The 228,990-nt window shown below is 58.2% G+C and carries 203 protein-coding genes, 1 tRNA gene, 1 other RNA gene and 7 pseudogenes (2 of these 212 running past the window's edge); 114 read left to right on the top strand and 98 right to left on the bottom strand.

Going from position 1 to position 228,990, the window contains the following annotated elements; translation table 11 throughout:
• A protein-coding gene (gene minC, locus AB4O41_RS08040) for a septum site-determining protein MinC (RefSeq protein WP_460147096.1) crosses the window boundary here: on the bottom strand, positions 1-190 show its beginning. Its footprint begins 548 nt before the window's first position; 190 of the gene's 738 nt are visible here — the first part of the coding sequence; the start codon lies at positions 188-190; the stop codon falls past the left edge of the window.
• A 118-nt stretch (positions 191-308) separates the two neighbouring features.
• Between minC and AB4O41_RS08035 the strand changes: the two genes are divergently transcribed.
• Both AB4O41_RS08035 and AB4O41_RS08030 read left to right on the top strand, forming a co-directional pair.
• Positions 309-1,241 (top strand): lipid A biosynthesis lauroyl acyltransferase, encoded by a 933-nt coding sequence (locus tag AB4O41_RS08035; protein ID WP_460147094.1) that lies wholly within the window; start codon positions 309-311, stop codon positions 1,239-1,241.
• 34 nt (positions 1,242-1,275) lie between these two features.
• Positions 1,276-2,448 carry a patatin-like phospholipase family protein gene (locus AB4O41_RS08030; RefSeq protein ID WP_460147092.1) on the top strand — a complete coding sequence of 391 codons (1,173 nt, stop codon included), beginning with the start codon at positions 1,276-1,278 and terminating at the stop codon, positions 2,446-2,448.
• 118 nt (positions 2,449-2,566) lie between these two features.
• Here AB4O41_RS08030 and AB4O41_RS08025 read toward each other — a convergent pair whose 3' ends face one another.
• From AB4O41_RS08025 to puuE, 6 genes are all read right to left on the bottom strand, one after another.
• Positions 2,567-3,352: an outer membrane protein OmpK gene (locus tag AB4O41_RS08025; protein ID WP_460147091.1), complete on the bottom strand. Its 786-nt coding sequence runs from the start codon at positions 3,350-3,352 to the stop codon at positions 2,567-2,569.
• 571 nt (positions 3,353-3,923) lie between these two features.
• Positions 3,924-5,222 (bottom strand): urate hydroxylase PuuD, encoded by a 1,299-nt coding sequence (locus AB4O41_RS08020; protein WP_460147089.1) that lies wholly within the window; start codon positions 5,220-5,222, stop codon positions 3,924-3,926.
• Between the two features lie 50 nt (positions 5,223-5,272).
• Entirely contained in the window at positions 5,273-5,776 is a 504-nt protein-coding gene (locus tag AB4O41_RS08015) for an ureidoglycolate lyase (RefSeq protein WP_052963640.1), read from the bottom strand.
• 127 nt (positions 5,777-5,903) lie between these two features.
• Positions 5,904-6,899 carry an allantoicase gene (alc, locus tag AB4O41_RS08010; protein WP_030131652.1) on the bottom strand — a complete coding sequence of 332 codons (996 nt, stop codon included), beginning with the start codon at positions 6,897-6,899 and terminating at the stop codon, positions 5,904-5,906.
• Between the two features lie 102 nt (positions 6,900-7,001).
• Entirely contained in the window at positions 7,002-7,517 is a 516-nt protein-coding gene (gene uraD, locus AB4O41_RS08005) for a 2-oxo-4-hydroxy-4-carboxy-5-ureidoimidazoline decarboxylase (protein ID WP_460147087.1), read from the bottom strand.
• Positions 7,514-8,440 carry an allantoinase PuuE gene (gene puuE / locus AB4O41_RS08000; protein WP_460147085.1) on the bottom strand — a complete coding sequence of 309 codons (927 nt, stop codon included), beginning with the start codon at positions 8,438-8,440 and terminating at the stop codon, positions 7,514-7,516. The genes uraD and puuE overlap by 4 nt, the downstream gene beginning before the upstream one ends.
• 433 nt (positions 8,441-8,873) lie before the next feature.
• On the opposite strand from puuE, the gene uraH reads away from it, so the two are divergent.
• Complete coding sequence (uraH, locus tag AB4O41_RS07995) at positions 8,874-9,227, top strand: hydroxyisourate hydrolase (RefSeq protein WP_258696832.1); 354 nt, start codon at positions 8,874-8,876, stop codon at positions 9,225-9,227.
• A gap of 200 nt (positions 9,228-9,427) precedes the next feature.
• Here the strand turns inward: uraH and AB4O41_RS07990 are convergent, their stop codons facing one another.
• The 7 genes from AB4O41_RS07990 to AB4O41_RS07960 all read right to left on the bottom strand — a co-directional run bounded on the left by AB4O41_RS07990 (position 9,428) and on the right by AB4O41_RS07960 (position 14,814).
• Positions 9,428-10,054 carry a LysE family translocator gene (locus tag AB4O41_RS07990; RefSeq protein WP_367372313.1) on the bottom strand — a complete coding sequence of 209 codons (627 nt, stop codon included), beginning with the start codon at positions 10,052-10,054 and terminating at the stop codon, positions 9,428-9,430.
• A gap of 79 nt (positions 10,055-10,133) precedes the next feature.
• Positions 10,134-11,483, bottom strand: coding sequence for an NCS2 family permease (locus AB4O41_RS07985; RefSeq protein WP_008005650.1), 1,350 nt, complete (start codon positions 11,481-11,483; stop codon positions 10,134-10,136).
• 557 nt (positions 11,484-12,040) lie between these two features.
• Entirely contained in the window at positions 12,041-12,412 is a 372-nt protein-coding gene (locus AB4O41_RS07980; RefSeq protein ID WP_460147082.1) for a glutathione S-transferase N-terminal domain-containing protein, read from the bottom strand.
• Between the two features lie 102 nt (positions 12,413-12,514).
• On the bottom strand, positions 12,515-13,060 hold the full coding sequence (folE, locus tag AB4O41_RS07975; protein WP_007898818.1) for a GTP cyclohydrolase I FolE: 546 nt from the start codon (positions 13,058-13,060) through the stop codon (positions 12,515-12,517).
• 77 nt (positions 13,061-13,137) lie between these two features.
• Positions 13,138-13,695 carry a Smr/MutS family protein gene (locus AB4O41_RS07970; RefSeq protein WP_223487627.1) on the bottom strand — a complete coding sequence of 186 codons (558 nt, stop codon included), beginning with the start codon at positions 13,693-13,695 and terminating at the stop codon, positions 13,138-13,140.
• A 75-nt stretch (positions 13,696-13,770) separates the two neighbouring features.
• On the bottom strand, positions 13,771-14,091 hold the full coding sequence (locus tag AB4O41_RS07965; protein WP_460147080.1) for a hypothetical protein: 321 nt from the start codon (positions 14,089-14,091) through the stop codon (positions 13,771-13,773).
• Between the two features lie 132 nt (positions 14,092-14,223).
• Positions 14,224-14,814, bottom strand: coding sequence for a cysteine hydrolase family protein (locus AB4O41_RS07960; protein WP_367372312.1), 591 nt, complete (start codon positions 14,812-14,814; stop codon positions 14,224-14,226).
• 238 nt (positions 14,815-15,052) lie between these two features.
• On the opposite strand from AB4O41_RS07960, the gene prmB reads away from it, so the two are divergent.
• Positions 15,053-15,961: a 50S ribosomal protein L3 N(5)-glutamine methyltransferase gene (gene prmB, locus AB4O41_RS07955; protein ID WP_460147078.1), complete on the top strand. Its 909-nt coding sequence runs from the start codon at positions 15,053-15,055 to the stop codon at positions 15,959-15,961.
• A 126-nt stretch (positions 15,962-16,087) separates the two neighbouring features.
• On the opposite strand, the gene AB4O41_RS07950 is transcribed toward prmB, so the two are convergent.
• Positions 16,088-16,879: a hypothetical protein gene (locus AB4O41_RS07950; RefSeq protein ID WP_460147076.1), complete on the bottom strand. Its 792-nt coding sequence runs from the start codon at positions 16,877-16,879 to the stop codon at positions 16,088-16,090.
• Between the two features lie 141 nt (positions 16,880-17,020).
• On the bottom strand, positions 17,021-18,019 hold the full coding sequence (locus AB4O41_RS07945) for an alpha/beta hydrolase (RefSeq protein WP_460147074.1): 999 nt from the start codon (positions 18,017-18,019) through the stop codon (positions 17,021-17,023).
• A gap of 84 nt (positions 18,020-18,103) precedes the next feature.
• Here AB4O41_RS07945 and aroC point away from each other — a divergent pair, with 84 nt between their 5' ends.
• From aroC to mtnC, 5 genes are all read left to right on the top strand, one after another.
• Complete coding sequence (gene aroC, locus AB4O41_RS07940) at positions 18,104-19,195, top strand: chorismate synthase (protein ID WP_030131637.1); 1,092 nt, start codon at positions 18,104-18,106, stop codon at positions 19,193-19,195.
• Between the two features lie 177 nt (positions 19,196-19,372).
• Positions 19,373-20,518 carry an MFS transporter gene (locus tag AB4O41_RS07935; protein ID WP_460147071.1) on the top strand — a complete coding sequence of 382 codons (1,146 nt, stop codon included), beginning with the start codon at positions 19,373-19,375 and terminating at the stop codon, positions 20,516-20,518.
• Positions 20,515-21,141, top strand: coding sequence for a methylthioribulose 1-phosphate dehydratase (locus tag AB4O41_RS07930; RefSeq protein ID WP_460147069.1), 627 nt, complete (start codon positions 20,515-20,517; stop codon positions 21,139-21,141). The genes AB4O41_RS07935 and AB4O41_RS07930 overlap by 4 nt, the downstream gene beginning before the upstream one ends.
• A 20-nt stretch (positions 21,142-21,161) precedes the next feature.
• Positions 21,162-21,707, top strand: a complete 546-nt coding sequence (locus AB4O41_RS07925) for a 1,2-dihydroxy-3-keto-5-methylthiopentene dioxygenase (RefSeq protein ID WP_460147067.1) — start codon at positions 21,162-21,164, stop codon at positions 21,705-21,707.
• A 4-nt stretch (positions 21,708-21,711) separates the two neighbouring features.
• Positions 21,712-22,395, top strand: a complete 684-nt coding sequence (mtnC, locus tag AB4O41_RS07920) for an acireductone synthase (RefSeq protein WP_460147065.1) — start codon at positions 21,712-21,714, stop codon at positions 22,393-22,395.
• A 198-nt stretch (positions 22,396-22,593) separates the two neighbouring features.
• On the opposite strand, the gene AB4O41_RS07915 is transcribed toward mtnC, so the two are convergent.
• Positions 22,594-22,872, bottom strand: coding sequence for a DUF3509 domain-containing protein (locus AB4O41_RS07915; protein ID WP_008005638.1), 279 nt, complete (start codon positions 22,870-22,872; stop codon positions 22,594-22,596).
• Positions 22,873-23,225: 353 nt separating this feature from the next.
• Between AB4O41_RS07915 and AB4O41_RS07910 the strand changes: the two genes are divergently transcribed.
• The 10 genes from AB4O41_RS07910 (at position 23,226) to AB4O41_RS07865 (ending at position 32,417) form a co-directional block, all read left to right on the top strand.
• A complete protein-coding gene (locus AB4O41_RS07910; protein WP_460147063.1) occupies positions 23,226-25,064 on the top strand; it encodes a long-chain-acyl-CoA synthetase in 1,839 nt (612 codons plus the stop codon).
• 112 nt (positions 25,065-25,176) lie between these two features.
• The gene (locus AB4O41_RS07905) at positions 25,177-25,695 is read left to right on the top strand and encodes an ankyrin repeat domain-containing protein (protein ID WP_460147061.1); all 519 of its coding nucleotides are present in this window, start codon (positions 25,177-25,179) and stop codon (positions 25,693-25,695) included.
• 168 nt (positions 25,696-25,863) lie between these two features.
• A complete protein-coding gene (locus AB4O41_RS07900) occupies positions 25,864-26,394 on the top strand; it encodes a hypothetical protein (protein ID WP_460147059.1) in 531 nt (176 codons plus the stop codon).
• A gap of 83 nt (positions 26,395-26,477) precedes the next feature.
• A complete protein-coding gene (locus tag AB4O41_RS07895) occupies positions 26,478-26,669 on the top strand; it encodes a PLDc N-terminal domain-containing protein (protein ID WP_007902193.1) in 192 nt (63 codons plus the stop codon).
• Positions 26,670-26,939: 270 nt separating this feature from the next.
• Positions 26,940-27,815 carry a polyamine aminopropyltransferase gene (gene speE, locus AB4O41_RS07890; protein WP_460147057.1) on the top strand — a complete coding sequence of 292 codons (876 nt, stop codon included), beginning with the start codon at positions 26,940-26,942 and terminating at the stop codon, positions 27,813-27,815.
• Between the two features lie 222 nt (positions 27,816-28,037).
• A complete protein-coding gene (locus tag AB4O41_RS07885) occupies positions 28,038-28,271 on the top strand; it encodes a hypothetical protein (RefSeq protein ID WP_123360081.1) in 234 nt (77 codons plus the stop codon).
• Positions 28,272-28,486: 215 nt separating this feature from the next.
• The gene (locus AB4O41_RS07880) at positions 28,487-28,828 is read left to right on the top strand and encodes a ribonuclease E inhibitor RraB (protein ID WP_007902188.1); all 342 of its coding nucleotides are present in this window, start codon (positions 28,487-28,489) and stop codon (positions 28,826-28,828) included.
• A gap of 410 nt (positions 28,829-29,238) precedes the next feature.
• Positions 29,239-30,648, top strand: a complete 1,410-nt coding sequence (locus AB4O41_RS07875; RefSeq protein WP_038979788.1) for a circularly permuted type 2 ATP-grasp protein — start codon at positions 29,239-29,241, stop codon at positions 30,646-30,648.
• Positions 30,649-30,660: 12 nt separating this feature from the next.
• Positions 30,661-31,611: an alpha-E domain-containing protein gene (locus AB4O41_RS07870; RefSeq protein WP_460147054.1), complete on the top strand. Its 951-nt coding sequence runs from the start codon at positions 30,661-30,663 to the stop codon at positions 31,609-31,611.
• Positions 31,608-32,417, top strand: coding sequence for a transglutaminase family protein (locus tag AB4O41_RS07865; RefSeq protein ID WP_460147052.1), 810 nt, complete (start codon positions 31,608-31,610; stop codon positions 32,415-32,417). Before AB4O41_RS07870 ends, AB4O41_RS07865 begins: the two co-directional genes overlap by 4 nt.
• 172 nt (positions 32,418-32,589) lie before the next feature.
• Here the strand turns inward: AB4O41_RS07865 and AB4O41_RS07860 are convergent, their stop codons facing one another.
• Complete coding sequence (locus AB4O41_RS07860) at positions 32,590-33,417, bottom strand: c-type cytochrome (protein ID WP_460147050.1); 828 nt, start codon at positions 33,415-33,417, stop codon at positions 32,590-32,592.
• 646 nt (positions 33,418-34,063) lie between these two features.
• Between AB4O41_RS07860 and AB4O41_RS07855 the strand changes: the two genes are divergently transcribed.
• The 3 genes from AB4O41_RS07855 (at position 34,064) to AB4O41_RS07845 (ending at position 38,300) form a co-directional block, all read left to right on the top strand.
• On the top strand, positions 34,064-35,269 hold the full coding sequence (locus AB4O41_RS07855) for an acetyl-CoA C-acetyltransferase (RefSeq protein ID WP_460147048.1): 1,206 nt from the start codon (positions 34,064-34,066) through the stop codon (positions 35,267-35,269).
• A gap of 38 nt (positions 35,270-35,307) precedes the next feature.
• Positions 35,308-37,452 carry a 3-hydroxyacyl-CoA dehydrogenase NAD-binding domain-containing protein gene (locus AB4O41_RS07850; protein WP_460147046.1) on the top strand — a complete coding sequence of 715 codons (2,145 nt, stop codon included), beginning with the start codon at positions 35,308-35,310 and terminating at the stop codon, positions 37,450-37,452.
• A 107-nt stretch (positions 37,453-37,559) separates the two neighbouring features.
• Positions 37,560-38,300: an amidotransferase gene (locus tag AB4O41_RS07845; protein ID WP_460147044.1), complete on the top strand. Its 741-nt coding sequence runs from the start codon at positions 37,560-37,562 to the stop codon at positions 38,298-38,300.
• A gap of 106 nt (positions 38,301-38,406) precedes the next feature.
• On the opposite strand, the gene AB4O41_RS07840 is transcribed toward AB4O41_RS07845, so the two are convergent.
• From AB4O41_RS07840 to AB4O41_RS07830, 3 genes are all read right to left on the bottom strand, one after another.
• Positions 38,407-39,378, bottom strand: coding sequence for a magnesium and cobalt transport protein CorA (locus tag AB4O41_RS07840; protein ID WP_460147042.1), 972 nt, complete (start codon positions 39,376-39,378; stop codon positions 38,407-38,409).
• A gap of 145 nt (positions 39,379-39,523) precedes the next feature.
• Entirely contained in the window at positions 39,524-40,246 is a 723-nt protein-coding gene (locus AB4O41_RS07835) for a 1-acylglycerol-3-phosphate O-acyltransferase (protein WP_460147040.1), read from the bottom strand.
• Between the two features lie 214 nt (positions 40,247-40,460).
• Positions 40,461-41,150, bottom strand: coding sequence for a crotonase/enoyl-CoA hydratase family protein (locus AB4O41_RS07830; RefSeq protein WP_460147038.1), 690 nt, complete (start codon positions 41,148-41,150; stop codon positions 40,461-40,463).
• 308 nt (positions 41,151-41,458) lie between these two features.
• On the opposite strand from AB4O41_RS07830, the gene AB4O41_RS07825 reads away from it, so the two are divergent.
• The 9 genes from AB4O41_RS07825 to AB4O41_RS07785 all read left to right on the top strand — a co-directional run bounded on the left by AB4O41_RS07825 (position 41,459) and on the right by AB4O41_RS07785 (position 45,518).
• Positions 41,459-41,548 (top strand) — tRNA-Ser (locus AB4O41_RS07825).
• A gap of 329 nt (positions 41,549-41,877) precedes the next feature.
• Complete coding sequence (locus AB4O41_RS07820; protein ID WP_253551729.1) at positions 41,878-42,060, top strand: hypothetical protein; 183 nt, start codon at positions 41,878-41,880, stop codon at positions 42,058-42,060.
• 317 nt (positions 42,061-42,377) lie between these two features.
• Positions 42,378-42,698, top strand: a complete 321-nt coding sequence (locus AB4O41_RS07815) for a YbjQ family protein (protein WP_007902143.1) — start codon at positions 42,378-42,380, stop codon at positions 42,696-42,698.
• A gap of 218 nt (positions 42,699-42,916) precedes the next feature.
• Positions 42,917-43,111 carry a hypothetical protein gene (locus tag AB4O41_RS07810; RefSeq protein WP_008072999.1) on the top strand — a complete coding sequence of 65 codons (195 nt, stop codon included), beginning with the start codon at positions 42,917-42,919 and terminating at the stop codon, positions 43,109-43,111.
• A gap of 341 nt (positions 43,112-43,452) precedes the next feature.
• Positions 43,453-43,818 carry a glycine zipper domain-containing protein gene (locus AB4O41_RS07805; RefSeq protein ID WP_038979874.1) on the top strand — a complete coding sequence of 122 codons (366 nt, stop codon included), beginning with the start codon at positions 43,453-43,455 and terminating at the stop codon, positions 43,816-43,818.
• 185 nt (positions 43,819-44,003) lie between these two features.
• Positions 44,004-44,429, top strand: a complete 426-nt coding sequence (locus tag AB4O41_RS07800; RefSeq protein WP_460147035.1) for a glycine zipper domain-containing protein — start codon at positions 44,004-44,006, stop codon at positions 44,427-44,429.
• 127 nt (positions 44,430-44,556) lie between these two features.
• Positions 44,557-44,727, top strand: coding sequence for a hypothetical protein (locus AB4O41_RS07795; protein WP_460147033.1), 171 nt, complete (start codon positions 44,557-44,559; stop codon positions 44,725-44,727).
• A 108-nt stretch (positions 44,728-44,835) separates the two neighbouring features.
• Positions 44,836-45,060, top strand: coding sequence for a hypothetical protein (locus AB4O41_RS07790; protein ID WP_460147031.1), 225 nt, complete (start codon positions 44,836-44,838; stop codon positions 45,058-45,060).
• A 101-nt stretch (positions 45,061-45,161) separates the two neighbouring features.
• The gene (locus AB4O41_RS07785) at positions 45,162-45,518 is read left to right on the top strand and encodes a hypothetical protein (protein WP_460147029.1); all 357 of its coding nucleotides are present in this window, start codon (positions 45,162-45,164) and stop codon (positions 45,516-45,518) included.
• A gap of 58 nt (positions 45,519-45,576) precedes the next feature.
• On the opposite strand, the gene AB4O41_RS07780 is transcribed toward AB4O41_RS07785, so the two are convergent.
• Positions 45,577-45,972, bottom strand: a complete 396-nt coding sequence (locus tag AB4O41_RS07780) for a hypothetical protein (protein ID WP_460147027.1) — start codon at positions 45,970-45,972, stop codon at positions 45,577-45,579.
• Positions 45,969-50,846: pseudogene (locus AB4O41_RS07775) on the bottom strand (RHS repeat-associated core domain-containing protein). Before AB4O41_RS07775 ends, AB4O41_RS07780 begins: the two are co-directional and overlap by 4 nt.
• A gap of 264 nt (positions 50,847-51,110) precedes the next feature.
• On the opposite strand from AB4O41_RS07775, the gene AB4O41_RS07770 reads away from it, so the two are divergent.
• Positions 51,111-51,806 carry an HAD-IA family hydrolase gene (locus AB4O41_RS07770; RefSeq protein ID WP_007902125.1) on the top strand — a complete coding sequence of 232 codons (696 nt, stop codon included), beginning with the start codon at positions 51,111-51,113 and terminating at the stop codon, positions 51,804-51,806.
• A gap of 75 nt (positions 51,807-51,881) precedes the next feature.
• Here the strand turns inward: AB4O41_RS07770 and AB4O41_RS07765 are convergent, their stop codons facing one another.
• Entirely contained in the window at positions 51,882-52,628 is a 747-nt protein-coding gene (locus AB4O41_RS07765) for a 3-oxoacyl-ACP reductase family protein (protein ID WP_460147025.1), read from the bottom strand.
• 124 nt (positions 52,629-52,752) lie between these two features.
• Here AB4O41_RS07765 and AB4O41_RS07760 point away from each other — a divergent pair, with 124 nt between their 5' ends.
• Positions 52,753-53,676 carry a LysR family transcriptional regulator gene (locus AB4O41_RS07760; RefSeq protein ID WP_460147023.1) on the top strand — a complete coding sequence of 308 codons (924 nt, stop codon included), beginning with the start codon at positions 52,753-52,755 and terminating at the stop codon, positions 53,674-53,676.
• A gap of 132 nt (positions 53,677-53,808) precedes the next feature.
• Here the strand turns inward: AB4O41_RS07760 and AB4O41_RS07755 are convergent, their stop codons facing one another.
• The 3 genes from AB4O41_RS07755 to AB4O41_RS07745 form a co-directional block, all read right to left on the bottom strand.
• Positions 53,809-54,537 carry an aspartate/glutamate racemase family protein gene (locus AB4O41_RS07755; RefSeq protein ID WP_460147021.1) on the bottom strand — a complete coding sequence of 243 codons (729 nt, stop codon included), beginning with the start codon at positions 54,535-54,537 and terminating at the stop codon, positions 53,809-53,811.
• A 60-nt stretch (positions 54,538-54,597) separates the two neighbouring features.
• Positions 54,598-56,139: an NCS1 family nucleobase:cation symporter-1 gene (locus tag AB4O41_RS07750; RefSeq protein WP_460147019.1), complete on the bottom strand. Its 1,542-nt coding sequence runs from the start codon at positions 56,137-56,139 to the stop codon at positions 54,598-54,600.
• A 558-nt stretch (positions 56,140-56,697) separates the two neighbouring features.
• A complete protein-coding gene (locus tag AB4O41_RS07745) occupies positions 56,698-57,438 on the bottom strand; it encodes a phosphoadenylyl-sulfate reductase (protein WP_008074131.1) in 741 nt (246 codons plus the stop codon).
• A 174-nt stretch (positions 57,439-57,612) separates the two neighbouring features.
• Here AB4O41_RS07745 and thrH point away from each other — a divergent pair, with 174 nt between their 5' ends.
• The gene (gene thrH / locus AB4O41_RS07740) at positions 57,613-58,230 is read left to right on the top strand and encodes a bifunctional phosphoserine phosphatase/homoserine phosphotransferase ThrH (protein ID WP_305426105.1); all 618 of its coding nucleotides are present in this window, start codon (positions 57,613-57,615) and stop codon (positions 58,228-58,230) included.
• A gap of 52 nt (positions 58,231-58,282) precedes the next feature.
• Here the strand turns inward: thrH and pabB are convergent, their stop codons facing one another.
• From pabB to rloA, 4 genes are all read right to left on the bottom strand, one after another.
• Positions 58,283-59,620, bottom strand: coding sequence for an aminodeoxychorismate synthase component I (gene pabB / locus AB4O41_RS07735; protein ID WP_460147017.1), 1,338 nt, complete (start codon positions 59,618-59,620; stop codon positions 58,283-58,285).
• A 216-nt stretch (positions 59,621-59,836) separates the two neighbouring features.
• Positions 59,837-60,823, bottom strand: a complete 987-nt coding sequence (locus tag AB4O41_RS07730; RefSeq protein WP_258620999.1) for an alpha-L-glutamate ligase-like protein — start codon at positions 60,821-60,823, stop codon at positions 59,837-59,839.
• A complete protein-coding gene (gene rloB / locus AB4O41_RS07725) occupies positions 60,823-62,358 on the bottom strand; it encodes an osmotic stress tolerance membrane protein RloB (protein WP_460147014.1) in 1,536 nt (511 codons plus the stop codon). Before rloB ends, AB4O41_RS07730 begins: the two co-directional genes overlap by 1 nt.
• A gap of 5 nt (positions 62,359-62,363) precedes the next feature.
• On the bottom strand, positions 62,364-62,900 hold the full coding sequence (gene rloA / locus AB4O41_RS07720; RefSeq protein WP_460147012.1) for a retropepsin-like aspartic peptidase RloA: 537 nt from the start codon (positions 62,898-62,900) through the stop codon (positions 62,364-62,366).
• 296 nt (positions 62,901-63,196) lie between these two features.
• Here rloA and AB4O41_RS07715 point away from each other — a divergent pair, with 296 nt between their 5' ends.
• The 6 genes and pseudogenes from AB4O41_RS07715 (at position 63,197) to prpD (ending at position 71,788) form a co-directional block, all read left to right on the top strand.
• Positions 63,197-63,919 carry a GntR family transcriptional regulator gene (locus AB4O41_RS07715; protein ID WP_007902102.1) on the top strand — a complete coding sequence of 241 codons (723 nt, stop codon included), beginning with the start codon at positions 63,197-63,199 and terminating at the stop codon, positions 63,917-63,919.
• Positions 63,916-64,806, top strand: a pseudogene (gene prpB, locus AB4O41_RS07710) (methylisocitrate lyase); the annotation flags it as partial. The gene AB4O41_RS07715 and the pseudogene prpB, both read left to right, overlap by 4 nt.
• A 137-nt stretch (positions 64,807-64,943) precedes the next feature.
• Entirely contained in the window at positions 64,944-66,071 is a 1,128-nt protein-coding gene (gene prpC, locus AB4O41_RS07705; RefSeq protein ID WP_063343006.1) for a bifunctional 2-methylcitrate synthase/citrate synthase, read from the top strand.
• A gap of 180 nt (positions 66,072-66,251) precedes the next feature.
• Positions 66,252-68,849, top strand: a complete 2,598-nt coding sequence (acnD, locus tag AB4O41_RS07700) for a Fe/S-dependent 2-methylisocitrate dehydratase AcnD (protein ID WP_460147009.1) — start codon at positions 66,252-66,254, stop codon at positions 68,847-68,849.
• A 51-nt stretch (positions 68,850-68,900) separates the two neighbouring features.
• The gene (prpF, locus tag AB4O41_RS07695; protein WP_460147007.1) at positions 68,901-70,091 is read left to right on the top strand and encodes a 2-methylaconitate cis-trans isomerase PrpF; all 1,191 of its coding nucleotides are present in this window, start codon (positions 68,901-68,903) and stop codon (positions 70,089-70,091) included.
• 212 nt (positions 70,092-70,303) lie between these two features.
• The gene (gene prpD / locus AB4O41_RS07690; protein ID WP_460147005.1) at positions 70,304-71,788 is read left to right on the top strand and encodes a 2-methylcitrate dehydratase; all 1,485 of its coding nucleotides are present in this window, start codon (positions 70,304-70,306) and stop codon (positions 71,786-71,788) included.
• 134 nt (positions 71,789-71,922) lie between these two features.
• Here the strand turns inward: prpD and ppsR are convergent, their stop codons facing one another.
• Positions 71,923-72,741, bottom strand: a complete 819-nt coding sequence (gene ppsR, locus AB4O41_RS07685; RefSeq protein WP_007902088.1) for a posphoenolpyruvate synthetase regulatory kinase/phosphorylase PpsR — start codon at positions 72,739-72,741, stop codon at positions 71,923-71,925.
• Positions 72,742-72,915: 174 nt separating this feature from the next.
• Here ppsR and ppsA point away from each other — a divergent pair, with 174 nt between their 5' ends.
• The 8 genes from ppsA to AB4O41_RS07645 all read left to right on the top strand — a co-directional run bounded on the left by ppsA (position 72,916) and on the right by AB4O41_RS07645 (position 81,118).
• The gene (ppsA, locus tag AB4O41_RS07680; RefSeq protein ID WP_038979908.1) at positions 72,916-75,291 is read left to right on the top strand and encodes a phosphoenolpyruvate synthase; all 2,376 of its coding nucleotides are present in this window, start codon (positions 72,916-72,918) and stop codon (positions 75,289-75,291) included.
• A gap of 193 nt (positions 75,292-75,484) precedes the next feature.
• A complete protein-coding gene (locus AB4O41_RS07675; RefSeq protein ID WP_460147003.1) occupies positions 75,485-76,474 on the top strand; it encodes an alpha/beta fold hydrolase in 990 nt (329 codons plus the stop codon).
• 173 nt (positions 76,475-76,647) lie between these two features.
• The gene (gene rraA, locus AB4O41_RS07670; protein ID WP_460147001.1) at positions 76,648-77,139 is read left to right on the top strand and encodes a ribonuclease E activity regulator RraA; all 492 of its coding nucleotides are present in this window, start codon (positions 76,648-76,650) and stop codon (positions 77,137-77,139) included.
• A 25-nt stretch (positions 77,140-77,164) separates the two neighbouring features.
• Positions 77,165-78,160: a zinc transporter ZntB gene (locus AB4O41_RS07665; RefSeq protein ID WP_460146999.1), complete on the top strand. Its 996-nt coding sequence runs from the start codon at positions 77,165-77,167 to the stop codon at positions 78,158-78,160.
• Positions 78,161-78,223: 63 nt separating this feature from the next.
• Positions 78,224-78,472, top strand: a complete 249-nt coding sequence (locus AB4O41_RS07660; protein WP_460146997.1) for a CrfX protein — start codon at positions 78,224-78,226, stop codon at positions 78,470-78,472.
• Between the two features lie 2 nt (positions 78,473-78,474).
• Positions 78,475-79,299: a mechanosensitive ion channel family protein gene (locus AB4O41_RS07655; RefSeq protein WP_007902078.1), complete on the top strand. Its 825-nt coding sequence runs from the start codon at positions 78,475-78,477 to the stop codon at positions 79,297-79,299.
• 86 nt (positions 79,300-79,385) lie between these two features.
• Positions 79,386-79,976, top strand: coding sequence for an RNA polymerase sigma factor SigX (gene sigX / locus AB4O41_RS07650; protein ID WP_010456518.1), 591 nt, complete (start codon positions 79,386-79,388; stop codon positions 79,974-79,976).
• A gap of 107 nt (positions 79,977-80,083) precedes the next feature.
• Positions 80,084-81,118: an OmpA family protein gene (locus tag AB4O41_RS07645; protein ID WP_460146994.1), complete on the top strand. Its 1,035-nt coding sequence runs from the start codon at positions 80,084-80,086 to the stop codon at positions 81,116-81,118.
• 172 nt (positions 81,119-81,290) lie between these two features.
• Here AB4O41_RS07645 and cobA read toward each other — a convergent pair whose 3' ends face one another.
• The 8 genes from cobA to AB4O41_RS07605 all read right to left on the bottom strand — a co-directional run bounded on the left by cobA (position 81,291) and on the right by AB4O41_RS07605 (position 93,016).
• Positions 81,291-82,058, bottom strand: a complete 768-nt coding sequence (gene cobA, locus AB4O41_RS07640) for a uroporphyrinogen-III C-methyltransferase (protein ID WP_460146993.1) — start codon at positions 82,056-82,058, stop codon at positions 81,291-81,293.
• 10 nt (positions 82,059-82,068) lie between these two features.
• Positions 82,069-84,786 (bottom strand): nitrate reductase, encoded by a 2,718-nt coding sequence (locus AB4O41_RS07635; protein WP_460146991.1) that lies wholly within the window; start codon positions 84,784-84,786, stop codon positions 82,069-82,071.
• Complete coding sequence (nirD, locus tag AB4O41_RS07630) at positions 84,786-85,103, bottom strand: nitrite reductase small subunit NirD (protein WP_460146989.1); 318 nt, start codon at positions 85,101-85,103, stop codon at positions 84,786-84,788. The genes AB4O41_RS07635 and nirD overlap by 1 nt, the downstream gene beginning before the upstream one ends.
• Positions 85,100-87,553 carry a nitrite reductase large subunit NirB gene (gene nirB, locus AB4O41_RS07625; protein ID WP_367372270.1) on the bottom strand — a complete coding sequence of 818 codons (2,454 nt, stop codon included), beginning with the start codon at positions 87,551-87,553 and terminating at the stop codon, positions 85,100-85,102. The genes nirD and nirB overlap by 4 nt, the downstream gene beginning before the upstream one ends.
• A 410-nt stretch (positions 87,554-87,963) precedes the next feature.
• Complete coding sequence (locus AB4O41_RS07620; RefSeq protein ID WP_460146987.1) at positions 87,964-89,634, bottom strand: protein kinase domain-containing protein; 1,671 nt, start codon at positions 89,632-89,634, stop codon at positions 87,964-87,966.
• Between the two features lie 7 nt (positions 89,635-89,641).
• Positions 89,642-90,853 carry a nitrate/nitrite transporter gene (locus tag AB4O41_RS07615; protein ID WP_008006983.1) on the bottom strand — a complete coding sequence of 404 codons (1,212 nt, stop codon included), beginning with the start codon at positions 90,851-90,853 and terminating at the stop codon, positions 89,642-89,644.
• Positions 90,854-91,213: 360 nt separating this feature from the next.
• Positions 91,214-91,789 carry an ANTAR domain-containing response regulator gene (locus AB4O41_RS07610; protein WP_008006986.1) on the bottom strand — a complete coding sequence of 192 codons (576 nt, stop codon included), beginning with the start codon at positions 91,787-91,789 and terminating at the stop codon, positions 91,214-91,216.
• A 15-nt stretch (positions 91,790-91,804) separates the two neighbouring features.
• Positions 91,805-93,016 (bottom strand): CmpA/NrtA family ABC transporter substrate-binding protein, encoded by a 1,212-nt coding sequence (locus AB4O41_RS07605; RefSeq protein WP_460146984.1) that lies wholly within the window; start codon positions 93,014-93,016, stop codon positions 91,805-91,807.
• A gap of 229 nt (positions 93,017-93,245) precedes the next feature.
• On the opposite strand from AB4O41_RS07605, the gene AB4O41_RS07600 reads away from it, so the two are divergent.
• Positions 93,246-94,265, top strand: coding sequence for a quinone-dependent dihydroorotate dehydrogenase (locus tag AB4O41_RS07600; protein WP_038980250.1), 1,020 nt, complete (start codon positions 93,246-93,248; stop codon positions 94,263-94,265).
• A gap of 300 nt (positions 94,266-94,565) precedes the next feature.
• Here AB4O41_RS07600 and rmf read toward each other — a convergent pair whose 3' ends face one another.
• Positions 94,566-94,781: a ribosome modulation factor gene (gene rmf, locus AB4O41_RS07595; protein ID WP_003223300.1), complete on the bottom strand. Its 216-nt coding sequence runs from the start codon at positions 94,779-94,781 to the stop codon at positions 94,566-94,568.
• A gap of 528 nt (positions 94,782-95,309) precedes the next feature.
• On the opposite strand from rmf, the gene rlmKL reads away from it, so the two are divergent.
• Positions 95,310-97,580: a bifunctional 23S rRNA (guanine(2069)-N(7))-methyltransferase RlmK/23S rRNA (guanine(2445)-N(2))-methyltransferase RlmL gene (gene rlmKL, locus AB4O41_RS07590; protein ID WP_123720838.1), complete on the top strand. Its 2,271-nt coding sequence runs from the start codon at positions 95,310-95,312 to the stop codon at positions 97,578-97,580.
• 144 nt (positions 97,581-97,724) lie between these two features.
• The gene (locus AB4O41_RS07585) at positions 97,725-100,115 is read left to right on the top strand and encodes a sensor domain-containing diguanylate cyclase (protein WP_460146981.1); all 2,391 of its coding nucleotides are present in this window, start codon (positions 97,725-97,727) and stop codon (positions 100,113-100,115) included.
• Between the two features lie 176 nt (positions 100,116-100,291).
• Here AB4O41_RS07585 and dacB read toward each other — a convergent pair whose 3' ends face one another.
• Positions 100,292-101,752: a D-alanyl-D-alanine carboxypeptidase/D-alanyl-D-alanine endopeptidase gene (dacB, locus tag AB4O41_RS07580; RefSeq protein WP_460146979.1), complete on the bottom strand. Its 1,461-nt coding sequence runs from the start codon at positions 101,750-101,752 to the stop codon at positions 100,292-100,294.
• Positions 101,753-101,986: 234 nt separating this feature from the next.
• On the opposite strand from dacB, the gene AB4O41_RS07575 reads away from it, so the two are divergent.
• Positions 101,987-102,331, top strand: coding sequence for a YggL family protein (locus tag AB4O41_RS07575; RefSeq protein WP_007896965.1), 345 nt, complete (start codon positions 101,987-101,989; stop codon positions 102,329-102,331).
• A 58-nt stretch (positions 102,332-102,389) separates the two neighbouring features.
• Here the strand turns inward: AB4O41_RS07575 and AB4O41_RS07570 are convergent, their stop codons facing one another.
• The gene (locus AB4O41_RS07570; RefSeq protein WP_460146977.1) at positions 102,390-103,580 is read right to left on the bottom strand and encodes a benzoate/H(+) symporter BenE family transporter; all 1,191 of its coding nucleotides are present in this window, start codon (positions 103,578-103,580) and stop codon (positions 102,390-102,392) included.
• Between the two features lie 356 nt (positions 103,581-103,936).
• Between AB4O41_RS07570 and AB4O41_RS07565 the strand changes: the two genes are divergently transcribed.
• Complete coding sequence (locus AB4O41_RS07565) at positions 103,937-104,701, top strand: GntR family transcriptional regulator (protein ID WP_253551663.1); 765 nt, start codon at positions 103,937-103,939, stop codon at positions 104,699-104,701.
• 180 nt (positions 104,702-104,881) lie between these two features.
• Here the strand turns inward: AB4O41_RS07565 and guaD are convergent, their stop codons facing one another.
• The 4 genes from guaD to xdhA form a co-directional block, all read right to left on the bottom strand.
• Entirely contained in the window at positions 104,882-106,186 is a 1,305-nt protein-coding gene (guaD, locus tag AB4O41_RS07560; RefSeq protein WP_460146975.1) for a guanine deaminase, read from the bottom strand.
• Between the two features lie 27 nt (positions 106,187-106,213).
• Positions 106,214-107,059 carry a xanthine dehydrogenase accessory protein XdhC gene (gene xdhC, locus AB4O41_RS07555; RefSeq protein WP_123360034.1) on the bottom strand — a complete coding sequence of 282 codons (846 nt, stop codon included), beginning with the start codon at positions 107,057-107,059 and terminating at the stop codon, positions 106,214-106,216.
• 125 nt (positions 107,060-107,184) lie between these two features.
• The gene (gene xdhB, locus AB4O41_RS07550) at positions 107,185-109,578 is read right to left on the bottom strand and encodes a xanthine dehydrogenase molybdopterin binding subunit (protein ID WP_460146973.1); all 2,394 of its coding nucleotides are present in this window, start codon (positions 109,576-109,578) and stop codon (positions 107,185-107,187) included.
• Positions 109,571-111,025: a xanthine dehydrogenase small subunit gene (gene xdhA / locus AB4O41_RS07545; protein ID WP_460146971.1), complete on the bottom strand. Its 1,455-nt coding sequence runs from the start codon at positions 111,023-111,025 to the stop codon at positions 109,571-109,573. The genes xdhB and xdhA overlap by 8 nt, the downstream gene beginning before the upstream one ends.
• 266 nt (positions 111,026-111,291) lie before the next feature.
• Between xdhA and AB4O41_RS07540 the strand changes: the two genes are divergently transcribed.
• From AB4O41_RS07540 to ffs, 6 genes are all read left to right on the top strand, one after another.
• Positions 111,292-111,951 (top strand): GntR family transcriptional regulator, encoded by a 660-nt coding sequence (locus AB4O41_RS07540; protein ID WP_258621038.1) that lies wholly within the window; start codon positions 111,292-111,294, stop codon positions 111,949-111,951.
• Positions 111,952-111,953: 2 nt separating this feature from the next.
• Positions 111,954-115,442 carry a chromosome segregation protein SMC gene (smc, locus tag AB4O41_RS07535; protein WP_460146969.1) on the top strand — a complete coding sequence of 1,163 codons (3,489 nt, stop codon included), beginning with the start codon at positions 111,954-111,956 and terminating at the stop codon, positions 115,440-115,442.
• Positions 115,443-115,700: 258 nt separating this feature from the next.
• Complete coding sequence (gene zipA, locus AB4O41_RS07530) at positions 115,701-116,549, top strand: cell division protein ZipA (RefSeq protein WP_217858244.1); 849 nt, start codon at positions 115,701-115,703, stop codon at positions 116,547-116,549.
• Positions 116,550-116,705: 156 nt separating this feature from the next.
• A complete protein-coding gene (gene ligA / locus AB4O41_RS07525) occupies positions 116,706-119,063 on the top strand; it encodes an NAD-dependent DNA ligase LigA (RefSeq protein ID WP_460146966.1) in 2,358 nt (785 codons plus the stop codon).
• An 81-nt stretch (positions 119,064-119,144) separates the two neighbouring features.
• The gene (locus tag AB4O41_RS07520) at positions 119,145-120,308 is read left to right on the top strand and encodes a zinc-binding metallopeptidase family protein (protein WP_460146964.1); all 1,164 of its coding nucleotides are present in this window, start codon (positions 119,145-119,147) and stop codon (positions 120,306-120,308) included.
• A gap of 168 nt (positions 120,309-120,476) precedes the next feature.
• Positions 120,477-120,573, top strand: an RNA gene (gene ffs / locus AB4O41_RS07515) — signal recognition particle sRNA small type.
• Between the two features lie 183 nt (positions 120,574-120,756).
• Here ffs and AB4O41_RS07510 read toward each other — a convergent pair.
• Positions 120,757-121,071 carry a helix-turn-helix domain-containing protein gene (locus AB4O41_RS07510; protein WP_367372245.1) on the bottom strand — a complete coding sequence of 105 codons (315 nt, stop codon included), beginning with the start codon at positions 121,069-121,071 and terminating at the stop codon, positions 120,757-120,759.
• 397 nt (positions 121,072-121,468) lie between these two features.
• Here AB4O41_RS07510 and AB4O41_RS07505 point away from each other — a divergent pair, with 397 nt between their 5' ends.
• On the top strand, positions 121,469-123,169 hold the full coding sequence (locus AB4O41_RS07505; RefSeq protein WP_460146962.1) for a putative bifunctional diguanylate cyclase/phosphodiesterase: 1,701 nt from the start codon (positions 121,469-121,471) through the stop codon (positions 123,167-123,169).
• 5 nt (positions 123,170-123,174) lie between these two features.
• On the opposite strand, the gene AB4O41_RS07500 is transcribed toward AB4O41_RS07505, so the two are convergent.
• Positions 123,175-123,918 (bottom strand): substrate-binding periplasmic protein, encoded by a 744-nt coding sequence (locus AB4O41_RS07500; RefSeq protein ID WP_460146960.1) that lies wholly within the window; start codon positions 123,916-123,918, stop codon positions 123,175-123,177.
• 134 nt (positions 123,919-124,052) lie between these two features.
• On the opposite strand from AB4O41_RS07500, the gene dnaX reads away from it, so the two are divergent.
• From dnaX to recR, 4 genes are all read left to right on the top strand, one after another.
• The gene (gene dnaX / locus AB4O41_RS07495; protein ID WP_460146958.1) at positions 124,053-126,152 is read left to right on the top strand and encodes a DNA polymerase III subunit gamma/tau; all 2,100 of its coding nucleotides are present in this window, start codon (positions 124,053-124,055) and stop codon (positions 126,150-126,152) included.
• Between the two features lie 67 nt (positions 126,153-126,219).
• Entirely contained in the window at positions 126,220-126,558 is a 339-nt protein-coding gene (locus AB4O41_RS07490) for a YbaB/EbfC family nucleoid-associated protein (RefSeq protein WP_007905413.1), read from the top strand.
• Positions 126,559-126,821: 263 nt separating this feature from the next.
• Positions 126,822-127,859 (top strand): NADP-dependent oxidoreductase, encoded by a 1,038-nt coding sequence (locus AB4O41_RS07485; protein ID WP_460146955.1) that lies wholly within the window; start codon positions 126,822-126,824, stop codon positions 127,857-127,859.
• 74 nt (positions 127,860-127,933) lie between these two features.
• A complete protein-coding gene (recR, locus tag AB4O41_RS07480) occupies positions 127,934-128,536 on the top strand; it encodes a recombination mediator RecR (RefSeq protein ID WP_008075173.1) in 603 nt (200 codons plus the stop codon).
• Positions 128,537-128,667: 131 nt separating this feature from the next.
• On the opposite strand, the gene AB4O41_RS07475 is transcribed toward recR, so the two are convergent.
• The 8 genes from AB4O41_RS07475 to ccoG all read right to left on the bottom strand — a co-directional run bounded on the left by AB4O41_RS07475 (position 128,668) and on the right by ccoG (position 137,201).
• The gene (locus tag AB4O41_RS07475; protein WP_237886714.1) at positions 128,668-129,216 is read right to left on the bottom strand and encodes an adenine phosphoribosyltransferase; all 549 of its coding nucleotides are present in this window, start codon (positions 129,214-129,216) and stop codon (positions 128,668-128,670) included.
• A gap of 79 nt (positions 129,217-129,295) precedes the next feature.
• Positions 129,296-130,030 carry a fumarate/nitrate reduction transcriptional regulator Fnr gene (gene fnr, locus AB4O41_RS07470; RefSeq protein WP_123360018.1) on the bottom strand — a complete coding sequence of 245 codons (735 nt, stop codon included), beginning with the start codon at positions 130,028-130,030 and terminating at the stop codon, positions 129,296-129,298.
• Between the two features lie 130 nt (positions 130,031-130,160).
• Positions 130,161-131,543 carry an oxygen-independent coproporphyrinogen III oxidase gene (gene hemN / locus AB4O41_RS07465; RefSeq protein WP_460146952.1) on the bottom strand — a complete coding sequence of 461 codons (1,383 nt, stop codon included), beginning with the start codon at positions 131,541-131,543 and terminating at the stop codon, positions 130,161-130,163.
• A 189-nt stretch (positions 131,544-131,732) separates the two neighbouring features.
• Positions 131,733-132,416, bottom strand: a complete 684-nt coding sequence (locus AB4O41_RS07460; RefSeq protein WP_030128460.1) for a sulfite exporter TauE/SafE family protein — start codon at positions 132,414-132,416, stop codon at positions 131,733-131,735.
• Positions 132,409-132,627 carry a cbb3-type cytochrome oxidase assembly protein CcoS gene (gene ccoS, locus AB4O41_RS07455; RefSeq protein ID WP_007905420.1) on the bottom strand — a complete coding sequence of 73 codons (219 nt, stop codon included), beginning with the start codon at positions 132,625-132,627 and terminating at the stop codon, positions 132,409-132,411. The genes AB4O41_RS07460 and ccoS overlap by 8 nt, the downstream gene beginning before the upstream one ends.
• A gap of 22 nt (positions 132,628-132,649) precedes the next feature.
• Positions 132,650-135,100: a heavy metal translocating P-type ATPase gene (locus AB4O41_RS07450; RefSeq protein WP_460146950.1), complete on the bottom strand. Its 2,451-nt coding sequence runs from the start codon at positions 135,098-135,100 to the stop codon at positions 132,650-132,652.
• A gap of 134 nt (positions 135,101-135,234) precedes the next feature.
• The gene (locus tag AB4O41_RS07445; RefSeq protein WP_460146948.1) at positions 135,235-135,774 is read right to left on the bottom strand and encodes a FixH family protein; all 540 of its coding nucleotides are present in this window, start codon (positions 135,772-135,774) and stop codon (positions 135,235-135,237) included.
• 11 nt (positions 135,775-135,785) lie between these two features.
• Positions 135,786-137,201 (bottom strand): cytochrome c oxidase accessory protein CcoG, encoded by a 1,416-nt coding sequence (ccoG, locus tag AB4O41_RS07440; protein ID WP_460146947.1) that lies wholly within the window; start codon positions 137,199-137,201, stop codon positions 135,786-135,788.
• A 198-nt stretch (positions 137,202-137,399) separates the two neighbouring features.
• On the opposite strand from ccoG, the gene AB4O41_RS07435 reads away from it, so the two are divergent.
• Positions 137,400-138,566, top strand: coding sequence for a metallophosphoesterase family protein (locus tag AB4O41_RS07435; protein WP_460146945.1), 1,167 nt, complete (start codon positions 137,400-137,402; stop codon positions 138,564-138,566).
• A gap of 117 nt (positions 138,567-138,683) precedes the next feature.
• Here the strand turns inward: AB4O41_RS07435 and ccoP (AB4O41_RS07430) are convergent, their stop codons facing one another.
• The 8 genes from ccoP (AB4O41_RS07430) to ccoN (AB4O41_RS07395) all read right to left on the bottom strand — a co-directional run bounded on the left by ccoP (AB4O41_RS07430) (position 138,684) and on the right by ccoN (AB4O41_RS07395) (position 145,607).
• Positions 138,684-139,667, bottom strand: coding sequence for a cytochrome-c oxidase, cbb3-type subunit III (ccoP, locus tag AB4O41_RS07430; protein WP_460146943.1), 984 nt, complete (start codon positions 139,665-139,667; stop codon positions 138,684-138,686).
• The gene (locus AB4O41_RS07425; protein ID WP_003175465.1) at positions 139,664-139,849 is read right to left on the bottom strand and encodes a CcoQ/FixQ family Cbb3-type cytochrome c oxidase assembly chaperone; all 186 of its coding nucleotides are present in this window, start codon (positions 139,847-139,849) and stop codon (positions 139,664-139,666) included. The genes ccoP (AB4O41_RS07430) and AB4O41_RS07425 overlap by 4 nt, the downstream gene beginning before the upstream one ends.
• A gap of 5 nt (positions 139,850-139,854) precedes the next feature.
• The gene (gene ccoO, locus AB4O41_RS07420) at positions 139,855-140,463 is read right to left on the bottom strand and encodes a cytochrome-c oxidase, cbb3-type subunit II (RefSeq protein ID WP_460146941.1); all 609 of its coding nucleotides are present in this window, start codon (positions 140,461-140,463) and stop codon (positions 139,855-139,857) included.
• Positions 140,463-141,905, bottom strand: coding sequence for a cytochrome-c oxidase, cbb3-type subunit I (gene ccoN, locus AB4O41_RS07415; RefSeq protein WP_008157290.1), 1,443 nt, complete (start codon positions 141,903-141,905; stop codon positions 140,463-140,465). Before ccoN (AB4O41_RS07415) ends, ccoO (AB4O41_RS07420) begins: the two co-directional genes overlap by 1 nt.
• Before the next feature lie 483 nt (positions 141,906-142,388).
• A complete protein-coding gene (gene ccoP / locus AB4O41_RS07410; RefSeq protein ID WP_460146938.1) occupies positions 142,389-143,342 on the bottom strand; it encodes a cytochrome-c oxidase, cbb3-type subunit III in 954 nt (317 codons plus the stop codon).
• Positions 143,339-143,542 carry a cbb3-type cytochrome oxidase subunit 3 gene (locus tag AB4O41_RS07405; protein ID WP_123360719.1) on the bottom strand — a complete coding sequence of 68 codons (204 nt, stop codon included), beginning with the start codon at positions 143,540-143,542 and terminating at the stop codon, positions 143,339-143,341. The genes ccoP (AB4O41_RS07410) and AB4O41_RS07405 overlap by 4 nt, the downstream gene beginning before the upstream one ends.
• 21 nt (positions 143,543-143,563) lie before the next feature.
• Positions 143,564-144,172 carry a cytochrome-c oxidase, cbb3-type subunit II gene (gene ccoO, locus AB4O41_RS07400; RefSeq protein ID WP_460146936.1) on the bottom strand — a complete coding sequence of 203 codons (609 nt, stop codon included), beginning with the start codon at positions 144,170-144,172 and terminating at the stop codon, positions 143,564-143,566.
• Between the two features lie 10 nt (positions 144,173-144,182).
• A complete protein-coding gene (gene ccoN, locus AB4O41_RS07395; RefSeq protein WP_460146934.1) occupies positions 144,183-145,607 on the bottom strand; it encodes a cytochrome-c oxidase, cbb3-type subunit I in 1,425 nt (474 codons plus the stop codon).
• A gap of 109 nt (positions 145,608-145,716) precedes the next feature.
• On the opposite strand from ccoN (AB4O41_RS07395), the gene AB4O41_RS07390 reads away from it, so the two are divergent.
• Positions 145,717-146,397, top strand: coding sequence for an alpha/beta family hydrolase (locus AB4O41_RS07390; RefSeq protein ID WP_460146932.1), 681 nt, complete (start codon positions 145,717-145,719; stop codon positions 146,395-146,397).
• A 129-nt stretch (positions 146,398-146,526) separates the two neighbouring features.
• Here the strand turns inward: AB4O41_RS07390 and AB4O41_RS07385 are convergent, their stop codons facing one another.
• The 3 genes from AB4O41_RS07385 to acnA form a co-directional block, all read right to left on the bottom strand.
• Positions 146,527-148,092, bottom strand: coding sequence for a methyl-accepting chemotaxis protein (locus tag AB4O41_RS07385; protein WP_460146930.1), 1,566 nt, complete (start codon positions 148,090-148,092; stop codon positions 146,527-146,529).
• Positions 148,093-148,196: 104 nt separating this feature from the next.
• Positions 148,197-148,988: a CPBP family intramembrane glutamic endopeptidase gene (locus AB4O41_RS07380; RefSeq protein ID WP_460146928.1), complete on the bottom strand. Its 792-nt coding sequence runs from the start codon at positions 148,986-148,988 to the stop codon at positions 148,197-148,199.
• A 227-nt stretch (positions 148,989-149,215) separates the two neighbouring features.
• A complete protein-coding gene (acnA, locus tag AB4O41_RS07375) occupies positions 149,216-151,957 on the bottom strand; it encodes an aconitate hydratase AcnA (RefSeq protein ID WP_460146926.1) in 2,742 nt (913 codons plus the stop codon).
• 222 nt (positions 151,958-152,179) lie between these two features.
• Between acnA and rlmM the strand changes: the two genes are divergently transcribed.
• A complete protein-coding gene (rlmM, locus tag AB4O41_RS07370) occupies positions 152,180-153,253 on the top strand; it encodes a 23S rRNA (cytidine(2498)-2'-O)-methyltransferase RlmM (protein ID WP_008072978.1) in 1,074 nt (357 codons plus the stop codon).
• A gap of 158 nt (positions 153,254-153,411) precedes the next feature.
• Complete coding sequence (gene tusA / locus AB4O41_RS07365) at positions 153,412-153,663, top strand: sulfurtransferase TusA (protein WP_007907805.1); 252 nt, start codon at positions 153,412-153,414, stop codon at positions 153,661-153,663.
• Here the strand turns inward: tusA and AB4O41_RS07360 are convergent.
• Positions 153,660-155,069 carry an MATE family efflux transporter gene (locus AB4O41_RS07360; protein ID WP_460146924.1) on the bottom strand — a complete coding sequence of 470 codons (1,410 nt, stop codon included), beginning with the start codon at positions 155,067-155,069 and terminating at the stop codon, positions 153,660-153,662. The genes tusA and AB4O41_RS07360 overlap by 4 nt on opposite strands.
• 24 nt (positions 155,070-155,093) lie before the next feature.
• Here AB4O41_RS07360 and AB4O41_RS07355 point away from each other — a divergent pair.
• Both AB4O41_RS07355 and AB4O41_RS07350 read left to right on the top strand, forming a co-directional pair.
• Positions 155,094-155,983: pseudogene (locus AB4O41_RS07355) on the top strand (NAD(P)-dependent oxidoreductase); the annotation flags it as partial.
• Positions 155,963-156,421: a DUF3410 domain-containing protein gene (locus AB4O41_RS07350; RefSeq protein WP_460148315.1), complete on the top strand. Its 459-nt coding sequence runs from the start codon at positions 155,963-155,965 to the stop codon at positions 156,419-156,421. The pseudogene AB4O41_RS07355 and the gene AB4O41_RS07350, both read left to right, overlap by 21 nt.
• A 187-nt stretch (positions 156,422-156,608) precedes the next feature.
• On the opposite strand, the gene AB4O41_RS07345 is transcribed toward AB4O41_RS07350, so the two are convergent.
• Positions 156,609-156,788 (bottom strand): PA1571 family protein, encoded by a 180-nt coding sequence (locus tag AB4O41_RS07345; RefSeq protein WP_007907798.1) that lies wholly within the window; start codon positions 156,786-156,788, stop codon positions 156,609-156,611.
• A gap of 259 nt (positions 156,789-157,047) precedes the next feature.
• Between AB4O41_RS07345 and AB4O41_RS07340 the strand changes: the two genes are divergently transcribed.
• The 3 genes and pseudogenes from AB4O41_RS07340 (at position 157,048) to AB4O41_RS07330 (ending at position 159,704) form a co-directional block, all read left to right on the top strand.
• The gene (locus AB4O41_RS07340; protein ID WP_460146921.1) at positions 157,048-158,835 is read left to right on the top strand and encodes an ABC transporter transmembrane domain-containing protein; all 1,788 of its coding nucleotides are present in this window, start codon (positions 157,048-157,050) and stop codon (positions 158,833-158,835) included.
• A gap of 111 nt (positions 158,836-158,946) precedes the next feature.
• Positions 158,947-159,372: pseudogene (locus AB4O41_RS07335) on the top strand (Fic family protein); the annotation flags it as partial.
• A gap of 38 nt (positions 159,373-159,410) precedes the next feature.
• Positions 159,411-159,704, top strand: a complete 294-nt coding sequence (locus tag AB4O41_RS07330) for a hypothetical protein (protein WP_460148314.1) — start codon at positions 159,411-159,413, stop codon at positions 159,702-159,704.
• Here the strand turns inward: AB4O41_RS07330 and AB4O41_RS07325 are convergent.
• Positions 159,635-161,563 (bottom strand): transglycosylase SLT domain-containing protein, encoded by a 1,929-nt coding sequence (locus tag AB4O41_RS07325; protein WP_460146920.1) that lies wholly within the window; start codon positions 161,561-161,563, stop codon positions 159,635-159,637. The two genes, AB4O41_RS07330 and AB4O41_RS07325, sit on opposite strands and share 70 nt — an antisense overlap.
• Before the next feature lie 213 nt (positions 161,564-161,776).
• On the opposite strand from AB4O41_RS07325, the gene AB4O41_RS07320 reads away from it, so the two are divergent.
• Positions 161,777-163,696: an ATP-binding cassette domain-containing protein gene (locus tag AB4O41_RS07320; RefSeq protein WP_460146918.1), complete on the top strand. Its 1,920-nt coding sequence runs from the start codon at positions 161,777-161,779 to the stop codon at positions 163,694-163,696.
• A 190-nt stretch (positions 163,697-163,886) separates the two neighbouring features.
• Here AB4O41_RS07320 and AB4O41_RS07315 read toward each other — a convergent pair whose 3' ends face one another.
• Positions 163,887-164,324, bottom strand: coding sequence for a universal stress protein (locus tag AB4O41_RS07315; RefSeq protein ID WP_123359995.1), 438 nt, complete (start codon positions 164,322-164,324; stop codon positions 163,887-163,889).
• Between the two features lie 104 nt (positions 164,325-164,428).
• On the opposite strand from AB4O41_RS07315, the gene AB4O41_RS07310 reads away from it, so the two are divergent.
• The 7 genes from AB4O41_RS07310 (at position 164,429) to AB4O41_RS07280 (ending at position 172,901) form a co-directional block, all read left to right on the top strand.
• Entirely contained in the window at positions 164,429-164,866 is a 438-nt protein-coding gene (locus AB4O41_RS07310) for a hypothetical protein (RefSeq protein WP_460146915.1), read from the top strand.
• Between the two features lie 566 nt (positions 164,867-165,432).
• Positions 165,433-167,580 carry a fatty acid oxidation complex subunit alpha FadB gene (gene fadB / locus AB4O41_RS07305; RefSeq protein WP_460146914.1) on the top strand — a complete coding sequence of 716 codons (2,148 nt, stop codon included), beginning with the start codon at positions 165,433-165,435 and terminating at the stop codon, positions 167,578-167,580.
• A 30-nt stretch (positions 167,581-167,610) separates the two neighbouring features.
• Positions 167,611-168,786 (top strand): acetyl-CoA C-acyltransferase FadA, encoded by a 1,176-nt coding sequence (gene fadA, locus AB4O41_RS07300; RefSeq protein WP_460146912.1) that lies wholly within the window; start codon positions 167,611-167,613, stop codon positions 168,784-168,786.
• Positions 168,787-168,884: 98 nt separating this feature from the next.
• Positions 168,885-169,121 (top strand): DUF1653 domain-containing protein, encoded by a 237-nt coding sequence (locus AB4O41_RS07295; protein WP_460146910.1) that lies wholly within the window; start codon positions 168,885-168,887, stop codon positions 169,119-169,121.
• Between the two features lie 114 nt (positions 169,122-169,235).
• Positions 169,236-171,863 carry a type I DNA topoisomerase gene (gene topA / locus AB4O41_RS07290; RefSeq protein WP_427625562.1) on the top strand — a complete coding sequence of 876 codons (2,628 nt, stop codon included), beginning with the start codon at positions 169,236-169,238 and terminating at the stop codon, positions 171,861-171,863.
• A 138-nt stretch (positions 171,864-172,001) separates the two neighbouring features.
• Positions 172,002-172,526: a DUF6586 family protein gene (locus AB4O41_RS07285; RefSeq protein WP_038979974.1), complete on the top strand. Its 525-nt coding sequence runs from the start codon at positions 172,002-172,004 to the stop codon at positions 172,524-172,526.
• A 141-nt stretch (positions 172,527-172,667) separates the two neighbouring features.
• Positions 172,668-172,901: a hypothetical protein gene (locus AB4O41_RS07280; protein WP_007907774.1), complete on the top strand. Its 234-nt coding sequence runs from the start codon at positions 172,668-172,670 to the stop codon at positions 172,899-172,901.
• 93 nt (positions 172,902-172,994) lie between these two features.
• Here the strand turns inward: AB4O41_RS07280 and sulA are convergent, their stop codons facing one another.
• Complete coding sequence (gene sulA / locus AB4O41_RS07275) at positions 172,995-173,468, bottom strand: SOS-induced cell division inhibitor SulA (RefSeq protein ID WP_460146908.1); 474 nt, start codon at positions 173,466-173,468, stop codon at positions 172,995-172,997.
• Positions 173,469-173,478: 10 nt separating this feature from the next.
• Positions 173,479-174,087 (bottom strand): transcriptional repressor LexA, encoded by a 609-nt coding sequence (gene lexA / locus AB4O41_RS07270; RefSeq protein ID WP_007907770.1) that lies wholly within the window; start codon positions 174,085-174,087, stop codon positions 173,479-173,481.
• A 229-nt stretch (positions 174,088-174,316) separates the two neighbouring features.
• On the opposite strand from lexA, the gene AB4O41_RS07265 reads away from it, so the two are divergent.
• From AB4O41_RS07265 to AB4O41_RS07255, 3 genes are all read left to right on the top strand, one after another.
• Positions 174,317-175,024, top strand: coding sequence for a TetR/AcrR family transcriptional regulator (locus AB4O41_RS07265; RefSeq protein ID WP_123434312.1), 708 nt, complete (start codon positions 174,317-174,319; stop codon positions 175,022-175,024).
• A gap of 158 nt (positions 175,025-175,182) precedes the next feature.
• The gene (gene nagZ, locus AB4O41_RS07260) at positions 175,183-176,193 is read left to right on the top strand and encodes a beta-N-acetylhexosaminidase (protein WP_460146905.1); all 1,011 of its coding nucleotides are present in this window, start codon (positions 175,183-175,185) and stop codon (positions 176,191-176,193) included.
• A gap of 12 nt (positions 176,194-176,205) precedes the next feature.
• Complete coding sequence (locus AB4O41_RS07255; protein WP_460146903.1) at positions 176,206-176,943, top strand: S-methyl-5'-thioinosine phosphorylase; 738 nt, start codon at positions 176,206-176,208, stop codon at positions 176,941-176,943.
• A gap of 137 nt (positions 176,944-177,080) precedes the next feature.
• On the opposite strand, the gene AB4O41_RS07250 is transcribed toward AB4O41_RS07255, so the two are convergent.
• Genes AB4O41_RS07250 through mfd form a run of 3 tightly spaced genes read right to left on the bottom strand, consistent with a single transcriptional unit; the run spans position 177,081 to position 183,824 of the window.
• The gene (locus AB4O41_RS07250) at positions 177,081-179,774 is read right to left on the bottom strand and encodes an SNF2-related protein (RefSeq protein ID WP_460146902.1); all 2,694 of its coding nucleotides are present in this window, start codon (positions 179,772-179,774) and stop codon (positions 177,081-177,083) included.
• Between the two features lie 11 nt (positions 179,775-179,785).
• Entirely contained in the window at positions 179,786-180,364 is a 579-nt protein-coding gene (locus AB4O41_RS07245) for a CsiV family protein (RefSeq protein ID WP_460146900.1), read from the bottom strand.
• Between the two features lie 10 nt (positions 180,365-180,374).
• A complete protein-coding gene (mfd, locus tag AB4O41_RS07240; RefSeq protein WP_460146898.1) occupies positions 180,375-183,824 on the bottom strand; it encodes a transcription-repair coupling factor in 3,450 nt (1,149 codons plus the stop codon).
• A 354-nt stretch (positions 183,825-184,178) separates the two neighbouring features.
• Here mfd and AB4O41_RS07235 point away from each other — a divergent pair, with 354 nt between their 5' ends.
• A complete protein-coding gene (locus tag AB4O41_RS07235) occupies positions 184,179-185,642 on the top strand; it encodes a glyceraldehyde-3-phosphate dehydrogenase (protein ID WP_460146896.1) in 1,464 nt (487 codons plus the stop codon).
• Positions 185,643-185,824: 182 nt separating this feature from the next.
• Here AB4O41_RS07235 and tcuC read toward each other — a convergent pair whose 3' ends face one another.
• Positions 185,825-187,123: a tricarballylate/proton symporter TcuC gene (gene tcuC / locus AB4O41_RS07230; protein ID WP_460146895.1), complete on the bottom strand. Its 1,299-nt coding sequence runs from the start codon at positions 187,121-187,123 to the stop codon at positions 185,825-185,827.
• A gap of 201 nt (positions 187,124-187,324) precedes the next feature.
• On the opposite strand from tcuC, the gene AB4O41_RS07225 reads away from it, so the two are divergent.
• A complete protein-coding gene (locus tag AB4O41_RS07225; RefSeq protein ID WP_460146893.1) occupies positions 187,325-188,374 on the top strand; it encodes an FAD:protein FMN transferase in 1,050 nt (349 codons plus the stop codon).
• A 206-nt stretch (positions 188,375-188,580) separates the two neighbouring features.
• A complete protein-coding gene (gene sthA / locus AB4O41_RS07220; protein ID WP_460146891.1) occupies positions 188,581-189,975 on the top strand; it encodes a Si-specific NAD(P)(+) transhydrogenase in 1,395 nt (464 codons plus the stop codon).
• Positions 189,976-190,017: 42 nt separating this feature from the next.
• Here the strand turns inward: sthA and AB4O41_RS07215 are convergent, their stop codons facing one another.
• Entirely contained in the window at positions 190,018-190,740 is a 723-nt protein-coding gene (locus AB4O41_RS07215) for a glycerophosphodiester phosphodiesterase (RefSeq protein WP_460146889.1), read from the bottom strand.
• Positions 190,741-190,754: 14 nt separating this feature from the next.
• On the bottom strand, positions 190,755-191,336 hold the full coding sequence (locus AB4O41_RS07210) for a PilZ domain-containing protein (protein ID WP_123359981.1): 582 nt from the start codon (positions 191,334-191,336) through the stop codon (positions 190,755-190,757).
• A gap of 94 nt (positions 191,337-191,430) precedes the next feature.
• Between AB4O41_RS07210 and AB4O41_RS07205 the strand changes: the two genes are divergently transcribed.
• The 3 genes from AB4O41_RS07205 to AB4O41_RS07195 all read left to right on the top strand — a co-directional run bounded on the left by AB4O41_RS07205 (position 191,431) and on the right by AB4O41_RS07195 (position 194,682).
• Positions 191,431-192,681: a lipoprotein-releasing ABC transporter permease subunit gene (locus tag AB4O41_RS07205; protein ID WP_460146886.1), complete on the top strand. Its 1,251-nt coding sequence runs from the start codon at positions 191,431-191,433 to the stop codon at positions 192,679-192,681.
• A gap of 7 nt (positions 192,682-192,688) precedes the next feature.
• Positions 192,689-193,372, top strand: a complete 684-nt coding sequence (gene lolD, locus AB4O41_RS07200) for a lipoprotein-releasing ABC transporter ATP-binding protein LolD (protein WP_018928149.1) — start codon at positions 192,689-192,691, stop codon at positions 193,370-193,372.
• A gap of 65 nt (positions 193,373-193,437) precedes the next feature.
• A complete protein-coding gene (locus AB4O41_RS07195) occupies positions 193,438-194,682 on the top strand; it encodes a lipoprotein-releasing ABC transporter permease subunit (protein ID WP_460146884.1) in 1,245 nt (414 codons plus the stop codon).
• Positions 194,683-194,800: 118 nt separating this feature from the next.
• Here AB4O41_RS07195 and AB4O41_RS07190 read toward each other — a convergent pair whose 3' ends face one another.
• Both AB4O41_RS07190 and AB4O41_RS07185 read right to left on the bottom strand, forming a co-directional pair.
• A complete protein-coding gene (locus AB4O41_RS07190) occupies positions 194,801-196,147 on the bottom strand; it encodes a heavy metal sensor histidine kinase (protein WP_460146882.1) in 1,347 nt (448 codons plus the stop codon).
• Positions 196,147-196,827, bottom strand: a complete 681-nt coding sequence (locus AB4O41_RS07185) for a heavy metal response regulator transcription factor (RefSeq protein WP_030128399.1) — start codon at positions 196,825-196,827, stop codon at positions 196,147-196,149. Before AB4O41_RS07185 ends, AB4O41_RS07190 begins: the two co-directional genes overlap by 1 nt.
• A gap of 154 nt (positions 196,828-196,981) precedes the next feature.
• On the opposite strand from AB4O41_RS07185, the gene copI reads away from it, so the two are divergent.
• Positions 196,982-197,518, top strand: a complete 537-nt coding sequence (gene copI / locus AB4O41_RS07180) for a copper-resistant cuproprotein CopI (protein WP_460146880.1) — start codon at positions 196,982-196,984, stop codon at positions 197,516-197,518.
• A 61-nt stretch (positions 197,519-197,579) separates the two neighbouring features.
• Positions 197,580-198,410 (top strand): NADPH-dependent 7-cyano-7-deazaguanine reductase QueF, encoded by an 831-nt coding sequence (queF, locus tag AB4O41_RS07175; protein ID WP_460146878.1) that lies wholly within the window; start codon positions 197,580-197,582, stop codon positions 198,408-198,410.
• 173 nt (positions 198,411-198,583) lie between these two features.
• Here the strand turns inward: queF and AB4O41_RS07170 are convergent, their stop codons facing one another.
• Positions 198,584-198,847 carry a DUF4404 family protein gene (locus AB4O41_RS07170; protein WP_413697203.1) on the bottom strand — a complete coding sequence of 88 codons (264 nt, stop codon included), beginning with the start codon at positions 198,845-198,847 and terminating at the stop codon, positions 198,584-198,586.
• A 109-nt stretch (positions 198,848-198,956) separates the two neighbouring features.
• A complete protein-coding gene (locus tag AB4O41_RS07165) occupies positions 198,957-199,577 on the bottom strand; it encodes an HAD family phosphatase (protein ID WP_460146876.1) in 621 nt (206 codons plus the stop codon).
• Between the two features lie 200 nt (positions 199,578-199,777).
• On the opposite strand from AB4O41_RS07165, the gene AB4O41_RS07160 reads away from it, so the two are divergent.
• Positions 199,778-200,467, top strand: a complete 690-nt coding sequence (locus AB4O41_RS07160) for an MlaA family lipoprotein (RefSeq protein ID WP_460146874.1) — start codon at positions 199,778-199,780, stop codon at positions 200,465-200,467.
• Positions 200,468-200,538: 71 nt separating this feature from the next.
• Here AB4O41_RS07160 and AB4O41_RS07155 read toward each other — a convergent pair whose 3' ends face one another.
• Entirely contained in the window at positions 200,539-200,838 is a 300-nt protein-coding gene (locus AB4O41_RS07155) for a PilZ domain-containing protein (RefSeq protein WP_123720896.1), read from the bottom strand.
• Between the two features lie 277 nt (positions 200,839-201,115).
• Between AB4O41_RS07155 and rssB the strand changes: the two genes are divergently transcribed.
• Together rssB and rssC are read left to right on the top strand one after the other, a co-directional pair.
• Entirely contained in the window at positions 201,116-202,297 is a 1,182-nt protein-coding gene (rssB, locus tag AB4O41_RS07150) for a two-component system response regulator RssB (protein ID WP_038979995.1), read from the top strand.
• Complete coding sequence (gene rssC / locus AB4O41_RS07145) at positions 202,297-202,779, top strand: anti-sigma factor antagonist RssC (RefSeq protein WP_007897104.1); 483 nt, start codon at positions 202,297-202,299, stop codon at positions 202,777-202,779. The genes rssB and rssC overlap by 1 nt, the downstream gene beginning before the upstream one ends.
• Positions 202,780-203,001: 222 nt before the next feature.
• Here the strand turns inward: rssC and tal are convergent, their stop codons facing one another.
• From tal to dusA, 4 genes are all read right to left on the bottom strand, one after another.
• Positions 203,002-203,928, bottom strand: coding sequence for a transaldolase (tal, locus tag AB4O41_RS07140; RefSeq protein WP_217858289.1), 927 nt, complete (start codon positions 203,926-203,928; stop codon positions 203,002-203,004).
• Between the two features lie 187 nt (positions 203,929-204,115).
• Positions 204,116-206,107 (bottom strand): DEAD/DEAH box helicase, encoded by a 1,992-nt coding sequence (locus AB4O41_RS07135; RefSeq protein ID WP_460146871.1) that lies wholly within the window; start codon positions 206,105-206,107, stop codon positions 204,116-204,118.
• On the bottom strand, positions 206,104-207,840 hold the full coding sequence (locus AB4O41_RS07130) for a DEAD/DEAH box helicase (RefSeq protein WP_460146869.1): 1,737 nt from the start codon (positions 207,838-207,840) through the stop codon (positions 206,104-206,106). Before AB4O41_RS07130 ends, AB4O41_RS07135 begins: the two co-directional genes overlap by 4 nt.
• A gap of 181 nt (positions 207,841-208,021) precedes the next feature.
• A complete protein-coding gene (dusA, locus tag AB4O41_RS07125) occupies positions 208,022-208,960 on the bottom strand; it encodes a tRNA dihydrouridine(20/20a) synthase DusA (protein WP_460146867.1) in 939 nt (312 codons plus the stop codon).
• Between the two features lie 245 nt (positions 208,961-209,205).
• Here dusA and AB4O41_RS07120 point away from each other — a divergent pair, with 245 nt between their 5' ends.
• On the top strand, positions 209,206-210,216 hold the full coding sequence (locus AB4O41_RS07120; protein WP_204124325.1) for a tyrosine-type recombinase/integrase: 1,011 nt from the start codon (positions 209,206-209,208) through the stop codon (positions 210,214-210,216).
• A gap of 2 nt (positions 210,217-210,218) precedes the next feature.
• Here the strand turns inward: AB4O41_RS07120 and AB4O41_RS07115 are convergent, their stop codons facing one another.
• Complete coding sequence (locus tag AB4O41_RS07115; protein ID WP_204124324.1) at positions 210,219-210,449, bottom strand: hypothetical protein; 231 nt, start codon at positions 210,447-210,449, stop codon at positions 210,219-210,221.
• Between the two features lie 1,589 nt (positions 210,450-212,038).
• Here AB4O41_RS07115 and AB4O41_RS07110 point away from each other — a divergent pair.
• Positions 212,039-212,146 carry an IS1096 element passenger TnpR family protein gene (locus AB4O41_RS07110; protein ID WP_460148312.1) on the top strand — a complete coding sequence of 36 codons (108 nt, stop codon included), beginning with the start codon at positions 212,039-212,041 and terminating at the stop codon, positions 212,144-212,146.
• Positions 212,147-212,449: 303 nt separating this feature from the next.
• On the opposite strand, the gene AB4O41_RS07105 is transcribed toward AB4O41_RS07110, so the two are convergent.
• Entirely contained in the window at positions 212,450-212,947 is a 498-nt protein-coding gene (locus AB4O41_RS07105) for a helix-turn-helix domain-containing protein (RefSeq protein ID WP_460146865.1), read from the bottom strand.
• Positions 212,948-213,122: 175 nt separating this feature from the next.
• Between AB4O41_RS07105 and AB4O41_RS07100 the strand changes: the two genes are divergently transcribed.
• The 5 genes from AB4O41_RS07100 to AB4O41_RS07080 all read left to right on the top strand — a co-directional run bounded on the left by AB4O41_RS07100 (position 213,123) and on the right by AB4O41_RS07080 (position 215,749).
• A complete protein-coding gene (locus AB4O41_RS07100) occupies positions 213,123-213,530 on the top strand; it encodes a DUF6957 family protein (RefSeq protein WP_460146863.1) in 408 nt (135 codons plus the stop codon).
• A gap of 42 nt (positions 213,531-213,572) precedes the next feature.
• Positions 213,573-213,995: a hypothetical protein gene (locus AB4O41_RS07095; protein ID WP_053154046.1), complete on the top strand. Its 423-nt coding sequence runs from the start codon at positions 213,573-213,575 to the stop codon at positions 213,993-213,995.
• A 106-nt stretch (positions 213,996-214,101) separates the two neighbouring features.
• Complete coding sequence (locus AB4O41_RS07090; protein ID WP_460146861.1) at positions 214,102-214,830, top strand: metallophosphoesterase family protein; 729 nt, start codon at positions 214,102-214,104, stop codon at positions 214,828-214,830.
• A gap of 112 nt (positions 214,831-214,942) precedes the next feature.
• The gene (locus AB4O41_RS07085; RefSeq protein ID WP_460146859.1) at positions 214,943-215,296 is read left to right on the top strand and encodes a DUF6957 family protein; all 354 of its coding nucleotides are present in this window, start codon (positions 214,943-214,945) and stop codon (positions 215,294-215,296) included.
• A gap of 96 nt (positions 215,297-215,392) precedes the next feature.
• Positions 215,393-215,749 (top strand): hypothetical protein, encoded by a 357-nt coding sequence (locus AB4O41_RS07080; protein WP_460146857.1) that lies wholly within the window; start codon positions 215,393-215,395, stop codon positions 215,747-215,749.
• A gap of 360 nt (positions 215,750-216,109) precedes the next feature.
• Here the strand turns inward: AB4O41_RS07080 and AB4O41_RS07075 are convergent, their stop codons facing one another.
• Positions 216,110-216,409, bottom strand: coding sequence for a hypothetical protein (locus AB4O41_RS07075; RefSeq protein WP_460146855.1), 300 nt, complete (start codon positions 216,407-216,409; stop codon positions 216,110-216,112).
• 198 nt (positions 216,410-216,607) lie between these two features.
• Between AB4O41_RS07075 and AB4O41_RS07070 the strand changes: the two genes are divergently transcribed.
• The 4 genes from AB4O41_RS07070 (at position 216,608) to AB4O41_RS07055 (ending at position 218,507) form a co-directional block, all read left to right on the top strand.
• The gene (locus AB4O41_RS07070; protein ID WP_460146853.1) at positions 216,608-216,907 is read left to right on the top strand and encodes a hypothetical protein; all 300 of its coding nucleotides are present in this window, start codon (positions 216,608-216,610) and stop codon (positions 216,905-216,907) included.
• 147 nt (positions 216,908-217,054) lie between these two features.
• Positions 217,055-217,552 carry a 3'-5' exonuclease family protein gene (locus AB4O41_RS07065; protein WP_460146851.1) on the top strand — a complete coding sequence of 166 codons (498 nt, stop codon included), beginning with the start codon at positions 217,055-217,057 and terminating at the stop codon, positions 217,550-217,552.
• Between the two features lie 237 nt (positions 217,553-217,789).
• Positions 217,790-218,035 (top strand): type II toxin-antitoxin system PrlF family antitoxin, encoded by a 246-nt coding sequence (locus tag AB4O41_RS07060; protein ID WP_460146849.1) that lies wholly within the window; start codon positions 217,790-217,792, stop codon positions 218,033-218,035.
• Between the two features lie 106 nt (positions 218,036-218,141).
• Positions 218,142-218,507, top strand: a complete 366-nt coding sequence (locus AB4O41_RS07055) for a histone-like nucleoid-structuring protein, MvaT/MvaU family (RefSeq protein WP_460146847.1) — start codon at positions 218,142-218,144, stop codon at positions 218,505-218,507.
• 682 nt (positions 218,508-219,189) lie between these two features.
• Here the strand turns inward: AB4O41_RS07055 and metC are convergent.
• Positions 219,190-220,380 (bottom strand): cystathionine beta-lyase, encoded by a 1,191-nt coding sequence (gene metC, locus AB4O41_RS07050; protein ID WP_460146845.1) that lies wholly within the window; start codon positions 220,378-220,380, stop codon positions 219,190-219,192.
• Positions 220,381-220,767: 387 nt separating this feature from the next.
• Here metC and AB4O41_RS07045 point away from each other — a divergent pair, with 387 nt between their 5' ends.
• From AB4O41_RS07045 to AB4O41_RS07010, 8 genes are all read left to right on the top strand, one after another.
• Positions 220,768-221,817: an amino acid permease gene (locus AB4O41_RS07045; RefSeq protein WP_460146843.1), complete on the top strand. Its 1,050-nt coding sequence runs from the start codon at positions 220,768-220,770 to the stop codon at positions 221,815-221,817.
• Positions 221,810-222,253: a hypothetical protein gene (locus tag AB4O41_RS07040; RefSeq protein ID WP_460146842.1), complete on the top strand. Its 444-nt coding sequence runs from the start codon at positions 221,810-221,812 to the stop codon at positions 222,251-222,253. Before AB4O41_RS07045 ends, AB4O41_RS07040 begins: the two co-directional genes overlap by 8 nt.
• A gap of 106 nt (positions 222,254-222,359) precedes the next feature.
• Entirely contained in the window at positions 222,360-222,923 is a 564-nt protein-coding gene (locus tag AB4O41_RS07035; protein WP_460146840.1) for a TetR/AcrR family transcriptional regulator, read from the top strand.
• A gap of 369 nt (positions 222,924-223,292) precedes the next feature.
• The gene (locus AB4O41_RS07030) at positions 223,293-223,847 is read left to right on the top strand and encodes an OsmC family protein (RefSeq protein ID WP_460146838.1); all 555 of its coding nucleotides are present in this window, start codon (positions 223,293-223,295) and stop codon (positions 223,845-223,847) included.
• Positions 223,848-223,946: 99 nt separating this feature from the next.
• Complete coding sequence (locus AB4O41_RS07025) at positions 223,947-224,120, top strand: hypothetical protein (protein ID WP_460148466.1); 174 nt, start codon at positions 223,947-223,949, stop codon at positions 224,118-224,120.
• Entirely contained in the window at positions 224,074-224,187 is a 114-nt protein-coding gene (locus AB4O41_RS07020) for a hypothetical protein (RefSeq protein WP_460148311.1), read from the top strand. Before AB4O41_RS07025 ends, AB4O41_RS07020 begins: the two co-directional genes overlap by 47 nt.
• Positions 224,188-224,666: 479 nt before the next feature.
• The gene (locus tag AB4O41_RS07015; protein WP_460146836.1) at positions 224,667-225,362 is read left to right on the top strand and encodes a DsbA family oxidoreductase; all 696 of its coding nucleotides are present in this window, start codon (positions 224,667-224,669) and stop codon (positions 225,360-225,362) included.
• Positions 225,363-225,433: 71 nt separating this feature from the next.
• The gene (locus AB4O41_RS07010) at positions 225,434-225,763 is read left to right on the top strand and encodes a thioredoxin family protein (protein ID WP_301157916.1); all 330 of its coding nucleotides are present in this window, start codon (positions 225,434-225,436) and stop codon (positions 225,761-225,763) included.
• A 68-nt stretch (positions 225,764-225,831) separates the two neighbouring features.
• Here AB4O41_RS07010 and AB4O41_RS07005 read toward each other — a convergent pair.
• From AB4O41_RS07005 to AB4O41_RS06985, 5 genes and pseudogenes are all read right to left on the bottom strand, one after another.
• Positions 225,832-226,372, bottom strand: a pseudogene (locus AB4O41_RS07005) (NAD-binding protein); the annotation flags it as partial.
• A 473-nt stretch (positions 226,373-226,845) separates the two neighbouring features.
• Positions 226,846-227,021, bottom strand: a pseudogene (locus AB4O41_RS07000) (FAD-dependent oxidoreductase); the annotation flags it as partial.
• 152 nt (positions 227,022-227,173) lie between these two features.
• Entirely contained in the window at positions 227,174-227,506 is a 333-nt protein-coding gene (locus AB4O41_RS06995; RefSeq protein ID WP_137204872.1) for a carboxymuconolactone decarboxylase family protein, read from the bottom strand.
• A 463-nt stretch (positions 227,507-227,969) separates the two neighbouring features.
• Positions 227,970-228,588, bottom strand: a pseudogene (locus AB4O41_RS06990) (TonB-dependent siderophore receptor); the annotation flags it as partial.
• A gap of 257 nt (positions 228,589-228,845) precedes the next feature.
• Positions 228,846-228,990, bottom strand: the final stretch of a protein-coding gene (locus AB4O41_RS06985) for a GlxA family transcriptional regulator (RefSeq protein ID WP_460146833.1). The gene runs 812 nt beyond the window's last position; the window shows 145 of its 957 coding nt (coding positions 813-957); its start codon lies beyond the right edge, outside the window; its stop codon occupies positions 228,846-228,848.

The raw sequence follows: 228,990 nt of genomic DNA, 5'->3' as shown, positions 1-228,990 counted from the left end.
CCGGAAGTTTGTCCAGGGCCAGTACCAGCGGCGCGTTGCTGAAAAAGTTGGGCGCCTGGGCGACCTTGGCCGCCAGTTGTCGATCAAGGTTCTCAAGGTCGTTACGGGCCAGTTCCAGCACCGTAATGGCGAGCATGCTGCCCTTTAACTGGAACACGGGATCTTGGTCTAGCGGTTCGGTTTGGCTCATGGTCGGCATACAACGGCTTGTCACTAAAAGTGCCGAGACTTATAACGAGAACGCCCGCAGGCCGCAAGCCGGGTCGAACGATGTAGAATGCGCGGCCACTGTCTTGACGGAACCTTTAATGGATCGCCCGCGTTTTCGAACAGCATTTCTTTCTCCACGTTTCTGGCCGCTGTGGTGTGGCTTGGGGCTGTTGTGGCTGATTGTGCAGCTGCCGTATCCGGCGCTGCTGTCGATCGGTCGCGCCCTGGGCGCATTGATGTATCGCGTGGCCGGCGACCGACGGCGCATCGCCAAGCGCAATCTTGAGCTGTGTTTCCCGGAAAAGTCCGCTGCCGAGCGCAAGCGCCTGCTCAAGGAAAACTTCGCCTCCACCGGCATCGCCTTCCTGGAGATGGCCATGAGCTGGTGGTGGTCGCGCAAGCGTCTGGCGAAACTGGCCCATGTCGAAGGCCTGGAGCATTTGAAGCAGGCCCAGCGCGACGGCAAGGGTGTGATTCTGATGGCCGTGCATTTCACCACGCTGGAGATCGGCGCGGCGCTGCTCGGCCAGCAACACACCATCGATGGCATGTACCGCGAACACAAGAATCCGCTGTTCGACTACATCCAGCGTCTTGGCCGCGAGCGGCATAACCTCGACTCGCTGGCGGTGGAGCGCGACGACGTGCGCGGCATGCTCAAACTGCTGCGGGCAGGCCGGGCGATCTGGTACGCACCGGATCAGGACTACGGCGCCAAGCAAAGTATCTTCGTGCCGCTGTTCGGGATTCAGGCGGCGACCGTCACCGCCACCAGCAAGTTCGCGCGGCTGGGCAAAGCGCTGGTAGTGCCGTTCACCCAGGAACGCCTGGCTGACGGCAGTGGTTATCGGTTGGTGATTCATGCGCCGCTCGAGGGTTTTCCTGGCGAGACGGAAGAGGCTGACTGCATTCGGATCAACCAGTGGGTCGAAGGTGCTTTGCGCGAATGCCCGGAGCAATACCTCTGGGCACATCGCCGCTTCAAGAGCCGTCCACCGGGCGAACCGAAGCTGTACGCCAAGCGCGGTTGATCACCGATCCCTTTAAGCACCATGGAGTGTTGCGATGAGTTCTGCTGAACCGGTTACAGGGTTGATACTTTCCGGCGGCGGGGCTCGGGCGGCTTATCAGGTGGGCGTGCTGGCGGCGATTGCCGAGCTGCTGCCGGTGGGGGCGGCGAATCCGTTTCCGGTAATCGTCGGCACCTCGGCCGGCGCGATCAACGCGGTCAGCCTGGCCAGTGGGGCGATGGACTTTCGCGGCGCGATTCAGCGTCTGACCGCCTTCTGGCAGGGTTTCCGCAGCCATCTGGTATTGCGCAGCGACTGGCCGGGGGTGATCCATCAAGCCACCCGTTTTGTCAGTCACAATCTGATGGGGATCGGCGCTCCGGTGCCAGTGGCTCTGCTCAATAGCTCACCGCTGCGTAGTTTGCTCAACGACAAACTGCACATGTCCGGGATCGCCGAGGCCATCGCGCAAAAGCAATTGAAGGCGGTAGCGGTCACGGCGTTTGGCTATGAGTCCGGCCAGGCCGTCACGTTTTATCAGGGCGGCGGTACCATCGAGTCCTGGTTGCGTCATCGGCGAATCGGCGTGCCAACACAATTGACCGTCGAGCACTTGCTGGCCAGTTCGGCGATTCCGTTGCTATTTGCGCCGGTGAAACTCGGCGAAGAATATTTCGGCGATGGCGCGGTACGCCAATCGGCACCGATCAGCCCGGCCCTGCACCTGGGTGCCAGCCGCGTGCTGGTAGTGGGTGTCAGCGGCAACCCGCGCGGGGTCGACCCGGAACAGCCGCTGCAACGTGCCTACACCGGTCAGCAGCCGACCCTGGCACAAATCGGCGGGCACATGCTCAACAGTACGTTCATTGACAGTCTGGAAAGTGACATCGAGTTGTTGCAACGTCTGAACCAGTTCAGCCATCTGCTGCCCGACGGCACACCGAGTCGTGCATTGGGAGCAGCGCCGGTGGAAGTGCTGGTGATTTCTCCGAGTCAGCCGATCGATGAAATTGCAGCGCGGCATCGCCAGGAATTACCGGCGGCCTTGCGTCTGTTTTTGCGCGGGCCAGGGGCGACCAAGACCAGCGGGGCGGGGGTGCTGAGTTATTTGTTGTTCGAGGCGGGGTATTGCAGCGAGTTGATCGATCTGGGGCGGCGCGATGCGTTGGCCAAGCGGGATGAGTTGTGCCGGTTTCTGGGGTTGGTGGAGCCTGCGGTTCCGGCTTGAGATTGACGGTGCAGCCATCGCGGGCAAGCCACGCTCCCACAGGTTTTGTGTCGTTCGCCGATTATGTGAACGACACAAAACCTGTGGGAGCGAGGCTTGCCCGCGAAGCTTTTTACGATCAGAAGTGGAACTTCACCAGGAAGCTCGTGTTGCTCTGATCGGTCTTGAAGTACTGGCTGTCCTTGATCCCGTACTTGTCTGACCAGTAGTCGTACTCGACGCCGACGTACAACTGCTTCTCGCCAATGTTCAGGGCTTTACCCAGGTCGTATTTGATCTGTGGGTTGAAGTGCAGGTTGGCGTGGTAGGTACCTTTGCTGTTCTTGTCGTTGTCGACCACCCAGTCCATGAAACCATCGATCAGGATGTTCGAATCGCCCACTGGAATGGTGTAGGACCAAACCGGGGTGATCTGCCAGACATTGTCACCCGGGCGACTGCCTTCGGTGTGACGCTGGTAGAAGTTCAGCTGGAAGTAGTCGAACCCGGGAATCGCCAAATCGAAGCCCGGACCGATCAGATAGGACTCGGTATCACCTTCACCGAACTCGTACGTCATGGCCAGCAGCACGTCTTTGACCGGGCCGAATTCGATCTTCTGGTCGAGGACCTTGCCCAGCGAAATACGTGGCTGGAACTCCCCGTAATAGGTGTTTGGGCCGGCATTGAAGTCCTTCTCGCCGTTGTAGAAAATCTTGTCGACGAAGAAGAAGTTATCCCCGTATTTCCAGGCATCGGCGTGCTCGAAGGTCACGGTTTGCTGAATACGCGGGTTGACCTGGAAGTCCTTGCCATAGAGATAGGTCAGGCTGTTGTTCTGCCATTGCAGCAAGTCGCCGGCCATGGCCTGGCCCCCGGCCAACAAGGATCCCGCGAGCATCAGGCTGGTGCACGTACGTTTCATTCGGTTGCTCCCAAAAAGTAGGTGGTTCCACGTTATTTTTCTAAGGTCGGCGCTCTGGTGTGGCGCCTTTGCTTGTTGCTGTAAAAAATCATCCAATCGGTCAGCTTTGATGCTGTTAGCAAGAGCTGAGCCAAGGCTTTAAAAAAGCCAAAAAACGCCCGTTCGGCTGTTCGAAAACAGTCGATTGAGCGTCATTTCGGGGTGCCTTGGTACGGTCCAGAGCCGGGGTAAGTTGGCTTTCTGGTCAGGAATTAAATTCGCGCTTTTTTTTAGACCGAACTCGAGCGGGCGCGGAGAATACTGACTCCCGCGCCATGGCTCAAGTGCCCCGCAACAGAGCGTCGGGGACAGGTTTGGGGCACGGTTGTCGGCGATCAGCCCGACGTCGCTAAACGACAGGCGTGTCTGGTCATGAATCATCTGTTGCTCCCTCTTGTTTTTATTGTTTGAGGCGCAGGCAGCTGCCCTGTGGGAGCGAGCCTGCTCGCGATGGCGTCGGTTCAGTCAACACTGATGTTGAATGTCATACCGTCATCGCGAGCCGGCTCGCTCCCACAGGGTTTTGTGTTGCTTATTGGGTTTGGGCTCCCTGAACAATCCACGCGCCAATCAGGTCACGTTCCTGCTGGGTCATCTGGGTGATGTTGCCCAGTGGCATGATCTGGCTGGCAACAGCCTGGGCCTGGATGCGCGGGGCCTGGAGCTTGATCTGTTCGGGCGTATCGAACATCACGCCAGCCGGCGCCGCGCTGAACAGCGGGCTGGTCGGTTTGGCCGAATGGCACACGGCGCAACGTTCCTGGATCACGCTGTGAACCTTGTCGAACGTTGGCCCCTGATTGGACGCCTGAGCCGGTTCAGCAGCCGGCGCCGCTTTTGCCGCTTCAGGTTTGGCACCACCACCAAGGGCGGTTTCCGGCAGCGGCTGGTACTCGATGGTCCCAGGCGCCTTGGCCACTTCAGGTGCGCTGGACATCGGCGCCGGCCCGGTCACGTAGGCCAGACAAATCATGCCGACCGCCGCAACGGGCAGGGTCCAGGCGAATTTGTGGCTGTCGTGACGGGTGTTGAAGTAGTGACGCACCAACACCGCCAGCACCGCGATCCCGGCCAGGATCAGCCAGTTGTATTGGCTGCCGTAGGTGCTCGGGAAGTGGTTGCTGATCATGATGAACAGCACCGGCAAGGTGAAGTAGTTGTTGTGACGCGAACGCAGCAAACCTTTGGCCGGCAGCGCCGGATCGGGTGTGCGGTTCTCGGCGATCGCTGCCACCAAGGCGCGCTGCGCCGGCATGATGATGCGGAACACGTTGCCAACCATGATGGTGCCGATGATCGCGCCGACGTGCAGGTACGCACCACGACCGCTGAACACTTTGCTGAAGCCGTAAGCGGCGCCAATGATCAGCACGAACAGGATTCCGCCTAGCAGGGCAGGGCGTTTGCCCAAGGCCGAGTCGCAGAGGAAGGAGTAGACGAACCAGCCGATGAACAGCGAGCCCAGACCGATGGCCACGCCTTCAAGGCCGCTCAGGGTGCTTCCCGGTGCCAGCAAGTACAGCGTCGGGTTGGAGTAGAACACCACGCACAGCAGCGCAACCCCCGACAACCAAGTGAAGTAGGCTTCCCATTTGAACCAGTGCAGGTTGTCCGGCATGGTCGGTGGAGCCAGTTTGTATTTTTCCAGGTGGTAGATACCGCCGCCGTGGATCGCCCACAAATCGCCCGCCAGCCCGTTTTTCGGGTTGACCCGATTGAGGTTGTTTTCCAGCCAGACGAAATAGAACGACGCGCCGATCCAGGCTACGCCAGTGATCATGTGAACCCAGCGCACGCTCAGGTTCAGCCATTCCAACAGATGTGCTTCCACAGTCTTTACCTCTCGCCTGTCACTCTGTCGTCGAGTGATCAGACCTTCTCTTATTGGTGGGGGGCGAGGATCAAACGCTCATCCTCTTTGAAAAAATGCTCATCGCAGTTATTGCCTGTGCCACTGCGATCAACCACCAGGAAGTCATCCCGCTTTTCGATCGTCAGCACCGGATGGTGCCAAACGCCGCGATGGTAATTAATGCCCTGCCTGCCGTTGGTGACGAAGGCGCGGACCAAGCCTGATACAGGTTCATCGCCAAGTGGCGCGACCACGATCAGAAAGGGGTTGCCGAGCAGCGGAATGAAAGCCTGGCTGCCCAGCGGGTGACGCTCCAGCATGCAGACGGTCAGCGGCATATCCTGCGCGTCGGCGCGGAAGATGCTGATGATCGCCTTGTCTTCTGGCGTGGCGGTTTCGACCACAGCCAGTTTGTGAAAGCGCATGGTCGAACCGTTGTTGATCATGAAATGATCGCTGCCATCGGTTTCAATCACGTCACCGAAAGGGGCGAAGGCTTCTTTGGTCAGCGGTTCAATCGTCAATGTGCGCATGCTGGTCTTCTTTTCCGAATTCTGTGTTGTTTGTTCTATTTCTATCGCGAGCAGGCTCGCTCCCACAGGTTTTGTGTGCACCACAATCCAATGTGGGAGCGAGCCTGCTCGCGATTGGCCTCACCGCTTATTTCGCGACCTTGCCCAATACCCGCAGGCGGCTCACGCCACCATCCGGGAACACGTTCAGGCGGATATGGGTGATCGGGCCCAGTGCCTTGATCTGCTCGGCGAAGGTGTGTTCGGCGTGCATTTCCAGCTTCTGGCTTGGCAACAGTTCACGCCAGAACAGCGATTGGGTTTCGATCTGGCTGTCGGTGCCGCCCTTCACGAATGCACCCTGGATCGAACAGGTGTCCGGGTAGTTGCCCTTGAAGTGCAGGGTGTCGACGATGACTTTCTCGATCTCGCCCGCATGGCCCAGCGCGACGATTACCCAGTCATTGCCCGGCGTACGACGACGCGCAGTTTCCCAGCCGTCGCCCATGTTGATGCCACGGCCCGGGTTGAGGATGTTGCTCATGCGGCCGAAGTGTTCATCGGAGCAGGCCAGCGCACGGCCACCGTTCAGGGCCGCAGCCAGGTCGACCTGTTCGTTGTCGCCCACAGCGGACCAGTCGCGGAACGGAATGCCGTACACACGCAGACGGGCCACGCCGCCATCCGGGTAGATGTTGAAGCGCAGGTGGCTGAAGGCCTGGTCGTTGTTGATTTCGTGGTAGTGGTGGCTGTTGCCTTGCAACTCGACGGCCGACAGCACTTCAGTCCACTGAGTGTTTTCGTCCGGCTCGCCCGAGGCCAGGAAGCAGGCTTCCAGGGAAGCCGACGGCGGGAAGTTGCCGGTGAAGAATGAAGTGTCGATGTCCACGCCTTTGATCGAGCCCGGTACGCCCAGACGGATTACCGCGCTGTCGTAGCCTTCGAAGCGTTTGCGACGCGACTCCCAGCCGTCCATCCACTTGCCGTTGTCATCGAACACGCCCTCCTTCCACACGGCCGGGGTCGGTTGGAACAGACGGTTGGCGTCTGCGAACCAGTCATCGGTGACCGAGATGATTTTGGTGCCCAGGCGGGCGTCGGCCAGGTTGACGAACTTCTCGAAAGGTACGGCGTAAGCTTTCATTCTTCTTGTCTGCCTTTAATAAGTTGGCTTGGGATGTTTGCGAGGCCCTTGGGCGGTTCGGCATTCATGAATCCGCTCGGGGCTTTTCACAAGGGCTGCTCGCTATAGGGTCAGTAATCGGAACAAGGCGATTTTGTTGATCTCCGCCAGCGCGCATTTGAATTCGGTGTCGACCGAGTTGTGAATGCGCGTTTCGAACGCTGCGAGGATCTGATGCCGGTTGCTGCCTTTTACCGCCATGATGAAGGGAAACTTGAACTTGGCTTTGTAGGCGTCGTTCAGCTCGGTAAAGCGTTCAAACTCATCGATCGAGCATTGGTGAATACCCGCGCCAGACTGTTCTTCAGTGCTGGCAGCGGTGAGCTGGCCCTGGACGGCAGCTTTGCCGGCCAGGTCCGGGTGAGCGTTGATCAGGGCCAGTTGGCTGGTGTGATCGGCGCTCAACAGGATGTCGCTCATGCGCTGGTGCAGGGTTTCGATCTCGTCGATCGAAGCGTCCTGGCCCAGGTCGAAGGCCTTTTCGGCCACCCATGGCGAATGTTCGTAGATGTCGGCGAAGGCGGCGACAAACGCGTCGCGACTCAGGGTCGATGGTTTCAGGGTTTGGAAGTTGCTCATTTCGCGGCCCCTTGATACGGGTGGGTTTGGTGCCAGTGACGAGCGATGTCGACGCGACGGCTGAACCACACCTGTTCATGACTTTTAGCGTATTCGATAAAGCGTTTGAGCGAGGCCAGGCGCGCCGGACGACCGATCAGCCGGCAGTGCAGGCCGATCGACAACATCTTCGGTGCTTCGGCGCCTTCGGCATACAGCACATCAAACGCGTCTTTCAGGTATTCAAAGAAATCGTCGCCCTTGTTGAAGCCCTGGACCTGGGTGAAGCGCATGTCGTTGGTGTCCAGGGTGTACGGGATCACCAGATGCGCCTTGCCGGTCGGGTTGTTCGGTTGCCAGTAGGGCAGGTCGTCGTCGTAGGTGTCGCAGTCGTAGAGGAAACCGCCTTCTTCCATCACCAGCCGACGGGTGTTCGGGCCGGTGCGGCCGGTGTACCAGCCCAGTGGGCGCTCGCCGGTGATTTCGGTGAGGATGCGGATCGCTTCGAGCATGTGCTCGCGTTCCTGCGCTTCGTCCATGTACTGGTAGTCGATCCAGCGATAGCCGTGGCTGCAGATTTCGTGACCGGCATCGACCATGGCGCGGATCACGTCCGGGTGGCGCTGGGCGGCCATGGCCACGGCGAAAATGGTCAGCGGGATGTCGAATTCCTTGAACAGTTTCAGAACCCGCCAGACGCCGGCACGGCTGCCATACTCGTAAAGGGATTCCATGCTCATGTTGCGCTCGCCTTGCAGCGGCTGCGCCGAAACCATTTCCGAGAGGAAGGCTTCGGACTCTTTATCGCCGTGCAGGATATTGCGCTCGCCACCTTCCTCGTAATTGAGCACGAAGGACAGCGCGATGCGGGCATTGCCCGGCCAGTGTGGGTGAGGAGGGTTACTGCCGTAACCGATCAGGTCGCGTGGATAGTCAGCGCTCACTGCAGTCTTCCTTCTTGTTCGTGTCGACTTATTCAAGTCAGGGTTGTGTGGCGGCCTGCCAATGAGAGGGCAGGCTGGCGTCACAGCGATGGAGTGATTGTATACAACTTTATGTTCACTTTGTAAGCCTGATTTTTTGCATTTTTCACTGACTGCCCACTTTGAAGGGTACTGCAAGAAACCTGCCTGACTGGTCAGCTAATGGGTAGGAGGTCCTCTGATCTCATGGTTCGGCGAAAGATTGGCTGGTAAACCCTGAATGACGGCGCTAGCGGTGAAAATGTCGTTTTTATTGTGTACAATTTTTATGAAAAGTGTCTTAATCAGTCGCTCGCCGCAGCTTTTCGTGCTCCGAAACGGTGCGGTCTCCTTTTCAACTGACTTCGGGAGGCGCGAGGTCTGACTGCTCCACGCAGGCAGGCGCGCAGAATCAATGGGACGTTTGACTACACACGTTTTGGACGCTGCACACGGTTGCCCGGGCAGTTCGATCAAGGTCGAGTTGTACCGCGTTGAAGGTTCGCAGCTGGAATGGGTCGCCACTGCGATAACCAACAGCGATGGCCGTGTCGATGCGCCGCTGCTGCAAGGCGATGACTATCGGTCCGGGGTCTATCAGCTTCAGTTTCATGCGGGTGATTACTACCGCGCCCGTGGGGTTCAGTTGCCTGAGCCTGCGTTCCTGGATGTGGTGGTGCTGCGTTTCGGCATCTCCGCGGAACAGGATCACTACCATGTGCCGTTGTTGATTTCGCCGTATAGCTATTCGACCTACAGAGGAAGCTAGGACTTTTCCCCCAAGCTCCTTCTTCTCAAAAAAAGCTGCGCATATAGCTTCTTTGGTCTTTTGCCCGCTCACACTGCGGGCTTTTTTTTGTCCCGAGGAATGCGGTGCATGGAAGGGACCCTTCGCGGGCAAGCCTCGCTCCTACAGGGGATTAGTGAACGACACAGATCAATGTAGGAGCGAGGCTTGCCCGCGAAGCTTTAGCGGCTCAACAACGAAGCGGCACCGGCACCACTGAACAACCCCGCACTCACCCGGTTGAACCAGCTCTGCCCCTTGCCACTGCGCAGATACCGCGCCGCGCCGTGGGCACCGAGGCCATAAGCCAATTTGCACAGCAAATCCAGCACGGTCCAGGTGGCAATCATCACCAGCAACTGCGGCAGGAACGGTTGCTCGGCACTCAGAAACTGCGGCAGGAAAGCGGCGAAGAACAAAATGTCTTTCGGATTACTCGCGCCGAGCATGAACGCGCGCCCGAACAGTGCGCGAAAGCGCGGCACCGGTGCAGCCTGGGGCACTTCGGCGCCTTGGGATGGCTGACGCGATTGCTGCCAGCTCTGCCAGGCGAGGTAGAACAGGTACAGCGCACCGACGATTTTCAGGGCGCTGAACAGCTGTTCCGACGCTAGCAACAATGCGCCCAAGCCAAGCGCCGAAGCACTGAGCAGACAGATCGACGCAATCACGCCTCCCAGAAACGCTGGGTAAGAACGGCGCAAGCCGTAATTCAAACTGTTGCTGATCATCAGCAAAGACAGTGGCCCCGGGATCAGGATCACCACCAGCGCAGCGCCGCTGAACAGCAGCCAGGTTTCCAGACTCATCACTTTCCTCCCTTTGCACAAAAGCCTCACCCGACGGGGTGAGGCTGTTTTGAAACACTGCTTTTGAATCGTAAACGGCTTACAAGAAAATGAACTTGGCGATGAAGATCGCGCAAAGCACCCACAGGCTGACGGAAATTTCCTTGTACTTACCGGTGCCGGCCTTCAACGCTACATAAGTGATGAAGCCCAGCGCGATGCCGTCGGCGACCGAGAAAGTCAGCGGCATCATGATCGCGGTAACGATCGCCGGAATGCTGTCGGTCGCTTCGTCCCATTCGATATGGGCCATGCCGCCCATCATCAGCATCGCCACATAAATCAGTGCGCCGGCGGTTGCATAAGCGGGGATCATGCCAGCCAGCGGTGCGAAAAACATTGCAGCAATAAATAGCACACCTACGGTCACGGCGGTAAGACCAGTCCGACCACCCGCTGCTACACCAGCGGCACTTTCCACATAGCTGGTGACTGGCGGAACACCGACCACCGCACCAAATACGCTGGAAGCACTGTCGGCTTTCATGGCGCGGGAAAGGTTTTCGATCCGGCCGTCAGCGTTCACCAGGTTGGCGCGCTGGGCGACGCCCATCAAGGTGCCGGCGGTGTCGAACATGTGCACGAAGAGGAAAGCGAGTACCACGCTAATCATGCTGACGTTGAATACGCCGGCGACATTCATGGCCATCCAGGTCGGTGCCAGGCTTGGCGGCGCTGACATAATCCCTTCGTAATGCACCAGGCCCAGGCCCCAACCGGCCAGGGTCACCGTGATGATGCTGATGAGAATCGCGCCGAATACTTTGTGGTAGCTGAGTACGGCAATCATCAGGAAGCAGATGGCCGCCAGCAGCGGGCCAGGCTCGCGCAGGGAACCAAGCTTGATCAGAGTGGCCGGGCTATCGACAACGATGCCAGCGGTTTTCAAACCGATCAGCCCCAGAAACAAGCCCACACCGGCGCCCATGGCAAAGCGCAAACTCACTGGAATGCTGTTGAGCAGCCATTCGCGAATCCGGGAAAAGGTCAGGAACATGAACAACACACCGGAGACGAACACCGCACCGAGGGCGGTTTCCCAGTTGTAGCCCATGGTGCCGACCACGGTGTACGTGAAGAACGCGTTCAGGCCCATGCCCGGCGCCAGGCCGACCGGCCAGTTGGCGTACAGGCCCATCAGCAGGCAACCCAGCGCGGCGGCAATGCAGGTGGCGACGAACGCGGCCCCGTGATCGATGCCGGCATCGGCCATGATGTTCGGGTTGACGAAGATGATGTAAGCCATGGTGATGAAGGTTGTCAGACCGGCGATCAGCTCGGTCTTCACCGTGGTGCCGTGCAAGCTGAGTTTGAAGATGCGCTCCAGCCAGCCATTGCGTAATGGCGGCGAGAGTTCCAGCGTCGGGGCTTCGGATTTGCGGCTTTCCACAGCGAATACTCCTCAAGAGTTTTATTGTTATTTCCAGGGCCGGACCCATGAGGGTGGCAGCGACCCTTTGAGGCATTTGCGAATTTGTTGACCTGATGGTCAGGAACTCGCACGAAGCGAATTATGCTTTTGTATACAAATAAAGCAAATAATGTTTTTGATTTTGTAGACGAAAAGTTTGGCAATAGGGATATATCGCCAGGAAGGATGCCTTCGCGGGCAAGCCTCGCTCCTACAGATGAGCGCATTCCCCTGTGGGAGCGTGGCGTGCCCGCGATAGCTTCAGATCAGTCGATACATGTCGCGGGTAGAGCATTCAGTCAGTTCGACCGCGTCAGGCGCAGACGGCAGAAGCGGCCTGAGGGGAGGGCGTAAACAAATAAACCGGCCAATTGGCCGGTTTATTTTTTGTTTGATTTTGCGGTGTTTGTGCCGACGTCTTCGCGGGCAAGCCTCGCTCCTAAAGATTTAGTGTGTGCCCATCATTTGGACACGACACAAAACCTGTAGGAGCGAGGCTTGCCCGCGAAGGTGCCAGTCAGAGCACTACACAACCATCAGACCGCAGCAAACCGCTTATCCAGATAATCAATGATCACCTTGGATTCATACATCCAGGTGGTCTGGCCATTCTCTTCGATGCGCAGGCACGGCACCTTGATCTTGCCGCCTTGCTCCAGCAGCGCCTGGCGATCCTGTTCGTTGTTCTTGGCATCGCGCAACGCCACCGGAACGTTCAGGCGACGCAGGGTGCGGCGGGTCTTCACGCAGAACGGGCAGGCGTGGAACTGATACAGGGTCAGGTCCTTGGCGGCGGTTTCGACCTGGGCCTGAGCGGCGGCGGGGCGCTGCTTTTTGCCTGGACGAGTAATGAAATCGATGAAGATGATCAGTTGGCCGAGGCCGACACGAAGCGCTTTAACAAACACGGTATAAGCCTCACAGGAGCAAACAGAAGGCGCGCAGCTTACCTGATTTTTCGCGGGCGAAAAAAAACCGGCGATCAGTGCCGGTTTTCTTCGTGCTGCGAGTTACTTGATCAGGCTGAGAAACTCGCTGCGGGTGGCCGCGTTTTCGCGGAACTCGCCAAGCATCACCGAGGTGATCATCGTCGAATTCTGTTTCTCCACACCGCGCATCATCATGCACATGTGCTTGGCCTCGATCACCACTGCAACGCCCAGGGCGCCGGTGACTTGCTGGACCGCATCGGCGATCTGGCGGCTGAGGTTTTCCTGGATCTGCAGGCGCCGGGCGTACATATCGACGATGCGCGCGACTTTCGACAGCCCCAGAACCTTGCCGCTCGGGATGTAGGCAACATGGGCCTTGCCGATGAACGGCAGCATGTGGTGCTCGCACAACGAGTAAAGCTCGATGTCCTTGACCAGCACCATCTCGCTGTTGTCGGAGCTGAACAAGGCACCGTTGGTAACCTCTTCCAGTGTCTGTTCATAACCGCGGCAAAGGTACTGCATGGCTTTGGCGGCACGTTTTGGCGTGTCGAGCAGACCCTCGCGGGAGGCGTCCTCGCCCAATTGGCCGAGAATCTCGGTGTAATTCTGTTCCAGGGACATGAAACTACCTGTGGGATTTTACGCAAAGGGCAAGGGTACGGTGACGGACACGGCGCTGCAAGCGTGAAGCGACGGCATTACTCGTCACGACCTTCCATCATGGTGCGTTTGAGCATCACATAAACCGCTCCGGCGCCGCCGTGTTTCGGTTGGCACGAGGTGAAGCCGAGTACCTGTGAATGCTGGCGTAGCCACGTGTTGACGTGACTCTTGATCATCGGCCGCTTGCCGTCCAGGCGAACCGCTTTGCCATGGGTGACACGTACGCAGCGGATTTCGAATTTTGTCGCTTCGGCCAGAAAGGCCCACAGGGTTTCACGGGCCTTTTCCACGCTCATGCCATGCAGATCCAGGCTGCCTTCGAACGGAATCTGTCCGATCTTGAGCTTGCGCATCTGGCTTTCCTGGACGCCGTCGCGGGCCCACATCAGCTCATCTTCGGGGCCGACATCGATGACGAACTGATCGGACAGCCCGTCAACGGTGGTGGCGTCGGTGCGCACGGTGGCGGCCTGGCGCAGCTTGGCAATTTGCGCGCGGTCGGCCTTGGGTTTGCCGGTTTCGGCGCGATCGTGCTTGATCGGCTTGACGCCTTGGATCGCGCTTTTGAACAGGGAAAAATCGTCGTCTTGCATGTCAGCCTCCGCGAAGGGCGGCCAGTTTACCCAAGTCGGGACGCATCGGGCGCGACAAAACGTCCGGCGTTGGGCTTAGTCGTGTTTTTTCATCAGGTGTGGAGACATGTTCAGCTCTCGCGACTGGCGCGAGCGGCGACGGCAGCGGCGCCATAGCCACACGCCGATGTACAGCACGAACAGGCCAATCGCCAGAATAACTGCCGAACCGACCCGGTTGGTATTCAACTCACCCAGGGCGGGTGCGTGGCCGAGCAGGCTGGCAGCACCTGCCATGGCGAGCAACACACCGCACATCGCCAGCAAGGCAGCAATCGCTGCGCCGAAGCGAAAACGCCAGTTGCGTTGGCCTTTGGGCCGCAAGCGGCGTGCATCAAAACCATCGGATAACTTCATTCCGACCTTCCTCAATGGGTATCGGCCCTTCGACCGGGAGTTGACCGGGATGTTCCTGAGGCTAGGGCAATTACGGCAAATGAGAGGCTTTTGCGGATGAGCGGCGGCATGGACCGCTCATCGAAGGGTTGATCAGATCAGTTCGTGGGTTTGGGCGAGGGTGGCGAAATTGTCCGCCATAATCGCCATCTCGGTGTGCTGAACGTGCTCGGCGCTCAGGACGCCACCCTTGTAGGGCAAGTCGCGAGTCGCGCAGGCGTCTTCAACCAATGTGCAACGAAAGCCCAGGTTCTTTGCGGCGCGCACGGTAGTGCTGACGCTGGAATGGCTCATGAAGCCGCAAACGATAAGGTCCAGCGAACCGAGGTTCTGCAGGCGCTCCAGCAGTTCGGTGCCATGAAACGCACTCGGCAGCAATTTGCCGATGATGGTTTCGTCACCCTGTGGCTCGAGCCCGGGGATGAACTCGCCGCGCTCGCCTTGCGGGTCGAACAGCCCACCGACAGTGCCGAGGTGGCGCACGTGCACGATCGGCCGACCGGCTGCACGGGCAGCGGCCACCAGTTGCTTGATGTTCGCGACGGCAGCATCCATGCCGCTCAGTGCCAAGGGGCCGCTGAGGTATTCTTTCTGGGCATCGATGATGACAAGGGTCGCATGACCCAGATTGGCCGCTGCATAACCACGGCCGCTGAGTTGAAACATCGTTTTTGGAACGGACATTCTGGGGCTCCTTCGGGTGGGGCTTTTGCGACATTGTCCTCTGGCTGAGCGCTTCTGTGAATCGCTACCATCGTAGGCACCGCCGTTGTTGGGTCGCAGCCTCGTTAAGATACTCGTTCTGTTCAATAGCTTGCTGAAAAAATAGAAGAGTCCTACATCTGATCCGGTGTTTTTCCTGCGTCGTCGCGGCGCCTTTTGGCTGTTAGAATCGTCAGTCGTTTTTTTTGGAGTTTGCCCCGTGATCACTTCCCGACTTCGTACCCTGCGTGACCATATCCGTTGGGCCGTCAGCCGCTTCCATGGGGAGGATCTGTTTTTCGGCCATGGGACCGACAACGCCTGGGACGAAGCCCGTCAACTGGTATTGGGTGCGCTGCACTTGCCGTGGGAAATCGCCGACAGCTATCTGGATTGCCGTCTGGAAGATGACGAGCTGGTCAATCTGCAACGCTTGCTCAAGCGCCGCATCGAAGAGCGCATTCCGACAGCTTACCTGCTGGGCGAAGCCTGGTTCTGTGGAATGTCATTCATTGTCGATGAGCGCGTGCTGATCCCGCGTTCGCCAATTGGCGAGCTGATCGAAAAGCGTTTCGAACCGTGGTTGGGTGCCGAACCTGCGCGCATTCTCGACCTGTGCACAGGTTCCGGTTGCATCGGCATCGCCTGTGCCTACGAGTTCCAGAACGCTGAAGTGGTACTGGCCGATCTGTCGTTCGAAGCGCTGGAAGTGGCGAACCAGAACATTGAGCGCCACGGTGTCGATGAGCGCGTGTACACCGTTCAGGGCGATGGTTTCGATGGCCTGCCGGGTCAACGTTTCGACCTGATCGTGTCGAACCCGCCTTACGTCGATGCGGAAGATTTCGCCGACATGCCGGACGAGTATCAGCACGAACCTGAGCTGGGCCTGGCCTGTGGCGACGACGGTTTGAACCTGGTGCGCCGCATGCTCGCCGAAGCGGCGGATCATCTGACCGAGAAGGGTTTGCTGATTGTCGAGGTGGGTAACAGCCAGGTTCACGTCGAAGCGCTGTACCCAGAAGTCGACTTCGCCTGGCTGGAGTTCGAGCGCGGTGGGCATGGGGTGTTCATGCTGACAGCGCAGCAGTGCCGCGATCATCAGGCGTTGTTCGCTTCCCGCGTCTGACCTTAGAAAGCCTTCGCGGGCAAGCCACGCTCCCACAGGTTTTGTGTGTGCCACATTATTTGGACACAAAACAAAACCTGTGGGAGCGTAGCTTGCCCGCGATGGCCGCGCCGCGGTCTCAAGCCTTCAGCGGTGCGTAGCAATCCAGATCAACAACCCCGCCTGAAACACCGCAAACGCCACCAGACACGTAATGGTAAAACGCAGCCCTGCGTCTTCGCGTTTGTACTTGCTGACTTTTTCTTCGTGCTTCTTCAGTTTGACTTCCTGTTCCGCCAGGTTCTGCTCGGCTTGCTGGAGCATCTGCGCGGCTTCGAGGATTTCCACCTGCTGCAACTTTTCGCTGTTCCAGTCGCCTAGCAAATCGCCGACCTGCACTTCTTTAACGCTGCCCTTCAAATGCTGGGCGTCGGCGTAGACCACGTCAAAACCGTGCACCCGCAGAAAGTGATCGCGGCGCAGGCGAGTGTCTTCGTTCAGCGCATCCTTGTTGTTCAGATCGGTGGCATCGACGGTGTAGGCGGGCCATTTCTTCTTCGCCCAGATAATGCCCTGAGCGGCCATATAGCGCCCGATGCCGCGGTTCATCGGCTCGATCTGCAAACCGCTTTCCGGCTCGAAATGCATGCGTTTAGTCGTGTGATTGACCCACACGTCCAGATGATTCTGTTCTTTGCGCACACGCTGGCCCGGCAGCTTGATGGTCATGCGCAGCAGGCTGTGTTCCTTGCTATTGCGTTCGGCATAACCAAATTCGACAAAGCGCAATGGCCGTCCGCCAGTGTTGCGGTCGGTTTTCAGCGGCGCCAGGCGGAGCATTTTGTGGTGCTCGACGTGGACATCCGCCCACGGCAGCTCGACCGCTGGCGGTGCGTCTTTTTCAGCGGTGGTGTCGGGTGAAGTCTGGGTATCAGTCATAACGGCGAGATCCTGTCCAAGCCCTGCTTGCCGCCAGCCATTGCGCTGGCGACAAAGGCTTATCGGCCGTTTTTTTCAGGACTGGAGGGGCAGGGACGTTCTCAACTAGTTTTCACGGCGAGAACGCCCCTCTGACAGCGCTTAACGGGTGCGAAGTCCGTCAATAAACCCGAGGATTCGCGCGCCGAGTTCGGCTGCCAGCGGTAATTGCGGATCTTTATAGGAGGCCAATTGCCGCTTCACGTCGTTGGGCACGATGCGCATCACGTGGTTCATGCCTTCGATCAGCGCCAGTTCGGCGTCAGGTTTGGCGGCCTTGAGCGCCTGGGCGTCACCCACGCCGACCTGAATGTCGTTGCTGCCCTGGATAATCAGCGCCGGCATCTTCAGTTTGGCGAAGGCCGCTGCCGGGTCTTGGCGGAACAACGAAATCAGATACGGCTGCACGCTGGGACGGAAAATCACCTGCAATTGCGGGGGAACATTGTCGTCGGTGTGGCCGGCCTTGAGGCTGTCGAGCAGTTCATTGCTGCGCAGCATCAAGGGAGGCGGCAGGCGATTACTCAATTGCTGGCGCAGTACCTGATCGATCGGCCGGGCGCTGCCGGACATGGAAATCACCGCCGCGGCATCGACGTTTGGCGCCGCCAGACTGGCGATCAAAGCACCTTCGCTGTGGCCCAGCAAAATCAGTTGGCCAAAGCGCGGATCGGTTTTGAGCTTGTGGCCCCAGGCTTCGGCGTCGGCCACATAGGCCTCCACCGACAGATTACGTTCGTCTGGAGTCGCAGCCAGGCTCGCCGCCACGCCGCGCTTGTCGTAGCGCACACTGGCGATGTTGTGTTTGGCCAGCACCCAGGCCAGCCGTTTGAGGCTGTCGTTGCGTCCGCCGTCGGGGTTGTTTCCGTCACGATCCGTAGGACCGGAGCCGGAAATGATCAGGACAACCGGCACTGGCGTGTCGGACTTGGGCAGCAACAGCGAACCGAAAAGCTCGCCGCTGCCCGTGTCCAATGTGATCGGGCGTTGCAGGACGGTGGCCTGTGCAAAGCCGGTAAACAAGGTAAGGCTCAAGGCTAGAACTCGCAGCATCATCACGCCATCATCAACAAGGTGCCGGTTGGACTCGCAGGCACCCATAAGGTTCGAGGATGAACTAGTCGGGTAGCCTGCGTATACTGGCGCGCATTACGTATTTCAGTTCGATTTCACGGAGCGTCCCGCATGTCCGGCAATACCTACGGCAAGCTGTTCACTGTCACCACCGCGGGCGAAAGCCATGGTCCGGCGTTGGTCGCCATTGTCGATGGCTGCCCGCCGGGCCTGGAGATTTCCCTTGAGGATCTGCAGCGCGACCTGGACCGGCGCAAGCCCGGCACCAGCCGCCACACCACCCAGCGCCAGGAAGCCGACGAAGTCGAAATTCTCAGCGGCGTGTTCGAAGGCCGCACCACCGGTTGCGCCATCGGCCTGTTGATCCGCAACACCGACCAGAAGTCCAAGGACTACTCGGCGATCAAGGATCTGTTCCGCCCGGCCCACGCCGACTACACCTACCACCACAAATACGGCGAGCGCGATTACCGCGGCGGCGGTCGCAGTTCGGCCCGTGAAACCGCCATGCGCGTGGCGGCAGGGGCGATTGCGAAAAAGTACCTGGCCACCCAGGGCATCGTCATTCGTGGCTACATGAGCCAGCTCGGCCCGATCGAAATCCCGTTCAAAACCTGGGATTCGGTGGAAGAAAACGCTTTCTTCAGCCCAGACCCGGACAAAGTGCCGGAGCTGGAAGCTTATATGGACCAGTTGCGTCGCGACCAGGATTCGGTAGGCGCGAAGATCACCGTGGTTGCCGAAGGCGTTATGCCTGGCTTGGGCGAGCCGATTTTCGACCGCCTCGATGCCGAACTGGCCCATGCGCTGATGAGCATCAACGCGGTCAAAGGCGTGGAAATCGGCGCCGGGTTTGCCAGCATCGCCCAGCGCGGCACTGAACACCGCGATGAAATGACCCCGGAAGGTTTCCTCAGCAACAACGCCGGCGGCATTCTCGGTGGCATCTCGTCCGGTCAGCCGATCGTTGCGCATCTGGCACTCAAGCCAACCTCGAGTATCACTACTCCGGGCCGTTCCATCGACATCCACGGCAACCCGGTTGAGGTTGTCACCAAAGGCCGTCACGACCCGTGCGTCGGTATCCGCGCCACGCCGATTGCCGAAGCGATGATGGCCATCGTGCTGATGGATCACCTGCTGCGTCACCGCGGGCAGAACGTCGATGTGCGCGTGAGCACTCCGGTGCTGGGTCAGCTTTAATGGCTGACGCAGGGTCTGTACGAAAACTCGCCGAGCGGCGATCAGGCAAGGCAAAAACAGGCGAGCAAGCGGAATGTAGGGACCTACATGAGCATTGCGAGCCTGTTTTTAACGCAGCATGATCGTCGCGCAGGCAGTTTTTGTGCAGAGCCTCACAGCCGCTGTGGTTTGACGACCGTGGCGGCGCTCCCGTACTGGCGGCTCTCCAGTTTCTATCTGTTCTATTTCGCCTTGCTCGGTTCGACGGCGCCGTTTCTGGCGCTGTATTTCGATCACCTGGGCTTTTCCAGTGCGCGTATTGGCGAATTGGTGGCGATCCCGATGCTGATGCGCTGCGTGGCGCCGAACATCTGGGGCTGGCTCGGTGACTACACCGGCCAGCGGCTAGCCATCGTGCGGTTCGGCGCGGTCTGTACGCTGCTGACCTTCTCACTGATTTTCATCAGCAAAAGCTATGCATGGCTGGCGATGGTCATGGCCTTGCACGCGTTCTTCTGGCACGCGGTATTGCCGCAGTTCGAAGTCATTACACTGGCGCATTTGAACGGCCAGACGTCTCGCTACAGTCAGATTCGCCTGTGGGGTTCAATCGGTTTCATCATCACCGTGGTCGCGCTCGGCAGATTGTTCGAATGGCTTAGCCTGGACATCTATCCGGTGGCGCTGGTGCTGATCATGGCTGGGATCGTCGTCAGCAGTTTATGGGTGCCTAACGCGCAACCTGTTCAGAGTGAACGGTTGGCGGGGGAGGGATTCCTCCAGCAATTGCGCAATCCCGGAGTGTTGGCGTTCTACGGTTGCGTGGCACTGATGCAGATGAGTCACGGGCCGTATTACACCTTTCTGACCCTGCACCTTGAGCGGCTCGGTTACAGTCGCGGGTTGATCGGCATACTCTGGGCGGTCGGCGTGGTTGCTGAAGTCTTGATGTTTCTGGCCATGAGCAAGATCCTTGCGCGTTTCTCGGTGCGCCGGGTGCTGCTGACGAGTTTTCTATTGGCGGCGTTGCGTTGGTTGTTGCTCGGTTCGTTTGCTGAATTCCTCTGGGTGCTGTTGTTTGCCCAAGTGCTGCACGCCGCAACCTTTGGCAGCTTTCACGCGGCTGCCATCCAGTTCGTGCAACGTAGCTTCGGCGCGCGTCAGCAAGGGCAGGGCCAGGCGTTGTATGCCGCGCTGGCCGGCACCGGCGGCGCGCTGGGTGCGTTGTATTCCGGCTACAGCTGGAATGCCCTTGGCGCCACATTGACCTTTAGTATTGCCAGTCTCGCAGACTTCGCTGCTGCCGTTATCATTGCCACATGTATGCAAGAGGACAGGCCATGAGCCTTACCCGTGAACACCTCGCCCAGGAAATCATCGACGCCGGGCGTTTTCTGTATGGTCGCGGCTGGTCGCCGGCCACCAGCAGCAATTATTCGACCCGCCTGTCGCCAACCGAAGCCTTGCTGACGGTCTCTGGCAAGCACAAAGGCCAGTTGAGCCTTGATGATGTGCTCGCCACCGACCTGTCGGGCAATAGCCTGGAACCGGGCAAAAAACCGTCCGCCGAAACCCTGCTGCACACTCAGCTGTACAGCTGGCGCGCAGAGATCGGCGCGGTGTTGCACACCCATTCGGTGAATGCCACGGTGCTGTCGCGCCTGACGCCGGAAGATTTCATCGAGTTTGAAGACTACGAACTGCAAAAAGCCTTCAGCGGCGTCTCGACCCACGAGTCTCGCGTGCGCGTGCCGATTTTCGACAACGATCAGGACATTGCGCGGCTGGCCGCCAAGGTGCAGCCTTGGCTCGACGCCCATCCTGATTGCGTCGGCTATCTGATCCGCGGCCATGGCCTTTACACGTGGGGCGCGCGCATGAGCGACGCGCTCCGGCAGATCGAGGCCTTTGAATTTTTGTTCGAGTGCGAGTTGAAGACGCGCTCGGTTATGAACCGCAAAGCATGAACCGTTAAGGAGTTGCCCAGATGAGCAGCCTGTCCGTTTATCACGTCTCCAGCCCTGAAATACCGAACAAGGTCCTGACCCACCTCGAAGACATCGCCTCGACCCTGGCCGAACAGGGCGTGCGTTTCGACCGTTGGCAAGCTGCGGCGAAAATCCAGCCCGGCGCCAGCCAGGAAGAAGTGATCGCCGCTTATCAGGTGCAAATCGACCAACTGATGACCGAGCGCGGCTACATCACCGTTGACGTGATCAGCCTGAATAGCGATCACCCGCAAAAAGCCGAACTGCGCGCCAAGTTCCTTGATGAGCACCGCCATGGCGAAGACGAAGTGCGATTTTTCGTCGCCGGCCGTGGCTTGTTCACCTTGCACATCGGCGATTACGTCTACGCCGTGCTCTGCGAGAAAAACGATCTGATCTCGGTGCCAGCGGGTACTCCGCATTGGTTCGACATGGGTGAAAACCCGCATTTCGTCGCGATCCGCCTGTTCAACAACCCCGAAGGCTGGGTGGCCAATTTCACCGGCGACAACATCGCCAGCCGCTTCCCGCGTCTCGAGGACTGAGCCGATGCCGATCAAAGCGATTCTCACCGACATCGAAGGCACCACCAGCGCGGTGAGTTTTGTGTTCGACGTGCTGTTTCCCTACGCCGCCAAACACCTGCCGGACTTCGTTCGCGAAAACGCCGAACGCGCCGACGTTGCCGAGCAGCTCGCCGCTGTTCGGCGTGACAGCGGTGAACCGCAAGCCGACGTCGAACGGGTCATTGAAATCCTCCTGGGCTGGATCGCCGAAGACCGCAAGGCCACGCCGCTTAAAGCATTGCAAGGCATGGTCTGGGAGCAGGGGTATCAGGCCGGGCAGTTGAAAGGCCACGTGTACCCGGACGCCGTTGAAGCGCTCAAGCGCTGGCATCAGGAAGGCTATCAACTGTTTGTTTATTCTTCGGGCTCGATTCAGGCGCAAAAACTGATTTTCGGGTGCTCGGAGGCGGGGGATTTGTCGCCACTGTTCAGCGGCTATTTCGATACCACCTCAGGGCCCAAGCGTGAAGCACAGTCCTACGAGCGGATCACCCAGGCGATTGGCGCCGAGGCGTCGCAGATTCTGTTTCTGTCGGACATTGTCGAGGAGCTCGACGCGGCGCGCACGGCCGGGATGGCAACCTGTGGCCTGGCTCGTGAGGGCGGGGAATTGGAGGGTCATGTGACCGTCGACAGCTTTGCCCGGATCAATCCTTCTGTCCTGTAAACCCCATAACCTGTAGGAGCAGAGCTTGCTCGCGAAGGCGGCGGGTCAGTCAACATTGATGTCGCCTGATACACCGCCTTCGCGAGCAAGCTCTGCTCCTACAGGGGTTTGCGTAATGGCAGAAACAACTCAGGCCGTGAAGCGAAAGCGCTCACGGCCTGTTTGTTTGTAGCGTGTTTATTTATACAACCGCAGGATTTAAACCGAGTGATAGGTCGGCAAGGCAAACCGTTGCTGGCTTTGCAGCATGGAGATCTGCGGCAGTTCACTGGCCTGTTCGGCGATGTCACGGCGAATCGCGCTGATCACCCACGACAGCTGATCGCCGGCATGCAATTGCTGGTAGGAAATCGAACGTTTGAAGACTTTGCCGTCCGTACTGCGCAGGGTCAGCAGAATGCCGCCGTCCGGCCGGGGCTGGGTGGTCACTTCGAAGTTGGAGAACAGGGACGAAAATTTTTCCTGGATCAGGCTCATGTCTATCAGCTCCGTTTGTGCTTGAAGGGCAACATGGAGAGGTAGTTGCAGTGATTGTGCCAGTATCTGTTTTATTAAAAAACCATATAAATCAACAAGTTAACTTTTAAGCGTTTTTATGTTTTCGTGCAATCTGCATGAATGGCCATCGTGCATCCTGCATTTTGCGTGGTCGGCATCGATTCGATGGAACCAATCACAGCGCCAGGGTTCCGCTTTTCGATCTCCGGTCCGATCGCTTCGGTCGCGGATACAAAACATTTCAAAAACCGCGTGTACAGCTCAAGAACTGCTGACGTATTTTCGGCCTCAATCAACGCCACCCGACAATAAGAACATCGAACGGGAGCACCATGAGCCGCACGCTGAACGACACGATTACCTGGGGCATGATGCTCCGCAAGCTGCCTTCCATTGCCAAAGCCATTCCCCGCGTGGTGAAGGGCATGAAAGCCGCCAACGTCAAGGACCCGACCCAACCGTGTGGTCTCGGCTGGAGCTTCGAGCAGGCGACGTTGCGCAATCCCGATGGCCCGGCCTTGCTGCAGGGCGAGGTGGTACTCACTTATGCACAGGTCAATCAATGGGCCAATCGCATCGCTCATCACCTGCTAGCCCAAGGCATTCGCAAGGGCGATGTGGTGGCGATCTTTATCGAAAACCGGGTGGAACTGCTGGTGACGATATTGGCGGTGGCCAAGGTCGGCGCGATCAGCGCCTTGCTCAATACTTCCCAGACCCGCGATACCCTGGCCCATAGCCTGAACCTGGTGGCACCGGTGGCGATCGTGGCCGGCGAAGAGCTGGTTCCGGCCTTCAATGCGGTCCGCGAGCGGGTGGCCATCGACGCGGCGCGCACCTGGTTTGTCGCCGATCAAGACACTTATCACGATCCGGGCATTTCGCCCGATGGCTTCATCAATCTGATGACGGCCAGTGCCGAAGCGTGCAGCGATAACCCTGTCAGCAGCCAGCGGGTTTTTCTCGACGATCCTTGTTTCTACATTTACACCTCGGGCACCACCGGGTTGCCCAAAGCCGGGGTGTTCAAACACGGCCGCTGGATGCGTAGCTCCGCCAGTTTCGGGCTGATTGCTCTGGATATGCAGCCGCAGGACGTCGTCTATTGCACCTTGCCTCTGTACCACGCCACCGGGCTCTGCGTGTGCTGGGGTTCGGCGATCAGTGGGGCGTCGGGGTTTGCCATCCGTCGCAAGTTCAGCGCCAGCCAGTTCTGGAGTGACGTGCGCAAATATCGGGCGACCACCCTCGGTTACGTCGGCGAATTGTGCCGCTACCTGGTGGATCAACCGCGCAGCATCGACGACAGTCGGCACGGCGTGACGAAGATGATCGGCAATGGTCTGCGCCCCGGTGCGTGGAGCGAGTTCAAAACGCGCTTTGCGGTTGATCATATCTGCGAGCTGTACGCCGCCAGCGACGGCAATATCGGCTTCACCAACATCCTCAATTTTGACAACACCATCGGTTTTTCCCTGATGGCCTGGGAGCTGGTGGCGTACGAGCACGACAGCGGCGCGCCCACCCGTGATGCCAACGGCTTCATGCGCAAAGTGGCGAAGGGCGAGCAGGGACTGCTGTTGGCGAGGATCGACGACAAGGCGCCGCTGGACGGCTACACCGACCCGCAGAAGACCGCAAAAGTCGTGCTCCACGACGTGTTCAAGAAGGGTGACCGTTACTTCAATACCGGTGACCTGCTGCGCAACATCGGGTTTGGCCACGCGCAGTTTGTCGATCGCTTGGGCGACACCTACCGCTGGAAAGGCGAAAACGTCTCGACCACCGAGGTCGAAAACATACTGTTGCAACACCCGCAGATCGCCGAAGCGGTGGCCTATGGCGTAGAAATCCACAACACCAATGGGCGTGCCGGGATGGCGGCAATCACCCCGGCTGAATCCCTGGCGACCCTGGACTTCAGTGAGTTGCTGGCATTCGCCAAACAGCAAATGCCTGCCTATGCGGTGCCACTTTTCCTGCGGGTGAAAGTGAAAATGGAGACCACCGGGACCTTCAAATACCAGAAGACCCGACTCAAGGACGAAGCCTTCGACCCGAACAAAACCGGCGATGACCCGATCTATGCCTGGTTGCCGGGTACCCAGACTTACGTGCAAGTCACCGAACAGGTGCTGGCGGATATTCAAGACGGCAAGTACCGCTATTGAATGTGGCACTTATTAAGTGTGGCTATGGCCACCCATGAGAAAAAAGAAGTGACAGGTTCCGGACTGCTCGGGAAACTATCGGCTTTCCGATTTACCGAATGTGGAGTCACCAATGTCAGACAAAAGCCGCCAGATGACGCCCGAAGAGGCTGCTGAATTTGCCGAACAGGTGTTCAACAAAGCGCGCGAGGGCGATGCGGCCATGATGGCTGCGCTGCTGACCAAGGGCTTGCCGCCGAACCTGCGCAACCACAAGGGCGACACCTTGCTGATGCTCGCCGCGTACCACGGCCATGTCGAGACGGTAAAAGTGCTGCTCGAGCACAAGGCCGACCCGGAAATCCGCAATGACAACGGCCAGAGCCCGATTGCCGGCGCGGCATTCAAAGGTGATCTGGCGGTGGTCAAGGCGCTGGTGGAAGGTGGCGCGCAAGTGGAAGGTTCGTCCTTCGACGGCCGTACTGCGCTGATGATGGCGGCGATGTTCAACCGCGTCGAAATCGTCGACTACCTGATCAGCAAAGGCGCCGATCCGAAAGCCAAGGATACCAACGGTGTGTCCGCGCTGGATGCGGCCCAAACCATGGGCGCGGTGGATACTACCGCACAGTTGCAGAAACTCCTGGCCTGACCTCTGTGGCTGCGGGGCTTTTGTGGCGAGGGAGCTTGCTCCCGCTCGACTGCTTCGCAGCCGAGCGGAGCAAGCTCCTCGCCACAGGTTCATGCCACGTCCCGCAATCCGTTTCCGAATGCGCTATCCTTCGCGCCCTCAAATCTCCCTCGCTACAGGACCCACCTCATGAAAGCCGCACTCGTCGAACTCATCAGCAAAATCAGCTCCGGGTGCATGAGCGATGACGAAATTCTGAAAATCGCCGACGAAGCGGCTCAGGCCTACGCCGATCCCGAGGCTTTTCTGACGTCCAATCCGGACATCAACTACGACGACACCTTCCCGATTCCGTTGGGCGAGTGGATTGTCGTCGGCAGCCTGCCGGAAACCGTGCTGTTCCAGGCCGACACCTACATGGACCTGTTTGCGCAGATCGTCGCATCGTTCGGCCCCGGCGTTGAATTCAACATCAAGCCCAAGCAACTGGCCAAGACCGAAGCCCTGACGGCGCTCAATCGTATTCAGGTGCAGATGAGCAGCATGAATAAGGAAAACGGCGGTTACACGCTGATGAACTTCAGCCAGTTGCTCGACGACGAGCTGCAAGTGGTGCTGGTCTACGGTAACGACGTGCCACGGGTTCTCCAATTGTGCGCCGAAGTCGGCATCGCCGCCGCGCCCTCCCTGGAAGCCCTGAAAGTGGCTATTCACGTCTGAAACCGTCTACGACGGTAATAAAACGGAACCCTCGCAAGGCCCGACTATCCTAAGAGTGCATACCACTCTTCGGGAGCGTCACCATGGGTTCCACGTTCAACAGTCTGGTTGGTCTGATCATTCTTGCCCTGGATATCTGGGCCATCATCAACGTACTTAAAAGTGGCGCCGAGACCGGGATGAAAATCATCTGGGTGCTGTTGATCCTCCTGCTGCCGGTCCTGGGCCTGATCATCTGGGCCATCGCCGGGCCGCGAGGCAATGTGCGGATATGACAGACTGACACTTTTCCCCTGTAGGAACGCGGACCTGTGGGAGCTGGCTTGCCTGCGATAGAATCGCTGCGGTGTACCTGACAGACCGCGTCGTTTGAATCGCAGGCAAGCCAGCTCCCACAGAGGATTGTGTCGAACCATCAAGTGACGTTCGACCTGTCATGTTCCGCAACGTAGAATGCGCGCCTTTCCCGGTCAATCGAACGGATCGATTGGCCATCATGGGCGGGTAACCGTCCGTTGCCACCCGCATTCATCGGAGCACTTCCCATGAGCAATACCCCAACCAGCGAGTACCTGGAAACCCTCTACGAAGGCTATGGCCAGCGTTTTCGCATGGAAAAACTGCTGCACGAAGTGCGCACCGAACACCAGCATCTGGTGATCTTCGAGAACCCGCGCATGGGCCGGGTGATGGCGCTGGACGGCGTGATCCAGACCACCGAAGCGGACGAGTTCATCTACCACGAAATGCTGACCCACGTGCCGATCCTCGCCCATGGCACCGCCAAGCGCGTACTGATCATTGGCGGCGGCGACGGCGGCATGCTGCGTGAAGTGGCCAAGCATCGCAGCATCGAGCACATCACCATGGTCGAGATCGACCGCACCGTGGTCGACATGTGCAAGGAATTCCTGCCGAACCACTCCAAGGGTGCATTCGATGATCCACGCCTGAACCTGGTGATCGACGACGGCATGCGTTTCGTCGCCACCACCACCGAAAAGTTCGACGTGATCATTTCCGACTCCACCGACCCGATCGGCCCGGGTGAAGTGCTGTTCTCCGAAAACTTCTACCAGGCTTGCCGTCGCTGCCTGAACGAAGGCGGCATTCTGGTGACCCAAAACGGCACCCCATTCATGCAAATCGAAGAAGTCAAAACCACCGCCGGTCGACTGCGCAGCCTGTTTCCGGACTGGCACTTCTATCAGGCGGCCGTGCCGACCTACATTGGTGGCGCGATGACCTTCGCTTGGGGCGCAACCAATACCGCCTATCGCAAATTGTCCCGCGAAACCCTGCAACAGCGGTTCGCCGGCAGCGGCATCATCACCCGCTACTACAACCCGGAAATCCACATCGGTGCCTTTGCCTTGCCGCAATACGTGCTGCAAGCAGTGAACAAGCCAAGCAACGACTAAACTCAAGATGTACGCATAACCCCTCGTGGGAGCGGTCCTGCTCGCGAAGGCGGTCGTCCAGTCGATAAATATGTCGATTGATACACCGCTTTCGCGAGCGGGCTCGCTCCCACAGGATCTGCGTTTTTCATGTTTCTACGCCGTAATCCGTTTGAACGATCACTCAGGGCAAAAGTCCAGATACTTGTAAGCCCATCCATGGGTTTTATCGAGGAGGCACCGATGCAAAAGTGGAAAATCACTTTCGTGGATGATCACGGTGAAACAGTGGACGAACTCTTCGAGTGCGAGGAATGCCCGAACAACGAGCAGGCCGCCAAACTCATTCGCGCCCGGTGCCTGCCGGTCGCTGCCGAACTGGATCTCAATGATCTGGAGGGGCGTACCGATGATCCGACCGTCAAAAGCCTGAAATCCCAGAACAGCATTGAAATCATCAGTATTACCCCGATCTGATACACCTCTTGTCACATTCACAACCAGACCTTGGCAGCAGCTCTATCTTGGGGCTACTCTGCAAGCGAGATCAGCGAATGACTCGCTAAGGTCTGGTCTTGTCAGCTACATGCTTGTTTCCCATCGGCAACCTCTGTTGCCGTATCGCTCTCACCAATCGGTTGAAAGTGCAGGGAATACGGAAAGTCTATCCATCAGTCTGAGGGGGACGTTTCATGAGCACAGCCTATCAAGAAGACATCAGCAGCAGCGTGCTGCGCCGCATGAAAGAAGGCGGTTTCGACTTTTCACGATTCCATCCCATCGAGTTCTACGCCATTTTTCCGGACGAGGAGCGGGCACGCAGGGCGGCAGGTCATTTCTGTGGTGAATCCTTGAATGCCCAGATCAGCGTGCGCGACGACGGCGCATGGCATCTGGAACTGAGCAAAGTGATGTACGCCACCTACGACGGGATCGGCGACTTTGAGCAGGACTTCGAGGCGGTGGTCGAGCCTCTGGGCGGTATCATCGAAGGATGGGGCGTCAAGCAGGAGGTACGAGGGTTACTCGCATAACGTTATGAACAGTGACAACACTCAGCAACGGCTGACCTTTGGGTTGGCCGTTTTCGTTTTCGCGGTTTGAAAAGGCGATCTCTTGATCGTGTTTTTGATTCATAACGTTTCAAAAACGCAAAAAAAAGCCACCTAAACAGGCGACTAAAAGGGAAGAGCGATAAGTTTTCCAGCGAATGCGCCGATTATCCGCACCGCCTCCCGGGCAGTGAAATCAACTCTGGCTATGCTGCTGATAGGCGACAGCATTGCTTCGCCATGAAGCGGGGGCGATCAGGTTGGGGCATTTACCGCACAGGATTGGTGCGGTGCGTGCAGCGCCATTCTCCAACTGATTGATATAGAAGCGTTTATGCCGATGGCACGGGCCTTGCGAAGGCCTGGATGTCCGGAGTGACAAGGAGTACGGCATGATCCGCACCTATTTTGATGAGATGTACGATGCCGGCGGCCAAGTCCGCCCGCATTATCGGGAGTTTGCCCGTTGGCTGGCCGAAACGCCTGACGAGCTTTTGGCACAACGGCGACGCGAGGCCGATCTGTTATTTCATCGTGCCGGGATTACATTCACGCTCTATGGTGATGAGCAAGGGACAGAGCGCCTGATTCCCTTCGACACTATTCCCCGCAGTATCCCCGCCAGTGAATGGCGGATCGTCGAGCGCGGCTGCATTCAGCGGGTCAAGGCATTGAACATGTTCCTTGCCGACCTCTATCACGAGCAGCGCATCATCAAGGCCGGCATCATCCCGGCCGAGCAAGTGCTGGCCAACGAGCAGTACCAGTTGGCGATGCAAGGGCTGGATTTGCACCGCGATATCTATTCGCACATTTCCGGCGTCGACCTGGTGCGCGATGGCGACGGCACGTATTACGTGCTCGAAGACAATCTTCGTACACCCAGCGGCGTGAGCTACATGCTCGAAGACCGCAAGATGATGATGCGATTGTTCCCCGAGTTGTTCGCGGCCCAGCGCATCGCGCCGATCGACCACTATCCGAACCTGTTGCTCGACACCCTGAAAAGCTCCAGCCCGATCGACAACCCGAGTGTGGTGGTGCTGACGCCGGGGCGCTTCAACAGTGCGTTTTTCGAGCATGCGTTTTTGGCCCGGGAAATGGGCGTTGAACTGGTGGAAGGCGCGGACCTGTTCGTGCGTGATGACAAGGTGTTCATGCGCACCACCGACGGGCCGAAAGCTGTCGACGTGATCTACCGTCGCCTCGACGATGCCTTCCTCGATCCGCTGGCGTTCAACCCGGACTCGATGCTTGGCGTTCCAGGTCTGCTGTCGTCCTACCGCTCCGGCAATGTGGTGCTGGCGAATGCCATCGGCACCGGGGTCGCGGACGACAAGTCGGTCTATCCCTTCGTCACGGACATGATTCGTTTCTACCTGGATGAAGAGCCGATCCTGAAGAACGTGCCCACATGGCAGTGTCGTAATCCCTCTGAACTGTCCCACGTGCTGGCCAATCTTCCTGAGCTGGTAGTCAAGGAAACCCAGGGCTCCGGCGGTTACGGAATGCTGGTGGGGCCGGCGGCGACGGCAGCGGAAATCGAATCTTTCCGCGAGCGGATCAAAGCCAAGCCCCACGCGTACATCGCCCAACCGACGTTGTCGTTATCGACCTGTCCGACCTTTGTCGAAAACGGCATCGCGCCACGCCATATCGACCTGCGTCCGTTTGTATTGTCTGGCCGCGAAACCCGGGTTGTGCCCGGCGGTTTGACCCGTGTCGCCTTGCGCGAAGGCTCCCTGGTGGTGAATTCCTCCCAGGGTGGCGGAACCAAGGACACCTGGGTGGTCGAGGATTGAAGGAAGCCTGCCATGTTAAGTAGAACTGCCTCGGATCTGTATTGGATGTCGCGTTACCTGGAGCGGGCGGAAAATCTCGCACGGATGCTCGACATCAGTTATTCGCTGTCACTGATGCCTCAGGACGGTCGTGGCGACGGCTTGCACGAACTCGCCATGCCGTTGCTGATCACCGGCACTCTGGACGATTACCTGGAGCGTCACGGCGATTTGCATGCCGAACGGCTGCTGCATTTTTTCGCTTTGGATGCGGCCAACCCGGCGAGCATCTACAGCTGCCTCGGTGCCGCGCGAGCCAGCGCCCATGCGGTGCGTGGGCGAATCACCGCCGACATGTGGGAAAACATCAACTCTACCTGGCTGGAAATTCGCGGGATCGCCGAGCAGGGCTTGAGTCGCTACGGCATGAGCCGTTTCTGTGAGTGGATCAAGGAACGTTCCCACCTGTTCCGCGGCGCGTCCTACGGCACCATCATGCGTAATGACGCGTTCCGTTTCATTCGTCTGGGCACCTTTATCGAAAGGGCTGACAACACCTTGCGCCTGCTCGACGCCCGTTACGAAATGGCCGGCGATCAGGCCGAAGCAGTCAGCGACGGCACGGCTCACGCCTACTACCAGTGGAGCGCCTTGCTGCGGGCCTTGTCGTCGTTTGAGGCTTATACCGAGATCTATCGCGACGCCCCTGGCGCCCGACATGTGGCCGAGTTGTTGCTGCTGCGCGCCGACGTGCCGCGATCCCTGCGGGCCTGCACCGAAGAAATCGACCAGATTCTCGCCCAATTGCCGGGGGCCAACGGCCGTCCCGCGCAACGCCTGGCCGCGGAAATAGACGCACGCCTGCGCTACACCGGTATCAACGAAATTCTCGACGAAGGCCTGCACGCCTGGCTGACCGAGTTCATCCCGCTGGTGCGCCAGTTGGGCAACGCCATTCACAGTTCCTACCTGGAGGCTGCATGAGACTTTCCATTAGCCACGAGACCACCTATCACTACGAAGATCAGGTGCGGGCAAGCATCCAGTACCTGCGACTGACTCCCCACGACAGCGAGCGCCAGCACGTGCTCAGCTGGCAGCTCGACCTGCCACGCCCGGTGCGCGCGCAACTCGATCCATTCGGCAATATTCTGCATGTGCTGACCCTGGACGAACCCCACGAGGCAATCATCATCGGCGCCCGCGGACAGGTGGATATCGACGAACTGCGTGAAGCCGAGCATGAAAGCCAGTCGGCGTTGCCGTTCCTGCGCTTCACGCGCCTGACCGAAGCCGATGAAGCGCTGCGCGCGTTTGCCGAGAAGGCCTGCAAGCAACGCCGGGATCGTATGGCGCTGATTGATTTGATGCATGGCCTGAACCAGCACATGACCTACACGCCGGGCTCCACCGAAGTGGACACCAGCGCCGCCCAGGCTTTCGCCGGGCGTTCCGGGGTCTGCCAGGACCACACCCATGCGTTCCTCGCCTGCGCCCGCAGCCTGGGCATTCCTTCGCGTTATGTATCGGGGTATTTGTACAGCGAGAACAGCGAACACCTGGCCAGTCACGCTTGGGCTGAGGCCTGGTTGGATGACGCCTGGTACAGCTTCGACGTGACCAACGAACTGGCCCGCCCGGAGCGTCACCTGAAACTGGCCGTGGGCCTGGATTATCTCGACGCCTGCCCGGTGCGCGGCATGCGCCGTGGTGGTGGGTGCGAGCAGATGCATGCGAAGGTGTTTGTTTCGCCGACGCCTGCGCCGGTGATCTCCGTCCAGCAGCAGTAGCAGCGATTCACTGTGGTTAGGGCTTACCTGTGGCGAGGGAGCTCTGCTCCCGCTCGGCTGCGCAGCAGTCGCAAACCCGGCGAATGCGATTTGCCTGACGGATCGCGTCGCCTGATTTGAGGGCCGCTTCGCGCCCCAGCGGGAGCAAGCTCCCTCGCCACAGGTGGGTTATTTACTTGGCCGAAGACACCTTCCGTCCCGCCATATGCTTCAAATACCCCACCAACATCTCCAGATCCCCCTCCGGCAACACCGTCGTCGCAAACGCCGGCATCTTTGCCTGCGGCCACTGGCGCAAGCTCTGCGGATCACGAATGTAGCGCTTGAGGAAATCCGCGCCGAAATACTCGGTCGGGTTGAACGGAATATTCAGGTCCGGCCCGAACTGCGCATCTCCCGCGCCATTGAGTCGATGACAGGCCAGACAGTTCTTCTGAAACAGCGCAAAGCCCTTGTTCACTGGATCGTCCGCCTTCAGCGCAGGATCGGGCAACAGGGCAGGGAAGCGCTCGGCCACCGGGGCCATGCGCTTGATGCTGGCGACTTCGAACGGCCATTGCTCGGGGCTGATATTGCCTGCCTGCGGATCGGTCCAGACCAGATAAAACGGCCCCGCACTGTGCTTGCCCTCTGACAACGGCGGCCACGGCTTGGTCGGGTCTTCAATCGCTAGCCAAGCCTGCGACCCTTCGGTATTAAGCAGCGGCGCGGCAGCCAGTTCGGCGGCAAAACCGTCCAGGGCAACGGCTTGCAGATGATCGTCAGGCTTGATGCCCGTCAACAACGCCACCAACGGCACGGCGCGATAGCTCATGTCCCGTTTGTAGGAAACGTCGTTAGTGATGGTGATGGTCTGAACCTGAGGATGCTTGAGCAATTGCTCGGTCTGCCAGGTGCGAGAACTCGCGCCTAGCTCCAGATTCAGCTGTGCGGCAGATAGAGGCATGCTGAGCAGCAAGGCCCCAAATAGAGTGAGCGCTTTCAAGTGATCGCCGTCCATGTCGTGGAAGTGCCGCAAAGGTTGGCACAGCCACGCTGACCCGGGTAGCGAGCCAATCACATTTTTTATCAGGCGAAATGAAAACCCTGATGCTCGATCAGCCAATCACCTTGGTCAGGTTTGGCAAAATCAACAACAGTGTAGTGGCAAATAGAATGAGCCCGGCTTGACGAACTTTCGAATGTTTGAACATGGCTTGACCGCCTTTTTTGTTATTTCCTGATGCTTGTCTGCCTATCTCCATGACGGCAGAGCTCTGCACTTCCTTGTAGGACGAGTGCCTCGGCAAAACCCGACGACAACTTCGTACAGGTTTACCTTAGGGCCCGCGTCACGATTGGCTTAGATCCATTTCGTATGTGATGAGCACTCATCGCTTTAAAAAAGGCATGAGGCTTATGGCCAGCTTCTTGGGCGCCCGTTGGCTAGACAGCTTGGTGACTTGAATCGGTTTATCCGATAGCAGACTACCGTTCGTCTGAGCGTGACCGTCAACGCCAATGAGCACTGTGGTCATTGAATCCACGGCTGCTCGGCATAAGGTGAGGGCATAAAGATCAGGGGCACACGGTCTCCTGTAGGCGCCGCCGAAGGATGCGATCTTTTGATTTTTTGATCTTCATTCACCGTCAGGTTCGAGGACGTCATGACCCAAGCTTTGATATTCGACGCGTTACGCACGCCCCGTGGCAAAGGCAAGGCCAATGGCGCCTTGCATAGCGTCAAGCCAGTGAATCTGGTGGCCGGGCTGCTGACGGCGCTGCAGCAGCGCACGTCCCTGGACACCAGTCAGGTCGATGATGTAGTGCTCGGCTGCGTAACGCCCATCGGCGATCAGGGTTCCGACATCGCCAAGACCGCCACGCAGGCGGCCGATTGGGACGTCAGCGTGGCCGGGATGCAGCTCAATCGCTTCTGCGCGTCGGGGCTGGAAGCGGTGAATCTCGGTGCGATGAAAGTGCGTTCCGGCTTCGAAGATCTGGTGGTGGTCGGTGGCGTTGAATCGATGTCCCGCGTGCCCATGGGTAGCGACGGCGGGGCCTGGGCGCTGGACCCGGAAACCAATTTGCACAACCACTTCACGCCCCAGGGTGTGGGTGCCGACCTGATCGCCACGATTGAAGGCTTCAGCCGTCAGGACGTCGATGCCTTCGCGTTGCACTCCCAGCAGAAGGCCGCACGGGCGCGGGCGGACGGTTCGTTCAATAAGTCGCTGGTGCCGGTGCAAGACCAGAACGGCATCATTCTGCTCGATCACGATGAGTTCATTCGCGCCGAATCGACGATGGAAGGCCTGGGCAAACTCAAGCCGAGTTTCGAAATGATCGGGCAAATGGGCTTCGACGCCACAGCATTGCGGGTTTACAGCCAGATCGAGCGGATCAACCACGTTCACACGCCGGGCAACAGCTCCGGGATTGTCGATGGTGCGGCGCTGATGCTGATCGGCTCCGAGGCCGAGGGCCGGGCGCTGGGCTTGCAGCCACGGGCGCGAATCGTCGCCACGGCGGTTACCAGCACCGACCCGACCATCATGCTCACCGGCCCGGCACCGGCCACGCGCAAGGCGCTGGCCAAGGCCGGGCTACGGGTCGAAGACATTGACCTGTTCGAAGTCAACGAAGCGTTCGCCTCGGTCGTGCTCAAGTTCATCAAAGACATGGCCATCGACCCCGACAAGGTCAACGTCAACGGCGGCTCCATTGCCATGGGCCACCCGCTCGGCGCCACCGGCTGCGCGATTCTCGGCACGCTGCTCGATGAACTGGAAGCCCGGCACCTGCGCTATGGCCTGGCGACATTGTGTGTCGGCGGCGGCATGGGCATTGCCACCGTCATCGAACGTCTCTGAGCCTGACTTTAAGAAAATCCGACTCAAGGAAAATTGCCATGACCCAAGCCATCCGTTACGAAAAGGGTCAGGACCAGATTGTCGTCCTGACCATCGACATGCCGGGCCAGAGTGCCAACACCATGAACGCGATCTACCGCGACGCCATGGCCACCTGCGTCGCCCGACTGGTCGCCGACAAGGACGCCATTGCCGGCGTGATCATCACCTCGGCCAAGAAGACCTTCTTCGCCGGCGGCGACCTCAATGAACTGATCAAGGTCGGCAAACCCGAAGCCAAAGCCTTTTACAACATGGTGCTGACACTCAAGGGCCAACTGCGCACCCTGGAAACCCTTGGTAAACCGGTGGTCGCCGCCATTAACGGCGCGGCACTCGGTGGCGGTTGGGAAATCTGCCTGGCCTGCCATCATCGCGTCGCGCTGGACAACCCGTCGGTGCTGTTGGGTCTGCCGGAAGTCACTCTGGGCCTGTTGCCGGGCGGCGGCGGGGTGGTGCGCATGGTCCGCATGCTGGGCATCGAAAAAGCCCTGCCGTATCTGCTTGAAGGCAAGAAAATCCGTCCGCAACAGGCGCTGCAGGCGCGGTTGATCGACGAGTTGGCAGCCGATCGCGATGAGTTGATGGCCAAGGCACGGGCGTGGATTGTCGCTCACCCGGTCGCTGTGCAGCGCTGGGACGTGAAGGGTTATCAGATTCCTGGCGGCACGCCGTCGGATCCGAAACTCGCGCCGATGTTGGCCATCACGCCATCGATTCTGCGCAGCAAAACCCAGGGCTGCCTGCCCGCGCCGGAGAAAATCCTCTGCGCTGCGGTAGAAGGCGCCCAAGTGGATTTCGACACGGCGCACCTGATTGAAACCCGCTACTTCACCGAACTGACCACCGGCCAGGTGTCGAAAAACCTCATTGGCACGTTCTGGTTTCAGCTCAATGAGATCAATGCCGGCGGCTCGCGGCCCCAAGGCATAGCGCCTTATGTGACGAAGAAAGTCGGCGTGCTCGGCGCCGGGATGATGGGCGCGGGCATCGCGTTTGTCAGCGCATCGGCCGGCATCGACGTGGTGCTCAAAGACATCAACCTCGCCGCGGCAGAGAAGGGCAAGGCTCACTCGGCGGCGTTGCTGGACAAGAAGGTTGCGCGGGGCCAATTAACCCGGGAGCAGCGAGAGGAGATTCTGGCGCGAATCCATGCCACCGAAAACGATGCTGATCTGGCCGGTTGCGATTTGATCATTGAAGCGGTGTTTGAAGATCGCGAGCTTAAAGGGAGGGTTTCATCGGCTGCTCAAGCAGTTGTTGGCCCGGACGCGGTCATCGCCTCCAACACCTCGACCTTGCCGATCAGCGGCCTGGCCACGGCAGTGCCGGACCAGACGAAATTCATCGGTCTGCATTTTTTCAGTCCCGTGGAGAAAATGCCGCTGGTGGAAATCATCAAAGGTGTCCACACCAGCGACGAAACCCTGGCGCGCGGGTTCGATTTCGTCCTGCAAATCAAGAAGACTCCGATCGTGGTCAACGACAGTCGCGGCTTCTTTACCTCGCGGGTGTTCGGCACCTTCACCAATGAAGGCATTGCCATGCTCGGCGAAGGCGTGAGCGCGCCAATGATCGAGACCGAAGCGCGCAAGGCCGGCATGCCTGTCGGACCTCTGGCAATCTCCGACGAAGTTTCCCTCAGCCTCATGAGCCATATCCGCGAGCAAACCGCCAAAGACCTGCGAGCAGAAGGGAAAACCCTGATTGAACACCCGGCGTTCGCCGTGATTGACTTGCTGCTCAAGGAATACAAGCGTCCGGGCAAGGCCGCTGGCGGTGGTTTCTACGATTACCCGACCACAGGGCAGAAGCATTTGTGGCCTGAGCTGAAAAGCCGTTTCGAGAAAGCCGATGGGCAGATTTCGCCGAAGGACATACGCGATCGACTGCTGTTCGTACAAGCCATCGAAACCGTGCGCTGTATGGAAGAGGGCGTGCTGACCTCGACGGCAGATGCCAACGTCGGTTCGATCTTCGGCATCGGCTTCGCGGCCTGGACCGGCGGTGCGCTGCAATTCATCAATCAGTACGGCGTGAAAGACTTTGTCGCCCGCGCCCAGTACCTGGCCGAGCAATACGGCGAACGCTTCACACCGCCCGCGCTGCTGCTGGAGAAAGCCGCCAAAGACGCGTCGTTTTAAGAGACGCTCCAAGGGACCGATGATGCATTCCGGGGCTTGCCTTGCCACTGTGTTTCAAGGCAGGCTCTGGGGTGTGCATTATTCCCTTCATGTGTCAGGTATTTTTTATGTCGTTACGCATCTGCATTCTGGAAACCGACATCCTGCGTCCGGAACTGGTCGATCAATATCAGGGTTACGGGCAGATGTTCCAGCGTCTGTTTTCGCAGCAACCCATCGCTGCGGAGTTCACCATGTACAACGTGATGCAGGGCGATTATCCCAGCGATGACCTGACCTTCGATGCGTATCTGGTCACCGGCAGCAAGGCCGATTCCTTCGGCACCGACCCGTGGATTCAAACCCTCAAGACGTACCTGCTGAACCGCTACGAACGCGGCGACAAACTGCTGGGTGTGTGCTTCGGCCATCAACTGCTGGCGCTGTTGTTGGGTGGCAAGAGCGAGCGGGCGACCCAGGGTTGGGGCGTCGGCACCCACAAGTACAAACTCGCGGCCAAGGCGCCGTGGATGAGTCCACTCAGGGAAGAGCTGACGCTGCTGATCAGTCACCAGGATCAGGTCACCGCGCTGCCGGAAAACGCTACGGTCATCGCCTCGAGTGATTTCTGCCCGTTCGCCGCGTACCACATCAACGATCAAGTGCTGTGCTTCCAGGGGCATCCGGAGTTCATTCACGATTACTCACGGGCGTTGCTGGATATCCGTCAGGAAGCGCTGGGCGAGCAGATTTATTCGAAAGGTATGGCGAGTCTTGAACACGAGCATCACGGCACTACCGTCGCAGAGTGGATGATGCGGTTTGTGGCGCACAAGCCTGAGGGTGAGGCTGAGTCGGTTAAGCCTTAAAAGCTTCGCGGGCAAGTCGGATCGTCGCACCGCTCGCTCCTACAGGTACACCGAAACCCTGTGGGAGCGAGCCTGCTCGCGATTTTCGCAGACGACTCGGTCCTGACTACAACCACCCCGACCGCTTGAAACTCGCCCACAAACCGACACACCCAACGGTGATGAAACCCAACACCCCGAAATACCCGTAATGCCAGGTCAACTCCGGCATGTCCTCGAAGTTCATCCCGTAAATCCCCGCCACTGCCGTCGGAAACGCCAGAATCGCCGCCCATGCCGCAAATTTGCGCTGCACCACACTCTGCCGTGATGCCTCCAGCAACACCCCGATTTCGATGGTCTGGCTGGCAATGTCCGCGAGAGTCGTCAGGTCTTCCATCTGCCGCGTGACATGAATCTGCACATCGCGGAAATACGGGCGCATGTTCTTGTCGATGAACGGAAAGCTCAGTTTCTGCAGTTCCTCGCCGATTTCCACCATTGGCGCCGCAAACCGACGCAAGCGCAATACATCACGCCGCAGACTGTGGAGTTTCTGAATGTCGCGCTCGTTCAGGGAACCGAACATAACGTTTTGTTCCAGCTCATCGATCTCGGCGTGGATCGCTTCGCCCATCGGCTGGTAGTTTTCAATCACGAAGTCGAGGATGGCATAAAGTACGAAATCTTCCCCATGCTCCAACAACAGCGGCCGCGCCTCACAACGCTGTCGGACGTACGCGTAGGACGCCGAGTGACCATTGCGAGCGGTAATGATGTAACCCTTGCCGGCGAAGATATGAGTCTCGATGAACTCCAGTTTGCCTTCATTGCGGATTGGCGAATACGTGACGATAAACAGTGCGTCGCCGAAGGTTTCCAGCTTCGGTCGGCTGTGTTTTTCCAGGGCGTCTTCGATGGCCAGTTCGTGCAGGTTGAACTGGCGTTGCAGGTTGAACAGCTCCTGGGCGTTCGGCTCTTCGAGGCCAATCCACACAAAGTGGCCAGGTTTGGCAGCCCAGGCAGCACCTTCGTCGAGGGTGATATTGGTGACTTTTTTACCGGCGCTGTAAACCGCAGCAGCAACGACTCTACCCATGATGGTGATTCACTTCTTATTAGCCGCTTTCTGTAAAGACTGGCGGTGCCAGGCAGGATTCAGCTTAACCTTGTCTGCTGCTTGAGAGTCAGCAAAATCTGTAGAGTTCGCAGGTAAAAGAAAACCCGCATAGGGCGGGTTTCTTTCAGGCGGCTTGCAGTTGCCGATCCATCGAGTCGATACACTCGCGCATTTGCTCGCGGCACTGGGCGATTAGCATGGGCATGTCATCCAGGCTCAATCCAGCCGTAGGAATCGCCGGCAGCGAACGGATCAGAATCTTCCCACTGCGCCAGCGGTTCAATCGCATGTGTTTGACGTAACTGCTGACACACACCGGCACGATTGGCACGCCCGCGGCAATCGCCATCTGGAACGCGCCTTTCTTGAATGGCAACAACTCTTCGCCGAGGTTGCGCGTACCTTCCGGGAAGACCCAGATCGAGGTGTCTTCATGTTGCAAGGTGCGAGTAGTGGTCAGCATCGACTGGCGTGCCTTGTGCGCATTGCCACGGTCAATCAATACATTGCCGGCCAGCCAGAACAACTGCCCGAACAGCGGTACCCACTTCAGGCTCTTCTTACCGATGCACACGGTGCGGCAGGGCACCACGTTGCCGAACACAAACAGATCGTAGTTGGACTGGTGGTTGGCGATGATCACGCAGCTGTCAGGCTTGGCCATCAACGGCCCGACGTCAGTCTTCACCCGCAAACGCAAAATGCACATCGCCGGCCACGCATACAGACGTGCGCATAAACGGCTGTTGTCCGGATTAAACGGCCGGCATAGACCGAGGATCACTCCAAGCACGCCGGCCAGAATAAAGTGCAAGCCCATCAATAACATACGAAACACGAACAGCATTTAAAGGGCCCACCGGGACAAAAGGTGGCGCAGTGTACGGATGTGCACTGTTTTCGGCAATTGCCGCTATAGAAGTGGGAGATAGCCGATGTTTGAGCGCATGTTTCCGACTTATGGGTCAGATGCGGTCTAGAGCGGTTGTAGGGTTTTAAACCAAACACGCAAGAAAAAGCCCGACACGACAGTCGGGCTTTTCGGTGCAACACGTTCGGGCTTAACCCATATGCTCCTGATCCAGGATGATCGCGTTGTCCAGCGTCTCCAGCAGCGCCTTGCGCACTTTCAGCTTGGTGTTCTTGTGGGCGATCATGTTGAGCTTCTTCAACTGACGAGCCGCCGCCAGCGCCGCGCCTTGCAGCTCTTCGGCCGACACCACCACATCAAGGAAACCGGCATCCACGGCACTCTGCGGATTGAACATCTCGGCATTGATCACCGCACGATGAAACGCCGACTTACGTAGACGATCACGCGCCAGCTCAATACCGGCGTGGTGCATGGTCATACCGATCTGCACTTCGTTCAGACCAATGCTGAACGGGCCATCGACACCAATGCGGTAGTCAGCCGACAACAGAATAAACGCACCCTTGGCTACCGCATGCCCAGGACACGCCACGACCACCGGGAACGGGTGCGACAGCAGGCGACGAGCCAGGGTCGAACCGGCAGCCACCAATTCAGTGGCCTCTTTAGGGCCGGCCGTCATCACCTTCAAGTCATAACCACCCGAAAAAATGCCCGGCTGACTGGTAATGATCACCACCGCCCGATCCGCCTCCGCCCGATCCAGCGCAGCGTTAAACGCAACAATCACATCCGGCGAGATGGCATTGACCTTGCCATTGCTCAAGGTCAGGGTCGCGATACCGTCTTCGAGATGGTAGGAAATCAACTCACTCATGACGCCAATCCTTCTAATAAAGTAGGGCAGACGTTACCCACCGCCGTAGGCCAGGTAAAGCGCTGTGACTGACTCGCCAGTCACCCTTTCTCCGCCCGCCAGGCATAGTCAGCCACGTCCGCCGCGCATTGGCTTCTATATAGAAGGGGAGGCGAAGCCGGAGATTGGCAGGTTTGCCATGCCCTTGAACGGCACGAAAGGGATAACGGCGTTAACCGCATGAAAATTCTGAAAAAAATGTTTGCCATCAGAAAAGCTTTCGACTACATTAGCGCGCCTCGACAGACAGAACATGTTTGACGAGATACGGTGAAGTGTCCGAGTGGCTTAAGGAGCACGCCTGGAAAGTGTGTATACAAGAAATTGTATCGAGAGTTCGAATCTCTCCTTCACCGCCAAATTCGATGTACACAAAACCCCTGATTTCGAGAGAAGTCAGGGGTTTTGTGGTTTCTGGTGTCTGGATTTTTCAATCATGGCTGCCGCTGGCTCAGGCGCATAGCAAAGACGCGTCCGAAAATGATGTAGGACAAGTGCTTAGCGTGTGGGAAGTAATGCTGGAAAGCTAGGCAGTTGGGTGCTTCCATAGGTCTCGGCACCTCACATGAGCCATCTCGGGAAGGGGTATTTGTTTTGCGCATCCAAGGTGCAAAATGAATCAAAGGGTAGCGCAAATGACGACCCCATTATCCGGAACGGACATACGCACGTTATGCAGGAAATGAACATGAAACAGGCAGAGCTGGAAAAGGTTCATGTGGAGATCGTTAAACTGATCGCTGAACAGCGCAAGCTGAACGCCGAGGCTGGCAAGATGACCCGTGAGACTTTTTGGTATCCAGTAGCAGTTGCTATTGGACTGATTGGTACGGTAGCTACCGTTACTGCGGTATTAATCAAGCTGCTCTAATGCTTCAGGCACCAGTCCCAACCTGGAGGCTTCTGCATATTTGTCGTCGAGTCGCCAATCCGAACCGCTATTTAGGCGACTTCCAGACAATACGCTCCCGCTCCAGACCAGAGCAATGCGCGAACGGGGCGCGGCTTCCGAACGATACGTAAGTTCGGGTACGACCTTTTCAAACGGCCCCAAAGCCGCGTTCATGTGTGTTCCGCCCCCCTGTTAGACTGCCAAACCCTCGACGGTAATCGATCTCTATACTCAATTCTCGCGCCGTTTTTCCCGTCGTTTAACCCTGTCGACGACAGCTTGAACAAGGACACTTCATGATCACCACCACAACCCACACCATCGAAGGTCGGCAAATCACTGCTTACCTGGACATCGTCAGCGCCGAGTCGGTGCAGGGCGTTAACGTGATCCGCGATCTGTTCGCTGGCATGCGGGATTTTTTCGGTGGGCGCTCTCAAACGTTGGAACGGGCATTGAAGGATGCGCGGATTCAGGCGACTGACGAGATCAAGGAGCGGGCGCGGGCGCTTCAGGCGGATGCAGTGGTAGGGCTCGATTATGAGATCAGCATGCCAGCCGGCAAGGGTGGAATGGTGGTGGTGTTTGTGACCGGGACGGCGGTCAAACTGAGGTAAGTTGGCGTCAAAAAATCTTGAGGGCGCCGTGCCAAGGGCGTGCGTGTTCTGTTTATTCGCCATCTGATTTTGTAGGAAGCAAGCGCGGCCATTCGTCGGCACGTAACAATCTGAATCACAAGTCCGGGAATGACCGACTAGTCTCAAAATCCTGGGTGGTCGATATTTTTCAGGCAAATAGGGCTTGCCGGTATCGACCCGTTGAGAGGAGCGAAGATATGACTGAGCCGTATATCGAAGACGACGGGGCGGAGTTTCCAATCAATAATTGCGTGCAGTGTGGTCAGACGGACTATGTGCCGAGCTTCGGTGAAGACCGTATCAAAATCAACAAAATCAAATCTACAGTGCCTCGAACTCGAGGGCCGAAGTCGAAATTCATGCCCAAGCTGGGTGCGCCTTCCAGGAAGTGAACAGTGACTCGTACGAGCCCCGCCATTGAGCGGGGTTTCTTGTTTTTGAAGGGTAAAAGCATGGCTTGATGGCAATGCAGAGAAATGTCCTACAGTCGTGTAGGTTTTTTCACAAACTTTTCACACCAGCCTACGTAATCTCAGCTCATCCGTTAGAAAGCAGTACCCTGGCCCGTCTCCCCAGCGGGCTTTTTTTTGCCTGTCATAAAACCTTTTCCATGAATGCTGTCCAACCGTCGCCAATGACGAGGTTGTTCCGTGTTTGTGTCTGGACTTTGCCTCCTCTAAAGCATTCAATTTCCGGCCTTTCGGTTTCCCCCCCCTTTTTTGAGGTTCTCGTTATGCGTTTGACACTGCCTGCTCTGGTTCTGGGCCTTTTGGTTGCTCAAGGTGCGATGGCTGCCGGTGATGGTACTGCCGCGCTTGGTGGTGGTCTGGGTGGCGCGCTGGGTAATGTGGTCGGTCAGAAAATGGGCGGCAGCACAGGTGCAGCGATTGGTGCTGGCGTAGCGGGCGCAGCCGGCAGTGCTGTTGCAGCACGCAAAGGCAGCCGCACCAAAGCGGCTATCGGTGGCGGTGTCGGTGCGGCGGGCGGTTCGGTGATTGGCAATAGCCTGGGCGGCAAGACAGGTTCCACCATCGGCGCTGGCCTGGGTGGTGCATTGGGCGGCGGCGTGGGTAGCAATCTGTCCAAAAAGCGCCACTGATCCTAATGATCCGCTGAAAAAGCCTGGCTCGATGCCGGGCTTTTTCGTTTTGGAACGTTTCTCCCGCATGTGGCTCAAATCTCGTACAGTCGGTATTCGCTTTGCTGTTCAACAGACGCAGATGCCAGGCTGAGGCCTATCCGCGGCACGATCTTCCCCCGATGCGGAAATTAGAGGTTCATATCATGCGTTTGACATTGTCCACGGTGGTTTTGGGACTTTTGGTTGCTCAGGGTGCGATGGCTGCCGGCGACGGCACCGCAGCAGTGGGCGGTGGTCTTGGCGGCGCGTTGGGTAACGTGGTCGGCGGTCAACTAGGCGGCAGCACGGGAGCAGCCGTGGGCGCTGGCGTCGGCGGTGCGGCGGGCAGCGCGGTCGGTGCGCGCAAGGGCAGTCGAACAGAAGCGGCCGTTGGCGGCGGTATTGGCGCTGCGGGCGGCTCAGTGATCGGCAATAGCCTGGGCGGCTCCACCGGTTCGACCATTGGTGCTGGCGTGGGCGGTGCAGCCGGTGGCGCGGTCGGCAGCAACCTGGGTAATGACAGCGGCAGCTCACATTCCGGTGGTGGCAAATACAAACACAAGCATAAAAATAAGTACAAGCATCGCTAACTCGATATCGAGTGACAGTAGAAACCCGGCCCAGTGCCGGGTTTTCGTTTCTGTCAGTAGGACTCTGGAACGTTTGCCCGTAGGACGCCTCGAACGTCATACACCCCTGAACGTTGCGAGGCATGTCATGACTCCGGAAACCGAAGGCATGGAAGATGAAGGTCCGATCAACGATCCTGGCAACGAAGATCCGGGGTCTCTGATGGACGACGCCACGGTGCCGCTCAACGATGCCGATGACGCAGGCGATGTGGGCAACCTCGAGTATGATGAGTATGACGAGGAAGACGACGAGTGATCGTGCTTTGCGGTCGGGTCGACCGATCGTCCCTCTGATCGAACCGCGTCTATCGTGTTGTCCTCGAAATGTCAGGATCTGCTTTTCAGGTCCATTGAGAGGTGCGTTATGAACGCTGATCCAAAAGACTCCGATATCGACGACGATACCCCCGAATATCCGCTGCCTTCACCCACCGACTCCCTGAGTCGCGATCAGCGCCCGCCCGACGATGACGACACCGGCGTGGAGCAGGTGCCCACCGATACCGATGATGTGAAGCGCGGCGATGTGGAAGCCGATCCCGATGACCCGGACATTGCCGGGGACGATCTGTCGGGCGAACCGAGCTGAAGCCTGCGCAACGATCCATCGCCGCTCGTCGATTGTGCGGCACCTTTAAAAAGCGATCGCTGCCAGACATCAGGTAAAGCACTCTTTAAAGGAGGTGCGCCATGATCAGGTCAAAACTGACGACCCTGACAGTGGTCGGCTTATTGTCGATCAGTTCATTGGCGGCGTTGGCTCAATCTTCTGGCCGCGATGCGCCGGTCGACAAGGGCGGGATGCCACCTTACTCGGAAATGAATGCGGGTTCCTCGGATGGCAAGACACCGCCACCGGACACCATTGGTGGTGGGAATGGCGGCGATGCCAATGGAAGTAGCACCAGTTCGGGGAAGGGAAGTGGGTCGATGAGCGATGGAAGTTCGATGGGGAGTGGTTCTGGAAGTGGGTCTGGAGAGTCAGGTGATTTTGAAATTGATGAGAGCGGTAGTGGAGTAGGAAGTGGAGGTAAAACCGGCGGTTAGTGTTTTCTTAATGTTAATCTAGCCCGGACATGAGCCGGGCTTTTGATCATATAATTGATCAGATTTTTTCTGATTCAATCCAGCGTCTATAAAAATATAATTGTTTATGCGGATCGTTTGTTAGATTATTGTCCTCATAATCAAAGATATAAACTACATCGTGGAGTGATGACGTTTTTCCCAATGTCAATTCATATGCTTTCAAACCAAGAGACATCTGCGATGACATGCTTGAGGGATGTACGTTGATTTTTGATCCCTTGCAGAGAAATTGTATGTTGGGGTTGTCTTCTCGAAGGCGGGCGAAGCATTTATAAAAATTACTATCTGAATATGTTTTAATAAATCCGTTTCTCATTGTAAAAATTATAGTTATGCTTTTGTTGTCGCATGTGAGATTGGCGATTTCCTTTGTGCCGTCGATGCTTATGGTTATTTCAACCTTAAATATCATTTCTTTATTATCCTGTACGGATTAGGTATGGAGTAGCCGAGCTCTCTGCCATCATCAATGATTAGGGTAGCGCCGAGTACGTCAACATTTTCTATACGGTTAGCTATCGCTATCTCTTTTTCTGCTCCGAAAAGGTAGGCTTGTCCAAGCTCTTTCTGCAAATCATATCCCTCTATTTTTCGAAGAGTATAGAGGTACCCTACTTTGTGTGATAACCGGTCGCGAAAAGTTTGCCAACATCTCGCGACGGCGACGTGCTGATGAAATTACTGGGTGGGTTTTCACTATCTATAGAGTGGAGCAATAGATCATTGCTTTTCCCTTTGCTTTTAAAACCGTTTTGAAATACATCATTGGGCTCTCGTTCATCCCCGCGGTATAAGTAATCCTCTTCTTTTTTAGGTGAAGGAGTTGTTGGCTCCCCCTCATCAACCCCCACCTTACTCGCCGGTTCCTCATCCCCAAACGACGGCTTCTTACACCCATCCCCTCCAGGACAATCACTCAACCCCAACGGATCAACCCAACCCACCGGATTGCGCGTGTACTGATAGCCGTTTAACCCACCCACCAACTTGCTCGGATCTGGCGTCAGGTACCGCCCGACATCCGGATTGTAGTAGCGATGTCGGTTGTAATGCAGGCCGGTTTCCGCATCGAAATACTGCCCTTGAAAGCGCAATGGCTGATCGAGGACCTGGTGGGTGTCGCGGTTGAGGCGGGTGAGGCGGCCATAGGCGGTGTATCGGGCGGCCCAGATGATGTCACCGCTGTAGTCGGTGAGTTCTTGCGGTGTGCCGAGGTGGTCGAGTTGGTAGTAGAACGGGCAGGCTTGGCGTGGGCCTTTGCCGTCGAGCATCGCCAGTGGACGGAAGGTGCCGGGTTCGTAGATGTAGCTTCGATGGTGTTCCTGGCTGTGTTCGGCGACGAGGTGGTCGCCTTGCCAGAAGAACTCGGTGGTTTTGCCATCGACGGATTTGCTGATACGGCGGCCGAAGGCGTCGTAGCGGTAATTTGAACAACGACCGTCTGCAGGTAGTGACGCCGATCAACCGGTGTTGGCAGTCGTAACGGTATTCGGTGACGAGTTTTTGCGCGGTGCCGCGGCGTTCGCGAATCAGGTTGCCGAAGGCGTCGTAGTCGTAATGCCGGTCGCCTTGCATCAGCAGGCGATTACCCAGCACCTTCGCAACGCCGGGACGATCCTGCATCAACAGGTTGCCCGCCGGGTCGTGGGCGAAGCTTTCTGGCGATTGGTCACGGGAATGGCGGACGCGGGTCAGGCGGTCGAGCGAGTCGTACTGGTAGCTGCGCTGGCCGTGGCGGGTATCGCCGATGTGGTCGAGATTGCCGTTGGCGCTGTAGGCATAATCGCGACGGTACAGCGGATGTCGATGTTGGCTGACGGCATGGGCTTTCAGCCGGCCCTGGTCGTCGTAGGCATATTCGCTGAGCAGCAGACCTTGTTGGCGGTTTTGTTCGCGACCGAAGGCAAATTGGTGGGTGGTGAGGCGTGTGCCGTTGAGGTCAATGGCCGTCAGCGCGCCGCCCTTGGCGTGGTGAAAATCGAGTTTGCTGTTGTCCGGCAGGCGCAGGTGGTTGAGTCGGCCGCACGCGTCGTAGCGGTAACGCAAGGTGCCCCAACTTTGGTGCTCGGTGATCAGCCTGTCCTGGGCGTCGTACTCGAATTCCAGCGGGTGGTCGTGGCTGTCGTCGACACTGACCAGTCGGCCGAGGCGATCGTAGCGGTACTTGACCTTGACGCCATCGGGCAGGGTCTTGACCAACAGGCGTCCGGCCGAATCCCGTTGATACCCTGTAACCAGTTGCGAGTCGTCATCGCCAAACTCGGTTTTCTCCAGCAGGTGGCCGTTGAGGTCGTAGCTATAAGCGGTGCGGCGGCCGTCGAAGCCGGTTTCCTGTCGGATCAGGCCGTTGGGCGTGTAGTCCAGGCGATACTGTTCACCGGATTCGTTTTCGATTTCCGTGAGTCGTAACTGCGCGTTGTCATAGCGATAACGCAGTTGCGTGCCATCAGGATTGATCCGGCGGCTGACCAGGTGCAGATCGTCGGCGTATTCATAGCGAGTGACGCGGCCCAGCTCATCGCGTTCGGCGGTGATCTTGCCGTAGGCGTTGTAGCTGAATCCGCGAGTGGCGCCGGTAGGCAGCGTGGTCTGAACCAGTCGGCCGACGGCATCCCATCGGTACTGGATGAACGCACCGTGTTCGTCCTGACGGGTCGTCTGCCTGCCTAGCGCGTCGTAGGAAAAGCGTCGCTGGCCGCCATCCGGCAGCGTTTCCTCAAGCAACTGCCCCAAGGCATTCCAGACGAACACATGGCGGCTGATGTCCGGGGCGCGGATCGACAGCAAACGCCCCTGAGCGTCGTAGTGATAGTGAGTGACCTGGCCATCCGGATCGATGGCTTCGGTGACATCCCCCTGAGCATTGCGCTGATATTTCCACACCGCTTTGCCGCGATAGCGCGCATGCAGGAAACCATTGCGATATTCGTAGGATGTTGGCTCGTCTTCCGGCGGAATAAGCGCCACCAACCGCCCGACTTCGTCGTAGCGGTATTCGGTGACGGCCCCGAGCGGATCCTGCTCTGCAATCAGTCGACCCTGATCGTCATAGGCCTTGAGGTTTTCGCCACCATCCAGCTCGACCTTGCGCACCAGCCGCGCCCGGTCATCGTGGGCGTAAATCTCTTGGCTGCCATCGATGTTCTGGGCGGTGACGCTGCCCTGATCGTCCCAGACGTAGCGCGCCTCCATCTGCGCAAACGACGCCCAATGCCGGACGCAACGGGCCGCCTTGCCGGATCTTTCCCACGCCCAGAAGAAACTCGCGCCACCGGCCAGTTGTCGCTGCAGAATCACGTGCTGATCGTCGTAGTCGTAACGCTCGCTTTCACCCGCGGCGTTGGTCGCTTCGATCAAGCGTTGGCGAGCGTCGTAGCGATAGAAAACCAGCGTCTGCTCTGTACGCCAGGCTTCACTCATGTCATCGGTGCGTTGAAACGACTGGTATTCGACGGCGACGAGGTGCCTGCGCTCGTAGCACAACAGCAGCGAACGACCCGCGCCGTTATCGAGACGTTGAATGCGATCCTGACGGTCGCGGGTGATGTGGAGGCGGTTGTTGTAGGCGTCGCTGATTGCCGTTAAGCGGCCCCCTCGAAAGTGGTAGAACCGGCTCGTCTCGCCCGCTAACGCGAGAATCAACTCCTCCGGTTCTCTTCCGAGGTAAATCGCCGCCCGCGACAGGCTGTTGTGGATCACAGGGCGCTCGACGCTCGGCAGCGGAAACGTCGTACGACGGTTTTCATGGTCGATCCAGACGACCTGTTCATCGTCCAGCTCCAACCGCTGAGCCAGCGAATGGCTCCAGCCCCAGCCCAACCCGCAATCGATCTCGGCGGCGCTGGTGCGATAGAGCCGGGTGAAGTCGAATGGCAGGATCCCGTCCAGCGCACCGTCGGTCAGGGTCAGCAGTTCTTCGCCGGTGACCATCGACACCGGACAGTTGTTGGTGCAGGTCAGTGCCGCGCAATCGGCACTGTCGCCGTTGGGGTTTTTCGCCTGACTCGATGCATCGTCGTGAGGTTCGTGACGGCCCAGCCGGGTCATGGCGCTGGACTTGTCGCGAGCAATGGCAACCGGATTGTTCACCTGTACAACTGGAGAGTCGCCGGCACGGATCTGTAACGGAATCGTCGGTGCCGGTTTCAGTGGTGCATTGCGCGCGCTGACCACGAGTGGTTTGAGCGCGCCAGCGTGGGCTGTCAGGTCAGATTTGGCCGTCAGTTCGGCCAACCGCAAACTGGCCCCCGCCAACCACTGCCGAGCTTGCCGGGACTTGATCTTGTCCAATACTTTGGCGCTCATGCCGAGCTTCAAGCCCGTAGGTCCGGTGAGGCGTACCAGCAGGAAACTGATCAACAGTTCTGTACGAATTTGCGCCACGACTTCGGCGATGTACTGCGGCGGCAACATCCTCAGCCAACTGGTAAAGGCCGCGAGATGGATGAACATCAACGGCTCATCGCTCAACATCAGCAACACATTGGCGATGGCTTCAGCCGAGGCGTTCAGCAGCGTCTCAAGCTCGCCTTGGGTCAGGTACTCCAGGAGTTTTTCGCTGTTGGTTTGCAGGTCCGCCAGCAGGGCGTAGACCTGCTTCACGTCATCCCACAAACCGTGCAGCGAACGCTCGAAACCGCGCCAATCAGCCTGTTGCAGCATGCCGTAGCGCTGGATGAAACCTGCGTCGGAAAAACCTGCCCACAAGGGCTCGAATTCGCTCGTCCATTCATTACGCAACCAGCCTTCCAGCTCGCCGATCACGTCTTGATAGGAGGCGTAGAGTGCTTTGACGTGCTCGGCCGAAACATTGGGAAAGAAGGTGATGCGATAACGCTGGCCGCGCCAGCATTCGGGGATTTCGAGGATGCCGCTGGGGCCAATGGTTTCGTGGACGGGCTCACCGAATGTCAGTTCACCATTACGCTGCGAGATAACCGGTTCGAGCATTACCGGCGTATTGCCGATCGGCACGAAACGTGCGGCCTCAAACAGGTGCACCAGGGTTAATGGACCGCTGACCGGACACATGGCGAGCGTCGAACTGACAGGGAGGGTGGAGTCCTTCGGTGCGCTGAGCCGGACTTCATTGCCGACTTTGAACACTTGCTCGACATTCAGCGTTCCACCGGTCCAGAAGTTTTCCGCCCAGGTGTCGTAGCCGTTGAGGCAGAGTCGAAAATCACCGAGCAACGCTTCGACGTCCGGCTGCTCTGGGTTCATGGCGGCGACCACCAGCAGGCCGATGGCATTGTTCAAGGCCAGGACCTTGTCGGGTTCGAACATTCGCAGTCCCTCGCGCTGATTAATCTGGAGCGCAAGACTTTGCGGGGGATCAACAAGGAAAGAAGTCGGGAAAGGAGGTGTTTGGTGTAGGGGAAGTCGCTAAATCATCGTGGGCGTCTCGACGCAGCTTTTTTGTATCCACCAGGCATTGCCCGTTGCTCTCTGCCAATCGCGCTCGCTATGCTGCTGAAACCTTTAATCCATCACGGACCCGGTCGTGCCTTAGCCGCTCCTGGGATGTCATGAGAAAACGGATCAGATGCGATGAATGCACCCTTGGATGAGTTCGGCCCGATCAAGGCCGTGATTTTCGACATGGACGGCTTGTTGCTGGACACCGAGGGCATTTACACCGAGGTCACGTCCATCATTGCCGGGCGTTATGGCCGAACCTTCGATTGGAGCGTCAAACAGAACATCATCGGTCGTGGCGCGGGTGATCTGGCGCGCTATGTGGTCGAGGCGCTGGACCTGCCGATTACAGCCGAAGAGTTCCTGGTGATCCGTGAACCGCTGATGCGCGAGCGTTTTCCGACGGCGCTGGCGATGCCTGGCGCGGAGGAGCTGGTTCGGCACTTGAAGGCCAACAACATTCCTATTGCGGTGGGCACCAGTTCTTCACGTCAGTCGTTCGGCCAGAAAACCACCTTGCACCGGGACTGGTTCGCGCTGTTCGACTTCATCGTTACCGCTGATGACCCGGAAGTGGGCGCGGCCAAACCGGCGCCGGATATCTTCCTGACGGCGGCACGACGCCTGGGTGTCGCGCCTGAGGATTGCCTGGTGTTCGAGGATTCACCGTTCGGCGTCACCGCAGCGAAAGCGGCGGGGATGACGGCGATTGCGATTCCGGATGCGGCGATGGCCGACGAAAAGTACGCACACGCCGATGGCATTCTTCGTACGTTGAAGGCGTTCAAGCCCAGTGCATGTGGCCTGCCAGCACTCGAGTGGGCTTGAGCACTCGATAATCCCGGACACAACAAAAACGCCGGCAACCTGTTGCCGGCGTTTTTGTTTCAATCGAACCGTGTATCAGGCGCCGAAACCACCGTCGATGGTCAGGCTCGCACCGGTGATGTAACCGGCTTCGGGACCGACAAGATAAGCGACGAAGCTGGCGATTTCTTCCACTTTGCCGTAACGACCCACGGCCATCAGCGGGATCAGGCTTTCAGCGAAGTCGCCGCTGGCGGGGTTCATGTCGGTGTCGACCGGGCCCGGTTGCACGTTGTTGATGGTGATACCCCGTGGGCCGAGGTCGCGGGCCAGGCCTTTGGTCAGGCCGACCAGCGCCGATTTGCTCATGGCGTACGGGCCGCCACCGGCGAAGGGCATGCGCTCGGCATTGGTGCTGCCGATGTTGATGATGCGACCGCCTTCGGTCATATGTCTGGCCGCTTCCTGGGTGGCGATGAACACACTGCGCACGTTGATGGCCAGGGTCTGGTCGAAGTCTTCAAGTTTGAAGTCTTCCAGCGGTGCAACGGCCAGAACGCCTGCGTTGTTGACCAGGATGTCCAGGCGACCGAAGGCTTCGACGGTGGCATTAACGGCATTGCGAATCGCGACGGCATCGGCGCTGTCGGCCTTGATGGCCAGGGCTTTGCCGCCAGCGCTGGTGATGCTGTTTTGCAACTCTTCTGCTTTGGCGGTGGAGCTGACGTAAGTGAAGGCGACGGTAGCGCCTTCGGCGGCCAGGCGTTTGACGATGGCAGCACCAATGCCGCGTGAACCGCCTTGAATCAGAGCTACTTTACCGCTGAGGTATTGAGTGGTCATGTCGATCTCCAGAAATCCAAGGCGGGCTGCCTTGTTGTTGGAGTCGAGTATCGGCCTCGCATTACCCGCCGGGTAGACCGTCATTGCTATAGTCTGTGTAAACCAAAAGTTTATAGTGGTGCTTATGGAAACCTTCAGCAGTATCGAATGCTTCGTGCGCAGCGCTGAGGTTGGCAGCTTCGCCGAAGCTGCGCGGCGCTTGAGTCTGACGCCGGCGGCGGTGGGCAAGAGCGTCGCCAAGTTGGAGGCTCGACTGGGAGTGCGGCTTTTCCAGCGCAGCACGCGCAGCTTGACGCTGACTGAGGCCGGTCAGCTGTTTCTCGGCGAAGTCAGCGCCAGCCTGCACACGATCCAGAACGCCGTGGCCAACTTGGCCAGCGCCGAAGGACGTCCGGCAGGCACGCTCAAGGTCAGTATGGGGACGGTGTTCGGGCGTTTGTACATCGTGCCGTTGCTGGGCGAGTTTCTGCAGCGCTTTCCGGCGATCAACCCGGACTGGCATTTCGATAACCGCCAGGTCGACCTGATCGGCCAGGGTTTCGATGCGGCGATTGGTGGCGGATTCGAGTTGCCCCAAGGGGTGGTGGCGCGAAAGCTGACGCCCGCCCATCGGGTATTGGTGGCTTCAGCCGAGTACCTCGCGGGGCACGAGGCGATCGTCGAGCCCGACGACCTCAAACACCACGATGGCATCTTGATACGCTCGCCGCAGACGGGGCGCGTGCGTTCCTGGCAGTTGACCAGTCGCGCCCGCCAACACAGCCCGCTGACACTCAAGACGCGGATGACCATGAGCGATTCGGAAGCCGCCTGCGCCACGGCGGCTCAGGGGTTGGGCATTGCGTTGGTGAGCATGCCGTTTGCCGTGGGTTATCTGGATGCGGGGACGTTGCAGCGGGTGTTGCCTGATTGGTACGTCGATGACGGCAACATCTCCATCTATTACGCCGAACACAAACTGCTACCGGGCAAGACCCGGGCGTTTGTCGACTTCATCATTGAGCAGTTTTCGGAACAGGGGTTGGGGCAGCGGTTCAATGCTCTGTGAACCTGGCTTGGGACCGAGGTGTGGCCATCGCGGGCAAGCCCGCTCCCACAGGGTTTTGAGTCGTATCGTAATGATGTAAACGACACAAAACCTGTGGGAGAGTGGCTTGCCCGCGATGAACGATAACGCGGTCTACCTGCCAAACCGCCCCGGCCAACCAATGATGGTCTTCGGCCGAGGCGTCGCATACGTTCGCACTTTCGACGTCGACAACCCCAGCCGCACCAGCGATTCGGCAATGGTCACAGCCGCCGTCACACCATCCACCACCGGCACACCGGTGCGCTGACGAATCTGCTCATCCAGCCCGGCCATGCCGCCGCACCCCAGGCAGATCACCTCGGCCTTGTCTTCACTCACCGCCATTTCCGCCTGGCGAACAATCGCCTCCAGCGCACGCTCTGGATCGGACTCCAGTTCCAGCACCGCCAACCCGCTGGCCCGTACCGACGCACAACGGTCCCAGAGCCCGGACAGTTTGAGGCGATCCTCGATCAGCGGCACGGTGCGGTCAAGGGTGGTGACCACTGAATAGGCGTGCCCGAGGAACATCGCGGTGCTGGCGCCGGCATCGGTGATGTCCACTACCGGCACGTTAAGTAGCTCCTGCAAACCTTCGCGGCCGTGCTCGCCATAACCGGCCTGGATGACCGCATCGAAGGGCTGATCGTAGGACATGACCCGATCCATCACCGCGATAGCAGCCAAATAGCTTTCGAAATTGCCTTCGATGGAGTCGGCACCAAAATGCGGTGTCAGGCCGATGATTTCGGTGCCGGGCGAGGCCACGGATTGAGCCTGACGGGCAATGGCCTGGGTAATGGATTCGGTGGTGTTGACGTTGACCACGAGAATTCGCATGGGAGATCCTTTTTATAGCGAGGTGGTTCTGCGGCCCGACGCTATCGGGCCGCCCGGAGATCAATGGCTGACGTTATCGACCGCGATGGCTTCACCGCTGACATCTGCGTAGTAAGGCTGCCGTTTGGCGATGATCAGGTAGAGCATCCCGGCAATCCCGGCGCCAATCAGCCAGGAGAACGGTGAAATGCTGTCGAAACCTGGCACCAGGGCCAGGACGATGGCGATCAAGGCTGCCGGAATGAATGCCGCCACGGCACGTAAATTGACCCCATGGCTGTAGTAATACTCGCCATTGGGATCTTCGCTGTACAACTGCGGCACGTTGATCCGGCCTTTTCGTACCTGCCAGTAGTCGACCATGATCACCCCGTACAACGGGCCGAGCAGGGCGCCGAGGCCGGACAGAAAATAGACGATCACCAGCGGGCTGTTATAGAGGTTCCACGGCAGGATCAGCACCGCGATGGTCGCACTGATCAGCCCGGCGCGACGGAAGGTCAGATACTTGGGCGCCAGGTTACTCAGTACGAAGGCCGGGGCCACGAAGTTGGCCATGATGTTCACCGCCACGGTGACAATCAGGAACGCCAAGCAGCCGAGTACCAGAAAGAAGGTGTTGGGAATCGATGCGATGATCTCCGTCGGGCTTTCGATGATCCGGCCATTGATCTGAAATTGCGCACCGCACAGTAGGACCGTGATCCCGGCGAATACCAGAATGTTGACAGGCAGGCCCCAGAAGTTACCCACCCGGATGGTCTTGCGGCAGGGAGAAGAACGGGCGAAGTCGCAGAAATTCAGGATCAGCGTGCCGTAGATCGACAGCCACAATGCGCCACCCGCAAAGATGTTACGCCACATCTCGCCGCCGCTCAGCGGCTCGCGAATCGACCAGGCAATGGTTGCGTTGGCCTGGAAGTACATCCACCCGGCGAGGGCGGCGACGGTCAGCAGAATCACCGGGCCGGCAAATGCCTCGTAGCGTCGAACCATTTCCATGCCATAGGCCAGGATCGCCAACTGCACGAACCAGATCGCCACGAAACATACCCAACCCAGGCTCGACAGCCCGAGGATCGAGTTATGGTCGTAATCGGCGAAGCCGGGATACACAGCCGTCAACAATACGCGAAAGACCACTGACGCCAGGTATGTCTGAATCCCGAACCAGGCAATGGCGATAACGGCGCGAATCAATGCAGGAATTTGCGCCCCATGGATGCCGAAACTGATCCGGCTGATCACCGGAAACGGCACACCGGTTTTCTGGCCCATGTAACCGGAAAGGTTCATGAAGCAATACACCAGCGCCGCGCCGATTCCCAGAGACAGCAGAATCTGCCAGCCGCCCAGGCCCAGTGCATACAGACCAATGGCGAAGGAGTAGTTGGCAATGTTGTGCACGTCGTTGGTCCACAGGGCAAAGATACTGTAACGACCCCAACGCCGGCCTTCAGCCTTGGTCGGCGCCAGGTCCTTGTTGTGCAGACGAGGGCTGAGTACCACGGGTGGTTGAAATGTTTGATCGTGAATGACAGAGGTGGAAAGTGAGGAGGGCAGATCCAGCGCGATGTTGTTATTGGGGAGGCTAGTACGCATTCCGGCAGGCTCCAGAAGCTCGTTGCCGCGATGACTGTGCATGAGCGTGAACTCGACAAATCTTCGTCGCGGGCGGGAGAGCGTCATTGGTTACGGGGCATCTGCAGCCTGTACGGGATAGGGCGCTTCAGGCTGCGGATATAAAGTGTGTGTATGTTTTGAGTTTAATTGTATACAAAACATATGTTCACTTAAGCCAAATCTATGCCATCCAGTGATCTATAAAACTTAACGCTTATTTCGATTTTTTATTGATTGAAGCTAAGTAGCTGAAATAATGGCGATATAAGTTGACCAATTGAACAGGTATTTATTTTGCCGGGGTTCTGTGGAAGTGTTCGACTGAGGAAGTCAGGACGGGGAGATGTAACTTTTTGGGGCGCTTAAACTAAAAGTGCACACAGATATGGCACTTACGGTGACATTTCTGTGTACACATTTTTGAGGCGGGGCGCTGACCCTGTGGGAGCGAGCTTGCTCGCGATAGCGGTGTAACAGTCGACGAAGATGTTGAATGTCAGTCCGCCATCGCGAGCAAGGGATTGCATAAGGCGGGGATTAAGCCTTGGATTTGCTGATGATGTTCCCCGCATGCAGCCCGCATTCTTTCTGCGTGGCTTCTTCCCACCACCAACGACCTTCGCGCTCATGCTGGTTCGGCAATACCGGGCGGGTGCAAGGCTCGCAGCCGATGCTGATGAAGCCGCGCTCATGCAGGCTGTTGTACGGCAGCTCCAGCATGCGGATGTAGCCCCAGATCTCTTCGCTGGTCATTTGCGCCAGCGGGTTGAATTTGTACAGGGTGCGTTCCGGGGTCGAGAACGCGGTATCGATTTCCAGCACCGCGACCGCACTGCGGGTACCCGGGCTCTGGTCCCGACGCTGGCCGGTGGCCCAAGCGGTCACACCCGAGAGCTTGCGACGCAATGGCTCGATCTTGCGGATGCCGCAGCACTCGCCATGGCCGTCCTTGTAGAAACTGAACAAGCCCTTTTCCTTCACGAAAGGTTCGAGCTTGGTGTAGTCCGGCGATACCACTTCGATGTCGATCTTGTAGTGCTCGCGCACCTGTTCGATGAAGCGGTAGGTCTCGGGGTGCAAGCGGCCGGTGTCGAGGCTGAACACTTTGACGTTCTTGTTCAGCTTCCAGGCCATGTCCACCAGCACCACGTCCTCGGCGCCGCTGAAAGAGATCCACAGGTCATCGCCAAATTCGGCGAACGCGAGTTTCAGGATGTCCTGGGCGGATTTGTTGGCATAGGTCGTGGCGAGTTCCACGACATCGAACGATGGGCTCATCAGGGCGGCTTCCTACAGGTCGGTGGCGCTGGGCGCTCTATATGTGCCTGATGGTAACAAAATCCTGCGGCGGCTGGGGCGCCCTCTGCGTTGCACAGAGAAGGACGAGTCGCTAGAGTTCGGCAGTCCTTTTGCTCGCTCGACTCAATAAACAATACAAAATGGGAGTGTCTTGTGGAAATTGCCTGTCTGGATCTTGAAGGTGTGTTGGTCCCGGAAATCTGGATCGCCTTTGCCGAAAAAACCGGGATCGACTCCCTCAGGGCCACCACTCGGGACATTCCCGACTACGACGTGTTGATGAAGCAGCGGTTGCGGATTCTCGACGAGCACGGCCTGAAGCTTTCCGACATCCAGGAAGTGATCGCCACGCTCAAGCCTCTGGACGGCGCCAGCGAATTCGTCGACTGGCTGCGTGAGCGCTTTCAGGTGGTGATTCTGTCGGACACCTTTTACGAGTTTTCCCAGCCGCTGATGCGTCAACTGGGCTTCCCGACCTTGCTTTGCCATCGTCTGATTACCGACGATGCCGGTCGGGTCACGGGCTATCAGTTGCGTCAGAAAGATCCCAAGCGTCAGTCAGTGTTGGCGTTCAAGAGCCTCTACTATCGGGTGATCGCGGCGGGGGATTCCTACAACGACACGACGATGCTGGGCGAGGCCGATGCCGGGATTCTGTTCCATGCGCCGGACAATGTGATTCGCGAATTTCCACAATTCCCGGCGGTGCACAGCTTTGCGGAGTTGAAGCAGGAGTTCATCAAGGCTTCGAATCGGGCGTTGAGTCTGTAATTGCCGCCGCTGATCGTTCCCACTCAGAGCGTGGGAACGATCATGGTGTCGGTTACAGGTTTTGCAAAGTATCGAGCAGTACCTTCACCTTGGTTATCGATTCCTGATACTCCGCCTGCCAGTCCGAATCCGCGACGATCCCGCCGCCACCCCAGCAACACACCTGCCCATCCTTGACCAGCAAACTGCGAATGGCGATGGAGCTGTCCATCTCGCCGCGCACGTCCAGGTACAGCAACGAACCGCAATACAACCCACGACGGGTCGGTTCCAGCTCATCAATGATCTGCATCGCACGAATCTTCGGCGCACCGGTAATCGAGCCGCCGGGGAAGCTGCCGGCGATCAAATCCAGCGCATCCTTGTCATCCGCCAGCTCGCCGGTAACGCTGCTCACCAGGTGATGCACGTTCGGATAGCTTTCCAGACTGAACAACTCCGGCACCCGCACCGAACCGATGCGGCAGGTACGGCCGAGGTCGTTGCGCAGCAAATCGACGATCATCAGGTTTTCCGCGCGATCCTTGGGGCTGGCCAGCAGTTCGGCGGCGTTCGCCGCATCTTCAGCAGCAGTCAGGCCGCGGGGGCGGGTGCCTTTGATCGGCCGGGTTTCAACGTGGCGCTCGCTGACTTTGACGAAGCGCTCCGGCGACAGGCTCAGCACGGCGTCGCCGTCGGGCAGGCTCTGGAAGCCGGAAAACGGTGTCGGGCACGCCGCCCGCAGCGCGCAGTACGCGGCCCACGGGTCGCCCTGGCATTGCGCGCGAAAGCGCTGGGCGAAGTTGACCTGATAGCAGTCGCCGGCCTGGATGTATTGCTGAATGCGTTCGAAGGCCTGTCGATAGTCATCGGCGCTCAGGTCGGCACTCATCGGGCCGTCCAGTTTGAAAGGCTCGATTTGCTGAGGTGCAGATTGCGTGAACAGTTCGATCAGCCGCTGTCGTTCGCTGTCGATCAACGCAGGGTGGAACACCAGTTGGCTGGTGGCCAGGTGGTGATCGCTGATCAGGGCCCAGTCGTACAGCCCAAAACGTGCGTCGGGCAACTGCAGGTCGTCCCGGGCCTGACTCGGCAGGTTTTCCAGATGCCGGCCGAAGTCATAGCTCAGATAACCGATCAGGCCACCGGCGAAAGGCAGGTCGAAAGGAACAGTGGCTTCGCCGAGTCGCGTCAGAGTGTCGCGAAGGCGTTGCAGGAAATGGTTGCCGCTTTCATCCGGTAACACGGCCAGTTGCTCCAGCGGCCAGGCGCTGAGCAGGTCATAACGCCCACGCTCGGCGCTCGGCCGGCCGCTGTCGAGCAGTACGGCGCCGGGGGCATGACGAATCGCCGCGAAGTACTCGGCGGGGTTGGCGCGATAGGGCAGCGGGTGTACGGAACAGGTCAACATGGGCGGGGGCAGATCAGCCATCGAGGCGGGGGAGCGATTGTAGTCCTCTGCAGGATTTGCTCCTAGAGGGGATGTCGGGGATTGAACTGTTGGTGCCAGGGTTGAAAGCTTTGGTGGCTGTCAGTCAGCCTTCGCGGGCAAGCCTCGCTCCTGCAGGTACAGCGGCGTCAATGTAGGAGCGAGGCTTGCCCGCGAATGTCGCACCTCAGTCTAGGATCAGCCCTCAACCGCAGGAATATGCCCAAACATTTCCTGAACGAACTCCACGCGTTCCTGCGCTGTTTCGATTATCCCGCGGGCCTGTAATTCTTCCAGGCGCGCTTCGACTGCGTGGGTACGCAACGTCAACCCGCAATCGTTGGCGATTTGAATGTTCAGCCCGGGCCGGGCGTTAAGCTCAAGAATCAGCGGGCCTTTTTCCTGGTCGAGCACCATGTCGACACCGATGTAACCCAGCCCGCACAGTTCATAGCAGCCGGCCGCGAGCTTCATGAAACCGTCCCAGTAGGGCAATTGCACGCCGTCTACTGCGTTGGTGGTGTCCGGGTGTTTATTGATGATGTTGTTCAGCCAGGTACCGCGCAATGTCAGGCCTGTAGCCAGATCGACACCGACACCGATGGCGCCTTGGTGCAGGTTGGCCTTGCCGCCAGACTGGCGGGTCGGCAAGCGCAACATGGCCATCACCGGATAGCCCATCAGCACAATGATGCGAATGTCTGGCACACCTTCATAGCTGATGCTTTTGAAGATCTGGTCCGGGGTCACGCGGTATTCGATCAGCGCGCGGTCACGGTGACCGCCGAGGGAATACAGGCCGGTGAGGATGCTGGAAATATGGTGCTCGATTTCCTCATGGCTGATGATCTTGCCCGACACCGTGCGATAGCGGCCCTCGAAGCGGTCGGCAATTACAATAATGCCGTCACCGCCGGCGCCTTGGGCGGGCTTGATCACGAAGTCGGTACGCCCGCCGATGATCTCGCCGAGGTTGTCGATTTCCTTCTCGGTGGAGATCACGCCGTACAGTTCCGGCACGTGGATGCCGGCGGCGATGGCGCGCTCCTTGGTGATGATCTTGTCATCGACGATCGGGTACAGGCTGCGCTTGTTGTACTTGAGCACGTAGTCTGCGTTGCGCCGATTGATCCCCATGATGCCCCGGGCCTCCAGGGCTTTCCAGGTCTTCCAGAGACCGAACATCAGGCTTCAGCCTTCTTCAGGAAAGCCTTGAAACGCACCAGTTCGGTCAGGCGATAACCGCGATAGCGACCCATGGCCAGCATGAAACCCACCAGAATCAGCAGGATCGCCGGGAAGGTAAACACGAAGTACACCAGTTCAGGCACGCTCATGATCAAGTGCGCCAGGGAGGCGGCGAACAACGTGCCGATCGCCACTTTCATGGCATGGCCGCCACCGCGCTCTTCCCAGGTGATCGACAGGCGTTCGATGGTCATGGTCAGAATCACCATCGGGAACAGCGCCACCGACAAGCCGCGCTCCAGGCCGAGTTTATGGCTGAACAGGCTGATCGCCGCGATCAGCACCACCACGAAGGTCAGTACCACCGACAGCCTCGGCAACATCTGCAGCTTCAAGTGTTCAAGGTAGGAGCGTAGCGACAGCCCCAGCGCCGTAATGATTGTAAACAGCACAATACCGAAGCCGAGCTGAGTTTCCCGGAAGGCGAGGGCGATCAGCACCGGGGTAAAGGTGCCGAGGGTCTGAATGCCGATCAGGTTGCGCAGGATCAGAATCACCAGCACGCCGATCGGGATCATCACCATGATCATGAAGGTCTGCTGGGTTTGCAGCGGCAGGCCGTACAGCGAGTAGTCGAGGAAGTTGGCGTCGGAGTTTTCGTCGGTCAGCTTGGCCAGGCGAATGGCGTTCATTTCGCTGTTGTTCAGGCTGAAGGTGACATTGGCTTTTTTGCCGCCATCGACGGTGATCAGGTTTTCATCGCCCGTCCACCACAGCAAGCGGTCGGTGGGCAGGCCCTGTTCGCCGGTTTCCGGGTTGAAATACAGCCAGTCGGTGCCGTTGAAGCTGCGCAACCAGAGTTCAGGCATTTGCGGCTGATCGGCCACCAGGCGAACGGTGTGAACCTTTTCCACCGGCACGTGGGCGATGGACAGTACCAACTCGACGATTTTGGCTTTGTTCGCGGTGGACGGATCGCCGGCCAGCAGCAGTTTCACGTTGTCGTCGTTGAGGTTGTTGACACGCTTGATGGCTTCGCCAATGAACGTTTCGACGTCGGCCGAATGCTGGCGGATCGGCGCGAGTAGGCCTTCGGCGGCAATTTTTTCCGGACCTTCGACAGTGATGCTGTCGCGGAAGGTCGGGCCTTTGACCTTGGATTTTTCGCCGCTGTAGCGCTTGGTCAACACCAGACGGTAATAAAGGGTCTGGTTGCCCTTGGCCCGACGCGCCGACCAGGTGACCTTGCGGTTGCCGTCGACACGGTTCACCGCCACGCCATAATTATTGGAAATGAAACTCTCGTTGAGGCTCACGTAGTCGCGGCTCAGCGGCGGCACGAACATCTGGATCTTGATCGGGTCCTTGGCGTTGGCGACGAACTCGACCTTGGCGTCGATGTTCCACAAGTCGTCGGTAGCGTCTTCGGTCACCGGAATTCCGAGCACGAAAATCTGATAGGCCGTAACTGAAATGCCCAGCACCACCAGGATGGCGATCAGCAATTTCAGATGGAGGGTAAGAGAGCGCATTGGAATTACTCTGCGGTATGTGCGTCGGTGGCGCAGGCGGGTTTGCCAGCAGCGTATTTAAGACTGGGGTCGACCAGCGCATCGAAACGTTTGAGTGCCTCGGAGCCGATCAAGAGCGGGTATTGGAAGGCGCTGCGGTCGGTCAAGTTCACTTCGATGCTGCGTAACGCCGAACCCATGCAGATATCCAGCTCGATGACCGGACGGGCGGTGTACTTCTTGCCTTCTTCCGGGTCGTAGTCACCGGCCCGGCGCTTGATCTTGCTGACACGGGCCAGCGGTCGTTCGATCGGGTGCGAATGCGCGGCGTCGATAGCCAGATAGAAGCGCACCCAGGATTCGCCATTGCGTTTGAAACGTTTGATGTCGCGGGCACTCAGCGAAGCGGTTTTCGCCCCGGTGTCGAGTTTGGCGGCGACTTGCAGATTGATGCCATCCAGCGAAGCGTACTCATTGAGGCCGTACACAGTCTTTTCCCCTGCCGCGGCGAAACCTGGCAGGCCAAAAAGACAAAGGAATGTGGCGAAGGGCTTGAGTCTCATAAATCCTGGTGCGCAGCGGTCCGTTCTTCAATTCAAGGCCCTGGCATTGCTGCACAAGCTCCCTCGTATGCCTATCCGTTTTTATGACAGGCAATGCAGATGACAAGCAAATGCGGGCGGCATTCTAGCACGGTGGGTATATGGCGCCAGCGTTGGCCGACGGCTATAACTTGAGGTGTTGCTTCCTTATGGTGCAGCGGGTTATTAGACGATTGTCGACAATATCGAATTATCCTTTGACGTAACCGGCCATATTCGCTAGTTTTTGCGGCATTGGTTTTAAAGGTGTCGACAATATGCTGGATCAACTCGATCCCCCGGTCACAGTTCAGGACGACTCGGAAACACTTTCCGAAAACGTCTTCCGACGCATTCAGGCGGCCATCGTCAAAGGCGAGATCGCCCCAGGCAGCAAGATCTCCGAGCCGGAGCTGGCGCGCACCTACGGCATTAGTCGCGGGCCGTTGCGTGAGGCGATTCACCGCCTGGAAGGCCAGCGCCTGCTGGTTCGCGTGCCGCACGTCGGCGCGCGAGTGGTGTCGCTGAGCCACGCCGAACTGCTGGAACTCTACGAAATTCGCGAATCCCTGGAAGGCATGGCGTGCCGTCTGGCGGCTGAACGCATGACGGTCGAAGAAATCGACGAACTGCGTCGGGTGCTGGAAACCCATGAGCGCGATGCGGCGTTTCAGGCTGGTGTCGGCTACTACCAGCAGGAAGGCGATTTCGACTTTCATTACCGGATCATTCAGGGCAGCGGCAACCGCACCCTGACCCAGATGCTGTGCGGTGAGCTCTATCAACTGGTGCGCATGTACCGCATCCAGTTTTCCACCACGCCCAATCGGCCGCGCCAGGCGTTTGCCGAACACCACCGAATTCTCGATGCCATCGCCGACCGTGACGGTGAATTGGCCGAGTTGTTGATGCGCCGTCATATCGGCGCCTCCAAACGCAATATCGCCCGTCACTACCAGGACGGCGCTAACCCGACAGCCACTGAACGAGGTGAGTCATGAGTTCCAACAAGAGCACTCCAGGCCAGCGTTTCCGCGATGCGGTCGCCAGCGAACATCCGCTGCAAGTGGTCGGCACGATCAACGCCAACCACGCACTGCTGGCCAAGCGCGCCGGTTTCAAGGCTATTTACCTGTCGGGTGGCGGGGTGGCTGCCGGCTCTCTGGGCGTGCCTGACCTGGGGATTACCGGTCTGGATGACGTGCTGACCGACGTACGTCGGATCACTGACGTCTGCGACTTGCCGCTGTTGGTGGACGTGGATACCGGTTTCGGTTCTTCGGCGTTCAACGTCGCCCGTACCGTGAAGTCGATGATCAAGTTCGGCGCGGCGGCGATTCATATCGAAGACCAGGTCGGCGCCAAGCGCTGCGGTCACCGTCCTAATAAAGAGATCGTCTCGCTGCAGGAAATGGTCGACCGCATCAAAGCGGCCGTCGATGCCCGCACCGACGACAGCTTCGTGATCATGGCCCGCACCGACGCCCTGGCGGTGGAAGGTCTTGAATCTGCGCTGGAACGCGCGGCTGCATGCATCGAAGCCGGCGCCGACATGGTGTTCCCGGAAGCGATCACCGAGCTTGAGATGTACAAATTGTTCGCCAGCCGCGTGAAAGCGCCGATCCTGGCCAACATCACCGAATTTGGCGCGACGCCGCTGTACACCACCGAGCAGCTCGCCGCCGCCGATGTGTCGTTGGTGCTGTACCCGCTGTCGGCGTTCCGTGCGATGAACAAAGCTGCGGAAAACGTCTACACCGCGATCCGCCGCGACGGCACGCAACAGAACGTCATCGACACCATGCAGACGCGCATGGAGCTTTACGATCGTATCGATTACCACACCTTCGAGCAGAAGCTCGATGCGTTGTTTGCCGCAAAAAATAATGAAAACCCTGTAGGAGCGAAGCTTGCTCGCGAAGACAGACTGACATTCAACATTAATATCGTCTGAGACACCGCGTTCGCGAGCAAGCTTCGCTCCTACAAGTTTCCCTAACAAATTCAAGAAAACTGGAGACAGCAATGGCCGAAGCAAAAGTACTCAGTGGCGCCGGGCTCCGTGGCCAGGTTGCCGGGCAAACCGCACTGTCCACCGTGGGCCAGTCGGGCGCAGGCCTGACCTATCGCGGCTATGACGTTCGCGAACTGGCGGCTGACGCACAATTCGAAGAAGTGGCTTACCTGCTGCTGTACGGCGAGCTGCCGACCAAGGCGCAACTGGCGGCCTACACCGAGAAACTGAGCAAGCTGCGCGACCTGCCGCAAGCGCTGAAAGAAGTGCTGGAACGCATCCCCGCTGATGCCCATCCGATGGACGTGATGCGCACCGGTTGCTCGTTCCTGGGCAACATCGAACCGGAGAAAGACTTCTCCGAGCAACACGACAAAACCGACCGCCTGCTGGCCGCGTTCCCGGCGATCATGTGCTACTGGTATCGCTTCAGCCACGACGGCAAACGCATCAATTGCGTGACCGACGAAGCCTGTATCGGCGGCCATTTCCTGCACTTGTTGCACGACAAGAAACCGAGCGAGTTGCACGTCAAGGTGATGAACGTTTCGCTGATCCTCTACGCGGAACACGAGTTCAACGCCTCGACCTTCACCGCTCGGGTGTGCGCCTCGACCCTGTCGGATCTGTATTCCTGCATCACGGCGGCCATCGGTTCCCTGCGCGGCCCACTGCACGGTGGCGCCAACGAAGCGGCGATGGAAATGATCGAGCGCTTTTCGTCGCCGGAAGAGGCGATCAAAGGCACCCTCGGCATGCTTGAGCGCAAGGACAAGATCATGGGCTTCGGCCACGCGATCTATAAGGACAACGATCCGCGCAACGAGGTGATCAAGGCCTGGTCGAAAAAACTCGCTGACGAAGTGGGTGACACGGTGCTGTTCCCGGTTTCCGAAGCCATCGACAAGACCATGTGGGAACAGAAAAAACTGTTCCCGAACGCCGACTTCTACCATGCGTCGACGTACCACTTCATGGGCATTCCGACCAAGTTGTTCACACCGATCTTCGTCTGCTCGCGCCTGACCGGCTGGGCGGCGCATGTGTTCGAACAACGTGCCAACAACCGCATCATCCGCCCGAGCGCCGAATACGTCGGCGTCGAACAGCGCAAGTTCGTGCCAATCGAACAACGCTGACTGGTGGGGCACATTGGCTGAATGAACCAAGCCCCCTGTAGGAGCGAAGCTTGCTCGCGAAGACGGACTGACATTCAACATCAGTGTCGGCTGACAGACCGCTTTCGCGAGCAAGCTTCGCTCCTACAGGAGCTGCGCCAGGCGCCCACCCTTTGAAACCACCGTGACCGAGTCCTGACGATGAACACTGAATTCCGCAAACCGCTGCCCGGCAGCCATCTGGATTATTTCGACGTCCGCGCGGCGGTCGATGCCATTGCGCCCGGCGCCTACGACACCCTGCCGTATACCTCCCGCGTGCTGGCGGAAAACCTCGTGCGTCGCTGCGACCCGGCCACGCTCACCGAATCCCTGAAGCAATTCATCGAGCGCAAACGCGACCTCGATTTTCCGTGGTTCCCGGCCCGCGTGGTGTGCCACGACATTCTTGGCCAGACCGCCCTGGTGGACCTCGCCGGCCTGCGCGATGCCATCGCCCTGCAAGGTGGCGATCCGGCGCAAGTGAACCCGGTGGTGCCGACGCAGTTGATCGTTGACCACTCCCTGGCCGTTGAACGCGGTGGCTTCGATCCCGAGGCGTTCGAGAAGAACCGCGCCATCGAAGACCGTCGCAACGAAGACCGTTTCCACTTCATCAACTGGACCAAAAAAGCCTTCAAGAACGTCGATGTGATCCCGCCGGGTAACGGGATCATGCACCAAATCAACCTGGAGAAAATGTCGCCGGTGATTCAGGTGCGTGACGGCGTGGCCTTCCCCGATACCTGCGTCGGCACCGACAGTCACACCCCGCACGTCGATGCGCTGGGCGTGATCGCTATTGGTGTTGGTGGCCTGGAAGCCGAAAGCGTGATGCTCGGTCGCGCATCGTGGATGCGTCTGCCGGAAAGCGTCGGTGTCGAACTCACTGGCAAGCTGCAACCGGGCATCACCGCCACCGACATGGTGCTGGCGCTGACCGAGTACCTGCGCAAACAAAAAGTCGTCGGCGCATGGCTGGAGTTTTTCGGTGAAGGGGCTTCGGCGCTGACCTTGGGCGACCGCGCGACCATTTCCAACATGGCCCCGGAATACGGCGCTACGGCGGCTATGTTCTACATCGACCAACAGACTATCGACTACCTGAAGCTCACCGGCCGTGAAGACGAGCAAGTGCAGCTTGTGGAGAATTACGCCAAGCAGACCGGCCTCTGGGCTGACAGCCTGAAAGGCGCGCAATACGAGCGTGGGTTGAGCTTCGACCTGTCCTCGGTGGTGCGCAACATGGCCGGCCCGAGCAACCCGCACGCCCGTGTCGCTACGTCTGATCTCGCGGCGCAAGGCATCTCCGGCCAGTGGGATGACGTGCCCGGCCAGATGCCGGACGGCGCGGTGATCATCGCCGCCATCACCAGTTGCACCAACACCAGCAACCCACGCAACGTGATTGCCGCGGGCCTGCTGGCGCGCAACGCCAACAAGCTCGGGCTGAGCCGCAAGCCGTGGGTCAAATCCTCGCTGGCGCCGGGCTCGAAAACCGTGGCGCTGTATCTGGATGAAGCCGGGCTGACTAAAGAACTGGAGCAACTCGGCTTCGGCGTCGTGGCCTTCGCCTGCACCACATGCAACGGCATGTCCGGCGCGCTGGACCCGGTGATCCAACAGGAAATCATCGACCGCGATCTGTACGCCACGGCCGTACTCTCCGGTAACCGTAACTTCGACGGGCGGATTCACCCGTACGCCAAAAACGCCTTCCTGGCTTCGCCGCCCTTGGTGGTGGCTTACGCCATCGCCGGGACCATCCGTTTCGACATCGAAAAAGATGTGCTGGGCCTGGACGCGAACGGCAAGGAAATCCGCCTGAAAGACATCTGGCCGAGCGATGAAGAAATCGACGCGGTGGTCAAGGCTTCGGTGAAACCAGAGCAGTTCCGCCAAGTGTACATTCCGATGTTCGCCATCCACGAAGACACCGGTCCAAAGGTCACGCCGCTGTATGACTGGCGTGAAATGAGCACCTACATCCGCCGTCCGCCGTATTGGGAAGGCGCGCTGGCCGGCGCTCGTCCGCTCAAGGGCATGCGCCCGTTGGCGGTGCTGCCGGACAACATCACCACCGATCACCTGTCGCCTTCCAACGCGATCATGCTCGACAGCGCCGCCGGTGAATACCTGGCGAAAATGGGCCTGCCGGAAGAAGACTTCAACTCCTACGCCACGCACCGCGGTGATCACTTGACCGCGCAGCGCGCGACGTTCGCCAACCCGAAACTGTTCAACGAAATGGTTCAGGAAAACGGCAAGGTAAAGCAGGGTTCCCTGGCGCGGGTCGAGCCGGAAGGCCAGGTCATGCGCATGTGGGAAGCCATCGAAACCTACATGGAACGCAAGCAACCGCTGATCATCATTGCCGGCGCCGACTATGGTCAGGGTTCGTCCCGCGACTGGGCGGCCAAAGGTGTGCGTCTGGCGGGTGTGGAGGCGATCGCCGCTGAAGGTTTCGAGCGCATCCACCGCACCAACCTGGTGGGCATGGGCGTGCTGCCGTTGGAGTTCCAGCCGGGCACCGATCGTCACACCCTGGCCATCGATGGCAGCGAAACCTACGACGTGATCGGCGACCGCACCCCGCGTGCGACGCTGACGCTGGTGATCAATCGCAAGAATGGCGAACGCGTCGAAGTGCCGGTGACCTGCCGCCTCGACACCGCCGAAGAAGTGTCGATCTACGAGGCCGGCGGCGTGTTGCAGCGTTTCGCTCAGGACTTCCTCGAAGAATCGGCGGTTGCCGTTTAACACGACGAGCCGCGCGGGATTTAAGTCCCGCGCTGGCCGACAAGGATCAATATGGCTCACGCACCTCAGATCAAAATCCCTGCCACCTACATGCGCGGCGGCACCAGCAAAGGCGTGTTCTTCAGCCTGAAAGACCTGCCCGAAGCGGCACGGGTTCCCGGCCCGGCTCGCGATGCGTTGTTGCTGCGAGTGATCGGCAGCCCCGACCCTTACGACAAGCAAATCGACGGCATGGGCGGTGCGACGTCCAGCACCAGCAAAACCGTGATCCTGTCGAAAAGCCTCAAGGCCGACCATGACGTCGATTACCTGTTCGGTCAGGTTTCCATCGACAAGCCTTTCGTTGACTGGAGCGGCAACTGCGGCAACCTGTCGGCGGCGGTCGGTTCATTCGCCATCAGCAATGGCCTGGTGGACGCCAGCCGCATTCCACACAACGGTGTGGCGGTGGTGCGCGTGTGGCAGGCCAACATCGGCAAGACCATCATCACCCATGTGCCGATCACCAACGGTGAGGTCCAGGAAACCGGCGATTTCGAACTCGACGGCGTGACCTTTCCGGCGGCCGAAGTGCAGCTCGAATTCATGGACCCGGCGGCGGAAGAAGAGGGTGGCGGTGGTTCGATGTTCCCCACCGGCAATCTGGTGGATGACCTCGAAGTGCCGGGCGTCGGTACGCTCAAGGCGACCCTGATCAACGCCGGCATCCCAACCATTTTTATCAATGCCGAAGACATCGGCTACACCGGCACCGAATTGCAGGGCGCGATCAACGGCGACCTGAAGGCTCTGGCGATGTTCGAAACCATCCGCGCTTACGGTGCGCTGCGCATGGGGCTGATTCAGCACCTGGACGAAGCGACCAAGCGTCAGCACACACCAAAGGTGGCGTTCGTCGCCAAACCGGCGGATTACATTGCGTCCAGCGGCAAGGCGATTGCGGCTACCGACATTGACTTGCTGGTGCGCGCGCTGTCCATGGGCAAACTGCACCACGCGATGATGGGCACGGCAGCGGTGGCCATCGGCACGGCAGCGGCGATTTCCGGCACGTTGGTGAACCTGGCGGCGGGCGGCATCGAACGCAACGCCGTGCGCTTCGGTCATCCCTCCGGCACCTTGCGCGTGGGCGCCGAGGCCAGTCAGGTCAACGGTGAATGGACCGTGAACAAAGCCATCATGAGCCGCAGTGCGCGGGTGTTGATGGAAGGTTATGTTCGCGTGCCGGGGGATTGTTTCTAACTTAAATTTAGAAGTCACCCAAAACCCTGTGGGAGCGGGCTTGCCCGCGATGAGGCCATAACATTCAACATCTATGTTGTCCGTCGCATCGCCATCGCGAGCAGGCTCGCTCCCACAGTGGACTGCATTTCAATAACAAGAATGGCGTTACCCACTAAGATTGATCCTGAGCCGAGGTCCCATCAGCGAACCACTGACCGAGTGAATCGAACATGAGCGCCAACGTCGACCTGAACAACCGCCCCGACTACGACACGGTCCTGCAGGACATCGCCGACTACGTCCTCAACTTCAAAATCGAATCTACCGAGGCGCTGGATACCGCCCGCAATTGCCTGATGGACACCCTCGGCTGCGGTCTGCTGGCCCTGCGTTTCCCCGAATGCACCAAACACCTGGGACCTATCGTCGAAGGCACTGTCGTCCCTTTTGGCGCTCGCGTGCCGGGCACCAGTTACCGTCTCGATCCGGTCAAAGCCGCCTGGGATATCGGTTGTATCGTCCGCTGGCTCGATTACAACGACACCTGGCTCGCCGCCGAATGGGGGCATCCGTCCGATAACCTTGGCGCCATTCTCGCGGTGGCCGACCACCTGTCGCAAAAACGCCTGGCCAATGGCGATACCCCGCTGACCATTCGCGTGGTGCTGGACGCCATGATCATGGCTCACGAAATTCAGGGCGTGATCGCACTGGAAAACTCGTTCAACCGCGTCGGCATCGACCACGTCATCCTGGTGAAAGTCGCCTCGACCGCCGTTACCGCCAAGCTCATGGGCGCCAATCGCGAGCAACTGCTGTCGGCGTTGTCCCATGCCTTTGCCGATGGCCAGGCGCTGCGTACTTATCGGCATGCGCCGAATGCCGGGTCGCGTAAATCCTGGGCGGCAGGGGATGCGTCCAGCCGTGGCGTGCGTCTGGCGGACATTGCGATGCGCGGGGAGATGGGCATTCCTGGTGTACTGACCGCCAAACAATGGGGTTTCTACGACGTACTGTTCAGCCACACCAACAACGATCTGGCGCTCAAGCCTGAAGACAAACGTACCTTCACCTTTTCCCGGCCGTTCGGCAGCTACGTGATGGAAAACGTGCTGTTCAAGATCAGCTTTCCCGCCGAGTTCCACGCGCAAACCGCCTGCGAGGCCGCCGTCACCTTGCATCCATTGGTCAGGAATCGCCTGCACGAAATCGACAGAATCGTCATCACCACCCATGAATCGGCGATCCGCATCATCTCCAAAGTCGGCCCGCTGGCCAACGCTGCGGACCGCGACCACTGCATCCAGTACATGACCGCCGTACCCTTGGTGTTCGGTAATCTGGTGGCCGAGCAATATGAAGACGACTTCCACGCCGTGCATCCGATCATCGATGTGCTGCGCGAAAAAATGGTCATCGTCGAAGACCCGCGCTTCACTCGCGAATACCTGGAGCCGGACAAACGCTCTATCGCCAACGCGATCCAGGTGTTCTTCAAGGACGGCTCCAGCACCAAAAACGTCGTGGTGGAATACCCGATCGGCCATCGCCGTCGCCGCACCGATGGCATTGCGCTGCTGGAAGACAAGTTCAAGGCCAATCTGGCGACGCGCTTCACGGCGCAGCGCAGTGCCGAGATTTTTGCGTTGTGCAAGGATCAGGCGCGGCTTGAGGAGACGGCGGTGAACCGGTTTGTGGATTTGTTTGTGATCTAGGAGACCGAGTTATCGTTCTTCGCGAGCAAGCCCGCTCCCACATTCGATCTTTGTCGTACACAAAATCTGTGTTCGCTGAAGATCAAATGTGGGAGCGGCTTGCTCGCGAAGGCGGCCTGACAGGCGCTAAAGAACTACTTGAACCGTCGCTCCACACCTTTCTCTACTAAAATCTTCGCTGAGATCTCTTCCACGGAGAAATGCGTGGAATTGATGTGGGCAATGTTCTCGCGGCGAAACAGATTCTCCACCTCGCGCACTTCGAATTCACATTGCGCGTAGCTCGAATAACGGCTGTTGGGCTTGCGTTCGTTGCGAATCGCCGTGAGGCGGTCCGGGTCGATGGTCAGGCCGAACAGCTTGTGATGATGGGCGCGCAGCGCGGTTGGCAGTTGCAGGCGCTCCATGTCGTCTTCGGTCAGCGGATAATTGGCGGCGCGGATGCCGAATTGCATCGCCATATACAGGCACGTCGGCGTCTTACCACATCGCGACACGCCCACTAGTATCAGGTCGGCCTTGTCGTAATAGTGCGTGCGGGCGCCGTCGTCATTGTCGAGGGCGAAGTTCACCGCCTCGATGCGCTCCATGTAATTGGAGTTGCCACCGATGGAGTGGGATTTGCCGACGGTGTAGGAAGAATGCTCGGTCAGTTCCTGTTCCAGCGGGGCCAGGAAGGTCGAGAAAATGTCAATCATGAAACCATTGGACGTTGCGAGGATCTCACGAATGTCCTGATTGACAATGGTGTCGAAAATAATCGGACGAAAACCATCGTTTTCGGCGGCTTTGTTGATTTGTTGTACCATGGCCCGCGCTTTATCCGCGTTGTCGATGTAGGGCCGCGTGATTTTGCTGAAGGTAATGTTTTCGAACTGCGCCAACAGGCTTTGACCGAGGGTTTCGGCCGTAATGCCCGTGCCATCGGAGATAAAGAAAGCAGATCGTTTCATTTGCACCTTGGGCCTTAAGCTAGTAACGATTCTTGGATATGATAGGCGCGATTTGTCGGCCGCCAGTGGCCAGCATTCTCACTTATTTTCCAGGTCCAGGCCATACAGCCGGCAAATGCTCCCCCGAGTCGCCGGCTTCTGAGCTTTTCCAACACAGTTAGTGGAGAGATCACCTTGGTAGAGTACGTAGTTTCCCTCGATAAGCTCGGCGTCCATGATGTAGAGCATGTGGGGGGCAAGAACGCATCCCTGGGCGAGATGATCAGTAACCTTGCAGGTGCCGGTGTATCGGTTCCCGGTGGCTTCGCCACGACAGCTCAGGCATATCGTGACTTCCTGGAACTGAGCGGTCTGAACGATCAGATCCATGCCGCCCTCGACGCGCTGGATGTCGATGATGTCAACGCCCTGGCCAAAACCGGCGCCCAGATCCGTCAATGGATCATGGAAGCCGAGTTTCCCGAGAAGCTCAACGCCGAGATCCGCACCGCGTTCGCCACGCTGTCGGCCGGCAACCCTGACATGGCCGTGGCCGTGCGCTCTTCCGCTACCGCCGAAGACTTGCCGGACGCTTCCTTCGCCGGTCAGCAGGAAACCTTCCTGAACATCCGTGGTGTCGAGAACGTTATTCGCGCCGCCAAAGAAGTGTTCGCTTCCCTGTTCAACGACCGTGCGATTTCCTACCGCGTCCACCAGGGCTTCGACCATAAGCTGGTTGCCCTGTCGGCCGGCGTGCAGCGCATGGTCCGCTCCGAAACCGGCACCGCCGGCGTGATGTTCACCCTCGATACCGAATCGGGCTTCCGTGACGTGGTGTTCATCACCGGCGCTTACGGCCTGGGTGAGACCGTCGTACAAGGCGCGGTGAATCCGGATGAATTCTATGTCCACAAAGGCACGCTGGAAGCCGGTCGTCCGGCCATCCTGCGTCGCAACCTGGGCAGCAAAGCCATCAAGATGATCTACGGCGAAGTGGCCACGGCCGGTAAGTCGGTCAAGACCATCGACGTAGACAAGGCTGATCGTGCACGTTTCTGCCTGAGCGACGCCGAAGTCAGCGAGCTGGCCAAGCAAGCGATGATCATCGAAAAGCACTACAAGTGCCCGATGGACATCGAATGGGCCAAAGACGGTGACGACGGCAAGCTCTACATCGTTCAGGCTCGTCCTGAAACCGTGAAGAGCCGCACTTCGGCCAACGTCATGGAACGTTACCTGTTGAAAGAAACCGGCACCGTGCTGGTGGAAGGTCGCGCCATCGGCCAGCGCATCGGCGCCGGCAAGGTGCGGATCATCAAGGACGTGTCCGAAATGGACAAAGTCCAGCCGGGCGATGTTCTGGTTTCCGACATGACCGACCCGGATTGGGAACCGGTGATGAAGCGCGCCAGCGCCATCGTCACCAACCGTGGCGGTCGTACCTGCCACGCGGCGATCATCGCTCGCGAGCTGGGTATCCCGGCCGTGGTCGGTTGCGGTAACGCCACCCAGCTGTTGAAAGATGGCCAGGGCGTGACCGTGTCCTGCGCTGAAGGCGACACCGGTTACATCTTCGAAGGCGAACTGGGCTTCGACATCAAGAAAAACTCCGTGGATGCCATGCCGGATCTGCCGTTCAAGATCATGATGAACGTCGGCAACCCTGACCGCGCCTTCGACTTCGCGCAGCTGCCGAACGCCGGTGTGGGCCTGGCCCGTCTGGAATTCATCATCAACCGCATGATCGGCGTGCACCCCAAAGCGCTGTTGAACTACGACGGCCTGCCGCAAGAAATCAAGGACAGCGTCGACAAGCGCATTGCCGGTTACAACGACCCGGTCGGTTTCTATGTCGAGAAACTGGTCGAGGGCATCAGCACCCTGGCGGCAGCGTTCTGGCCGAAAAAGGTCATCGTGCGTCTGTCGGACTTCAAGTCCAACGAATACGCGAACCTGATCGGCGGCAAACTCTACGAGCCGGAAGAAGAGAACCCGATGCTGGGCTTCCGTGGCGCTTCGCGTTACATCAGCGAATCGTTCCGCGACTGCTTCGAGCTCGAGTGCCGCGCCCTCAAGCGCGTGCGCAACGAGATGGGCTTGACCAACGTCGAAATCATGGTGCCGTTCGTTCGCACCCTGGGCGAGGCGAGCCAGGTGGTCGATCTGCTGGCCGAAAACGGTCTGGCCCGTGGTGAAAACGGTCTGCGCGTGATCATGATGTGCGAACTGCCTTCCAACGCGATCCTGGCTGAAGAATTCCTCGAGTTCTTCGACGGCTTCTCCATCGGCTCCAACGACTTGACTCAGCTGACACTGGGCCTGGACCGTGACTCCGGGATCATCGCGCACCTGTTCGACGAGCGTAATCCTGCGGTCAAGAAGCTGCTGGCCAATGCTATTCAGGCATGCAACAAGGCTGGCAAGTACATCGGCATCTGCGGTCAGGGTCCTTCGGACCACCCGGATCTGGCCAAATGGCTGATGGAACAGGGCATCGAAAGCGTTTCGCTGAACCCCGATTCCGTGCTGGAAACCTGGTTCTTCCTGGCTGAAGGTCAGGCTTCGGTCTGATGGTGTGAACGGGCCGCTCTCTGTGGGAGCGAGCCTGCTCGCGATGGTCGCAAACGATAACGCGTACTTGCGGGATAAACGCGTTGTTCTGGCGTCCTTCGCGAACAGGCTCGCTCCCACACTGGCCGGCTCTTTTAGATATTCAAGTAGGGCGGGCTCCTCTGGACGCCGCCCTTTTTTGTGCAAGAGCATTATGCAAAGCAGCAGCAACCTATTTCCTGTCGCCCTGATCAGCGCCGAGCGGCGCGGTGATCTGAGCGAAGACGTCTATCGTTTGAAACCCGGCAACAGCCCCGACGGCACCGTCGAACTGGCTGTGACGCGCCTGGGCCTGGCCGATGAGCCGGCGGTGCGTCGTGTGCCGGTGATTCTGTTGCACGGCAGCTTTTCCAATCGACGATTCTGGTTCTCTCCCAAAGGTCTGGGGTTGGGGGCTTATCTGACGCGTCTGGGGTTCGATGTGTGGATCCCGGAAATGCGCGGTCATGGCCTGTCTCAGCGCAACCAGGACTATCGCAAGAACCGCGTCGCCGACTACGCGCGTTATGATTTGCCGGCCATTGGCGCGTTCGTGCGCGAACAAAGCGGCCAGGTCCCACACTGGATCGGTCATTCGCTGGGTGGCATTACGCTGGCGGCGGCGCTGGGTGGGGAATACATCGGCGAGCCTGTCGTCGCGTCTGCGGCGTTTTTTGGCACACAGGTCAGCCGCACCTACTGGCCGTTGAAGTTTCCGCCGGTGGAGTGGAGCGGGCGCTTCATTCTCAAGCGATTTGCCCAACTGTCAGGTTCACGGCTCAAGCGCGGCCCGGAGGACGAGCCGATTGGCCTGGCCCTGGAAAGCATGCGCTGGTACGGGCTGTTCGGCCGTTTTGGCGATGCCGACAAGGACTGGTGGGCGGGTTTGGCCGAGGTTCAGTTACCGGTGTTGGCCGTGAGTGCCGCGGGCGATCATCAGGACCCGACCTGGGCCTGCCACAAGCTGTTCGATCAGGTCGGCTCCGAGCACAAGCAATTCATCACCCTTGGCCGCGAGCAAGGCTTTGGCGATAATTTCGGTCATGTGGAAATGCTTGTCAGCAAAGCTGCACAGACTGAAGTCTGGCCATTGGTGGCGCGTTGGCTGGCGGATCAACAGACGCCGTTGTTGGGTGGAAAGCCGGATTTGGCTGCGGCAGTTTGAGCCTGATGCTCTAACAAGGGCATTTCGCTTGGAACGGCTTGCGGCTAAGATATGACGCATTAAGCGGTTCTGGTCACTTTTGGTGACTGTTTCGATCGGCGCGTTGCAGCCGTTCAGCCTTGGCCCGCGTATGCTGCCTACTCGATTGTCTTCCTTTTTCCAGGAGTTTCTCGATGAACCATTACATCACGCCTGACCTGTGCGACGCCTACCCGGAGCTGGTGCAGGTGCTGGAACCGATGTTCAGCAATTTCGGTGGCCGTGATTCTTTCGGTGGCGAAATCGTGACCATCAAATGTTTCGAAGATAATTCGCTGGTCAAGGAGCAAGTCGCGCTCAAGGGTAACGGTAAAGTGCTGGTGGTAGACGGTGGTGGTTCCCTGCGCCGCGCGCTGTTGGGCGATCTGCTGGCCGAGAAAGCCGCCAGTAACGGTTGGGAAGGGCTGGTGGTCTACGGTTGCATCCGCGACGTCGACGTCATCGCGCAAACCGATCTGGGGGTTCAGGCCCTGGCCAGTCACCCGATGAAAACCGACCGGCGCGGTGTTGGTGAACTCAACGTTGCCGTGACCTTCGCGGGTGTGACCTTCCACCCGGGTCACTTTGTTTACGCGGACAACAACGGCGTGATCATTTCGCCAAGCCCGCTGCAGATGCCTGAATAAAGCGCGTTTCATTAAAGGGGTGAGGATGTTCGAGGAAGAAAACGCGCAGTGGGGGCTGGTGCATGCCCTCGTGCTGGACGGTAAAGGCGGTGCGCGTTCGATAGCCCGGACTGAACTCGATGACTTGCAGTTGCAGGCCCATGAAAGCCTGTGGTTGCACTGGGATCGTAGTCACCCGCAAACCCAGACCTGGCTGCGTAAATACAGCGGTCTGAGTGAATTTAGTTGCGACTTGTTGCTGGAAGAGAACACCCGGCCGCGTCTTTTGCCGCTGCCGGACTCCGAACTGTTGCTGTTTCTGCGCGGAATCAACCTCAATCCAGGTGCCGAGCCGGAAGACATGGTTTCGGTGCGGATCTTCGGTTCGGCCCAGCGGGTGATCTCCCTGCGTCTGCGGCCGTTGCGCGCCACTGATGAGTTGCTGCTGCAACTGGCCGAAGGCAAAGGGCCGAAAACCGCCTCCGAACTCATTCTTTATATGGCGCAATACCTCACCAATAAAGTGCAGGATCTGGTCAGCTGCCTCTCGGAAATCGTCGATGAGGAAGAAGAAAAGCTGGATACCGACGAACGGTATACGCCGGAGCATGGGGCTGTTTTGCAGATCCGTCGCAGGGCGGCCGCACTGAAACGTTTTCTGGCACCGCAACGGGATATTTTCGGGCAACTGACCCGGATAAAACTGCCGTGGTTCGTTGAAGACGATGGCGATTACTGGAACGAATTGAACAACAGCCTGACCCGATATCTCGAGGAGCTGGAATTGACCCGGGAGCGCGTGGGGCTGGTCCTGGAGGCCGAAGACCGGCGTTTGACCGTGCGCATGAACCGCACGATGTACCGCTTCGGGATCATCACCGGGATCTTTTTGCCGATGAGTTTTCTGACCGGTCTTTTGGGTATCAACGTCGGCGGCATTCCGTTCTCCAGCAGCCCTTATGGCTTCCTGATCGCCTGCTTGCTGGCAGGCTCGGTAGCGCTGGCGCAGTGGTGGCTATTCCGACGTTTGCGCTGGTTCTGATGATGAGTCATGTGACCCGACCAAATTTGACCGCGTCTTTCACAGATATCACGAGAGGTGCGTATGCACGATCCGTTTGAACAGTCTTTGCGTGACATGCTCAAAGCTTCGCCGTCCGCCCGTGACGACGATGCCTGCCTGGGTCGCGTGCTGAAAACCGCCAACCGCCAGGTCGGTGCCGGCGATCTGTTCAGCCTGCTGGGCCGTTGGCTGCCCGCGCTGATGATCGCCCTGAATAACGGATCGGCCCATGTCTCGCCGGTTTCCCGTCTTCGTAAACCTACCGCTCGCACTGCTGATAAGGCTGATTGAATATGGAACTTGATCTCTGGACTCAGAGCCTCGTCACTGCAATGACTGCGTTATGGACCAAAGTTGCGAACTTCATTCCGAACCTGTTCGGCGCACTGGTTGTGCTGCTGCTGGGTTTTGTCGTGGCCAAACTGCTGGACACGCTGCTCTCCAAATTGCTTGCCAAACTGGGCCTCGATCGCCTGATGGGGGGTACCGGGCTGACCAAACTGCTGTCCCGCGCCGGCCTTCAGGTGCCGATCTCGACGTTGATCGGCAAGATCGTCTATTGGTTCGTTCTGCTGATTTTTCTGGTTTCAGCCGCAGAATCACTTGGACTTGAGCGGGTTTCGGCTACGCTGGACATGTTGGCGCTGTATTTGCCGAAAGTATTCGGCGCTGCGCTGGTGCTGCTGGTGGGTGTCTTGCTGGCGCAACTGGCCAATGGGCTGGTGCGTGGCGCGGCAGAAGGCGTAGGGCTTGATTACGCCGCGGGCCTGGGACGGATTGCCCAGGGCCTGGTGATCATCATCAGTATTTCGGTTGCGATCAGCCAGTTGGAGGTCAAGACAGATCTGCTCAACCATGTGATCGTGATCGTCTTGATTACCGTTGGTCTGGCGGTTGCGCTGGCCATGGGGTTGGGAAGCCGGGAAATTGCCGGTCAGATTCTTGCGGGAATCTATGTGCGTGAGTTGTATCAGGTTGGGCAACAAGTGCGTGTTGGCGAGGTCGAAGGTCAGATCGAAGAGATCGGCACGGTTAAAACCACCGTGCTGACCGATGAGGGTGAGCTAGTATCTCTCTCGAATCGGATTCTCTTGGAGCAGCATGTGAGTAGCCGCTAACCCGGCAAATCCTGCTAATGTATGCCGCCGCAAAATGCCCTGAAGGGCTGCGGCGGACATTGACCTGACTGTCGGCCAGACTTGTTTTGAATAAAGCTCAATCGCTCTCCACGCGCTACGACCCCCGCGAGCTCTCTGATGAGGAGTTGGTCGCGCGCTCGCATACCGAGCTGTTTCACGTAACGCGCGCTTATGAAGAACTGATGCGGCGTTACCAGCGAACATTATTTAACGTTTGTGCACGGTATCTTGGGAACGATCGTGACGCAGACGATGTCTGTCAGGAAGTGATGTTGAAGGTGCTCTACGGTCTGAAGAACTTCGAGGGCAAATCGAAATTCAAGACGTGGCTGTATAGCATCACCTACAACGAGTGCATCACGCAGTATCGGAAAGAACGGCGAAAGCGTCGCTTGATGGACGCTTTGAGTCTGGACCCCCTTGAGGAAGCGTCTGAAGAAAAGACGCCGAAACCCGAGGATAAGGGTGGACTCGATCGCTGGTTAGTGTATGTGAACCCGATTGACCGTGAAATTCTGGTGCTACGATTTGTCGCAGAGCTGGAATTTCAAGAGATCGCGGATATCATGCACATGGGTTTGAGTGCGACAAAAATGCGTTACAAACGTGCTCTAGATAAATTGCGTGAGAAATTTGCAGGCATTGCTGAAACTTAGTTCGGCGCAAATATCTCTTACGTGTAGGCAAGTTCTGATAGACTTGCCGCCGAGTTGTCCCCCGGTTTGCGGGACTGCTTCACAATCACCAGATGGGGATTTAACGGATGAAACTGAAAAACACCTTGGGCTTGGCCATTGGTTCTTTGATTGCCGCCACTTCGTTCGGCGCTCTGGCACAAGGCCAAGGCGCAGTTGAAATCGAAGGCTTCGCCAAGAAAGAACAATTCGACAGCGCTCGTAACTTCAAGAACAACGGCAACCTGTTCGGCGGTTCTGTTGGTTACTTCCTGACCGACGACGTTGAACTGCGTCTGGCTTACGACGAAGTGCACAACGTACGTGCCGATGATGGCAAGAACGTGAAGGGCGCCAACACTGCTCTGGACGCTCTGTACCACTTCAACAACCCAGGCGACATGCTGCGTCCGTACGTCTCGGCCGGTTTCTCCGACCAGAGCATCGACCAGAACGGTTCGAACGGCCGTAACCGCTCCACCTTCGCCAACGTTGGCGGCGGTGCCAAGCTGTACTTCACCGAGAACTTCTACGCCCGTGCCGGCGTTGAAGCTCAGTACAACATCGACCAGGGCGACACCGAGTGGGCTCCTAGTGTTGGTATCGGTGTGAACTTCGGTGGCGGCTCCAAGCCTGCTGCTGCTCCAGTTCCAGCACCAGCTGAAGTCTGCTCCGACAGCGACAACGATGGCGTTTGCGACAACGTTGACAAGTGCCCGGACACCGCCGCCAACGTAACTGTTGACGCTGATGGCTGCCCAGCAGTTGCTGAAGTTGTTCGTGTTGAGCTGGACGTGAAATTCGACTTCGACAAGTCGGTAGTCAAGCCTAACAGCTACGGCGACATCAAAAACCTGGCTGACTTCATGAAGCAGTACCCATCCACCACCACTACTGTTGAAGGTCACACTGACTCCGTCGGTCCTGACGCTTACAACCAGAAACTGTCCGAGCGTCGTGCAAACGCCGTTAAGCAAGTTCTGACCAACCAGTACGGTGTTGAATCGTCCCGCGTTCAGTCTGTTGGCTACGGCGAATCCCGCCCAGTTGCTGACAACAAAACTGAAGCTGGTCGCGCTGTAAACCGTCGCGTAGAAGCGCAGGTTGAAGCTAGCGCTAAGTAATTAGCTCGCAGCTCTGGAAAAGCCCGGCTTAGGCCGGGCTTTTCTTTGTCTGCGATTTGGGTTTCAGAGTTGATTGCGCGCTGCGGCTAAGAGATCGCAGCCTGCGGAAGCTCCTACATGGATTTGGCATTTATCCCTGTAGGAACTGCCGAAGGCTGCGATCTTTTAATTCCTACAAGGATAAACACCGAGCCAATGCAGGAGCTGCCGCAGGCTGCGATTTTTTGATCTCATCGCAGGCCGCCACAGCACCGATCACCAGAATCGCCGGGCTTTTGAGCTGGAAGTCGCCGGCATCGTCTTCCATGGCTGACAAGTCGCTCCGACATTCCCGTTGGTGCGGCAGGGAAGCATTTTCGATCATCGCCACAGGCGTATCGGCAGCCATTCCGCCGGCCAGCAGTTGCTCGCGAATTTCACTGAGCTTCGCCACGCCCATGTAGATCACCAGTGTGGTGCCTCCTTGAGCCAGGGCCTGCCAATTCAGGCTGCTGTCATCCTGAGTGTGCGCCGTGACCAGTGTCACGCCACGCGCGACGCCCCTTAGTGTCAGCGGGATATCGCATTGGGTCGCGCCGGCAAGGCCCGCGGTGATGCCATTGACCAGCTCAACCTCGACGCCACGCTCACGCAGCCACTGTGCTTCTTCACCGCCGCGCCCGAAGATGCACGGATCGCCACCCTTGAGCCGCACCACGCATTTGCCGTGACGGGTGTAACGCAACATCAGGCGATGAATGAAGGCTTGAGGCGTTGAGCGACAGCCGCCGCGCTTGCCCACAGGAATAATTCGCGCATTCGGGCAATGCTCCAGCACCGCGTCATTGACCAGATCGTCGATCAGCACCACGTCCGCTTCGCGCAACGCTCGAACCGCCTTGAGGGTCAGCAATTCAGGGTCGCCAGGACCCGCACCCACCAGCCAGACTTTTGCGCTCATAGTGTTTTCCTCACGAGATGACGGCGACTGGCTGCGCAGTGGCGGCCAGCAAACGCTTGATTTCCGGAACGCAGGAGCCGCATTGCGTGCCACAACCCAATTCTTGTTTCAAACCCTGCAAATCCAGACCACGGCTGATGCCGGCACAGACCGCGTTCTGGTTGACGTTCATGCAGTTGCACAGGGTTTTGGTGCCCGATGCCGGACCGCCAGCGCTGCCCGGTGGCGCACTCAAAGGCGCCAGCAACCAACGGCGTAGCTGTTCGTCGGCGCGACCTTCCAGCCACAGGCTTTGCAGCCAGTGCTGAGCGAGGGTTTCACCGGCCAGGCGAATCGCGGTGATCCGACCGCTCTCGATCCGTACTCGCTTGCCGATCGAGCGCCGAGGATCGTCGTAGGCCAATACCGGGCCGTCGTTGAGCCCCAGGTAGTGATCGATATCACGCAACAGCTGCGGCTCTGGCGCGGTGGCGCTGGCAGCGCGTATCAGCAGCGCCGGGCGTTCACGGCCGGTGAGGCTGAGGCTTGCGTAGGAAAACGCCTCGCAGAGCGGTCGCAGCGTCTCTAGGTGCTGTTGAACATCACCCTCTATCAGGGCGAAAAGCTGCCAAGGCAATTGCACGGGTTCGAGTCGCACACCACTGTGTTTGAGTTCCGGTTGTTTCGACAACGGGTCGAAGGCGGGAAGGGTGAGGGTGTTCACGCCGCCCTTGAGAAAGCGGTCGCCCCAGTGCATCGGCAGGAAGGCCTGGCCCGGACGTACGCTGTCGTCGCTGCTGACCGGCACGATCACCGAGCCTCGGCGACTTTTCAGATTGATCAGATCGCCAGGTTGCAGGCGATGCCGCCGCAGTTCATCCGGATGCAGGCTCAACACGGCTTCGCTGACATGGCCGAATAGCTGTGCGGCGGTGCCGGTGCGGCTCATGCCGTGCCATTGATCGCGCAGGCGGCCGGTGATCAGGGTCAGCGGAAAACGCGCATCGCGTTGTTCCTTGGCGGCGCGATACGGGTCGGTCACGAACTGTGCACGCCCGCTGGCGGTCGGGAACACTCCGTCGAGATACAGCCGCGCCGTGCCTTCGCGGGCACCGGCGGGGAAGGGCCATTGCTGTGGACCGAGCTGGTCGATCAATTCATGACTGATCCCGGACAAGTCGAGGTCGCGGCCGCGAGTCAGGTGCTTGTATTCGTCGAAGACCTGCGCCGGGGTTTCAAAGGCAAACAGGCTGGTTGCTCCAGGGCGCAGATGTTTTTCCAGGCGCTGTGCGAAATCCACGGTGATCGCCCAGTCGGACCGTGCTTCACCGGGTGCGCCGATGGCCTGACGGACGTGGGAAATCCGCCGTTCGGAGTTGGTGACCGTGCCGTCCTTTTCACCCCAGCTGGCGGCAGGCAACAGCAGGTCGGCGAACGCGGCGGTTTCGGTGGTGCGAAACGCTTCCTGCAACACCACGAACGGGCAGGCTTGCAGTGCCGCGCGTACAGCGGTCTGATCCGGCAGCGATTGTGCAGGGTTGGTGCAGGCGATCCACAGGGCTTTGATCTTGCCGCTGCGCATCTGCTCGAACAGTTCGATGGCCGTCAGCCCGGTGTTCTCGGGCAACTGATCAACGCCCCAGTAGTCGGCCACTTGTGCGCGGTGTTCGGCATTGGCCGCTTCGCGATGGCCTGGCAACAGGTTCGACAAACTGCCGGTTTCCCGGCCGCCCATGGCATTCGGCTGACCGGTCAGTGAGAAAGGTCCTGCACCGGGCCGGCCGATTTGTCCCGTGGCCAAGTGCAGGTTGATCAGCGCGCTGTTCTTCGCGCTGCCGGCGGTGGACTGATTCAGCCCCATGCACCACAGCGACAGAAAGCTCGATGAAGTGCCGACCCATTCCGCGCATTGATGCAGTTGCTCGACGCTGATCCCACAGAGTTGCGAAACCATTGTCGGGGTGTAATCACGCACCAGGTTTTTCAGCTCGGCCAAGCCTTCGGTGTGGGCCTTGATGAAATCGCGGTCGACCCAGTCTTCCCACAGCAACAGGTGCAAAATTCCATGGAACAAGGCGACATCGGTACCGGGCAGAATCGCCAAATGCATGTCAGCCAAATCGCAGGTGTCGGTGCGCCGTGGGTCGATGACGATGACTTTCATCTGTGGACGGCGGGATTTTGCCTCTTCCAGCCGACGAAAAAGTACTGGGTGGGCGTAGGCCATGTTGCTGCCGACGATCATCACGCAATCGCTCAACTCCAGGTCTTCGTAGCTGCAAGGCGGAGCATCGGCGCCGAGGCTGCGCTTGTAGCCGACCACAGCAGAAGACATGCACAGCCGCGAATTGCTGTCGATGTTGTTGGTGCCCACCAGCGCTCGCGCCAGTTTGTTGAAGGCGTAGTAATCCTCGGTCAACAACTGCCCGGAGATATAGAACGCAACACTGTCCGGGCCGTGCTCGGCGATGGTCTCGGCGAAGACGCTGGCGGCATGATCAAGGGCCGTGTCCCAGTCGGTGCGGCTGCGGGCCAGGCCTTTGCCCAGGCGCAATTCCGGGTACAACGCCCGTGCTGCCAAGTCGCCGGTCAGGTGCAGGGTCGAACCTTTACTGCACAATTTACCGAAGTTGGCCGGGTGCGCCGGATCGCCGCTGACGCCGAGGATGCGCTCGCCGTCGTGTTCGATCAGCACGCCGCAGCCGACCCCGCAGTAGCAGCAGGTGGAGGCGGTGATTTGACGGTCCATCAGCTTGCTTCCCGCAGGGCCAGCAGAACCCGGCCGTTCTCGATCCGTGCCGAGTGATGGTGGGCACAGCCGATATCCGGGGCCTGGGCTTCGCCGGTTTCCAGATCGATCTGCCAGTTGTGCAGCGGGCAGGCCACTCGCTTGCCGTAGATCAAACCCTGGGACAGCGGGCCGCCCTTGTGCGGGCAGCGGTCGTCGAGGGCGAAAACCTCATCGTCGCTCGTACGAAAAATCGCGATGTCGCCTTTCGGGCCGGCGATGATCCGTGAGCCAAGGGTGTTGATCTCTTCTAGTGCGCAGATATCCAGCCAGTTCATACCGACACCTCCAGGTTCTTCACGGGAATGACCTCGAATTCTTTTTTCAGCAGCGGCTGTTCGAGGCGTTCCTTCCAGGGGTCCTGTTCGAACGACAGGGAAAATTGCAGGCGATCATTCAATGCCTTGCGCCGTTCCGGATCTTCCAGCACGGCTTTCTTGATGTGTTCCATGCCGACCCGTTGCAGGTAGTGCACGGTGCGCTCAAGGTAGAAGGCTTCTTCGCGATACAGCTGCAGGAACGCGCCGTTGTATTCGCGCACTTCTTCAGCGGTTTTCAGTTTGACGAAGAATTCCGCGACTTCGGTTTTGATCCCGCCATTGCCACCGATGTACATCTCCCAGCCGGAGTCCACGCCGATAATTCCGACGTCCTTGATTCCCGCTTCCGAGCAGTTGCGTGGGCAACCCGAGACGGCCAGTTTCACTTTGTGCGGCGACCACATGTTGAACAGGTCGTGCTCAAGTTCGATGCCCAGTTGCGTGGAGTTCTGGGTGCCGAAGCGGCAGAACTCGCTGCCGACGCAGGTTTTTACGGTGCGGATGGATTTGCCGTAGGCGTGGCCGGACGCCATGTCCAGGTCTTTCCAGACGCCTGGCAGGTCCTGCTTTTTGATCCCCAGCAAGTCGATGCGCTGACCGCCGGTGACTTTGACCATTGGCACGTTGTACTTGTCGGCCACATCGGCAATGCGCCGTAGCTCTGAAGGATTGGTCACACCGCCCCACATCCGCGGGACTACAGAGTAAGTGCCGTCTTTCTGTATGTTGGCGTGGGCGCGTTCGTTGATCAGGCGCGATTGCGGATCGTCCTTGGCCTCGCCTGGCCAGGTGGAAATCAGGTAGTAGTTGAGCGCCGGACGGCATGTGGCGCAACCGTTCGGGGTGCGCCAGTTCAGGTAGCTCATGGTGCCAGCGATGGTCAGCAAGTGCTGGTCGCGGATGGCCTGGCGGATTTGCCCGTGGTTGAGGTCGCTGCAACCGCAGATGGCTTTTTCGCTTTTCGGTTTGACGTCTGCCGCGCCGCCCACGGTGTTGATCAGGATCTGCTCGACGAGGCCCGCGCAGGAACCGCAAGAACTGGCAGCCTTGGTGTGTTTTTTCACGTCATCGACGCTGAACAGACCGTGTTCCTGAATGGCCTTGACGATGGTGCCTTTGCACACGCCATTGCAGCCGCAGACTTCGGCGGTGTCGGCCATGCTCATGGCTTTGTCCTGGCCCTGGTGTCCTACGTCACCGAGGGCGTTTTCGCCGAACATCAGGTGATCGCGGATCTCGCCGATGCCATGGTTCTCACGGATCTGCCGGAAATACCAACCGCCATCTGCCGTATCGCCGTACAGACAGGCACCGACCAGCACGTCATCCTTGATCACCAGTTTTTTGTAAACCCCACCGATCGGGTCGGAGAGCGTGATGGTTTCGGTGCCTTCGCCGCCCATGAAGTCGCCGGCGGAAAACAGGTCGATGCCGGTGACTTTCAATTTGGTTGACGTCACCGAACCCTTGTAGGTGGCGAAGCCCAATTGGGCGAGGTGGTTGGCGCAGACCTTGGCTTGTTCGAACAGCGGCGCGACCAGACCGTAGGCGATGCCACGGTGGCTGGCGCATTCGCCGATGGCGTAGACCCGAGGGTCGTAGGTTTGCATGGTGTCGTTGACCAGAATCCCGCGGTTGCACGGGATGCCGGATTTTTCCGCGAGTTCGGTGTTGGGGCGAATACCGGCGGCCATCACTACCAGGTCGGCAGGGATGATGTCGCCGTTCTTGAACTGCACCGAGCCGACCCGGCCATTGCCGGCGTCGTGCAGAGCCTGGGTCTGTTCGCACAGACGGAAATGCAGGCCGCGGCCTTCCAGAGCGGTTTGCAGGAGCTGGCCGCTGGTTTTGTCCAGTTGCCGTTCCAGCAGCCATTCGCCGATGTGCACCACGGTGACGTGCATGCCGCGCAGCATCAGGCCGTTGGCTGCTTCAAGACCCAGCAGGCCGCCACCGATGACCACGGCGTGCTTGTGGGTCTTGGCGGTGTCGATCATCGCCTGGGTGTCGGCAATGTCGCGGTAGCCGATCACGCCCTGCAAAGTATTACCGGGGATCGGCAGGATGAACGGGGTCGAGCCGGTGGCAATCAGCAGACGGTCGTATTCGGCCTCGGTGCCGTCCTCGGCGATGACCCGGCGTTTGACCCGGTCGATCTCCACCACTTTGCGGTTGAGCAGCAGCTTGATGTTGTTTTCCAGGTACCAGTCCAGATCGTTGAGCACGATCTCTTCGAACGTCTGTTCGCCGGCCAGTACAGGCGACAGCAGGATGCGGTTGTAGTTGGTATGGGGTTCGGCGCCGAAGACCGTGATGTCGTACAGCTCATTACTCAGCTTGAGCAGTTCTTCCAGAGTACGAACCCCGGCCATGCCGTTGCCGATCATCACTAGTTTTAGTTTTTTCATCAGGTTCTCCGGGGAGCTCGGGCCTGCCTCATCAGGGCATTCAGGCCTTGCTCGACAAAATTTTGCGCAAACAAAAAAAGGCGTCCCGCTAGTTAACTAGCGAGGACGCCTTTGTCCTTGTCCCGTTCTCTCGGGCAGCGCAGCCTTCTACGTTGAAGGCTGGGCTTTATGTATGTTGGAAAAGGTAATGCAGCGGTTGTGCCAAGTCGCCCAAATGCCGAATTTATGGGCTCTTACCGTGGGAGGAGGTGTTTGCGTGCACCGGTTCAATGCGCTATGCCCGGTTTTGAAGCAGAAAGATCAAAAGATCGCAGGCTGCGCCAGCTCCTACAGGAGATCGTGGGCACCGGTAGGAGCTGGCGCAGCCTGCGATCTTTTGATCTTTTGATCTTTTGGGTGAAGTGAAAAACTCAACCATGAAACAGCAAAAACAGCAGCACCAGATTCACCAGCAACGACACCAGCGCCAACGTCCGCCAGACTTTCAGCGGTTCGCGCTCCAGCAACGGTCTGGGGCGTACGCTCAAACTGCGTCGTTCTCCCTGTTCCAGTAGCAACAACCATTCTTCCGCTGTTTCAAAGCGCTGATCCGGAGCCGCCGCCACTGCGCGCTCCAGACTTTGCGCAATCCATTCCGGCAGATCGGGCCGGTAGCGACTGGCGCTGACAGGCACACCAAACCGAGGGCGCTGGAACGCTTCGATTTCGCCGTAGGGATAATGTCCGGTCAGCAGGTAATACAAGGTCACGCCGACTGCATACAAATCCTGTTGTGGTGTAGGAGCGTCACCTCGAAAGGCTTCCGGCGCGATATAGCTGGGCGTTCCGGGCAGGGCGCAAGCTTGATCTTCGGACAGCCCGGGGCAGTAGGCGAGGCCGAAATCCAGCAGGCGCAGCTCACCGTCGTCCCCTAGCAGCAGATTCTCCGGTTTGATATCGCGATGCAGAATCTGCCGTCGATGCAATATGCCGATGGCTCGCAGCAGGCGTTCGGCCAGGTCCAGCCATTGAGCCAATGGCAACGTTGCGACACGCTCATGCAGCTCAGCCAAGGTCGACCCGGAATAATCCCGCATCACGTAGTACAAATGCTGACGCTGACTGGCGGCATGGACTTCAGGAAAATGCCGCCCGGCCACACGCTTGAGAAACCATTCCTCCGACAACAATGCCTGCCCGGCCTGATGATCGTCACGGAGCGCGCCGGGTAAGGTTTTCAGCAGCCAGGGCTGTTGTTGTGCGTCGCGCACCCGGTAGAGCAGCGATTGCTGGCTCTGGCCGAGAATCCCTTCGACCTGCCAGCCTTCGAAGCTCTGGCCCGGCCTCAGCGCCGGCGGGAGTGGCCATTGCTGCAGATGAATCAGTGCGTCGCCAATGCTGGTTTCACCGAGGGCATCGACCCGCACCAGCAGGGCGCTGGCGTTGTCCTGGCTGCCGGCCAGGTGTGCCGCGCTGACCAGGGTCTGCGCGGCACTGTTCAGGTCAGGCTGATCGCGCAAAATGCCCGCAATGGCGGTGTCACCCAGCACGGCCCAAATGCCGTCGCTGAGCAGCACGAAACTCTCGTTCAGGCGCAATTCGCCATCGAGAAAGTCCAGCACCAAGTGTTGATCCAGTCCAAGGGCCCGCTTAAGCACATGTTGCATGCCCGGCTGGTCCCAGACGTGATCCTCACTCACCCGTTGCAGCGTGTCGGCGTGCCAGCGATAAACCCGGCAATCGCCGACGTGAGCCAGAGTGAAACGCCGGCCACGCATCACCAAGGCACTGACGGTGGTCAGCAGCGGTTGCCCGCCACCGTTCGCCTGCAACCAGCGATTTTGCGCCAGTAGCAGACGGTCCAATGCCTGGGCGACGCCCCAGGTTTCCGGGGTGGCGTAGTAATCCAGCGCCAGGGCCTGCAAGGTCGAACGGGCGGCGAGCCCGCCATCGGCGCATTGGCTGACGCCGTCGGCGATGGCGAACAGGTAACCCTTGCTCGCCGCCAGCGCCGGGGCCGGAGTGACCAGGCGCAGAGCGTCCTGGTTCTCCTCGCGGGGGCCGATGGCGCTGTGTTCGGCGAAGCTCAGTTGCAGGCTCATTCAGTCCTCACACCCGTGCAGCGGTGACGGCGGCCGAACCCCAAGTGGTTCTCCAGCGACGTTTCACACCGTGCAGACCGAACCAGGCAAGTACACCGAGGCTTGCGAACAACCACAAGGCCAGTTGATAGCTGCCGGTGCTTTGCTTGATCGCGCCCATGCCGGCCGCCAGTGCGAAGCCACCGATGCCGCCGGCCATGCCGATCAGCCCGGTCATCACACCGATCTCCCGACGAAAACGCTGCGGGACCAACTGGAATACGGCACCGTTGCCTGCACCCAAACCGAGCATGGTGCAGACGAAAAGCGCCAACGCGGCGTAGGAACTCGGCAGATTGAAACCTACCGTCGCAATGCAGATCGCCGCCACGGTGTACATCGCCAGCAGGGTACGAATCCCGCCGAAGCGATCCGCCAGCGCGCCGCCCAACGGACGCATCAGGCTGCCACCGAACACACATGCAGCAGTGTAGTAGCCGGCGGTCACCGGGCTCAGACCGTATTGGTCGTTGAAGTAGCCGGGCAGGGCGCTGGCCAGACCGATGAAGCCACCGAAGGTCACGCTGTAGAAAAACATGAACCACCAGCTGTCGCGGTCACCCAAGGCCTTGAAATAGTCAGACACGGATTTGGCTTTCGGGCGCTCGGGTGCATTTTTGGCCAGCCAGGCGAAGACGATCAGGGTCAGGATCAGCGGGATCAGGGCGAAGCCGAACACGTTGCTCCAGCCAAATGCAGCGGCCAATACCGGGGCGATCAAGGCAGCGAGAACGGTGCCCGAGTTACCGGCACCGGCGATGCCCATGGCTTTGCCCTGGTGCTGCGGCGGATACCATTGCGAGGCCAACGGCAGGGCGACGGCGAAGGACGCACCGGCCATGCCGAGGAACAGGCCCAGCAACAGCGCTTGCTCGTAACTGTGGATGCCGACTTTCCAGGCGACGAACAGGGCGCAGATGACGATCACCTGGCCGATTATCCCGGCGGTTTTTGGCGACAGGCGATCAGCCAGCAGGCCCATCGCAAAGCGCAATACGGCCCCGGCCAGAATCGGCGTGGCCACCACCAGCCCGCGCTGTTGGGTAGTCAGGTGCAGATCAGCAGCGATCTGCACCGCCAGAGGGCCGAGCAGGTACCAGACCATGAAGCTCAGATCGAAATAGAGGAAGGCTGCGAACAGTGTCGGGGTATGGCCGGATTTCCAGAAGCTTGAATTCATCGCGCACCTCAGCTGTCAGGCGTATCAAGAAGGAGTCATGAGCTTGCAGGTGGGGCGCCACAACGGCCGCACCACCAGCCCCGGTCTCTGGGGCCAAAACGGAAAAACGCCGCTACCCGATCCGCCGAGGGGGCGAATGAGGTGAGCGACGTCTTTGTCGTAGGTGGGGCAACCGCCGTTGGTTACCTTGTAGGGTTTTACTTAGCGAGATTTGTGCCAACACGTGAGATCGCGGTGTGGCCATTCGCGGGCAATCCTCGCTCCTACAGGTTTGGTGGTGAGTTCAGATGTTGTAAACGACACAAAACCTGTAGGAGCGAGGCTTGCCCGCGAAGGCGTCTGCACAGGCTCCGCAAGGCTTCAGCCAAGCAACTCACTCATGGCAATGATCTGCTCCGCCACCTGTATCAGCTTCTGCTGGCGGCTCATGGCCTGGCGGCGCATCAGGGTGTAGGCCTCTTCTTCGTTGCAGTCCTTCATCTTCATCAGCAGCCCCTTGGCCAGTTCGATGCGCTTGCGCTCGGCCAGTTGCTGGTCGCGGGCGTGCAGTTGCGCGCGCAGGGCCTGGTCGCTTTCAAAGCGCGCCATGGCCACGTCGAGAATCGGCTGCAAGCGTTGTGCGTGAATGCCTTCGACGATGTAGGCACTGACGCCGGACTTGATCGCGCGGCGCATCACATCGGGATCGTGCTCGTCGGTGAACATCACAATCGGCCGTGGTTGGTCACGGGTCACCAGCACCACTTGCTCCATCACATCGCGGCTCGGTGACTCGGTATCGATCAGGATCACGTCCGGACGCACCGTTTCGACGCGCGCGGGCAGGTCAATGGTCAGGCCGGACTCGTCGATGACCTCGAACCCGGCTTCGGTCAGAGCTGCTTTCAGGCGCCCGACTTTTTTCGCAGTGTCATTGATCAGCAGGATACGCAACATATTCGTAGGCTCCTGTCAGCGGCTGGCGAGAAGGGGAGCGCTGTCGCTCATGGCGTGCAGGGTGAAGCTGCGGGCATAGCCGGCCGGGTCCGAACCGTCCCAGACTTTGCCGTCGATCAACTGACTGCTGCGCATTTCCTGACTCCGGGCGGACACACCGACAGCGGTGGCGGCCTCACGGTATAAGTCTAGTTGCTGGACCTGACGGGCCACACCGAGGTAATCCGGGTCGTCACGCAGTAAACCCCAACGCCGGAACTGGGTCATGAACCACATGCCGTCGGACAAATACGGAAAATTGACCCCGCCATCACCGTGGAAACGCATGGCGTGCGGGTCTTGCCAGCAATTGCCCAAACCATCGGCGTAGTCACCGAGCAAGCGTGGTTCGATGCAATCGAGCGGTGCATCCAGATACTCAGGCGCACTCAACAGTTGCGCGGTGCTGCGGCGATTTTCGCGGCTGGCTTCGATGAATCGGCTGGCTTCGAGGATCGCCATCACCAATGCCCGTGCGGTGTTGGGGTATTGCTCGACGAAGGCGCGGGTACAGCCGAGGACTTTTTCCGGGTGATCGGGCCAGAGGGTCTGGCTGGTGGCCATCGTAAACCCGAGATTCTGCTGCACCGCACTGGCCGCCCACGGCTCGCCGACGCAGAAACCGTCGATGCGCCCGGCTTGCAGGTGCGCCACCATTTGCGGCGGCGGGACCACCACGCTGTCGACATCCTGTAACGGATGAATGCCCTGGCTCGCGAGCCAGTAATACAGCCACATGGCGTGGGTGCCCGTAGGAAATGTCTGAGCGAAGGTCAGTTTTGGGCGACTTTGGTGCACGTGCCGGTCCAATGCTTCAGGACTGGTCACGCCCAAGGCCTGCAAGCCGTGGGAGAGGTTGATGCTCTGGCCGTTCTGGTTCAGCCCCATGAGCACGGCCATGTCGGTGGAGGCTACGCCGCCGATGCCCAAGTGCACGGCGTAAATCAGGCCGTACAGGCTATGGACGGCGTCGAGTTCGCCGCTGACCAGTTTGTCCCGCAGGTTGGCCCAGGACGATTGGCGCTTGAGGTTCAGGGTCAGGCCGTACGGTTGGGCGAAGCCCTGAGTGGCCGCGACCACCACTGAGGCGCAGTCGCTCAGGGCCATGAAGCCGAGGTTGATTGCGGTTTTTTCCGGGGCATCGCTGCCATTGACCCAGGCCAGTGGGCCGGCTGATGGTTCATTCATCGATTTCGCACCTTCCAAAAAAAAGCGTCGTCCCAAGGCTCTTGCGTGAGCAAAGCCGGGTGACGACGCCATTGTCCTTCCACTCATCCCGCCGTTGGCATGAGTGCTGATGCCTGTGATGGTGCAAGGCATATGCCATCGCTGGCTGATTTTGTTGCGCGCCTCGCGTGAAGCCCAGATGCGCGGCTATAATCGCCGCCTCTCATCGCCAACCGAGTCAAGCCTGCCCATGTACACCCTGGCCCGTCAGCTGCTGTTCAAACTTTCCCCGGAAACCTCCCACGATCTGTCCCTGGACCTGATCGGCGCGGGCGGGCGTTTGGGCCTCAACGGCTTGCTGTGCAAGGCACCGGCGAAACTGCCGGTAACGGTCATGGGCCTGGAGTTCCCGAACCCGGTGGGTTTGGCGGCCGGTCTCGACAAAAACGGCGCAGCGATCGATGGGTTTGCCCAATTGGGTTTCGGTTTTGTCGAAATCGGCACCATCACGCCGCGTCCGCAACCGGGCAACCCGAAACCACGGATTTTCCGCTTGCCGGACGCCGAGGCGATCATCAATCGCATGGGCTTCAACAACCTCGGCGTCGATCACTTGCTCGCTCGCGTGGCGGCAGCCAAGTACAAGGGCGTGCTGGGCATCAACATCGGCAAGAATTTCGATACGCCGGTTGAACGTGCGGTCGACGACTACCTGATCTGCCTGGACAAGGTCTATGCCCACGCCAGCTATGTGACGGTCAACGTCAGCTCGCCGAACACCCCGGGCCTGCGCAGCCTGCAATTCGGCGATTCGCTCAAGCAATTGCTCGCCGACCTGGCCACCCGCCGGGCGGAGCTGGCGCTGCGTCACGGCAAACATGTTCCGCTGGCGATCAAGATCGCGCCGGACATGACCGACGAAGAAACCGCTCAAGTCGCCCAAGCGTTGATTGAAACCGGGATGGACGCAGTGATCGCCACCAACACCACCCTGAGTCGCGTTGGCGTCGAAGGCATGGAACATGGTGACGAGGCGGGCGGATTGTCCGGTGCACCGGTTCGCGACAAGAGCACTCACACTGTGAAGGTGCTGGCGGCGGAGCTGGCCGGTCGCTTGCCGATTATTGCCGTTGGCGGCATCACCGAAGGCAAGCACGCGGCTGAGAAAATCGCCGCGGGTGCGAGTTTGGTGCAGCTTTACTCTGGCTTCATCTACAAAGGCCCGGCGCTGATTCGTGAATCGGTGGATGCCATCGCCGCCCTACGCTGAAACCTGGGTAGCCTTGGGTAAAGGCTTTTGTGGCGAGGGAGCTTGCTCCCGTTCGGCTGCAAAGCAGTCGTAAATCCTGCAATCGCGTTTTACCTGATACACCGAGTTGATTGGTTTTTGGGGCCGCTTCGCAGCCCAGCGGGAGCAAGCTCCCTCGCCACAAAAGCCCACCGCAATTTTTGCAGGCATAAAAAAGGGCTCCTCGAAGGAGCCCCTGGGCCGAAGCCCGCCGTCCGGATGGGACGTGCGTGGTTAAGTCGTTGCGTAATCAGATTGTCGTGTCGGAGTGTGTGCCCTGTATTAGCCGACGGCGTGAAGTTCGTTGAGTCTGTGGATTCCCGCAGTGCCGGTCATACCGTCCCAGTTGTCGCCGCGTCCTTCTCGCCAGCCATTGATCCAGGCTTGGCGTACCGACGGTAGAGTAAAGGGGCAAAGCTCACGGGATTTACCACCAACGCCATATTGATATCCGCGCAAAAATGCTCTTTCCAACGGATCACGCTTAAGTCTTCTCATAGGGTGTTTCCCTCACTTGTTGACTGTATGTATCGCGTCGACCTCAATCGAGGTCAGGCAGAAAAATTCTGCCGTTGGTGGCTCGCTGCCGGCGTCGCGAGCCAAGGTGTTGACGCCGTTGCGACGTCAACCTGAGTTGAGTTCTAACCAATGCGTCACATCGAGGGAATGATCGTTTTGTCATAAGAACGTAACCATAAAGATGCTATGGCCATAAGTAACACGATATTTGTCCCGTGTTTATTGGCCAAAGCCCGGTATGATTGGCCCTGCGCTGGAGGATGGGGTAAGCCTTTAACGAGAATGACACCCGTTGCACTCGGGGACTATTCGACGAAGGGTCGACTTATGACATTTTGTTGCATCAACTTTTATATCTGTCCTGGCATCTAAGCTCTTTTAACCCGAGCAGTCAGGGTGGAAGGCGCACCTTCGTGCCACGCGGGCGTTCTGTTAGAAAAACGCCTGATTGAAAACCGGATCGGCAATGCGTTGCCGGTTCACTTAGCTAAAGGCTCTGGAATTACCATGTCCGATCGTTTCGAACTCTTCCTCACTTGCCCCAAAGGCCTTGAAGGCCTGCTCATCGAGGAAGCCGTCGGGCTTGGCCTTGAGGAAGCACGTGAGCACACCTCGGCTGTGCGCGGCATGGCCACCATGGAAACCGCCTATCGCCTTTGCCTGTGGTCGCGTCTGGCGAACCGCGTGCTGCTGGTGCTCAAGCGTTTCCCGATGAAGGACGCCGAAGACCTCTACCACGGTGTGCTGGATATCGAGTGGCAAGACCACATGCTCAACGATGGCACCCTGGCCGTCGAATTCAGCGGTCACGGCTCGGGCATCGACAACACCCACTTCGGCGCCTTGAAAGTCAAAGACGCCATCGTCGACAAACTGCGTACTCCGCAAGGCGACCGTCCGTCGATCGACAAACTCAACCCGGACCTGCGCATTCACCTGCGCCTGGACCGTGGTGAAGCGATTCTTTCTCTCGACCTGTCTGGTCACAGCCTGCACCAGCGCGGTTATCGCTTGCAGCAAGGCGCGGCACCGCTGAAGGAAAACCTCGCGGCGGCGATTTTGATCCGTTCCGGCTGGCCACGAATTGCCGCCGATGGCGGCGCGCTGGCTGACCCGATGTGCGGTGTCGGTACGTTCCTGGTCGAAGCCGCGATGATCGCCGCCGACATGGCGCCGAACCTGCGTCGCGAGCAATGGGGCTTCACCGCCTGGCTCGGTCACGTGCCGGCGCTGTGGAAAAAGCTCCACGAAGAAGCCACCGAACGCGCCGCAGCCGGCCTGGCCAAGCCACCGCTGTGGATTCGCGGTTATGAAGCTGACCCACGCCTGATTCAACCGGGCCGCAATAACGTCGAACGTGCCGGCCTGAGCGAGTGGATCAAGATCTATCAGGGTGAAGTCGCGACCTTCGAGCCGCGCCCGGACCAGAACCAGAAAGGCCTGGTGATCTGCAACCCTCCGTACGGCGAGCGTCTGGGCGATGAGGCGAGCCTGCTTTATCTCTACCAGAACCTTGGCGAACGTCTGCGTCAGGCATGCTTGAACTGGGAAGCGGCGGTGTTCACTGGCGCCCCGGACCTGGGCAAGCGCATGGGCATCCGCAGCCACAAGCAATACTCGTTCTGGAACGGTGCCTTGCCGTGCAAATTGCTGCTGATCAAGGTCACGCCGGACCAGTTCGTCACCGGCGAGCGTCGTACTCCGGAACAGCGCCAGATCGAGCGCGAACAGGCCGAGTCCGATGCGCCGTCGAACATCGAAGCGCCGGGCAAATACGAGAAGTACAACAAGAACGGTAACCCGATCAAGCCGGCCCCGGTGGTGATCGAGCAACCGCGCTTGAGCGAAGGCGGGCAGATGTTTGCCAACCGTCTGCAAAAAAACCTCAAGGCGCTGGGCAAGTGGGTCAAGCGTGAAGGCATCGACTGCTACCGCGTCTACGATGCCGACATGCCGGAATATTCCATGGCCATCGACCTGTATCACGACTGGGTCCACGTTCAGGAATACGCCGCACCGAAGTCCATCGATCCGGAAAAAGCCTCGGCGCGGATGTTCGATGCCCTGGCGGCGATCCCGCAAGCGTTGAACATCGACAAGAACCGCGTGGTGGTCAAGCGTCGCGAGCGTCAGAGCGGCACCAAGCAGTACGAACGCCAGAGTGCACAGGGCAAGTTCAATGAGGTCAACGAAGGCGGCGTGAAGCTGCTGGTGAACCTCACCGACTACCTCGACACCGGGCTGTTCCTCGACCACCGGCCGATGCGCATGCGAATCCAGAAAGAGGCGGCCGGCAAGCGCTTCCTCAACCTGTATTGCTACACAGCGACCGCCAGCGTTCATGCGGCCAAGGGCGGTGCGCGCAGCACCACCAGCGTCGACCTGTCGAAAACCTATCTGGATTGGGCGCGTCGCAACCTGTCGCTGAACGGTTTCTCCGACAAGAACCGTCTGGAGCAGGGCGATGTGATGGCCTGGCTCGATGCCTGCCGTGACGAGTACGACTTGATCTTCATCGACCCGCCGACCTTCTCCAACTCCAAGCGCATGGAAGGGATTTTCGACGTGCAGCGTGATCAGGTGCAGTTGATCGACCTGGCCATGGCACGTCTGGCGCCGGGCGGGGTGTTGTACTTCTCCAACAACTTCCGCAAGTTCCAGCTCGAGGAAAACCTCACCGAGCGTTATGCCGTTGAAGAAATCACCGCCCAGACCATCGATCCGGATTTCGCCCGTAATGGCAAGATTCACCGTGCCTGGAAAATCACCGCTCGCTGACCCTTAAACACGATTGGATCCACAGGGCCTTGATTTTTAAAGGCTCTTGGGTCCTTTCAGTGCTGGTCAAATTAGTGGCTAATAGCTATAACTCAACTCATGGCCAATGGGCTTTTCCGGCACCTGGCGTTTTGAGTTGTATCTATGTCGTTACACGCCGTGCGCCCCAAGATCCTGGGTTTTATCCGCGAAGATGTTTCGGCCTGGCTGGTCGCGCTGCTGGCGTTGCTCGTCGGCGGGATTCTCACGGGATTGCTGGCCTGGGCGACGTTCAATCAATTTCATCAGCAATTGCGGCAACGTTTCCAGCTGCTCGCCAGTGAACGTTACAGCCGTATCGAAGAACGTTTCGAAGATCAGGAGCAGCGCCTCGACGGCCTGCGCCGATTCTTCCTCAATTCCGGATCGGTGTCCCGCGAGGAATTCGACGGTTACGCCAAACCTCTTTTACGTCGCACCCAGGCCTACTCCTGGGCTCCACGGGTTTCCCGTGCTGAACGTCCCCTGCTTGAACGCGTGGTGCGTGAAGAAGGCTTGGGCGATTTCACCTTTCGCGAACTCACCGCCGATGGCCAGTTGCAACTGGCCACGGAACGGGACGAGTACGTACCGGTGCTATACACCCAAACCCAAAGCCGACTGCCCACGCCGCTGGGTTACGATTTGCTGGCTCAACCCCTGCGTCGTTCGACCCTGGAACGGGCCGATCGCAATGGCCGCATGACCGTGTCGCAACCGTTGCATCTGGTCGGCATCGAGCCCGCCTATTCGCGGGGCGTGTTGCTGGTAGCGCCAGTCATCCGTCAGAACCTTCCGAACGCCGCGCCCGCCGGGTATGTCATGGCGGTGATCAGCATGCGCCAGCTGTTGGCGGACGGGCTGCCGGAAGAGAATCATGATTCTCTCTCGGTGCGTATTCTCGACTTGTCCACCGATGATCAACACGAAGTGTTGTACGAGTCGACCAACACGGCGGGGGCCAGTGACTTGTCCTCCACGCGCGTGCTACGTCTGGCCGACCATGATTATCAAGTGGATATGCGCCCCAGCGTCGCGTTCCTGAAAGCCAACCATTCCTCGGTGGCCAGCCTGGTGGTGCTCGGCGGTTTGCTCAGCCTGCTGCTCAGTGTGTTTCTCTATGTGCTGGTCAGCCAGCGCCAGCGGGCGCTGAAAATGGTGGAGCAGCGGACCCGGGAACTTCACGACCGTGAGCAAGAGTTGCGCGGCACGCATGGCCAGTTGCGCGGTGTGCTGGATGCCGCAACTCAGGTGGCGATCATCGCCACCGACCTGCGCGGAATCATCAGCACCTTCAACGCCGGCGCAGAGCAGATGCTTGGTTACTTCAGTGCGCAGGCCGTGGGCCACATGACCCTGGAAAACCTGCACCTGCCCCGGGAACTCGAAGCACGCTCGGCGGAGTTGAGCGCGCGCTATGGCAAGCCAATCCCGACGTGTCAGGCGATGCTGGTCGAAGGCGGGGAAGAGGGCGGTCACGAAGCCCGGGAGTGGACGCTGGTCCGCCACGACGGCAGCCATTTGACGGTGAACATGCTGGCGACCCCGGTCCTCGACGAGCAAGGCTTGTGGGTCGGCCACCTGGCGATCTGTATCGATATCACCGAGCGCAAGCGTGTCCACGAGGCCCTGGCGGCACGGGACCTGTTGTTGAAGAAACTCAGCGCCCATGTGCCCGGCGGGATCTACCAGTTCAAGATGGAATTCGATGGGCGTTTCAGCGTGATCTACGCCAGCGACGGTATGCGCGATATCTACGAACTTGAGCCGGATGTGCTATTGCTCAACGCCGAAGCGGTGTTCGCGCGGATTCATCCTCAGGACTCGCGTCGGGTCCGCGCGTCGATCCAGGCGTCGGCGGACACCCTCAGCCCTTGGCGCGAGGAATATCGCGTGCAATTGCCCCAGCGAGGTCTGCGCTGGGTCCGCGGCGAAGCAACTCCAGAGGAACTGCCCGGGGGCGGTGTGCTATGGCATGGTTTCATCTCGGACATCTCCGACCTCAAGCGCGTGGAAGAGGAATTGCGCGCACTGTCAGTGACTGACTCCCTGACCGGAATCCATAACCGTCGCTACTTCCAGGAGCGCTTGACCACCGAAATGGCCCGGGTCGAGCGCGGCGGTGGCGAGTTGTCGGTGATCATGCTCGACATCGATCACTTCAAGCGCATCAATGATCAGCACGGTCATGCCATGGGTGATCGGGTGTTGCAGGCCGTGTGCGAGCGCATTGGCGGTCGCCTGCGGCGCACTGATGTGTTCTGTCGCCTGGGCGGCGAAGAGTTCATGGTGCTTTGTCCGGATATCGACGGCGAACAGGCCCATGTGTTGGCCGTGGAGTTGTGGCAAGGGTTGCGCAGTGCGCCGATCGACGAGGTCGGGATTGTCACCGCGAGTTTCGGGATTGCCAGCTGGCGGGCCGGAGAGGGCGCGGATGCGCTGCTGTTGCGGGCGGACTCAGGGGTGTATGCAGCGAAGCAGGCGGGAAGGGATCGGGTTGAGGGGCAGATGAGCTAACCAAGGCGCATGCAATCCCTGTGGACTAATCGCAATGCTGTGCTTTGCCCCAAATCAATGTGGGAGCGGGCTTGCTCGCGAAGAGGGGGTGTCAGGCAACATTAATGTCGACTGACACCCCCTCTTCGCGAGCAAGCCCGCTCCCACATTTGATCTCCAGTGTCTGGACGATCGGTTTACAACACCGAAGCCGTTTCCGGCAGTTTCGGCTGGCGATACAGGTCCAGCAGCACCTGATCCAGCACCGAGGAGGCGCCAAACGGTGCCTTGTCGTTGAGGATCGCCACTACCGCCCAGGTATTGCCATTGATGTCGCGGCTGAAGCCGGAGATGGCACGCACGGTATTCAGGGTGCCGGTCTTGACGTGGGCTTCACCGCGCATCGCGGTAGTCTTCAGGCGTTTGCGCATGGTGCCGTCGGTGCCGGCGATTGGCATCGAGCTGATGAACTCGGCGGAATACGGGCTGCGCCAGGCGGCTTGCAACATCGCGGCCATCTCACGGGCACTCACTCGCTCGGCACGGGACAGGCCGGAGCCGTTCTCCATCACCAGGTGCGGCGCAGTAATGCCTTTTCTTGCCAGCCACTGACGCACCACGCGCTGGGCGGCCTTGGCGTCGTCGCCGTCGGCGTCGGTGCGGAACTTCTGGCCCAGGCTCAGGAACAACTGCTGAGCCATGGTGTTGTTACTGTATTTGTTGATGTCGCGAATGATTTCCGCCAGGTCTGGCGAATAGGCCCGGGCGAGCACCTTGGCGTTGCTCGGCGTCGGTGCCAGACGATCCTGGCCCTGGATGCTGCCGCCCAATTCCTTCCAGATCGCCCGCACGGCGCCGGCGGTGTAGGTCGCGTGATCGAGCAGCGACAGATAGGTCTGGGAACTGCAGCCTTCGCCCAACTGGCCACCGACGGTCACGGTGACGCTGCCATCAGCCTGGGTCACCGGGTTGTAACGCACCCCGCCGGTGCACTGCTTGGAGTTGAGCGCCTTGACCTGATTGTCGATGCGGATGCTGGCAATCGGCGGTTCGACCGACACCAGGACCTTGCCCGAGTCGTTGCGGGCCACGAAGCGCAGGGCCTTGAGGTTAACCAGCAGCGCGTCGGGTTTGACCAGGAACGGTTTGTTCTCATCATTGCCGTCGTCGTTGAATTCAGGCAGTTGCGGTTGTACGAAGAAGCCGCGGTCCAGCACCAGGTCGCCGGTGACCTGGGTCACGCCGTTGGCGCGCAAATCGCGCATCAGCAGCCAGAGTTTTTCCATGTTCAGCTTCGGATCGCCGCCACCCTTGAGGTAGAGGTTGCCGTTGAGGATGCCCCCGCTAAGGGTGCCGTCGGTGTAGAACTCGGTTTTCCACTGGTGGTTCGGGCCAAGCATTTCCAGCGCGGCATACGTGGTCACCAGCTTCATGGTCGAGGCCGGGTTAACCGAAACGTCAGCGTTATGAATGGTTGGGGTGCCCGGGCCATTGAGCGGGATCATCACCAGCGACAGGGCACTGTCCTGCAGTTTGCTGGCCTTGAGAGCCTTTTCGACGTTGGGCGACAGGGCGGTGTTGATCGAAGCGGCGGAAACGGGAAGGGCCAGGGGTAGAAGAAGACTGGCCAGCAGCAATGGACGCAAAGATTTGATCATCTGAAATAAAACCCTACAGCCGAGGGGAAAAAAGACGAGGGCATGGAAATAAATTCCCTCAGTGGTCATGAAAGTGTCGGCATTATGCCCCAAGGTGCAACAGCTTGTGCCTTACCCCGGTCGTCTAATCCGCTATTTTTTTACCGACGGTAGGTGTAGCGCCGTTCTGAGGCGGGCAATCGGCGCCTTAAACTGCTAAAGTGCGGCCCGTTATTACTTATGAGGATTGTTCCAATGGCGACTAACCGTTCCCAGCGTCTGCGCAAAAAACTGTGCGTCGATGAATTTCAAGAGCTGGGTTTCGAACTGAACCTGGATTTCAAAGAAGATTTGGCTGATGAAGCCATTGATGCTTTCCTCGACGCGTTCCTGAAAGAAGCCATGGAAGCCAACGGTCTGGGCTATGTTGGCGGCGACGACTTCGGTCTGGTTTGCCTGCAGAAGCGTGGCTCGGTTTCCGAAGAGCAGCGTGCCGCTGTTGAAGCCTGGCTCAAAGGCCGCAGCGAACTGACCGAAGCAACCGTCAGCCCGCTGATCGACGTCTGGTACCCGGAAAAGCCGATCAATCCGGTAGCTTGATGTGCTAAAAAACGGCGACCCAAGGGTCGCCGTTTTTTTTGTGAAGATCCTTTGCTTTTCAGGCTTTGCGCCAGTTTAGAATCACCAGCGTCAACACCCCCGCCACAATCCCCCAGAACGCCGAACCGATGGAAAACAGCGTCAGCCCCGACGCCGTCACCATAAAGGTAATCAGTGCTGCTTCCCGTTCCTGCACTTGCGCCATGGCAATACTCAACCCATTGATGATCGAGCCGAACAACGCCAGCGCGGCAATCGACAGCACCAACTCTTTAGGCAATGCGGCAAACAACGCCGCCAGCGTCGCGCCGAACACCCCGGCAATCCCGTAGAAAATCCCGCACCAGACGGCTGCGGTGTAGCGCTTGTTGCGATCTTCATGGGCATGCGGCCCGGTGCAGATCGCCGCGCTGATGGCCGCCAGGTTGATCCCATGGGAGCCGAATGGCGCCAACAGCAACGAGGCGATGCCGGTGGTGGTGATCAGTGGCGAGGCCGGCACGTTGTAGCCGTCGGCGCGCAATACGGCGATGCCCGGCATGTTCTGCGAGGTCATCGCCACCACGAACAGCGGGATGCCGATGCTGATGGTCGCGGCCAGGGAGAAATGCGGCGTGGTCCAGACCGGCGTCGCGACTTCGAGGTGGAAGCTACTGAAATCCAGCAACCCCATAAACCCCGACAGTGTTGTGCCGATCAACAGCGCGGCCAGCACGGCGTAGCGCGGTGACAGGCGTTTAACCACCAGATACGTGAAGAACATCCCCAGGACCAGCGCAGTGCGGTGCTGGGCGGCGACGAAAATCTCGCTGCCGATCTTGAACAGAATTCCCGCCAGCAACGCCGCTGCCAATGAGGCCGGAATCTTTTTCACCAGCCGTTCAAAACTGCCGGTCAGGCCGCAAATGGTCACCAGCACTGCGCAAGTGATGTAGGCGCCGATGGCCTCGCCGTAACTGACACCGCCCAGGCTGGTGATCAGCAATGCTGCACCGGGGGTCGACCAGGCGATAGTGATCGGGGTGCGGTAGCGCAGGGACAAGCCGATCGAGCATACCGCCATGCCAATGGAGATCGCCCAGATCCACGACGAAATCTGCCCGCTGGTCAGCCCCGCCGCTTGCCCGGCCTGGAACATCAGCACCAGTGAACTGGTGTAGCCGGTCATCATGGCGATGAACCCGGCGACGATGGCCGAGGGTGATGTGTCAGTCAGGGGGCGAAGCTGCGTGTGCGTGGCGTCGGTCATGACAGCGGTGTTCCTTGTTCGGCTAAAGATGTCCGTAACCGCTGAACCCTGTAGGAGCGAGGCTTGCCCGCGAAGGCGTAGTGTCAGTCGATATCAATGTTGAATGACACGACGCCTTCGCGGGCAAGCCTCGCTCCTACAGGGCATCGCGTTTGGCCACGGATTCTGCGTTCAAGCCTAAACTGAAAAGTAACCGGTCGTTGCAATACAGCGAGGGCGACAAACAGCCGTACAGTCGTGTTGCCACCGTCCATTGTGTACAATCGCGGTGTTTTTTACGCGATACTTGCCAGCGACCCACTGTGCCGTATTACAGTCACGGTCAATTCGCCGCAGTTCTCCCGACTCGAGTGCCCATGAACGAACAGTTGCAACCCCTCAAGAAACAACCGCGAGCAGGCAAAGCCGGCCGTAGCGGTACCCAGGACGATATTGTCTACGCGCATATCTTCGAGGCCATCCTCGAACAGCGTCTGGCGCCCGGCACCAAGTTGAGCGAAGAAGCGCTGGGGGAAATTTTCGGGGTCAGCCGCACCATCATTCGCCGCGCGCTGTCGCGTCTGGCCCATGAAGGCGTGGTGTTGCTGCGACCGAATCGCGGCGCTGTCGTCGCCAGCCCGAGTGTCGAAGAGGCCCGTCAGGTGTTTCTGGCGCGGCGTCTGGTGGAGCGGGCGATCACTGAATTGGCGGTTCAGCACGCCACCGCCGAGCAACTTCTCGAACTGCGGCAGATGGTCAACGACGAGCGCGACAGTTTTTCCCGTGGCGATCGTGGTGCCGGTATCCGTCTGTCCGGCGAGTTCCATTTAAAACTGGCCGAAGCGGCGAAAAACGCACCGCTGATCAGCTTCCAGCGCAGCCTGGTGTCCCAGACTTCGTTGATCATCGCCCAGTACGAGAGCGGCAACCGTTCCCACTGTTCTTATGATGAACACACCCAGTTGATCGACGCGATCGAAGCCCGGGACGCGACGCTGGCGGTGGACCTGATGATGCATCACATGGACCACATCGACAGCAAACTCAACCTCGACGAAGAAAGTGCGTCGGATGATTTGCATGCGGTGTTTTCGCATTTGTTGCAGACCAAGAAGCCGGGGCGGCCGGTCGCGAAACTCTGATAGACCGAGTCGCGCCCATCGCGAGCAGGCTCGCTCCCACAGGGGAATGCATTTCAAATGACACTAATCGTTCCCACGCTCTGCGTGGGAATGCGGCCCGTGACGCTCCGCGTCACTGGACGCGGAGCGTCCCTAGAGGCATTCCCACGCGGAGCATGGGAACGATCAGCCCGGAAGATCTTAGCGCTGATGCACCAGATTCCCCGCCGCATACGTCTGCAACACCGTCCGGTCATCCCCCAGCGTCATCAATACAAACAACATCTCGGCAATGTTATTGGCCTGCTTCAGGCGATAGCCGAGCAGTGGCGTGGCGTTGTAGTCCAGCACCAGGAAGTCTGCGTCGGTGCCCGGTTGCAGGGTACCGATCTTGTCTTCCAGGCGCAGGGCGCGGGCGCCGCCGAGGGTGGCCAGGTACAGCGACTTGAACGGGCTCAGCCTTGCGCCTTGCAGTTGCATGACTTTGTAGGCTTCGTTCAGGGTTTGCAGCAGCGAGAAACTGGTGCCGCCGCCGACGTCGGTACCGAGGCCAACATTGAGTTTGTGTTTCTCGGCCATCGGCAGATTGAACAAGCCGCTGCCGAGGAACAGGTTGGAGGTCGGGCAGAACGCAATCGCTGAACCCGTCTGCGCCAGTCGCGCACATTCGTCGTCGCACAGGTGAACGCCGTGGGCGAACACCGAGCGTTCGCCGAGCAATTGGTAGTGATCGTAGACATCCAGATAGCCCTTGCGCTCAGGGAACAGCGCCTTGACCCACTCGACTTCCTTCAAGTTTTCGCTGATGTGAGTCTGCATGTACAGATCCGGATATTCACTCAGCAGCTGGCCGGCGAGGGTCAGTTGTTCCGGGGTGCTGGTCGGGGCGAAGCGTGGGGTGACTGCGTAGTGCAGGCGACCCTTGCCGTGCCAGCGCTCAATCAGCGCCTTGCTTTCGACGTAGCTCGATTCGGCGGTGTCGGTCAGGTAGTCCGGCGCGTTGCGGTCCATCATCACCTTGCCGGCGATCATCCGCAGGTTCAGCTGTTCGGCGACCTCGAAGAACGAATTCACCGATTGCGGATGCACGCTGCCGAACACCAATGCAGTGGTGGTGCCGTTGCGCAGCAGTTCCTTGATGAAAATGTCCGCCACTTCATCAGCGTGGGCCTTGTCGGCGAACTGGCTTTCGCACGGGAAGGTGTAGGTATTCAGCCAGTCCAGAAGCTGTTCGCCGTAGGCGCCGACCATGCCGGTTTGTGGCAAGTGGATGTGGGTGTCGATGAAGCCAGGGGTGATCAGTGCGTCCTGATAATGAGTAATCTCGATGTCGGCCGGCAGGGTCGGCAGCAATTCGCTGGCGTGGCCGATGGCACTGATCTGGCCGTTATCGACCACCAGCAAGCCGTCTTCGAAATACTCATACGAGGCTTCGATGCCCACTTCGGCGGGGTCGGCGATGCTGTGCAGGAGGGCGGCGCGGTAGGCTTTGCGAGTCAGAGGCATGTGAGTTCTCAATTAGTTCGAAGCTTTTCAGTTCAAAGCTTGGCTGCGGCGTGAAGCAGGCAGCAGTTTGGCGATCGATGATCCGGCGCTGGCAGTGTGCTGGCCGAAATTCGCGTTATAGGTGGCGATGATTTCGCCGGCGATGGAGATGGCGATTTCCACAGGCAACTTGCCTTTGACTTCGCCGATGCCCATCGGGCAGCGCATGCGTTGCAGCACGCTGCTGTCGAAACCGCGGTCACGCAGGCGATGTTCGAACTTCACTCGTTTGGTCTTCGAACCGATCAGGCCGAAGTAGGCGAAGTCGTTGCGCTTGAGGATCGCGGCGGTGAGTTCGAGGTCGAGTTGGTGGTTGTGGGTCATGACGATGCAGTAGCTGCCGGCGGGCAGGTCATCGACTTCATCCACCGGTTCTTCGGTGACGATTTTGCGTACGCCGTGGGGAATCTGTTCGGGGAACTCAGCTTCCCGTGAGTCGATCCAGCGCACCCGGCAGGGCAGGCTGGCGAGCAGCGGTACCAGCGCCCGACCGACGTGGCCGGCGCCGAACACCGCAATCTGCGCCTGGACCTGGCCCATCGGTTCGAACAGCAATACGGTCACGCCGCCGCAGCACTGGCCCAGGCTGGCGCCAAGGCTGAAGCGCTCCAGATGGGTGTCCTGTCGGCCGCTGGCCAGCATCTCGCGGCCGATCTGCATGGCCTTGTATTCCAGGTGCCCGCCACCGATGGTGTCGAACGTTTGCGTGGCGCTGATGACCATTTTCGAGCCGGCATTACGCGGCGTCGAGCCGAGCTCTTCGATGATGGTCACCAACACACAGGGTTCACCCCGGGTTTGCAGGTCGGCGAGGGCGTCGATCCAGTTGTACATGGTTCACCTCTCAAGATCGTTCCCACGCTCTGCGTGGGAATGCATCTCTGGACGCTCCGCGTCCGCTGTTCACAATGCGACGCAGAGCGTCGCGGGCTGCATTCCCACGCAGAGCGTGGGAACGATCAAACCACCTCGGTTTCAGCTTCCACGGCTTTCACCGCTTTCAACTGCCGCATCTGCTCACAGCCCCACAACACCCGCTCCGGGGTCGCCGGTGCGTCGATTTTCGGTTGATGCTGGTAGTCGCCCAAACTGGCCACGGCATCCTTGATCGCGCACCACGCGGCGATCCCAAGCATGAACGGCGGCTCGCCCACGGCCTTGGAATGGAACACCGTGTCTTCCGGGTTCTTGCGGTTTTCCACCAGTTTCACCCGCAGGTCCAATGGCATGTCCGCCACCGCCGGGATCTTGTAGCTGGCTGGGCCGCTGGTCATCAGTTTGCCTTTATCGTTCCACACCAGTTCTTCCATGGTCAGCCAACCCATGCCCTGGATGAAACCACCCTCGACCTGACCGATATCGATCGCCGGGTTCAGCGAGTCGCCGACGTCGTGAAGGATGTCGGTGCGCAGCATCTTGTACTCGCCGGTCAGGGTATCGACGATCACCTCGGCGCAGGCCGCACCGAAGGCGTAGTAGTAGAACGGCCGACCACGGGCCTGACTGCGGTCGTAGTAGATTTTCGGGGTCTTGTAGAAGCCGGTGCTCGACAGCGAAACCTGAGCGAAATACGCCTGCTGGATCAGCGATTCAAACGTCAGAATGTGATCGCGAACCCGCACGTGACCGTTGTGGAATTCCACGTCTTCTTCACTGACCTTGTATTGCCGCGCGGCGAATTCCACTAAGCGCTTCTTGATGATTTGCGCCGCGTTTTGCGCCGCTTTGCCATTGAGGTCGGCGCCGCTCGACGCAGCGGTTGGCGAAGTGTTCGGAACCTTGTCGGTGTTGGTCGCGGTGATCTGCACGCGGTCCATTTCCACCTGGAATACTTCAGCCACGACTTGCGCAACCTTGGTGTTCAGACCCTGGCCCATTTCGGTACCGCCGTGGTTCAGGTGGATGCTACCGTCGGTGTAAATGTGGATCAGTGCACCGGCCTGATTGAGGAAACTGGCGGTGAAGGAAATACCGAATTTCACCGGGGTCAGCGCCAGGCCCTTTTTCAGGATCGGGCTGTTGGCGTTGTAGCGACGGATCGCTTCGCGACGCTCTGCGTACTGGCTGCTTTCTTCCAGTTCGGCGGTCATTTCCTCGAGCATGTTGTGCTCGACGGTCTGGTAGTAATGGGTGACGTTGCGCTCGGTCTTGCCGTAGTAGTTGGCCTTGCGCACCGCCAGCGGATCGAGGCCCAGATGCCGGGCAATCGCGTCCATCACTTCTTCGATGGCGACCATGCCTTGCGGGCCGCCGAAACCACGGTAAGCCGTGTTCGACGCGGTGTTGGTCTTGCAGCGGTGACCGTTGATGGTCGCGTCGCCCAGGTAGTACGAGTTGTCGGCATGGAACATCGCACGGTCGACAATTGACGCCGACAAGTCCGGTGAGCAACCGCAGTTACCGGCCAGTTCCAGCGCAATGCCGTGCAGGCGGCCGGTGCTGTCGAAACCCACGTCGTACTCGACGTAAAACGGGTGACGCTTGCCGGTCATCAGCATGTCTTCGACACGCGGCAGACGCATTTTGGTCGGTTGACCGGTCAGGTGCGCAATCACTGCGCACAGGCATGCCGGGCTTGCCGCTTGAGTTTCCTTGCCGCCGAAACCACCGCCCATGCGGCGCATGTCGACGACGATTTTGTTCATCGACACGTCCAGTACTTCCGCCACCAGTTTCTGCACTTCAGTGGGGTTCTGGGTCGAGCAGTAAACAATCATGCCGCCGTCTTCAGTCGGCATCACCGAAGAGATCTGGGTTTCCAGATAAAAGTGTTCCTGGCCGCCGATGTGCAGCGTGCCTTGGATGCGATGTTCAGCAGTGGCCAAAGCAGTCGCCGAATCGCCGCGCTGATGCGTGTGGCTGTCGAGCACAAAGTGGCGTTTGCGCAGGGCTTCGACCACGTCCAGAACCGGTTCGAGATCTTCGTATTCGATGATTGCGGCCATCGCTGCTTTACGCGCTGTTTCGAGGTCTTTCGCTGCGACGGCGAGTACCGGTTGACCGACGAATTGTACGTCATCGATGGCCAGCAACGGGTCGCCCGGCAGCAATGGACCGATGTCTTTCAGGCCCGGCACATCTTCGTGGGTAATGGCGATGCGCACGCCTTCGAAGGTGTAGCAGGGCTTGGTGTCGATGCTGATGATTTTCGCGTGGGCGCGGTCCGACAGCCGTGCGTAAACGTGCAACTGATTGGGGAATTCCAGCCGATCGTCGATGTACTGCGCTTCACCGGACACATGCTTGTCGGCGCTGTCGTGCTTGACGCTGCGGCCGACTCCGGTGGTCAGGTCCTTGGCGAACAATTCAGCCAGTTCGGCTTGGGTCTTCTCTACAGCGTGATGATTAGACATAAGCGGTCACCCGAGTCTCGATGTGCGGTGTTTGCAGTTCGATGAAGTATTTGCGCAGCAGGTTCTGCGCGCTGAGCAGGCGGTATTCCTTGCTGGCGCGGAAGTCCGAGAGTGGCGTGAAGTCTTCGGCCAATGCAGCGCAGGCGCGTTCGAGGGTAGCGTTGTTGAACGGCGCACCCAGCAGGGCGGCTTCGCAGTGTTTGGCGCGTTTTGGAATGGCCGCCATGCCGCCGAAGGCAACGCGGGCGTCGGCGATCACGCCGGTGCCGATGCGCAGGTTGAACGCGGCACAAACGGCGGAAATGTCATCGTCCAGACGCTTCGAAACCTTATAGGCGCGGAACAGTTGTTCAACGCTGGCGCGCGGCACGATGATCTTCTCGATGAACTCGCTTTCCTGACGCGCGGTGACCCGGTAATCGATGAAGTAATCTTCCAGGGCCATGGTGCGGCGGATTTCGCCTTTGCACAGGATGATCTGCGCGCCGAGGGCGATCAGCAGCGGTGGCGAGTCACCAATCGGCGAGGCGTTACCGATGTTGCCGCCGAGGGTGCCCTGATTGCGGATCTGCAAGGAGGCGAAGCGTTGCAGCAATTCGCCGAAGTCCGGGTACTCGGCCTTCAAGGCGTCGTAGCAGTCGGAGAGGGCGGTAGCGGCGCCGATCTCCAGGCGATCGTCGAAGCGTTCGATGCGTTTCATTTCGGCGACGTTGCCGACGTAGATCATCACCGGCAAGGTGCGGTGGAACTGGGTGACTTCCAGCGCCAGATCCGTACCACCGGCCAGCAGGCGGGCCTGTGGATAAGCGTCGTAGAGGTCTGCCAGATCGGCCACGGTCAACGGCACCAGGCAGCGTTTGTCGCCACTGTTGAGTTCGCCGATATCGGTGGGGGCGATGGCTTTCAGGCGGGCGATAGTGTCCGCTTCGCGAGCATCGAATTGGTCGGGTTGTTTGCCGCAGCAGGATTGCTCGGCAGCGGCCAGGATCGGCCGATATCCGGTGCAACGGCAGAGATTGCCGGCCAGCGCTTCGTGGGCTTTATGGGCGTCGGGCTCGTCGCTGTTCTTTTGCAGCGCGAACAGCGACATCACGAAGCCCGGGGTGCAGAAACCGCATTGCGAGCCGTGGCACTCGACCATGGCTTTTTGCACGCTGTGCAGCTCGCCTTGGTGCTTGAGGTCCTCGACGCTGATCAGTTGCTTGCCGTGCAAGGAGGAGACGAACGTCAGGCACGAGTTGAGGCTGCGATAGCGAATGTGTTCGCGGCCCAAGTCGTCCGTCTGCAACTCGCCGACCACCACGGTGCAGGCGCCACAGTCGCCGCTGGCGCAGCCTTCTTTGGTGCCGGGCTTGCCCACATGTTCGCGCAGGTAATTGAGCACGGTCAGGTTCGGGTCCAGGGCGTGCTCGCTACGGAGTTCCTGGTTTAGTAAAAACTGGATCACGGAAGGCCTCGCAAACTCATTATTGTTGTTAACCGACATGAGCCGAATTTATCAGGTCTGACTTTTCGGTCAATGATTTTCTGACTTAAAGGTCAGGAACTGGCTTTTTGTCGATCAACGACTCGTTCCTTCATTATTGACCCTCACGGGATAGCTTGCCTTTTGCGTGAATCGTGCCAAAAACCGCTGGGTGGGCACTCCGCCATGACCTATCAATTGCGCTACACTGCGCCGCTTGTGCAGATCGAAGAGTTTGAAGGACAACCATGACGTTCAAGGCCCCGGACAGCCTCGCCGAGCAAATCGCTCACCACCTCGCCGAACGTATCATTCGCGGCGAAATGAAGCCGGGGGAGCGCATTCAGGAACAGAAGGTCACGCTGGCGCTCAATGTCAGCCGCGGTTCAGTCCGTGAGGCCTTGCTGATTCTCGAGCGCCGCCACTTGATCGCGATTTTGCCGCGACGTGGCGCCCACGTGACCGAACTCACGGCGCATAAGGTGCAGAGCCTGTGCACGTTGATGAGCGAATTGTACATTTTGCTCGGCAATGCCGTGGCCAGCGGCTGGCAAGTCCAGGCCGACATGGTGCCGTTTCTGCAGATCCAGCAGCGCCTGACCGACAGCTACGAGCGCCAGGACATTCGCACGTTCGTCGACGACAGCTTCAGTGTGATGCGCGCCGCGTATCCGTTCGCCAACAACCCGTACTTGCAGGAAACCGTCGAGAATCTGCAGCCGGCCATGAGCCGCGCGTATTTCCTCGCGCTGGATCAGCGCAAGGCCTCGATGAGCGAGTTCCTCGAGCTGTTCGAGCGCTTGCTCGCCGCCGTGCTGGCCCGTGACTTTCCTCAGATCCGCGTGGTGCTGACGGCGTATGCCCAGCGCAGCTGCGATCTGGTGGTCTCTGCCCTGACGGTCGCTTAAGCGTGCGGCTCAAGTGCATCAAACTGGCGGGGTTCAAATCCTTCGTCGATCCGACCACGGTGAACTTCCCCAGCAACATGGCGGCAGTGGTCGGGCCCAATGGTTGCGGCAAGTCAAACATCATCGACGCCGTGCGTTGGGTGATGGGCGAGAGCTCGGCCAAGAACTTGCGCGGCGAGTCGATGACCGACGTCATTTTCAACGGCTCGACCAGCCGTAAACCGGTGAGCCAGGCGAGCATTGAGTTGGTATTCGATAACTCCGACGGCACCCTGCTCGGCGAATGGGCCGCCTATGCGGAGATTTCCATTCGCCGCAAAGTAACCCGCGATAGCCAGACCACCTACTACCTCAACGGCACCAAATGCCGCCGCCGCGATATCACCGACATCTTTCTGGGTACCGGCCTCGGCCCGCGCAGCTATTCGATTATCGAGCAGGGGATGATCTCCAAGCTGATCGAATCCAAGCCCGAAGACCTGCGCAATTTCATCGAAGAAGCCGCCGGTATTTCCAAGTACAAGGAACGTCGGCGCGAGACTGAAAACCGTATCCGCCGCACCCACGAAAACCTTGCCCGCCTGACCGACCTGCGCGAAGAGCTCGAGCGTCAGCTTGAACGCTTGCACCGCCAGGCCGAGGCCGCCAAGAAGTATCAGGAATACAAGGGCGAAGAACGCCAGCTCAAGGCCCAATTGTCGGGCCTGCGCTGGCAAGCGTTGAACGAACAGGTCGGCCAGCGCGAAGCGATCATTGGCACTCAGGAAGTCACCTTTGAAGCGCTGGTGGCCGAGCAACGCAATGCCGACGCGGCCATCGAACGGCTGCGTGACGGTCATCACGATCTGTCCGAGCGCTTCAATCTGGTGCAGGGGCGTTTCTATTCGGTCGGCGGCGACATCGCTCGGGTCGAGCAGAGCATCCAGCACGGTCAGCAGCGTTTGCGTCAGTTGCAAGACGACCTGAAGGAAGCCGAGCGCGCGCGGCTGGAAACCGAGTCTCACCTGGGCCACGACCGCACCTTGCTGCTGACCTTGGGCGAAGAGCTGGACATGCTCACGCCGGAACAGGAAGTCACCAGCGCCGCCGCCGAAGAAGCTGCTGCCGCGCTCGAAGAATCCGAAACCACCATGCACGGCTGGCAGGAGCAGTGGGACACCTTCAACCTCACTGCCGCCGAGCCACGCCGTCAGGCTGAAGTTCAGCAGTCGCGAATCCAGCAGCTGGAAACCAGCATGGAACGTTTGGCTGATCGCCAGAAACGCCTTGGCGAAGAACGTGCGTTGCTGTCGGCGGATCCGGAAGACGCGGCAATCATGGAACTCAGCGAGCAGTTGGCTGCGTCCGAGGCCACGCTCGAAGACTTGCAGGCCAGTGAAGAAGCTCAGGTTGAACGTCTTGAACAACTGCGTCAGGAATTGCAATTAGCACTGCAAAATCAGCAACAAGCGCAAGGTGATTTGCAGCGGCTCAACGGTCGACTGGCGTCGTTGGAAGCCTTGCAGCAAGCCGCGCTCGATCCCGGCACCGGCACTGCCGAATGGCTGCGCGAACAGCATCTGGCGGATCGTCCGCGTCTGGCCGAAGGCCTGAAGGTCGAGGCCGGTTGGGAACTGGCGGTGGAAACCGTGCTCGGCGCCGACCTGCAAGCGGTGCTGGTGGATGACTTCGGTGATTTCGATCTGGCCGGGTTTGCCCAAGGCGATTTGCGCCTGCTCAGCCCGGCCACCGATGGCGTGCGCATGCCTGGCAGTTTGCTCGACAAGGTCGAGGCGCAGATCGATCTGTCGCCATGGCTGGGGCAGGTCAAACCGGTCGACAGCCTTGAGCAGGCCTTGGCCTTGCGCGGGCAATTGGCCGCCGGCCAAAGCCTGATCAGTCGCGACGGTTACTGGGTCGGTCGACATTTTTTGCGTGTGCGCCGGGCCAGCGAAGCGGAAAGTGGCGTGCTCGCCCGTGGTCAGGAAATCCAGCGGTTGGGCCTTGAGCGCGAAGAGCGCGAAGCCACGGTCGAAACCCTGGAAACCCAACTTCAGAATCTCAGGGCGCAACAGCGTCAGCAGGAAAACGGTCGCGAACATTTGCGCCGTTTGCTGCAAGACGAAGCCCGTCAGCAGGGCGAATTGAAAGCCCAGTTGTCCGCTGGCAAAGCCAAGGTCGAGCAGTTGACCCTGCGCCGCACCCGTCTCGATGAAGAGCTCACCGAGCTGAGCGAACAGCGCGCTCTGGAACACGAACACATCGGCGAAGCGCGTCTGCAATTGCAGGAAGCCCTCGACAGCATGGCGCTGGATACCGAGCAGCGCGAGCTGCTGCTGGCCCAGCGCGACAGCTTGCGCGAACGCCTCGATCGGGTGCGTCAGGAAGCCCGACAGCACAAGGATCATGCGCATCAACTGGCGGTACGCCTCGGTTCGCTGAAGGCGCAACACGACTCCACTCGTCAAGCGCTGGAACGGCTGGAAATGCAGTCCGAGCGCCTGACCGAGAAGCGTGAACAGCTCAGCCTCAATCTGGAAGAGGGCGAGGCGCCGCTGGAAGAGCTGCGGCTGAAACTCGAAGAGCTGCTCGACAAGCGCATGACCGTCGACGAAGAGCTCAAGACCGCGCAAGTCGCCATGGAGGACGCCGACCGCGAACTGCGCGACGCCGAAAAGCGCCGCACTCAGGCCGAGCAGCAATCCCATTTGATTCGCAGCCAGCTCGAACAGCAGCGCATGGAATGGCAAGCGCTGACGGTGCGGCGCAAGACTTTGCAGGATCAATTGCTGGAGGACGGCTACGACCTGCACGGCGTACTCGCGACCTTGGTGGCCGAGGCCAACGAGAAAGACGCCGAAGAAGAACTCGAGCGTATTGCCGCGCGAATTCAGCGCCTCGGCGCGATCAACCTCGCGGCTATCGACGAATACCAGCAACAATCCGAGCGTAAACGTTATCTGGATGCTCAGAACGACGATTTGGTGGAAGCGCTGGACACGCTTGAGAACGTAATTCGCAAGATCGACAAGGAAACCCGAAACCGCTTCAAAGATACCTTTGATCAGATCAATGGCGGTTTACAGGCCCTTTTCCCAAAAGTTTTCGGTGGAGGGCGCGCGTATTTGGAACTGACGGGCGAAGATCTACTCGATACAGGGGTGACGATCATGGCGCAGCCGCCAGGAAAGAAGAACAGCACCATCCATTTGCTCTCCGGTGGCGAAAAAGCCCTGACTGCATTGGCCCTGGTTTTTGCCATCTTCAAGTTGAATCCGGCGCCGTTCTGCATGCTCGATGAGGTTGACGCGCCATTGGATGACGCTAACGTTGGACGCTACGCACGGCTGGTCAAAGAGATGTCGCAGACGGTGCAGTTCATCTATATCACCCACAACAAGATCGCCATGGAAATGGCCGATCAATTGATGGGGGTGACGATGCACGAACCCGGTTGCTCGCGTCTGGTGGCAGTGGATGTGGAGGAGGCGATGGCCATGGTGGACGCCTGAATTATTGCTTGTAGGGCGGGTATTTTTGAGCTGTAGGGCTTTTTACCTGTCTTGACTTGCTGGCCAATCGACATAATTCGCGCAAGCCACTGTGACAGACGGTGTAAAGTTGCCTTTGGTCGTGCTAGTTTAATGTCAATTTTTCGTATACGTGGGCAAAACGCCTGTCAGAACATAGAGTTGGCGCCACGTTTTAAAGCGGTTTACACAATGTAAACCCCTTATTTTTCAGCATTTTTTATAGAGGCACGGGATTACATGGAAATCGGTCTGCGCGAGTGGCTGATCGTCATCGGCATTATTGTCATTGCCGGTATTCTTTTCGATGGCTGGCGTCGCATGCGCGGCGGCAAGGGGAAACTGAAATTCCGTCTTGACCGAAGTTTGTCCAATCTGCCGGATGAGGACACCAGCGCCGAGCTGTTGGGCCCGCCCCGTGTGCTGGATAATCATAAAGAACCGCAACTGGACGAGCATGATCTGCCGTCGGTGAGCATGCCTGCCCGTGAACCGCGTGAATCGGGTTCCAAGCGTGGCAAGCGTGGCCATGGCGAGCCATCGCAAGGCGACTTGAACCTCAACCTCGACCTGGACGGCGGCCCGAGCTTCAATAGTCGTGACGATTTCCCGGATGACACCAAGCCCGCCAGCTCGGCCGAAAAAGATCAGCCGCAAGCCGAAGAAGTATTGGTGATCAGCGTGATCTGTCGCGACCCGGCCGGCTTCAAGGGCCCGGCACTGTTGCAGAACATTCTGGAAAGCGGTCTGCGTTTCGGCGAGATGGATATTTTCCACCGTCACGAAAGCATGGCCGGTAACGGCGAAGTCCTGTTCTCCATGGCCAATGCGGTCAAGCCGGGTGTCTTCGATCTGGATGACATCGATCATTTCAGCACCCCGGCAGTGAGCTTCTTCCTCGGTCTGCCAGGCCCGCGTCATCCCAAGCAAGCCTTCGACGTGATGGTGGCTGCAGCACGCAAACTGTCCCAGGAGCTGAACGGCGAACTGAAAGACGACCAGCGCAGCGTGCTGACGGCCCAAACGATTGAGCACTACCGTCAGCGCATCGTCGAGTTCGAGCGTCGCGCTTTGACCCAGAAGCGTTAAAGTCAAAAGATCGCAGCCTCGTTTCACTCGACAGCTCCTACAGGGTTCGCGATTTTCTGTAGGAGCTGTCGAGTGAAACGAGGCTGCGATCTCTGGATCTTGATGAGATGAGATAGAGCAGCCTCGGCTGCTCTTTTGCTTTATGAGAGAACACCCATGACCGCCGCCAAAAACCGCATTCTAGAGCTGCGCGCCGAGCTCGATCAGCACAACTATCGCTATCACGTGCTGGACGAACCCAGCATTCCGGACGCCGAATACGATCGCCTGTTCCACGAGCTCAAGGCTCTCGAAGCGGCCCATCCCGAATTGATCACCAGCGACTCGCCGACCCAGCGTGTCGGCAGCGCGGCGCTGTCGGCGTTCACTCAGGTGCGTCATGAAGTGCCGATGCTCAGCCTCGGCAACGCCTTCGAAGAAACCGACATGCGCGAATTCGATCGCCGGGTGACGGAGGGGCTGGACCTGCCGGTCGGCGACTTGTTTGGCAGTGGCGCAGCGGTAGAGTACAGCTGCGAACCCAAGCTCGATGGCCTGGCGGTCAGTCTGCTCTATCAGGACGGTGTGCTGGTCCGCGGCGCGACCCGCGGCGATGGCACCACCGGTGAAGACATCAGCGTCAACGTGCGTACCGTGCGCAATATTCCGCTCAAGCTGCATGGCGCCGGCTGGCCGGCGACCCTGGAAGTGCGTGGCGAAGTGTTCATGTCCAAGGCCGGTTTCGAGCGTCTCAACGCCACGCAACTGGAAGTCGGCGGCAAGACCTTCGCCAATCCGCGTAACGCGGCAGCGGGCAGTTTGCGACAGCTGGATTCGAAGATCACCGCCAACCGTCCGCTGGAATTCTGCTGCTACGGCATCGGCCAGATTTCGGCCGATATTGCCGATACGCACATTGGCAATCTGCAGCAACTCAAAGCCTGGGGGATGCCGATCAGTCATGAGCTGAAACTGGCGCACGGCATCGACGAATGCCTGGATTATTACCGCGACATCGGTGAGCGTCGTAATGCGCTGCAGTATGAAATCGACGGTGTGGTGTTCAAGGTCAACAGCATTGCTTCCCAACGTGAACTGGGGTTCCGCGCTCGCGAACCGCGTTGGGCGATTGCCCACAAATTTCCGGCGATGGAAGAACTCACCGAATTGCTCGACGTGGAATTCCAGGTCGGTCGCACGGGTGCCGTGACGCCGGTGGCGCGCTTGAAACCGGTCAGGGTTGCGGGCGTCACCGTGGCCAATGCGACCTTGCACAACATGGATGAAGTCGCGCGGCTGGGCCTGATGATTGGCGACACGGTGATCATTCGTCGTGCCGGTGATGTGATTCCGCAAGTGGTGCAAGTGGTCACCGAACGCCGCCCGGAGAATGCCCGTCCGGTGCAGATTCCCGAGCAGTGCCCGGTCTGCGGCTCTCATGTCGAGCGCACGCAACTGGTCAAGCGCAGCAAGGGCCGCGAGACCATCAGCGAGGGCGCGGTGTATCGCTGCGTCGGGCGTCTGGCCTGTGGTGCGCAACTCAAGCAAGCGATCATTCACTTCGTTTCGCGCCGCGCCATGGACATCGAAGGCCTGGGCGAGAAGAGCGTCGAGCAACTGGTGGATGAAGGCCTGGTGAGTTCGCCGGCCGATCTTTATGCCCTGACGTTCGAGCAGATTGTTGACCTGGAAGGCTTTGCCGAGCTGTCGAGCAAGAACCTGCTCAGTGCAATCGAAGACAGCAAGCAGCCGAGCCTGGCACGGTTCATCTACGCCTTGGGCATTCCCGATGTCGGCGAAGAGACGGCCAAGGTCCTCGCGCGCTCTCTCGGCTCGCTGGAGCGGGTTCAGCAGGCGTTGCCGCACGTGCTCACGTACTTGCCGGATGTCGGGCTGGAAGTGGCTCACGAGATTCACAGCTTCTTTGAGGATGCGCATAACCAGCAGGTAATCAAGGATCTGCTCAAGCATGGCTTGCAGATTCAGGATCAGGGCGAGCTGGGCGCCGAATTTGCCGCAAGTACCACGCTGGGCGGCTTCCTCGATAAGTTGCACATTCCGTCGGTCGGGCCGGGCGGGGCGCAGAAGCTTGCCGACAAGTTCGGCTCGCTCGAAGCGGTGATGAGTGCTGATTGGCTGGACATGCGTCAGGCATTGCCGGAGAAGCAGGCGACTTCGGTTCGCGAGTTCTTTGCGGGGGCTGAAAATCGTCAACTCGCCGAGGCGGCCGAAAAGCAGCTGCGTGATTTCGGCATGCATTGGCAGAGCGAGAAAAAGGTTGTCGAAGGGTTGCCGCTGGCCGGGCAGACTTGGGTGTTGACCGGTTCGCTGGAGCTGATGAGTCGCGATGTCGCCAAGGACAAACTAGAAAGCCTTGGCGCCAAGGTGGCCGGTTCCGTGTCGGCCAAGACCCATTGCGTGGTCGCCGGCCCGGGTGCGGGATCGAAGCTGGCCAAGGCCAATGAGCTGGGGTTGAAAGTGCTGGATGAAGAGGCGTTTGTCGGGTTTCTTGGCAAGCACAATATTTCGGTTTAACTGATCGTTCCCACGCAGAGTGTGGGAACGATCACGGTACAAGAATGATCTAGTCTTGGCAGGCCTCAGGGAGAGATCGCCATGTACCGCTTCTTCGAACAGCTCAGTTCACGCATTGCCGCGCCCTTCATGGGTGAGCGTTTGCGCAACAGCAAGGTCTGGCATTGCCGTTGTGGGCAGTCGCTGTTCTTTCGCAACAGTCAGTGCCTGGCCTGTTCGGCAGCGCTGGGCTATCAGTCGCAGCAGAGTCGCTTGTCTTCGTTGCAACCTGGCCCGCAAGTGGATACCTGGTTGCTCGACGCCGACCCCGACGCCGGTGTGTTCCGCCGCTGCGCCAATCTCGACTCTCCGGCCGCATGCAACTGGCTGCTGCCGGCCAATGATCACGATGCGTTATGCATTGCCTGTAGCCTGAATCGCACCATCCCCGACCTGGCGATCCCCGAGAACCACGAGCGCTGGCGCAAAGTGGAAATCGCCAAGCGTCGTCTGGTGGCGCAGCTGATCAGCCTGGGCTTGCAGGTCATTCCGAAAAACGTGGACGAAGAAACCGGTCTGGCCTTCGACTTCATTGGTATCGACCTCGAAGGCAAACCGCCGACCACCGGGCATGCCAACGGTCTGATCACCCTCGATATCAAAGAGGCCGACGACGCCCATCGCGAGCAGGTTCGCGTGCAGATGCACGAACCTTATCGCACGCTGCTCGGGCACTTTCGTCACGAGGTCGGGCATTACTACTGGGACCGCTTGGTCGCCAACAGTCATTGGCTGGAACTGTTCCGCGGTCTGTTCGGTGACGAGCAAGCAAGCTACGCCGAGGCCCTTGAGCGGCATTATCAGCAAGGCGCGCCGCTCGACTGGCAGCAACATTACGTCAGCGCCTACGCCACCATGCACCCCTGGGAAGACTGGGCCGAAACCTGGGCTCACTACCTGCACATGATGGATGCAGTAGACACCGCCCTGGGTTTTGGCATGAGTGCACAGGAAATGGATTTCGATTACCAGCCGTTTCCGCCGAGCACGCTATTCGACCCGCAGCACCCCGGCGGCCCGGCGTTCCTGTCATTCGTCAATGCATGGATCGAACTGGCTGGCATGCTCAATGAATTGTCACGCAGCATGGGCCAGCCGGATTTCTATCCGTTCGTCCTGCCGCCGGCGGTGATTGCCAAGCTGCACTTCATTCACCTGGTGATCCAGCAAGAGGGCGGCAGGGCAGATGAGGTGTTGGCGCAATAGGATCAAAAGATCGCCACAGGTCGGCAGCTGTTACAGGGGTGGTGTTTCAGGCCGGCGCATGTCCTTGAAGCAGCTCATATTTTTTAATCCGCTCGAACGGTTGTAACTTCGTCTCAGATAGGTACAATGGCGCGGCTCGCCGTCAGGTGAGCGTCGTTATGGTGACCCCATCGGTCCCCCCGCAACGATTACCCGTGAACCTGGTCAGACCCGGAAGGGAGCAGCCACAGCGGGAACATTGTGTGCCGGGGTGTGGCTGGTGGGGTTGCCTCCATAACGCAACACGAACCCTCTTTCGTGTTTTCTATCTTAAAATACTGTTTTGTTCTCTCTGCCATGGAGCTCCTCCAGGGTAGTGTTTCGTCGTTTCCGAATTAAGGCGATGGATATAAAAAAGGAGGCCGATCTGTCGCATCCGACAGATCGGCCTCCTTTTCATTTACTGGCACTAAGGCTTGGACAAGGCCTGGTCAACCGCTGCGATCAGCTTTCCCAGATCCTTCGGGGTGGCTTTGTGTATGACGCTGAACAGGTACGCGCGCTGTTCATCTTCGTCGGCCAGATCTGCGAAAAAGGCTTTCAGCTTCACACCCAGCACGTCGGCAAGCAAAAACAATGCTTCCACGCTGGGAGTATAGGTGCCTGTTTCGAAGCGGCTGATGGTTTTGGGGTCAAAACCGGTTTTTTCGCCGAGTTCAGCCTGAGTAAGCCCTGCGACCTTACGATAGCGTCGGATGGCCAGACCCAAACTTGAAATTTGCATCGCTCAATTCCCATTTAGAATCAAGAACTTAACGATAGATTTTTGCATTAGGCAACTGCATGATCCATCACCTTGCTTTGCAAAATGTGATGCATTTCGTAGAATCGCCGCTTCGAAGGGGTTTTGGGTGATCTGTTTTCTGAAGTTTAGGCGATATGAAAAAGCCAGCATCGCGTTCCCTGCCGGGTATACGTAGAGGCCGCTGGCGGTCTGAAGCCTCGCGAAATATTACCAGAGTCGGTGTTGTTACTTTGCTCTTGATCTTCGGGGGGCGGGGGCCATCAAATGCTGTTCATGGAGTGATAACGTGTCTCTGCGCAGTACGTCTCAAAACACCTCTTCCGGGCATCCTGCGCTGGTCGAGCGGTACCACCGCTAGCGACAGTGAGCCTGACTCATGGATGAGAAATACCGCAGGGCCGTGGATGCAGCCGCCATTTTTTCCGAGACCGATCTGGATGGCCGGATTACCTACGTCAACGATCAATTCTGCGACGTGTCCGGCTACAGTCGCGAGGAACTGCTGGGGCAGAATCATCGCCTGCTGAACTCCGGCTTGCACTCCGTCGATTTCTTCGCCGCCATGTGGCGCACCATCGCCTTGGGCAATATCTGGAAGGGCGAGATCTGTAATCGCGCCAAGGATGGCAGCCTGTATTGGGTCGACAGCACCATGGTGCCGGTGCTTGATGATGCCACCGGGCGCGTTCACCGATACCTCTCGATTCGTTTTGACATCAGCGAAAAACGTCAACTGTTGCAAACCCTGCAATGGCGGGTCGGGCATGACGTGCTGACCGGGCTGCCCAATCGTGCGTTCCTCTCGGAATTGCTGGATCAGGCACTGGAATTCTCCCGGCATGAAAACATTCCGTTGGCGGTGTGCATGCTTGATCTTGACGGATTCAAGGCAGTCAACGACGGTTATGGTCACGCCAGTGGCGATCTGTTGCTGGTGGAAGTGGCCAAGCGTTTGCGTGACATTGTGCGCGGCGAAGATGTGGTGGCGCGATTGGCCGGTGATGAGTTTGTGCTGGTGTTGCGCTATGTGCGTGATCTAGCGGAATTGCGCGCAGCACTGAATCGCGTGTTGGGGGCGATTTCGGCACCTTACAAACTGCACGGCAAGGACATCAATGTGTTTGCCAGTATCGGCGTCACCCTGTTTCCCCACGACAATGAAGATGCCGAAACCCTGCTGCGTCATGCCGATCAGGCGATGTACGTGGCCAAGCAGGGCGGGCGAAACCGCTTTCATCTATTCGATGTCTCACGGGATCAGGAGGTCAAGGCCACTCACCAGACCGTCGAGCGAGTACGTCAGGCGCTGGTCGCCGGTGAATTGCGCGTGCATTTTCAGCCCAAAGTGAACATGCGCCGAGGTGTGGTCGTCGGTTTCGAAGCGCTGTTGCGTTGGGAGCACCCGCAAAACGGCATGGTGCCACCCCGGGAGTTTTTGCCGCTGGTGGAGGACACCGACCTGATCATCGATATCGGTGAGTGGGTAATGGATCAGGTTTTGTCGCAGTTGCACCGTTGGCAGCAAGCGGGGCAGGCCTGGCCGATCAGTATCAATATCGCGGCGCGACATTTTCAGCGCGCCGATTTTGTCGACCGGCTCAAGCACGTACTCGCTCGACATGCCCAGGTTGCCCCGCAGATGCTCGATCTGGAAATCGTCGAGTCGGTGGCGATCGAGAATATCCAGCATGTCAGTGCCTGTTTGCAGGCCTGTCAGGCGTTGGGGGTACAGTTTTCGCTGGGTGACTTTGGTACCGGTTACTCGTCCCTGAGCTATCTCAAGCGTTTGCGAACCCAAACCATCAAGATCGATAAGTCATTCGTGCGCGACATTCTGATTGATCGTGACGACCTGGCCCTGACCAAGGCGGTGATTGGCCTGGCCCGCGCGTTCGGTCGGCAGGTGATTGCCGAGGGGCTGGAAAGCCTTGAGCATGGTGAGTTGCTGTTGCGGCTGGGATGCGAAGTCGCTCAAGGCTATTTCATCGCTCGCCCGATGCCGCCCGGTGAAGTGCCGAGCTGGGTGGCGGGATTTGTCGCCCCGTCACAATGGCAGACGCTTGATCAGACAGCCTGAACTGGCTAAGGCCCGTTACCGGTATAGAGCCGGATAATGTCATCGATCTCCCCGGACATTTTCATTTGCAGCAACGTGTTCAGAATGCGTTGCACGGGTACTTTGGGGTCATTGCGCACGTAGCAGCCGACGGTTTGTTCATGCACCAGCGCTACGCTTTGCAGTTGCTGGTCGGGCAGCAGGCGCTGGTTGAACCAGTCCAGGGTCCATTGGTTGGTCACCGCGTAGCGGTAGCGTCCGACCAGCAGTTTTTCCAGAACCTGTTCCTGATTGCGCGCGTCATCGCGGTGCAGTTGGTCGGCGTCGAACAGCGATTGCAAGGTCGGGTAGCTATAGCCACGCACGGTGCCGATCGACTGGTGCGGCAGGTCTGCCGGGTTGACCGAGTCGGGTGAGCCTCGCCGACCAATCAGCAAGTCGCGCTGAACCAGCAGCGGAACGCTCCAGATATAGTTGCCGGACTGATTCGGCGGTAGCCACGATGTTGAGATATAACAGCGCACATCGACTTCGCCGTGTTCCATGGCGTTCTGCACCCGTGCCCGAGGCAAAATGTGAAACTCAGCCGGCACGCCGACTTGAGTCGCCAGGCTGAGCATCATGTCGTGCAGGATGCCTTGGGTCGGTCGGCCGCGCTCGATCTGCACCATGGGCATGGCCCAGCTGTCGGACACGACAAAGCGCAATGGCGCCTCGGCGGCCGCGACGCTCAGGCTGATCAACAGCAATGCCCCCAAGGCAAAACGCATAAACGCTCCGGTATGAGCCAATAAAAGCCTCCACAAAGTGCAGCTTAGCCAGAATAGACGAGCGCACCGGATGCAATTTTGGCCTTGCTCCGCTAGCATTAGCCGCTTCTGTTCCTTCGTTGCGACGGTTTTCGATGAGTTATCAGGTTCTTGCACGTAAATGGCGTCCGCGCTCGTTCGGCGAAATGGTCGGCCAGACCCATGTGCTCAAGGCTCTGATCAATGCCTTGGACAGCCAGCGGCTGCACCACGCGTACCTGTTTACCGGTACCCGCGGGGTCGGCAAGACCACCATCGCGCGGATCATCGCCAAATGCCTGAACTGTGAAACAGGTATCACTTCGACCCCCTGCGGCGAGTGCTCGGTGTGCCGCGAAATCGATGAAGGCCGCTTCGTCGACCTGATCGAGATCGACGCCGCGAGCCGGACCAAGGTCGAAGACACCCGCGAGCTGCTCGACAACGTGCAGTACGCGCCGAGCCGCGGGCGCTTCAAGGTCTACCTGATCGACGAAGTGCACATGCTCTCCAGCCATTCCTTTAATGCGCTGTTGAAAACCCTTGAAGAGCCGCCGCCCTACGTCAAGTTCATCCTGGCGACCACCGATCCACAGAAGCTTCCTGCAACGATTCTTTCGCGGTGCCTGCAGTTCTCCCTGAAGAACATGACTCCGGAACGGGTGGTCGAGCATTTGACCCACGTGCTGAACGTCGAGAACGTGCCGTTCGAAGACGACGCGCTGTGGCTGCTGGGCCGCGCCGCCGACGGTTCGATGCGCGACGCCATGAGCCTGACCGACCAGGCCATCGCCTTCGGTGAAGGCAAGGTCATGGCTGCCGATGTGCGGGCCATGCTCGGTACCCTCGATCACGGCCAGGTCTACGACGTTTTGCATGCGCTGATCGAAGGCGACGCCAAGGCATTGCTCGAAGCCGTACGCCATCTGGCCGAACAAGGCCCGGACTGGAACGGCGTGCTCTCGGAAATTCTCAATGTGCTGCACCGTGTCGCCATCGCCCAGGCCCTGCCTGAAGGCGTCGACAACGGTCATGGCGACCGTGATCGCGTATTGGCTCTGGCCCAGGCATTGCCGGCTGAAGACGTGCAGTTCTATTACCAGATGGGCCTGATCGGTCGCCGGGACTTGCCGCTGGCACCGGACCCGCGCGGCGGCTTCGAAATGGTCCTGCTGCGCATGCTCGCGTTCCGGCCGGCAGACACTACGGACGTACCGAGGCAACCGCTAAAGACAGTGGGGATCAGCCAGGCCACAGTTGATTCCGCAAATTCAGTGGCTGCCGCGCGGATTGTTGCGCCGGTAGTCGCTACGGCCGTTGCACCGCCTCCGGTTGCGCCAGTGGTTGCTCTGGCCCCTGTCCCGGCAGCTGCGCCTGAGCCGGTCGCGCCTGTGGTTGTGCCCGTGGTCGCGCCTGAGCCTGAGCCTGTTGCCAAACCCGTCGTGGTCGAAGAAGTGGTCGATCTGCCGTGGAACGACCCGGTAGAGCCGGAAGTTGTCCAGCAGCCCGTCGTCGAGCCAGTGCTGGAAACGGCTGGCGAACAACCCGAATTGCCACCGATGCCCATGCCGACGCCGGACAGTGTGGTGCCGGATGCGCCGGAATGGGCCGCTGCGCCGATTCCGGAACCGTCCATGGCCGAAGTCGATACCGCCACGCCAGGCATGGACCAGGACGACGAGCCGCCGCTGGACGAGGATTACATCGAGCCGGACATGGATTCGGCTTATAGCTATCTCGACGAACTGGCCAGTGAGCACACTGCTGAACCTGCGCCGGAGCCAGAGCCTGAACCAGCCGCGATGCCGGCCACCGGTCTGGCTCTGCAATGGCTGGAGGTGTTTCCGAAACTGCCGGTGTCCGGCATGACCGCCAGCATCGGCGCCAACTGCACGCTGATCGCCGTCGATGGCGACAATTGGCTGTTGCACCTGGACCCGGCCCACAGCGCCTTGTTCAACGCGACACAGCAACGTCGCCTCAACGATGCGCTGAACCAGTTCTACGGGCGTACGCTGACCCTGAGCATGGAGCTGATCAAGCCCGAGCAGGAAACCCCGGCTCAGGCCTCATCCCGCCGTCGTGCCAACCGTCAGCGTGAGGCCGAGGAGTCGATCCACGGTGATCCGTTCATCCAGCAAATGATGCAGCAGTTCGGGGCGGTGGTCCGTCACGATACTATTGAACCTGTCGAGGCCCTGGTCAGTCAGGACTAATAACTGAAGGCGCTTGGCCGCATTCGCCGGGCGCTGTTTTTATCCAAGTACTTTTGAGGTGATTCCCATGATGAAAGGTGGCATGGCCGGCCTGATGAAGCAGGCGCAGCAGATGCAGGAAAAAATGGCCAAGATGCAGGAAGAACTGGCCAACGCCGAAGTCACCGGTAAAGCCGGTGGCGATATGGTCACCGTGGTCATGACCGGCCGTCACGACGTCAAGCGCGTAACCATCGATCCAAGCCTGGTCGAAGGCCTGAGCGAAGACGATAAGGAAATGCTGGAGGCGGTATTCGCCGCAGCCGTCAACGACGCCGTACGCAAGATCGAAGCCAACAGCCAGGACAAAATGTCCGGCGTGACCGCTGGCATGCAATTGCCACCGGGTATGAAACTGCCATTCTGATTCGCCAACGCGCATCGGATGGGTTACAAAAAAATGCCAGGCATCGCGCCTGGTATTTTTGTTTCTGTCTGTTGGAAGCATGGTGCCTGTGAGGCAGCCTTCGCGGGCGAGCCCGCTCCTACAGGGATCACCTGAATCCTGTGGGAGCGTGGCTTGCCCGCGATGAAGTCACCTCGGTACAACTGACGAAACTTCGAACGCGACAGCGCCACAACGGTCTGCTCCCTATACAGCCGAAATTCATCGATCAAGGAGACGTTCACATGCCGCAAGCATTGACCCTCAACCAGCGTATCGTTCTGGTGTCCCGCCCGGTGGGCGCGCCGACGCCAGAGAATTTCCGCCTGGAACGGGGAGCGCTGCCAGACCTGGCCGATGGTCAGGTGCTGCTCAAGACGCTTTATCTGTCGCTCGATCCCTACATGCGCGGTCGTATGAGCGACGCGCCGTCCTACGCTGCGCCGGTAGAAATCGACGAAGTGATGACCGGCGGGGCTGTCAGTCGTGTCGAGCGCTCGTTACATCCTAAATTCCATGAAGGCGATCTGGTGGTCGGCGTCACAGGGTGGCAGAGCCACAGCATCAGTGACGGACGCAACATCATTCCGATCCCGTCCGGGCTGCAGAGTCCGTCGATGGCCCTGGGTGTGCTGGGCATGCCCGGCATGACCGCCTACATGGGGTTGATGGACATCGGCCAGCCCAAAGAAGGCGAAACCCTGGTAGTAGCCGCTGCGTCCGGCGCGGTGGGGTCGGTGGTCGGCCAAGTGGCGAAGATCAAGGGCTTGCGAGTGGTCGGTGTGGCCGGTGGCGCGGAAAAATGCCGCTACGTGGTTGAGGAGCTGGGCTTCGATGCCTGCATCGACCACAAGCGCGCGGACTTCGCCGAAGAGTTGGCGCTGGCCTGCTTCAAAGGCGTCGATATCTATTTTGAAAACGTCGGTGGCAAGGTGTTCGATGCGGTGCTGCCGCTGCTCAACTCCAAGGCGCGGATTCCTCTTTGCGGTTTGATTGCCTCCTACAACACCAATGAAAAGCTGAGCGGGCCAGATCGCTTGCCACAGTTGCAGCGCACGCTGCTGACCAAGCGCGTGCGGATTCAGGGCTTTATTGTGTTCGACGACTACGGTGACCGACAGCCAGAGTTCATCAGTGCAATGGCGCCATGGGTGCGTGACGGCAAGGTGAAATTCCGTGAAGACGTGGTCGACGGTCTGGAGAACGCACCCCAGGCGTTCATCGGTCTGCTGGAGGGACGCAACTTCGGCAAACTGGTGGTACGGGTCGCGCAGACTGAGTAATTGACGGTGCTATTTGACGCTAAACAGAGGCGCGGGTATAAACCGCGTCTCGTTGTTATGTCGGACTTTTCCCCATGAGCTTCAGCCCTTTGATTCGCCAATTGATCGATGCCCTGCGAATTTTGCCGGGTGTGGGTCAGAAAACTGCCCAGCGCATGGCGTTGCAACTGCTTGAGCGCGATCGCAGCGGCGGTTCGCGACTGGCCCAGGCGCTGAGCCAGGCCATGGAAGGAGTGGGCCACTGTCGCTTGTGCCGCACGCTGACCGAGGACGATCTGTGCCCGCAATGCGCCGATCCACGCCGCGACGACACCTTGCTGTGTGTGGTGGAAGGTCCGATGGATGTTTACGCGGTGGAGCAGACTGGTTTCCGCGGTCGCTACTTCGTGCTCAAAGGCCACCTGTCGCCGCTCGACGGGCTAGGACCGGACGCCATCGGCATTCCACAATTGATGGCGCGGATCGAAGAGGCGGGCACGTTTGCCGAAGTCATCCTCGCCACCAACCCGACGGTGGAAGGCGAAGCCACGGCGCATTACATCGCCCAGTTACTCAGCAACAAAGGCCTGATCGCCTCGCGCATCGCCCATGGTGTGCCGTTGGGTGGCGAGCTGGAATTGGTGGACGGCGGAACATTGGCGCATTCGTTTGCCGGGCGTAAGCCGATCTCGCTGTAAGTATTGTGGTGTCTGCATCGCGAGCAGGCTCGCTCCCACAGGGGATTTTCTGTGTACACAAAGTTTGTGCATGACTGAGATTAACTGTGGGAGCGAGCCTGCTCGCGATTGGCGTCAAGGCAGACACCGCCTTATTTATCGCTTAACGCAAACTGCGTCAGGCAAAACGTCGGAATCCCCATGTCTTCCAGCCGCTGCGAGCCACCCAGCTCCGGCAAGTCAATGATCGCCGCCGCTTCATGCACCCGCGCGCCCATGCGCCGAATCAGGTTGGCCGCCGCGATCAGCGTGCCGCCAGTGGCGATCAGGTCATCGAACATCACCACCGCATCACCCTCGCACAGGCTGTCGGCATGGACTTCGAGAAAGGCTTCGCCGTACTCGGTGGCATAACCCTCGGCCAGCACGTCGGCGGGGAGTTTGCCCTGCTTGCGGAACAGCACCAGCGGTTTGTTCAACTGATAGGCCAGGATCGAACCGATCAGAAAGCCACGGGCATCCATGGCGCCGATGTGGGTGAAGTCGGCTTCGACGTAACGATGGGCAAAGCTGTCCATCACCAGGCGCAGGGCCGTGGGTGACTGGAACAATGGGGTGATGTCGCGAAAGATCACGCCTGGCTTGGGGAAGTCGATCACGGGGCGGATCAGGGATTTGATGTCGAAGGAGTCGAAGACCATCGTCGAGGTGTCCTGGCGGGCTGCAAACGTCGCAGTATAACGGCGGCTGAACCGTTTCGCTCAGCCGCAATCGTCGCTATCAGCCTTCGAGCGAACCGCCGGCCAGGGCGCAGAGCTGGATCGGGTCGAGGATGTGGATTTCCTTGCCTTCGGCGGCGATCAGTTCGTTTTGCTGGAAACGGGTGAACACCCGGGACACGGTTTCCACCGCCAGCCCCAGATAATTGCCGATCTCGTTGCGCGACATGCTCAACCGGAACTGGTTGGCCGAAAAGCCCCGGGCACGGAAACGTGCCGACAGGTTGACCAGGAAAGTGGCGATGCGTTCGTCGGCGGTTTTCTTCGACAGCAGCAACATCATCTGCTGATCGTCGCGAATCTCGCGGCTCATTACCCGCATCAACTGACGGCGCAGTTGTGGCAGTTGCAGGGCCAGTTCGTCGAGGCGATCGAAAGGGATTTCGCACACCGAGGTGGTTTCCAGGGCTTGCGCCGAGACCGGGTGCTTTTCAGTGTCCATGCCCGACAGGCCGACCAGTTCACTCGGCAAGTGGAAGCCAGTGAGCTGCTCTTCGCCGCCATCGCTCAGGCTGAAGGTTTTCAGGGCGCCGGAGCGTACTGCATAAACGGAATCGAACGTGTCGCCCTGGCGAAACAGGAACTCGCCTTTTTTCAGCGGGCGACCACGTTTGACGATATCGTCCAGCGCATCCATGTCTTCCAAATTCAGAGAAAGTGGCAGGCAGAGCGGGGCCAGGCTGCAATCCTTGCAATGGGCCTGACTATGAGCGCGCAGCTTTACTGGCTCGGACATTTCTTTAATCCTTGTGGGAATAACACACATAAGCTGTAAGGGTAACCCACGGGAGGACATTCAGGCACGCGGCGATTTTGTCGCAGGGTCGTAAAATCAGCATTTAGCAGACCGGCCAGTGAGCTGATGGCTAGATAACCCGTGAAAACCGCTGGCGATTTTGCTGTTCCAGGTACGCGTCGAACACCATGCACACCGAACGCACCAACAATCGTCCGGCGGGCAGTACGGTAATCCGTTCATTATCAAGTTCGATCAGTCCGTCGTCGGCCATTCCCTGCAACTGTGGCCAGAGTTCGCCGAAGTAACCCTGAAAGTCGATGTTGAAGGCTTGTTCGATCTGGGCGAATTCCAGGCCGAAAGCGCAGATCAGTTGTTGGATGACTGCACGTCGCAGGCGGTCATCGGCGTTGCACAGCAGACCACGGCTGGTGGCCAGCTGTGCGCTGGCCAACGCATTCTGGTACTGGTTCAGATCACTGCTGTTTTGGCAATAAAAGTCGCCGATCTGGCTGATGGCCGACACGCCCAAGCCAATCAGGTCGCAATGACCATGGGTGGTATATCCCTGGAAGTTGCGTTGCAGGGTCGACTCTTCCTGAGCAATCGCCAGTTCATCGTCGGGCAGCGCGAAGTGGTCCATGCCGATGTAGCGGTAACCGGCCTTGGTCAGCTGCTCGATGGTGCCCTGGAGCATTTCCAGTTTTTGCGCCGGTGTCGGTAGTTCGTCGCTGTTGATCCGCCGTTGCGGCATGAAGCGTTCCGGCAGATGGGCGTAGTTGAACACCGAGAGCCGATCCGGTTGCAGGCTGATGACTTCGTCGACGGTGCGGGCGAAATTTTCGGGCGTCTGCTTCGGCAGGCCGTAGATCAGATCGATGTTGATCGAGCGAAATTGCAGGGTCCGGGCAGCATCGATCACCGCACGGGTTTCTTCCAGGCTTTGCAGGCGATTGACCGCCCGTTGTACTGCCGGATCGAGGTCTTGAACGCCAATGCTGACCCGGTTGAAGCCCAGTTCCCGGAGCAGGCCCATGGTCGACCAATCAGCCTCGCGAGGGTCGATCTCGATGCCGTAGTCGCCGGAATCGTCGTCCAGCAGATTGAAATGCTTGCGCAGCTGAGCCATTAACTGGCGCAGTTCATCGTGACTGAGAAAGGTCGGTGTGCCGCCGCCGAAATGCAGCTGCTCGACTTTCTGCGAGGGGTCGAGATGGCAGGCAATCAGCTGGATTTCCTGTTCCAGACGCTGCAAATAGGGCAGGGCACGGCCGCGGTCTTTGGTGATGACTTTGTTGCAGGCGCAGTAGTAGCAAATGTTCGCGCAGAACGGCACGTGCACATACAGCGACAGCGGCCGCAGGGCCTTGCGGCTTTCGCGCAAGGCGTGAAACAGGTCGAAGGTGCCGACCTGGCTATCGAATTGCACGGCGGTCGGGTACGAGGTGTAGCGCGGTCCCGCCAGGTCGTAACGGCGGATCAGATCAGTGTCCCAACGAATGGCGTCGAGCATGCGGGCATTCCCCCGGATAGGCTGGCAGTGTGGGCGAGTCTAGGGGGAGGGGCGTATGGGCATCTTGATTTGCATCAACGGTCGGGATTTGTGTTGTCGGTGAGGGCTCCATCGCGAGCAGGCTCGCTCCCACAGGGGAATGCATTTCAAAGTGGGAGCGAGCCTGCTCGCGATGGATGCACCGCCGATCTAGTGCCCCATGAGCCAATGCTGATGCGGCCCCGGCAAGGTCCAGATACCGAACACCATCACCAGCAAGCCACCGGTCATGCGTACGCTGCGTTTGCGCAACAACGCTGTGACACGCTCGGCAGCCAGCCCTGTGGCGAGCAGCACCGGCCAGGTGCCCAGCCCGAATGCCAGCATCAGCAATGCACTGTCCAGCGCATTGCCCTGGCTCGCCGACCACAGCAATGTGCTGTAAACCAACCCGCACGGCAGCCAGCCCCAAAGTGCGCCCAGCAGCAGGGCACGGGGCAGGTTCGACACTGGCAGTAGTTTGTTGGCCACCGGCTGGATATGCCGCCACAGGCCGCGACCGAGGCTTTCGATGCGGGTCAGGCCGCTCCACCAGCCGGCCAGGTACAGGCCCATGGCGATCAGCAGCAGTCCGGCGAGGATGCGCATGAACATCGCCGCCGGGCTATTGGCCACTGCCCAGCCGGCCAGGCCGATCAGCAGGCCGGCCGCGGCGTAGCTGAGAATTCGCCCCAGGTTGTAGGCCAGCAACAATCGAAAGCGTCGGCTGCGCTGTTCCTTGGGAATCGCCAGGGTCAATGCGCCCATCAAGCCGCCGCACATGCCCAGGCAATGCCCGCCGCCGAGCAGGCCGAGGATCAGCGCAGACACCAACAGTGGCGCCAACTCAAGCATGGGGCGGCGCCTTGTCGTCCGGTTTGGCCGGATGGCCGCTGGCCTCGTCGACCGCTGCCTTGTGGTTCGGGTCCTGATCGTCGAACAGAATGCTGTGGGCCGGACCGTCGAGGTCGTCGTACTGACCGCTGTCGACTGCCCAGAAGAAGATATAGATAGCGATGGCCACGATCAGCAGCGCGGCCGGGATCATCACGTAGAGAGCTGGCATCTGGACTCCATGCCCGCGCGGCTCAGGCCGGCAGCGGGCGGGTTTCTGGCGTGGTGCTGGTAGCCGGCGCGCTTGGCAGGCGAGTCAGGCGCAGGGCATTCAACACCACGGTCAACGAACTGATCGACATGCCAACCGCAGCCCATACCGGAGTGATCCAGCCGAGGGCGGCGAACGGCAACATGAGGCCATTGTACAGCGCCGCCCACAGCAAGTTCTCGATGATGACCCGACGGGTCCTACGAGCCAGGCTGAAGGCTTGCACCAGCGCGTCAAGGCGGTTCGACAGCAGCACCGCGTCGGCACTGGTTTTCGCCAGATCGGTGGCCGAGCCCATCGCCACGCTGATGTCGGCGGCGGCCAGCACCGGCACGTCGTTGACCCCGTCACCGAGCATCAACACCTTGCGACCTTCCTTGTGCAGTTGTTGCAGCACCTGCAATTTATCGTCCGGACGCAAACCGCCACGGGCCTCGTCGATGCCCAATTCGGCAGCGACGCTGGCAACCATCGGTGAGCTGTCGCCGGACAGCAGCAACGTGCGCCAGCCGCGAGACTTGCACGCCGCCAACAGGACGGGTGCGTCGGCGCGCAAACGGTCGTCGAGTACGAACCACGCCAGCGGCCCTTGATTGTCGCCGAGCAGAAGCCATTGGCCGGGCTCATCGGGCATTACTGGCGTCTGAGCGCCGCTGAGTTCGCAGACAAACCCCGGTTGGCCGATGCGCAGACGTTGTGCGCCGACCAACCCCTCCAGGCCCAGGCCCGGCGTGCTGTGAACTTCTTCGGCGGCCAGCGGTGCGCGGCCAAAGGCTCGGGCAATCGGGTGCTCGGAACGGTTTTCCAAAGCGGCGGCGAGGCTCAGGCATTGATCGCTGGTGAAGGCACCCAGCGGCCGGATCGAACGCAACGCCAGGCGACCTTCGGTGAGGGTGCCGGTCTTGTCGAAAATCACCGTGTCGATCTGATTCAGGCCTTCTAGCACATGACCGCGCGTCAACAAAAGTCCGAGCTTGTGCAGCGTGCCGGTGGCCGCCGTCAAAGCCGTCGGCGTGGCCAGCGACAAGGCGCACGGGCACGTCGCAACCAGCATCGCCAGGACGATCCAGAAGGCCCGCGAAGAATCCAGCTCCCACCACAGCAGGCCAATGGCGGCCACCGCGATAAGTGACAACAGCAAAAACCATTGGGCGGCGCGGTCGGCGATTTCCGCCAGTCGTGGCTTTTCGGCCTGGGCGCGATCCAGCAGGCGGACGATGGCCGACAGTCGCGTGTCCTGACCCAGCGCCAGGACTTCCACGGTCAGCGCCCCTTCAACGTTCAAGGTGCCGGCGGTGACGGCATCGCCCAGGGTTCGTGGTTGTGGCAGGTATTCGCCGGTGAGCAGGGATTCGTCAATGCTCGACTGACCGTCGAGGATCTTGCCGTCGGCCGGCAGAATTGCGCCGGGATGAACCAGCACCTGATCGCCCACGCGTAACTCGCTGAGCAGAATCCGCTCGCTCTGGCCATCAGCACTCAGCCGCAGGCAGGAGGCGGGCAGCAGATTGACCAGCTGTGCGGTCGCGGCGGCGGTGCGTTCGCGGGCGCGACGTTCCAGATAACGCCCGGCCAGCAGGAATAGTGCGAACATCCCAACTGCATCGAAATACAGCTCGCCAACCCCGGTGATCGAGGTCCAGATCCCGGCGATATAGGCGCTGCCGATCGCCAGCGACACCGAGACGTCCATGGTCAGGTGACGGGTGCGCAGATCGCGCATCGCGCCCTTGAAGAACGGCGCGCAGCTATAAAACACGATCGGGGTGGTCAGAAACAGCGCGACCCAGCGCAGGATGGTGTGTAGCTCGGGGCTGAGATCGATGTTGAATTCCGGCCAGGTGGCCATCGTTGCCATCATCGCCTGGAACCACAGCAGCCCGGCAACGCCGAGTTGACGCAGGGCCAGACGGTTTTCGCTGGCCAGTTGTTCACTGGCGCGGTCGGCCTGATAAGGGTGGGCGGCGTAACCGATGTGGCGCAATTCGCTGAGCACCTTGCTCAATGGCAATTGTGCATCGGCCCAGCGTACGTGCAGGCGATGGTTGGACAGGTTCAGGCGTGCTTCGGCCACCGCTGGCAAGGCGCGCAGGTGTTTTTCGATCAACCAGCCGCAGGCGGCGCAACTGATGCCTTCCATCAACAGGGTGGTTTCGGCGAGTTCGCCTTCGTGGCGGACAAAGGGTTGCTGCACATCGGAGCGGTCGTAGAGCTCCAGCTCGTCCACCAACTGTACCGGCAAGGCTTCGGGGTTGGCCGAGGCTTCGCTGCGATGCTGGTAATAACTTTCCAACCCGCCGGCCACGATTGCCTCGGCCACTGCCTGGCAACCCGGGCAGCAGAACTCGCGGGTTTCCCCTAGGACGGCGGCCGTGAAGCGACTGCCGGCCGGGACGGGCAGGGCGCAGTGGTAGCAGGGGGTAGGACTGGTCATGGGGCGTGTTCCGATGATCGTTCCCACGCTCTGCGTGGGAATGCCTCTCCGGACGCTCCGCGTCCGCTTCGGCTGGGACGCGGAGCGTCCTGGCTGCGTTCCCACGCAGAGCGTGGGAACGATCAGGGTAAGGCTTATTTTTTCAGGTCTTCCGCACCCTGCAGCGGCTCATCACCGAGCAGCAGGTCCTTGGCATGGCTGACCTGTTCTTCTTCGAACATGCGCCAGGTCTTGTCATCCTGCACGCCCAGCAACTCGACGAAGCGACGACCTTCAATCTTGTCGCTCAACTGGCCAATGTAGCGGCCTTGTTCGGTTTCGCTGCGGGCCAGGGTGATCTTGCGATCCTTCTCTGGCTGGGTTGGCGAAATCAGGTTCAGCTCAAGGGTTTTCGGCTGGCTGTTGCCGCTCAGGCGCAGGTCGACTTCGCCGGTCACGTCATCCAGGTGCACACTGGCACGCAGTTGCAGGGTCTGGGCCAGCAGTTCGCGGTCCAGTGAACGGTTAATGCCCTTGCCGGCCTCGTAATAGTTGTCGTTGACCAGGTTGTCCGGGTTGTTCACCGCGATGGTCACCATCGACAGGGTCAAAGTCACCGAGCAGGCCAGGATGGCGATGATGATCCACGGCCAAAGGTGCTTGTACCAGGGACTTGCGGCAGTTGCTGCGGGCATGATCACTTCTCTCAACGAATTTGTGGGCCGATGAATCGGCTCTTGGCTTCAACGTGCACGTTGGCGTCATCGGCATCCTTGAGGATGAATTTCACCTCGTTGGTGCTCGACGGCAGTTGTTCCGGTGCGCTGGACAGTTCGACCGGCTGACTGAAAATCTCCCCGGCGGCGACTTTGATCTCGCGCTTGCCTTGCAGCTTGAGATCCGGCAGACCGGTGGCTTCCAGCACATAGGTGTGGTCGCGCTGGTCCTTGTTCATGATCTTCAGGCTGTAGACGTTTTCGATCCGTCCCTCGGCGTTCTCGCGGTACAACACGCGGTCTTTGCTGACATCGAAACCGACCAGCGAACGCATGAAGAACGCGGTCATCAGCAACGCGATCATCGCCAGCAGCACCGTGGCATAGCCAATCAGGCGCGGACGCAGTTTATTGGTTTTTTGCCCCGACAGGTTGTGCTCGGTGGTGTAGCTGATCAGGCCGCGTGGGTAATCCATCTTGTCCATGATGCTGTCGCAGGCGTCGATGCACGCGGCGCAGCCGATGCATTCGACTTGCAGGCCGTCGCGGATGTCGATCCCGGTGGGGCAGACCTGAACGCACATGGTGCAGTCGATGCAATCGCCCAGGCCCTGAGCCTTGTAATCGATGCCTTTCTTGCGCGGGCCACGGCTTTCGCCACGGCGCGGGTCGTAGGAGACGATCAGCGTGTCCTTGTCGAACATCACGCTCTGGAAGCGTGCGTACGGGCACATGTAAATGCATACCTGCTCGCGCAACCAGCCGGCGTTGCCGTAGGTGGCGAGGGTGAAGAAACCGACCCAGAAATACGACCAGCCATCGGCCTGGCCGGTGAAGAAATCGAGCACCAGTTCGCGAATTGGCGAGAAGTAACCGACGAAGGTCATGCCGGTCACGAAGCCGATCAGCAGCCACATCGTGTGCTTGCTGAATTTACGCACGAACTTGTTGGCGCTCATCGACGCCTTGTCGAGCTTGATGCGCTGGTTGCGGTCGCCCTCGGTGACCTTCTCGCACCACATGAAGATCCAGGTCCAGACGCTTTGCGGGCAGGTGTAGCCGCACCAGACCCGACCGGCATACACGGTGATGAAGAACAGGCCAAAGGCACTGACGATCAGAATGCCCGAGAGCAGAATGAAATCCTGAGGCCAGAAGGTCGCGCCAAAAATGAAGAATTTACGCTCCGGCAGGTTCCACCAGACGGCCTGATGACCGCCCCAGTTCAGCCACACCGTGCCGAAATACAGCAGAAACAGCCCGGCACCGCCGATCATCCGCAGATTGCGGAACAGGCCGGTGAAGGCGCGGGTGTAGATCTTTTCTCGAGAGGCGTAGAGGTCGACGCTGTTGTTCGCGTTCTTGGCAGGCGGAGTGACGTCGTGTACCGGAATCTGATTGCTCATCATTGCATCCCACGGCAGTGGAAAAATGCCCCGGTCAGTACGTGCCGACCGCGGTCAAAAAGAGGTGTTGCAGTGGCGCAATGATACGCCTGTAGCTCTGGGTCAAGGGTGCGACCTTTGGTCGCGTTGGGTGGCGGGGGCGGATGGTGTAGCGGATGTAACAAGTCGTGACCCAGATCAATTGACTATAGCTGCTTCATGGCGCTGGCCTTGGCCGGTTACGGTGGAAAATGGGAGGTCGACATATCTGTTAGTAATCCCAAAGGTCACACTAATTGTCTTGTTGTTCGTATTGCCCTAAGTTTGGCGGCGCAGCATATAACGCCTGTGTATTTAAATAACTATCGTGTCATGAAAAGGATTTCTATGAACTTAACCTTTAGTTTCCCGCGATGGCTGGGACTGTTTTTAATATTGACCGGGTTTCCGGCATGGGCCGTTGGAGAATTGCCCGAGCACTTGATCTTCGCCTCTGATTCGCAATATCCGTGGAGTGATCTGACTGATGCCGATATCCGTGACCCAAATGTCGAAAAGCGTTCGGCCGAGCTGATTGACGCGCAATATTCCAGTATGGCCAGTTTTCGCAAACTCAATGGCGGCGCGGCTCGCGTACCCGTCATGATCAACGGAGACATCACGTCGTTCGGGCATGGTGGCGAACGTTCGTTCATGCGTGCCGTGTTCGAGGACAAGCTGGAGTACGCGTATGACTACGGCCTGGGTAATCATGATTATGCCAATAACGTAGATGATTGTTTTCTCAATAACTGTGCGGCTGGAAGTGTTGATGATTTAAAAAGCCGTTATTGGGGTAAAGTTGATTCTATGGACTTGGCGGCTCGAGCTTCGGGGCTAGGTACAACCTATTACGGCAGCCTCGCCTATTCAAAAACCTTCGGTGATGTACACATGGTTCAGTTGCACAAGGAGCCGACTTATACCGTTACCTTCACTTCAGGGATCGTTAAGACAACCATCTATGAAATCACCGATGCGCTTGACTGGCTGGAGAAAGATCTGGCTCGGGCACGGGCTGACGGAAAGATCATTATCTTGAACATGCACAAGGTCTATGACTGGAGAAAGGCTAGCGCGGCCCAGATCAAGCGCTTCAGGGAGATGATCAACACCTACAAGGTTACCGCGGTGTTCGGTGGTCATGACCACTGGGGCGTCGGATGGTATGGCCTTGGGGAAGAGATTTTTGGCGAGGTGCCGGTTTTCCTGAGCGGATCGTCTTCGCAACAAACGTATCTGATCGCCAGTTTTATCGAGGACAGGCGGAGCATTGAGGTCAGCGTCGTCAACGGCAACAACTGGTCCACTCGTCGAATAGCAGCCGAAGCGCGAGTGCGCAAGTAATAGGAGCCGACCCGTGCCTCGCGTCATCTGCATAACCACTGCTTAAGCCGAGGACGAATAAAAAGGCCCCGCCAACTTTCATTGGCGGGGCCTATATGCATCGGTCAGGCGTGGATCTTACTGGGCGTCTTCCGCCGGAGCTTTCTCACCATGAGACAGGCTGTAGACGTAAGCGGCCAGCAGGTGAACCTTGTCATTGCCTTGCAGCTGTTCTTGCGCAGGCATCTGGCCCTGACGGCCGTAACGGATGGTCTGCTGCAGTTGAGCGAAGCTCGAACCGTAGATGAACGCCGCCGGGTGGGTCAGGTTGGGTGCCCCCATCGCTGGGGTGCCTTTGCCTTCCGGACCATGGCACGCCACGCAGTTGGCGGCGAACAGTTTCTGGCCGGCAACCGGGTCAGCCTTGGTGCCTTCCGGCAGCTTGCGGCCATCGAGGTTGGTCAGCACGAACGCGGCAACGTCAGCAACGCCTTGTTCGCCGATCACTGCAGCCCAGGCCGGCATCACGGCGTGACGACCGCCCATGATGGTGGTCTTGATGGTTTCTGCCTCGCCACCCCAGCGCCAGTCGGCGTCGGTCAGGTTAGGGAAACCGTAGGCGCCTTTGGCGTCGGAACCGTGGCAGACCGAGCAGTTGGAGGCGAACAGGCGGCCACCCATCTTCAGGGCTTGCGGGTCTTTGGCGACTTCTTCGATCGGCATGGAAGCGAACTTGGCGAAGATCGGGCCGAATTTGGCGTCCGACCTGAGCATTTCCTTTTCCCACTCGTGAACGCCGGTCCAGCCAGTCTGGCCGTTGGCGAACGCGGTCTGCTTGTCGTTATCGAGGTAGTTGTAACCCGGCAACAGGCCTTTCCAGTTACCCAGGCCCGGGTACAGAACCAGATAGCCGAGGGCGAAGATGATGGTGCCCACGAACAGCATGAACCACCATTTCGGCAGCGGGTTGTCATACTCCTCGATCCCGTCGAAGGAGTGACCGACCGTTTCATCGGTGGATTCGCTGCGCTGGCCCTTGCGGGTGGACAGCAGCAGCCAGGTCAGGGCGAAGATGGTGCCGAGACTGAGGACTGTGACGTACAGACTCCAGAACGTAGTCATTCTTTGTTACTCCTAGAAGCTTGCTCGACGTGCTTGATGGCTTCGGGATCATCCGCGAAAGGCAGCAAGGTCGCGTCTTCAAACTCCGACTTGCGCTTGGGGCTGAACACCCACAACGCCAGACCGATGAAGGCCACCATCACAACAACGGTGCCCAGGCCACGAATCATCCCGATATCCATCTAAATCACCGTTTGCTTTTGATGATGGTGCCCAGGCCTTGCAGATAGGCCACCAGCGCGTCCATTTCGGTTTTGCCCTTCACGGCATCCTTGGCACTGGCGATGTCTTCGTCGGTGTAAGGGGTGCCGAGCGTGCGCAAGACTTCCATTTTCTTGGCGGTGTCTTTGCCGTCGAGCTTGTTTTCCACGAGGAACGGATAAGCCGGCATTTTCGACTCAGGCACTACGTTGCGCGGGTTGTACAAGTGCGCACGCTGCCAGTCATCGGAGTAACGACCGCCGACACGGGCCAGGTCCGGACCAGTACGCTTGGAACCCCACAGGAACGGGTGGTCCCAAACGCTTTCACCGGCGACCGAGTAGTGGCCGTAGCGTTCGGTTTCAGCACGGAACGGGCGGATCATCTGCGAGTGGCAGCCGACACAACCGTTGGCGATGTACACGTCGCGGCCTTCCAGCTCAAGGGCGGTGCGAGGCTTCATGCCCTCGACCGGCTTGTTGGTGACGTCCTGGAAAAACAGCGGAACGATTTGAGTCAGGCCGCCGATGCTGACGGCGATAACCATGAAGAAGGCCAGCAGGCCAATATTCTTCTCGACTGCTTCATGCTTCATCAGTGAGCTCCAACTACAGCAATCTGTTCAGCAGCTTTGGCTTCAGCCGGGTTCGAGGCACGTACGGTACGCCATACGTTGTAGGCCATGAACAGCATGCCGCTGGCGAAGAACGCACCGCCCAGGGCGCGAACGATGAAACCAGGGTGGCTGGCTTGCAGCGCTTCGACGAACGAGTAGGTGAGGGTGCCGTCATCGTTGATTGCACGCCACATCAGGCCTTGGGTGATGCCGTTGACCCACATCGACGCGATGTACAGAACGGTACCGATGGTCGCGAGCCAGAAGTGAGTGTTGATCAGGCCGATGCTGTGCATCTGCACACGACCGAACAATTTCGGGATCATGTGGTAGATCGCGCCGATCGAAATCATCGCTACCCAGCCAAGAGCGCCGGCGTGTACGTGGCCGATGGTCCAGTCGGTGTAGTGCGACAGCGAGTTGACGGTCTTGATGGCCATCATCGGGCCTTCGAAGGTCGACATGCCGTAGAACGCCAGCGATACCACGAGGAAACGCAGGATCGGGTCGGTGCGCAGTTTATGCCAGGCGCCCGACAGGGTCATCATGCCGTTGATCATGCCGCCCCAGCTCGGAGCCAGCAGGATGATCGACATCGCCATGCCCAGGGACTGAGCCCAGTCCGGCAGTGCGGTGTAGTGCAGGTGGTGCGGACCGGCCCAGATGTACAGGGTGATCAGCGCCCAGAAGTGCACGATCGACAGACGATAGGAGTAGATCGGACGCTCGGCCTGCTTCGGAACGAAGTAGTACATCATCCCCAGGAAGCCAGTGGTCAGGAAGAAGCCCACGGCGTTGTGGCCGTACCACCACTGGATCATTGCGTCAGTCGCACCGGCATAGGCCGAGTAGGACTTGAAGAAACTGACTGGCAGGGAGGCGTGGTTGACGATGTGCAGCATCGCCGTCACGACGATGAAGGCACCGTAGAACCAGTTACCGACATAGATGTGCTTGGTCTTGCGCTTGGTGATGGTGCCGAAGAACACCAGACCGTAAGTAACCCAGACGATGGCCAGCAGAATAGCCAGGGGCCATTCCAGTTCCGCGTATTCCTTGGTGGTGGTGTAACCCAGCGGCAAGGTCACGATCGCGCCGACGATCACCGCTTGCCAACCCCAGAAGGTGAAGGCCGCAAGGCTGTCGGAAATCAGTCGCGTTTGGCAGGTTCGCTGCACGACGTAATAGGAAGTGGCAAACAACGCACAACCACCGAAGGCGAAAATCACCAGGTTGGTGTGCAGCGGGCGTAAGCGTCCAAAAGTCGTCCACGGCAGACCGAAGTTCAATTCCGGCCATACGAGCTGTGAGGCGATGAAGACACCAAGCCCCATGCCAAGGATCCCCCAGACCACCGTCATGATGGCGAACTGGCGGACTACCTTATAGTTATAAGCAGTCGGACTGATTGCTGTGCTCATTCTAAGGTTCCACGGTTTGGGTGTTTTATTAGGAGTAAAAATCGGCCGCAAGTATGGAGAAAGCGGGGGGTCATTGCAACGCGCCATGACGTGGGTCAATGCTTTCAAAAGCTGATTCTGCGGCCTTTCCATGCGCCGCGTAAGGACAAAATTGCCCCCGGCCAAAATGTCGCAACGGATGAAAATGGTGAGGGGGTCAGGTCGGATGTAACGGGGTGTGTTCAAACACAACGATCGGGCGATCAATGGCAATTGGCATGGCAGCCGGTATCTACCAGCCTTTGCGGCCTGTCATCGAGCAGAGTCGTCGAACACATCGGGTTGGGTCGACCTGGAACCGGCGCTGACCAGTCCGCATCGCAGGCAAGCTTAGACCCGAATCCGACGAACCGAAAGGAAGACCAAGGGAGGGTGCGACAATGCGTCGCAAAGGGGCAGGGAACTGCCGCATCCGAGTGAATGCGGCAGCAGAGCGGACGAGATTTATTTGCTTTTGCCTTCAGCCTGTAAACGCTCGGTGTTCAGCCCCTGAGACAGGCTGTACACGTAAGCGGCCAGCAATTGCACCTTGTCGTTGCCGAGCAGTTCGTTCTGCGCCGGCATATGGCCTTGGCGGCCATGACGAATGGTCTGTTGCAGCTGCGCCAGGCTTGTACCGTAGATAAATCCGGCCGGTTGCGTCAGATTCGGCGCTCCCATGGCTTGAGTGCCTTGGCCGTTTGCCCCATGACAGGCTACGCAGGTGGTGCTGAACGCTTGCTGTCCAGCGTGCAGATCAGCTGTGCTGCCTTCCGGCAAGGGCAGGCCGGCCAGTTCATGACGCACATAAGCGGCGACGTTTTTCACGCCAGCGTCGCCGAGTATTTCACCCCAGGCCGGCATCGCGGCCATGCGACCACCCATGATTGTCGTTTTGATCATGTCGGCATCTCCGCCCCAGCGCCAATTGCTGTCGGCCAGGTTCGGGAAACCAAACGCGCCCTTGGCATCCGAGCCGTGGCACACCGAGCAATTGGACGCAAACAGGCGACCGCCCATTTTCAGTGCTAGCGGGTCCTTGGCCACTTCTTCGATGGGCATGGCGGAAAATTTGGCGAAGATCGGCCCGAACTTCGCATCAGCCTTGTTCATCTCCTTTTCCCATTCGTGGACGCCGGTCCAGCCGTTTTCATAACCGGGCAATATGCCTTTCCAGTTACCCAGCCCCGGGTAAAGGATCAGGTAGCCGACGGCAAACACCAACGTGCCGGCGAACAGCATGAACCACCACTGCGGCAGCGGGTTGTCGTACTCCTCGATGCCGTCGAAGCTGTGGCCCATGGTCTGGTCGGTGCTGCCCTTGGTTTCCCCTCGGCGGGTACCGATCAGCAACCAGGTCAGGCCGATCAGGCTGCCGATGGTCAGTACGCAGATCCACGTACTCCAGAAGGTGGTCATGGCCGGGTACTCCTCGTGGCGGATTCTTGTTGGGTGCTGTTTTCGGATTGCGGCTCGTCGGCGAACGGCAGCAGGCGCGCTTCGGCGAACTCCGGATTACGCTTGCTGTTGAACACCCACAGCGTCAGGCCGACGAAGGCCACGAACACCACGACCGTGCCCAGGCCGCGGATCATTCCACTGCTCATTTCGCTGACTATTTCAAAGGGCATGGACATGGCTCACCTCTTGCTCTTGATGGCAGTGCCGAGCACTTGCAGGTAGGCGACCAGCGCGTCCATTTCGGTTTTGCCCTGGAGCGAAGCCGTTGCACCGGCGATGTCTTCGTCGGTGTACGGCACGCCGAGGGTGCGCATGGCGCGGATCTTGGTTTCGGTATGGCTGCTGTCGACCTGATTGGCGACCAGCCATGGGTAGGCCGGCATCTTCGATTCCGGCACTACGTTGCGCGGGTTGTACAAGTGCGCGCGGTGCCAGTCTTCGGAGTAGCGACCGCCGACGCGCGCCAGGTCCGGCCCGGTGCGTTTGGAGCCCCACAGAAACGGGTGATCCCAGACACTTTCACCAGCCACCGAGTAGTGGCCATAGCGCTCGGTCTCGGCGCGGAACGGGCGGATCATCTGCGAATGGCAACCGACGCAGCCTTCGCGGATGTAAATGTCGCGACCTTCCAGTTGCAACGCGGTGTAGGGCTTCATGCCTTCGACCGGTTTATTGGTCACGTCCTGAAAGAACAGCGGGACGATCTGGGTCAGGCCGCCGATGCTCACGGCGAGCACCATCAGCAACATCAGCAGGCCGACGTTTTTCTCGATTGTTTCGTGTTTCATGGCGGACTCCTCAGGCTATCTGCGCTGCAGCGGCGGCTTCGGCAGGCTGCGAGGCCCGCACGGTGCGCCAGGTGTTGTAAGCCATCAGGAACATGCCACTGAGGAAGATCGCACCGCCCACCAGTCGCACGACGAAGCCTGGGTGGCTGGCCACCAGGGTTTCGACGAAGGAATAGGTCAGCGTGCCGTCCTCGTTGACAGCGCGCCACATCAGGCCCTGGGCGATGCCGTTGACCCACATGGACGCGATGTACAGCACGGTGCCGATGGTCGCGAGCCAGAAGTGCGCGTTGATCAGGCCGATGCTATGCATCTGTGTGCGGCCGAAGATTTTCGGAATCATGTGGTACAGCGCACCGATGGAGATCATCGCCACCCAGCCAAGTGCGCCGGCGTGAACGTGGCCGATGGTCCAGTCGGTGTAGTGGGAGAGGGCGTTGACCGTTTTGATCGCCATCATCGGCCCTTCGAAGGTCGACATGCCGTAGAACGCCAGCGACACCACGAGGAAGCGCAGGATCGGGTCGCTGCGCAACTTATGCCACGCGCCCGAGAGCGTCATCATGCCGTTGATCATCCCGCCCCAGCTTGGCGCCAACAGGATCAGTGACATCACCATGCCCAACGACTGCGCCCAGTCCGGCAGCGCGGTGTAGTGCAAGTGGTGCGGACCGGCCCAGATGTACAGGGTGATCAGCGCCCAGAAGTGCACGATCGACAAACGATAGGAATACACCGGACGCTCGGCCTGTTTCGGCACGAAGTAGTACATCATCCCGAGGAAACCGGCGGTGAGGAAAAAGCCTACGGCGTTGTGTCCATACCACCACTGCACCATGGCATCGGTCGCACCGGCGTACACCGAGTAGGACTTGGTTAAACTCACCGGCAGCTCAAGGTTGTTGACGATGTGCAGGATCGCTACGGTGATGATGAATCCACCAAAGAACCAGTTGCCGACATAGATGTGTTTGGTCTTGCGCTGCATGATCGTGCCGAAGAACACCACGGCGTAGGCCACCCAGACGATGGTGATCAGGATGTCGATCGGCCATTCCAGTTCGGCGTATTCCTTGGAGCTGGTGTAACCCAGTGGCAGGCTGATGGCCGCCAAGAGAATCACAAGCTGCCAGCCCCAGAAGCAGAACGCAGCGATTTTCGGTGCGAACAGGCGGGTCTGGCAGGTGCGTTGTACCGAGTAGAACGAACTGGCGAACAGGGCGCAGCCGCCGAAGGCGAAAATCACCGCGTTGGTATGCAGCGGGCGCAGACGGCCGAAGCTGGTCCACGGCAGGTTGAAGTTGAGTTCAGGCCAGACCAATTGGGCGGCGAGAAAAACCCCGAGCCCCATGCCGACGATGCCCCACACCACCGTCATAATGGCGAATTGGCGGACCACCTTGTAGTTGTAGGCGGTACTGATTGAAGTGTTCATGGTTCCCCATCCACGGTTCAGTCGAAGTGAGGGCCTGTCTTTGCGAGTAAGCCGCACGGCAGACGCTCCCTTCGCCTGGAGTTATAGGCAGACTAAAAGCGAGGCAAGCATGGACAAAGAGCACAAGGCCAGTATTGACGGGGATCAATGGGCGCAGTGCGTGCGGGATCATGGATGGTTGTGGAATGCCGCCTCGACGCCGGCCTCGGCAACGCTGATTCTCGCTCACGGCGCCGGTGCGCCGATGGACAGTGACTGGATGAGCGACATGGCTGCGCGCCTTGCTGCGCATGGGGTCAACGTGCTGCGTTTCGAGTTTCCGTACATGGCACAGCGGCGTATAGATGGCGGTAAACGTCCCCCGAACCCGGCGCCAAAATTGCAGGAATGCTGGCGTGAGGTGTATGCCGTGGTGCGACGCCATGTCGCTGGGCGCCTGGCCATTGGCGGCAAGTCCATGGGCGGGCGGATGGCGAGTTTGTTGGTTGATGAGTTGGGCGCGGATGCGCTGGTGTGTCTGGGGTATCCGTTTTATGCGGTGGGCAAACCGGAGAAGCCGCGGGTTGAACATTTGGCCGGGTTAAAGACGCGGACGTTGATTGTGCAGGGCGAGCGAGATGCGTTGGGTAATCGGGCGGCCGTCGAGGCTTACACGTTGTCACCGGGAATCGAGGTGTTCTGGCTGGCGGCGGCGGACCATGACTTGAAGCCGTTGAAGGCTTCGGGGTTTACCCATGAGCAGCATTTGGCGGCTGCGGTAAAGAAGGTGGCTGCATTTCTAGGCCAGTGATCGTTCCCACGCTCCGCGTGGGAATGCAGCCCGGGACGCTCCGCGTCCCAACAGCGGACGCAGAGCGTCCATTGAGGCATTCCCACGCGGAGCGTGGGAACGATCAGGCGATCAGGGGAAGCGCAACAATCAGCGGTTAAACCGCTCCACCAACGAATACTGGGTATTCGCCGTTTTGGTCAGTTCTTCACTCAACAGCGCCGAGTGCTGCGCCTGTTCCGAGGTCTGATCCGCCAGGTGCGAGATGTTGCTGATGTTGCGGCTGATTTCTTCGGCCACTGCACTTTGCTCTTCGGTGGCGGCAGCGATCTGCGTAGTCATGTCGGTAATGTTGGCCACCGCTTCGCTGATGCCTACCAGCGCCTGATCCGCTTCCAATACCCGCGCCACACCTTCTTCGGCCTGGCGATGGCCAGTCTCCATGGTTTGCACCGCAGTGCTGGCGGTTTGTTGCAGCTTGGCAATCAGGGCGTGGATCTGCCCGGTGGATTCGCTGGTGCGTTGCGCCAATTGACGCACTTCGTCGGCCACTACCGCAAAACCACGGCCCATCTCACCGGCACGAGCCGCTTCAATCGCGGCGTTCAAGGCCAGCAGGTTGGTCTGGTCGGCAATGCCTTTGATCACATCGACCACGCCGCCGATTTCGTCGCTGTCCTTGGCCAGTTGCGTGACCGTCAGGCCGGTTTCACCGACCACCACCGACAGACGCTGAATGGCTTCGCGGGTTTCCCCGGCGATGTCACGACCGCGACCGGTCAGGCGATTGGCTTCCTGAGTGGCGTCAGCGGTGCGCTGCACGTGGCTGGCGACTTCCTGAGTGGTGGCGGCCATCTGATTCACAGCGGTCGCCACTTGCTCGGTTTCGACGCGTTGACGTTCCAGGCCGGTGGAGCTGTTGTGGGCCAGGGTGTCGGACTGTTTCGCTTGTTCGGTCAGGTGTTCGGCGGTGTCCTGCAAACGGGTCAAGCAGGTTTTCAGGCGTGCTTCCTGACTGAGGATCGACATCTCCAGGCGTGCCTGGGCGCCACGACTGTCGGTGTACATCTGCGCGATCAGCGGGTCAGACGTGGTCTGTTCGGCCAGGCGCAGCAAACGCTTGATACCGCGCTGTTGCCAGCTTAAACCCATCAAGCCCAACGGCACCGAAAGGCCGGCGGCGAGGGCGAAGCCCCATTGGGACGTCAGGGTGGCGCCGATCATGAAGCTCAACTGGCTGACCAGAATGAACGGCAGCCAGTCTTGAAGCACCGGCAGCCATTTATCTGCAGCGGGAATCGCAGACTTGCCCTGATTGATACGTTGGTAAAGCGCTTCGGCGCGGCGGATCTGCTCGGCGGTGGGTTTTACCCGTACCGACTCGTAACCGATCACCTGATTACCGTCGAACACCGGTGTGACATAGGCGTTAACCCAGTAGTGGTCACCGGTCTTGCAGCGATTCTTGACAATGCCCATCCATGGCAAGCCTTGTTTCAATGTGCCCCACATGTGCGCGAACACCGCGGCCGGGACGTCAGGGTGACGGACCAGGTTATGCGGCGCACGGACCAGCTCTTCACGAGAGTACCCACTGATTTCGACGAAAGCGTCGTTGCAGTAGGTGATCACGCCCTTGGCATCGGTGGTGGAAATCAACCGTTGCTGAGCCGGGAAGGTCCGTTCGCGTTGTGTAATGGGCTGGTTGTTACGCATGGCTTTTTCAATCCGCAAGGCTTTGAGGGGGTATCGGCATCGTCAGGTATTTATTGAAGTGTTTTTTTCAATAATCAGAGATGCGTCGCGAAACGACCGTTGCGTCAGCCGGCGAGCATTGGATAGGTGAACAGCCCGAAATGCAGCAGATTCAAACAAAAGTGGGTGGCGATGGCCGCGCCCAGTCCGCCGAAACGGTAGGCCAGGCCATAACCGACCCCCGCTAGGCCCGCCAACAACACCCATTGCCAGCCAGCACCCAGATGAACCAGGCCGAACAGCATTGAGGCGAGCAACAAGGCAAGATTTTCGCCAAAGGGCAGGTGTTTGAACTGCCGGCTCAGGCCGCCCTGGATGTAGCCGCGAAACAACGCTTCTTCCACCAGGGTCACCAGCAACAGATTGTTCAGTCCCCACAACCAGGCTTGATCCGGCCACTTCGGCGCCCAACTGATCACGCCCAGTAACAGCGCGCCACCCAAGGCCAGCACGGCGCTTACGGTCAGGGCGAGGGCGGTGGCATAAACGGACAGCCGTAACGAGCGCCGGCCGACAATCCATGGACAAACCAGCAACAACCAGAAGCCAATCAGCGGTTTGTCCTGATTCAGGTACATGGCAAACGGCACGGCATCGTCGGTGAAACGCTGGGGGGCGATGACGCGACCGTTGAAGAAACCGGGAAGCCAGTGCATTGCCAGCGCAACCGCCAGAACGATGAACAAGCCGTGGCCGAGGACGCGACCGATGGGAACCTGCTGTTGGCGAACGGCGAAACCGGCGAACAGCAGCAATGCGAAAGAAATAGCGGCGAGCCAGCCGAGATGGCCGTAGATCAAAGCCAGGCCGTAGCCAATGGAGAGAAGTGCCAGATAAGTCCATGGCAGAGCGATCATGTTAAGTCCTTGTGTCTGGATTCTGCAGGTTGCCTCGGTCCATTGTGGGAGCGAGCCTGCTCGCGATGGGGTCATCACACTCACATCTGTGTTGCCTGACACTCCGTTTCGCGAGCAGGCTCGCTCCCACATTGGTTATGTGTCGTACGATTGGGCACGCGATTATAGAGACGCATACCGCGTAAACAAAAACACCGCCCGAAGGCGGTGTCGTTGTCAGCACGCTGTTACGAGGCAATCAATTGCCGCAACACGTAATGCAAAATCCCTCCGGCCTTGAAGTACTCCACTTCATTGAGGGTATCGATCCGGCACAACACCTCTATCTTTTCCTTGCTGCCGTCTTCGCGGGTGATGACCAGTGTCAGGTTCATGCGCGGAGTCAGTTCGACGCCCGTCAGGCCAAGGATGTCCAGGGTTTCCTTGCCGGTGAGGTTCAGGCTCTTGCGGTTCTGATCCAGTTTGAATTGCAGCGGCAATACACCCATGCCGACCAGGTTTGAACGGTGAATCCGCTCGAAGCTCTCGGCGATGACCGCTTTGACCCCCAGCAGATTGGTGCCCTTGGCCGCCCAGTCGCGGCTCGAACCGGTGCCATATTCTTGCCCGGCGATTACCACCAGCGGCGTACCCGACGCCTGGTAACGCATGGCCGCGTCGTAGATCGGCAGTTTCTCCCCGGTCGGAATATAAATCGTGTTGCCGCCTTCTTCGCCGCCGAGCATCTCGTTGCGAATCCGGATGTTGGCGAAGGTGCCGCGCATCATCACTTGATGGTTGCCGCGACGTGAGCCGTAGGAGTTGAAGTCCCGCGGTTCCACCCCTTGCTCGCGCAGGTAATGGCCGGCAGGGCTGTCAGCCTTGATGTTGCCGGCCGGGGAGATGTGGTCAGTGGTCACCGAATCACCCAGTAGCGCCAGGACTTTCGCCCCTTCGACGTCTTTGACCACCGGCGCAGGGCCGCCGATGTCATCGAAGAATGGCGGATGCTGGATATACGTCGAATCGTTGTTCCAGACATACGTCGCCGCCTGCGGCACTTCGATCGCCTGCCACTGCTCGTCGCCGGCAAACACTTCGGCGTACTCCTTGTGGAACATCGCAGTGTTCACCTGAGTCACCGCGTCGGCGATTTCTTGAGTGCTCGGCCAAATGTCTCGCAGATAAACCGGCTGGCCGTCCTTGTCGTGACCCAATGACTCGCTGCTGATATCGATGCGCACGGTGCCGGCCAACGCATAGGCGACGACCAGAGGCGGGGAGGCCAGCCAGTTGGTTTTTACCAGCGGATGCACGCGACCTTCGAAGTTGCGGTTGCCCGAGAGCACCGAGGCGACGGTCAGGTCGGCTTTCTGAATGGCTTTTTCGATTGGCTCCGGCAACGGTCCGGAGTTGCCGATGCAAGTAGTGCAGCCATAACCGACCAGCGCAAAACCGAGCTGATCAAGGTATTGGGTCAGGCCCGCGGCCTTGTAGTAGTCGGTGACCACTTTCGAACCGGGAGCCAGTGAACTCTTGACCCACGGTTTGCGCTTCAGGCCTTTCTCCACTGCTTTCTTTGCCACCAGCCCGGCCGCCATCATCACGCTGGGGTTGGAGGTGTTGGTGCAAGAGGTGATCGCGGCGATCACCACTGCGCCGTTTTTCAGCCGATACGTACGGCCTTCGTGATCGTAATCCGTTTCGCCGACCAGATCGGCGTTACCTACCGCGACGCCACCGCCACCCTCACTTTCGAGGCGACCTTCTTCCTTGCTGGAGGGTTTGAATTGCAGGCCGAGGAAGTCAGTGAACGCTTGCGCGACATTCGGCAGCGAGACGCGGTCCTGTGGGCGTTTCGGTCCGGCGAGGCTGGCCTCGACGCTGCCCATGTCCAAAGCCAGGCTGTCGGTGAACGCCGGCTCTTTGCCGGGCAGGCGCCACAGACCCTGGATCTTGCTGTAGGCCTCCACCAGTTTCACGGTTTCCGGTGTGCGGCCAGACAAGCGCAAGTACTCCAGTGTCACCTCGTCCACCGGGAAAAAGCCGCAGGTGGCGCCATATTCCGGGGCCATGTTGGCGATGGTTGCTCGGTCGGCCAGCGGCAGGTCGGCGAGGCCGTCGCCGTAGAACTCGACGAATTTGCCGACCACCCCTTTCTTGCGCAGCATCTGGGTCACCGTCAGCACCAGGTCGGTGGCGGTGATGCCTTCTCTGAGCTTGCCGGTGAGTTTGAAACCGATCACTTCGGGAATCAGCATCGACACCGGTTGGCCGAGCATCGCCGCTTCCGCTTCGATCCCGCCCACGCCCCAGCCAAGTACGCCGAGGCCGTTGATCATAGTGGTGTGGGAGTCAGTGCCAACCAAGGTGTCCGGGAAGGCATAGGTGCGCCCGTCCTCGTCCTTGGTCCAGACCGTGCGGCCCAGGTACTCGAGGTTGACCTGGTGGCAGATGCCGGTGCCCGGTGGCACCACGCAGAAATTGTCGAAGGCGCTCTGGCCCCAGCGCAGGAAGGCGTAACGTTCGTGGTTGCGCTGCATTTCGATGTCGACGTTCTGTTCGAAGGCGTTTGAACTGGCGTACTTGTCGACCATCACCGAGTGGTCGATCACCAGGTCCACCGGCGACAGCGGATTGATTCGCTGCGGGTCTCCACCGGCCTTGGCCATGGCGGCGCGCATGGCGGCCAGGTCGACCACAGCGGGAACGCCGGTAAAGTCCTGCATTAATACCCGCGCGGGCCGGTACTGGATTTCGCGATCGGAGCGACGCTCCTTGAGCCAGGCGGCAATCGCCTTGAGGTCGGCGCCGGTAACGGTTTTCTCGTCCTCCCAGCGCAGCAGGTTTTCCAACAGCACTTTCAACGACATCGGCAGCTTGTCGAGATCGCCCAGGCTTTTGGCGGCTTCGGGCAGGCTGAAATAGTGATAGGTCTTGTCGTCGACTTGTAAGGTTTTAAGGGTTTTCAGGCTATCGAGGGACGGCATTGAAATGACTCCTTTAAATCCGCACGGCTACGGATTGAGGGAACGAACTGAGGCTTAAACCTAGTCCTGTTTGATGCTTAAGGCTAATTACTGGACCCTAAGGACAAGTCCAAGGTTCCGATCTCGGCTATCATGCGCCGGTTTTCGTGACAGGCTTTGCTTCAACGCAAGTCTGGGCATCGCGCAGTGGCTGAATTCTTCGCCAACTGCCCAGGAGTAAGAATGAACACCCTCTTTATGCATTGCCGGCCGGGCTTCGAAAGCGAAGTCTGTTCCGAGATTTCCGAACATGCCGCGCGGCTGAACGTGGCCGGTTATGCCAAGGCCAAAACCGCCAGCGCCTGCGCCGAATTTATTTGCACCGAAGAAGACGGCGCCGAGCGCCTGATGCGTGGCCAGCGTTTCGCTGACCTGATCTTCCCGCGTCAGTGGGCCCGTGGGATCTTCATCGATCTGCCGGAAACCGACCGTATCAGCGTGATCCTGGCGCATATGGCGGACTTCCCGCTGTGCGGCAGCTTGTGGCTGGAAATGGTCGACACCAACGATGGCAAAGAGCTGTCGAACTTCTGCAAGAAATTCGAAGGCCACTTGCGCAAGGCGCTGATGGCGGCCGGCAAACTGGTGGAAGACGCCCACAAGCCGCGGCTGCTGCTGACCTTCAAGAGTGGTCGCGAAGTGTTCATGGGCCTGGCGGAATCGAACAATTCGGCGATGTGGCCGATGGGCATTCCACGCCTGAAATTCCCGCGTGAAGCGCCGAGCCGTTCGACGCTGAAACTGGAAGAGGCGTGGCACCATTTCATCCCCCGCGACCAGTGGGACGAGCGCCTGCACAGCGACATGACCGGTGTCGACCTCGGCGCCGCACCCGGCGGCTGGACCTGGCAACTGGTCAACCGCGGCATGCTGGTGACCGCCATCGACAACGGCCCGATGGCCGAAAGCCTGATGGACACCGGTCTGGTACAGCACTTGATGGCCGACGGTTTCACCTTCAAGCCCAAGCAACCGGTGGATTGGATGGTTTGTGACATCGTCGAGAAACCGGCGCGCAACGCGGCGATGCTGGAAGAATGGATTGGCGAGGGGCATTGCCGGGAAGCGGTGGTCAACCTGAAACTGCCGATGAAACAGCGTTATGCCGAAGTGAAGCGCTTGCTGGAGCGCATTGCCGACGGGTTCAAGGCACGGGGCATTCGGGTGGAGATCGGCTGCAAGCAGCTGTATCACGACCGTGAAGAAGTGACCTGCCACCTTCGCCGGCTCGATGTAAAGAAACCGAAATCCCGCTGATTCACACGGACCCTGTGGGAGCGGGCTTGCCCGCGAAAGCGGTGGGTCAGTCGACATCAATGTTGAATGTCAGTCCGCATTCGCGAGCAAGCCCGCTCCCACAGGTGACCGAACACCCGGCAATGCGCGACAATGCCGGCAAGTTTCAGGAGTAAATCATGAGTGAAATGATCGATACGCCGGTAGACGGCACCCTCGACGCCACCGGCCTCAATTGCCCGGAACCGGTGATGATGCTGCACCAGCACATCCGTGACCTGGTGCCTGGCGGCCTGCTGAAGGTGATCGCCACCGACCCGTCGACCCGTCGCGACATCCCCAAGTTTTGCGTGTTTCTCGACCACGAACTGGTCGCGCAGCATGAAGAGGCAGGCACCTACCTCTATTGGATCCGCAAGAAACTCGCTTAACCCGACGAACGACTGATGCGGATCCGCTTGCGTGCACTGCGCGTCAGGCGGATCGACAGCATCAGTGCCGCGCAACTCAAGCCCACGATCAAACCCTGCCACAGCCCGCTCGGGCCGCTCGGCGCACCGAGCCAGTCGGTCAGACCGAGGGCGTAACCCACCGGTAAACCAATCCCCCAGTACGCAAACAATGTCAGGATCATCGTCACTCGCGTGTCCTGATAGCCGCGCAGTGCGCCAGCCGCCGTCACCTGGATCGCATCGGAAAACTGGAACAGCGCCGAATACACGATCAGCATCGCGGCCACCTGAATCACCGTCGGGTCGGCGGTGTAAATCGCAGCGATGGGTTCACGCAGCAATAGCATCATGCTCGCCGACAGGCACGCATACGCCAGGGCGGTGCCCATGCCGACGCCGGCGGCGAAGCGGGCTTCGCGGGGTTCCTCTCGGCCGAGTGCCTGGCCGACACGCACGGTCACCGCCATGCCGAGGGAGTAGGGGATCATGAACACCAGGGAGCTGAAGTTAAGCGCGATCTGGTGTCCGGCGACCACGGTGGCGCCGAGGCTGCCGATCAACAGGGCGATCACGGCGAAGATGCTCGACTCGGCGAACACCGCGATACCGATCGGCAGGCCGATGCCCAGCAAACGCTTGACCACTGACCACTGTGGCCAGTCGAAACGGCTGAACAACTCACTCGACTGATAGGCCGGCGCCCAGCGTTCCCAGCCGGCCATGCCCAACGCCATCACCCACATCACGATTGCCGTGGCCCAGCCGCAGCCGACGCCACCCATGGCTGGCACACCAAAGTGGCCATAGATGAAGATGTAATTGAGCGGAATATTCAGCGCCAGCCCGCACAGGCCAAGGACCATGGCCGGGCGGGTACGACCCAGGCCATCACTGAAGCAGCGCAGCACGTGATAGAACGCGACGGCAGGCAGGCCGCTGGCGATGCCGTGCAGATATTGCATGCACGGGCCGATCAATTCGGGATCGACCTTCATGATGTGCAGGATCGGTTCGGCACTGAACAGCATGCCGGTCGCCATCAAACCCACCACCAGCGCCAGCCATAACGCCTGACGTACGATTGGGCCAATCTCGCTGTGCGTGCCGGCACCGAAGCGCTGGGCGACTTTCGGAGTGGTGGCCAGCAACGTGCCGGTCATCAGCAGAAAAACCGGCACCCAGATCGAGTTACCCAGCGCGACGGCCGCCAGATCTCGAGGCCCGACACGACCGGCCATCACCGCATCGACGAAGCCCATGGCGGTGGTCGCCAGTTGCGCGACCATGATCGGCAACGCCAGGCCGAGCAGGTTTTTCAGCTCCAGGCGAACCCGGGCCGGGCGATTGAGGGAAATAGCGGAGGGGCGGTCAGTCACGGAATTCAAGGCGAAACGTCCAAAAGAGTTTTGATGCGCAGGCGGCGCATTCTACGCCTTGACGCAGTGGTCAGGAAAAATCCTGTGTTGCGGATTTGTAAATGGTTTTCGGACGTTGCGACATTCCCTGTGGGACCCTTCACATTTAAGGTGAACAATGCCTGCTGGCCCATCACGGTCATCTCCGCCTACACTGCCGATCCGCCAAAGGAGCCTGCCATGCTGATTGTTGCCGACGAAAATATCCCGCTGCTCGATGCCTTCTTCGCAGGTTTCGGTGAAATCCGCCGGGTACCTGGACGTGCCATCGACCGTGCCACTGTCGAGCAGGCCGATATACTGCTGGTGCGCTCGGTGACCAACGTCAACCGCGCATTGCTCGAAGGCAGCAAGGTGCGCTTTGTCGGCACCTGCACCATCGGCACTGATCATCTGGATCTGGATTACTTTCAACAGGCCGGCATCACCTGGTCCAGCGCGCCAGGCTGCAATGCCCGGGGTGTGGTCGATTATGTGCTGGGCAGCCTGTTGACCCTGGCCGAAATCGAAGGTGCGGACCTGACTCAACGCACCTACGGCGTGGTCGGCGCCGGTGAAGTGGGCGGGCGGCTGGTCAAGGTTCTGCAAGGTCTGGGCTGGAACGTACTGGTCTGCGATCCCCACGGCAAGCCGCTGAAGGGGGTGATTACGTCAGCCTCGAGCAGATCATCGAGCAATGCGACGTCATCAGTCTGCACACTCCGCTGGACAAGCAAGGCCCTCAGTCGACCTGGCATCTGTTGGATAAAAACCGTTTGAACCAACTTAAGCCGGGCACCTGGCTGATCAACGCCAGTCGTGGCCCGGTGATCGACAACGCCGCTCTGCGCCAGGTGCTGTTGCAACGTGAAGATCTGCAAGCGGTGCTGGATGTCTGGGAGGGTGAGCCTCAGGTCGAAGTGGCATTGGCCGAATTGTGTGTACTGGCGACGCCGCACATTGCCGGTTACAGCCTCGACGGCAGGCAGCGCGGGACGGAGCAGATCTATCAGGCATTGTGCGATTTCCTTGGGCAACCGGAACAAGTCCATCTGAGCGACTTGCTGCCAGCGCCATGGCTGTCGACAGTGACGTTGAGCGCCAACTGCGATCCGGCATGGGCACTGGCGATGTTGTGCCGTGGCGTGTACGACCCGCGCCGTGACGACGCGGATTTCCGTCGCAGCCTTGTAGGCAATGTGAGCGAGCAGCGCGCGGCGTTCGATGCGCTGCGCAAGCATTACCCGCTGCGGCGTGAGATCGATGGGTTGAAGGTGCGGATCGAGGGGGATTCGCCGGCGTTGCAGCGGATCGTGGCGGCACTTGGTGCTGCGGTCCTTTAAGACACCGAGTTGGCCCTTTCGCGAGCAAGCCCGCTCCCACATTGATCTTCAGTGAACACAGGTGTTGTGTACGACAGAGATCAAATGTGGGAGCGGGCTTGCTCGCGAATGGCAGCATCGCAATTCTTTGATAAGCACCCATAAAAAACCCGGCTAAAAGAGCCGGGTCAAGAAGACGGTGGCTATATCACTCTTGTTCGGCAGGCTTGACCAATCGCTTTTCCAGTTCGCGGCAAGCGTCCTGGATCATGTTTTCAGTGATCGGTACTTCGTGCCCATCCTTATCAATAATCGAGCAACCCAGAGACTGGTCTGGCTGCGTGCGGATCACTGGAATCTTGTCATCGCTGCTGTTTTGCAAGGACATGGCCTGTCTCCTCATCAGGTTGTGTGCTTTTACTGTAGAACCGCCAGGTGACCGGGCTGTGACAACTCCCTGCGATCTTCAGGTCGGCACCTTCAGTCCATCAGAAATACCCTGGCGTTTCCACCCGGACTTTAGACCAATAATCTCTAGCCACTAGTCTTGGCGGTCATAATTAACCTGACTCATTATGATTTACAGCGGTCAATCCCGTTGACGGTGTAGGCTTGGTCGAGTCAAAGCCCATTGGTTGCACCCTCGGATGATCTTCATGCTCTCTTCTCGTCACCGCCGCGCTATTCGTCTGGCCAGCCGTTTCCTTGCGCCTTATCGCTGGCCGGCCTTCGGCGCCTTGTTGGCGTTGATCGTCACTGCCGGCATCACCTTGTCCATGGGGCAAGGGATTCGCCTGTTGGTGGATCAGGGTTTCATGACCCAATCGCCGCATTTGCTCAATCGATCCATCGGCGTGTTCATGCTGCTGGTGGCCGGTCTGGCGATTGGTACCTTTGCACGGTTTTACCTGGTGTCGTGGATCGGCGAGCGCGTTGTCGCCGACATCCGCCGTCGGGTGTTCAACCATTTGGTCTACCTGCATCCGGGTTTTTATGAAGACAACCGCAGCTCCGAGATCCAGTCACGGTTGACCGCCGACACCACGCTGTTGCAATCGGTAATCGGCTCTTCGCTGTCACTGTTCCTGCGTAATGGGTTGATGGTGATCGGTGGGATTGTCTTGCTGTTTATCACCAACCCCAAACTCACCAGCATCGTGGTAGTCGCGTTGCCGCTGGTGGTCGCGCCGATCCTGATTTTTGGTCGCCGGGTACGCACCCTGTCGCGTCTGAGCCAAGACCGGATTGCCGATATCGGCAGTTATGTCTCCGAAACCCTGAGTCAAATCAAAACCGTGCAGGCCTACAACCATCAGGTTCAGGACGAACAGCGTTTTGCCACGACTGTGGAAGAGGCTTTCAATACTGCCCGCAAGCGCATCTTTCAGCGGGCCTGGTTGATTACCCTGGTGATCCTTCTGGTGTTGGGCGCGGTCGGGGTGATGCTCTGGGTCGGTGGCATGGATGTCATCGCCGGGCGAATTTCTGCAGGTGAGTTGGCAGCGTTTGTCTTTTACAGCCTGATCGTCGGCGGTGCCTTCGGCACGTTGAGTGAAGTGATCGGCGAACTGCAGCGTGCAGCAGGGGCGGCGGAACGAATTGCGGAGTTATTACGTTCGGAAAACATCATCCAGCCACCAACCCAAGGCCTGGTGACGTTGCCGGAGCGGGTGAAGGGCGATCTGGTGCTGCAAGATGTGCGCTTTTCCTACCCGTCGCGTCCGCAAAGCTATGCCGTCGATGGTCTGAATCTGACGATCAACGCTGGCGAAACCCTCGCATTGGTCGGGCCGTCCGGTGCCGGCAAGTCGACCGTGTATGACCTGCTGTTGCGCTTTTACGACCCCATCGAAGGACGCATCCTGCTGGACGGCGTGCCGCTGACCCAACTCGACCCTCTGGACCTGCGTCGCTGCTTCGCCCTCGTCTCGCAAACCCCGGCGCTGTTCTACGGCAGTATCGAAGAGAACATTCGCTACGGCCAACCGTCGGCGACCTTGGCCCAGGTCCAGGAAGCCGCGAAAATCGCCTATGCCCACGACTTCATCGAGCAAATGCCCAACGGCTACCAGACACACCTCGGCGACGCTGGTCTCGGTTTGTCCGGCGGGCAACGCCAGCGCCTGGCCATCGCCCGGGCGCTGCTGGTGGACGCGCCGATCCTGCTGCTGGACGAAGCCACCAGCGCCCTCGACGCCCAAAGCGAGCACCTGATCCAGCAAGCCCTGCCCAGCCTGATGAAAAATCGCACCACACTGGTCATCGCCCACCGATTGGCCACAGTGAAAAACGCCGACAGGATCGCGGTGATGGACCAAGGGAAACTGGTGGCGGTGGGGACGCATCAGGAGTTGATTGCGAGTAATGCGCTGTATGCACGGCTGGCAGCGTTGCAGTTCAATGACGGCAAAGTCGAAACCGATCTGCGAGTGTAGGCACTGCCGGTTCGGGACGATCATCAAAGATCGAAAATGGCCGCGAGGTTTAAATAAATGTGGCCGCGTTCGGGCACTATGTCGGCCTCAGTTGCGAGCCTGGATGAGGATATGAGCCGTTATCAACCACCGTTGACCCTGACCACAAGAATATTGGCGTTGATCGCTGAGATCAGTGAACAGATTGGTCAGCTTTCGGCGATGGATGATCGTCGGCAGACGCCTCAACTGCGCCGTAGCAATCGAATTCGTACGATTCAGGCTTCTTTGGCGATCGAGAACAACACCCTGAGCATTGAACAGGTGACTGCCGTTCTGGCAGGGCAGCGAGTGCTTGGCTTGCCACGAGAAATCCAGGAAGTCCGTAACGCCTTTACAGCCTATGAATCCATGCCGCAGTGGCAGTCGAGCAGCCGGTCTGACCTGCTCCGGGCGCATGAGTTGCTGATGCGGGGATTGATTGATGACTATGGGCAGCTTCGTCGAGCTGGGGTGGGCATCTACCGTGGCGAGAAATTGGTTCATATGGCGCCGCCTAACTATCCAAACCGGCGTTAGCCGCCGATTTGATTGAAATGACAAACCCCGAGTCGCCCAATAGTCCGGCTCAACGGTATCGCTTGACCGAACTTGCAAGCAGATCGCGGCACGGTCAAGATCTGTGTAGGAACTGCCGCAGGCTGCGATCTTTTGATCTGAGCTGCAAACAAAAATGCCCGCCTCGAAAGAGGCGGGCATTTTTTACAGTTGCGGAAAAGATCGTCCGATCACGGCCCAAGCCTGCGGCAGCGCCTACAGATCATTGGTCGTCAAAATACCGCTCATGCCAATCCACCAACGGTTGTGGTGAGTTGAGCTTCTGGCCGTAGATCACCGAGTACGACAGCACGTTTTGCACGTACTGGCGGGTTTCGTCGAACGGGATGCTTTCCACCCACACATCGAAGCTCAAGTGATCGGCGCCACGCAGCCATTGACGTACGCGGCCGGGGCCGGCGTTGTAGGCGGCGGAGGCGAGGACGCGGTTGCCGTTGAACTGGCTGTGGACCTGGCTCAGGTAAGCGGCACCGAGCTGGATGTTCTTGTCCGGATCGAACACTTGCTGCGGCGAAGCGAGAGGAATGCTGAATTTGCGCGCGGTTTCCTTGGCGGTGCCAGGCATCAGTTGCATCAGGCCACTGGCGCCGACACCGGAGCGGGCGTCGTCCATGAAGGCGCTTTCCTGGCGGGTGATGGCGAACACCCAACTTGAGTGCAGGCCACGGACCTTGGCTTCGCGCACCAGGGTTTCGCGATGGGCCATCGGGAAGCGGATGTCCAGGTCGTCCCAATACTGTGCCTGACTGATGGTGCGGATCGCCGGGAAATACCATTTCAGGTCGTAAGCCAGTTTCGCCTGGGCGACCATTTCGTCACGGCTGAAGTGCCGGCTGACGTGGTACCACTCGCGCCGACCATCGACGATCTGCCCGCGGGCATGGAATTCCAGGGCCCGTCGCACGCCCGGGGTATTGCGCACCTTGTTGATCAGCGCCTGACTGAGCACCAGCGGCTTGTTGTTCAGCGAATAGGGTGATTGCGAGCGATCAGCCGCCAGGAAGCCGTAGAAGTCGCGCTCGCGAGCCAGGCCCTTGTAAAGCACCTGCGCTTGCGGATTCTGTGGCTGCGCCAGCTCCAGGCTGCGAGCCTGCCAGTAACGCCAGCGGTTGGTGGTGGCCAGGTCCTGGGGCAAGCGGCGGGTCAACTGATAGGCATCGTCCCAACGGGCCAGGCGCAACAGCAGGCGCAAACGCCATTCGGAAACGGTGTTGTCCCGCAGTTCCGGGTCGTATTTGGTCATTACATCCAGCGCGCGGCTGTCGAAACGACGAGCGAGGGTCAGCCCGATTTCCCGGGCAATCGCGACTTTTTCGTCGCGGGAGAAGTGCATGCTGCTGGCGTAACCGTCGAGCAGGGCCATGGCCTTGTCCGGATCCTGACGGGCCAGACGGCGCAGGCCGAGGCTGACGATGTCGGACATCGGTTCATCGGCCGGGATGAAGCGCGATGGCTGATTGAGCAGCTCGGGATTCTGCGCCACATCCACCAGCAGGCGACCGCGCGGGGCGAGTGTCGTCAGGCCATTGATCAGGCTATTGGCCAGCGGATAATTGCGCGCCTGGGCGGCGAGCTTGGTGCGTTCCCAGCGTTTCTGTTCGGTCAATTGGCCCTCAGCGGCCCACATGCCAAACAAGCCATCGCATGCGTCGGGCTGGGTTTTGCCGCTCAACCAGAGCTTGTCGGCGTTGGCGTAGCCTTCGACCTTGCGGTTGTGGCTGATCTGATACTGCGCGTTCAGGCAGTCCAGTTCGGTGAAATTGAGCTTGGGGTCATAATATTTGACGAAGGTCGCCCAATCGCCGCGTTCGGCCAGCCAACGCAACCAACGCAATTTCATCCAGTTGGCTTGCGGCAGGTCACCGTGTTCGGCGAGGAATTTCTCGATTTCGGCGTTGCTTGCGGTTTTCAGACGCGCGGTCAATTCGTCATACGCCAGATAGGGCTCCAGCGGATAATCGCTCAGCGCCTGGCTGTAACGGAAATAAGGGCCGGAATCGCCTTTGGCCAAGGCACGCTTGGCTTCATCGTAATACTGGCGTTGGGTGGACAGGTCCACCGCCTGGGCGGATTGAGCGGCAGCGGCTGTAAGAAGCAAACACGAAAAAAGATTGAAAAGGCGACTGCGCATGAGACGTCCGGGCAGAGAAATCATGACAAGTGCCGGCGAGAGCGGCACTGAATTATCTGTAGCTTAGCCTTTTGCCAGCAGCGGGCGAAAGCTTTGCCGAGCTGTCGGCACAAGTTCGCAACAATTGTTGTGCAGAGTGCTTCGACATTGAAATTGCCGGCCTTCTGAAGCCTCAAGTCAGGTAGAATGCGCGCCCGGTTTTTGGAGAAGCTCATGACCCTGCTCAAATTCAGCGATGTGTCCCTTGCTTTCGGCGCTATGCCGTTGTTGGACAAGGTGTCCTGGCAGATCGCCCGTGGTGAGCGGGTGTGCATCATCGGCCGCAATGGCACTGGCAAGTCCAGCATGATGAAGCTCGTCAAGGGTGACCAGAAGCCCGATGAGGGCTCTGTTTGGCGCGCACCTGGCCTAAAGATTGGCGAATTGCCGCAAGAATTGCCGGTAGCCGACGAGCGGACCGTGTTCGACGTGGTTGCCGAAGGCCTGGACGGTGTCGGCGAGCTGCTCGCGCAGTACCACCACCTGAGCCAGAACATCGTCACCGACGCCGATCTGGACAAACTGATGCATGTCCAGCACGACCTCGAAGCCCGCGACGGCTGGCGTTTGCAGCAATTGGTCGACAGCACCTTGAGCCGCTTGCAACTGCCGGCCGACAAGACCCTCGCCGAATTGTCCGGCGGCTGGCGTCGTCGCGTCCTGCTGGCTCAGGCGCTGGTTTCCGAACCGGATCTGCTGCTGCTCGATGAGCCGACCAACCACTTGGACATCGGTGCAATTGCCTGGCTCGAAGAAGCGCTGAAGGATTTCCAGGGCGCCGTGCTGTTCATCACGCACGACCGTTCATTCCTGCAGAACCTTGCGACCCGCATCCTGGAACTGGATCGTGGCGGCCTGATCGACTGGAACGGCGACTACGCCAGTTTCCTCGTGCACAAAGAGGCGACGCTGGCGGCTGAAGAAACCGCCAACGCGCTGTTCGACAAGAAACTGGCCCAGGAAGAAGTCTGGATCCGCCAGGGCATCAAGGCACGCCGCACCCGTAACGAAGGCCGTGTTCGCGCATTGAAAGCATTGCGCGTTGAGCGTAGCGAGCGTCGTGAGCGCACCGGCAAGGCCAACATTCAGTTGGATACCGCCGACAAGTCCGGCAAGCAGGTCATGGTCCTCGAGAACGTGAGCTTCGCTCACCCGGGTGGCCCGTTCCTGATCAAGGATTTCTCGATGGTCCTGACGCGCGGGGACCGTATCGGTCTGCTCGGCGCCAACGGTACCGGCAAGACCACGCTGCTGAAACTGATGCTCAGCGGTCTGCAACCGACCAGCGGCAAAGTGGAAGAGGGGACGCGCATCGACGTGGCCTACTTCGACCAGTTGCGTCATCAGCTGGACCTGGAAAAGACCGTGATCGACAACGTGGCCGAAGGTCGCGACTTTATCGATATCGATGGTCAGAGCCGCCATGTGCTGAGCTACCTCGGCGACTTCCTGTTCAGCCCGCAGCGTGCCCGCACACCGGTCAAGGCGCTGTCCGGTGGTGAGCGTGCCCGTCTGTTGCTGGCCAAACTGTTCAGCAAACCGGCGAACCTGCTGGTACTCGACGAACCGACCAACGACCTGGACGTGGAAACCCTCGAGCTGCTGGAAGAGGTCTTGTTGACCTTCAACGGCACCGTGCTGATGGTCAGCCACGATCGGGCATTCCTCGACAACGTGGTCACCAGCACCCTGGTCTTCGAAGGCGAAGGCAAGGTTCGCGAATACGTCGGCGGTTATCAGGACTGGCTGCGTCAGGGCGGCTCGCCGCGCCTGCTGGGCGTGACCGAGAGCAAGTCCGGCAAGGCCGACTTGAACTCGGCTGTTGTCACTGCCGAACCCGTGCCAGTCGCTGCGGCAGCAGGGGCGCCGGTGGCAAAGAAGAAGCTCAGCTACAAATTGCAGCGTGAGCTGGAAATGTTGCCGAGTCAGATCGAAGCCATGGAGCAGCAGATCGTGGTGGTTGAAGCGCAGATGGCAGATGCCGGCTTCTATCAGCGTCCTGCTGCCGAGACGGCTGCGGTGATCGCTCAGCTTGAGCAGTTGCAGGCTGAACTCGACGTGATGGTCGAGCGCTGGGCCGAGCTGGATGCCTGATTGATCCGGCGATAAAAAAGCCCGGCGTTCAGTGATGAACGCCGGGCTTTTCGTATGAAATGCGATCTACTGGCTGCGTTAGATCCCCTGTGGGAGCGAGCCTGCTCGCGAAGACGGTTTAACATCCAACAAATCTGTCGACTGTTACACCGCCTTCGCGAGCAGGCTCGCTCCCACAGGGTATGTGTTGTCAGCTTTTGATCAGGCGCACCGCCAGCACATCGCAAGGCGCGCCGTGGAGTACGTCATTGGCGGTGGAGCCGAGCAGCAGTGCCAAGCCGTGTCGGCCATGACTGCCCACCACGATCAGGTCGCAGGTTTGCTCCTTGGCGAGGTGGTGAATCTCCTGACGCGGCTGGCCGTAGGTCAAGTGACTGTATTCCTTGGAGAGCTCCGGATACTTAAGGATTAATCGCTCAAGGCGCTCTTTGGCCTGATCGAATTGTTGCTGTTGCAACTGGGAAAGGTCCATCGGCACGTCGCCGCCAAAGGCCATGGCCATTGGTTCGACGATATGCACCAGGGACAACTTCGCGCCATTGCTCACCGAGAGTTCGCGAGCTCGGTGGATTACAGGATCGCACTCTTCGGTTAGATCTACAGCGACCAGAATATGGTGGTAGGGCATGAGGTGCTCCTCCTGAGAATTGCAATATTGGTAAGTATGGCTGGTTTCAAGCGCATTGGTTTCAAAGTGACTCAATGCACTCATCAAGAATCGGGAGTACAGATATGACGGTCTGGATAGTGGTGTCAATCCTGCTGGTGGTCTTGAGCCCGCTGGCATGGTTGCGACCGTCTCGTGCCCAGAGTGGGCGCATGGCCCTGCGCATGGAGGCGCGGCGCATTGGCCTGGCCATGCAACTGGCGCCCCAGGAATGGCCGCACTGGCTGAACGAGGAACCGCCGAGCCCTTGCGCCCAGTACCATCGCCCGCGCCGTGGCACGCGACCGGCGTGCTGGAGTTATTGGCAAAAGGCGCCGGGCGTGTGGGTCAATCAGTGGCAGGAGGTCTGTGAGGATGGGGTGCTGCTGAATCATTTCGAAAAATTGCCTGCCAACGTCTACAAGGTCGAGGCAGACAAGCAAATGATTGCCCTGTATTGGGGCGAGAAGGGTGAATCGAATGTTTTGCAGGACATTGATGCGCTGCTGAAAGCGCTGGCCTGAAACCCGATCCCCGTAGCGCTGCCGCAGGCTGCGGAAGCTCCTACACAGTGGCGCGTCGTCGCCTGGCAGGCAGGCAATAAAAAGCCCGACATCATCATCGGGCTGAGGTTGGCCAGGCAGGCCGGTAATTCTTTGTGCGCTGATCTTACGCTGGACATTCGTCAAAAGCGTTCAGATTTTTTCTTCGGGGTCCCGCCAGCGTAGCTTGTTAAACACAGGCTGCCGCTAATTAGGGCGACTTTTCTAACTATTGATTCTATGAATGGCCTCGCATGCATCCTGCGTGTTCAAGGCTTCGTGGTACGGAAGTGACCGGAAAGTCGCGTTTCAACCAGTATTTTGGGCGATTGACAATTGCCGGAAATTCCGTGAAGGTGACATACCCAAATCAAACGGGCGTATGAATTGAGCGTTTGTATTACAGACCGCTCCTACAGAATCCCGACTATCGCGTTGGCGGGTGTGCCGGGTGAGATGGCGTTAGCATTGACGGATAAACGTCCTGCCGAGCCGATCGCCTGCGTCCGACGTGTACTGTTCAGCTTCCATATCGTGGAGATCAGTTGATGATTTACGAAGGTAAAGCCATCACGGTTAAGGCTCTTGAAAGTGGCATCGTCGAATTGAAATTCGACCTCAAGGGTGAGTCCGTCAACAAGTTCAACCGTCTTACCCTGAACGAACTGCGTCAGGCCGTAGACACCATCAAGGCAGATGCTTCGATCAAGGGTGTGATCGTCAGCAGTGGCAAGGACGTGTTCATCGTCGGCGCCGACATCACCGAATTCGTCGACAACTTCAAGCTGCCGGATGCAGAGCTTGTTGCTGGTAACCTCGAAGCCAACAAGATTTTCAGCGATTTCGAAGACCTCAACGTCCCGACTGTCGCCGCGATCAATGGCATCGCCCTGGGTGGCGGTCTGGAAATGTGCCTGGCGGCAGATTTCCGCGTCATGGCCAATACCGCCAAAATCGGTCTGCCGGAAGTCAAACTGGGCATCTACCCAGGCTTCGGCGGTACTGTGCGTTTGCCGCGCATCATCGGTGCCGACAACGCCATCGAGTGGATTGCCGCCGGTAAGGAAAACCGCGCTGAAGACGCGTTGAAAGTCGGTGCTGTCGACGCCGTGGTCGCCCCGGAGAAATTGCAGGAAGCGGCTCTGAACCTGGTCAAGGGCGCCATCTCCGGTGAGTTTGACTACAAGGCCAAGCGTCAGCCGAAGCTCGAAAAGCTCAAGCTCAACGCCATCGAACAAATGATGTCGTTCGAAACCGCCAAAGGTTTCGTGGCCGGTCAAGCGGGCCCGAACTACCCGGCACCGGTTGAAGCGATCAAGACCATCCAGAAAGCCGCGAACTTCGGTCGTGACAAAGCGCTGGAAGTCGAAGCCACCGGTTTCGTCAAACTGGCCAAGACCTCTGCCGCGCAGAGCTTGATCGGTCTGTTCCTGAACGATCAGGAACTGAAGAAAAAGGCCAAGGCCTACGACGAAATCGCCAAGGACGTGAAGCAGGCTGCCGTATTGGGCGCTGGCATCATGGGTGGCGGTATTGCTTATCAGTCGGCCTCCAAAGGTACGCCGATCCTGATGAAAGACATCAACGAGCACGGCATCGAGCAGGGTCTGGCCGAAGCCGCCAAGCTGCTGGTGGGCCGCGTTGATAAAGGTCGCATGACCCCGGCGAAGATGGCCGAAGTGCTCAATGGTATTCGTCCGACCCTGTCCTACGGTGATTTCGGCCACGTCGACCTGGTCGTCGAAGCCGTTGTCGAAAATCCGAAGGTCAAGCAAGCCGTACTGGCCGAAGTTGAAGACAAGGTCAAAGAGGACACCATCCTCGCGTCCAACACCTCGACCATTTCCATCACCTTGCTGGCCAAAGCCCTCAAGCGTCCGGAAAACTTCGTCGGCATGCACTTCTTCAATCCGGTGCACATGATGCCGCTGGTTGAAGTGATCCGTGGCGAGAAGTCCAGCGAAGTGGCCGTTGCCACCACCGTTGCCTACGCCAAGAAAATGGGCAAGAACCCGATCGTCGTCAACGACTGCCCGGGCTTCCTGGTCAACCGCGTGCTGTTCCCGTACTTCGGCGGTTTCGCCAAACTGGTCAGCGCCGGCGTGGACTTCGTCCGCATCGACAAGGTCATGGAAAAATTCGGCTGGCCGATGGGCCCGGCGTACCTGATGGACGTGGTCGGCATCGACACCGGTCACCACGGTCGCGACGTCATGGCTGAAGGCTTCCCGGATCGCATGAAGGACGATCGCCGTTCGGCCGTCGACGTGCTCTACGAAGCCAAGCGCCTGGGCCAGAAGAATGGCAAGGGCTTCTACGCCTACGAGACCGACAAGCGCGGCAAGCAGAAGAAAGTCGCCGATCCTTCGGTACTGGAAGTGCTCAAGCCAATCGTGTTCGAACAGCGCGAAGTCACTGACGAAGACATCATCAACTGGATGATGATCCCGCTGTGCCTGGAAACCGTGCGCTGCCTGGAAGACGGCATCGTCGAAACCGCCGCCGAAGCCGACATGGGCCTGGTCTACGGTATTGGTTTCCCTCCATTCCGTGGCGGTGCGCTGCGCTACATCGACTCGATCGGTGTTGCAGCGTTCGTTGCCCTGGCTGACCAGTACGCTGATTTGGGCGCGCTGTACCACCCGACCGCGAAGCTGCGTGAAATGGCCAAAAACGGTCAGAGCTTCTTCGGTTAAGCGCCCACACTAGAGTGAGAGTGAACGTATATGAGCTTGAATCCTAGAGACGTCGTGATTGTCGACTTCGGTCGTACGCCGATGGGCCGCTCCAAGGGCGGCATGCACCGCAATACCCGCGCCGAAGACATGTCGGCGCACCTGATCAGCAAATTGCTGGAACGCAACGTCAAGGTCGACCCGAGCGAAGTCGAAGACGTGATCTGGGGCTGTGTGAACCAGACCCTGGAGCAGGGCTGGAACATCGCCCGCATGGCGTCCCTGATGACGCAGATCCCGCACACCGCGGCCGGCCAGACCGTCAGCCGTCTGTGTGGCTCGTCGATGAGTGCTCTGCACACCGCTGCGCAAGCGATCATGACCGGTAACGGTGACGTGTTCGTGGTTGGTGGCGTCGAGCATATGGGCCACGTGAGCATGATGCACGGTGTCGATCCGAACCCGCACATGTCTCTGTACGCGGCGAAAGCCTCGGGCATGATGGGCCTGACCGCGGAAATGCTCGGCAAAATGCACGGCATTACTCGCGAACAACAGGACGCCTTTGGCGTGCGCTCCCACCAACTCGCCCACAAGGCGACTCTGGAAGGCAAGTTCAAAGACGAAATCATCCCGATGCAGGGCTACGACGAGAACGGTTTCCTGAAACTGTTTGACTACGACGAAACCATTCGTCCGGAAACCACCCTGGAAAGCTTGGCGGCTCTTAAACCAGCGTTTAATCCGAAGGGCGGCACCGTGACAGCCGGTACTTCGTCGCAGATCACCGACGGTGCTTCGTGCATGATCGTGATGTCGGCGCAGCGTGCCCAGGACCTGGGTATCCAGCCGATGGCGGTGATTCGTTCGATGGCAGTGGCAGGTGTGGACCCGGCGATCATGGGCTATGGTCCAGTACCGGCAACGCAGAAAGCACTGAAGCGCGCGGGTCTTGGTATCAACGATATCGACTTCTTCGAGCTCAACGAAGCTTTCGCCGCACAGGCGCTGCCAGTGCTGAAAGATTTGAAAGTGCTCGACAAGATGAACGAGAAGGTTAACCTGCACGGCGGCGCGATCGCCCTGGGTCACCCGTTCGGTTGCTCCGGTGCCCGTATCTCCGGCACTTTGCTGAACGTGATGAAGCAGAATGGCGGCACCTTCGGGATAGCCACCATGTGCATTGGTCTTGGCCAAGGCATCTCCACCGTCTTCGAACGCGTTTAAGCGTTTCGCTGATGGAAGCCGGGGCCAAGTGCCCCGGTTTTTGTTTTTCCGGATTTATTTTGTTTTTATTTTGAAAAAATTTCAGTGAGGGCCAAAGCATGCCGATACAACCTGGGCTCTATGAACATTACAAAGGTCCGCAGTACCGTGTATTCGCGATTGCGCGGCATTCGGAAACCGAAGAGGAAGTGGTCTTCTACCAAGCCCTGTATGGCGATTACGGCTTTTGGGTGCGCCCCTTGAGCATGTTCCTGGAGTCGGTCGAGGTTGACGGCGAACAGGTGCCACGCTTTGCTTTGGTGCAAGCCGAACCGAGCGTTTTTCCGCAGCCATAAGGGGAGTGCGCGCAGAACCCTGCGCTTGACCTCACCTTGTAGCCACTATATATAGCGGTGCCGCGTCAGGCGCCAACCGCCTTTCACTTCTAGAATTCAGGAATTTTCTGATCCATGGGCAAATCGCTGGTCATTGTGGAATCCCCGGCTAAGGCCAAGACCATCAACAAGTATCTGGGTAACCAATACGTGGTGAAGTCGAGTATCGGCCATATCCGAGACCTGCCCACCAGCGGTTCGGCTAGCGCCAGCAAAGAGCCTGCCGCCAAGCGCGGCAAGGCCGCCGCAGGTGAAGGTCCGGTGCTCACGCCGAAAGAGAAAGCGCGCAAGCAGCTGGTCTCGCGCATGGGTGTCGATCCCGATCATGGCTGGAAAGCCAAGTACGAGATCCTCCCGGGCAAGGAAAAAGTCATCGAAGAGCTGCGCCGGCTCGCCAAAGATGCTGACACCATCTATCTCGCAACCGACTTGGATCGCGAGGGGGAAGCCATTGCCTGGCACCTGCGCGAAGCCATCGGTGGTGACGACAGCCGCTATAAGCGCGTGGTGTTCAACGAAATCACCAAGAAAGCGATCCAGGAAGCCTTCTCCAAACCGGGCGAGCTGGACATCGATCGAGTAAACGCCCAGCAGGCGCGTCGCTTCCTCGACCGCGTGGTGGGTTACATGGTTTCGCCACTGCTGTGGGCCAAGGTTGCCCGTGGCCTGTCTGCCGGTCGCGTGCAATCGGTTGCCGTGAAGCTGGTGGTCGAGCGTGAGCGTGAAATCCGCGCGTTCAACCCGGAAGAGTACTGGGAAGTCCACGCCGACCTCGGCACCGCCAAGGGCGCGACCGTGCGTTTCGACGTGGCTCGTGAGAAAGGTGAAGCCTTCAAGCCGCTCAACGAAGCCCAGGCCATGGCCGCGCTGGAAAAGCTCAAGGCTTCCAGCTACAGCATCGTCAAGCGCGAAGACAAACCGACCAGCAGCAAGCCGTCGGCACCGTTCATCACTTCCACCCTGCAACAGGCCGCGAGTAACCGCCTGGGCTTCGGTGTGAAGAAAACCATGATGATGGCCCAGCGTTTGTACGAAGCCGGCTACATCACGTATATGCGTACCGACTCCACCAACCTCTCGGTCGATGCCGTGGCGATGGCGCGTACCTATATTGAAGGTGAGTTCGGCAAAAAGTACCTGCCGGAAAACCCGAACGTCTACAGCAGCAAGGAAGGCGCACAAGAGGCTCACGAAGCGATTCGTCCGTCCGACGCCAATACCGAGCCAAGCAAGCTATCGGGCATGGAGCGTGATGCCGAGCGGCTTTACGAGCTGATCTGGCGCCAGTTCCTGGCCTGCCAGATGCTGCCGGCGCAATACCTGTCGACCACGGTCACCGTCGGTGCTGGCGATTTCGAGCTGCGTGCCAAGGGCCGCATCCTGAAGTTCGACGGTTACACCCGCGTCATGCCGCAAATTGCCAAGCCTGGCGATGATGATGTGCTGCCGGATATGGCCCAGGGTGACGCGATGAAGCTGATCAAGCTTGATCCGACCCAGCACTTCACCAAGCCGCCGGCGCGTTACTCGGAAGCCAGCCTGGTTAAAGAAATGGAAAAGCGCGGCATCGGTCGTCCTTCGACCTACGCGGCGATCATTTCGACCATCCAGGACCGCGGCTACGTGGCGCTGCACAACCGTCGTTTCTACTCGGAAAAGATGGGCGACATCGTCACCGAGCGTCTGGCCGAGAGCTTCTCCAATCTCATGGACTACGGCTTCACCGCCGGCATGGAAGAGAACCTCGATGACGTCGCTCAGGGCGAACGCGACTGGAAAAACGTGCTCGACGAATTCTACGGCGACTTCAAGAAGAAACTCGAAGTGGCAGAAAGCGCCGAAGGCGGCATGCGCGCCAATCAGCCGGTGATGACTGACATTCCGTGCGTATTGTGCGGTCGTCCGATGCAGATTCGTACAGCTTCGACAGGCGTATTCCTCGGTTGCTCGGGCTACAGCCTGCCGCCGAAAGAGCGCTGCAAAGCCACCGTCAACCTGGTGCCGGGCGATGAAATCGCCGCGGACGACGAGGGTGAGTCCGAGTCGCTGGTCCTACGTGGCAAGCATCGCTGCCCGATCTGCAGCACGGCCATGGACGCTTATCTGCTCGATGAGAAGCGCAAGCTGCATATCTGCGGTAACAACCCGGATTGCTCTGGCTACGAAATCGAAGAGGGCACCTATCGCATCAAGGGCTACGAAGGTCCGAGCCTGGAATGCGACAAATGCGGCAGCGAGATGCAGCTCAAGACCGGTCGTTTCGGCAAGTTCTTCGGTTGCACCAACGCCACCTGCAAGAACACCCGCAAACTGTTGAAAAGCGGTGATGCGGCGCCGCCGAAGATGGACCCGGTGAAGATGCCTGAGCTCAAATGCGAAAAGGTCAACGACACCTACATCCTGCGCGACGGTGCTTCCGGCCTGTTCCTGGCGGCCAGTCAGTTCCCGAAAAACCGCGAGACACGCGCTCCATTGGTCATGGAGATCGTGCCGCACAAGGATGAGATCGATCCGAAGTATCACTTCCTTTGTGAAGCGCCGAAGAAAGACCCGGACGGCCTCCCTTCAGTGATCCGTTACAGTCGCAAGACCAAAGAGCAGTACGTTCAGACAGAGGTCGACGGTAAGCCGACTGGCTGGAAGGCGTATTACGACGGCGGCAAGTGGACGGTTGAAGACAAGCGTCCATCAGCCAAGGCGTAAAAGGCTTTACACAAAAGGCCGCATGACAACCCTCGGGTTTTCATGCGGCCTTTTGTTTTGGGCTTGCGGGAAGCTCAGGTGATCCACGACACTGTCTGACCTGCGTGAAGCAATTATTTCGTTGTGGAGGCTGCCGTCATGGCCCACGAACTCTATACCCGTACCAATCAGAAGATTTATTTCGCCGGCCTGTCGCTGGAAGCGCTCGCCAAGGCCGAAGAGGGGCGGGCGATGAACTCCCTGGCGCTGATTCAGGCCGGGCGCGAATCAGCGTTGTTTCACCTGTACGGTGCGCTGTTGGGGCTGTGCCATGAAATTGCCGGTTTCTATCGGCTGCCTCAAGCCAATGCGCCGCGGGCGGAGATGCTGCTGACCCGCGAAGTGCTGGAAACCATCGCTATTCCGGAAATGGCCGAGATGGTCGAACTGGCGCAAAACCCTGAAACCTGGCTAGCCAAGCTGCTATCGGCACATGCTGCACTGTTTCAGCCGCCTCGCGCTCCGCACAAGCCCAAGGGCGATGTGACGCAGCCGCTTATTCTGGCCGTTAATCTGGATGAAGAAGAGGCGCCGGAAGAGCTGAGTCGGGAAGAGCTGGAGAGCTGGCGTCAGAACCTTAAAGGTCTGGCGATTCGGTTTCGCGAAGGGTTGAACGAGTGCTGAAGGATTGAGTGTTTAGGGAAGGGTCTGCTCAAGGAAGAGTGATGTCAGAAATTTCTCTTCATGATGGCATTTGGTCAAGATCCCGAGCGAAGCTTGGCTGATGCCTATATAATCCCCGCCTTTCGTGGAGAACAGACCTTTATGCCAACGTCCTTTCTAGAAATTGTCGAGTTACCAGACGGCCGAATCGAGCTGCGCAGGGCCGAGGACGAGGGTTCTCTGGTTACTTTGGATTTCTCCGAGGATGCCAAGGTTTTCCTGCAAGGCCAGCATGTGGAAGTCGCCAAGGCGATGTTGAGCGTCGGTGTTCAGATGGCAGGACGCCTGGTTGAAGGCGAATTTGATAAGGAAGAGGGGCCGCGGGTTCTTCATTGATCCCGCCCGTCGGATTCTTCGGATACCTCTACAAATTGGCTTCTCTATCCCTGGAGAAGCCCCGCGCTGTTCAACGCGCACAGTGTTTGTCAGTTAACCCAGTCGAATATTCAGACTTTGCGCATCTCCGATACGGGCGGCGCTGATCAACTGTTGCCGCGATGGTGTGCTCAGCGGGTTAAGCCAGCTGACGACCGTATGGCTGCGGCCAAGTCGCAAGGCTTCGCAGGTCAACTGCTGAGCGCTCTGTGTGCCGCGCGGTTGCAGGAGCAGAATGCGCTCACGGTTCAGACCGGCGTCGCGTAACCAGGCTTGTGTCAGGCTGGCGGGCGGGGCGATTAGCGTCAGCCAGCGCGCATCCTGATCCTGACTCAGTTCCCTGAGAATCGGTGCCAGAAGGTTCAGGCAGTTCCCGGCCGCGCCGCGCAGTGATAGCTCACTGAAGACTTCGGGCTCGGCGCTCCAGGGCGATTCGACCACGTCTTTCAGGATCGGCGCCAATGGCTGTGCCATGAACGCCTCAAACAACGGCAGTTGGGCTTGCTGTGAGGTATGTGGGAACTGCATAAAGCCTCCTTTAGCGGCGAATCACGCCGACACTCAAGCCTTCGATAACCAGTTCCTGATCTTTCAGGTTGACTTCGATAGGGGCGAATTCAGGGTTTTCGGCAATCAACCAGACCTTGCTGCCGTCGCGCTTGAAGCGTTTGACGGTCACTTCGTCGCCGATCCGCGCCACCACGATCTGACCGTTACGGGCTTCACGGGTGGTATGGACGGCGAGCAGGTCGCCGTCGAAAATGCCGACGTCCTTCATGCTCATGCCATGGACCCGCAGCAGATAGTCGGCGCGAGGATGGAAGAACGAAGGGTTGATGTTGCAGGATTCTTCGATGTGCTGCTGGGCGAGGATTGGCGCACCGGCAGCCACCCGACCGATGATCGGCAAGCTGGACTCGTCGGCCTTGGCTTCGAAGCCTGGGATGCGAATGCCGCGGGAGGCGCCCGGGGTCATCTCGATCGCTCCCTTGCGGGCCAGCGCCTTGAGGTGTTCTTCCGCCGCATTGGGCGACTTGAACCCCAGTTCCTGAGCGATTTCCGCGCGGGTCGGCGGGTAGCCGTTGTCTTCGAGGCAACGTTTGATGAAGGCCAGAATCTCTGCTTGGCGTGGCGTCAGCTTTAGCATATTGATCGCTCTGTCTTTTTATACAGTGACTGGGATTATATACAGTGAACTGGTCTTGGCAATGCCCCTTTTTTTGTCGGCCGCTGGACGGTCATTTCGCTCGCTGATTGAAGCGACACTGTTGTATGGTTAAATACCTGACCGACCATTCCCAAAACGAACCGCCAGACTTGACAAGGCCAAGGCTGAAACGTATGTTTCAAACAAGTGTTTGTCAGGCGGAGTAGCCATGGCCCAGTCGGAAACCGTTGAACGCATTCTCGATGCTGCCGAGCAGTTGTTCGCGGAAAAAGGTTTTGCTGAAACCTCATTGCGTCTGATCACCAGCAAGGCCGGTGTCAATCTGGCGGCGGTGAATTATCACTTCGGGTCGAAGAAGGCGCTGATTCAGGCGGTCTTCTCGCGTTTTCTCGGGCCATTCTGCCTCAGTCTCGATAAAGAGCTGGAGCGCCGTCAGGCCAAGCCCGAGAACAAGCCGACCCTTGAAGAGCTGCTGGAGATTCTTGTCGAACAAGCTTTGGTGGTGCAGCCACGCAGCGGCAATGATCTGTCCATCTTCATGCGTTTGCTGGGGCTGGCGTTCAGTCAGAGTCAAGGGCACTTGCGTCGTTACCTGGAAGATATGTATGGCAAGGTGTTCCGCCGCTACATGATGCTGGTCAACGAGGCTGCGCCGCGTATTCCTCCGATCGAGTTGTTCTGGCGTGTGCACTTCATGCTCGGTGCCGCGGCGTTCAGTATGTCGGGGATCAAGGCCTTGCGTGCGATTGCCGAGACCGATTTCGGCGTCAACACCTCCATTGAACAAGTAATGCGTCTGATGGTGCCATTTCTGGCTGCTGGCATGCGCGCTGAAACCGGCGTCACCGATACTGCCATGGCCACCGCACAGTTGCGTCCACGCAGCAAATCGGCTCCGGCCGCCGCCAAGGTTTAACCGCACACGGGTGGGCGCGGCAGCTGACATCCGCTAAGCTAGCCGCCCATGCCGACTCTCGTTCTGAACCTGCTCCTCATTGATATCGCCGACCTGCCGGGCACAGCCCATGGCGGCGAATTCGTGCGAGCCGGGTTTATCGTAATCAAGGAATCTCTATGACTGCTGGCCTGCAAGGCTCGTTGATGGTGGACGTCGCCGGTACCTGGCTGACGGCTGAAGATCGCCAATTGTTGAGCCAGCCCGAAGTGGGCGGCCTGATCATTTTTGCCCGCAACATCGAACATCCGCGTCAAGTGCGCGAGTTGAGCGCTTCGATCCGCGCCATTCGTCCCGATCTGCTGCTGGCGGTGGATCAAGAGGGCGGTCGGGTTCAGCGGTTGCGTCAGGGCTTCGTGCGACTGCCAGCCATGCGCGCCATCGCCGACAACCCGAATGCCGAATACCTGGCCGAGCAGTGTGGCTGGATCATGGCGACCGAAGTGCTCGCGGTCGGTCTCGACCTGAGCTTCGCCCCGGTGCTGGACCTGGATTACCAGCGCAGCGCAGTGGTTGGCACCCGTTCGTTCGAAGGCGATCCCGAACGCGCCGCCTTGCTCGCCGGTGCATTCATCCGTGGCATGAACAGCGCGGGAATGGCCGCCACAGGTAAGCATTTCCCGGGTCATGGCTGGGCCGAGGCCGATTCCCACGTTGCGATTCCCAACGACGAGCGCAGCCTCGAGGAAATCCGCGCCAATGACCTGGTGCCGTTCGCGCGGTTGAGCAAGCAACTGGCTGCCGTCATGCCGGCCCACGTGATTTATCCAAAAGTCGATTCCCAGCCTGCGGGTTTCTCCCGTCGCTGGTTGCAGGACATCCTGCGCGGCGAGTTGCAGTTCGATGGTGTGATCTTCAGCGACGACCTGTCGATGGCGGGTGCGCACGTGGTCGGCGATGCCGCCAGTCGCATTGAAGCGGCATTGACCGCCGGTTGCGACATGGGCCTGGTGTGCAACGATCGCGCGGCTGCCGAGTTGGCGTTGAGCGCCGCCCAGCGTTTGAAGGTCAAACCTTCGGCGCGTATAGCGCGGATGCGTGGGCAGGCATTCGCCAGCACCGAATACCGTCAAGACCCGCGCTGGCTGACGGCCATCGGCGCGCTCAAAGAAGCTCAATTGATTGATTAAGGATTTTTCGTAATGACGGTTTACGCGATTATCGGTGGCACCGGCCTGACTCAGCTCGAAGGCCTGAGCATTCGTCAGTCATTGGCGGTGGACACTCCCTACGGCGCGCCTTCAGCCGAAGTGCAGATCGGTGAATACGCTGGCAGGGAAGTGCTGTTTCTCGCGCGTCACGGGCACCCGCACCGGTTCCCGCCGCATCAGGTGAACTACCGTGCCAACCTGTGGGCCTTGAAGCAGGCGGGTGCTGAAGCGATTCTCGCGGTCAACGCCGTGGGCGGGATTCATGCCGCGATGGGCACCGGACATTTCTGCGTTCCGCACCAATTGATCGACTACACCAGCGGTCGCGAACACACCTATTTCGCCGATGACCTGGAACAGGTCACGCACATTGACTTCAGCTATCCCTATAGCGAACTCCTGCGTCAGCAATTGATCGCGGCGTTGGCGGCTGAAGGTGTTGGCTACACCAGCCATGGCGTGTATGCCTGCACCCAGGGACCGCGTCTGGAAACCGTCGCTGAAATTGCGCGCCTGGAACGTGACGGTTGCGATATCGTCGGCATGACCGGCATGCCGGAAGCGGCATTGGCGCGTGAGCTGGAACTGGATTACGCCTGTCTGGCGCTGGTGGTGAACCCGGCTGCGGGCAAGTCGACAGCGGTGATCACCATGGCCGAGATCGAGCAGGCATTGCATGACGGTATGGGTAAGGTGAAGTCGACGTTGGCGCGGGTGCTTAAGGGCTAATCAGTCGTTATACCGAGTCGACCCCGTCGCGAGCAGGCTCGCTCCCACATTGGATGTGTGTTTGCCCACCATAATGGAGGCAGCACAAAATTAATGTGGGACCGAGCCTGCTCGCGATGGCGATTTAATAATCAACGCTACTTATCAATTTTTTCCGGCAACGGCGCAAACAACGCCTCGATATCATCGCTCTGCAATTTCCAGTCTCCGGTTTTGCGCCCATCCAGCACGCCTGCGGCAAGATCGGATTTTTCCTTCTGCAGATGCTGAATTTTCTCTTCCACCGTGCCCCTGGCAATCATCTTGTAGACGAATACCGGCTTCTCCTGACCAATGCGATACGCGCGATCAGTCGCCTGATTTTCTGTCGCCGGGTTCCACCAAGGGTCATAGTGAATCACCGTGTCCGCTTCGGTCAGGTTCAGTCCTACGCCGCCGGCCTTCAGGCTGATCAGAAAGATCTGACGCTTGCCGCTCTGGAATTCCTTCACTGGCGTGCGTCGGTCGCGGGTTTGTCCGGTCAGGATCGCATACGCCACGCCACGTTTTTTCAGCTCGTCCTCGATCAAGGACAGCATTGAGGTGAACTGCGAAAACAGCAGAATCCGCCGACCTTCTTCGAACAACTCTTCAAGCATTTCCATCAGGCTATCGAGCTTGCCGGAGGTACTGCCGCGCGCGGGCAGGGCGGCATCGTTGACCAGACGTAAATCGCAGCACACCTGGCGCAGCTTCAGCAGCGCCTCAAGGATGATGATCTGACTGCGCGCCACGCCCTTGAGGGTGATCTCGTCGCGGACTTTTTTGTCCATGGCCAGGCGCATGGTTTCGTATACGTCGCGCTGGGCTTCGTTGAGTTCGACCCAATGGATAATCTCGGTTTTGGGCGGCAGCTCGGTGGCCACCTGTTCCTTGGTCCTGCGCAGCAGGAACGGTTTTATCCGACCGTTGAGGTGCTGAAGTCTTACTTCGCTTGCGCGCTTTTCTATCGGCACGCGGTAATCACGGTTGAAGCTTTTCACGTCACCGAGCCAGCCGGGCAGCAGGAAGTGAAACAGCGACCACAATTCGCCCAGATGGTTTTCCAGCGGCGTGCCGCTCAGGCACAGGCGCTGGCGAGCATTCAGCTCACGGGCCGCATGGGCGGCTTTGCTGTTGGGGTTCTTGATGTACTGCGCTTCATCCAGCACCAGTACGTGCAACGGTTGCGCGGCAAGGCGTTCGATGTCCTTGGGCAGCAGCGCATAGGTGGTCAGAATCAGGTCGTAATCGGCCAGGTGCGCGAAATGCTTTTTGCGACTGGCACCGTACAGCGCCAGCACTTTGAGCTGCGGCGTGAAGTGTGCGGCTTCGTCGAGCCAGTTGGGGATCAGGCTGGTGGGCATGACCACCATGCACGGCCGATCGAGGCGCCCCGCGTTCTTCTCGCTGAGAATATGCGCCAGGGTCTGTAGGGTTTTGCCCAGACCCATGTCGTCCGCGAGAATCCCGCCGACTTCCAGTTGCCGCAACGACTGCATCCAGCTCAGGCCTTCCAGCTGATACGGACGCAAGGTGGCATTCAAGCCTTCGGGTGCAGCGGTGGTGTGGTCCTTTATGTCGCGCAGGCGCTGGGCAAGGGTGCGGATCTGCTCGCCACCTTCCCAAAGCAATGGCAGACCTTCCAGCGGATTCAGTCGTGTGGCGTCGGCCTTGCTCAGGCGCAGCGTGGTTTCGCCGGGCTCTTGCAGGTAAAACTCGCCGAGGGTGGCCAGTACCGGTTTCAGGCGGCCGAAGGGCAGGGCGACCTGCAACGGGCCTTGGTCGGTGCTGCGGCGCTGCGGGATGTTCACCAGAATCAGTTCGTCGTCGCGACGTCGGGCGAGTCGTTCCGGGTTGAGGAGCTCGGTGTGGGAGCGCATCAGGTTCAACAGGATCGGCAGCAGGCTCAGTCGTTCACCGTTGACGATGATCCCCAGTTCCAGGTCGAACCAGTCGCGCTCTGGTGCCTGCTCGACCGTGGCGTACCAATCATCCACGGCGGTCAGGTCGAAGCCGAAATCCTCGTCGATTTGCAACTCCCAACCTTGGGTGCGCAGCTTCGGCAGCTCGTTGAGGGTGAAGGTCAGCCAGGCGCTGTCGTTGACCATCTCGTAGAGTTCGCCGGCACTTTCCGGCAAGGCCTTGCTTTGTCGGGTGGCGATCTTGAAGCCGAGGATTCGCAACTGCTCCCTGTAGGCTTGTTCGATTTCCGGGTGACGTTTTATCCGCAGCGTCTGCGTTTCCTGGCGAATCAGGATGTCAGTGTTTTTCTGTCCGCTGACGTATTCATCCAGATAGCTGAAGGACAGCGCCGCCCGATGCTGGATGTAGCGCTGCATCTTGCCGTTGCGCGGTTCGAAGGCGCTGAATTCAATGCTCGCCAGCCACAGGCGCGGCACCGGTTGCACGTTGTCCACCAACACTTGCGGCGGTGCTTTGGGGCTACGGTTTTCCAGTACGGCCTGAAGTTTTTCCAGCAGTTCAGCGTCTTTGGCAGCCGCCGGATAAGCGAGGGTTTCCTGCACTTGCAGCAACACCGCCGCGCAATGTTTGCAGTTGCTGTGAACCGGGCAGGTGCACGTGGCGTCGATCATCAGCAAGGTGCCTTTGGCCGACTCGCGCAGGCGAATGGTCTGACGGTAAACGTTACCGCCAGAGCCTTCGCAACTGGCGGTGATGGTGGCATCGCCGACTTCGACGATCCTGACGCGGTTCTCCAGAGCGTAGCGGCGGCCCCGCTCCAGGCTCTGTTCCTTGAATCGGCTGACCCAGGATGTTGCCAGGGGTTTGCTCAGGGTCGCGGAGGGCATAAGGGCTTCAATCAGTCCGGAATTACATCAGGGACTGGCCGAGGCGCAGGGGCGGTCAGCGAAGTGATCTTGATCAGCAGGCCCAGGTGGCCGTTGTCGAGGAAGTTCAGCTGACCGTTCTTGGTGTGGCTTTCCTGTTTCAGGCGTTCGCTGGCGGTGACCAGGCCGTTGGCATCAATCTTGTTGACCCAGAAGTCTGCATCGACGTCGGTGAAGCGCCCCAATTTCAGGCTCAGCGTGCCCTCGATAGGGAACTGCCCGAACTGTTCGGTGCCTTCGCTGATCGCGACTTTGCTGGCTTCTTCGCCGAGCTTTTGTTGCCAGGCCTTGTGCAACAACACGGTGTATTCGTTGCTGCCGGTGAGCTTTTCCACTTCGGGATTAAGGCTTGGCGTGCGAAAGCTGTCGGGGCTGATGCGTTGAGCGCCGGCATCCCAGTCTTCCGGCGCGGCGCGGCTGACGATGGCGGGCACGGCGTTTTGTCGTACCAGAATCATTTCAACCTGATACAGATCATCGGCAAACGCCGTGGGGGCGAGCAGTGACATCAACAACGTCAACAACAAGGTCAGTGAGCGAAACAGGCGCATGCGGCGTCCTTCAAGCAGTGGTCGGAATGAGGCGCTCGAATAGCGCTTCTACAGTATTAAAGCGTTCTTCCGGGCGCTCCATTGGTACCTGGAATTTGAACATTGTGGCGCCTTCGAATTTGTAGCGTTTGGGCTGGCTCTGGATCAGTTTGATCAGCGTCAGCGGGTCGACCGGGGTCTGGGTCGCGAATTCGATGCGACCGCCTTGCGGGCCGCCGTCGACTTTCTTGATGCCCAGCTGTTCGGCCTGCAATTTCAGCGCCGTGATCCGCACCAGGTTCTTGGTCGGCTCCGGCAGCAGACCGAAACGGTCGATCATCTCCACTTGCAGGTCCTTGAGGCCTTCTTCGTCGGTGGCGGACGCGATGCGCTTGTACAGGATCAAGCGAGCGTGGACATCCGGCAGATAGTCTTCCGGAATCAATGCCGGCACACGCAGATTGACTTCGGGACCACCGCCCAGCGGTTGATCGAGGTTCGGCTGTTCGCCCTTGCGGATCGACTTCACCGCGCGCTCGAGCATTTCCATGTACAGGGTGAAACCGACGGCCTGGATCTGCCCGCTCTGACCGTCGCCCAGCAGTTCGCCGGCACCACGGATTTCCAGGTCGTTGGTGGCGAGTACGAAGCCCGCGCCGAGGTCCTGGGTATTGGCGATCGCTTCCAGGCGCTTTTCTGCGTCGGGAGTGATTTGCTGGCGCGGCGGTGTCAGCAGGTAAGCATATGCCTGGTGGTGGCTGCGACCGACGCGGCCACGCAATTGGTGCAACTGCGCCAAGCCGAACTTGTCGGCGCGCTCGATGATGATGGTGTTGGCGCTCGGCACGTCGATGCCGGTCTCGATGATGGTCGAGGCGATCAGCACGTTGAAGCGCTTGTGGTAGAAGTCGCTCATCACTTGTTCGAGATCGCGTTCACGCATCTGCCCATGGCCGATGCCGATCCGCGCTTCCGGCACCAGTTCGGCGAGGTCGGCGGCGCATTTCTCGATGGTCTTCACGTCGTTGTGCAGGTAGTAGACCTGACCGCCACGCAGCAACTCACGCAGCAGGGCTTCTTTGACCGTGCTCTTGTTCTGCTCCATGACGAAGGTCCGGACCGACAGGCGACGGGCCGGTGGCGTGGCGATGATCGACAGGTCACGCATGCCCGACACCGCCATGTTCAGCGTGCGCGGAATCGGCGTAGCGGTCAGCGTCAGGATGTCGACTTCACTGCGCAGCGCCTTGAGCTGTTCTTTCTGACGGACACCGAAACGGTGCTCTTCGTCGATGATCACCAGTCCGAGGTTTTTGATCTTTACGTCGTCTTGCAGCAGCTTGTGTGTGCCGATGACGATATCGATCTTGCCTTCAGCCAGGTCCGCGACCGCAGCGTTCACTTCCTTGGTCGACTTGAAGCGGCTCATCACTTCCACGCTTACCGGCCAGTCGGCGAAGCGGTCGCGAAAGCTGTTGTAGTGTTGCTGGGCGAGCAGGGTGGTCGGCACCAGAATAGCCACCTGACGACCGCCATGCACTGCGATGAACGCCGCGCGCATCGCCACTTCGGTCTTGCCGAAACCGACGTCGCCGCAGACCAGACGATCCATCGGTTTCGGCGCGAGCATGTCGGCGCGCACCGCTTCGATGGTGGTCTGTTGGTCCGGGGTTTCTTCGAACGGGAAACCGGCGCTGAAGGTCGCGTAATCGGCTTTCGGGTCGGCGAAGGCATAACCCTCGCGAGCGGCGCGACGGGCATAGATGTCGAGCAACTCGGCGGCCACGTCGCGCACCTGTTCGGCGGCTTTGCGTTTGGCTTTCTGCCAGGTCTCGGAGCCGAGGCGGTGCAGCGGCGCCAGGGCATCGTCGCTGCCGGTGTAACGGGCGATCAGGTGCAGGTTGGCGACCGGGACGTACAGCTTGGCGTTCTCGGCATATTCAAGGGTCAGGAATTCGGCGGCTTGATTGTCGATTTCCAGGATCGTCAGCCCCAGATAGCGGCCGACGCCATGATCGATATGCACAACCGGCGCGCCTTCGCGCAGCTCGGTGAGGTTTTTGATCACTGCATCGTTGTTGGCGTCAGCGCGTTTCTCGCGGCGGCGGCGCTGCATCACGCGTTGACCGAACAGCGGGCTCTCAGCGACCAGGGCCAGCGCTGGATCGTCCAGCAACAGACCTTCGTCGAGCGGCGCGATGGTGATCGCCAAGCGCTCCTTGCTCGCAATAAAGTCTGGCCAGCTGTCGACGGTTTTCGGTCGCAGCTTCAGGCGCTCCAGCAATTCCAGCAGCACTTCACGGCGGCCCGCTGATTCGGCGGTAAACAGCACGCGGCCGGGGAACTCGTCGAGGAAGCCGGCCAGCGCCGCCAACGGCTGAGTGGCCTTGGCTTCGATGGCCAGGTTCGGCAGCGGCTGAGCCGGGAAGCGCTCGCGGCCGACACCGGTTTCCACGTCCTGTTGACTGGCAACCACACGGGGCCAGCTCTTGAGGCGGGCAAAGCAATCTTCCACGGGCAAGAACAGCTCGGCCGGTGGCAATAAAGGACGGGATGGATCGACACGGCGCTCTTCGTAACGATTGCGCACGTCGTTCCAGAAATTCTCTGCCGCCTGTTCGATGCCCGGTAAAGAGAACACTTGTGTGTCCTGGGGCAGGTAATCGAACAGCGTGGAGGTTTCGTCGAAGAACAGCGGCAAGTAGTACTCGATACCCGCCGGTGTAATCCCGCTGCTCAAATCCTGAAAGATCGGGCAGCGACGGAAGTCGACATCGAAACGCTCGCGAAAGCGCGACTTGAAACGGGTGACCGCGTCCTTTTGCAGCGGGAACTCCCGCGCCGGCAGCAGGCGAACGGTGTCCACCTTGTCGATGGAGCGTTGGTTTTCCGGATCGAAGGTACGCAGGGTTTCGATTTCGTCGTCGAACAGATCGATGCGGAAGGGCAGTTTGCTGCCCATCGGGAACAGATCGATCAACGAGCCGCGCACGGTGAATTCGCCGTGCTCATAAACTGTATCGACGTAACGATAGCCGCTGGCCTCAAGCCGGCTGCGCATTTGCTCGACATCAAGCTTCTGGCCGACATCCAGCACCAGGCTGCTGCCGAGCAGGAATTTGGTCGGCGCCAGGCGGTGCAGGGCCGTGGTGATCGGCACGACCAGCACGCCATGCTCCAGCTCCGGCAACCGATACAGGCTGGCGATGCGCTGAGAGATGATGTCCTGGTGTGGCGAGAACAGGTCGTAGGGCAGGGTTTCCCAGTCGGGGAAATGCAGGACAGGCAAATCCGGGGCGAAGAAACTCAGCTCCTGTTCCAGCCGTTCGGCACTCTGGCTGTCGGCGGTCAGTAGCAGGGTAAAGCGCTTGGCAGCGCTGGCGGCCTCGGCAATGGCCAGGCTCAGGGCGGCACCGGGCAGGTTGCCCCAGTGCTGTTTACCTGCCGCGGCAGGGAGAAGCGGTAGACGCAGAACGGGCACGGAAGGTTGAGCTCCAAGCGTTGCGACAAAGTCGACAATTGTAACGGCCTCAGGTGCCGGCTGTCAGTTGCAGACTGTGTCTATATGCACAGGTTGGGTGAAATGTAGTGGTAATGACAAAAACTGGCGGTTTGATACTGAAAATGTAGTGCCAAAACCGCTCAGTGTTACGGAGGGTTACGGACACGGCATCGTTATCGTCGAAAAATTGACTGTGCTGAAAGCCCCGGTTTTACTGGGCTGGAGCGGGGCGTAATTTTTTTGAACAGGATTTTGTTACCGTCTGTGCGACAGGCGCGCATTGCTACGGGAGGCACTCGGCGGCATAATGTAGCCCCTTTTTTCTGCCCCTACATGTGGAAGGTTACCGTGACTCAGAAGCCCGACCAGTGTCTTGGTGAATGGATCGACCGTGAAGCACTCGCAGAAGCGATGATTCCGCTTATCGGTCAGCTCTACCGCAATAACAACGTGGTGAGCTCGATCTATGGCCGCAGTCTGATCAACCAGTCTGTCATCGCGATTCTCAAAGCTCACCGCTTTGCTCGCCATCGCCAGTCCGATGACAGTGAATTGTCCGTCCACGAAACATTCCCGCTGCTCAAGGCAATGAGCGAGCTCAAGCTCGGCGCTGCTTCGGTAGACCTGGGCAAGCTGGCTGTCAAATTCAAAGCCGAGGGTAATGGCCGTACCGCCGAAGCGTTCGTTCGTGACGAACTGGCCGATGTGGTCGGCAAGCAGAATGGTTCCGGTCGTACCGGCACCGACGTTGTCCTGTACGGCTTCGGTCGTATCGGTCGTCTGCTGGCGCGCATCCTGATCGAGAAAACCGGTGGTGGCGACGGCCTGCGTCTGCGCGCCATCGTTGTCCGCAAGGGCGCCGAGAACGATCTGGTCAAACGTGCCAGCCTGCTGCGTCGCGACTCGGTGCACGGTTCGTTCAATGGCACCATCACCATTGATGAAGCCAACAACACCATCACCGCCAACGGCAACCTGATCCAGGTTATCTACGCGAAGAACCCGACTGAAGTGGACTACACCCAGTACGGCATCAAAAATGCGCTGCTGGTGGACAACACCGGTGTATGGCGTGACGCCGATGGCTTGGGCCAGCACCTGGCTTGCCCGGGTATCGACCGCGTTGTTCTGACCGCGCCTGGCAAAGGCAAGCTGAAGAACATCGTTCACGGTATCAACCACGGTGAAATCACTGCTGATGACAAGATCGTGTCCGCCGCTTCCTGCACCACCAACGCCATCGTGCCGGTGCTGAAAGCTGTGAATGACAAGTTCGGCATCATCAACGGTCACGTCGAAACCGTTCACTCGTACACCAACGACCAGAACCTGATCGACAACTTCCACAAGGGTGATCGCCGTGGCCGTAGCGCCGCGCTGAACATGGTTATCACCGAGACTGGTGCTGCCACCGCTGCTGCCAAGGCCCTGCCTGAGCTGGCCGGCAAGCTGACCGGTAACGCGATCCGTGTTCCGACGCCGAACGTGTCGATGGCCATTCTCAACCTGAACCTTGAGAAAGCCGCCACTCGTGAAGAGATGAACGAGTACCTGCGCTACATGGCGCTGCACTCCGATCTGCACAAGCAAATCGACTACGTCAATTCGCAGGAAGTGGTTTCCACCGACTTCGTTGGCTCGCGCCACGCAGGCGTTGTGGATGCTGAAGCGACCATCGTTCAGGATAACCGCGTTGTTCTGTACGTCTGGTACGACAACGAGTTCGGTTACAGCTGCCAGGTGGTTCGCGTGATGGAAGACATGGCCGGTGTAAACCCGCCAGCGTTCCCGCGCTAAGCCTTAGCCGCACATGAAAGCGCCCCGACTTTGGTCGGGGCGTTTTTGTTTGTGCAGTTTGGTCAGTTGCAGGTGTGTTGTCGGTGTTGGCCTCTTCGCGAGCAAGCCCGCACACATTTGACCGCGTCCGCCGGGACAACTCGATCAAATGTGGGAGCGGGCTTGCTCGCGAAGGCGATGGATCAGGCGCCGCCGACTACTGCCGCTTGCGCAGTCCGCAACTCATGACGATTGCCCCGGAACAGCACCAGCGTCGCAATCAACCCCAATACCGCTGCGCCACTGAGCCAGATCCCCGGTGCCGCCTTGTTGTCCAGCACATGGATCAGATACGTACAGGCCGCCGGTGTGAAGCCACCAAAGGTCGCGGTCGCCAGGCTGTAGGCAAGGGAGAAACCGGTCGTGCGAACTTCCACCGGCATGATCTCGGTCAGGGCTACGACCATGGCGCCGTTGTACGAGCCATACAGGAACGACAGCCACAACTCGACGATCAGCAGATGGCTGAAGCTCGGGTTCGCAACCAGCCATGACAGCGCTGGATAAGCCGTGAGGATCGCCAGAATCGTCGCCGCCAACAGCAGGGGTTTGCGCCCGATTCTGTCAGACACAGAACCCATCACCGGCAGCCAGAAGAAATTCGACAGACCAATGCACACCGTCACCAGTAACGTATCCAGATCCGACAGATGCAGTTCGGCTTTGCCGAAGGTCGGGGTGTAGGCGGTAATCAGGTAGAACGACACCGTGGTCATCACCACCAGCGCCATGCCGGCGAGGACGATGCCGAAGTTCTGACCAATCGAGCGGATAATCTCTTGCAGGGTAGGGCGGTGCTTGCGCGCCTGGAATTCCGGGGCTTCTTCCAGCGAACGGCGGATCACGAAGATCACCGGCACGATCATGCAGCCGATCAGGAACGGCACGCGCCAGCCCCATTCACCCATTTCTTGCGGGCTGAGCCAATGGTTCAAACCCACGCCGAGCAGGCCGGCGAAGACCACCGCGGCTTGCTGACTGGCGGATTGCCAACTGACGAAGAAGCCTTTGCGGCCTGGTGTGGAGATCTCGGCGAGGTACACCGACACACCGCCCAGTTCCACGCCCGCCGAGAAGCCTTGCAGCAAGCGACCGAACAATACGATCAGCGGCGCCGCGACACCCAACGTCGAGTAACCCGGCACACAGGCAATCAATAGTGTGCCGGCGGCCATCATTGCCAATGTGATGATCAAGCCTTTGCGACGGCCGTGACGGTCGATGTAAGCCCCGAGGAAAATCGCCCCCAGCGGACGCATCAGGAAGCCGGCCCCGAAAGTGGCCAATGACAGCATCAGGGAAGCGAAAGCACTGTCGGCAGGGAAGAAGGTTTTAGCAATGGCCGTGGCGTAAAAGCCGTAGACCATGAAGTCGAACATCTCCAGGAAGTTTCCGCTGACGACGCGAAAAATTGCTTTGCCGTTGCTCGTATTGGAAGGCATTTGTAGGTACTCACGCTGGTAAATCTTGTTTGAAAACGCTGCACCTGTGGGAGCCTGCTCGCGATAGCGGTGACCGGATTTACGATTGCTTCGCAATCGGACGGGGGCAAGCCCCCTCGCCACACAGGCTCGCTCCCACAGGTTTGGCGTCTGGCTGACGGGCGCTGGCAGACCTCGCTCTCATGCGCTCTGAGGCCCATAATGGCGGGCGCGGTTTTGAGGGGAGATGAAGATTTGTTAACTGGACGGTGGAGTGGACTTGTGGTGCTGGCCGGCGTTTTGTCCGGTTGTGGCAACGGCGACAGCCTGGAACGCTTCGACGGCCCGACCATGGGCAGTCGTTATTCCATCCAATACGTAAGACATTCCTCCACGCCTGGGCCGAAAGCGGTGCAGGCCGAAGTAGAAAATATCCTCGCCGAAGTGGATCGACAATTCTCGACCTATCGCAGCGACTCGGACACCGAACGCTTCAACGCACTGCCGGCCGGCCACTGTCAGGTCATGCCTGGCCCGGTGCTCGAATTGATCCGTGTGGGCGAGCAGCTGTCATCTCAAAGCGGCGGCTCCTTCGACTTGACGGTGGAGCCGCTGCTCAATCTCTGGGGATTCGGTCCGCAGTCCCGAGAAGAAAAAGTCCCGAGCGCCGACGCCCTGGCCTTGGCGCGACAGCGCGTTGGCTATGGTCACTTACGCATCGAAGGCGATCGGTTGTGTAAAGACGCCCCGGTAGAAGTCGATTTCAACAGTCTCGCCGCTGGGTATGCGGTCGACCGGATCGCCAGCAGGCTCGAGACTTTGGGCATCGACAGTTACCTGGCTGAAGCCACCGGAGAACTCAAGGCTGTCGGGCACAAACCCGATGGTTCGGCCTGGCACGTCGCCCTTGAGGAGCCCCGCGATGACCAACAAGTGGCCAAACGCATCATCGCCGTCGACGGTTACGGCGTATCCACCTCCGGTGACTACCGTAAATATTTTAAACAGAACGGCCAGCGCTATTCCCATACCTTCGACGCCCGCACTGGAGCACCGGTCCTACACACCCTGGCGTCAGTCACGGTCATTCATCCTTCAGCATTAATGGCCGATGGCCTATCGACGCTGTTGCTGATTCTCGGTCCTGAACGGGGTTGGGACTATGCCGAAACCCATGACATTGGTGCATTCTTTGTGATTCGTGCCGATACAGGTTTCGTCACACGCACCAATCAGGCTTTTGAGCGCCTGGCGGGTGAGGAAACCAAGTGATTACGGCTTAAAAAGCATTTTTGATGGCGTTGTAGTGCAGGCAAAACTAGCCTACGACGCGACCAAGGGTTAATGTGCCCGGCGTTGACGCTTCTATAGACTGTGTCCGGGTTCTGCACTGGCCCCAAATTGTTCCTTCACGCCGCAGATCGGCGTGATTTAGCCGCAGGTGCCGAGGGCGCCGCGGCCTGTTCTGAGGAGTATGCATGGCTGTCTACAACTACGACGTGGTGGTGTTGGGTTCCGGCCCGGCGGGAGAAGGCGCGGCAATGAATGCCGCCAAAGCAGGACGCAAGGTGGCGATGGTCGATAGTCGTCGCCAGGTCGGCGGCAACTGCACCCACCTGGGCACCATCCCGTCCAAGGCCTTGCGTCACTCGGTCCGGCAGATCATGCAGTTCAACACCAACCCGATGTTCCGGGCGATTGGTGAGCCGCGCTGGTTCTCGTTCCCGGACGTTTTGAAAAGCGCCGAAAAAGTCATCTCCAAACAAGTCGCCTCGCGCACCGGCTACTACGCCCGTAACCGCGTCGACGTGTTCTTTGGCACCGGCAGCTTCGCTGACGAGCAAACCATCGAAGTGGTCTGCGCCAACGGCGTGGTCGAAAAACTGGTGGCCAAGCACATCATCATCGCCACCGGTTCGCGCCCTTATCGCCCGGCGGACATCGATTTCCATCACCCGCGTATCTATGATAGCGACACCATCCTCAGTCTCGGCCATACCCCGCGCAAACTCATCGTTTACGGCGCTGGCGTGATCGGTTGCGAATACGCCTCGATCTTCAGTGGTCTGGGTGTGCTGGTCGAGCTGGTGGATAACCGCGGTCAGTTGCTGAGCTTCCTCGACTCGGAAATTTCCCAGGCCCTGAGTTACCACTTCAGCAACAACAACATCACGGTTCGCCACAACGAAGACTACGACCGCGTCGAAGGTGTGGACAACGGCGTGATCCTGCACCTGAAGTCCGGCAAGAAGATCAAGGCCGATGCCTTGCTCTGGTGCAACGGCCGTACCGGCAACACCGATGCGCTGGGTCTGGAAAATATCGGCGTGAAGGTCAACAGCCGTGGCCAGATCGAAGTCGACGAAAACTACCGCACCTGCGTGCCGAATATTTATGGTGCCGGTGACGTGATTGGTTGGCCTAGCCTGGCCAGTGCCGCCCACGACCAGGGCCGTTCGGCCGCTGGCAGCATTGTCGACAATGGCAGCTGGCGCTTCGTCAACGACGTGCCAACCGGCATCTACACCATTCCGGAGATCAGCTCGATCGGCAAGAACGAGCAGGAGCTGACTCAGGCCAAGGTGCCGTACGAAGTGGGCAAGGCGTTCTTCAAGGGCATGGCGCGTGCGCAGATTGCCGGCGAGCCGCAAGGCATGCTGAAGATCCTTTTCCATCGCGATACCCTGGAGGTGTTGGGCGTTCACTGCTTCGGTTATCAGGCGTCGGAGATCGTGCACATCGGTCAGGCGATCATGAGCCAGCCGGGCGAACAAAACACCCTGAAGTACTTCGTCAACACGACGTTCAACTACCCGACCATGGCAGAAGCCTATCGAGTAGCGGCGTACGATGGCCTCAACCGGCTTTTTTGAGCGGCTCCGGCCGGTGGCCTGAGCCGGCCGGGGAGACCGATTTCAGCAATTCTCGAGCGTGGCAGTGGCCAAACCGGGAAAGTCTGTAATCAGGCTGTCAACGCCGAAGTCGGCGAGTCTGCGCATCAGCGCGGGCTCGTTGACTGTCCACACCGACACATGCAGCCCCTGACGCTGCGCCTTCTGCAGGCGTTCCGGCGTACACAGGGTCCAGTTCAGCGCCAGCATCTCGCATCCGTAGTTTTGCGCGACCTTCAGCGGGTCGAGCCAGGCATATTCGGCCACCAATCCGCGAGACACGTCCGGCACCAGATCCAGCGCGGCTTTCAATACTTCGCGTGAACTCGACGTAATCGTAATCTTGTCCCGCATACCGAAACGTTGCGCCATTTCGCGAATCGCCAGCACGGTGGTCGCGGCGCGGGTGCGTGAAGCGCTTTTGACTTCCAGCTGCCAGTGCTCGAAATCGCACTTCTCGAACAATTCTTCCAGCGTTGGAATCGGGCAGGGTTTGATCCAGCCTGGGCCACCCTTGCGCGCGTCGTAGGTCACCAGTTCCGCGGCGGTATGTTCGACTACTTTGCCGCGACGCTCGGTGGTGCGTTTGAGGGTCGGGTCGTGGATCACCATCAACTCGCCATCCCTGGACAGGTGCAAGTCCAGTTCGCAACGGCGTACGCCGTGCTTGAGGCATTCCTGAAAGCTGGTCAGGGTGTTTTCCGGTGCTTCGCCCTTGGCGCCGCGATGGCCGTAGATGAGAGTCACGGTTCTTCCTTAAATTAAATGCCTGATTCGTTTTGTTCGCGGGCCAGGCGTCGTTCTTGTGCCTGTCGCTGCAAGATGTAACGGGCCAGCAATTGCCGCTGGGCATCGGACAGGTATTCGAACTCGGTGCCGATGTCATAGCCGTCGCCCTTGCGGTCACAATGGGTGACACGGGCCCGCAGCAACAGGCCAAGGGCTTGCGGCATCAGCACCAGTTTCACCGACAGGTGCGCGCCGGTGGCGATGGGCGTCGGATGCTGAAAGTCGATGCCCCCTTCGGAGATAATCACTGGCTGCGGCTCGCCGATCTGTCCGAGCACGGTCAAGGCGACCACCTGGCTCAGCAGATCGATGCGTTTGTTCTGGGATTTCAGGAACGCGGCGATGGTCCGGTCGCGTTCGCTGATCTGTCGCAGCAGGTGTTGTGATTCGAATTCGCTCAGGTGCAGTTCGCTGAGCAGGTTGAATAGAGGGGAAGCATCCTGCAACACTTCCTGGCCTGCGGCTTCGGGAGCAGACAGGGGCCGAATTTCCAGTGCGATCGTGTCCTCGATACGGTAGTATTCGCGGCGATCTTCTTCATCTAATGTCGACATGGCGAACCCATGGTAGCGGCGGTGGTCTGAGTGTAAAGCTGGTTATCGACCCCCGCCACAAGGACGTTCCTTTTCCCTCCGAACAAGCCCCGACATGTTCAGACCTCTCTTCGTATTTATTGGCACGCGTTATACCCGTGCAAAGCGTCGCAATCATTTTGTGTCGTTCATTTCCCTGACCTCGATGATCGGACTCGCCCTTGGTGTGGTCGTGATGATCGTCGTGCTGTCGGTCATGAACGGCTTCGATCATGAGATGCGCACCCGCGTGCTGGGCATGGTGCCCCACGCGACCATCGAGTCCGGTGAGCCGATCGGCGACTGGCAAAGCCTGGCCGCCAAGGTCAAGCAGAACCCGCAGGTGGCGGCGGTTGCGCCCTTCGTCCAGATGCAGGGCCTGCTGACCAACAACGGCAAGGTCTCCAAAGTGCTGCTCAATGCCATCGACCCTGTGCAGGAGCGGCAGGTGTCGATCATTGATAACTTCATGCAGCAGGGCAAACTCGACGACCTGGCGCCGGGCAGTTTCGGCATCGTCATCGGCGACAAGGCCGCGGCCAAGCTCGGCGTGGCGGTCGGCGACAAGCTGACGTTTGTCGCGCCGGAAGTCACCGTGACCCCGGCCGGGATGTTCCCGCGCATGAAACGCTTTACCGTGGTCGGCATCTTCCATGTCGGGGCCGGTGAGATCGACGGGTATCTGGGCATCACAAACCTGCAGGATCTAGCGAAGCTGCACCGCTGGAAGCCGGATCAGGTCCAGGGGCTGCGCTTGAAGTTCGACGACTTGTTCCAGGCGCCACGCGTCGCGTGGACCATCGCCCAGCAGCTCGGCGAAGACAAGTATTACGCCCGCGACTGGACCCGCACCCACGGCAATCTGTATCAGGCAATCCGCATGGAAAAAGCCATGATCGGCCTGCTGTTGCTGCTGATCGTCGCCGTTGCGGCGTTCAATATCATTTCCACGCTGGTAATGGTGGTGAACGACAAGAAGGGCGACATCGCGATCCTGCGCACCCTTGGCGCCACGCCGGGTTCAATCATGGCGATCTTCATGGTCCAGGGCACGGTCATTGGCGTGGTCGGTACGCTGATCGGCGCTGTGGTCGGGATCTTCGCCGCGCTCAACGTCAGCGCCGCGATTTCGGCCCTTGAAGGGCTGATCGGCCACAAATTCCTGAACGCCGACGTGTATTTCATCGATTACCTGCCGTCGCAAGTGCAGAGCCAGGACGTGTTGATGGTCTGCGCCGCCGCGTTGGTTCTGAGTTTCCTCGCCACCCTGTATCCAGCCTGGCGTGCCGCGCGCACCCAGCCTGCGGAGGCGCTACGTTATGAGTGAGTCGGGCATGAGTGATAAAGCAATCTTGAGCTGCCGCAACCTGGGCAAATCCTACGTGGAAGGCCCGGAATCGGTAGAGGTTCTGGCGGGTCTGCAACTGGAGCTGCACCCAGGTGAGCGCGTGGCGATCGTTGGTACGTCGGGTTCGGGCAAAAGTACCTTGCTCAACCTGCTGGGTGGCCTCGATACGCCGACCAAGGGCAGCGTCTGGCTGGCCGGTGAAGAACTCTCCGCACTGAACGAAAAGGCCCGTGGCCTGCTGCGCAATCGGTCGCTGGGTTTCGTTTACCAGTTCCACCACTTGCTGCCTGAGTTCACCGCGCTGGAAAACGTCTGCATGCCGTTGCTGATCGGTAAAACCGCGATCCCGGAAGCGCGTCAGCGTGCGACGGCGTTGCTGGAGCGGGTAGGGCTGGGCCATCGTCTGGAGCACAAGCCGGCGGAATTGTCCGGTGGTGAACGCCAGCGTGTGGCCATCGCCCGTGCCCTGGTGAACAAACCAGGCTTGGTGATGCTCGACGAGCCGACCGGCAACCTCGACTCCCATACTGCTCAAGGCATTCAGGATTTGATGCTGGAACTCAGCACCTCGATGCGCACCGCGTTTCTGGTGGTGACCCACGACATGAACCTGGCTCGCCAGATGGATCGCGTCCTGCATTTGCAGGAAGGTTGCCTGACACCCATCTGATTGGCCGAAACCCGGCGCACCGAACGGTGCGTCGGGTCTTTTATTTTTATACGGTGCCCCAGCGAATGTTCAGACCGTTATCGATCTTTATCGGCATGCGCTATACCCGCGCCAAGCGCCGCAATCGCTTTGTTTCCTTCATCTCGATGACCTCGATGATCGGCCTCGCCCTGGGCGTGCTGGCGATGATCGTGGTGCTGTCGGTGATGAACGGCTTCCAGCGCGAAATGAGCTCGCGCATCCTTGGCATGGTGCCCCACGCGACCATCGTCGGCGTGAACCCTATCGACGATTGGCAGCCAGTGGCCGTTGCAGCGATGAAAAATCCTGAAGTCACCGCCGCCGTGCCGTTTACCGAGATGGAAGGCATGCTGTCCTACAAGGGCACGATGCAGCCGATCCAGGTCAGCGGTGTCGACCCGGCGCTGGAAGGCAAGGTCTCGATCGTTGCCAAGCACATTGTTCAGGGGCGTCTCGACGCCTTGAAGCCAGGCGAGTTTGGCGTGGTGGTCGGTGAGATCACTGCACGACGCTTTCGCTTGAATGTCGGCGACAAGATAACCCTGATCGTGCCGGAAATCAGTACTGCACCGGGCGGCATCACCCCGCGCATGCAGCGACTGAACGTGGTTGGCGTGTTCAAAGTTGGCGCCGAGCTGGACGGCTCGATGGCGCTGATCCACCTCGCCGATGCCGCGCAGATGCAACACTGGCAGCCGAATCAGGTGCAGAGCGTGCGCCTAGCGGTGAAGGACCTGTACGCCGCGCCGCAAGTGTCGAGTGACATCGCGACCGGCCTGGGCGCCGCCTACAAGGCTGACGACTGGACTCACACCCAGGGCAGTCTGTTCAGCGCGATGAAGATGGAAAAAACCATGATCGGCCTGCTGTTGCTGATGATCGTCGCGGTGGCGGCGTTCAACATCATCGCCACCCTGATCATGGTGGTGAACGACAAGGGCGCGGACATCGCGATCCTGCGCACCATCGGCGCGACGCCTCGGCAGATCATGGCGATCTTCATGGTGCAGGGCACGGTGATCGGAGTTGTCGGTACCTTGATTGGCGGTGTGCTGGGCGTGATCGCAGCGCTGAACGTCAGTGAACTGGTGGGCTGGATGGAGCGGGTCAGCGGGCAGCACATCTTCAGTTCCGATGTGTACTTTGTCAGTAACTTGCCGTCGGAACTGCAGGGCGCGGATGTGTTGTTGATCTGTTCCGCCGGTTTCATCATGAGCTTTTTGGCGACGGTGTATCCGGCGTGGCGGGCGGCGAAAGTTGAGCCGGCTACTGCATTGCGGTATTCGTAAGTCCCCAATGATCGTTCCCACGCGCAGCAAAGGAATGCCTCAACGGATGCTCTGCGTTCGGCTCCTGATGTGACGCAGAGCGTCACTGGCTGCATTCCCACGCAGAGCGTGGGAATGATCAGGTTCGTGGCAACTCAATCACAAACCGCGTCCATCCGTTATCCGATTCACAACGAATCTGCCCGCCATGGGCGCGGATGATCGATTGGGTGATCGCCAATCCCAACCCCGCATGTTCACTGCTGCCTTCCCGGCGCGCCGGGTCTGCCCGGTAAAAGCGGTCAAACAAACGCGGCAACAAGTCTTCAGAAATCCCTTCACCACTGTTTTCTACAGTCAGGCTCAAGCCATTCGGCTGTTCGATAATCCGCACTCGCACCTCGCCACCGACCGGGGTAAACCGCAACGCATTGTCCAGCAAATTGGACAGCGCCCGACGCAACATACTCCGGTCGCCCTGCATGCTCGCGCTGCCGTCACGACTCAACTTCACCTGAGCGTCTTCGGCCAGCGGCGCAAAGAACTCCAGCAGCACATCGGCTTCTTCCGCCAGCTCCAGCGGTTCGCGCTTGGGCATCAGCAAGCCGTGGGCAGCCTTGGCCAGGTACAACATGTCGTTGACCAGTTGCGCCATCCATTGCAGTTCTTCGAGGTTGCTGTGCAGCGCTTCGCGGTAATCCTCGATAGGGCGAGGGCGGGTGAGGGTGACCTGGGTGTGGGTCAGCAGGTTCGACAGCGGTGTGCGCAGTTCATGGGCGATGTCGGCGGAGAACGCCGAGAGGCGCTGAAAAGAGTCATCGAGGCGTCCGAGCATGGCGTTGAAGCTGTGGGCCATTTCTGCGAGTTCTGGCGGCATGTCTGCTTCTGGCAGGCGCGCGTTGAGCGATTGCGCCGATACGCCGCTGGCGACCGCACTCATGCGGCGCAACGGGCGCAAACCACTGCGCGCGGCCCAGGCGCCGAGCAGGGCGGTGGCCAGGGCCGAGAGGCCGACCGTCAGCCAAATCAGATGCTGCATGCGTTGCAGAAAGTGTTGGTGATGGGTGATGTCCAGCAGCAAAGTCAGTTGCGGTGAATCGGGTTTATCGGGGATAAGCGGCGCATTCAGGACGCGATAGTCGGTGCCGTCGTCACTCACTGTCGATAGGCCCAACTGGTGCGGCAAGTCTTTGGGTAAACGGTCCGAGCTGTCGTACACGCGTTGGCCGTCACTGCCGATGATGCGCAGCGAAAGATCGGCTTGTCGGCTCAATTCATCGGCCAGTTTGGCCTCGGTTTCACTGGACTGAATGTCATCCAGCGCCCGACGCAAGCCAATCAGTTTGCCGTCGAGCAATTGCTGGTCCAATTCAACAAAGTGCGCCTCGCTGGCGCGGCTGAACAACACCCCGGCGAACAACGACACCACGGCAGTGCATGCTGCGAATAGCAGCGCCAGACGATTGCTGAGTGAGAGTCGGCGCATCAGGCAGGACGCTCTTCAAGGACATAACCCATGCCGCGCACGGTGTGGATCAACTTGTTCGGGAAGTCATCGTCGATCTTCAGGCGCAAACGGCGGATCGCCACTTCGATAACGTTGGTGTCGCTGTCGAAATTCATGTCCCACACCTGGGACGCGATCAGCGACTTAGGCAGAACTTCGCCTTGGCGTCGCAGGAGCATTTCCAGCAGGGCGAATTCCTTGGCGGTCAGGTCGATGCGCTGACCGTTGCGCTCGACTCGGCGGCGAATCAAGTCCAGGCGCAAGTCGGCCAGTTGCAGGCTGGTTTCCTGAGGTGTGGCGCTGCCGCGACGCAGCAGGCTACGTACCCGGGCCAGCAGTTCGGAGAAGGCGAACGGTTTGACCAGGTAGTCGTCGGCGCCCAGTTCCAGGCCGTGAACCCTGTCCTCCACCGCGTCTCGGGCGGTAAGAAACAGTACCGGAGTGTCCAGGCCGGCACCGCGCACCGCTTGCAGAATCTGCCAGCCATCGCGACCGGGCAGCATTACATCGAGGATCAACAAGGCGTAATCGCCGCTCAATGCCAGTTGCTGGCCGGTGTTGCCGTCGGCCGCCAGTTCGGTGGTGAAACCGGCCTCGGTCAGGCCCTGACGCAGGTAATGGCCAGTTTTCGGTTGGTCTTCGACAATCAGCAGTTTCATGGGCGACTCGGGTAATTGGAACGGGTGCGTTATACCGTGGGCGGCGGCGATAAAGGCCAACCTGACAAAGTTGTAATCTGCCTGTCAGGTGGCTGGCAGAGCCCGCGGGTTAGAGTTTCCCACAAGCTGAACCTCATCTTGTTGGAGTGCGACTATGTTTTTGCGAAATCGTCTGGTACTGGCCGCTTGCTTGCTGACACTGAGTGTGGGGCTAAGGGCCTCGCCGGCGCAGACCTACGACTTTGGTCAACCGGCCCCGGCCGCCCAGGCTACCCGTAGCGTTGAAGTGGTAATGGGCGATATGTCGTTCGATCCGAAAGCCATCGAGATCAAGGCCGGTGAGACCATTCGCTTTGTACTGGTGAATAAAGGCCAGTTGCTGCATGAGTTCAACCTCGGCGATGCGGCGATGCATGCCAGGCATCAGCAGGAAATGCTGCAGATGCAGCAAAGCGGCATGCTGATGCCTACAGGCATGAAGGCCATGGACCACGGCTCCATGGCCGCAATGGATCATTCCTCCGAAGGGCATGGCATGAAACACGATGACCCGAACAGTGTGCTGGTGGAGCCGGGTAAAACAGCCGAGTTGACCTGGACCTTCACCAAAGCCACCAATCTGGAATTTGCCTGTAATATTCCCGGCCACTATCAGGCCGGTATGGTCGGTAAACTGACAGTCAGTCAGTAAGGACTCAAAGGCGGGAGCAAAGGCTGTTAGAATCCGCTGATTCTTCAGTCAGGTTTCAGCCATGCATCCCGCAGCCGAACATTCGCCGCTGGGCAAATCCAGCGAATACATCGCCACCTACACGCCGTCCTTGCTGTTCCCGATCCCGCGCACCGCGAAATGGGCGGAGCTGGGCCTGACGGCTGAAGCCCTGCCGTACAAGGGCGTGGACTTCTGGAACTGCTTCGAACTGTCGTGGCTGTTGCCATCCGGCAAGCCTGTGGTGGCGATTGGCGAATTCAGCATTCCGGCGGATTCGCCGAACATCATCGAATCGAAGTCGTTCAAGCTGTACCTCAACTCGCTGAACCAGACAGCGTTTGCCGATACCGCAAGCCTTGAAGCGACACTGACGAAAGACCTCTCGGCCGCTGCCGGTAAGCCGGTGGGCGTGCGAATTCGCAGCCTGAAAGATGTTGAGGCAGAAGGCGTCGTGGCGTTGCCGGGCGTGTGCATCGATGACCTGGACATCCGCGTCAGCAACTATGAGCATCCGCGTCCGGAACTGCTGCGGTGCGATGAGTCGCTCATTATTGAAGAGTCCGTGCACAGCCATTTGCTCAAATCCAATTGCCCGGTCACCAGCCAGCCGGATTGGGGCAGCGTAGCGGTGGAGTATCGCGGCGCGGCGCTGGACCATGCGAGTTTGCTGGAATACATCGTGAGCTTCCGTCAGCACTCGGACTTCCATGAGCAGTGCGTGGAGCGGATTTTCCTCGACCTGCAGCGCTTGTTGAAACCAGAGAAATTGACGGTGTATGCGCGGTATGTGCGGCGCGGCGGGTTGGACATCAACCCGTATCGCAGCACCGAAGACGTGCAACTGCCGAACCATCGGCTGGTTCGTCAATAAAGAACCCATGTGGGAGCGAGCCTGCTCGCGATGAGGACGGCACATCCAACATTAATGTTGTCTGATACTCCGCCATCGCGAGCAGGCTCGCTCCCACAGGGGATTGCATTTGCAAATCCCGGATATGAAAAAGCCCCGCTATCAAAAGCGGGGCTTTCTTGTATTTGATGGGTTCAGATCCCCATGTTGCCCAACGCTTGCACGATGTTGCGCAAGGTGCCAGCAAGGGTCGGGTGTTCAAGTTCGAAGCGCTCGACGGCCAGGTTCACATTGTCGGCGAGGTTGGTGTCCTGGGTTTTGGTTTCGAGTTCAAGCTCGAGTTCGATCTGTTGCATCAGCGCGTGCAGGTCTTCGCGCTCGGCTTCGGTCAGCGGTGGATTCTGTTCCAATTGCTCGCGCAGTTTGTTGAGCTGTTCTTGCAGTTCGCGGGCAGGCATGGCGTTCTTCCTTTTATCGATAGGCACTGGCATAGACCGTAGCAGCGCGCCAAAGGTCTATGGCTGACCTTTAGATTAATCCACTCCCGGGCAAACTGCATGATCTCGATCAGGGCTTTTCGCCCTTGAGCCGGCGCAGGCTGATATCGGCCAGACAGGTGTCGAGTTCGCCCAGATGATCGATCACCGAATGCACACCCAGACCGAACAACTGCATTGTCGCCTTGCCGCGCAGGTGTTCCCGTTCCTTTTGGCTCAAGGCCTGCCATTCGTTTGGGGCCAGCCCACACAGCGAGCCGCAGGACGCCAGGCCAATGGTCCACAACCCGGCATTCAGGCCCGACTGCAGAAGGCGCGGTTCGCCACTGACCAGCACGCAACCGTCCAGTCGTTCAACATTCAACGCCATCAAGGCTTGCCAGCAGGCATTCGGCGCGGGCCATGGATTAATTGTTGCCGGGTATTGCGAAGGTTTGATCCAGTCCGGGAGTGCGGCAGCCAGAGTGTGGCTGAAGGCTGGGGGGAGTTCGTCGAGCCAGGCGCAAGGAATCTGTTGGCGCTGCAAACTGGACAGGCTATCCAAAGCACCGGGCGTGACTTCGGCATGCTCGGCAGTCAGTGTGCCGGCTTGGCGAGTGCGTGCGCCGAAATCCACCAGACATCCACTGAGGCCGAACAGTACAGCGGTCAGGCTGGGTGCGATGAGAGGCGAGGTTTCGGCGCGTGGCATGTCAACATCCTTGAAATAGTAACAAGGCTATTCGTGGACGGTGACAGTTGAGTGACACTGATGTGAATCGCTCCCAGCCAGGAAGAATCATCCGGGGACCGTCGCGCACGATGCTGCCTAAACCGGGTTATCCGTCATATACTAGCGGTCTTTGCGACTGGGCCAAGCGCCCGCGTCAGTACAATCCAAGGAGTTTCTCTATGCGCTGGAGCAATCGACTCGCTCAGCTTTGTATGTGTGCCAGTGTATTGCTGGTTCCGTTTGCGGCTCAGGCTGCCACGGAAGATGATCCTTGGGAAAGCATTAACCGCCCGATCTACAAGTTCAACGATTTTGTCGACACTTATGCACTGAAGCCATTGGCTCAGGGCTATCAATTCGTCACGCCGCAGTTTCTGGAAGATGGCATCCACAACATGTTCCGCAACGTCGGCGACGTGACCAACCTCGCCAACGACGTGTTGCAGGTCAAACCCGCCGCGGCAGGCGTCGACACCGCGCGTTTGATCTTCAACACCACCTTCGGCCTGCTGGGCTTCTTCGACGTGGGCACTCAGATGGGTCTGCATCGCAATGATGAAGACTTCGGCCAGACCCTCGGTTACTGGGGCGTGGGTAGCGGCCCATACATAATGCTGCCGCTCTTGGGTCCAAGCACCTTGCGTGATGCGCCTTCCAAGTATGTCGACGGCTATACCGGCCCATACCGCTACATCCACGACGTGCCGGTGCGTAATTCGATCTTCGGCCTGAACATCGTCGACACCCGCGCCAACCTGTTGTCGGCCGAGAAGCTGGTCAGCGGCGATAAATACACCTTCATTCGCAATGCGTACCTGCAAAACCGCGAATTCAAGGTCAAGGATGGCCAGGTCGAAGACGATTTTTAATCTCGACCGGTAAAACGAAGAAGGCGGCCATTTGGCCGCCTTCTTTCGTTTGGATTACGGGTTGAATCGGGTTATTTCATCTTCAGGATTGTAAGTCCGAGTTTCTGACTGCCACCGTCCTGTGCTTTTACCCACACCACTTCAGTATCGGCCTCAAGGCCTTTTAGCGCCGCATGATCGGAATCGATCCGCACGCTAAGCCGGTCACCGACCTTGAATAAGCGGGGCGCCTCAACCTGCATACCGCTGCTGGAAAGGTCGATGCAGACGGCTGGCACCTCATCGCCCTCATGAATCAGCGCCACATCGGCATCGACCCGCATGCGGATGAAATCGCGCTTTTCGCTATAGTCCCGATCAGTTTGGCTCATGGGCTCGATCCTTCCTTTGGGTTACGGTTTTGCCTGTTCTTATAACTCTCGGTGATTTGACAAGTAAAGACGTCAAGCGACCATCGGCGTGAGCTTGAAACGCCTCGCGGATGGGAGTACCGTCTGCGCCTTAGAAGGGCACCTTTGGTGGACTTGTGAGTAGGGCAAACGCTCGAAAACAGTGCAGTCAGAGAGGCTAGAAAGCGAATCCAGTAGTGTGAGCAGGGCCAAGTGCCCAGCCTGCTACGCCAACCTAATTCTGGCGCCGTTTGCCCACATGCCAAAAACCAGTGCCACGCTGCTGATAATCGATGATGACGAAGTAGTGCGCGCGAGCCTCGCGGCCTACTTGGAAGACAGTGGTTTCAGTGTCCTGCAGGCCAGCAATGGCCAGCAGGGTCTTCAGGTATTCGAGCAAGACAAGCCCGATTTGGTCATCTGCGATCTGCGCATGCCGCAGATGGGCGGACTCGAACTCATTCGCCAGGTCACCGAGCTGTCGCCGCAAACACCGGTAATCGTGGTGTCGGGCGCCGGTGTGATGAACGACGCGGTCGAGGCTCTGCGCCTGGGCGCGGCGGACTACCTGATCAAGCCTCTCGAAGATCTGGCCGTGCTCGAGCACTCCGTGCGCCGGGCCCTGGACCGTGCGCGCCTGCTGCTGGAAAACCAGCGCTATCGCGAGAAGCTGGAAAAGGCCAACCGCGAGCTCGAAGCCAGCCTGAACCTGCTCCAGGAAGACCAGAACGCCGGTCGCCAGGTGCAGATGAACATGCTGCCGGTCAGCCCCTGGAGCATCGACGAGTTCCAGTTTGCGCACCAGATCATTCCGTCGCTGTACCTTTCGGGCGATTTCGTCGACTACTTTCGGGTCGACGAGCGTCGGGTAGCGTTTTACCTGGCGGACGTTTCCGGTCATGGCGCCTCTTCAGCCTTCGTTACCGTGCTGCTGAAGTTCATGACCACGCGCTTGTTGTTCGAATCCAAGCGCAACGGCACATTGCCGGAGTTCAAGCCTTCAGAGGTTCTTGGTCATATCAACCGGGGCCTGATCAGTTGTAAGCTGGGCAAACACGTCACAATGGTCGGTGGAGTCATTGACGAGGAGACCGGTTTGTTAACCTATAGCATCGGCGGTCATCTGCCGTTGCCTGTGTTGTACACGCCAGACAGTGTTCGTTACCTGGAAGGGCGCGGTTTGCCGGTGGGCCTCTTCAATGAAGCCACCTACGAAGACCACGTACTGGAATTGCCGCCAGTGTTCAGCTTGACGCTGATGTCTGATGGCATTTTGGACCTTTTGCCAGAACCCACACTCAAAGATAAAGAAGCTGCTTTACCTCAACGGGTGAAGGCAGCGGGCGGCAGCCTGGATGGTCTGCGCCAGGTTTTTGGATTGGCCACGCTAGGGGAGATGCCGGATGATATCGCCCTGTTGGTGTTGAGCAGGAATCTTTAATGAGTACCGGTAGAATCCAGTTCGCCGAGCAGGACGGCACCTTCGTCCTGAAGTTCGTCGGTGAAGTTCGCCTGACCCTGTGTTCGGCGTTGGATGCGACTATTGAGCGGATCTTCACCGCGTTGAATTTCAACGCCATCGTGATCGACCTGACCGAAACCCGCAGCATCGACAGCACCACTCTGGGTCTGCTGGCCAAACTGTCGATCCTGTCGCGGCAAAAGGTCGGCCTGCTGCCGACCGTCGTCACCACCCACGAAGACATCACCCGTCTGCTGCAGTCCATGGGCTTCGAGCAAGTGTTCAACATCGTTGACCGCCCGATCCCATGCCCTGAATGCCTGACCGACCTGCCAGACCAGGACCAGTCCGAAGAAGTGGTGCGCGTCAAAGTTCTCGAAGCGCACAAAATCCTCATGGGCCTGAACGACTCCAATCGTGAAGCGTTCCATGACCTGGTGAATGCGCTGGAGCGGCATTGATCCTTTGAAGTGATGGAGGGCCGCTCTGGCCCCATCGCGAGCAGACTCGCTCCCACACCGATCTCAGCCATACCATAAATCCCTGTGGGAGCGGGCTTGCCCGCGAAGGCGTCCGCACACCCACCACGGTCATCAGTGCCAAGCCACCTCAATCCCAACTACCAAACGCGCACAAAAAAGGGCGAACCCGTTAGGTTCGCCCTTTTTGCATAGCAAACTAGATCACAACTTGGCCTGCAACAACGCCTCAAGCTTCTCCTGATCCCGAGCAAACTGACGAATCCCCTCGGCCAGCTTCTCGGTCGCCATCGCATCCTCGTTGGACAGCCAACGGAACTGCGCTTCATTCAAGCTCAGACGCGCTTCACCGGCATGTCCAGGCGCCAATTTGCGCTCCAGCTTGCCAGTATCCGCCGCCAGCTTCTCCAGCAGATCCGGGCTAACGGTCAGACGATCACAACCGGCCAACTGCTCGATCTGATTCAGATTGCGGAAGCTCGCGCCCATGACCACAGTCTTGTAGTCATTGGCCTTGTAGTAGTTGTAGATGCGCGTCACCGACTGCACGCCCGGATCATCCGCGCCGGTGTAGTCGTTGCCGGTGGCCTTCTTGTACCAGTCGTAGATGCGGCCCACGAACGGCGAAATCAGAAATACCCCGGCATCGGCACATGCGGCCGCCTGAGCGAAGGAGAACAGCAGTGTCAGGTTGCACTGGATGCCTTCCTTTTCCAGCTTCTCGGCGGCGCGGATACCTTCCCAGGTCGAAGCGATCTTGATCAGCACGCGGTCACGGCCAACGCCGGCCTTGTCGTACAAGTCGATCAGACGGTGCGCACGCTTCAATACGGCGTCAGTGTCGAACGACAGGCGCGCATCCACTTCAGTGGAAATACGGCCCGGTACTACCTTCAGAATTTCTTGCCCTACCGCAACGCCAAAACGGTCGCTGGCCAAGCCTACATCGCCCTTGCAGTCGTGAACGCAAGCGTTCAGCAACTCGGCATAAGCGGGAATGGCCGCCGCTTTGAGCAGCAGGGAAGGGTTGGTGGTAGCGTCCACGGGTTTAACGCGAGCGATTGCTTCGAAGTCGCCGGTGTCGGCAACCACGGTGGTCATTTGTTTGAGTTGTTCCAGCTTGGAAGTCATGAGCGTGCTCTGTCCTATGGGTCTAATGACATTACCCGAGCGCTTGCAGCCACTCAAGGGCGCGTACGTGTATCGATGGCCCCAGCGGCAACAACCTGAAAACGGATGTTTGAAAGGCGGGGCGTGGTGTTGGTAGATACGATGCTGAAATGGGGGGGAGGTTCAAACTACCTGACGGCCAGTTTTTTCATTCAGCGTTGGCAACTGTGAATAGCTGAGCAATTCGCGTGGGTAGTTCGGCGGATGAGACCAGAATCAGGCGTTGTCCCGCCCGCGTCATAGCCATGTAGAGTTTGCGTGCACTCTGTTCAAGGTCGTCGGCGGAAACCGATTCAGTCTGCACAGTATCTCTGAGCAGTTTCTCGAATCCCACTAGAAACACTACGCTGGCCTCCAGTCCGGTAGCCGTCTCGACGCTGGAGACTCGCAAGTTATCGAGAGGATCTTGCGCCGAGTCTTTACCATTCAAATCCCAGATTTTTGCTGCGTTGAACCGATCCTGCAATGAGCGGAGCAGCAACTTTTTGTCTGCGCTTCGACCGTGAATGACGAGCATGTTGGACAAAGCAAACACTTGGGAATCCAAGTGCGCGGCTATTTCGTTGCAGGTTTGCTCGATCGCGTCTTGTGGTGATTGGGAGATAATCAATAAAGGCGCGATGCCCGCTTCCATGCCCTCGAAGTCCGGTTGCAAGTAATCGTCAGGATCAGTTTGGGTGAACTCTGCCAGCACCTGATTGGCCGCGCTAAGAATGGCCTGTGTGGTCCGATAAGACTTGCGCAGCTTTTTGGTTTTACCGGCTACGTCCAGACCCACGCGTTTCCAGCTCAGTCGGCTTTTCAGAAAACCCTGATTAGGGTCTGCACATAGAAACAGGCTGCCTTGGGTTTTTTCCAGCGTGCGCTTGACCAATTGGAACCAGGTGGGGGCGAAGAACTGAGCTTCATCTACGAGGATATGGTGATAGTTGTCGAGTTTTTCCCATTGATCTTTCAGACACAGGTCGCGGGACAGTGAGCTCCATAAGCGCAGTTTTTCTTGGCCGAGTTGCAAGATTACGTAGTTAAAAAGTGACCATACTTGAACCCGCTCTTCCTTACGCAGTGCAAAACCCTGACCCGCACGTTCGGCCGCGAGATAGCTGTCGACTGTTTCGATCAGGTTTTCATTAATAAATTCAAATTCGTCGAACAACTGTTCATCGCTGGGTTTGAGCTCAGGATACTCCTGGCGGTAGTGCTTGATCAGTCCGATCACTTTCGAGTTTGGAGGCATTTTAGGATCGCGTTTGAATACGTTCACCCATTGTTGGCGTATCCATGCCAGCGCAGTAATGACCGTCAAGTTGCCGGGAAGCTTGCCGTGCGCGCGCTCCAAGCGATGATTGAGGTCTTTGACCACCGGCACGTTATGAATCAGCATCAATACCTTCTGTTCTGGAAACCGCTTTGCCAGAATCAGCGCACGGTTCGCCGCAATCAGCGTCTTGCCGCTGCCCGCAACACCGTTCACCAGCCGTACTGAAAAGTCGCTGACGGTTTCCGTTTGTTCTTCCGGTAACTCCAGATCGAGTTTACTGGCCCACTCTTGCTGGTTGTCCAGGAAGTAGCGCAGGGTTTTCGCTGAGTTGTCTCGTGCAAAATGTCGGCGAGTGGTGCAAATACCGGGTATTTCTGCTTCCGGGAAGTAATGGCCCAGGACATTCTGGCTGGCGTCCTGGCTAAGTGGAGTGAGCAATCTGGGCAGCACTTCGTGACCGCTGTCCAAAAAGGTCTTTTTCGACATCAGGCGTATCCCGCGTGACGCGCCATAATGCTCCCACAGCGATTTGGACTGATCGGAATCGCAATTCCACATCACCACGAGTTTGCCTATGCGTTGTTCGCCAAGGTACTCGGGATCATCCATAGCGCTCAGGGACAAAAGCAGGTTTATAAACTCTTGTTGTTGGCTAGCTCCAAACAGTTGACCAGGATCCAGTGATTCATAAGGCATTTCACACAGGACCAAGGCCAACCATTGATGTTCGGCCTGTTGCAGGAAAAAATCCGGCACCCATGGCAGGGTAGTAATGCATTTGCGCACTACGCAGTCGCCTTCGAGTTTCCTGAACAGGCGTTTGATGTGTACATGGGGGCCGCTGCTGCGATGCCACTCCGGGATAAACAAGGTCGTCATGCGTTGAACTCGACTTTGCGGCACTGGCTGATCAAATCGCGATATTGTTCCGCCCACTGCTGGATAGTGTCATTGGCACAAACAATGCCCCGTTCCAATTCAGGCCCGATAATGATGAGTTTGGTCATTGCGCGTGTAATAGAGACATTCAACCGTTCGGGTTGAAAGAAAAAATCGGCTACAGCCCCGATAAACACTTCGTCGCCGCTGGCCAGCGAGAGAATGATTAGTTCACGTTCCTGGCCCTGCATCCGCTCAACCGTATCGGCGACCACCAATTTGGCTGCTTCTCGACCGAAGCGCTTGACCAGTAAATTCCTGATGGCGCGCCCTTGTGCTCGATAGGGCGACACGATGCCAATTTCATGCAGTGGCAGGCCCAGAGCCTTGGCGGCCTGGCATAATTGCACGACGCGTTCAGCATCGCTGTGATTGCGGTTTTTTGCGCCGGAGTCCGCAGTGGGGATGAACACGGCGCAGGCCAGGGGATCGAACACCTGCGCAAATGGCCCTTCAAGGTCTGCGCTTTGGAAGCGTCGAAGTCTATTGGGTCCTGCCGCCTTGAGCCGATTGCTGTAGTAGGTGTTGCTCGGCCATTCGGTCAACCAATGATTCATGCGGTAGGTGTCTTCGAGCATCACTGTGTGATCGGCATCTTGGGCAGTCAAAAGGCCGAAAATCGACATTGAATCACCTGACAGAATAGATCGCGACAACATCACCGGCGGTAACTGTTTCTGGTCACCGATGAAGATAAACCGTTTGGCTTTACGCATCGCCATCAAGGCCAGAGGCAATGTGATCTGGCTGGCCTCGTCGAAGATCACCGTATCAAAGGAGTAATTTTCCAGACGACTGCATGTGGCAAACGGCGTGGCGCCAACCACGTAACCGCTTCCGTTCTTGGGCCAGCCCTTCCAGTTGGCGGGTTCTTGTACCCAGTCCACGGCTTTGTCGAGGTCTTCGGGACGGCCACCTATTTTCACTGTCGGTACATTGCGTGCGGCAATTTTGCTAAGTGCATTATTGATGGCCATGTGTGTATGTGATGTCACGAATACCCGCTCACCCCGTGCGACTAACAACTGCACGATCAACGCCAGCGCCCGAGTTTTTCCGGTGCCCGGAGGGCCCTGAATACAGGCAATCTGCTCTGCACTGAACGCCATGCCCACGGCTTGAGCCTGGCGATCATTACAGCCTTCGTCCAAGGCAAATTGCTCGGCATAATCAAGTTCCGCGACATTGAACGTGATCTCCGGCGACTTACCCAGCAGCGGAATAATCACGCTATTGCCATGAGTGCTCTCTGCAATATCGTTCAGCGCTTTCACGTAGTAGTGAGTCAGGTCCATTCCATCGGGATCGGCGTAACAAGCACCGCTCTGATAATGGTTCCAGACTGTGGACGCCAGTTTCTCGCTCAACAACCAGCGACCATCTTCCTCTCGCTCGAACTTCATCTTTGCGCAAAGTACATGGCCCAGCGGATCGCCCAAGTGCAGGCGCAACATGTCACCTTCACGAAACCGTGAATCACCGTCGTCGAGATAAGCCCAGAGCTGTGTCGGGAGCTCGGCCTTTTCAAGCCGAATGAAACCTTGCGTCAGACCCTTCGTTAGCTTCTGCTCCAATGGCAGCAGCCATGTCTGTTGAAGTTGCTGCACATTGGCAAGTCGTTCTGCTTCGACGAAGGCGTGAAGATCCTGGATAATCGGGTGCTGTCCTTGCATAGCGATAACTCATCCTTAACACGTAATTACAGTGTTACATAATGCGTAACCAGGGCGCGAGCCTTGTACTGGGTTGCCAACACTTCGCGTGTCAAGCGTGGCGCATAAAAAAGGGGCTGCTTTCATTCTTTCGAAAAGAATAAAAGCCCGCCCCTCATCGCTGCATCAAATTACTTGGGCCTTATCGCCCCTCAAGCAACTCCGCCGCCTGATCCAGCAACGCCAACGGCTCTTTGGCCTTATGAATATCCACCGACAACAGCTGCCGAAACTTGCGCGCCCCCGGAAACCCGGTGCCCAACCCCAGCACATGCCGAGTGATGTGATGCATCGCCCCACCCGCCAGCAAATGCTCGGCGATATAAGGCCGCAACTGCGCCAGTGCCTCGGCCCGGCTGATCACCGGTGCCTTGCTGCCGAACAGCTGCTGATCTACCTCAGCCATCACATAAGGGTTGTGATACGCCTCACGGCCCAGCATCACGCCGTCAAACGTCTGTAAATGCTCGTGACAAGCCTCCAGCGTCTTGATCCCGCCGTTGAGAATAATCTCCAGCTCCGGAAAATCCGTCTTCAACCGCGCCGCCACGTCATAGCGTAAAGGCGGAATGTCGCGGTTCTCCTTCGGCGACAACCCCTCCAGAATCGCAATCCGCGCATGCACGGTAAAACTCGTGCACCCGGCATCCCGAACCGTGCCGACGAAATCACACAACTCCTCGTAACTGTCCCGCCCATTAATCCCGATCCGATGCTTCACCGTCACCGGAATCGACACCGCATCACGCATCGCCTTCACACAATCGGCCACCAACTGCGGATGCCCCATCAGGCACGCCCCGATCATATTGTTCTGCACCCGATCACTCGGGCAGCCGACATTCAAATTCACCTCGTCGTAACCGTGCTCCTGGGCCATGCGTGCGCAGGCGGCCAAGTCCAAGGGGACGCTGCCGCCGAGTTGCAGGGCGAGCGGGTGTTCGGCTTCGTTGTGACGCAGGAAACGATCGTGATCGCCGTTGAGGAGCGCGCCGGTGGTGACCATTTCGGTGTAGAGGAGGGCGTGCTTGGAGAGCAGGCGTAGGAAGAAGCGGCAGTGGCGGTCTGTCCAATCCATCATCGGGGCGACCGAAAATCTTCTATTAATAACTACTTGATTTATAACGATTTTTTCTTTTGAAGAAATCACTTTAAAGCCTTCGTGTGTAGCATTGGTGCACACGTGGTGTGCATGACGGGTGTGTGCAGTGTATTATTCGAGTACAGCGAATTGAACAGGGATTGCACACGACGATGGCGAGTATTGTAAAGCTTCCGAGTGGCAGCTGGCGCGCTCAGGTTATGCGCGGTGGCGTGCGGAAAGGGATGACGTTCAAGAAGCATGCTGACGCGAAGAGATGGGCTGCTGAGATTGAGAGCAAGCTTGAGAGCATCCGGGCCGTAGGGACAGCACCAACCCCCAAGGGCTCGACTGTTGCGGACTTCATCAATAAATACATCGAAGAAACCGAACCGGTCAAACCGCACGGCAAGAACAAAAAAGCGACCCTCTTACGGCTGAAATCGGAGTTCAAAGGTGTCCTGATGTCGGAGTTCTCGATCCTTCATCTTCGTGACTTTGTAGACAAAAGACTCAAGCAGAAGACTCAGGCCGGCACTACGGTTTCGGGCGTCACTATCGCTGTCGATTTGTCGTACATCTCTACGGTTTTGCATTGGGCGCGCGAAGTGAGGCACTACGACGTTGATGCAGGCATTGCAAACGAGGTTCGCAGCAGTCTGTCGCGCCGTGGTGTGAGTACGCGTAGCAAACAACGTGAGAGAGAAGCTACCGAAGATGAGCTCGACAAAATTTTCGCGGCATACGAAAAGAAGGGGGCGAGACAGAAGATCCCAATGCAGCATCTGATTGCTTTCGCCCTGGCTTCTGCGATGCGCCAAGAAGAAATTTGTCAGATTCTCATTGAAGACATCGACCATGTTGATAAAACAGTGAAGATCAGAAGCCGCAAGCACCCTCAGGAGAAGATCGGAAACAATCAGACTGTTCCTCTTCTGCCGGCAGCCTGGAAAATCGCTATAGCGCATGCTGGAGATCGAAAAGAAGGGCGTATTTTTCAATACAACCCAGCGTCAGTCAGCTCATCGTTTACTCGTATCTGTCAGCAATGCGAAATTGATGACCTGGTTTTTCATGATCTGCGCCACGGAGCAATCGGCAAGTTGTTTACTGTTGGTCTTCGAATCGAGCAGGTTGCTCTGATTTCTGGGCATCGGGACTGGAAGATGCTGAAGCGCTACACGCACATTAAAGCTAAAGATGTGCAGAAGGCCTTCAATGACTTGCTGGGTGTGCAGGCATCGAAGGCCGAATGAAGTCAAATTGAGCGCAATATGGACTCGCGACTACGTGTTCTTCTCAGTGAGTGCATGTAGTCTTTGACATCATCAAATGCATAGAAAAAGGCACGTCCGAAGAGAGTAGGGATTGGGCCTTTGCCGTGCTTTCGCCAGTGTTCGAGTGTCTCTTTCTTCACTTGGGTGATTTCGATCATCTGTTCTTCGGTCAAGAAGCCCAGGGACATGACAAGTGCGTTACGTTCAGACATTGGATAGCTCGTAATCCGTGAGCGCGCGTACCCTCCTAGTCGTAGCGCCAAATGTTTGATTTGCCGGTTCCATGAGTACTAAGGCGTTGAGAGTGCAGGTTGTGTAGGCGGATCAATCGATGGCACTTCTGTTCGTATCCGAAGAGCTCAAGCCATCATTACGTTTGTTAAAATTGGCCGGCTGACATTTGTGTATAGCGTAAGAGCCACGAAGTGCCGCCGTTCTGCTGCCAAAATCGAGGCGCTCGACCGATACGAACGGGTCGCGGCGATTTCTTTGCAGAAATGAAGGCTCGAGTTACAGGCGTGCGCATCAAGATTTCCCTTTTCAAGTCAGTAGCGTGCATCAAGGCGCCGTCCGGTTCGATGTCAATTCATGGTGAATGTTTAGTGATTCGCTGTCAATGAAAAAAATCAGTATGCATATTGACAAACCGTCAATTTTCAGGGTTAAAGAGTATATGAAAGGTATACTGTAAACACTGAAAAGACCTGCAGGGGATCAGCTCGCACACAGCAATGGCCAGCCAGCGCCTATCTGGAAATACGCGGGAGCCTGTCTTGAGTGCTGCAAGAGATATGTGAGGAAGGACGATGTTGTCGCCTTGGGATGTGCGTTCGGGTATGGCTGACTTGCCTCGTGCCCGATCCGCCTTAACGAGGCAGTCGAGCTCTTCCTAAATTTTGTCGGCTGTGAGTTTTTTAACCCTTTTTTCTGATGGCATGGCGATTCTCAAATTTTGGACGTAGTTATCCCAAAAAATTAGCCGCTTGGTTTGGGCTCAAAAGACAAGCTAGCCGTCCTTCGGCCGAATAAACGACTCCTATAAGCAAAACGGCCTCTTTAGGCTTTCGGTAAGGTTGATTGGATTTTCTTACCAAGCTACCAATTGGCCAGTAAGCAAATTGAATTTCAGAAGCGCTGGGCAAAGGTCAGTTGGGTTTTGCTTGAAAAGGTGAGTAGAGATTGAGAGGTTTGGAGAAAGCTGTTTTTGAATTCAATAACTATACACTCCGTTTTGAAAAAACGATTTCAAGGGGGTAGCCGAAGATATATATTGCTTGACATTTCGTGAGTGCTGAAAAGTCTAGGCTTTGCGTCGCTTGTGGCTAATTGATGGCTGACGTGAAAGCAGCTAGCTGCCCGAGCCTTGTATCATTTTGAAACCGCCACTCGAGGAGAAGGCGCTGACTAATGCCGCCCCGATGCTCTCTCGATCACGCCTGAGCTTCCGTGCGCAATGTTTGTAGCTTGCTGAAATGGTGGCTCTGTGCTATTGAAATTATCCGGTTATTTAAACCCGCACTTGATTTGTTGCTACTGCAAACTGAGCTGAAGTGGATCACTCCGAAGATCTTCGTCCGTTCGCGGTGTCTAAAATCATCACCCTGGGCAAACATGCACGATGTCGTCCAGGTCGTGATGGCCTGGAGATGATAGCGGATGAAAAGTACGATACCCCAGAGCCTGATTGCTGGGGGCCGCCGGTAAACCAGAGGCTCACAAGACGTTTGTCAAAGCACTGTACTGCGTAATTGCACTTCTACCCGCCATCGCGGCCTCTCCACTGCCGTATTACGTTGATGGCGTGAATGCTTGTCCGACAGCAGACGTAGGTGGAGTGTCAGATTACAAGGATTTTCTAGAGTTTATGACAGACCCCAAGCATTCAGAGTACGACGACGTGGTGGGCTAGCACGGCGAGGTATTTGAGCCGCTGGCATTTGACCGCGAGCGGGTTAAGGAGTGTTTTAGAAGAATCAAGGTTTGAGATGCAGGCGTTGCAGCTCGAACGCCTGCGGTGAAAATGCTTCTCCTGTGTATCTGTTGGCCATCAACTCATGGATGATGCCTGGGGGGCACGATCGGTTTGCATCCGAAAGGTAGTGAGATCGGGCTGCATGAAGTCAGCCTTCATCAGAAGGCCATAAGTGTTATCGAATTCGCTTAAACGCCGACACCATCACCCTTACTACTGGAGTTCGGGCAGTGTGTCCCTTCAAGTCTGCCAGTACCGATACACCGTTGAGCTCGCCAATCCAAGCCTCCGCGCCACCTCAGCCTGACTCAGTCCTAACGCTTTCAGCTCTCTCACAGCATCGGCATTCTCGGTTTTGCCAGGCTTACCTGAAGGTCTTTTTTTCAGGTCTTTGCCCACAAATTGACTTCGGACAAGCTCCTCTCCTCCTTCTGCTTTGAATGAGTCAAGTTCTGCACGTGCTCGCTCTAGAGTGGTGTTGGTAGGTTCATCCTTCTGGATAGCGACGCAGAGGGTCATAAGAGCAATAGGATCGAATTGGAGGGCCTCTGCTAGCTCGATCAATTTGGCAACCGTGATGTTGCTCTTTCCTTGCTCCAGCTTACCGATGTTTGCTTTTGCACTGACGTCTGCCAAATCACCGTAGTCAAAGCCTCGGATTGTCCTGATTGCCCTGAGTGCTCCCGCGATCTCATTCTTAAGCGACATGGTCTGCCCTAAAAGCGAGGATAGAGCCATAACGCGAGTCTTCTGATAAACCACGTTTAGTGGTATTATTGGAAATGTGCGATGACGCCTTCTCAGAGCTAAGCCGCACAATCATAGGTTTCAGAGTCTTTTGGGTATGGGCATCAGGCAGTTTTAGCGACCTGAGCACCCAAACATATCACATGTATTGTCAGAGGCTTTTTGATTGGAAATCGAAAATATCCAAGCAGCCGGTGAGCTCCTCTCCAGCATCGGAGAGCCTCGGTCTGGTTCTACGGAAAGCCAAGAGCGCTTGATTCAACTAGTACAGAGCCGCTTCCCAAACAAAGGCTTTTGCATCGTCCAGCAGTGGACGATCGTGCGCGCGATAGCGAGCGATGGGGATCTCACCAAAATCCACATTCATGGCCACCTGCCGCTCTTTGTTTTCGCCGAAAAAGTCATCCTAGACAGCCGAGGACGCTTCGATTACGGAAACTGGGTTCGCAGCACCATGGCTATTTCATTCCAAGATGGCTTTCTCTTTGAAACCAAAAACACGGTGTACGTTTTGGTGGGAGACGGCGACGAAAAGTCAGCCAGCCTCGCCGCGATACTGTCTCTTTATCAGTGATGTCAGCTGCAACAGCGGCCTGTAGATCCACGGGAATGTGAAATGTTTAGAAGTCATGAAACTGTTGCCGAGGGCACTCCTAATATTTTTGGGGATGGGTATTCGAACTGGCGGATGTTTGAACGCCACTTGGCTCATCCTTGGTATCACGTCGTCCTTCAGGAGCGCTTGGAGGGCACGGTATGGTCAAGCACCATGATGATTAGTGACGTCGATATGCTCGAAGAAATACTTTCCAAACAAACCAGCGAGTTTGTCGTTACGGAAATTCAGGTCGTCACGCCTGGGTGGATGAACAAAGCCGGCAAATGGATTATGGAGGGGCTTTCGGGGTTGCTGGTCGGATATGACTCTAGTGGTGCTCGTGTTTGCCTTCATAACATTGGCGACGAAAAGGCTTATACGGATGCCCCAGGCTGTCTTGTTGACCCTCACTCTCTCAAAGGGCTTCGAGTGATTTTTTAATCCGAGTACGTAAATCGCAGCCTCTCCTGGCAAGGCGCGCCATGCTCGGAGGCCGCCCGCCGCAGCTGTATGCAATGTACTACTAAATCGAAAGTGGTCGTCTGCTATGAAAATTCAGATTTACTCAGATCTGCACCTCGGCTTCGCTCGATTCGAACCTGCCCGAACCGAAGCGGACGTAGTCATTCTCGCTGGTGACATTGATATCAAATCGCGTGGAGTCTCGTGGGCGAACGACACATTCCAGTTCCCGGTGATTTACGTCTGCGGAAACCATGAGTACTACGGCGGCCACATTGATCACACGCTTCAAAAAATGAAGGACGCGGCAGCGCCTCACGTGCACGTCCTCGAAAACGAAGTATTGATCATCAACCAAACTAGGTTTTTGGTCACAACTGCATGGACAGATTACTCGTTGACCGGAGATGTCGTTGCCGCGAAACGAGTCGCTTGGGACTGGATGAACGATTTCACCGTGATCAGAACCGATGAAAATTTCCGACGTTTGCGTCCTGATGACTTGATCGCTAAATCACAGGCGGCGTATGCCTGGCTTACTGGGGAATTGGACAAGCCTTTCGACGGTAAAACTGTTGTCGTCACGCACCATGCCCCTACTTCGGAATACGTAAGCGGGGATTTTCCAGAACACCTCGTTGCTGCGTACGCAAATAATTGGCCTGAGCTTTTGGAAAATGCCGATCTGTGGATTTATGGACATACCCACATCGCTGCGGATTTCGTTAAAGAAGGATGCCGGGTTGTGTCAAATCCTCGCGGATATCCGACTGAAGATACCGGTTTCGCTCAGGATTTTTTGCTCGAGATTTGATGAGCTGCGATTCAGCGATAAACCTCAGCAATCTGAGTTTTTCCCTAAGTTGTTACGCTGGGATGAATTCCATTTTTGTGCGATTCAAACCTAAATCGATCGAGAAATTCACATGGTTACGTTAGAAGAGATTTCCCAGCTCCTTTACGGAGCAGGGAGGGAAGCACCTGGCTGGCAGGGCAGCCAAGACGAGCTAATCGCGTTGGCCGCAAAGACGTTCCCGGGCAAAGCCCTCTGTGTTGTGAAGCAGTGGATCCTGATCGACCTCACTGTGACACCTGCTGAGAAAGACAAACTCACCGGCCTTGGTCTACTTCCCGCGACGCTTTTCGCCCACGAAATTGTCCACGACAGCCAAAATCGCTTCCAGCCCACCATGTGGGTACGCAGTAATTTCGGCGTCTCTTCCAGCCCTTATATGTTTGAAACCAAAAAACTGTCTATCTCCTGCTTGGTCAAGGACTGAGAAAAGAAGCTAGCATTGGTGCCGCTTTTTCAATGAAAGCAGGGTGAGCGATGCTTGCCGACGGTTTATTCATGGTCGTTTTGGAGCTTGAGTTGGATGCCTGAAGTAATTGAGCTGGAATTTCATAGTAAAGATGTCAGCGAATTTCAGCTGCGCCGTTTGGTGCGAGCAAGCCTTCGCAAATACACGGTGCCTGTCACGGCATTCATCAGCGACGCTTTTATTGCAGATGACACATGCGTCGGGGTGTCATTCGATCACTCTGAGAAGGATGATGCCTACCACAGAGCTGATGGTTCAATTCTTCACACGGGTAAAATTCAGTTGGCGAGGAAAGAAGGGCGGTTTTGGTTGCTCGAGACTCAGGATGGTAATTACGTCATCGCTAGCTTCAGGCGAGACCTCGGAAGAGCTAGCTTTTCAAAGCTTCTCCAGTCCGCCGATAGATTCTGATCGGTAGTATGAAAGCCATCAATTGATAACCTGGTAGGGCCGTGTCATATGCCAGATGAACGATGGTCAGTCGTTAGGGCAATAGCCCATTTTGACGAGTTGCTCGACCAGGTGATCACGACCCGCAAACCAGTTTTCGTTGATGGAGCTCGCAGGACTGCGGTGCTCATTTCCATGGAGGAATGGGAGTCGATTCGAGACAGGCTCATCGCTCGCGCCCCGTCAGACCTTTGAAATCGCCTGCTATCCCTTTTAAAGTTTTAATCAGCGGCGCTCCGAGTTACCTCTGCGGAGTGCTCCAAACTGACTCTATCGTACGAAGTTCTTTTTACGTCGGACGGATTCACATCTCGCCTTGGCTCAGTAACCGTACTCGTTCAGTAGCTTTTGCAAAAACTCACGCCGCCGTTGGACGATACTCAAAAGGAGATAGTCGCGGTCGATGTCTCTTGTCGACAAATGCCCTGCGTCCACAAGACCGTGGATATAGCCTTCGGCTCTGCCCCTAGCTTCGAGCAATGCCTCTTTGGATGTGCTTTTGTAGATGTCTCCAGCGATGAGCTCCCACCGCTTTTTCTGACGGTGCCCAACGGGGTCATCGGAAAATTTCGGAGCGTTGATCAGATTGTTGAAATCGGCATGTGCGTTTGGTGTGTTCAAAGCAGATTCTCGGAACGGTGATAACTGAGCGGAGGTTATCATGCGCACACTATATCGCTTGTTGTTGGCTGGTTTTTGTAGGCGCTGGCGCGAAGGGACGACTTCAATGATGGTGCACGCTATCGGTGGCACCTTTGAACATTGCGGAGCGTACAGGCAGTGCTATTCAGTGAGTACATTCCTAGCCCGGAGTTCGATATGGGATACCTCAGCCTAGAGGACATCTACCCCGATGACGTAGCAAAATATGGCCATATGCGGGTGGGAATGACCGATCTCTATGTAAAAGACAATCACGCCATTTATGGTGTGGTTACGCGTGGCGAATATCGCGAGCTGACCAGTAGGTTACTGCGTGACGAAGTGGTGCAAATGATCATCAGCGCTAAGCTCGCCGCATTGCCCGAGGATTACGATCCGTGGATTAGGCGGATCGAACGCAATCGTGCGTTACACGCTAGGTATGGCGATAGATTCAATCCCTGGGGGGACGACTGAAGGCCCCACGCCCAATCATAAATGCAGCGCCTCATCTTACTCGGCCGACCTTGTAGTTACGTTCCCCGAAAATCCATCGGTAGTGGTAAATATTGGGACGGAAACGGGCTCTGATGACAGGCCTCAATCGTTGAAAAGGAAAGGGCGTTGAAGATATTCCTTGATTGCGAATTTACTCAGCTCAATCGGGACTCGAAGCTGATATCACTAGCTCTGGTATCAGAGTCGGGCCAAGAGTTCTACGTTGAGCTGACCGACACCTTTTTGGTCGAAGACTGTAGTGATTTCGTTATTCAGAACGTTCTACCACAACTTGATCCTCTGCGATGTGGTCAGTCGCTTAGCGAAGCCCAAACCTCTCTTCGCAGATTTCTAGGGAGCTTCGTCGAGCAGCTTGAGGTGTGTTCAGATGCGCCACATTGGGATTGGCAGTTGTTCCGTGATCTCGTTTGTGTAGATCATCAACCCTGGCCAATCCACGTTATGGATCAACCAACCGACCTCACGATCCTTTTCAATCAGGTAAGTGCGGAAGCTCTTGAGGAGCTGGATCTATCTGATCTGCCGCACCATGCATTGCTAGACGCGCGGATGCTTGCAGAGCTTTTCAAGGCACTGGCTTCTCGGTTTGCTCTGTCACCATAGAGGTACATCGCGATGTGGGTCGCTGAGCTTTGAACGGTGTCCTGCTGGTGATTTGAGTTCCACCACTGGCGTCGAAGCGACAAAACTGGATTATTTCAAATTATGGCTCAGCCATAATTATTGCTGAGCCATAATTTTCACATTCAAAAACTCCCTTTAATCGGAGCAACACTTCGGCATCAGAACAGGCGGAACCTGCCGCAGTTGCTGCAACGTCGAACCGCATGAGGTTGAATCATGAATGACCCTCGTATCCCCAAGATCACGTCCGCGCACCGTGTTCAGTACAAGACCTCGCCGACGAAGGAACCGATGGAAGCCCATCTCTTCGTATCCCGAACTCTCGGGCTCCTGGCGGCTGACATGGACGCATATCCGAAGCGAATGCTGCCTGTGGATATGCGTCTGGTCGCGCGCATCTTTAAACTAGTCGGTCAGGTAGATGTTGACCTCAATTCACCGCTCTCAGCGGAAGACGAGTAAATCAAGGGCCGCGAACCTCGACTCGCGAACACGGAGCTCTCCGACTCTAAATTCAAGTTTTGCTTTTTAGTGTATTGTTAGGTGACTAACTACGTAGAGAACTACCATGTCCAAACTTGCAGAATTCCGCCAACTTGAAAAACACCTCGCTGAACAGCTTCAAGCGCTTGAGGCTCTCAAGGGTGATGCTGGCCTGAAGCAAGAAATCGAATTTGAAACCAAGCTTCGTGCTCTGCTCGCCGAGTATGGCTACAGCCTGAAAGACGTGATCAATCTGCTTGATCCGCAGTCTGGTCGTCGCGCTCCAGCAGTCCAGTCGCAATCGGGCACCCGTAAGCCGCGCCAGGTGAAGGTCTACAAAAACCCGCATACCGGTGAAGTGGTCGAAACCAAAGGCGGCAACCACAAGACGCTTAAAGAGTGGAAAGCTGAGCACGGCTCCGCGACAGTTGAGTCTTGGCTGACTAAGTGAGTTTGGTTTGAGTACAAAGGGCCCTTCGAGGGTCTTTTGTGTATCTGGTCACAATGCACATATTCAGCTCCGCACGATGCTGCGAGTGGTATCAAACCTTCGGTTTGTGCTGGTGCAGGTCTAGTAACCAGTCAAATCCTTAGAGTGGAGATATCGATGCCGGAAGCGGGTATTCGTCGGCGTTGAGTACCCAGCCTTCTTTCAAGGAGAAGTCGACTCGAGGGGGGAGAAGATATCAATCAGTTGATTCTGCCCGTCGTCCATGCCTTGCGATGTGTGAATCGCTGGCGGAGGAATAACCGCGAGTAATCATTAGCGTGAGACGACCTCCATCTTGCAAGCGGATCGAACTTGGGCCAGCCGGTACGAATGCTATAGAACCACCTTTCACTTGGGTCTGGACGCCTCCCCAGGTGATTTCGAAAGGCACGTCTGTTGACGCCGATACCGAATTGACCCACGTGCTGAGGCAAGACTGACCCACCTATGAATCTGCACAAATCCCGCATAGGCAATAGTTCGAGAGGAACAGACTGGGTCAGTGACATCTCGGCAATTGGGTCAATTCGGCATCGGTGCCAACAATGCGAGAACACGAGATGGCGCCGGTTGGCCTAACCCTTCGACTTCCTCGCCAACATGCGGCAAGCACAGCCCATAAAGGGCTGTGCCTAACGCAGTTTTATGAATATTTGGCAATGTGTTGGTTGCGTAACATATTAAATCTCGCAAAGCCTTCTTCGAGATCGGCGATAAGATCAGATGGATCTTCAAGGCCAATATGCAGCCGCACCAGATGCCCGTCAACTTCCCAAGACGTCGCACTTCTAACGGGTTTGGGATCTGCGATCATCGCCAAGCTTTCAAAACCGCCCCAAGAGTAGCCGATTGAAAACAACGATAGGCTATCCAAGAGTGCATCTGCCGCTACTTGTGTGGAAGGTTTGGTAACGAAGGAGAGTAAACCTGATGCTCCTTTAAAATCCCTCCTCCATAACTGGTGCTGAGGATGAGACTCTAATGCAGGATAATAAACTGCTTCCACTTCCTCGCGTGTCTCCAGCCACTTGGCGACAATCGTAGCATTTTTGTAATGGCGTTCCAGTCGCACATCTAGCGTCCTCATCCCTCGGAGCGCCAGCGTCACGTCATCCGGACTCGCAAACAAGCCCATGTTGAAATGGAATCGCTTGAGGCTATCCCACGCACGCTTGGAGGCTGATACGGTGCCAAGAACCGCATCGGAGTGGCCGACGATATATTTCGTGGCCGCCATGATGGACAGATCGACACCAAGTTCCAGTGATGGAAAGTAAAGCGGGGTACCCCAAGTGTTGTCTGCAATAACTAGGATGTCATGATCATGGGCAACCTTGGCTATAGCAGGGATGTCTTGTATTTCCAGAGTCAAGGAGCCAGGAGATTCGGTATAGATCGCTTTAGTGTTTGGCTTGAGGAAGTCTACGATTCCGGCACCTATTGTCGGTTCGTAAAACGAGACCTCGATTCCAAGGCGTTGACCCACCTGCTCACAAAAAGCCCTTATCGGCGAATACACGTTGTCGGCAATTAGCAGGTGATCCCCAGCTCCCACCACAGACAGTATGGCAGTCGTACATGCGGAGAGCCCTGAAGGGCAAAGAACCGTGCCTTCCGCTCCCTCCAACTGCTGGAGGGCTTGAGTCAATGCCTCCGTCGAAGGGTTATTCCACCGGCCATACGTATATTTTTGGCGTCCCTCGCGCATCGATTCACACGTAGGGAAAGCCACAGTGGAACCACGGTAAACCGGAGTATTCACGAAGCCATGATGCTGATCAGGCTCGATAGAAGCGTGGGCGAGTAGGGTCTGCACGGTTTTATATTTTTTCATACTGGCTTCCTTTTCTTGCGTAGTGGAGGGCTCGTCGCGTGCTGCCCGGCGCGTTGTCGTGATTAAAGTCCTAATTTAATTAAATGTCTACCATTAGGTTGGTATGTCAAAAAAACCGTTTAAAAACAGAAGGTTGAATAAATAGTCACGAAATGTGTTGCAAGGCTACCAAGTGGATGGTAGGTTTTTCGTGTCTAGAGATCTCGCCCTTGCTCGTCCGAAAAAGCGATGCTTGTGGGTGCTAGGACATTTCTGGAGTGATACCTAATGTCTGTAATAGCATTGGGCACGGAGCTCGCTTTATGACTTCTCTTTGGGACTGGGAATAAAAATTTAAGTTTGCAAGGCATAAAAAAAACAACTGCAAATTAATCGCTTGGGTGAAGTATGAAAAAGCAAAGGGTACAGCCCGTTTTAGCAGTTCAGTGTGATAGCGAATTGAAAGATAAGTCGAACTGGCTTGACTCTCATGAGAGTGGCTACTCAAAACATCTTAAAAAACGTCATGTGCAGATGATGGCGCTAGGTGGAGCTATCGGCACGGGTTTGTTCTTGGGAGCAGGGGCAAGGCTTCAAATTGCCGGGCCTGCACTTGCAGTGGTGTATTTGGTGTGTGGGGTTTTTGCTTTTTTCATATTAAGAGCGTTGGGCGAGTTAGTGATGCACCGCCCTAGCAGCGGGAGTTTTGTATCTTATACTAGAGAATTTATGGGGGAGCGTGCCTCTTTTGTAGCGGGGTGGATGTATTTTTTGGTTTGGGCATTAACAGGCGTAGTGGACATCACAGCTATTGCAATATACATGAAATACTGGAGCGTTTTTTCGGATGTCCCACAGTGGATATTCGCGCTTAGCGCTTTGGGTGTGGTGACATTGATGAACATGGTCGGTGTTAAATGGTTTGGTGAAATGGAGTTTTGGTTTGCTGTTATTAAGGTGGCAGCTATCAGTGTCTTTTTGGCGGTCGGTTCGTTTTTCTTTGCTACTGGCCACGAGGTGGCGGGGCACATCCCGGGCCTGCATTTGATATCTGATAATGGGGGTATTTTTCCTCATGGCCTTCTGCCGGCAATCATTATCGTGCAAGGCGTAATTTTTGCTTATGCGAGTATTGAGTTGGTAGGAACCGCTGCTGGTGAGACAGCGGATGCTAAAAGTGTCATCCCTAAAGCAATTAATGGGGTGGTTTGGAGAATAGGGCTTTTTTATGTTGGCTCAGTATTCTTGCTAGTCACTGTACTGCCGTGGACGGCCTACAGCGCCAATGTCAGCCCTTTTGTGACTTTCTTTGAGGCGCTCGGAATTCCTGGCATTGGCTCCGTTATGAATGTTGTGGTAATGACTGCGGCGCTCTCTAGTCTAAACTCTGGTTTGTACGCAACTGGACGAGTATTACGATCGCTAGCTATGGGGGGGCTCTGCTCCAAAGATGTTTAAACGAATGAGCACCCAAGGTGTTCCCTATATGGGGATCTTGGTTACTATGGGGATCAACGTATTTGGCGTGCTATTAAACTTTTTAATTCCGTCTCAGCTTTTCGAGCTTCTGCTTAATCTAGTATCTCTGGGGATTCTTTCCACATGGGCATTCATTGTGCTTTCGCAAATAATGTACCGCCGTGCAGTGAAGAGAGGTGAAGCCGAGATGGTCTCATTTAGAATACCAGGCGCTCCGTTTACCTCTTGGTTGACCTTGGGATTCTTGCTTGTAGTTTTGGTACTATTGGGTTTCGATTATCCTAATGGAACATATACTGTTCTATCTATACCGTTAGTCGCTGGAGCATTAATGCTGGGTTGGGCTAGGGCTGTCCGTTCCAAAGTCTTGCGCTTGGAAGAGAATGAGGGTAGCTCGAACCATGTAGGAGTCTAGCTTGATGGCGATGAGAGTACGGTTGATGGCGTGCTCTCATCGCTTGAGTTGAACAGTTGCTCTAATGCAGTTAATATGCGTTTATCAAAAATTCAAGGTAAGATTTATGAGTACTCGTTCTGACCTTTTAGGCACTGCTGAGCTATTGCTACGCACCAAAGGGTACGCTGCATTTAGCTATGCCGATTTAGCTGACGAAATTGGTATAAAGAAGGCGAGTATCCATCATCACTTCCCTACAAAAGAAGGGCTTGGAATTGCCGTTATTGAGAGCTATCTTTTTAGATTTGAGAAGAATCTAGAGTTGATAAATGAAAAAAGCTCCGACACGATCGTTCGGTTGGAAGAGTTTTGTAAGTTGTTCGTTGATAGCTCAAAAAATGGAATGTTACCCCTATGTGGTGCACTCGCTGCTGAACTTTCTGCTCTGCCGGACAGTCTTAAGGAACTAACTAGGAAATTTTTTGAAATCCATCTTGCATGGTTGGAGAGTAATCTCCTTTTGGGTCAGTCTGAGAGAGTTATAAAGAGGGATGTCAATCCCAAGGCGGTTTCACGGGCGATATTGAGCTTGCTTGAGGGCAGCAGTTTTGTGTCTTGGGCGCTGAGTGACACAGTTGTAGACCAGTCTGGGTTCGATTTGATTTTGAACAGTATTATCCGTTCGTAATCTAGGTTTATCGCAGCTGACCGACATTTCAGTAGAGAACCTTTTCTCAACACGTTGTATCGCCCATCTTTTAAGGTGGGTTTCTTATTTCTACCTTCCGCTGGCTGCTTCAGCAACTGATCCACTCCCGTAGGATAAAATTTCTGAGCACCTACGCTTTTTCAGCGTGTGTCTCCGTCTGTCTGCACGGACAAGCGGTACTTTCCTACTAGCTACGTATTAGTCGGGGGTGAGAGGTGATTCATCAGTTACGCGTGGGGTGGATAACGAGATCGAAAAATCCTCTTGAAAACAAACCAACCAATTGGTAGGGTTGTTGTGTAGAACATTCATCCAGGCGCAAAAATGCGCTCCTTCGAGGTTTTTTTAATGACAAGTAATCTGAATGGTATTGACGTCGCCGCTCTGCAACAGTTTGCTCAAGGTGTTGCTGGGGAGGCGAACAAGCGTCACGCGAGCTTCAACGTCAAGACCAAGTGGAAAGGCCAGACTCGCTCTGTGGCGAAAGTCAGCCGCTACAGCTTGGCCGGTGAAACCTATCCGCGTGATTTCGAAATTGTCGCCGATGAGCCAAATGAACTGTTAGGTCAAAACTCTGCCCCAAACCCTCAAGAGCTGCTGATGGCAGCGCTCAACGCCTGTATGTCGGTAGGTTATGCGGCCAACGCCGCCATGATGGGTATCAAAATCCATAGTCTGGAAATTGAGACGGACGGTACCCTTGACCTGCGTGGTTTCTTGGGTCTCGACGAGAGCGTCAACCCAGGGTACGACGAAGTGAGCGTCGTGATTCGCCTGCACACCGACGCACCTCGTGAGCGCGTGGAAGAGCTGCATAAAAATGTGATTAAGACGTCGGTCAACTACGCCAACTTCTCGAAAGCCATCCGTATGGTGCCGACCCTCGAGGTTCGTGAGGACTGATAATCGTCGGGCTTCGAATCTTTAAAGCCTTAAGAGCGCCAGTGGGCAAAGCACTACTGGCGTTGCAACTTTTGGCCTAGTAATTCAATGGAGTACGAAATGAGCATTTTTTTCAACAAAAAACTGCTTGTCGTCGGTGGCACCAGTGGTATGGGTGGTCAATTGGGAACATCAGCTCTATCAGTGCACATGCTGCATTCGCTGGTTCGTCCGCTCTGCCTACGGCATGGTGAAGGTACGTTTGCATGCGCTGACACGCAATCTGGCTATTGAATCGGCTCACTCGGGTAGTCGCGTCAAAGCCATCTCATCAGGGATCGTCCACACCTCGATCTATTAGGGGTTAATGGGCAAAGAGGCGATTCCAGAAGCGATGAAGTCGCTGGCTGATTTCCGCCCAGAGCGAGTTGGTGTTCCGGAGATTTTACCAACACCATTGTGTTCTTGCTGTCGGGTAAAGCGCCTTGGGTGACCGGCGCTATCTGGGCTTTTTCGAGGAACGACTTGAATGGCTGGAGAAAGCCATCAGCGAGGCAGCTCTGAAAAACGCGTGGTTAGCCTATGCCGCCTGAAGCCTACGTGCTCATCCGGTTGAGCGCGTTAGGAAGTGCAAGTCTCATTGAGTGGACAATAGGCAGATCAGTTGATCATTTGGTAGGGTTTAACTATTTGCTTAAGTCGCTAGAACGATCAGTTATCAAATAGTGTCATAAACTAAAACATGCTGGTCGCTACCATATAGATTGATTTTAGATCAGTCTCTTGGCTTCTGCTCAATAGGTGGCGGTGTCTTTAATTTCTTTCAATGTCGAGTGATTTATGAGCAGCGTTTCTAAAAAACTTGTAGTAGATATTTGGTCTGACTACGTCTGTCCTTGGTGCTGGGTCGCGAAGCGTCGTTTCGAAAATGCGCTTGCAAGCTTCCCATACAAAGACAGTGTTCAAGTCAATGTAAGAGCGTACCGTCTTGCCCCGAACCATGTTGCTGAACCTATGGTTGGAGCCCTAAAACGTAAATTGGGTAGTCCGGTCTCTGCTGTAACTATGATGAGTGCTGTGAAGCAATATGGCCAATCTTCGGGGCTTGATTATCGTTTCGAAACCATGCTGTTTGGTGATACTGCAGATGCGCACGTATTAGTTAAAGCAGTCCAAGATGAAACCCTGAAAAAAGACTTGGTGGAAGCGCTATATGAGCAAAGTACCACTCAGGGTAAATCGCTCTTCGACAGGAAAAGTTTAGAGGCGATAGCAAAGTCTGTAGGGGTACTTGATGAGTCAGTTCTACTCGCGTGGTCATCTCAAGCCCTGCGCTTTCAGATGCAGGAGGACGAGCGCGCGGCGGCCCAATTCGGCTCAGGCGTTCCTTTTTTTGTTTTCAATAATTCGTTTTCAGTTTCGGGAGCTCAGCCCCAAGAGGCTTTTCTCCAAGCATTGAATCAAATGTGTTCGGAGTCAACGGGTGAGGATGAGTCGTTCAGTGGTCAAGTCTGTGGTCTTGATGGATGTAATTGATGCTAGAGACTTCGCAGCACCTATGGTGCTGCTATCTCTAAACTTGAATTAGCGTTGTGGATGAGGTGCAAATGAGCCGTATCGTAGACTTGAGAGCCGAACAGTTCGCCAGATTCGTTGCAAAAGGCAGCAGCGTCGTGCTGTTTTCGGCGTCTTGGTGCAAGCCGTGCCAGGTAATGAAGCCGGTCTTTCACGACCTCGCAGACAAGCTGCATTCTCGCGCTGCCTTCGGAAAAATTGATGTGGCTGTTTCTCCGACGATTTCCCAAATGTACGGCATACGATCAGTGCCATCCTTGGCGATTTTTCACGAAGGGCGGTTACGTTTGGTTCTGGCCGGCTCTCGCTCGGTTGCCGCTTTGAAGATAGCAATCTTGGCTGATTTAAAGGACGTTTTGTAGGTCGATCTGAATGGCTTTAATTCTTTCGATTTTCGTTGGCTATTTTTCTTCTCCGCCTTGGCTCGACTTTACTTCGGCCAACTATTGATCAGATAAGCTGTATCGTCATTGAACAGTTCCGCTAGTAGCGCGTTTGTAGGCGTCGTAGTAGAACTCGGTCTCATCCGAGGGCTGCGTGACCATTTCCTCAGCATCTCCAGATTCAGGCGACGGAATCGATCCCCACGCTCACGGGCTTCATAGCGTCCGACGCCCAGTTTTTCCAGCGCTTTACGTCCAAGGGGCAAAGCGATCTCAAAAGTCTCCCGCTGGACTGCCTCCATGCCTATATGGCGTAGGGCAATGATGTGACCCATATCGCGAGCGCACCATCACCTTCAGGGAGGGAAAATGCTTCTGGGCCAGCCGAGTCAGTGCTAGGTTATTGTCCTGATTGTCGATGGCGTTGATCAGCATCACTGCTTGACCAGCGCCGGCGGCGTGCAACAAATCGAGGCGGGTCGCGTCGCCGTAGAACACCTTGACCCCGAACTTACGCAACGTCTCGATATGACCGGGATCGTGATGCTGTACCACCAATTCAAAGCCACAGGACATTAATAGACGGCCTTGCGCAACGCGGGATGCGCGCGCATGGCTCAACCAAGGGGTATACTTCGGAGGTCGGTATGTGACCGCTGCAAAGTCAGTGGCGCAATGGTCAGTGCGTTGATAGCGGCGGGTGCCGTTGTTGAGCGTGACCTTTTTCGAGAGCTTTAATCCTCAAGCTCGCACTGCGTCGTAGTTGAATCAGTGATCGTTTTGGCAGGACTAGGGGCTACTGTGCTGTTGATTGCTAGTGCTTTTCCTACCATCAGTCGACCAACTCATGACGCAGTGCACTCGGTGCTTTAACGAAGTAGCTCCGGACAGCATGCGAAAAACGCGCAGGGGTCTGTATGGCCCAGTCTTTCTGCTGGTATCACAAGTGGTAGCTCGGAATCAGCTAGACCTTCCAATGCTTCGTTCGTACGCTCCTTCCAGCAGTTGCCGGAAGGATGAACCGCGTTCGATCAATCGAAGCTAAAGGGTGCGCATGCTCAGAAGTGTGCGCCGTAGACCAGCAACTTCTTCGGGGCGCAGCCGAGGTTCACATAGGTGCCGCCCAGTAGCGGCTCTCGGCCACAGCCACTTTCGCGTCAAAACCGGCCGCAAAGCGAGCAGCCCGTACACCACCGGAACCGGCGCCAATGATGTAAAGGTCAAAATCGCAGGTCATTTTCATTCTCCTCAACAGGCCATCAGCACAACGAGCGGTTGGCTAATGGCGTGCGGGATAGCCTGTAGGCCTTGAGAAAACTTCTTGCAGTTGATTGGCGGGGCGGGAAGGCTAGGCTTCCAATTTTACCGATATTTCCGCACTGCCGTGTATTAAGACTTGTCGAATGCATCCAAAACGTGAGTGCTGTAAACCAATGCAGCACCAGCGTTCATGTTGATCGCTACGCCCAAAGCTTCTGAGACCTCTTCAGTTGTTACACCTAGCTTTTTGGCCTCAGCAGCGTGGAAAGCAATGCAGCCGTCGCAGCGGGTGGTCACCGCTACAGCGAGCGAAATCAGTTCACGAGTTTTAGCGTCAAGATGGTTTGTTTTTGCTCCGGCATTGCCCAACGAAGTCACACCTTTCATGGTCTCCGGTGACAGGCCATTGAGTTGCACCAAGCGGGTGGTGATGTCTTTACGAGTTTGCTTCCAATCTTGCATGGGATACTCACTTGGGCGCGATGCCCTAATAGGTTGCGAAAAGAGTTGTGAACTCGATGTGAAAGCTACCATCTAGTAGGTAGGTTTTGCAAGGGCTCACTAAAGCGACTTGCGCAGATGGAAGGGGGAGTTCCCACGAGTAGGAATGAGAGTTCAAAAAATAAGCGTTATGACGATTCCATGGCGACCTTCTGGACTGCCATAAACCATGATCCAAAACGAATATGCCAATTCCATCGTATGAGGCAATGTCCAGCAGCAGGTGCCGTGTAGAGCCATTTTCCTATAGCCGATGTTTCTGGCCAGTGGGGCCCGGCTAGGAGTTAGGTTTTTCTATGGGGTACAGATGCTGTCACCTACCAGGCTCATCACCTTCTGGAAATATTGGTCAAACTTAGTTGCTTTCACGCCGCACACCTCTTCATGACCTCATACGTCGGAGTCTTCCTTTCGCGTAGAGCTTCTGCTGGTTTACCGAGTAATCGAAGCCGGCAGACCACTGGCTATTCATGCTGAACAAGGTGTCGTTGTGACGCAATTCGAAGCGGTTACCGTCGACCCGTTGTTCATGCCGTCGCAGATAGGCAGAGCGGCGTCTCACCAAACTGTTGTCGGCGTTGTAGCGATAGTTTTCCAGGTTGCGGTAGTCACGCTGGGCATCGTAGTGATATAGGGTATTGCAGGCTGGTGCTGTCGTTGACCCTGATAATCGATGATCGAACGTACCAAGCGGACGCGCTGTTCGTAACGTCCGTCGCTCACGTTATTCAAAGCGTCGGCTCATGTCGATCTTCATGGTATCGCTGACCGCGTTCAGAATCGGCGAGCCCCAATAAGAGCTGTCCTCTTTATCTTCCTGGTATTCAATCGCCAGGGTATGGCTGAGCTGTGGAGTCCAGTCAGTGAGGATGGAAAACGCAGTGCTTGTGGACTCGCGTTTATTGCGATGTAGCCATTACTGCCCTCACGGCTGACATCCAGACGAGCGAAGTGATGTGGATCCGCGCCGATACTCAGGGCATGGTTGACCCCAAGCGCAAGCTCCGAGGAATCATAGCTGCCAAGCGTACGCGGCCTTCGACTGTCTGTTCTTCCTGGCTGACGGACACCTTCGTTATCGGACTTGCGCCGTATGTGAAAAACTGGAATATCTTTGAGACAACAATTTGGCGTTCACCTTGGCACCTCACCGTCTGAGTATCGGCGAATGTTTTCGTGAAATGAGGTTTGAAAAAAAAGCATAGGGAACTGCCAGCCTTTTCAGAATCAAGCATGAAACCATGAGTTATATTAAAATCATGTTTTAATGGTGATGAGTTGGTTTTTGATCTGCGAAAGGTTAAGACTTAAAGCGTTCCCGATATTCTTTGGGTGTGACGGAGTAGTTTTTTATAAAGCTACGGATGAAGGTTGACTCGTTACCTAGACCGCATTTATTGGCGATTGCCTTAAGTGGGGTCTTTGAGGTTGCAAGTAATTGGCAA

It is taken from the genome of Pseudomonas sp. S2_A02 (assembly GCF_054668495.1).
This window is presented reverse-complemented; position numbering and strand designations above follow the sequence as displayed.

What these genes read in the sequence shown, in the direction of transcription:
- AB4O41_RS07475 (WP_237886714.1), bottom strand. Translation starts at nt 129,216, where the DNA reads ATGGTCTTCGACTCCTTCGACATCAAATCCCTGATCCGCCCCGTGATC.
- AB4O41_RS07045 (WP_460146843.1), top strand. Translation starts at nt 220,768, where the DNA reads ATGAAAAAGCAAAGGGTACAGCCCGTTTTAGCAGTTCAGTGTGATAGC.
- AB4O41_RS07055 (WP_460146847.1), top strand. Translation starts at nt 218,142, where the DNA reads ATGTCCAAACTTGCAGAATTCCGCCAACTTGAAAAACACCTCGCTGAA.
- AB4O41_RS07435 (WP_460146945.1), top strand. Translation starts at nt 137,400, where the DNA reads ATGGCGCTGGCCTTGGCCGGTTACGGTGGAAAATGGGAGGTCGACATA.
- fnr (WP_123360018.1), bottom strand. Translation starts at nt 130,030, where the DNA reads ATGTCCGAGCCAGTAAAGCTGCGCGCTCATAGTCAGGCCCATTGCAAG.
- AB4O41_RS07780 (WP_460147027.1), bottom strand. Translation starts at nt 45,972, where the DNA reads ATGATATTTAAGGTTGAAATAACCATAAGCATCGACGGCACAAAGGAA.
- AB4O41_RS07965 (WP_460147080.1), bottom strand. Translation starts at nt 14,091, where the DNA reads ATGAAGTTATCCGATGGTTTTGATGCACGCCGCTTGCGGCCCAAAGGC.
- AB4O41_RS07255 (WP_460146903.1), top strand. Translation starts at nt 176,206, where the DNA reads ATGACGGTTTACGCGATTATCGGTGGCACCGGCCTGACTCAGCTCGAA.
- AB4O41_RS07755 (WP_460147021.1), bottom strand. Translation starts at nt 54,537, where the DNA reads ATGCGAATTCTCGTGGTCAACGTCAACACCACCGAATCCATTACCCAG.
- ccoS (WP_007905420.1), bottom strand. Translation starts at nt 132,627, where the DNA reads ATGCCAGCTCTCTACGTGATGATCCCGGCCGCGCTGCTGATCGTGGCC.
- fadB (WP_460146914.1), top strand. Translation starts at nt 165,433, where the DNA reads ATGATTTACGAAGGTAAAGCCATCACGGTTAAGGCTCTTGAAAGTGGC.
- AB4O41_RS07865 (WP_460147052.1), top strand. Translation starts at nt 31,608, where the DNA reads ATGAGACTTTCCATTAGCCACGAGACCACCTATCACTACGAAGATCAG.
- AB4O41_RS07785 (WP_460147029.1), top strand. Translation starts at nt 45,162, where the DNA reads ATGATCAGGTCAAAACTGACGACCCTGACAGTGGTCGGCTTATTGTCG.
- AB4O41_RS07210 (WP_123359981.1), bottom strand. Translation starts at nt 191,336, where the DNA reads ATGTCGACATTAGATGAAGAAGATCGCCGCGAATACTACCGTATCGAG.
- AB4O41_RS07520 (WP_460146964.1), top strand. Translation starts at nt 119,145, where the DNA reads ATGTACCGCTTCTTCGAACAGCTCAGTTCACGCATTGCCGCGCCCTTC.
- nagZ (WP_460146905.1), top strand. Translation starts at nt 175,183, where the DNA reads ATGACTGCTGGCCTGCAAGGCTCGTTGATGGTGGACGTCGCCGGTACC.
- AB4O41_RS07820 (WP_253551729.1), top strand. Translation starts at nt 41,878, where the DNA reads ATGAAACAGGCAGAGCTGGAAAAGGTTCATGTGGAGATCGTTAAACTG.
- AB4O41_RS07895 (WP_007902193.1), top strand. Translation starts at nt 26,478, where the DNA reads ATGGGTTCCACGTTCAACAGTCTGGTTGGTCTGATCATTCTTGCCCTG.
- AB4O41_RS07945 (WP_460147074.1), bottom strand. Translation starts at nt 18,019, where the DNA reads ATGGGTGCCTGCGAGTCCAACCGGCACCTTGTTGATGATGGCGTGATG.
- AB4O41_RS07450 (WP_460146950.1), bottom strand. Translation starts at nt 135,100, where the DNA reads ATGACCAGTCCTACCCCCTGCTACCACTGCGCCCTGCCCGTCCCGGCC.
- lolD (WP_018928149.1), top strand. Translation starts at nt 192,689, where the DNA reads ATGAGTGATAAAGCAATCTTGAGCTGCCGCAACCTGGGCAAATCCTAC.
- pabB (WP_460147017.1), bottom strand. Translation starts at nt 59,620, where the DNA reads ATGTTGACCTGTTCCGTACACCCGCTGCCCTATCGCGCCAACCCCGCC.
- AB4O41_RS07655 (WP_007902078.1), top strand. Translation starts at nt 78,475, where the DNA reads ATGGAACTTGATCTCTGGACTCAGAGCCTCGTCACTGCAATGACTGCG.
- rlmKL (WP_123720838.1), top strand. Translation starts at nt 95,310, where the DNA reads ATGTCCGATCGTTTCGAACTCTTCCTCACTTGCCCCAAAGGCCTTGAA.
- copI (WP_460146880.1), top strand. Translation starts at nt 196,982, where the DNA reads ATGTTTTTGCGAAATCGTCTGGTACTGGCCGCTTGCTTGCTGACACTG.
- AB4O41_RS07020 (WP_460148311.1), top strand. Translation starts at nt 224,074, where the DNA reads ATGGTGAAGGTACGTTTGCATGCGCTGACACGCAATCTGGCTATTGAA.
- AB4O41_RS07165 (WP_460146876.1), bottom strand. Translation starts at nt 199,577, where the DNA reads ATGCCACGCGCCGAAACCTCGCCTCTCATCGCACCCAGCCTGACCGCT.
- acnD (WP_460147009.1), top strand. Translation starts at nt 66,252, where the DNA reads ATGAACACTGAATTCCGCAAACCGCTGCCCGGCAGCCATCTGGATTAT.
- rlmM (WP_008072978.1), top strand. Translation starts at nt 152,180, where the DNA reads ATGAACACCCTCTTTATGCATTGCCGGCCGGGCTTCGAAAGCGAAGTC.
- AB4O41_RS08035 (WP_460147094.1), top strand. Translation starts at nt 309, where the DNA reads ATGGATCGCCCGCGTTTTCGAACAGCATTTCTTTCTCCACGTTTCTGG.
- AB4O41_RS08030 (WP_460147092.1), top strand. Translation starts at nt 1,276, where the DNA reads ATGAGTTCTGCTGAACCGGTTACAGGGTTGATACTTTCCGGCGGCGGG.
- AB4O41_RS07795 (WP_460147033.1), top strand. Translation starts at nt 44,557, where the DNA reads ATGACTCCGGAAACCGAAGGCATGGAAGATGAAGGTCCGATCAACGAT.
- AB4O41_RS07575 (WP_007896965.1), top strand. Translation starts at nt 101,987, where the DNA reads ATGGCGACTAACCGTTCCCAGCGTCTGCGCAAAAAACTGTGCGTCGAT.
- ccoO (WP_460146941.1), bottom strand. Translation starts at nt 140,463, where the DNA reads ATGAAGCATGAAGCAGTCGAGAAGAATATTGGCCTGCTGGCCTTCTTC.
- AB4O41_RS07730 (WP_258620999.1), bottom strand. Translation starts at nt 60,823, where the DNA reads ATGTTCGGTCTCTGGAAGACCTGGAAAGCCCTGGAGGCCCGGGGCATC.
- AB4O41_RS07540 (WP_258621038.1), top strand. Translation starts at nt 111,292, where the DNA reads ATGACGTTCAAGGCCCCGGACAGCCTCGCCGAGCAAATCGCTCACCAC.
- AB4O41_RS07600 (WP_038980250.1), top strand. Translation starts at nt 93,246, where the DNA reads ATGTACACCCTGGCCCGTCAGCTGCTGTTCAAACTTTCCCCGGAAACC.
- AB4O41_RS07070 (WP_460146853.1), top strand. Translation starts at nt 216,608, where the DNA reads ATGGGATACCTCAGCCTAGAGGACATCTACCCCGATGACGTAGCAAAA.
- fadA (WP_460146912.1), top strand. Translation starts at nt 167,611, where the DNA reads ATGAGCTTGAATCCTAGAGACGTCGTGATTGTCGACTTCGGTCGTACG.
- AB4O41_RS07855 (WP_460147048.1), top strand. Translation starts at nt 34,064, where the DNA reads ATGACCCAAGCTTTGATATTCGACGCGTTACGCACGCCCCGTGGCAAA.
- ccoP (WP_460146943.1), bottom strand. Translation starts at nt 139,667, where the DNA reads ATGACTACGTTCTGGAGTCTGTACGTCACAGTCCTCAGTCTCGGCACC.
- AB4O41_RS07610 (WP_008006986.1), bottom strand. Translation starts at nt 91,789, where the DNA reads ATGTTGCGTATCCTGCTGATCAATGACACTGCGAAAAAAGTCGGGCGC.
- AB4O41_RS07245 (WP_460146900.1), bottom strand. Translation starts at nt 180,364, where the DNA reads ATGCGCCTGTTTCGCTCACTGACCTTGTTGTTGACGTTGTTGATGTCA.
- AB4O41_RS07190 (WP_460146882.1), bottom strand. Translation starts at nt 196,147, where the DNA reads ATGCGCCGACTCTCACTCAGCAATCGTCTGGCGCTGCTATTCGCAGCA.
- AB4O41_RS07905 (WP_460147061.1), top strand. Translation starts at nt 25,177, where the DNA reads ATGTCAGACAAAAGCCGCCAGATGACGCCCGAAGAGGCTGCTGAATTT.
- xdhC (WP_123360034.1), bottom strand. Translation starts at nt 107,059, where the DNA reads ATGTACAACTGGATCGACGCCCTCGCCGACCTGCAAACCCGGGGTGAA.
- AB4O41_RS07310 (WP_460146915.1), top strand. Translation starts at nt 164,429, where the DNA reads ATGACGGTCTGGATAGTGGTGTCAATCCTGCTGGTGGTCTTGAGCCCG.
- lexA (WP_007907770.1), bottom strand. Translation starts at nt 174,087, where the DNA reads ATGCTAAAGCTGACGCCACGCCAAGCAGAGATTCTGGCCTTCATCAAA.
- AB4O41_RS07330 (WP_460148314.1), top strand. Translation starts at nt 159,411, where the DNA reads ATGACAAACCCCGAGTCGCCCAATAGTCCGGCTCAACGGTATCGCTTG.
- AB4O41_RS07970 (WP_223487627.1), bottom strand. Translation starts at nt 13,695, where the DNA reads ATGCAAGACGACGATTTTTCCCTGTTCAAAAGCGCGATCCAAGGCGTC.
- AB4O41_RS07280 (WP_007907774.1), top strand. Translation starts at nt 172,668, where the DNA reads ATGCCAACGTCCTTTCTAGAAATTGTCGAGTTACCAGACGGCCGAATC.
- ccoN (WP_460146934.1), bottom strand. Translation starts at nt 145,607, where the DNA reads ATGAACACTTCAATCAGTACCGCCTACAACTACAAGGTGGTCCGCCAA.
- rloA (WP_460147012.1), bottom strand. Translation starts at nt 62,900, where the DNA reads ATGAGACTCAAGCCCTTCGCCACATTCCTTTGTCTTTTTGGCCTGCCA.
- AB4O41_RS07010 (WP_301157916.1), top strand. Translation starts at nt 225,434, where the DNA reads ATGAGCCGTATCGTAGACTTGAGAGCCGAACAGTTCGCCAGATTCGTT.
- AB4O41_RS07835 (WP_460147040.1), bottom strand. Translation starts at nt 40,246, where the DNA reads ATGCTGTTCGTGTTTCGTATGTTATTGATGGGCTTGCACTTTATTCTG.
- AB4O41_RS08015 (WP_052963640.1), bottom strand. Translation starts at nt 5,776, where the DNA reads ATGCGCACATTGACGATTGAACCGCTGACCAAAGAAGCCTTCGCCCCT.
- AB4O41_RS07930 (WP_460147069.1), top strand. Translation starts at nt 20,515, where the DNA reads ATGAGCCTTACCCGTGAACACCTCGCCCAGGAAATCATCGACGCCGGG.
- AB4O41_RS07925 (WP_460147067.1), top strand. Translation starts at nt 21,162, where the DNA reads ATGAGCAGCCTGTCCGTTTATCACGTCTCCAGCCCTGAAATACCGAAC.
- AB4O41_RS07380 (WP_460146928.1), bottom strand. Translation starts at nt 148,988, where the DNA reads ATGATCGCTCTGCCATGGACTTATCTGGCACTTCTCTCCATTGGCTAC.
- AB4O41_RS07585 (WP_460146981.1), top strand. Translation starts at nt 97,725, where the DNA reads ATGTCGTTACACGCCGTGCGCCCCAAGATCCTGGGTTTTATCCGCGAA.
- AB4O41_RS07265 (WP_123434312.1), top strand. Translation starts at nt 174,317, where the DNA reads ATGGCCCAGTCGGAAACCGTTGAACGCATTCTCGATGCTGCCGAGCAG.
- prpC (WP_063343006.1), top strand. Translation starts at nt 64,944, where the DNA reads ATGGCCGAAGCAAAAGTACTCAGTGGCGCCGGGCTCCGTGGCCAGGTT.
- AB4O41_RS07095 (WP_053154046.1), top strand. Translation starts at nt 213,573, where the DNA reads ATGTTTAGAAGTCATGAAACTGTTGCCGAGGGCACTCCTAATATTTTT.
- AB4O41_RS07490 (WP_007905413.1), top strand. Translation starts at nt 126,220, where the DNA reads ATGATGAAAGGTGGCATGGCCGGCCTGATGAAGCAGGCGCAGCAGATG.
- AB4O41_RS07665 (WP_460146999.1), top strand. Translation starts at nt 77,165, where the DNA reads ATGTTCGAGGAAGAAAACGCGCAGTGGGGGCTGGTGCATGCCCTCGTG.
- AB4O41_RS07840 (WP_460147042.1), bottom strand. Translation starts at nt 39,378, where the DNA reads ATGGGTAGAGTCGTTGCTGCTGCGGTTTACAGCGCCGGTAAAAAAGTC.
- AB4O41_RS07285 (WP_038979974.1), top strand. Translation starts at nt 172,002, where the DNA reads ATGGCCCACGAACTCTATACCCGTACCAATCAGAAGATTTATTTCGCC.
- uraD (WP_460147087.1), bottom strand. Translation starts at nt 7,517, where the DNA reads ATGAGCAACTTCCAAACCCTGAAACCATCGACCCTGAGTCGCGACGCG.
- AB4O41_RS07225 (WP_460146893.1), top strand. Translation starts at nt 187,325, where the DNA reads ATGGCGGGCGCGGTTTTGAGGGGAGATGAAGATTTGTTAACTGGACGG.
- AB4O41_RS07105 (WP_460146865.1), bottom strand. Translation starts at nt 212,947, where the DNA reads ATGGCTCTATCCTCGCTTTTAGGGCAGACCATGTCGCTTAAGAATGAG.
- topA (WP_427625562.1), top strand. Translation starts at nt 169,236, where the DNA reads ATGGGCAAATCGCTGGTCATTGTGGAATCCCCGGCTAAGGCCAAGACC.
- AB4O41_RS07805 (WP_038979874.1), top strand. Translation starts at nt 43,453, where the DNA reads ATGCGTTTGACACTGCCTGCTCTGGTTCTGGGCCTTTTGGTTGCTCAA.
- uraH (WP_258696832.1), top strand. Translation starts at nt 8,874, where the DNA reads ATGGGACGTTTGACTACACACGTTTTGGACGCTGCACACGGTTGCCCG.
- tusA (WP_007907805.1), top strand. Translation starts at nt 153,412, where the DNA reads ATGAGTGAAATGATCGATACGCCGGTAGACGGCACCCTCGACGCCACC.
- AB4O41_RS07675 (WP_460147003.1), top strand. Translation starts at nt 75,485, where the DNA reads ATGCAAAGCAGCAGCAACCTATTTCCTGTCGCCCTGATCAGCGCCGAG.
- AB4O41_RS07635 (WP_460146991.1), bottom strand. Translation starts at nt 84,786, where the DNA reads ATGGACCGTCAAATCACCGCCTCCACCTGCTGCTACTGCGGGGTCGGC.
- AB4O41_RS07485 (WP_460146955.1), top strand. Translation starts at nt 126,822, where the DNA reads ATGCCGCAAGCATTGACCCTCAACCAGCGTATCGTTCTGGTGTCCCGC.
- AB4O41_RS07815 (WP_007902143.1), top strand. Translation starts at nt 42,378, where the DNA reads ATGATCACCACCACAACCCACACCATCGAAGGTCGGCAAATCACTGCT.
- AB4O41_RS07195 (WP_460146884.1), top strand. Translation starts at nt 193,438, where the DNA reads ATGTTCAGACCGTTATCGATCTTTATCGGCATGCGCTATACCCGCGCC.
- AB4O41_RS07340 (WP_460146921.1), top strand. Translation starts at nt 157,048, where the DNA reads ATGATCTTCATGCTCTCTTCTCGTCACCGCCGCGCTATTCGTCTGGCC.
- AB4O41_RS07810 (WP_008072999.1), top strand. Translation starts at nt 42,917, where the DNA reads ATGACTGAGCCGTATATCGAAGACGACGGGGCGGAGTTTCCAATCAAT.
- AB4O41_RS07645 (WP_460146994.1), top strand. Translation starts at nt 80,084, where the DNA reads ATGAAACTGAAAAACACCTTGGGCTTGGCCATTGGTTCTTTGATTGCC.
- AB4O41_RS06995 (WP_137204872.1), bottom strand. Translation starts at nt 227,506, where the DNA reads ATGCAAGATTGGAAGCAAACTCGTAAAGACATCACCACCCGCTTGGTG.
- AB4O41_RS07875 (WP_038979788.1), top strand. Translation starts at nt 29,239, where the DNA reads ATGATCCGCACCTATTTTGATGAGATGTACGATGCCGGCGGCCAAGTC.
- AB4O41_RS07080 (WP_460146857.1), top strand. Translation starts at nt 215,393, where the DNA reads ATGCCTGAAGTAATTGAGCTGGAATTTCATAGTAAAGATGTCAGCGAA.
- aroC (WP_030131637.1), top strand. Translation starts at nt 18,104, where the DNA reads ATGTCCGGCAATACCTACGGCAAGCTGTTCACTGTCACCACCGCGGGC.
- prpD (WP_460147005.1), top strand. Translation starts at nt 70,304, where the DNA reads ATGAGCGCCAACGTCGACCTGAACAACCGCCCCGACTACGACACGGTC.
- prpF (WP_460147007.1), top strand. Translation starts at nt 68,901, where the DNA reads ATGGCTCACGCACCTCAGATCAAAATCCCTGCCACCTACATGCGCGGC.
- cobA (WP_460146993.1), bottom strand. Translation starts at nt 82,058, where the DNA reads ATGAGCGCAAAAGTCTGGCTGGTGGGTGCGGGTCCTGGCGACCCTGAA.
- queF (WP_460146878.1), top strand. Translation starts at nt 197,580, where the DNA reads ATGCATCCCGCAGCCGAACATTCGCCGCTGGGCAAATCCAGCGAATAC.
- AB4O41_RS07870 (WP_460147054.1), top strand. Translation starts at nt 30,661, where the DNA reads ATGTTAAGTAGAACTGCCTCGGATCTGTATTGGATGTCGCGTTACCTG.
- AB4O41_RS07185 (WP_030128399.1), bottom strand. Translation starts at nt 196,827, where the DNA reads ATGAAACTGCTGATTGTCGAAGACCAACCGAAAACTGGCCATTACCTG.
- AB4O41_RS07155 (WP_123720896.1), bottom strand. Translation starts at nt 200,838, where the DNA reads ATGAGCCAAACTGATCGGGACTATAGCGAAAAGCGCGATTTCATCCGC.
- rraA (WP_460147001.1), top strand. Translation starts at nt 76,648, where the DNA reads ATGAACCATTACATCACGCCTGACCTGTGCGACGCCTACCCGGAGCTG.
- sthA (WP_460146891.1), top strand. Translation starts at nt 188,581, where the DNA reads ATGGCTGTCTACAACTACGACGTGGTGGTGTTGGGTTCCGGCCCGGCG.
- ligA (WP_460146966.1), top strand. Translation starts at nt 116,706, where the DNA reads ATGACCGCCGCCAAAAACCGCATTCTAGAGCTGCGCGCCGAGCTCGAT.
- rloB (WP_460147014.1), bottom strand. Translation starts at nt 62,358, where the DNA reads ATGCGCTCTCTTACCCTCCATCTGAAATTGCTGATCGCCATCCTGGTG.
- AB4O41_RS07605 (WP_460146984.1), bottom strand. Translation starts at nt 93,016, where the DNA reads ATGAATGAACCATCAGCCGGCCCACTGGCCTGGGTCAATGGCAGCGAT.
- AB4O41_RS08025 (WP_460147091.1), bottom strand. Translation starts at nt 3,352, where the DNA reads ATGAAACGTACGTGCACCAGCCTGATGCTCGCGGGATCCTTGTTGGCC.
- AB4O41_RS07770 (WP_007902125.1), top strand. Translation starts at nt 51,111, where the DNA reads ATGAATGCACCCTTGGATGAGTTCGGCCCGATCAAGGCCGTGATTTTC.
- AB4O41_RS07030 (WP_460146838.1), top strand. Translation starts at nt 223,293, where the DNA reads ATGACAAGTAATCTGAATGGTATTGACGTCGCCGCTCTGCAACAGTTT.
- AB4O41_RS07040 (WP_460146842.1), top strand. Translation starts at nt 221,810, where the DNA reads ATGTTTAAACGAATGAGCACCCAAGGTGTTCCCTATATGGGGATCTTG.
- ccoO (WP_460146936.1), bottom strand. Translation starts at nt 144,172, where the DNA reads ATGAAACACGAAACAATCGAGAAAAACGTCGGCCTGCTGATGTTGCTG.
- AB4O41_RS07500 (WP_460146960.1), bottom strand. Translation starts at nt 123,918, where the DNA reads ATGCGTTTTGCCTTGGGGGCATTGCTGTTGATCAGCCTGAGCGTCGCG.
- dacB (WP_460146979.1), bottom strand. Translation starts at nt 101,752, where the DNA reads ATGATCAAATCTTTGCGTCCATTGCTGCTGGCCAGTCTTCTTCTACCC.
- zipA (WP_217858244.1), top strand. Translation starts at nt 115,701, where the DNA reads ATGGAAATCGGTCTGCGCGAGTGGCTGATCGTCATCGGCATTATTGTC.
- AB4O41_RS07170 (WP_413697203.1), bottom strand. Translation starts at nt 198,847, where the DNA reads ATGCCTGCCCGCGAACTGCAAGAACAGCTCAACAAACTGCGCGAGCAA.
- acnA (WP_460146926.1), bottom strand. Translation starts at nt 151,957, where the DNA reads ATGCCGTCCCTCGATAGCCTGAAAACCCTTAAAACCTTACAAGTCGAC.
- ccoN (WP_008157290.1), bottom strand. Translation starts at nt 141,905, where the DNA reads ATGAGCACAGCAATCAGTCCGACTGCTTATAACTATAAGGTAGTCCGC.
- AB4O41_RS07320 (WP_460146918.1), top strand. Translation starts at nt 161,777, where the DNA reads ATGACCCTGCTCAAATTCAGCGATGTGTCCCTTGCTTTCGGCGCTATG.
- AB4O41_RS07160 (WP_460146874.1), top strand. Translation starts at nt 199,778, where the DNA reads ATGCGCTGGAGCAATCGACTCGCTCAGCTTTGTATGTGTGCCAGTGTA.
- guaD (WP_460146975.1), bottom strand. Translation starts at nt 106,186, where the DNA reads ATGCCTCTGACTCGCAAAGCCTACCGCGCCGCCCTCCTGCACAGCATC.
- AB4O41_RS07745 (WP_008074131.1), bottom strand. Translation starts at nt 57,438, where the DNA reads ATGAGCCCATCGTTCGATGTCGTGGAACTCGCCACGACCTATGCCAAC.
- AB4O41_RS07800 (WP_460147035.1), top strand. Translation starts at nt 44,004, where the DNA reads ATGCGTTTGACATTGTCCACGGTGGTTTTGGGACTTTTGGTTGCTCAG.
- AB4O41_RS07715 (WP_007902102.1), top strand. Translation starts at nt 63,197, where the DNA reads ATGCTGGATCAACTCGATCCCCCGGTCACAGTTCAGGACGACTCGGAA.
- AB4O41_RS07345 (WP_007907798.1), bottom strand. Translation starts at nt 156,788, where the DNA reads ATGTCCTTGCAAAACAGCAGCGATGACAAGATTCCAGTGATCCGCACG.
- AB4O41_RS07090 (WP_460146861.1), top strand. Translation starts at nt 214,102, where the DNA reads ATGAAAATTCAGATTTACTCAGATCTGCACCTCGGCTTCGCTCGATTC.
- nirB (WP_367372270.1), bottom strand. Translation starts at nt 87,553, where the DNA reads ATGAAAAAACTAAAACTAGTGATGATCGGCAACGGCATGGCCGGGGTT.
- rssC (WP_007897104.1), top strand. Translation starts at nt 202,297, where the DNA reads ATGAGTACCGGTAGAATCCAGTTCGCCGAGCAGGACGGCACCTTCGTC.
- AB4O41_RS07035 (WP_460146840.1), top strand. Translation starts at nt 222,360, where the DNA reads ATGAGTACTCGTTCTGACCTTTTAGGCACTGCTGAGCTATTGCTACGC.
- speE (WP_460147057.1), top strand. Translation starts at nt 26,940, where the DNA reads ATGAGCAATACCCCAACCAGCGAGTACCTGGAAACCCTCTACGAAGGC.
- AB4O41_RS07570 (WP_460146977.1), bottom strand. Translation starts at nt 103,580, where the DNA reads ATGACCGACGCCACGCACACGCAGCTTCGCCCCCTGACTGACACATCA.
- mtnC (WP_460147065.1), top strand. Translation starts at nt 21,712, where the DNA reads ATGCCGATCAAAGCGATTCTCACCGACATCGAAGGCACCACCAGCGCG.
- xdhB (WP_460146973.1), bottom strand. Translation starts at nt 109,578, where the DNA reads ATGTCTAATCATCACGCTGTAGAGAAGACCCAAGCCGAACTGGCTGAA.
- AB4O41_RS07880 (WP_007902188.1), top strand. Translation starts at nt 28,487, where the DNA reads ATGAGCACAGCCTATCAAGAAGACATCAGCAGCAGCGTGCTGCGCCGC.
- metC (WP_460146845.1), bottom strand. Translation starts at nt 220,380, where the DNA reads ATGAAAAAATATAAAACCGTGCAGACCCTACTCGCCCACGCTTCTATC.
- AB4O41_RS07850 (WP_460147046.1), top strand. Translation starts at nt 35,308, where the DNA reads ATGACCCAAGCCATCCGTTACGAAAAGGGTCAGGACCAGATTGTCGTC.
- AB4O41_RS07620 (WP_460146987.1), bottom strand. Translation starts at nt 89,634, where the DNA reads ATGAGCCTGCAACTGAGCTTCGCCGAACACAGCGCCATCGGCCCCCGC.
- AB4O41_RS07060 (WP_460146849.1), top strand. Translation starts at nt 217,790, where the DNA reads ATGAATGACCCTCGTATCCCCAAGATCACGTCCGCGCACCGTGTTCAG.
- AB4O41_RS07765 (WP_460147025.1), bottom strand. Translation starts at nt 52,628, where the DNA reads ATGACCACTCAATACCTCAGCGGTAAAGTAGCTCTGATTCAAGGCGGT.
- dusA (WP_460146867.1), bottom strand. Translation starts at nt 208,960, where the DNA reads ATGATGGATTGGACAGACCGCCACTGCCGCTTCTTCCTACGCCTGCTC.
- ccoP (WP_460146938.1), bottom strand. Translation starts at nt 143,342, where the DNA reads ATGACCACCTTCTGGAGTACGTGGATCTGCGTACTGACCATCGGCAGC.
- AB4O41_RS07025 (WP_460148466.1), top strand. Translation starts at nt 223,947, where the DNA reads ATGAGCATTTTTTTCAACAAAAAACTGCTTGTCGTCGGTGGCACCAGT.
- AB4O41_RS07390 (WP_460146932.1), top strand. Translation starts at nt 145,717, where the DNA reads ATGGACAAAGAGCACAAGGCCAGTATTGACGGGGATCAATGGGCGCAG.
- AB4O41_RS07860 (WP_460147050.1), bottom strand. Translation starts at nt 33,417, where the DNA reads ATGGACGGCGATCACTTGAAAGCGCTCACTCTATTTGGGGCCTTGCTG.
- AB4O41_RS07990 (WP_367372313.1), bottom strand. Translation starts at nt 10,054, where the DNA reads ATGAGTCTGGAAACCTGGCTGCTGTTCAGCGGCGCTGCGCTGGTGGTG.
- rmf (WP_003223300.1), bottom strand. Translation starts at nt 94,781, where the DNA reads ATGAGAAGACTTAAGCGTGATCCGTTGGAAAGAGCATTTTTGCGCGGA.
- AB4O41_RS07250 (WP_460146902.1), bottom strand. Translation starts at nt 179,774, where the DNA reads ATGCCCTCCGCGACCCTGAGCAAACCCCTGGCAACATCCTGGGTCAGC.
- sulA (WP_460146908.1), bottom strand. Translation starts at nt 173,468, where the DNA reads ATGCAGTTCCCACATACCTCACAGCAAGCCCAACTGCCGTTGTTTGAG.
- AB4O41_RS07115 (WP_204124324.1), bottom strand. Translation starts at nt 210,449, where the DNA reads ATGTCTGAACGTAACGCACTTGTCATGTCCCTGGGCTTCTTGACCGAA.
- AB4O41_RS07385 (WP_460146930.1), bottom strand. Translation starts at nt 148,092, where the DNA reads ATGCGTAACAACCAGCCCATTACACAACGCGAACGGACCTTCCCGGCT.
- AB4O41_RS07205 (WP_460146886.1), top strand. Translation starts at nt 191,431, where the DNA reads ATGTTCAGACCTCTCTTCGTATTTATTGGCACGCGTTATACCCGTGCA.
- AB4O41_RS07445 (WP_460146948.1), bottom strand. Translation starts at nt 135,774, where the DNA reads ATGCCCGCAGCAACTGCCGCAAGTCCCTGGTACAAGCACCTTTGGCCG.
- AB4O41_RS07950 (WP_460147076.1), bottom strand. Translation starts at nt 16,879, where the DNA reads ATGACTGATACCCAGACTTCACCCGACACCACCGCTGAAAAAGACGCA.
- hemN (WP_460146952.1), bottom strand. Translation starts at nt 131,543, where the DNA reads ATGCTCGACGCCATTCGTTGGGACACTGATCTGATCCGCCGTTACGAC.
- tcuC (WP_460146895.1), bottom strand. Translation starts at nt 187,123, where the DNA reads ATGCCTTCCAATACGAGCAACGGCAAAGCAATTTTTCGCGTCGTCAGC.
- AB4O41_RS07760 (WP_460147023.1), top strand. Translation starts at nt 52,753, where the DNA reads ATGGAAACCTTCAGCAGTATCGAATGCTTCGTGCGCAGCGCTGAGGTT.
- ccoG (WP_460146947.1), bottom strand. Translation starts at nt 137,201, where the DNA reads ATGAGCAATCAGATTCCGGTACACGACGTCACTCCGCCTGCCAAGAAC.
- AB4O41_RS07295 (WP_460146910.1), top strand. Translation starts at nt 168,885, where the DNA reads ATGCCGATACAACCTGGGCTCTATGAACATTACAAAGGTCCGCAGTAC.
- nirD (WP_460146989.1), bottom strand. Translation starts at nt 85,103, where the DNA reads ATGAACTGGCTGGATATCTGCGCACTAGAAGAGATCAACACCCTTGGC.
- AB4O41_RS07135 (WP_460146871.1), bottom strand. Translation starts at nt 206,107, where the DNA reads ATGACGACCTTGTTTATCCCGGAGTGGCATCGCAGCAGCGGCCCCCAT.
- AB4O41_RS07900 (WP_460147059.1), top strand. Translation starts at nt 25,864, where the DNA reads ATGAAAGCCGCACTCGTCGAACTCATCAGCAAAATCAGCTCCGGGTGC.
- AB4O41_RS07505 (WP_460146962.1), top strand. Translation starts at nt 121,469, where the DNA reads ATGGATGAGAAATACCGCAGGGCCGTGGATGCAGCCGCCATTTTTTCC.
- AB4O41_RS07910 (WP_460147063.1), top strand. Translation starts at nt 23,226, where the DNA reads ATGAGCCGCACGCTGAACGACACGATTACCTGGGGCATGATGCTCCGC.
- tal (WP_217858289.1), bottom strand. Translation starts at nt 203,928, where the DNA reads ATGACTTCCAAGCTGGAACAACTCAAACAAATGACCACCGTGGTTGCC.
- AB4O41_RS07015 (WP_460146836.1), top strand. Translation starts at nt 224,667, where the DNA reads ATGAGCAGCGTTTCTAAAAAACTTGTAGTAGATATTTGGTCTGACTAC.
- AB4O41_RS07845 (WP_460147044.1), top strand. Translation starts at nt 37,560, where the DNA reads ATGTCGTTACGCATCTGCATTCTGGAAACCGACATCCTGCGTCCGGAA.
- AB4O41_RS07315 (WP_123359995.1), bottom strand. Translation starts at nt 164,324, where the DNA reads ATGCCCTACCACCATATTCTGGTCGCTGTAGATCTAACCGAAGAGTGC.
- AB4O41_RS07235 (WP_460146896.1), top strand. Translation starts at nt 184,179, where the DNA reads ATGTGGAAGGTTACCGTGACTCAGAAGCCCGACCAGTGTCTTGGTGAA.
- AB4O41_RS07130 (WP_460146869.1), bottom strand. Translation starts at nt 207,840, where the DNA reads ATGCAAGGACAGCACCCGATTATCCAGGATCTTCACGCCTTCGTCGAA.
- AB4O41_RS07510 (WP_367372245.1), bottom strand. Translation starts at nt 121,071, where the DNA reads ATGCAAATTTCAAGTTTGGGTCTGGCCATCCGACGCTATCGTAAGGTC.
- AB4O41_RS07830 (WP_460147038.1), bottom strand. Translation starts at nt 41,150, where the DNA reads ATGAGTGAGTTGATTTCCTACCATCTCGAAGACGGTATCGCGACCCTG.
- dnaX (WP_460146958.1), top strand. Translation starts at nt 124,053, where the DNA reads ATGAGTTATCAGGTTCTTGCACGTAAATGGCGTCCGCGCTCGTTCGGC.
- ppsR (WP_007902088.1), bottom strand. Translation starts at nt 72,741, where the DNA reads ATGAAACGATCTGCTTTCTTTATCTCCGATGGCACGGGCATTACGGCC.
- folE (WP_007898818.1), bottom strand. Translation starts at nt 13,060, where the DNA reads ATGTCCCTGGAACAGAATTACACCGAGATTCTCGGCCAATTGGGCGAG.
- alc (WP_030131652.1), bottom strand. Translation starts at nt 6,899, where the DNA reads ATGAAAGCTTACGCCGTACCTTTCGAGAAGTTCGTCAACCTGGCCGAC.
- AB4O41_RS07660 (WP_460146997.1), top strand. Translation starts at nt 78,224, where the DNA reads ATGCACGATCCGTTTGAACAGTCTTTGCGTGACATGCTCAAAGCTTCG.
- AB4O41_RS07325 (WP_460146920.1), bottom strand. Translation starts at nt 161,563, where the DNA reads ATGCGCAGTCGCCTTTTCAATCTTTTTTCGTGTTTGCTTCTTACAGCC.
- AB4O41_RS07460 (WP_030128460.1), bottom strand. Translation starts at nt 132,416, where the DNA reads ATGCTTGAGTTGGCGCCACTGTTGGTGTCTGCGCTGATCCTCGGCCTG.
- AB4O41_RS07750 (WP_460147019.1), bottom strand. Translation starts at nt 56,139, where the DNA reads ATGCGTACTAGCCTCCCCAATAACAACATCGCGCTGGATCTGCCCTCC.
- rssB (WP_038979995.1), top strand. Translation starts at nt 201,116, where the DNA reads ATGCCAAAAACCAGTGCCACGCTGCTGATAATCGATGATGACGAAGTA.
- AB4O41_RS07915 (WP_008005638.1), bottom strand. Translation starts at nt 22,872, where the DNA reads ATGAGCCTGATCCAGGAAAAATTTTCGTCCCTGTTCTCCAACTTCGAA.
- AB4O41_RS07960 (WP_367372312.1), bottom strand. Translation starts at nt 14,814, where the DNA reads ATGTCCGTTCCAAAAACGATGTTTCAACTCAGCGGCCGTGGTTATGCA.
- AB4O41_RS07425 (WP_003175465.1), bottom strand. Translation starts at nt 139,849, where the DNA reads ATGGATATCGGGATGATTCGTGGCCTGGGCACCGTTGTTGTGATGGTG.
- recR (WP_008075173.1), top strand. Translation starts at nt 127,934, where the DNA reads ATGAGCTTCAGCCCTTTGATTCGCCAATTGATCGATGCCCTGCGAATT.
- AB4O41_RS07085 (WP_460146859.1), top strand. Translation starts at nt 214,943, where the DNA reads ATGGTTACGTTAGAAGAGATTTCCCAGCTCCTTTACGGAGCAGGGAGG.
- AB4O41_RS07885 (WP_123360081.1), top strand. Translation starts at nt 28,038, where the DNA reads ATGCAAAAGTGGAAAATCACTTTCGTGGATGATCACGGTGAAACAGTG.
- AB4O41_RS07565 (WP_253551663.1), top strand. Translation starts at nt 103,937, where the DNA reads ATGAACGAACAGTTGCAACCCCTCAAGAAACAACCGCGAGCAGGCAAA.
- AB4O41_RS07615 (WP_008006983.1), bottom strand. Translation starts at nt 90,853, where the DNA reads ATGAATTCAAGCTTCTGGAAATCCGGCCATACCCCGACACTGTTCGCA.
- AB4O41_RS07790 (WP_460147031.1), top strand. Translation starts at nt 44,836, where the DNA reads ATGAACGCTGATCCAAAAGACTCCGATATCGACGACGATACCCCCGAA.
- AB4O41_RS07120 (WP_204124325.1), top strand. Translation starts at nt 209,206, where the DNA reads ATGACGTTCAAGAAGCATGCTGACGCGAAGAGATGGGCTGCTGAGATT.